We start from the raw sequence: 230,686 nt of genomic DNA, 5'->3' as shown, positions 1-230,686 counted from the left end.
GTTCACTGCCGACGAGGCCACGTTCAGCCGGCGCGCGGCTTCGCGGATCGAATGGCAGCGGCGGACCATATCGAAGTAGCAAATGGCCGCAGAGTGGATACGCAGCGTGCGGTTGAGCATTTTTTTCAGGTCCTTGTGGGCACGGCTTGAGGCCTTTGGGCAGGGCGGCTGAATGGATTTTTGTAACGTCGATAGCAGGTATCTTGTGGAAATGATTGTATACAACTCTATGGACATCCAATCTTTCTATTGCATACAGTGAGCGCACAACAAAAACAGAGATCCCCTCACCATGACTATCCCGAAGGCGTCACCGCAACGGCCAGAAGATGAGAATCTTGGCGTCGCTGCCAACATGGCTTACGGCCTGCAGCATGTACTGACCATGTATGGCGGCATCGTGGCCGTGCCGTTGATCGTCGGCCAGGCAGCCGGGTTATCCCCCGCCGACATTGGCCTGTTGATCGCCGCGTCGCTGTTTGCCGGTGGCCTGGCTACGCTGTTGCAAACCCTGGGCCTGCCGTTTTTTGGCTGTCAGTTGCCCTTGGTGCAAGGGGTGTCGTTTGCCGGTGTGGCGATCATGGTGGCGATTGTCGGCAGCGACGGCGCGGGCGGTGTGCCGGCGATCCTGGGCGCGGTGATGGCCGCGTCGCTGATCGGGTTGCTGATCACCCCTATATTCTCGCGAATTACCAAGTTCTTCCCGCCGTTGGTGACCGGAATCGTGATTACCACCATCGGCCTGACGCTGATGCCGGTCGCCGCGCGTTGGGCCATGGGCGGTAACAGCCGCGCCGCTGACTTTGGCAGCATGCCGAACATCGGCCTGGCGGCCATCACCCTGGTGCTGGTGCTGGTGTTGAGCAAGGTGGGCAGCGCCACCATCTCGCGCCTGTCGATCCTGCTGGCGATGGTGTTTGGCACATTGATCGCGGTGTTCCTCGGCATGGCGGACTTCTCCACCGTGACCCAGGGCCCGATGATCGGCTTCCCCACGCCGTTCCACTTCGGCATGCCGACCTTCCATGTAGCCGCGATCCTGTCCATGTGCATCGTGGTCATGGTGACCCTGGTGGAAACCTCGGCGGATATTCTGGCGGTGGGCGAGATCATCGACACCAAGGTTGACTCCAAACGCCTGGGCAACGGCCTGCGTGCCGACATGCTGTCGAGCATGTTTGCGCCGATCTTCGGTTCGTTCACCCAAAGCGCCTTCGCGCAGAACGTCGGCCTGGTGGCGGTGACCGGGGTCAAGAGCCGCTATGTGGTGGCCACGGGTGGTCTGTTCCTGGTGATCCTTGGCCTGCTGCCCTTTATGGGCCGAGTGATTGCGGCAGTGCCCACTTCGGTGCTGGGCGGCGCCGGGATCGTATTGTTCGGCACCGTGGCGGCCAGTGGGATCCGCACGCTGTCCAAGGTCGATTACCGTAACAACATGAACCTGATCATTGTTGCTACCTCCATCGGTTTCGGCATGATCCCCATCGCTGCGCCGAGCTTCTACGATCAGTTCCCCAGTTGGTTCGCGACCATCTTCCACTCGGGGATCAGCTCCTCGGCGATCATGGCGATCCTGTTGAACCTGGCGTTCAACCACTTCACAGCCGGCAACTCGGACCAGCAATCGGTGTTCGTCGCCGGCACCGAGCGCAGCCTGTGCTTCCAGGATGTGGCGGCACTGCGGGACGGGGATTATTTCAGCAAGGGCAAATTGTTTGATGCCGAGGGCAAGGAGATCCCGGTGGTGGATGCATCACCGCAGAAAGCGACGGTGGCGGGGCGGGCTGAAACCAGCGAGGTGTAACGCCACAAAAAGCTGAATGTGGCGAGCTTGTGTGGGAGCGGGCTTGCCCGCGATAGCGGTGGGTCAGTTGATCACTATTTGACTGACACTCCGCCATCGCGGGCAAGCCCGCTCCCACATTGGATTTGTGGTGTTTAGAAGACCGTTGGCGAGCACACCTCATCCAAAAACTTCACCACTGTGCCCATGCACGGCTGACGCTCCTCCACATGGGGCATATGGCTGGAGTCTTCAAACAGCGCTCCGCGCACATCGCCGATTTCATCGAGGAACGCTTTGAATTCCAGGGAAGCGGCCTGGTCGTGGCGCCCGGAAATCACCAGGGTCGGCACCTTGATCTGCGACAACCGGCCAATGTCGAGGGGGCCATGCAAGGCGTTGTACACCGTAGGGTCGGCCGCCATCTGCGCGAAGGTGCGTGCCACTTCTTCGGGCCACGGGTTGATCCGGCACAGGGGCTGGTCATCGAAGCCGGCCGCCAGGTTGGCAGCGATAAAGGCGCACAGGCCCCGGGGTTGGCGAATCGCGTGTTCACTGCCGAGTCTGCCGCCCCAGGCGTGCCCGAGAATCGCGTAATGGTTGTGGATGTGCAGATGGTCGAGCAGGTTGTCCAGCTCTTCGAGAAACAGCTCAAGCGTCCAGAAATCTGCAGGCTGGTGGGGCAGGTGGGTGGAGTGGCCATTGCCCAGTTGGTCATAGTGAATCACCGCATGCCCACTGGCTGCCACGTCCTTGAAGGCGTCCAGATAGTCATGGGTACCGCCGGGGCCGCCGTGGAGGATGATCAGTGGGGCCTTGCCGCTGTCGAGGTTGCCGGTCACGCGATACCACGTCTGGTAACCGCGAAAGGCTGCATAGCCTTGGCGGGTCTGTTCGATGAATTCCATTTCCGGCCCTGCCATCAAAAATTGGTCGGGTACACGATAGTTTGAACAAAACGTTTAAGTAACTGGCAAAACGGCTAGGTTTTCGTGGCGAGTCGGCAAGGCCCTGGCGGGTGTTCATCGACAGGCCCGCTAACAGTGCTGTCAGTCGGACAGCAGTTTGCTCAGGGCGCCTATATCCATCGCTTCATTGATCGTCACACGGGCCGAAAAGGTAAAGCGCTCCTTGTAGAGCGATTCATATTCCATATCGGCAAACACCTCATTCTCTTGCAGGAAAAGACTGAGTTGAAACAGGCAATAGCCCCCAAATTGTGTGCTCTTGGTCGGCGATAGGATGGCTATCTCATTGCCGGGCCTGACAGCCGCACCCTCGGTGGGCCAGCCTTTGGAGAAGCACTCGGGTTTTAGCCGGGCTTTTTTCAACACGGCTGGCCAACGACTGTCACCCAGACCGTCGAATTGTTCGCCACCCACCCGGATTTTGAATGAGGTGATGATGCCTGGCCCGATACCTTCGTTGGAAAGATACAGGCCTGCTTTTTCTGCGGTCAGGTGGGGGGTGACCATCAGATACGGCCTGACAGACAGCCGGTTGTGCTCACGCATCAGGTCCAACTGCCAGAAGGAAATCGACGCGGCGGCAATGGAAATCACCACGGCCGCCAGCGAGAGGACTGTGCCGGAGGAGAACCGGGGCTTTTTCGGTGTCAGGGTAGCGGTGGGGCGACGGGGTTTGAAAAGGGGATGGTCATGCTTCTTTTTCACGGGGCGACGTCCTGTCGGGAGGGTTGCAAGATAAATCTCGGGCAAGAAAACCTGCATGTCTGCAGGCTGCTGCTGGCGTGGGGCTCACGACCTGAACTCGAATATACAGACAGGGCATTGATGCCCCACCGGAGGATGAGGTCACAAGCGTTTTTATACCGGCCGGGCCACGGCCGGATCCTTCCCTGGATCTGGCGACAAACGGCTGTTTAGAAGCTGTAGCGGGCGGTCAGTTTCACATTACGGGGGTCGCCGTAGATGTCGTACGGGGTATAGCCGCCATTGGCTACGCTGCTGTAGTAGGTGCGGTCAAACAGGTTGTTGAGGTTGAGTTGCAGGTCCAGTTGCTCACTGGCCTTGTACCCTGCCACCAGGCCGACCACCGTGTACGAGCCCTGCTGGTTTTTCCAGGCAGTGGCGCCGGTGCCGCCCGAGGTGCGGATGCGGCTCTGCTGGTAGACATCACCGCCAACGCGCCAGCGCTGCAGCTCACCGGGCAGGCTGTAGATTGTCGACAGCTTGAACAGTTGGCGCGGTTTAGCGCGGTCGAAGTCCTCGCCCTCGCGGGCGGCGTTGGCGTCGTTGACGTATTTCGTCTGGGTGTAGGTGTAACCGGCGGACAATTGCAAGTCGTCGGTCAGGGCGCCCTGGATTTCCAGGTCAATGCCCTTGCTGCGCACCAGGCCGGCAGCCTCAGAGCATTCACTGGCGGGGCCCGAACCGCAGCCTTTGAAATCGGGCAGGTCCTGGGCGCGATTCTTCTGATCGACCTGGAAAACCGCCATGCTGGCGTTCAGCGCGCCATCAAAATATTCGCCCTTGATGCCCACTTCGTAGTTCTCGCCCACTATCGGTGCGATCACTTTTCGGTCGAGGCCTTTGTTGCTCTGGGGCTTGAAGATATCGGTGTAGCTGACATAGACCGAGTGATTGGCGTCCAGATCGTAGACCAGGCCGGCGTAGCGGGTCAGATTACGCGTAACCTTGTAATTGCCTTCACTGTTGGCGCTGTCTTCGAACGCGTACCAGTCCAGGCGGCTGCCGAGAATCAGCGACAGTGGCTCGGTCAAACGCAGGCGGGTGCTGGCATAGAAACTGTCTTGAGTGGTGGTCTCTGGCAGGCCGTTGTCGCCCCTGACGTAATCGGGTTTGGCGTGACCCCGAGGGTCCCACTCGAAGGGATTGCTGCCCGTGTCGATGAACGCGCTCCAGGCCTTACCGGAACGATAATCCAGCTCGCGCCGACTGAGGCCGACCGTCAGGTCATGCTCTTGCCCGAGCACCTGGAAGGGGCCGCTGAGTGCCAGGTCGTAGCCGGTCTCCTTCTGCTCCATGGCTTCTGTCCATAGATAGTGGCGATCGTAATCCCACACCGAAGAGGCCAGCACGTCGGTGTCGGTCTTGGACTGCATGGCTGCCAGGCGCAGCTTCCAGTCGTTGGCCAAGCCTTGCTCCAGGGTCGCGAAATAGCCAGTGGTGCGATTGTCCGAGTATTCCCAGTCATGCCCCAGGAAGGTGTCGCGTGGCAGCCCCAGATGACCGCCGCCACGTGCCATGGGCAATCCGCCCCAAATGTAGTTGGTGTGGTTCTTCTGCCGGTAAGCCCCGAGTGTCAGGGTGGAGTCATCGCTCAGGTCGGCGTCGACCACGCCGTAGAACAGATCGGCATCACTCTCCACCGAGTCTCGGAAGCTTTTGGCGTCTTGCCGCGAGACCACAGTGCGGGCGCGCAGTGTGCCGTTTTCATTGAGTGGGCCGCCGACATCCAGGGTGCCGGAGTAATCATCCCAACTGCCGGCACTGCCGGTGAGCGTGGCCTGGAATTTATGGGTCGGGCGCTTGCGCACCAGGTTGATGGCGCCAGCAGGGTTGCCCGCGCCCTGGGCCAGTCCGCTGGCGCCACGAACGATCTCGACCCGGTCATACATGGCCAGGTTGGCTTCTCCGCTGGGCAGGTAGGTCAGGAAGCTGGTGGGAAAACCGTCGTACATGATGTTGTCGATGTCGAAGCCGCGCGCACTGAACGTCGGCCGGCCAGCCCCGCCGGAGTTATTGAGAAAAATCCCCGGCGCACTTTTGGCGACATCGCTGATGCTGGTCATGGCCTTGTCGTCCATGCGCTTGCGCGTGACCACGCTGACCGACTGCGGTGTTTCGCGCAAGGTCAAGGGCAGCTTGGTGGCAGTCTGCATGGCCCCGGTGGTGTAGGAACCGGTGTTCTCGGTCATTTCGCCCAGTTCCTGACCGACGATTGCCGTTGCCCCCAATTGCAGGGGGCCGCTCGATTCAGGGGCTTTCTCCAGCATCACGCTATTCCCACCGGTAGCCCGCCAGGTCAAGCCGCTGCCTTGCAGCAGTTCAGCCAATGCGGCCTCCGGTTCTTTGGAACCGACGACCCCAGGGCTGTGCTTGCCCAATACCAACGTGCCATCGAATATCACCTGTAAACCGCTTTGAGCGGCCAGGCGGTTCAGTGCGCCTGCCAGGGGTTGCGGTGCGATATCGAATGAGTGGGGGTCGGCAACCGCCAGGCCGGATATCAGCATGCACAGCATTGTCAGTGGGGTTACGGACAAAGATTTGACTCGCAAACCTTTAGGTAACGGATGGTGCATCGGAGCTCTCCCTAATACGAATCATTATCGCTATAGGGAGGGAAGACGGGTGACACGCCCATAACCGTAAAAATAGTTAAGTTTTGGGTGAAACCACCAGCAGGTAGTTCGTGTAGCGCTCGATTCTGAGTGGGAAGACCTTCTCCAACGTGGCCAAGCCCTCGTCCAAATGATCGAGTTGAAAGGTGCCGCTGACCTTGAGCGCGCCCAGGCGCGGGTCTCGTATTATGAAAATCCCCGGCCGATAGCGTTCGACCTGCTCCAACACCTGCGCCAGTGGTGTCAACTCAAATACCAAGCGACCCTGCTCCCACGCCAGACTCTTGTCGACATCCACGCGCTGCTTGGCGCCCAGGCCGTCGGCACGTCCGGCAACGGTCTCGCCAACGCCCAGCGTCACCGTGTCAGGTCCGTCGGTGACGGCCACACGGCCGCGGCGCACCGTGACATCAACGTGTTCGCCCTCACGGCGCACTGCGTAGATCGTACCCAGGGCCGTTGCGTTGAAGGCACCAGCCTGCACACTGAAGGGGCGCTGCGGGTCCGGCGTTACATTGAACAGGGCCTCGCCCTTGCGCAGGGTAATGCGCCGCCCATTGCCCGTGAGATTCACATCGACAGCGCTGTTGGCATTCAGGGTGATGTGCGAGCCATCAGCAAGGACGACCTGTCGACGCTCACCGGTGCCAGTGTAATAGTCCGCATCCAATGCCATGCGTTGCATCCACGCCACACCAAGACCGAGCACCAACGACGCCGCGATGCCCATCGCCCACATTCGCCGCAAAGATGGTCGTACTGCAGCAGGAGGCTCGGCCAGATACGCACTTAAACACCACACCCGCCGCGCCTCGACAAAAGCCCGCTGATGCTCCGGTGCCTGCTCGCACCACGCCCGTGCCTCTGCCCGATCAGAGGGCAGCGCCGAACCCGAGGTGAGGCGAATCACCCATGCATGGGCAGTGCGCTGAACCTCGGTAACGGACGGGGTGGTGTCGGGTTGATCGTGCATACCGGCTATCGTTGTAGGCATTGGCTGAGAAAGCCGAGCGCAATGGCTAATTGTTTTTCAACCGTACTGGTCGAGACTTGCAGTTGCAAAGCCACTTCTTTGTGGGGCAGGTTTTGCAGCCGACACAACGTAAATATTTGCTGGCACTGGGCAGGTAAACGGTGCAGGGCGTGGGCCATTGCCGCGAGATCTTGTTGTGCAACCACGACATCGAACAGCGCCGGGCTTTCACCTGTCACTTCGTAAAGATAGCCCATGCCTTCGTCGAGGTGCTCTCGGGTTTGCCTGCTGCGTGCATGATCAATGGCCAAGTTTCGAGCAATTTTAAAGATAAAACCGCGAAGATTGAGCACCGGCTTGCGCGGCGGCTGACGGAGCAGGCGGAGGTAGGTTTCCTGAGTCAGATCGGCCGCAGCCTCAGGATTTCGCAACTGGCGATGAAGAAACGAACGCAACTCGCTGGCATGGGCCCGGAAGGCCAGCTCAAGCTCGTCGGTGGTCATGCTCGACATTGGCAGGGGTCACGCAGCGGAAAGTCATGCACTTTAATGATAATGTTTCGTATTAACAATGTTTTTTTGGGGCTGCCATTTGAGTGGCCGGCTACTGAGAGTGGTGGCTTGGGAATGCAGGTGAGGCAGATGATCGGGCTGCGTTGGCGATCAGTTCGTAAGCGCCGCCAGATACCTCATGCGTTAAGGTATAAAACGACGACTGAATCGTGCGGCTCTTAATTTTAGTCCCACTCCTATTTGTTTCTTTTTTTACCCTGATAAGATTTTTCCTGAGATGGCCTTCGCAAGTTTTCAGCATGATCATGAATGCCGCCGCGTTCAACGAGCTCAGTGCGTTACGTTTAATTACGTTGGCGTCCGATGCTGCGTGCGCACATCGGCTTGCTTCTAGGGGGGCAGTGCTTTGGAGTCCCGTACCTGGCTGGCATGGACGGCAGGAGGGTGGCCAGTCATTCGTGATTGAATGCGCGGTGCCAGGACAGTAGTGTAAATACTTTATTGTGGGGGGCGTCGGCTGGGAAAGTCTCTGTATGTTTTCGATGGTTTAGCGGCGGCTTGATCATGTTAAAGATTTTTGTGAGCATTTTAATTAGAGGCCATCACGGCTCTCGTGTTTTGTTTGGTGTCTTTGTCAAAGAGGAAATATCTTCAGAGTTACGACCACTATCGGTACCACGCATCCAATCAGGTACTGCTTTCTTGAGTTGGATTGGATTCTTTAACTACGAATTAAAGCTTTAGGTCACCACCTTCTTGTGGTGGGTCTTTGGAGATTGGATTTTGTTGGTTTGGAAAGCCAGTGGAGGGGTTAGAGATTGCGCGCTCCTTCCACGTTATTGGCCAAGCTTGAAACATGAATGATAGTAGAATCGACGAGGGTGTCCTGGCGCAGCGACAGGTCTTTTCTTGCAAGTAGCCGGTGATGGCTACAAGGGTTGCAGGGGCGAGCCTATACTTCTTCAGTAAGCGCTGAACGCTTATGATCGTCGGTTTCGTAAAGAGCTTCTTCCATGGCTGGATCACTCAGGAATAACCAGTTCTGTGACGGATGAATAAATGCATGGTCTCAATTTTATGCCGCCGCCGGCCTTGGGCTAGAAAGTCTCGATCAGCCCCAATAGGTCTGCCTAGGGCGTAACTATATCCATCTCGGCGAGGAAACATTTGCGCCGTGTTTACTTGAGTTTATCGGCGTACTCACAATCAGAAAAGCTTATCTGGTTCATGGCTGACTCGGATCAGTTAGTTGTGCGTATTTCGGCATGTCCTCGAACTTGATCGGGGATTTTACAGGGGGGGTGTCACACTATTAGTTGAGGGAGGAAGGGGTGGGTGAGTGTTTGCACTAGAATGAAATTTCGCTGTAAAAAAGGTGAATTTTCTACATTTCTTTTTCTTAGTTGTTAGGTAATATTTTTGAACTTGCTCGGTTTATCTCGCAAGTGCAGATTCATTTTGATTTTCCAAGTGTTTAAGCACTAATAACTATCCAGGAGCTAAAAAGCATGCGTATTAATTCTTCTGTACAGACTCTTGTGGCGGCGTCTTTGCTGATGTCCAGCATTGGTGTTATGGCCGCCCCGGTTCTGTCGAACGGTGGGACCGTACATTTTAAAGGTGAAATTGTTAATGCTGCCTGCTCGGTCAGTGCCGACTCAGCGGACCAGACAGTAACATTGGGGCAGTACCGATCTGCGAAGTTCAAAGCGGTAGGCGACAAAACTGGATTGGTTCCTTTCACTATCAAGTTGCAGGATTGTGACAGTACAGTTTCTTCCAAGGCTTCTGTGGCCTTCACTGGTACCGTTGATGCTGCTGACCCTAGCGTGCTTGCTGTCAGCAATATCGGTGGCGGTTCGTCCGGTGCAGCCGGCGGTGTGGGTATTGAAATATCCGATAGTCAGGGGGCAGTGTTAGTGCCCAATAGCGGGATGTTCTCTGCGTCTCACCAGCTGAAAGATGGCGACAACGTGTTGGCACTCAATGCGCGTTATAAGTCAACGCTTGCGGCAGTGACGCCGGGTGCGGCAGACGCAGACGCAACCTTTACCATGCAATACGAGTAATGCTTCTGTAGCACACGGATACTAAGGACGACAGTGCTGCCAGGGAAGGTGGCAGGGCTAATCGCATCTGGGGGTTGTTTTTGAGTGCTAAACACCGCTATGCGCGGCTCTGTTCTGTCGTTCTTTGACTGCTGTTGCTAGCAACAAATACAACGTACTGATCAATGGTGGGGTTGTTCATATCTGTGGTGCAATTACGGCGCAAGCCTGCGGTGTTTCGGCTGAGCGCGTTGTGCAAATTTCAGTATAGAGAGTGGTAAAAACTCTGCTGCCAGCGTCGGGCTGGCTAATTTTTGTAATGCCGGAAACGGCGTTGTGCCTAACGCTGCATCCGAGTCACTGGTTCTTCTGCGTGAGGGTGCGATGTTGTTTCGTTTTTCTGCTCGTGAGATGAACGGCGGTAACGCGAATACCTGTACCTGGTTTGCTGTTTCGTACCAATGATCGCTACCGGGCAGGCGTTGTACTTGTTAATTTAAAGGGGTTTTTGTGTTGATAAAGTACGCTTTACGCTTTCGCAATGTAACAGCTGGCTTAATTGTTATATTCAGCTCCTTTTACACCTTAACGGCACAGGCTGGTGGTGTTGCGCTGGGCGCAACGCGAGTTGTTTATCCGGCCGGCGCCAAACAAGTATCGCTGGCGGTGAACAACAGCGACAAAAAAAATCGTTTCCTGATTCAATCGTGGGTTGATGACGTTGCTGAGAAGAAGTCATCTGACTTTGTGGTGACGCCACCATTGTTTGTCAGTAAACCCAAAAGTGAGAATACCTTGCGCATCATGTATGTCGGCGCTGATTTGCCGAAAGACCGCGAAAGTGTATTTTGGCTAAACAGCAAGGCCATTCCTGCTGTTGAGCGTGACGATTTACAGGATAAGAACGTACTGCAGATTGCTATCTTGTCGCGGGTCAAGTTGTTTGTGCGGCCTGCCAATTTGCCTTCAACTGCTGCTGACGCACCTGGGCAATTGAAGTTCTCGCGTCAGGGCGAAGTGCTGAAAATTGAGAACCCATCGCCCTATTATGTTTCGCTCGTCAGTCTGGCGATCGGTACGCGTAACTTGCCAAATACTATGGTTCCGCCGATGAGCAACAGTAGTGTGTCGATTCCAGACAGTGCTTCAGGAGCTGTCAGTTACCAAACAGTAAATGATTACGGCGCCATCACGCCTGTCACAACGGTGCCATTGAAGTAATAAGTTTGAATTACATTGCCGCTCAATATTCTCACATGCTCAAGTAAATGATTTTCCATCGCTGCATGGAAACGTTTGAAAAGCGTCATGTTGCGCCGTGCTTTCAGGTGCTGGTAGGGGCTTATGCTAACGATTAATCTTAATAAATCTAAGTCTGCTGGCAGTGTTTTTTTTACGGTCAGCTTTTGCATGGCTTGCATTGTCAGTACCGCCACGAAGGCAGAGGAGTTCTTTAACCCGGCCTTTCTGTCTGGTGACCCAAATGCGGTCGCCGACCTTTCGCGTTTCGAAAAAGGTGAAGGGCAGGCTCCGGGCAACTACCGCGTTGAAATCTATTTGAATGATGAATATATGTCCACCCAGAACCTTTCGTTTGGAGCGCGCCATCGTGCATCAGAAGGCGAAGCGCAGTTGGATGACTCCGGGTTGAGTGCCTGCATTACCCGTGAGCATTTGGAGCGTGTGGGTGTGAAAGTTGAATCATTGACCTTGCTGCAAGGCGCTCTGCCGGATAAGTGCATCGATCTGGCGGCAGCCATACCCCAGGCTGGGGCGCGGTTCGACTTTGAAGGTCAGCGTCTGTACATCAGCATCCCACAGGCTGCTCTGAAAAGTAATGCACGGGGCTACGTTTCACCCGATGAGTGGGATCATGGCATTAACGCATTGTTGCTGAACTACAACTTTACCGGCAGCAACACCCGTAACAGTATGGGTGGGGGCAGCGCCAACTACGGTTTTCTGGGGCTGGATAGCGGTGTTAACTTGGGTGCCTGGCGTTTCCGTAACACGTCCAGCTTGATCTACAGCAACGGCTATGGACGCGGCACTAACGAATGGCAGAGCATCAGTACCTATGCGCAACGCACGATTGCACCCCTGAAGTCAGAACTGACGTTAGGTGATAGCTCTACCCCGAGTGATGTTTTCAACAGCTTGGGGTTTCGCGGCGCGCAATTGGCTTCAGATGACAACATGCTGGCGGACAGTTTGCGCGGGTTTGCACCTACCGTGAGAGGGATTGCCAACAGTAATGCCAAAATCACCATCAAACAAAATGGCTATGTCATTTATCAAACCTACGTCGCGCCAGGACCTTTTGAAATTAGTGATCTTTACCCTACCTCCAGCAGCGGGGACTTGAAAGTTACGGTGACCGAAGCTGATAGCTCGGAAAATACTTTCACTGTGGCCTACTCGGGAGTGCCAGTGCTGCAACGTGAAGGGCGGGTAAAGTATGCGCTGACGGTGGGGCAGTATCGCAGTAACACGATAGAACAGGGTAAACCAGGTTTTGGCCAAGGTACTGTTATCTGGGGCGGCCCGCATGGCATCACGCTTTATGGTGGCTCGCAACTCGCCAACAATTACACTGCCTTCGCCGTTGGGTCGGGGGTTAACCTGGGGACATGGGGTGCAGTGTCGGCAGATTTGACCCAGGCGAATAGCGTGCTCGCCGATGACAGCCGGCATCAGGGGCAATCGTTGCGCTTCTTGTATGCCAAGTCGTTAAACCAGTTGGGCACAAACTTTCAATTGCTGGGCTATCGCTTTTCAACCCAAGGTTTTTATACGCTGGATGATACCAGTTACCGCCAAATGAGCGGGTACAAGGTGAATGCTCAAGATGGGCCGGTGGAGATAAAACCGACCTACCAGGATTACTTCAACCTCAATTACACCCGCAAAGGCCATACGCAAGTGAGCGTCACCCAGCAATTGGGGAATAAAGGCTCGGTATTCCTGAGCGGCAGCCGTCAGTCCTACTGGAACAGCGACAAAACCGATGATCTATGGCAGTTGGGATATAGCGGCTTTTGGCGCGATATCAATTACAACGTGACGTATAGCTACAATAAAAGCGCGAGCATGGGCGGTTCGGATAACCAGTTATCGTTGAACTTGTCTTTTCCGTTGGGTGACTGGCTGTCCAAGGGCGGCAAGAGCACCGACATTACCAGCTCCCGAAACACGATGTACGGCACTTATTCGGCTAATACCGATACACACGGTCAGATGACCCAGCGTGCAGGTGTAAGTGGTACTGCAACGGCGGATAACAACCTGAATTACAGCGTACAACAAGGTTACGGTGACCAGGGGGGCGCAAGCGGAAGTGCGAATCTGCGCTATCAGGGCGGCTATGGCAACGGCTCTGCCGGTTACAGCTACAACCGAAACTACCAGCAAGTCACCGTTGGGCTGAGCGGCGGTTTAGTGGGCCACGCCAACGGCGTGACCTTCAGCCAGCCATTGGGGGATACCAACGTGTTGATCAAGGCGCCAGGCGCCACTGGAGTCAAGATTGAAAACGCGACCGGCGTCAGGACCGACTGGCGCGGCTACGCGGTGATGCCTTATGCAACCACCTATCACACCAATCGAATCGCACTGGACACCACCTCGCTCAAAGACAATGCCGATCTGGACGAACCCGTCATGAACGTAGTGCCTACCCGCGGTGCACTGGTAAGGGCCGAGTTCATCACGCGCGTCGGTGTAAGAGCACTGGTGACTCTGGTGCAAACCAACGGCCAACCTGTGCCGTTCGGTTCTACCGTTGAACGGCAGGACGGCAAAGGCGGCAGCATCGTCGGTGAAAACGGTCAGGTTTATCTGGCGGGCTTGCCGCTCACGGGAGACTTGTCTGTGAGCTGGGGGCCGGGAACACGTCAGGCGTGTCACGCCCGCTATCAGTTACCCAAAAGCAGCGAAGGCAACGTCGTCAGTTACGCCAAAGTAGAGTGCCAGTGATGGTGGGGAGTAGGGTGGTAATCATGTTAAGCAGAGCGATTGGACTGTTGCTAATACTCAGTAGCGTCCCGGCAATGGCCGATTGTACTGGCTGCAATCAAGCAATCAATTTGACGCTGACTGAAACATTGGACAGCCATGCCAATGAGCCAGGGCAAACGAAGATCTCGTCAAACTTTACTGTGAACTCTTTTCAAATGGGCATGGGGGAGGGGCTAAAGAGCATCTCTTTCACAAGATTTAATAATTCTATGCCGCCTTACAACACCGCCCCTGATAACTGGGTTTATCAGCCGGTGGATGATTATCTTGCCGTTGCTGTTCGATTTCGCGGGGTTTGCGGATATTCTTACGCTCCCTTCAATCGGCCAGTTCTTGACACGAGTACCTGTCGGCCTGGTAAGACAGGCGATAAATTCGTAGATACGACTTGGGAAAGCTCAATAAAAATTACGCAAAAGATGGTAGGAGGGGTTTACCGGAAGAATTTGTTATTAGGTACTTGGGGAGCATGTGAGGGGGTATGCAGTGTTCAAAATGTTATTTTTGCAAAAGTGTATTTGAACTATAGCATTACCGTCCCTGAAAATTGCGTGCTCGATACGAATGACCTCGTGACGGTGGATTTTCCCAACAGCATCTCCACTGGAGCGTTCAAAACGGCCGGTGCCAAGGCAGAGGGGGTTAGTCCCGAGGTTCGATCCATTGCCCTGCAGTGCAGCAATATCAAGCAGCAGGCCAGCCTGACGATGCGTGTTCAAGCTGATGACGTCAGTGGCGATGCCATTGTCTCGACTAATCCGGACGTCGGCTTCGTGGTCACCGACAAGAGCGAAAAGCACCTGAGACCGAACTCGTTCAACAGCTTGATTCCATTTAAGCTGGACAACAACGGTAGCGCTAACGTCACCATCAAAGTCTTTCCGGTCAGTGTTACCGGGAAACCACCTGCGGAGGGGCCTGTTACCTCGCGGGCGTATCTTCGGGTTGACTATCAATAACAGGAGGCTGCTATGCGAACATTAAATCGGCAGCTGGGCTTGGGGCTTCTATTGTTGTCCGGCTTTTCGAGCGTGACACAAGCAGAGTTGGCCAGGATTAACTTACTTATAACCGCAAAGTTAGTGGCCGCGAGCTGTGAGGTGAGTGTCGGTTCAGACAATCAGTATGTGTATATGGGCACTTGGGCTGTGCGGCAATCCACCAGTACATTGCCAACAATGCCTGCGGCACGCTTTGTGATTAACCTGGAAAATTGCAACGGTCTGAAGAAGGGCATCTCAGTCACCTTTAGTGGCGCCGCAAACCCGACTGACCCGAGGCTGCTGGCTCTCAGCGGGAACGGCTCGGCGAAAAATGTCGCGATTGCCCTTTTGGATCAGAACCGCACCCTCCTGCCACTCGGGCAAACCATCTTAGCGGCGGCTGCGCCTGTAAACGGGAGCCGCACTGCCGCGCTGGTATTCTTCAGTCAGTATCGCGCAACCGGCGCGGTGACGCCGGGGAAGGGAGATGCCGACGCAACCTTTAAGTTGACTTATGAGTAGTCGCGGGCGCGTACTGGGGGTGTTGCCTGCGTCGCACTTCTTTTCACGTTTGACGGAGTATGGAGTGCTGGAAGACCTGCTGTTTCAGCCGTTTCATGAACGTGCGGCTCCTGTAGGATCAGGGGTATTGCTTCAATCTTTCACTCAACATTCTTCCCGAGCAACTAGGCCACGAACAGCATAGTAGGGCCATTACTGTCTACACCCTGGCTATATGACGTGCGCGCCAGATAGGTCGACACGGTCGTTGCGCATCCTGATCGTCGACAACTACGCCACGCACAAATATCCATAAGTGAAGGCCAGGCTTGAGAAGCAGAAACGCTTTCACACGGATCTCCAGTTCGTGGATGAGCATGGTTGAACGCTTCTTTCGCTCGCTATGTCTGGATTTCCAAAGAGGAAGATGTTTTGTGCGAGATGCTGCGGGTTCGTGAGGCAATAGTGTTCCAAACATAAAAAATGTTGTTTTTGAGTTCATTTAATTACTGCAGGTGGGCGTAATTGTGCGCTTTTGCTTTAAGTAAGTTGTAAGTTCTTTGTATGGCTTTATAATTCATATGCATTTAATTTGTGGTGCTAGACATTAAAGACGTGTGAGTTTTACTTTTGCATTTGCTATGGCGCAAACAGCTGAGGCATCTCGGGTGATCACGGTGCTGGAGCAAATCAACGAAAAGATAGGGCCGTGGCACGCTGTATTCAGTCGGTGGGTCGGTGGAAGCTAAGCAGGGTATGCGCCGTGAGAGAATGAGTCGGAGCATCGCAGTGCGATTCATTTTTTCAGAGTGTTCCTATATGAAAATCGCGGCAACGACCAGATAATTATTGCTGAAAAAGACAGGAGCCCTCTTATTCGGAGTATTAAAAACTTCACAATTGCAACTGTTCGATGCCACCAATGACAACGTCATCTCGTTGCAGATTACCAACATGACCATGGGCCGGCTTAGCCTGAGCGTTCTTGAACTGGTCAAGATTAGTGATATTGTTGGCAGCGATGTGACTTCGGATAATTCTTTCCCGGCCTACGAGTAATTTGTTGTTCAGGCTGGAGCCCGCTATCCCTATCTTCGATCAACTTTTAGCGGCAGCATCCGTGTGGTATCGCGCACCTGCCAAACTCCGAATGTCGAGTCGGTACGGATGAGCCACGCCAATGGTATATCCACGAATGATGGGTTCTTATCCGTTTAAATCTTTCATACCTATATCGAATAAAATGTCTTAGGAGTACGGATGTATACAGCCTTGGTGGTAGATGATCACCCGTTTATACGCACGGCCGTGGTGATGCTGTTGTCGCAAGAACGGTTTGAGACGGTAGCCGAAACGAATAATGGTGCAGATGCCGTGCAACTGGCTCGCCAGCATCAACCGGATTTAATCGTGCTGGACATTGGCCTTCCAAAACTCGACGGCCTGGAAGTTATCCGCCGCATCAAAGCGTTGAAATTGCCCAGCAAAATCCTGGTACTCACTTCCCAACTGCCGACGTTTTATGCGTCGCGCTGCCGAAGCATGGGGGCCGACGGTTACATCTGTAAAGTGGATGAGCCGCAAAAGTTCCGTGAAGCACTGACGACCGTCATGTCCGGCTATACGGTATTCCCCAGTCTGGAAACGGATTCGGTTCGTCGCGGTGACCAGGACGCCTCCGACCAGCACCTGATCAGTGCATTGTCAAACCGTGAGTTGGTGGTCCTGCAGCAACTGGCCAGAGGCATGAGCAATCTGCAAATCGGCGAGCTCATGCTGTTGAGCAACAAGAATATCAGCGCCTACAAAAAACGTTTGTTAAGCAAGCTCAAACTAACCTCGCAAGTAGGCTTGGCTGACTTCGCCAAACGAAATGCCCTTATCTGAATGAACGCATCTGTTCGTATGGGCATCCGTTCGGCTGTTTACTGATGGCCTGCCTTTGCTGGAGAACCCAGACCGGCAATAGCCCCCGGCTGCTTTCCTGCAGGGCCGTTCCGAGTTGCGAGGCTACCCAGTGAGTTTGTCTGGCAAAGACGGGCAGTGGCTCAGGGAAAACCCTCAACAGGTGTTAGGGGGGGCCGTCCAGTGCAAGTTGGCTACTGTAGTCTGAGTGGTTGTGTCACCGCCCCCAGAGCGGCTAGAGGTTGAAGGTCGCGGTAAAGCTGAAGCATGCCGCGATGAAACTCTCTAGCGGTCAGCATATCTGGAGTGATGGGGGAGATCGCCATGTCGGCACCTAAAAGGGCCATTTCCAGGATGATGGATCGTGCGCCTTGTGTGTCGACCAGTACGAGGTCGAAATCTGGTTCAAACGTCGAGATGAGGTTTTTGAGTCGAAGGCGTCCGTCGGCGGCGTGGAGTAACAGAGTGCCTAGCTGGTTGAAGGGATCATTTGAATGAATCAGGGAAAGGTTGGGTATGCAGGTTTGGGAGATGATCTGATCGCGTCGGGTCTCATTGTTGGCAATCAGCTCGTAGGCGCCGCCAGGTGCTTCATGCGTTAATGCATAAAACGACGATAGCGAGGGCTGATTATCTAGATCAATGAGCAGGGTGCGAAGACCGGAGTCGGCGCAGAACGCGCCTAGACTGGCTGTGACCGTGCTTTTCCCCGGTCCGCCTTTTGTTGAGAGTACTGCAGCGATTTTCATGGCAATGGTCTCTAAAGTGAAGAATCAGAGACGACGCGTAGATCTTGCTATGCCTGGATCACCAGCTTGGGTGATCCGATTGAGATATGGCTCCACGACCTGGACTCGAACCAGGGACCCAATGATTAACAGTCATTTGCTCTACCAACTGAGCTATCGCGGAATGCGGCGTATCTTACTGATTGAAAAGGATAAGTCAATCATTTTGTATGATTTTTCAACCTGTGCGTGGCAGGGTGTGGAAACGTTTTACTCTTCGCCGAAATGCTATGGATATTGGGCGTTTAAGGAAAAACCATGAATATCAGCTGGTTGGATTTAGCCTTCGGCGCGGTGGTGGTTATCGGCCAGGGGCTGTCGTTTTGGTTCATGTACTGGCTGTTCAAGAAGCTGCGCAAACCCAAGTCGGTAGCTCCTGCCTATGCCCCCGGTACTGGCATTGATGGCAAGGCGATTCCGGTATTGGCCAGTTTTGTCGGGTTGCGCAGGGTGCCTTGGGTGGCGTTGGCCACCAACAGCCTCAACCCGGTATTTCGTCTTGATGGCCAGCAGATGATTTACCGGGTTTTACGTCAGAAGCAACGGCCGTTGTGCGATGTGTCGCGGGTGGATGTGCGCAGTGCTTATGGCACTTTTAATCTGGTGTTTGAGTTCAGCGACTCGCCGTTCACATTGATCGTGAACCTGGGGAGTGCGTCGCGCATGGCTTATGTGCTGTCGTTGCTGCCACCCAGCATGCCGCTATCTGAACGGGCGCAAGCAGCGCGGCTTCCAGGGAATGCTGCCAAATAGAGCTGCCCATACGCCTGCACCAATTGCTCCAACGTAAATGCCAGATTCCGCCCGCTGGGATTGGGCAGTACCCACACGGCAGCATCCCCCAGTGTCTGCGGTTGCAGCCCCCACGCCACCTCGCGCAGCCCCGACAGCGCGCAATAACCCGCCTTGCCCAGGAACGCCACATGGCGCGGTGCATAACGGCGGATCTTGTGTTCAAACCCGTTGGCCGCCGCCTTGAATTCATCCCGCGACAATTGATCGGCCCGCGCCGTTGGCCGTTCCACGACGGTCGTCAGCCCGCAGTGGTACTGCAGCAGCGTCCGGTCATCCTCAGGTAGCACTTGATGCGCAGTGAACCCGGCCAGGTGCAAGGTGCGCCAGAAGCGGTTGCCACGCCCGGCAAAGTGATGGCCCTGCGCGGCCGCCAGCAGGCCCGGATTGATCCCGCAAAAAATCACCGCCAGGCGCTCGGCCAGGATGTCCTCCAGTCCTTCACTCATGTGCGGCACCCTGTGCCAGGTTGTCCAGTAACCACTGGCTGAAGCTGCGCGCCAGTGGGTCGCTTTCGCTGTCGCGGTGGGTCAGCAAGGCCCAGTTGGGGCCGCGAATGGTGGCGTCGACCAAGGGGTGCAGCAGGCCATTTTCGCGTGCGTGCTGGCTCAGTAACTGGCTGACCAGTGCGATCCCCAGGCCACCGCAGGCCGCGTCCAGCAGCAGGCCGGGGTCGGAAAAATTCAGCCCCTGGTCCTGCTGGCCGACATCAATCCCGGCTTCCACCGCCCAATGGCTCCAATCCATTTCCCGCTCGCCATGCAGGGTGGTGCGTTGCTCGCGGGGCAGGGCCAGTACGCTGGGGTGGGCGGCGGGATACAGGCGGTCGGTATGCAGCACTTTGAAGCTGCACTCGGCCTGGGCGCTGATGTCATCGCGCACGGCGAGGTCGATGGTCTGGGTGGCCATGTCGGGTACTTCGTCGGTGCTGAACAGCCACAAATCCACGTCCGGGTGGTGCCGGCGGAAGTCGGCCAGACGCGGCAGCAGCCAGTGGCGAGCAAAGGCTGGGGTGGTGTTGAGCACCAGTTGATTGGCCTTGCGGTACTGCCCCAGCCGGCGCACACCCACGGACAACTGCTGTAACAGGGCCTGGGTGGTGCTGAGGAAATCATGGCCGGCATCGGTCAGGGCGACGCTGCGCCCGTTGCGAAAGAACAGCGGCTGTTCCAGGTACGCTTCCAGGCTACGGATCTGCTGGCTGATGGCCGATTGGGTCAGGTGCAGTTCGTTGGCAGCCTTGTGAAAACTGCCCAGCCGCGCCGCCGCTTCAAAGCCGCGCAGTGCCCCAAGGGGCGGCCAGTGTTTAAGCATGCTGATAAGTTTTTCTAATCATTTATCTGCAAAATCCATCGTTTGTTTGGCGGTTTGGCCAAACGTAGCATGGATCCCCATAGCGTGTACGCCGTTTTTGGTGAACACAAAGGCTTAACTCAGAAGGGGGTTGTCATGCTGCAGAACGAGATGCCACACAGCGGCTGGAGGATGCCGGCGGAATGGGCCAGGCATGCTGCGACCTGGATGGTCTGGCCCCATAACCAGGCGCTCTGGGAGTCGGGATGGCGCGTAACGCTGGCCCAGGTGCAGGCGGATTTTGCCCGGGTCGCCAATGCCATCGCGCGGTTCGAGCCGGTGAAGCTGGTGGTTGACCCTTCTGCACTCGACACGGCCAAAGCCCTGTGCGGCCCCAACATTGAACTGATCACGCTGGCGGTCAACGACAGTTGGTGCCGCGACTCCGGCCCCAGCTTTATTGGCCACCCGCAATTGGGCCTGGCCGGTGTGAGCTGGCGTTTTAACGCGTGGGGCGGCAAGTCAGCCTATGACCTGGATGAAAGCCTCGCTCGGCGCACCCTCAACCACTTGGGCCTGCCGTGCTTTGGCACGCCGTTGAGCAATGAAGGCGGGGCGATTCATGTGGACGGTGAGGGCACGTTGATCACCACCGAGTCGGTGTTGCTCAACCCCAATCGCAACCCGGGCATGAGCAAGGCCGAAATGGAGGCGATCTTTGCGCGCTGGCTTGGGGTGACAAAAACCATCTGGTTGCCAGGCGACCCGCAGCATGTCACCGGGGATGTGACCGATGGCCATGTCGATGGCGTGTGCGCCTTTGCCCGCCCCGGCGTGCTGCTGGTAGATGCCACGCACGACCAGGGTTCGGTGTACGCCGAGGTCGCACGGGAAAACCGCCGCGCCCTGGAATTGGCCACCGATGCCAAGGGCCGCCGGTTCGAGTTGATCGAACTCTTTGAGGCCAGCGAGGCGGTGGATACCGACGCCGAGGTGTTTTGCGCCTCCTACACCAACTTCTATATTGCCAACGGCGCGATCATCATGCCCGCCTATGGCATCGCGGCGGACCAGGTGGCTGCCGATGTGCTGGCCCAGGTATTCCCGGATCGTGTGGTGGTGCCGGTGCGCATCAACCACCTGGCCCATGGCGGCGGCGGTGTGCATTGCATCACCCAGCAGCAGCCAGCCTGGCCGGTAAAGGAGTGATGCCATGCGCCAGCTGACCATTGCCACCACCCAGATGCCCTGCACCTGGAACCTGCAACACAACCTTGATCAGGCCGAACAACGGGTGCGTGAAGCGGCGGCCCAGGGCGCGCAGGTCATCCTGCTGCAAGAGCTGTTCGCCACGCCGTATTTTTGCATCGAACAACAACACAAGCACCTGGCCTTGGCTGAAGAGTACCGCCACAGCGCGGTGCTCAAGCGCTTCGCCGCGCTGGCCAGGGAGTTGGGGGTAGTGCTGCCGCTGAGCTGGTTCGAAAAGGCCGGCAACGCCTACTTCAATTCACTGAGTGTGGCCGATGCCGACGGGCAACTGCTGGGGGTATATCGCAAGACCCATATCCCCAACGCTATTGGCTATCAAGAGAAGGAATACTTCAGCCCCGGCGACACCGGCTTCAAGGTCTGGGACACCGCGTTCGGCCGCCTCGGCGTGGGCATCTGCTGGGACCAGTGGTTCCCCGAGACCGCGCGTTGCCTGGCGTTGCTGGGCGCCGAGGTGTTGCTGTTTCCCACTGCCATCGGCTCCGAACCGGGTTGTGCCAGCCTGGACTCCCGTGATCACTGGCAGATGACCATGCGCGGGCATGCCGCCGCCAATCTGCTGCCGGTGGTGGCGGCCAATCGTGTCGGTCGGGAAGTGGCGAGCAGCGACTCAACCTTGCAGATGGAGTTCTACGGCTCGTCATTTATCTGCAACCACAAAGGCGCGCTGCTGGCCGAGGCCGACCGCGCCGGCAGCGGTGTGCTGCTCCAGTGCCTGGACCTGGCGGCCATGGCCGAAGAACGCCTGACCTGGGGCATCTACCGCGACCGCCGCCCTGACATGTATGGCGGTTTACTGACCCAGGACGGTCGCCACCTGCATCCACGCTGGCAGACCCAAGGGGTATGACATGAAGCTGATCCACTGCACCCTGGCCCTGAGCATCGTCATCCCGACGGTACAGGCCGATGAAAAGATCCTGCGCCTGTACAACTGGGCCGACTATTTTGCCGAGGACACCCTGGCGCGCTTTACTGCCGAAACCGGGATCCAGGTGATCTATGACGTGATGGATGGCAGCGAAACGCTGGAGGCCAAGCTGATGGCCGGTGGCAGTGGTTATGACCTGATCTTCCCGGGCGATACGGTGGGCGAGCGCTTGATGCGCGCCGGCAGCCTGCAGCCACTGGATCCGGCAAAACTTGAGGCGCTGGAGGATATCGAGCCGGGCCTGCAACAACTGCGCAGCCATTACCGCACGTCCAATCAGGCCACAGTGCCCTATACCTGGGGCACGATTGGCCTGACCTATAACACCGAGCAAATCCTACAGCGCTTGCCGAATGCGCCGGTCAATAGCCTGGACCTGTTATTCAAGCCGGAACTGGCTCGCCAATTTGCCGATTGCGGCATCTCGCTGATCGACTCGCCCGACGAAGTACTGGCCGTGGCGCTGATCTACCTGGGGCGCGAACCGCGCAGTGCCAAGCCTGAGGACCTGGCTGCGGCCAGCGCCCTGTTGCTCAAACTGCGGCCGTATATCCGCAAGTTTCAGTCGCAACCGGTGACTGACCTGGTCAATGGCAACCTGTGCCTGTCCCTGGGCTACAGCGGCGACATGACCCAGGCGCAGCGGGCGGCGGATGCGGCGGGTAAAAAGGCGCGCTTCCAATACCACATCCCCCGCGAGGGCACGACGGTGTGGATGGACACCATGGCCATCCCCGTGGATGCTCGGCATCCGGAATACGCCTACGCGTTTATCAACTTTGTCATGCGCCCAGAGAACATGGCGGCCATCAGCAATTTCACCGGCTACCCCACGGCCAATGCCAAGGCCCGCGCCAGCGTCGATCTCGCCATGGGCAACAACCCGGACATTTACCCGGACGACGCCACCTTCAAACGACTGGTGGCCGGGCAGGATATTCCCCAGGCCGATATGCGCGCACGCATGCGGGTTTGGACTAAGTTCAAGACGGCTATCGGTCAATGACGGTCAACCCAGAGGTACACATGAGCACACGTCGCCAATTCATCCAACAGGCCGCGGTGGTGGCCGGCCTGGGCGCCGCCGCGTCCATGGGGCTGCCCGTCTACGCGGCGGTCCAAGGCCGCTGGTTCATGCCCGATGAGGGCGAGAAACACCAGCGCGCCTTTATCGCCTTTGGCGCCCAGGAGGCGATTCACCAGGACTTCACCCCCGCTGTGCAGGACGCCCTGGGCCGTATCGCTCGTACGATTGCCGAGTACGAACCGGTCACGGTGTTCTGCCGCGAAGATGAGCGTGAGCTGGCCGAAGAAAAATGCGGCACCCATAACATCACCTTCGTACACGCCGAGCTGGATGACATCTGGATGCGTGACACCAGCGCCAACTTTGTCGTGGATGACAATGGCCAGTTGGGCGCAGTGGACTTCAACTTCAACGGCTGGGGTAACAAGCAGCAGCACGCCGACGATGCCGAACTGGCGGCTCACGTTGCCGAGCTGGCAGGCGCAACTTACATCCGCAGCGAACTGGTGGGCGAGGGCGGTGCCATCGAAGTGGATGGCCATGGCACCGGAATCATGACCGAAAGCAGCTGGATCAATGCCAACCGCAACCCCGGCTGGAGCAAGGCCGACGTCGAGGCTGAGCTGAAGAGCCGACTGGGCTTGCGCAAGATCATCTGGTTGCCGGGTATCAAGGGCAAGGACATTACCGACGCCCATGTCGACTTTTACGCACGCTTTGTCTCGCCGGGCGTGGTCATCGCCAACCTGGACACCGACCCTGAATCCTACGACCACCAGGTGACCTTGGCCCACTTGGACATGCTCAAGCAGGCTAGCGATGCCGATGGCCGGCCGCTGCAAATACACACCGTGTCGCCACCGCTGAACCCGCGTCGCAACCGGTTCAGTCGGGATAACCCGGACTATGCCGCCGGCTACATCAACTACTTCGTGATCAACGGCGCGGTGATTGCGCCGCAGTTTGGCGACAAAGTCGCCGACCGCAAGGCCTTTGACTTGCTGTCCAGGCTCTATCCGGGGCGCAAGGTGGTGCAACTGGATATCGACGCGATTGCAGCCGGCGGTGGTGGTATTCACTGCGTGACCAGTCACCAGCCGGCATGACCTTGGGAGTTACAGCGTCTGCACGATGATCTGGCTCTTCAGGTCGTTGACCATGCTTTCGATCACCGGCTTCATCGCCTTGAAGTCCTCGGGGCTGCACACGGTATTGGCATGGGCGAACTTGAAGTGGCGGGTGATCAGCACCGTGTTGCCTTCCTTGGCGTAGGTGGCCTGGTAGTCAAAGCCGGCCTGTTGCAGGGACTGTGGCTTGGGCACGGCGAGGACGATGACTTCCTTGGGGAACTCGAAACGGGCCTGCTCCTGGGTTTCTCCCGAGAGGCAACCGAACTCTTGGGTGCGGTCTTTTTCCGAGGCGAAGGCAAACACGTTCTGCGCAATGCCGCCGACCAGGCTGCTGAGCGCCGGCACGCCGGTCGGGCCTGGCAGGTTGACCAGGTTGTCGGTGCGCCCTTCAAGGGTGTTCTTGAACGGGTTGACTTCATCCTGCAAGGAGTCGCTTTTGAACGTGCCCTGGCCCGTTTGCCCGTACCAGCCGAGGACGTTGCGGATCATCGAGTCGCGGTCAGCCGGTTTCATTGCATTGAGCAGGTAGCGATTGAACTCTGAGCCCCAGCCTTCCACGGTGGTGGCATGCACAAAGTCCGCCGCGCCGTTGCTGTCGACCTTGAACAGCAGGTCGTTGGTGACCTTGCCGGTTTGCGCGGCCGGGGTCTTGGCCATTTCGCCGGACTGCGTCAACAGTACTGGCTTGCCCAGCACCGGGATCGGCAGGTAGCCCGCGGCGATGGCTGTGGCGGTGGAGTCCAGATACAGATCCAGGGCCGGCACATAAGTGATCGCATGGTTGAGCACACCCAGGGTGGGCACTTTGGCCAGGGTGTAGCTGTTACCCAGGTTGACCAGCACCGGCGAGCTCTCGATCGCTACCGCGCGCAGCATGGCTTCCAGCAGGGCCACATGGTCCTTGCAGTCGCCATAGCGGTTGTCCAGCACGGCCTGGGCCGGGTGCGGTACTACGCCGCCTGCGCCGACATACACCGCTACATAACGAATGTTCTTACGAACCCAGTCGCTCAGGGCCAGGGCTTTGCTGCGCGGGGTGCTCAGGTTGGCCGTAAGTTGCTTGGCCAAGGCGGCAATGGCCGGCGTCACTTCGACCTGGGCCCTGGCCTCATAGGCCTGGGCAAAGTCCTTGTAGCTGGCGAACGTCGAGACCGCGAGGAATTGGCCGTAATCGACGTAGGACACGGCGCCGGTTTCCATGCGCGCCTTTTCCTGTGGTACGTAGTCCCAACGGTACACCTTGCGCCCGGCAGCTGCGGCCGGGGTGCTGGCCTTGAAGCCCCGGGCATCGACGAACAGCGGCTTGTCGGCTGGCAAGTCGTAGCTCAGGCTCAACTGCTCGGCATCGTAGAAGTCCGGCACGTAGAAGTCTTCGAACTGCTGCGGGAACAGGGCAGTGGTGCGCTGGCGCTGGTAGCGCAGGACCAGCCGGTCACCGACCGCTACCTCTGGAAATATCACCACTTTGACCCGCGAGTCCTGGAACATCGGCGCCTCGGACGAGGCGGTCTCCTGTTGTTCCTTGATCTGCTCGGCGCCCACCTTCACCTTGCGGCCGTCGGGCTTTTGGGTGAAGGCTTCAAGCACCTCGAGGTTTTCCAGGGAGCGGTTGTAGCTCAGCGAACGCTGTGCGTTGTCTTTGATCGCTCGCTCTTCATTGATCCGTGTGACCATCAACCATCTGGACAAAACTGCCATCGGCATTGATCACGTACGACTGGTGGTTTTTTTCGAAGGTGGCCGAATGGTCGGTTTCATCGGTGGCGGCTTGGACACTTAGCGTACAGGCAAGCAAAAAAAGTGCGCCCAGCAGGCGCATCGAGTGCAGGTAAAAGCTTTGCATAGAGATCCTTCTGATTAATGCGACGCTCACTCTGCGGGGAAGAGCGCACTGTGATAAACGAAATGTTTAATGCGACTCATTATTATCTGTATGCTCGAAACATGCAGGCTTTTTAATGGCCCCTGCGAACATCCCCCAACGAATCCCGCTGCATCGACTGCAGGTTTTTCTCGATGGTTTCGCAGATGGCCTCTGTCTGGATCTGGTGCTCGCTGGAGCGAAACGGGCTTTGCAGGTCGGTGCCGATGCGTTCGATGGCCAGCAGCATAAAACCCACCACCGTGGATGCCAGTGGGGTGAACCAGCCCAGGGACTCCACCAGCCCCACTGGTACGATCAGGCAGAACAGCGAAATAAACAGCCGGGGGAAATACACATAGGGGTAGGGCAGTGGTGTGTTGGCGATGCGCTCCATGCCGCCCTGGCTGTTGGACAGATCGACCATGGTTGATTCCAGCCGCGCCAGGCGAATGCTGTCCAGGCGCCCGGCCTTGTATTCGTGGGCCAGCAGGGCCGCGGAGCCGGTGAGGATATCGTTGGCAAAGTTGTTGGTAGCGCCGTTGCGCGCGAACTCATCCCCAGGAATAAATGCTCGCACTTCCTCCGGGCACGGCTCGCCTCGCAGGTGCGACGCCAGGCAATTCACATAGGCCACGTGGCGGCGCAGCAAGGTCGACTTGATCGGATTGACCTCGTTGTCGGGGTCATCCAGCAGCGTCAGCACCTGCCGCGCAAAGCTGCGTGAGTTATTGACCATCGCGCCCCACAGCGTGCGCGCCTCCCACCAGCGGTTATAGGCGCTGGTGTTACGAAAGCTGATCAGCACCACCAGCGCCGAGCCGAGCAGCGTCAGGGGCATCAGCGGCAGGTTGATCTTGGCGTTGAGGAACAGCATGAAGTCCACGGTGACCGCAATATCCCACAGCAGCAGCCAGAACAGTGCCCAGCCGACATAGCCCATGGTCTTGATAATCAGGCGGTACTTTTTGACGATGGCAGCTTTCAAACACAAACCTCCGAGCGGGCGAAAAGCATCGATGCCCTAGCTCGGACGGTGTTTGCGCGAGAAAGGTTCGCGCCTTATGCGTCATGCAGGGAAATGCGCGAGGTCTCCGGCAAGGCCAGGCCGCCGGCCAGCGCGAGCAAGGCCACGGCAATCAGGTAAAACGCCGGTGACAGGTTGCTACCGGTGGTGCTGATCAACCAGGTCGCCACCAGCGGCGCGGTGCCGCCGAAGATCGTGTAGGCCATGTTGTAGGTGATCGCCGAGGCGGTGTAGCGCGTGCGGGTCGGGAAGGTCTCCGAGAGCAGGGCGGCCGTGACCACGCCGCACAATACCGCGCCCACCGCCAGCAGCATCACGCCGATGATGGACGCGGCGAACGAGCCGGAACTGGCCATCAGGAACGAGGGGTATACCACCCCCATCAACAGCCCGCAGGCGGTCATTACTGTGACGCGCCGCCCGACCCGGTCGGAATACCAGCCGGCCAGCGGGCATATCGCCGCAGCGAAGATCAGCGCAATCAGCGACACCAGCAACGCCGTCGCCCGGCTCAAACCACCGGCCACCTGCAAGTACGTGGCAAAGTAGGTGGTGAACATATAAAACGACAGCGCCGTCAGCGACACAAAAGCGCCCAGGCAGCAGATTGCCGCGCCATGGTTGCGCAGGGTTTCCTTGAGCGGCGAGTGGGCCACCGCGTGCTCCTGCTCGACCGCCTGGAACGCCGGGGTTTCATCCAGCCGCCAGCGCAGGTACAGGCCCACCAGGCCCAGCGGTGCAGCGATCAGGAATGGCAGGCGCCAGCCCCAGCTGCCCATGGCTTCGGCCGACAGCGAAGCCTCCAGCGCATAGGCCACCACCGCCGCCGAGGCAAAGGCGGCAAAGGTCGATACCGGGATAAAGCTGCCATACCACGCCCGTTTATCGCTGGGCGCGTGCTCCATCAGGTAGGCGCAGGCGCCGGCGTATTCACCGCCGGCGGAGAAGCCCTGGGCGCAACGGATCAGCGACAACAGGATCGGCGCCGTGACGCCAATCGCGGCATACGTGGGCAGCAGGCCGATCAGGGTCGTGGCCCCGGCCATCAGCAAAATCGTCATCGCCAGGGTGCGCTTGCGGCCGATGCGATCGCCCAGCATGCCAAAGAAAATTCCGCCCAGAGGCCGAAAGGCAAAGGCCACGGCAAACACCGCGAAGGTCTTGAGCAACGCCGCACTGGCATCGCCACTGGGGAAAAACTGCTGGGCGATGGTGGTGGCGAGAAAGCCATACACGGCGAAGTCGAACCACTCGACAAAGTTGCCGATACCGGCGGCGACGATGACTTTTCTCAGGGTTTGCGGCGGGACCTGTTCGGTGGATGCACGCGTCATGGCGGGGCCTCGGCATTTCGTCAGTAATCGTTCGATTATCAGGAAAGTGCCCGGGGCGGCTTACTTCAAAAGTGTCATCGGCGTAGTCAGCACCGACCTGCCAAGGCAATGAAGATCCAATGTGGGGGGCTTGCCAGCGATAGCGGCGGGTCAGCCGACATCAATCCCAGCAATGCCGCCGCCATCGCAGCCTCGCTGGGGCTCGACAGCTCCCACCTCGATCTTCAGGGGGTGGAGGATTGCATTTCACTACCACCGCAGGATGCATCCGGTACTCAATGTACTGAGGAACCAAGGTGGGAGCTGGCTTGCCTGCGATAGCGGTGGGTCAGCCAACATCAACCCCAGCAATGCCGCCGCCATCGCAGCCTCGCCGGGGCTCGACAGCTCCCACCTCGATCTTCAGGGTTTGGAAGATTGCATTTCAGCTGCCACCGCAGGATGCATACGGTACTCAATGTACTGAAGATCCAAGGTGGGAGCTGGCTTGCCTGCGATAGCGGTGGGTCAGCCAATATCAATCCCAGCAATGCCGCCGCCATCGCAGCCTCGCCGGGGCTCGACAGCTCCCACCTCGATCTTCAGGGGTTGGAAGATTGCATTTCACTACCACCGCAGGATGCATACGGTACTCAATGTACTGAGGATCCAATGTGGGAGCTGGCTTGCCTGCGATAGCGGTGGGTCAGCCAACATCAACCCCAGCAATGCCGCCGCCATCGCAGCCTCGCCGGGGCTCGACAGCTCCCACCTCGATCTTCAGGGGGGGAGGATTTCATTTCACTGCTACCGCAGGATGCATACGGTGCTCAATGTACTGAGGATCCAATGTGGGAGCTGGCTTGCCTGCGATAGCGGTGGGTCAGCCAATATCAATCCCAGCAATGCCGCCGCCATCGCAGCCTCGCCGGGGCTCGACAGCTCCCACCTCGATCTTCAGGGGTTGGAAGATTGCATTTCAGCTGCCACCGCAGGATGCATACGGTACTCAATGTACTGAAGATCCAAGGTGGGAGCTGGCTTGCCTGCGATAGCGGTGGGTCAGCCAATATCAATCCCAGCAATGCCGCCGCCATCGCAGCCTCGCCGGGGCTCGACAGCTCCCACCTCGATCTTCAAGGGGTGGAGGATTGCATTTCAGCTGCCACCGCAGGATGCATACGATGCTCAATGTGCTGAAGATCCAAGGTGGGAGCTGGCTTGCCTGCGATAGCGGTGGGTCAGCCAACATCAATCCCAGCAATACCGTCGCCATCGCAGCCTCGCTGGGGCTCGACAGCTCCCACCTCGATCTTCAGGGTTTGGAAGATTGCATTTCAGCTGCCACCGCAGGATGCATACGGTACTCAATGTACTGAAGATCCAAGGTGGGAGCTGGCTTGCCTGCGATAGCGGTGGGTCAGCCAATATCAATCCCAGCAATGCCGCCGCCATCGCAGCCTCGCCGGGGCTCGACAGCTCCCACCTCGATCTTCAGCGGGTGGAGGATTGCATTTCAGCTGTCACCGCAGGATGCATACGATGCTCAATGTGCTGAAGATCCAAGGTGGGAGCTGGCTTGCCTGCGATAGCGGTGGGTCAGCCAACATCAACCCCAGCAATACCGCCGCCATCGCAGCCTCGCCAAGGCTCGACAGTTTCCACCTTGATCTTCAGGGTTTGGAGGATTGCATTTCAGATGCGGCAGCGGCGCGTTCGAGGATTCTCGGCCCCGGTCCTTCCTGGCTCAAGGTATCGCCGGGGTTGCGCAACGGGCAGTCGTTGAGCGACAGGCAGCCGCAGCCAATGCAGTTGTCCAGGCTGTCGCGCAGGGCTTCCAGGGTTCGGATGCGTTCGTTGAGGTTGTCGCGCCAGGCCGAGGACATTTCTCCCCATTGCGCGGCCGTCAATTTGCTGTTCGGCGGATAGCGGCCCATGGCGCGTTTGATCTCTTCCAGCGGAATGCCGGTGCGTTGCGCCACTTTGATAATCGCAATGCTGCGCAGCACCAGCGACGGGAAGCGCCGCTGGTTGCCGGCGTTGCGGGTGCTGGCGATCAAGCCCTTGGACTCGTAGAAGTGCAGGGTGGAGATGGGTACGCCACTGCGCCTGGCCACCTCGCCGATGGTGAGGGAGCGCACACCGTCCGGGTTCTTTTCTGCTGCCATGGGTGTTTTCCTCAAGTTAAGTTGAGGTTTTATAGTCCTGTCCGATCTTTGCTGCAACCGCTTTCTGCGCGAGCTGCTCAGCCTGCGCCAGGCCATTGCCCAGGCGCAGGCCGTGTCCTATGGCAATGCCGTGGGCCTGTACAAGGCGCTCGCCTGGCGGGCGCCGACGGCGGTGCTTTACCCTGCGGCGCGCACCGCGCATCATGCGCGCCCGCACTGAGGGCAAAAGTGCCGCGAAAAGGAACAGCAGTTGAACCACAACACATTGTCCAAGCGCCTGGAGCGCGTGGCGGCCCAGGTACCGGCCGGCGCGCGCCTGGCTGATATCGGCTCGGATCACGCCTACCTGCCGGTGGCGTTGATGAACCGTGGCGCGATTGTCGCGGCAGTGGCCGGCGAGGTGGCGTTGACGCCGTTCCGCGCCGCCCAGCGCACGGTGTGCGACAACGGCCACGAACTGCACATCCACGTGCGCCTGGCCGATGGCCTGGCGGCTATCGAACCGGCCGACCTGCTCGACGCGGTCAGCATCTGCGGCATGGGCGGCGAGACCATCCGCGATATCCTCGAGCGCGGCAAGGCGCATCTGAGCGGCCGGGAACGCCTGATCCTGCAACCCAACGGCGGCGAACAACCGCTGCGCCTGTGGCTGATGGACAACGGCTATCGCATCCTCTGCGAGGAACTGCTACGGGAAAACCGCTTCGACTACGAAATCATCGTCGCCGAGCGCAGCGGGCCAGTGAGCTACAGCGCCGAGCAGCTGTACTTCGGGCCCCTGCAGATGCAGGCCCGCAGCCCGGCGTTCCTGGCCAAATGGCAACGCCTGCTGCGCTACAAGCAACGTACCCTGGATCAGTTGGCCCAGGCCCGACAAGCGTTGCCCGAACAGAAAGTGCAGGAACTGGCGCAAGAGGTGCGCTGGATCACGCAGTTGTTGGAGGCGACGAACCCGGTCTAGGGTCTCGCCTGCCGCAAATGTTTCAATGACTCATTTATCCAACCCAGGTGTTCCACCATGCCAGACGCTACCGACCAAGCCTTCTACGACCGCGCCGACGCGCATATCGAACTGTCGAACGAGCAATTGAAAACCCTCGAGAACCTGGGCCAGGTCAGTGCCTCGATGATGTTCGGCACCACCCGTTTCAACGCCTGGGCCAGTGCGCGCAACTTCAAGTCCGGCGCGGAAATGGCCGAGGCGCGGGAAGCGATGTTGAAGTACTTCTGTGAGCAGTACCGGATGATGCTGGAAGACAATCTGGATGATCACATCAACAACTTCAGCCAGTACATGACAGCCCCGAAGCCACAGTGATCCGGGTACTCGACAGCGCCCACCTTGATCTTCGTCGAAGCCCTGACTAGCGTTTGCTCAATGCCAGGCGGGCCGCGAACAGCACAAAAAGCAGGCCGGTGCTGCGGTCCATCCAGGTATCACCTTGCCCCGGCGCAGCACTGCGGCCAGTGGCTGGGTGGCGCCGATCAGGGTCAATGACCACGCCATGCCGAGCACCACATGGATGCTCACCAGGCCGAATGTCCAGGCGATCAACGAATGGCCCTGGGGAATGAACTGCGGCAGGAACGACACATAGAAAATCCCGATCTTGGGATTGAGCACATTGCCCAGCATGCCTTTCAAGAACCAGCGGGTGCCGGGTTGGGCATGAGCCTCACCGACTGTCAGGGAGGTGCGTGGGCGCAGCAGCATATTCAGGCCCAGCCAGGCCAGATAAGCGGCGCCGCAGTACTTCAAGAGGTTGAAGGCCGCCTCCGACACCGCGATCAACGCACCCAAACCAAAGGCCACCGCCGCGCCCCATAAGAAACAGCCCGCATTGATACCCAATGCCGCACGCAATGCCTGTTGCTTGCCTTCCACCGTCGCGGTACGCAACACCAGCGCGGTGTCGAGCCCGGGAGTGAGGGTCAGGAGGGTGGCGGCGAGGGTAAAGGCGAGCAGATTATCGGCGATGGACATGGGGCACGTGCCTGCACGGTGGGCCTGGGCGCACGTTATCACACGCCGATGGCAAGGCCGGGCAAGCGGTCGAGAAAATCTGCCACTTGCCGGTTACCGCGCAAATGCACTGTCGGAACATCCGGCCCCACTGCCAGGCGCATCGCCTCGATACCCGGCCGATAGCCGCGATCAAAATTCCATACAAAACTCAAAAAGGTCAGAAACTCCCGGTCGAGCTTGTCGGTACACCCCACGGGCCGATCCGCGCGAGGGCGTTTCATGGCGCTGCGTATCAGTACCCGGGTGAAACAGGTGAGTCGCGGTGTATCCAGCCAGATGATCAGGTCGGCACGGGGCAGGCGCAGGTCGAAGGTGCGTCGGGCGTAGTTGCCTTCACACACCCAGGTGTCCGACGCGACGGCTTCGCGTACTCGCGTGCGGAATTGTTCGGCGTCGGTCTCGACCCAGTTGGGTTCCCAGAACAGGGTGTCCAGGTGCACCACGGGCAGGCCGAGACGCTGGCCAAGGGCGCGGGCGAGGGTGGATTTGCCGCTGCCGGCGTTGCCCAGAATTACAATCCGTTGCATGGAGACGTCCCGAAAAAAGCCGGCAAGTATGCCGGCTTTGGAAGGGCAGTCAAATGCCCGGTGATTTACTGGGCAAACGCGTATTCCCCACCCTGTTCCAGCGCCTTGCGATAGGCCGGCCGGGCCTGGAACCGCTGGACCCACGCCGCGAGGTTCGGGTACGCCGGCAGCTTGCCCTGGGCCTTGGCGATTTCGCCAATGAAGCTCATCTGGATATCCGCACCGCTCAGTTCCTCACCCAGCAGGTACGGTGACTGCGCCAGGGCGTCGTTCAGGTAACCCAGGTAGTTGGCCAGTTCCGACTCGATCCGCGGATGCAACGGCGCACCGGCATCACCCAGGCGACTGACGTACAGGTTGAGCATCAGCGGCAGCATGGCCGAGCCTTCGGCAAAGTGCAGCCATTGCACGTAGGTGTCGTAGGCGGCCGTGGCCGGGTCGGGTTGCAGGCGACCCTGGCCATGGCGGCGGATCAGGTAGTCAACAATGGCGCCGGACTCGATCACCACGCGGCTGCCATCTTCAAGCACCGGCGATTTGCCCAGCGCGTTGATCGCCTTGAGCTCTGGTGGTGCGAGGTTGGTTTTTGGGTCGCGCTGGTAGCGCTTGAGCGCGTAGGGCAGGCCGAGTTCTTCGAGCAGCCAGAGAATGCGCTGCGAGCGTGAGTTGTTGAGGTGGTGAACAATCATCATGGGAAGCTCCGCCGGGCGAGTGTGGGTGTCTGATAGCAGACTGTTGCGCCGGCGTAGAGTGCCCTGAATCAGTTGGGCGTGTCAGGGGAAGTTGTCGGGTCCTGAGGCGGCTGCGCTTCCAGCTTCAAGCGGTCGGCCTTGCTGATGTACTTGTCTTTGCTTTTGGGGGCCAGTTTGGCACTGGCCTTTTTGGCGTTGGCTTTTAATAACTGATTGATCTTTTTACGACGGTTCATGCGGTTTACTCGGCGCGTTGATCTTTCGATGATATCAGCTCAGCAGTCGGGCGAGTGGGCTTGGCCAAATGCTTTTACGGGCATGCACCGACCTAAAGCCGGGCAAACTCAAAGGTTGCCCGTAAACCACCCGATGGCCGGTTTTCCAAGCGGACCTGTCCACCCAGGCGATTTGCGATGGATTGCACGATGGTCAGGCCCAGGCCTGCTCCGTGGTCATTGCCACGGCTGTAGAAGCGCTCAAACAGTCGATCACGTTCTGCTTCATCAATGCCCGGCCCCTGGTCTTCGACACTCAACTCGTAGTGATCGTGGTGTTTGGCCAGCCCGACGGTGATGAGCCCTCCAGGCGGGGAAAAGTTTGCCGCATTGCTCATCAAATTGTTCAAGGCAATCTGGATGATCCCGGTGTCGACTTTGACCAGGCCGACTTCGTCGACAGGGTCGAACACCAGCTCAAGTTCCTTGCTCAAGAGCCAGGGTGTCATCTGCACCAGACTGTCCCGGACTGTCGCCACCAGATCTGTTTTTGGCGCCTCAAGGGCGGAGGTGCGGGGTTCAATACGGGCCATCGTCAGTAGTTGATTGACCAGTCGGGTAGTACGGTCGACACCTGCCATGAGGTGCTCAAGGGACGCGCGTCGATCATCCTCGCTAGCGGCGTCCTTCAGGTTTTCTGCGTGAACTTTAAGCACCGCCAACGGTGTGCGCATCTCATGGGCGGCGTCGGCGATAAAACGCCGCTCGCGTCCCATGACCTCCTGGATTTGTGCGAGCACGCGGTTAAGGGCCGCCTGCATGGGCTCCAGTTCAGTGGGCAATGGATTCAAGTGCAAGGGTTCAAGCGAGCCTGGATGCCGCGCACGCAGGGTTTGCGCCATGTTGACCAGGGGTTTCAAGCCCCAGCCAATCGCCAGCCAGATCACTGCGGCAAGCAGCACGCAGCCAATCAGATTGGGCAACACCGTATGGCGGACAATCCGATTCACCAGATCGTCACGCACGTCGTCACGCTCGCCCACCCAAATCTTCAAATTATATTGCGCATCCTCCAAGACAAACGCGCGCCATGCTCGGTTGTTGACGTCCGTGATGGCGCTGAAACCGGCCTTGCTCGGTGGTGAGGTAAACGCGGGTGCGCTGGCGGTGTGAACCAGCAACGTGCCGTCCGAGTTCCAGACCTGGAACGCGATCTTGCTTTCATATGGATGGCCATCGACCTTAGGCACGGCAAGCCCCAGCGCTTGATTGAACGCCTGGTATAGCTCTGCTTGCTCCTTACTGGCCATTGGCATGCGCATCACGCCTTGCAACAGACGCGCGTTTTGCGCCAGTTGGGCGTCGTAGACCTCGTCAATTTCATGATTGCTGTCATGCAGGTTGACGGCGGTCATGATCAGTAGACCGAGGAACAGCAGGCCAAGAATCAAGGTGAGCGTGCGCTGGCGAATGGAGGTCATGGGCGTTCGTCCACCAGATAGCCGACACCACGGATCGTTCGGATCAACTGGCTGGAAAACTTCTTGCGCAGATGATGGATATGCACTTCCAGCGTGTTGCTTTCCGCCTCCTCGCTCCAGCCGTAGAGTATCTGCATCAGTTGATCGCGGGTCATGACCCGGCCAGGAGGGGAAAGCAATTCATGGAGTAACTGATACTCCTTGGGGGTCAAGGCCACGGGCTCGCCCAGATAGCTGACTTGCTGGGTACCGGGGTTCAGGCTGATGCCCGCGTGTTCAATCAGCATCTGGGCCCGGCCAGCGCTGCGTCGCAACAAGGCCCGTATCCGGGCTTTGAGTTCTGCGAGGGCGAACGGTTTTATCAGGTAGTCATCCGCTCCGGCATCCAGGCCGGCGATACGGTCCTCGGTGGCGTCCCGGGCCGTGAGGATCAGGACCGGCAGGTTGGAGCCACTGTCACGCAGGCGACGCAGGACGTCGAGCCCGTCCATTCGTGGCAGACCGAGGTCGAGCACGGCCAGATCAAACGTTTCGCTGAGCAGTGCGTGCAAGCCGCTGCTGCCGTCCTGCAACCAGTCGACGGTGTAGCCCTCGCGCGTGAGGGCCTGGTGAATACCTTCGCCCAGGCCCATGTCATCCTCGATCAGTAGTAAGCGCACACGGACTCCTGTCAGTCGAGTTTCTGGTTCACTTGCTGCAGTAACGCTTCGATTTCCGTGCGGCGCCCGGCGTCAGCGGTTTCACGGCCTGGCCTCGGGGCTGCCTGCAGGGCTTTTTGTAGCGCCTGTCTGGCTTGGGGGTAGCGTTTTTGACGGTAAAGGTGATCGCCCCAGAAGTACAGACTATCAATGCCGTCTGGGTTCAGTTGCAATGCTTGCTCGAGCAATTGTTGTGCTTTGTCCGAATCGCCGAAACCAATAGGCCAGCCCGGTACCCGATCATACAGCGCGGCGAGGCTGGTGTAGGCCGAGCCTTGCAAGGCTTTGGGGTCCAGGGAGAGGGCTTTTTCCAGGTCGATCTTCGCCTCCTTGACCTTGCTCAACGCGCCGAGCCCACCCTGGGCGCCAGCCCAACTGCTGGTGACGATACCGGACCAGATCCAGGCCTCGGCGACGGATTGGCGGTCCTGGGTAAAGGCGCTGGCTTGGGTGGCGAGTTGCTCGAACTTCGCCGCGCGCTGGTCGGCGGGTAATTCGTATTGAATATGCGCCCAGCGCTGCTGGATGTCGTTGAGGCGTTGCTGGTCAGCGGCGTCCAGGGCCCAGACGGCCGGGCTCAACGCGCCGAGTAATAGCAAGCAGAGGGTGTTTTTCATGGATTGAGGTCCTCGTTGTCAGTCTTTTGGCTCAGGCGACGGATCAGGGGTAGGTGCTTGCGCAAGCTTCGGTCAATCAGGTTGGGCAGCAGGCTGTTGAGGCGTACAAAAAACCGTTCCGGCCAGCCCAGGTACAACTCGCGATGGTCACCGGCAATGGCGCGGATCACGGCCGAGGCCACGGTTTGAGGGTCGTCGACATTCGCGTTGAGGGCGTCGTTGAGCGCCTGCGCGGCCGGACTGTTCATGGGGGTGCTGGTGGCGCGTGGCGCGACATACAACACACCCACGCGGGTGTCTGACAGCTCACGGCGCAAGGCTTCGGAAAATCCACGCAAGGCAAATTTGCTTGCGCAGTAGCTGGCGTAGCCGGGGTAGCCAATCGAGCCATAGGTGGAGCCAACGTTGACGACCATCGCGCTGCTGGCCTGCTTGAGCAGTGGCAGGAGGATTTTCGTCAGGCAGATAGGCGCGCTGATGTTGACTGCCAGCATGGCGTTGATATCGCTGTCCTCGAGCTGCTCCAGCATGGCGAAGTGATTGACCCCGGCGGCGTTGATCAGCAGGTTGATACCGCCCATTGCCTGCGCAGCGGTCAGCACCTTGCGACGGTCTGCCAGGAACGTCAGGTCGGCGCCAATCCAGAACACCTGCTGTGGATAGCGCTCGAGCACCGGCGCCAACGACTCGCGGTGGCGGGCGACGGCCAGCACCTGGGCGCCGTTGGCGCACAGTGCGTCAGCAATCGCCGCGCCAATGCCGCCGCTGGCGCCGGTCAAGACCACGCGAGCCTCAGACAGGCGCATGCAGGCTCTCCCCGTCACGCGGCAAGCCACGGAACATGTCGGTGTAGAGTTTGTAGACCACTTTGGAAGCATGAATGACCGCCGCCTGATCACTCGGGTCCTGCAGTTTGTCCATCAGTCGGCGGTAAGTCTGCATGTGCCCGATATCCAGGGAGCCGTGGGAGCTGAGGTAGCTGAAGGCGGTTTCCGGCAGCTCAAGGCGATCGCGAATGGCCCCGGCGGTGTGGGTGGCAAGGGCGATGCTGGTGCCTTCGAGGACGTTGACCATGCCAAACAGACCTACCGGGTTATCCCGGGCGATCAGGTCGTAGAGGAAACTGGTCATCAACTCGATGGGCAGGGACGGATGACCGTCGCGTACCGCCTCTTTGTCGCCGCCACAGGCCTGGATGTCGTTGAGCACCCATTTTTCATGGCCGTATTCTTCTTCGATGTACTCACAGACTGCTTCACGCAGCCATTCCAGGCGCGTCGGCAGGCGCGCGCCACAGGCCATCATCAACGGCACAGTGTGGCGTACGTGGTAGTACGCCTGGGTCAGAAACGCCCGATAGCTCTCCAGGCTGACCTTGCCCTCAAGGGCATCGCGGATGACCGGTAGGGTGAACAGCTCGTTGCGTTCTGCTTGAGTGGCGATTTGCAGAGTGTCGAAAAAACTCATGATGCGGATACCTCGGAAGGGGTCGATATAGTCAATTGCGCCTGGTAACGCTCAACAATGGCGTCGCGGCGCGGCCTGCCATTGGCGGTCAGCAGACCATTAGCGGGCGTGAACGGTTGAGGCAGCCGGGTCCAGTGATGGACCTGGGCGTATTGGGGCAGGGCCTCGTTGGCCTGGGCCACCGCGGCCGCCAGTTCGTCATCGGTGCAATCGGGGCGATGGGGCCACAGCAGCGCATGGTTGCTTGGCATGGCTTCGCCGTAGACGAAGGCCTGGGCGATATGCCGGCGTTGGGTCAGTTCGGCCTCGACCCATTCCGGATTCACGTTGCGCCCGAAGCTGGTGACAAATTGATGTTTTTTGCGCCCCTTGAGATAGAGAAAACCGTCGGCGTCAAATTCGCCCAGATCGCCGCTGGACCACCATTGATCGACGCCAGCGGGCTCGCCCAAATAACCGAGCAAGGTAGAACCCTTGATCAGCACTTCGCCATCTTCAGCCAGACGTACCTCTACGTGAGGCAGGGGTTTGCCGACACTGCCGGGACGATGGGCCTCGGGGTGGTTGAGGCACACCACCGACGCACACTCCGACAGGCCGTAGCCTTCGTAGACACGCATGCCGAGGGTGTGCGCACGGTGCAGCAGTTCTTCTGACACCCGCGCACCGCCCACGGCGGCAAAACGCAGGGTTTGAGGATTGAAGGCTTTTTGTTCGCCAGCGTTGACCAGCAGCAGGAGAAGCTGCGGCACCAGAATCAGGCTTTCGGGGGCGCGGGCGGCCAGGCAGCCGAGCAATTGCGGGACGTCGACGCCGCTGGCCCCTTGAATCCCCAACACGCTCTGGCTTGGCAGGCTCAGGGTGACGCCGGCATAAAGGGCGGCATAACAACCGATATTTTCCAACAGGATTGCCAGGGGCAGCACCGCGAGGTGGTGCCGTGGATCGTTGGGTTGGCTGGCCTGATACAGCTCGCGGGCAACCCTCAAAATACTCTCGGCGCTCAGGCACACGCCTTTGGGGGTACCGGTGGTTCCCGAGGTAAACGTCAGTTTGGCGGTGTGTTCGGGTAAGCCGGACGCACCGTTGAGGTTTTTGCGCCAGAACTCGCCGGTTTTCTCGAAACCGGCGGTTTGCAGTTCTGCCTCCAGTTGCGGTTCGGCAATCACCAGCTCTGCCTGGCTTTGTTCCAGGCAATGCTTGCGTTGAGCCGGGGTGAAAAACGGCGGCAGCGTCAGGCACGTCAACCCTTCGAACAGCGTGGCCAGATCCCAGAGCATCGCTTCGACGCCATTGTCCAGCGCCAGCGCGACCACCTTGATGCCCTCATCGCGCAGTCGCTGTTGGCGATAGTTAAGCTCGGCGTACAGGGTGGCATAGTCCAGCTTCAACTGATCGCCCCACAGGGCGGTGGTGTGTGGCGTGCATTCAGCGTGGCTGCGCAGGATCTCCTTGAAGCGTTCCATTTCAGGCGACATAAGTGGCCTCCTCAAGCGATGTGGGCAACCCCAGGCGGTTGAACACGCCGATATTGCGTAGGTGGACAAAGCCTGCGCGGATGTTGCCTACATGCACCCAGGGCTTGCTGTCGTAATAGCTGCCCCAACTGTGGCGGTCAGCGCCTAGCCGCTCGGGGTCGGCGGCGCAGAGCGTCAGCGGTTTTAATCCCAGGCGATGGAAGCTGTTGACCAGCCCGATATTGCCGGTAAAGGCCACCCATTCCAGGCCGCCCATGGCCAGCAGATAAGTGAGGGTAATGATGCTCAGACGTGCGCTGCCGTTGTCACTGGCCGCCAGATTGCCCACCTCGACGATGCCGGTGCGCTCGACGGGGCACTCGGCTGCCGTGCCGATCAGCGCTTCAATCGACGCGTCCAGATACCGCTCCAGAAACAAGGGTTCAGTCTTGGCCAGACGCACACCGGCGACGGCGCAAAGTTCGCCAGACGCGCTACTTACGCCAAACAGTTCCGGCATGAAATGACGAATGTCAGCACCATGTGCCTGGCGAAAACGTTGCTGGACAAAGGTTTCGAACACCGCGCGCAGCGTGTCGCCGGGCAAGGCCCTGAGCAGATTCATCTGCGAGGACTCGGCTTGGCCGAAGTGAAGCGGTAAAGAGAGGTGCCAGTCGAAATGGGCCATTGGATAACGTCTCCCCAGTAGGTTTGGGCAGAGTATCGAGGGCATTTCTTAACGGAGTCTGAAGGTCGCAACAGACGGGCTGGCGCTTCTTCAGATTGTATTAAGGCTGGGCGGGCAGGGTGGCGTGGTTCGATCAGGCGTTAAACCGGATCGAGGTCGGGCGAATGACTCGCTCGCCAGAATGACTGCAGAGGCCCAGCATGACCCGAGACTCATCCACCCAACGTTATGGAAAACTGTCGATTGCATTGCACTGGCTGATGCTGGGGCTGTTTGTCGGTGTCTATGCCAGCATCGAAATCAAAGGCCTGCTACCCCGTGGGGGCACCATGAGAAGCCTATTCCTGGGACTGCACGGGCTTTTGGGGGCAAGCATTTTTCTTCTGGTCTGGGTGCGTCTGCTTGGGCGCCTGCCCCCCCGGCCACCCATAACGCCTGCCTTGCCTGCGTGGCAGACCGGCGCTTCGCACCTGATGCATCTGGCATTGTATGGGCTGATGATTGCGACCCCGCTGCTGGCCTGGCTGATGTTGTCGGCGGCAGGCAAACCGATGCCTTACTTCGGGTTTTTTCTGCCGTCACTTGTGTCGGTCGATCCGGACCTGGCAAAGCAGTTCAAGCATTGGCACGAGTTGCTTGGCAGCAGCGGTTACTGGCTGATCGGTTTGCATGCGGCGGCAGGTTTGTTCCATCACTACTGGGTTCGGGACAACACCCTGGCGCGGATCCTGCCTAAACGCTTCTGAATGGAGTTTGAGAGTCGAACGAGCCGTCGAGCCCGGGTTCGGCGGCGCTCCCTCTTGTTCTCAGAGGTTGGGATGGCAAGTGCTGCAACGATGTGGTCGCGAAATCAGCCCTTTTTTGCCCATCCCGGTCTACCATGCCCCTCCGGCAGTGGTTCCTCGCGCTATCGGCCCCCAGCCATCAAGGTATCGCACATGACCTCGTTCACCCGCAACACACCGTCCCCAGCCTCATTCGAGGTGCCGCAATGAGCATTGACCAGATCAGCCTGCCCAAGGGCGTAGGCCCACATGCCGTCAAGTTGCTGGAGGCGATCACCGGCGCCAGCACGCCTGAAGACCTGAATCGCGCAGGCGGCAAAGCCGAAGGTTTTGTCCTGGGCCTGGAGTCCACCAAAGCCATCAAAAGCCAAATCGCCGAGTCGTTGTATGTGGCTTACGACGACGCTGCCAGCCATCGTGCGGCTGAGTTGAAGGGCTAGTAGCTGCACGCCCCGGCTGTCGAGCAGGGCGTGGTGGCGGGGTTGTCTACACGATCAGACTCAATAACCAGCCCGCTGCGCCGCTGCCTGCAACCACGAGCCATGGCGGCAGTTTGCAGAACATCAGCGCCACCAGGGCGATCAGTGCCAGGCCGAAGTCTTGTGCGGTGAATATCGCGTTGGTCCACACCGGTTGGTACAGCGCCGCCAGTAATAAACCCACCACCGCGGCATTCACGCCGGCCAGTGCGGCCTGTGCGCGTGTGTTTTGGCGCAGGCTTTGCCAAAAGGGCAGGGCGGCGAAGATCAAGAGAAACGACGGCGCGAAGATAGCCAGCAGGCAGATCACGCCGCCGAGCCAGCCGGTGGGGGCCGGGTTCATCGCGGCGCCGAGGAACGCGGCGAAGGTGAACAAGGGCCCGGGCACGGCTTGGGCCGCGCCGTAGCCGGCGAGGAACACGTCGTTGCTCACCCATTGCGGCGGCACTACTTCGGCTTGCAGCAGGGGCAGTACCACGTGGCCGCCGCCGAACACCAGCGAGCCGCTGCGGTAGAACGCGTCTAGCAGCGCCAGGCTCTGGTGGGGCAGCGTCTGGGCGAGGAGCGGCAGGCCCACCAGCAGGATCAAGAACAGCGCCAACCACATCACTCCCGCGCGGCGGCGGATGGGGATGGCGAGTGCGTCGTGGGTGGCGTTGGGGACGGGGTTGAACAGCAGCAGGCCGACGACGCCTGCGCCGGCAATCACCGCGACCTGGCCCCAGGCCGACGGTATCGACAGGGTAATGACGGCGGCCATCAGCATCAGGAGCATGCGCCCCCCGCTATGGCACAGGTTGCGCGCCATGCCCCACACGGCTTGGGCGACGACCGCCACGGCGACGACTTTGAGGCCATGCAGCGCGCCGTTCGGTATGGCCGAGCTATGCTGGGTCAGGCCCAGGGCGAACAGGATCAAGAGCACGGCGGACGGCAAGGTAAACCCGGCCCAGGCCGCCAGTGCACCGCTGTAGCCTGCCCGTGACAAACCCAGGGCGATGCCCACCTGGCTGCTGGCCGGGCCGGGGAGAAATTGGCAGAGTGCGACCAGGTCTGCATAGCTGCGCTCGCTCAACCAGCGCCGCCGCGTGACGAATTCATCGCGAAAGTAGCCGAGGTGGGCGACAGGTCCGCCGAAGGAGGTCAGACCCAGGCGCAGGAAAATCAGGAAAACCGACCAGGGACTGCTGCGGTGATCAGCGGGGACGTTGGCCAAGCGCTCGATTCTCTAATGAATGGGAAGAATCAACGCACCCTAAACCTTTTATATGACGTGAAAAAGGTGCGGGCTACGCGAAAACCGGTCAATCAAGTGGATTCGTTTCGGGGCCGATTGAATTTATGGCCGCAAGGTTGGGTCATTTGAGACGTTACGGTGCCAACTGCGTGCGCCATCCATATAGGGACCGACCATGACGTTCTTCATCTTCCTGCTCGCCTGCGCTACCGCTGCCAGCACCGGCATCATGTTCAAGCCCGGCGCCTGGTATCAATCCCTGGTCAAACCGCGCTTCACCCCACCCAATTGGTTGTTTCCGGTGGCCTGGACGATCATCTATTTGCTACTCGCCTGGGCCGGTTACCGCCTGAGCCTGATCCCCGGCAGTCAGACAGTGCTGGCCCTGTGGGCGGCGCAGATTGCCTTGAATACGCTGTGGACCCCGGTGTTCTTCGGCGCGCATCGGATTCTTGCGGGGATGCTGATTATCACGCTGCTCTGGCTCACCGTGGCGGCGATGGTGGTGCTGGCGGTGCGCCTGGACCTGATCACCGGGTTAATCCTGTTCCCGTACCTGGCGTGGCTGAGTGTCGCGGCGGCGTTGAATTTCTCGATCCTGCGCAATAACCGTTGATGGCCTACACGCGTTGGCCTGCCAGTGAGCCCGAACCGGCACAACTGCGCCGCTTCAACAAATAGCTCGCTTGGCGGCCGCGCGGTGGATTTTCTTCAGCCGGTACATATCACCATCGGCATGGCTGAGCAGCGTATCGGCATTGTCCCCGTCAGCCGGATAACGGGCTACGCCGATGCTGCACGATGGCATTGTCACCGGGCCAAACTCAGGGCCCAGCGGTTCGGCCATGATGGCAAGGATCTGCTGTACCTTCTCGGCCACCGCCTCTTCTGAATGAAGATCGGTCAACAGCACGGTGAATTCATCCCCACCCATCCGCGCTACTGTGTCGGTGTCCCGCACACAGCCTTCCAGGCGTCGTGCAATGGCACATAGCACGCGGTCGCCGGCGGCATGTCCATGCACATCATTGATGCCCTTGAAATCATTGATATCCAGGAACAGCAGCGCCAGTGTGCTGTTCTGGCGGCGCGCGTTGCGCAACGCGGAGTCCAGCCGATCATTGAACAGCGAGCGATTGGTCAGGGCGGTCAGCGGGTCGTGGTGGGCGAGAAAGCGCAGTTCCTCCTCGGCCTGGGTGAGGGCGGTGATGTCCCGCGCCACGCCGATCCGGGCGCCCACATCCTCGGACCAGAATGCCGCCCACAGGATATGCACGACACTGCCATCCTTGCGCAGATAGCGGTTGCGGAAATCGACGTGGGGCTGGCCGTTCATCACCCGGATGATCGAGGCTCGGGTGGCCGCCAGGTCTTCAGGGTGCATATAGTCGGTGATCAAGTTGCCGGTCAACTCGTCGGCACGGTAGCCGAGCAGCGTCTCGCAGGCATCGCTGACAAATGCGATCTGATTGTCCCTGTCGACCACGAAAACCGTATCCAGCATCAGATGGATCAGTTTGGGGTAGAGCGCTTGCAGGTCAACGGGCATAGGTCAGTGCAGTCCGGTTCAAATATCGGCCTGATCATATCCCGAACCTGCAGGCTGGCAATGAGCAATCTTGACTATCGGCCTACCGCCGATCTATCCATACCGTCTGCGCATTGCAGAATTCCCGCACGCCGAAATGTGACAGTTCGCGGCCAAACCCACTCTTTTTCACCCCGCCAAACGCCACCCGAGGATCGGACACGCTGTAGGCGTTGATAAAGACCCCGCCGGTTTCCAGCTGGTTGGCGATCTGGCGTGCCTTGGCTGGGTCGCGGGTGAAGAGGCTGGCAGTGAGGCCGAACTCGCTGTCGTTGGCCAGGGCCACGGCATGCTCGGCGTCGCGGGCGCTGATGATCGAGGCGACGGGGCCGAACAGTTCCTGTCTGAACGAGGTCATCTGGTCGGTGACGTTGGCCAGGACGGTGGGGGCGTAATAGTTGCCCGCGCCTTCAATAGGATGGCCGCCCAGCAGCAGGGTGGCGCCTTCGGCCAGGGTCGCCTGGACTTGTGCGTGCAGCTCGTCACGCAGGTCGAAGCGGGCCATGGGGCCAATGTAGGTGTCGCTCGACGTCGGGTCGCCCATCACCAGTTGGCGGCTGGCTTCAAGGAATCTGGCGGTGAACGCCTCGACCACGCCTTGCTCGATGATCAGGCGCTTGGCGGCGGCGCAGACCTGGCCGGAGTTCTGGAAGCGGCCGATCACCGCCGCTTGCACGGCGGCGTCGAGGTCGGCGTCGTTGAGCACGATAAAGGGGTCGGAGCCGCCCAGTTCCAGTACGCACTTTTTCAGCGCGGCGCCGGCTTGCGAGCCGATGGCGATGCCGGCGCGCACGCTGCCGGTCAGGGTCACGGCGGCGATGCGTGGGTCGGCGATGGCCTTGGACACGCCGTCGGGGGTGACGTTGATCACTTCGAACAGGCCATCGGCGAAGCCGGCTTTGTGGAAGGCCTGCTGCATCAGGTAGGCGCTGCCCATCACGTTGGGCGCGTGCTTGAGCACGTAGGTATTGCCGCTGAGCATGGTCGGCACGGCGCCGCGCAGCACTTGCCACACCGGGAAATTCCACGGCATTACCGCGAGGATCGGGCCCAAGGGGCGATATTCGATCTGGGCGCTGCCGTTGTCCACCAGGGTCGGTTCCGGGGCGAGCATGGCCGGGCCGTGGGCGGCGTACCACTCGGCCAGCAAGGCGCATTTCTCGATTTCGCCACGGGCCTGGGCGATGGGCTTGCCCATTTCCAGGGTGATCATTTGCGCCATTTCTTCGGCTTGTTCGCGCAGGGCGCCGGCCAGGGCCAGGAGCAATTCGGCGCGCTGTGCCACTGGCGTATGGCGACCCTTGTGAAAGGCGGTGCTGGCGCGAGTGAGGGCGGCATCCAGTTGCGCGGCGGATTCGTACGGGTAGCTGCCGACGGTTTCGCCATTGGCGGGGTTGATCGACAAGGCATGGGTCTGGTGAGTGATAGCGTTCATGGCACCGTCCTGCGCAGTGTTGGAGAAGGTGCCCAGCGTACGGGGCTGTATCTTTTCCGGGAACTGAATAATATTAAGCAATACGTTCACGATTGGAGAATGACTTGGATCTGGTGCAGTTGGAGATTTTCAAGGCCGTGGCCGAGCAAGGCAGCATCAGCGCCGCCGCACAGCTGATTCATCGGGTGCCATCGAACCTGACCACCCGTATCAAGCAATTGGAGCAGGACCTGGGTGTCGAGCTGTTTATCCGTGAGAAAAGTCGACTGCGCCTGTCGCCTGCCGGCTGGAATTTCCTCGGTTATGCACGGCGCATCCTTGACCTGGTGCAAGAGGCCCGCGCCACCGTGGCGGGTGAGGAGCCCCAGGGCCCCTTCGCCCTGGGCTCGCTGGAAAGCACCGCCGCCGTGCGAATCCCGGCATTGCTTGCGGCCTACAACCAGAAACACGCCAAGGTCGAACTGGACCTGACCACCGGGCCCTCGGGCACGATGATCGAAGGCGTGTTATCGGGGCGACTGGCGGCAGCGTTTGTCGATGGACCGGTGTTGCACCCGACCCTGGAGGGAGTGGCGGTGTTTGAGGAGGAGATGGTGGTGATTGCGCCCTTGCATCACGCGCCGATCAGCTGTGGGCAGGATGTGAACGGTGAGAACATCTATACCTTTCGCTCCAACTGCTCATACCGGCACCACTTTGAGCGCTGGTTTTCCCAGGACGGCGCGATGCCGGGGAAGATTTTCGAGATGGAGTCGTACCACGGCATGCTCGCCTGTGTCAGCGCCGGCGCCGGGCTGGCGCTGATGCCGCGCAGCATGTTGGAGAGCATGCCGGGGTTTACCACGGTCAGCGTATGGCCGTTGGCCGATGAGTTCCGCCTGCTCAACACCTGGCTGATCTGGCGTCGGGGCACGGTGTCGCAGAGTTTGGACAGTTTTGTGCAACTGCTACAGGAACGCATTCCCCTGTAGGCGTCGGCAAGCTAGCCACCAAACTGCAGGGTGCCCATCGCCAGTTTCGTCATCAGCGCCGTGGCCCCCAGTTGCACCAGCCACAAGGCCAGGCCGCCGAGGAAGACGCCCAGGGCGACTTGCAGCACCAGGCTTTTTTGCCGCTTGGCTGGGGGCGTGCGGGGGGTGAAGTGATCCAGTTCGTCGCGGTCGGCACGCAGGTCCAGGTCGTCGTTTCTCATAAGGCTCTCGCAGCAAAGGGGCAGTCGGTGTTCAGTCTAGGGGTTGGGCGCCGCAAGTGGTGAACTTGTTGTGGCGAGCGAGCTTGCTCGCGTTGGGGCGCATAGCGGCCCCTTGTTCAGGCACCGTGGTGGTCCAGTAAGTTCAGGGTGGCAGGTATTGGGGCTGCTGCGCAGCCCAACGCGAGCAAGCTCGCTCGCCACGGGGGGCACAAATGGAAAGGGGAAGCCACTGGCTTCCCCTTCGTACCCCGCGATCAGGCTTACAGCACCTGCACAATCGCCTTGGTCACGGCAGCGATATTCGCCTGGTTCAACGCCGCCACGCAGATGCGACCGGTGTCGAGGGCGTAGATACCGAACTCGCTGCGCAGGCGGGTGACTTGCTCTACGGTCAGGCCGGAGTAGGAGAACATCCCGCGCTGGCGACCGACGAAGCTGAAGTCGTGGCCCGGAGCAGCCTTGGCCAGGTCGCTGACCATCTGCTCGCGCATGCCGCGGATGCGCAAACGCATTTCGGCCAGTTCTGCTTCCCACTGGGCGCGCAGCTCTGGGTTGTTGAGCACTGCCGCCACAATCGCCGCGCCGTGGGTCGGCGGGTTGGAGTAGTTGGTGCGGATCACGCGCTTGACTTGGGACAGGATGCGCACGCTTTCTTCTTTCGATTCGCTGACGATGGACAGTGCGCCCACGCGCTCGCCGTACAGCGAGAACGATTTGGAGAACGAGCTGGACACAAAGAAGGTCAGGCCCGACTCGGCGAACAGGCGCACGGCGGCGGCATCTTCGTCGATACCGTCGCCAAAGCCCTGGTAGGCCATGTCGAGGAACGGCACCAGGTTTTTGGCCTTGACCACTTCCAGCACGTCTTTCCAGTCGGCCGGGCTCAGGTCGACGCCGGTCGGGTTGTGGCAGCAGGCGTGCAGCACGACGATGGACTGGGCGGGCAGGGCGTTGAGGTCTTCCAGCAGGCCGGCGCGGTTCACATCGTGGGTGGCCGCGTCGTAATAACGATAGGTCTGTACCGGGAAGCCGGCTTTTTCGAACAGCGCCTGGTGGTTTTCCCAGCTTGGGTCGCTGATGGCAACTACGGCATTGGGCAGCAGTTGCTTGAGGAAGTCAGCGCCGATTTTCAGTGCGCCGGTGCCGCCAACGGCCTGGGCAGTGATCACCCGACCAGCGCTCAACAGCGGCGACTCAGTGCCGAACAGCAGCTTTTGCACGGCCAGGTCGTAGGCGGCAATGCCATCAATCGGCAAGTAGCCACGGGCGGCGTGTTGCGCCACGCGAATGGCTTCCGCTTCGGCAACGGCACGCAGGAGTGGAATCTTCCCCTCCTCGTTGCAGTAAACGCCCACGCCAAGGTTGACCTTGTCAGTACGGGTATCGGCGTTGAATGCTTCGTTGAGGCCCAGGATAGGATCGCGTGGTGCCATTTCGACAGCGGAGAACAGGCTCATTTTTGCGGCAGCTCTATGGGGGAATGGAGGGACGTGTCGCGCTCCAGCCGAATGCACTAGAGCGGTGCACAAACGGGGAGCTAGTATAGAGGCCAACACCGCTCGCGGCGACAGCCGAAATGGCTTTTCGGCCAAGTTTTTCGGTTTATTTATTGCAACATTGATGGCCGCAGGCATGCAGGACGATTGCCTTGAAACCCGTCACATTCGCCTCCACTTCTACAGCTATCATGGTTTTTTCCTACGGCTCGCTCTGATATTTAGCAGGCTGTGGTCTTTTTCGTCCCCGACGGGTTTACAGTCTGGGGTGACTTCAAGAGGTACGTTATGTCGGATTTCCAACTAGTCACCCGCTTTGAACCTGCTGGCGACCAGCCCGAGGCCATCCGCCTGATGGTCGAAGGCATCGAGGCTGGCCTGTCCCACCAGACCTTGCTTGGGGTGACCGGCTCCGGCAAGACCTTCAGCATTGCCAACGTGATCGCGCAGATCAACCGCCCGACCCTGGTGCTGGCACCGAACAAGACCCTCGCCGCGCAGTTGTACGGTGAATTCAAGGCGTTCTTCCCGAACAACGCGGTGGAGTACTTCGTCTCCTACTACGACTACTACCAGCCCGAAGCCTATGTGCCGTCCTCCGATACCTTTATCGAGAAGGATGCGTCGATCAACGACCATATCGAGCAGATGCGGCTGTCGGCGACCAAGGCGCTGCTGGAACGCAAGGACGCGATCATCGTCACCACCGTTTCTTGCATCTACGGCCTGGGCAGCCCGGAAACCTATTTGAAGATGGTGCTGCACGTCGATCGCGGCGACAAACTCGACCAGCGCGCCTTGCTGCGGCGCCTGGCGGATTTGCAATACACCCGCAACGATATGGACTTTGCCCGCGCGACCTTCCGCGTGCGTGGCGACGTGATCGACATCTACCCGGCAGAGTCGGACCTGGAAGCGATCCGGATCGAGCTGTTCGACGATGAAGTCGAGAGTTTGTCGGCCTTCGATCCATTGACTGGCGAAGTGATCCGCAAACTGCCGCGTTTCACGTTCTATCCAAAAAGCCACTATGTGACACCCCGTGAAACCCTTTTGGATGCCATGGAGGGGATCAAGGCCGAGCTGGCCGAGCGCCTCGAATACCTGCGCGCCAACAATAAGCTGGTGGAAGCCCAGCGCCTGGAGCAGCGCACGCGTTTTGACCTGGAGATGATCCTCGAGCTGGGCTACTGCAACGGCATCGAAAACTACTCGCGCTACCTGTCGGGGCGCGAATCCGGCGCGCCACCACCGACCCTCTACGACTACCTGCCGGCAGACGCCTTGCTGGTGATCGACGAATCCCACGTCAGCGTGCCGCAAGTCGGCGCCATGTATAAAGGCGACCGTTCGCGCAAGGAAACCCTGGTGGAGTACGGCTTCCGCCTGCCTTCGGCGCTGGATAACCGGCCGATGCGTTTTGACGAGTGGGAAAGCATCAGCCCGCAGACCATCTTTGTGTCCGCCACGCCGGGCAACTACGAGGCCGAGCATGCTGGCCGGGTGATCGAGCAACTGGTGCGTCCCACCGGCCTAGTCGACCCGCAAATCGAGATCCGCCCGGCCCTGACCCAGGTCGATGATTTGCTGTCGGAGATCACCAAGCGCGTGGCCCTGGAAGAGCGGGTGCTGGTTACCACGCTGACCAAGCGCATGTCCGAAGACCTTACCGATTACCTCGCCGACCACGGCGTGCGCGTGCGTTACCTGCACTCGGACATCGACACGGTGGAGCGCGTGGAGATCATCCGCGACCTGCGCCTGGGCACGTTCGATGTGCTGGTGGGCATCAACCTGCTGCGTGAAGGCCTGGACATGCCCGAGGTGTCGCTGGTGGCGATCCTGGACGCGGACAAGGAGGGTTTCCTGCGCTCCGAGCGCTCGCTGATCCAGACCATTGGCCGTGCGGCGCGTAACCTCAATGGCCGGGCGATTTTGTATGCCGACCGTATCACCGGCTCCATGGAGCGGGCCATCGGCGAAACCGAGCGCCGCCGCGACAAGCAGATTGCGTTCAACCTGGCCAATGGCATCACCCCCAAGGGCGTGTTCAAGGACGTGGCCGACATTATGGAAGGCGCCACCGTACCGGGCTCGCGCAGCAAGAAGCGCAAAGGCATGGCCAAGGCTGCCGAGGAAAACGCCAAGTACGAAAACGAACTGCGCTCGCCGAGCGAAATCACCAAGCGTATCCGCCAACTGGAAGAGAAGATGTACCAGCTGGCGCGGGACCTGGAGTTTGAAGCGGCGGCGCAGATGCGCGATGAGATTGGCAAGTTGCGCGAGCGGTTGCTGACGGTCTGAAGTTGCGTTGATGGGGCGGGCCTCATCGCAGGCAAGCCAGCTCCCACATGTGCAATGCATTTCAACATGTGGGTGGCTTGCCTGCGATGGCGGCGCAGTGTCGGTTACGAAAGGCAATGGAATATAGCCAGCTAACGATCTGCCAAATAGCTATCTCGCGGTTGCAGCCCCAACCTTGGTTTATATGCCCTTTGTTGATCGGCCCACGCTGGAGCCGGGGGGCTTGGGGCTGTTACCATTCGCCCCTTGTTTTATTTTCAGCTTTATTGCCCATTCGAGACCCGCCATGACCACCGTCCGCACGCGCATCGCGCCATCGCCTACTGGGGATCCCCACGTCGGTACTGCCTACATCGCCTTGTTCAACTACTGCTTTGCCAAGCAGCACGGCGGTGAATTCATCTTGCGGATCGAAGACACGGACCAAGTGCGTTCGACCCGTGAGTCGGAACAGCAGATTTTCGATGCCCTGCGCTGGTTGGGCATTACCTGGGCTGAAGGCCCGGATGTCGGCGGTCCACATGGCCCGTATCGCCAGAGCGAGCGCAGCGACATCTATAAAAAGTACACCCAGCAACTGGTCGACATGGGCCATGCCTTCCCGTGCTTCTGCACCGCCGAAGAACTGGACCAGATGCGCGCCGAGCAACAGGCCCGTGGCGAAACCCCGCGCTACGATGGCCGCGCACTGCTGCTGTCGAAAGAAGAAGTGGCCCAGCGCCTGGCTGCCGGTGAACCTCACGTCATTCGTATGAAAGTGCCGAGCGAAGGCGTGTGCGTGGTGCCAGACATGTTGCGCGGCGATGTGGAGATCCCGTGGGACCGCATGGACATGCAAGTGCTGATGAAGACCGACGGCCTGCCGACGTACTTCCTGGCCAACGTGGTCGATGACCACCTGATGGGCATCACCCACGTACTGCGTGGCGAAGAGTGGCTGCCATCGGCGCCCAAGTTGATCCTGCTTTACGAATACTTCGGCTGGGAACAGCCGCAGCTGTGCTACATGCCGCTGCTGCGTAACCCGGACAAGAGCAAGCTGTCCAAGCGCAAGAACCCGACCTCGGTGACCTTCTACGAGCGCATGGGCTTCATGCCTGAAGCGATGCTCAACTATCTGGGCCGCATGGGCTGGTCGATGCCGGACGAGCGCGAGAAGTTCTCGCTGCAGGAAATGGTCGATAACTTCGACCTGTCCCGCGTCTCCCTGGGCGGGCCGATCTTCGATATCGAGAAGCTGTCGTGGCTCAACGGCCAATGGCTGCGTGACCTGCCGGTGGAAGAGTTCGCCAGCCGTGTGCAGCAGTGGGCGTTGAACCCCGAGTACATGATGAAGATCGCCCCGCTGGTGCAGGGCAGGGTGGAGACGTTCAGCCAGGTCGCCCCACTGGCCAGTTTCTTCTTTGCCGGGGGCGTGAACCCGGATGCCAAGCTGTTCGAGTCGAAGAAGCTCTCGGCCGACCAGGTTCGCCAGTTGATGCAGTTGATCCTGTGGAAACTTGAAAGCCTGCGCCAGTGGGAGAAGGACGCCATCACCGCAACCATCCAGGCGGTGGTCGAGTCCCTGGAGTTGAAACTGCGCGATGCCATGCCGCTGATGTTTGCCGCGATTACCGGGCAGGCCAGTTCGGTGTCGGTACTTGATGCGATGGAAATCCTCGGTCCTGACCTGACCCGCTTCCGTCTGCGCCAAGCCCTTGATTTGCTGGGCGGTGTGTCGAAGAAAGAAAACAAGGAATGGGAAAAGCTGCTGGGTGCTATCGCCTAGTTAAGCGCTGGTAAGGTCAAAACCCCGGCTTTCCGGGGTTTTGACGGTAAGTGATTGTTATCCCGGCAAAAAACTTTGAAAATTGTTGAAAATAAATTTGACAGCCTTTCAAAGCGCCATTAAGATTCGCCCCGTCCTCACCGATGAGGGGCTATAGCTCAGCTGGGAGAGCGCTTGCATGGCATGCAAGAGGTCAACGGTTCGATCCCGTTTAGCTCCACCAATTTACAGGTTCAAGGTCTGGCCACACCGTCCTTGAATTGATCAGGCCCAGCTTGATCAGGTTGTACAGAAGGTTTTGTCCCCTTCGTCTAGTGGCCTAGGACACCGCCCTTTCACGGCGGTAACAGGGGTTCGAGTCCCCTAGGGGACGCCAGTTTCAACAAGCAGCTCGCAAGGTCTGCTGCGCCGCGAGGCGAAAAATCCGGGGCTATAGCTCAGCTGGGAGAGCGCTTGCATGGCATGCAAGAGGTCAACGGTTCGATCCCGTTTAGCTCCACCAATTTACAGGTTCAAGGTCTGGCCACACCGTCCTTGAACTGATCAGTCTCAGCCTGATCATGTTGTATAGAAGGTTTGTGTCCCCTTCGTCTAGTGGCCTAGGACACCGCCCTTTCACGGCGGTAACAGGGGTTCGAGTCCCCTAGGGGACGCCACGATTACCCGCTCTGCGGGATTTATAAGGGTCATTCGATTATTGAATGGCCCTTTTGTTTGTCTGGCGTTTGGGTTTTCTCCCTCCCTCTACAAAAAATATCTTCTGACCAGCGGTCGAATTCAGCGCTTGCTAAAAAGTATTATGAAGATAATATTTTAACCGTAATATTCGGAGGCCGTCATGAGCGATAAAAAAGCGCAAACCCGTGAACGTATTCTGCAAGCCGCCAGCTCCGCGCTGATTCAGCGTGGCCCGGCCGAACCGAGTGTGGGTGAGGTCATGGGGGCCGCGGGCCTGACCGTTGGCGGCTTCTACGCCCACTTTGAAAGCAAGGACGCCTTGATGCTGGAGGCGTTCGAGCAACTGCTGGCGCGGCGCCGGGCGTCTATCGAAGATATGGACCCCAGCCTGACAGGCGAAGAGCGCCGCGCCCTGGTGGCGGCGTTCTACCTGTCGCGCAAGCACCGTGATTCTACCGCCCAGGCCTGCCCGATCCCGGCCACGGTGGGCGAGATGAGCCGCTTGCCGGATGAGTTTCGCGATGTGCTGAGCCAGCACGTCGAGCTGATGGCTGCGCAACTGGCTGCCAGCCCGGAAGACACCGACAAAGCCCTGGCCGACATGGCCTTGATGATTGGCGGCCTGGCATTGGCCCGGGCCCTGGGGCCGGGCGAATTGTCGGATCGTGTATTGCGCGCCTCCAAGTCGGCAGTGCGCTGAACAAGGCTTGTGAGCCTGGGGAGTGAAGGGATGAGCACCTTGAACTGGATTCGCCGTGTCAACGGCACCGTGGGCAGGCTGGCGCCGCAAACCATCGCCAACCAGATGCGTCGCGCCTTCATGACGCCTCGGGATCTGCCGCCCCGTGCGTGGGAATTGCCGCTGCTGGCGCAGGCCGAGCGCATCACCTTGCGTTTTGGCCTGTCGGCGCTGCGTTGGGGTCAGGGCCCGGCGGTGCTGATGATGCACGGCTGGGAAGGGCGCCCAACCCAGTTCGCCAGCTTGATCGACGCATTGGTGGGCGCCGGTTATTCGGTGATTGCCCTCGACGGCCCGGCCCATGGTCGCTCGCCAGGCCGTGAGGCCCACGTGGTGCTGTTTGCCCGGGCGATGCTGGAAGCGGCCGCTGAGTTACCGCCGCTGCACGCGGTGGTCGGTCACTCCATGGGTGGCGCCAGTGCGATGCTGGCCATCCAATTGGGCCTGCGCACCAATGCGTTGGTGAGCATTGCGGCCCCTTCCCGTTTGCTCGATGTATTGCGCGGCTTTGCCTCGGTGGTCGGCATGCCGGAGCGGGCGCGTGCAGCGTTTATCCAGGAGGTCGAGTACGCCCTGGGCATCCCGCTCAAACACCTGGATGTGGCCCACTATCAAATGAATATCCCAGGGCTGATCGTGCATGCCGAAGACGACACCTTCGTCCCGGTCAAGGCCTCACAGATGATCCACGAGGCCTGGTTCGACAGCCGCCTGTTGCGCCTGGAGCAAGGCGGGCATCAGAAGGTCCTGGCCGACCCGCGAGTGGTCGAAGGCGTGCTGGCGCTGCTGGCCGGCTGCCGTGAACCGGCGCGGCAAACCGCTTGAGCCAAGCGATGGGTTACACTGCTGCCCGCCGACATTAATCGACCGGGAGCTGGGCATGGGCTGGGACTTGGCAAAGCCGTTTATCATTGATCTGCAGGTGGCCGCTGAGGACATCGACGGCCTGGGGCATGCCAATAATGCCGTTTACGTCTCCTGGTTGGAGCGTTGCGCCTGGCGCCACTCCCAGCGTCTGGGCCTGGATCTTGCCGAGTACCGGCGCCTGGATCGGGCCATGGCGGTGGTGCGCCATGAAATCGACTATCTGGCAGCCGGCTACGAAGGCGATGAGTTGCAACTGGCGACCTGGATCGTCGATTGGGACCAGCGCCTGAAGATGACCCGGCGCTTCCAACTGATGCGCCCCAGTGATGGCGCCACCTTGTTGCGTGCGCAAACCACCTTTGTCTGTATCGAACTCTCCAGCGGCAAGCCCAAGCGCATGCCGGCGGAGTTTATCGAAGGCTATGGCGTGGCGATCCACATCTGACAAGGGGGTTAACGGTTGCTGTGGGAAACCCAGTAAACTGCGCCACGTTTTTCGTTGAGTGTTTTCCATGCAAATTGCCTTGGCGCCCATGGAGGGGTTGGTCGACAACATCCTGCGGGACGTGCTGACCCAGGTGGGCGGTATTGATTGGTGCGTGACCGAATTTATCCGGGTCAACGACCGCCTGCTGACCCCAGCCTATTTCCACAAGCTTGCTCCTGAACTGCTGCACGGTGCCAAAACCGCTGCGGGCGTGCCTTTGCGTGTGCAGTTGCTGGGCTCTGATCCCGTGTGCCTGGCGGAAAACGCCGCGCTGGCCTGTGAGTTGGGGTCTGAGGTGATCGACCTGAACTTTGGCTGCCCGGCCAAGACGGTCAACAAGTCCCGCGGCGGCGCGGTGCTGCTCAAGGAACCGGAACTGCTCAACCAGATCGTCGAGCACGTACGTCGTGCGGTGCCGGCGCATATCCCGGTGACCGCCAAGATGCGCCTGGGCTTCGACAGTCCGGACGGTGCGCTGGTGTGTGCCACTGCTCTGGCGGAAGGTGGTGCGGCACATATCGTGGTGCATGCGCGGACCAAGGCCGATGGCTACAAGCCGCCAGCCCATTGGGAGTGGATCCCGCGTGTGCAGGACGTGGTCAAGGTGCCGGTGTTCGCCAACGGTGATATCTGGAGTGTCGAAGACTGGCGACGCTGCCGCGAGATCAGCGGTGTCGAGGACATCATGCTCGGTCGCGGCCTGGTGGCGCGTCCCGACCTGGCCCGGCAAATCGCCGCCGCACGTGCCGGTGAAGACGTGGTGGAGATGAGTTGGGAGGAGATGCAGCCCATGCTTCGGGAGTTCTGGACGCAGTCTGTAGCGCAACTGACTGAGCGCCAGGCACCAGGTCGTCTGAAGCAGTGGCTGGCGATGCTGACGCGCAACTACCCGCAAGCTGTAGAGCTGTTTACCGCGCTGCGCCGGGAAACCGACCTTCAGCAGGTCAGCCGTTTGCTCGGAATGCCTCACCCCCAAGGGGTCTGAAAATTTTCTTACGGCCTCTCTTGAAATGTACTTGGCGGTCCTTATCTAGGGATTACACGATGCCGAATTCGGGTCGTGGAGATAAAGAACCTTGCTGATTATTTCAGGAGATTTGACCATGAGTACCGCATTTTCCCTGGCACCGCTGTTCCGCTCTTCCGTGGGTTTCGACCGTTTCAACGACCTGTTCGAAACCGCGCTGCGCAACGAGCCGGGCAGCAGCTACCCACCCTATAACGTCGAGAAACACGCTGAAGACCAATACCGCATCGTGATCGCGGCGGCCGGTTTCCAGGAAGACGATTTGGAGTTGCAGGTAGAGAAAGGCGTCTTGACCGTCAGTGGTGGCAAGCGTGACACCAAGGCCGAGAACGTCACCTATCTACATCAAGGCATTGCCCAGCGCGCCTTCAAGTTGTCGTTCCGCTTGGCGGACCATATTGAGATCAAGGCCGCAGACCTGAGCAATGGATTGTTGAGCATTGACCTGCTGCGAGTAGTGCCGGAAGAGGCAAAGGCCAAGCGCATCCCGATCAATGGGGGGCAGAAGCCGGCCCTGCAACACTGAGTCTATATTTTTAAGTTTTTCATCTCTTCAAGAAAGGGCGCCTCTGGCGCCCTTTTTTTGTTTAAGGCGCTAAGGGCGGGAGTAAGTGATTTAACCAGTAGCGCTACGGTTGTTGTTTAGTTGAAAAGTGCCGATTGGTTTTTTGTACTAGTGAGTGTGTGTAACTTGTTTTTAGTTTTGCCCAAGTTTGGAAGGTGTAAAGCGGATTGTGTTTTTTGGTTTTACTGTGCGTGACCACTGTATTTTTCGCGCGGGAAATATCACGGGCCGTCCTGTGAAAGATTGAGGAATCATGACGTTTTTTTTCATCGAGGCAGTTTATTAACGGGTATGACGTTGTTTTCCCCAGGAAAAGCGCTGGGAAGCTGATTTTCTGCAGAAGTCCATAGGTAAAAGTCTGAAGTTCTCTATTAGTGTCCTTATGTTTTCAGGGATTTCTGGAACCCGAACGCTTTTTGCTCCACGAAATCATGGACTTTGATTCGGTTGCTACCGTTTCAAGTCATCAGTAAATCGTGTTCGTTATGGGTATTTGAATGCCCTGGTGCTTTTCTGAAAAGAGGGATGACTAATGTCTTATCTATCTGTTAATAATCCTCCGAGCGTTAATGTCGGTAATCATCAGCTTGATCGGGCCGCGCCGGTAGCTGCTCAGGTTGGAAGTGTTGACGCAAGTAAGCCGCTGGGGGCTAAGCCGAGTGTTTTGCCAGATTATAACCGTACCGTTGCGAATGGGCGGGAAAGTACAGTCGTCAGTACCGACGCACTTTCAAAACTGCTTGATATGTTTGAACTTCTCTTTAAGGCGATGCGAGATGTGCTGTCTGGCAAAAAACACTCTCCTGACGTTTTGCCGACAATGGACAAGCCGACTGAAGTGAAATCCCAGCATGGGGATAACCCGGCCCTCCCAGGCAAGGAATTGAAAGCACCGATTGACGCGGGTAAGCCGGTAATTTCAGGCAAAGACTTAAAAAACCAGCTCGATAGGGACAAACCGGCCGAGAAGAAGCCGCAAGCCGAGAGCCAGCCGGCGGTTCCGGGCAAGGACACCAAAGTGCCGCTCGAGACGGACAAACCGGTCGAGAAGAAGCCGCAAGCCGAGAGCCAGCCGGCGGTTCCGGGCAAGGACACCAAAGTGCCGCTCGAGACGGACAAACCGGCCGAGAAGAAGCCGCAAGCCGAAAGCCAGCCGGCTGTTCCGGGCAAGGACGCCAAAGTGCTGGTCGAGGCGGACAAGCAGGCCGAGAGCAAGCCCTTAATCCCGGGCAAGCAACCCGCAGTGTCGCCGGATATCAAGGTCTTGCCCCGGGTTCCAGATACAGACTCCAAAGTGTCCTCCGACTCAGTGGTGCGGGTGAACGTCAATATCAACAACTGCCATTGCCCGGCGGACGCTCATTCGGCGATTGACGTTCGTACGAAGCCTGGTTCGGTACCTGCGTCGCTGGTACCCGTGATCACGACGAATGTGACACCCGAGTTGGAGCCCCAGCGGCCCGTGCCCATGATCAGCAGTCGCGTGAAACCCGGCGTGGTCCCCCAACCGGCGCCGCCAGTGGTCGATAGTCGCGTGAAGTCTGGCCCGGAACCCAGAGTGGTAGTACCCCAGACCGACGCCCGTGTAGAACCTGATGCCTTGCCACTGCCAACCCCAGCAGTACAGCCGGACAAGCCGCTGCCAGGGACTGACCTGACCTCCCCGGGCCCAGACTGCGGTCCAGATGAAATGGGTTGGGCTACGGCCTTCTCTCGTCGGCCCTAGTACCTCTTCAGAGCCTGTAAACCTTTAAATTCAACCAGTTGCTTCTCCGGTCAGTGACCGGCCGGAGGGGCACTTAGTGGGGGTCAGAATCATGTCCGTGTTAAACGTTAACAGCGCTGTACACCTCATGTGTGATTGTTCGGGACGGCAGGGGGAGGCGTTTCATGGCGCCACCCAGAGGCCCTCGATACAGCGTTTGGGGGGCAGCACGGCTTCCCGTCAGCACTCGGTAAAAAACTGCTTCAAGCGGGCGACGGGTGAGTTGAAGAAGCCTGCGGTGGACTTGCAGGCCATTATTTCGATGTTCAGCGCTTTCTTGAGCCAGCTTTCAGCATTGCTGTCAGGCCGTAACGAACAAGACACCGTCAAGGTTGTTCCCGAGCCGGTCAGACCGGAGGTTAAGCCAACACCGGTAGTGCCAGAACCGGAGACGGCACCTACACCTCTTCCTGACCTATCGAGTAAGCGCAATGGGGCCAAGTGTGACGATATCTGGGGCGGTTTCCGCCAAGGGCCCGATGGCAATTGCGTGACTGTTTCGGCGATCAAGGCAGCCATGCATAAGTTTGGGCAAAGCCCTACCGATGTTTATAAACGCGTTCGTAAAACCGCCCAGGGCTATGAGGTCACGATGCGCGATGGCTATTACTTGACCGTGAGCCACCAGGAGTTGAAGCAGGCGGCTGCAGGGGCACGGTTTTTTGGACGAGACAAAGGCGCACTCAAGGATGCTGAGTTCATGTTTGCTTGCAGTGTCAAGCGTGCGCATTTGGATAATAACGATGGCAGGGCTGCGAGAAGTTTTAGCGCGGCGATACGCAGTCTCAATAATGGCGAAGATGAAAATGGTCCCGGTGAAGGTTTTCAGCGGCTGGGCTTAATACATTATATGAAACGTGTCCCTGTAAGCACCCTGGCCCGGGGGCAGGTAGGGATGGTCAATCGGGCCATGCATTCGGTTGCAGTGATTGATGGTCGGGAGGAGTTGTGGGGCCGAAAAGGCAGGGCGCCAACGTACGGGGATGCAGTGGCGCTGATCGGTTGAGTGAAGTTGTAGAGGGGGCTGTCGAGTAAGCTTTAAAAATAAGAGTCGTTGTAGTTATCCTGCGCAGGTTTTTGTTATTCATTTTTCTGGCTTTTCAATATCTGGCATTTGTTGTTTTTTAACAATGCGTTTTTGTCGTGTCTTTAATATTGTTGTGGGTAGGGGGTGTCATGAATGTAAGTATGTTTAATCCGTTATTTACTGATGGTTATAGGGCAGCTCTTGAGCCGGCCAATAGTTTTTCCTCAGGTGAGTTGTCGATAAAACGTGGCAAGAAACCCGATGATATCTTGAATGCTTTTACCGCCACCCCGCGTGGTTTTGGTGAGTGCTTTGATAGCAGCACCCATGCGGCGGTTATTAAAATGATGATGATGACATTTGGTCAAAACCCACGGGATATGTTTGAGGAAGTGAAAGTCGCGGGGGATGGTTATGACATCACGATGAAAGATGAGTTTAAGGTGCATATTTCCAAAGAGGAACTAAAACTGACGGCGAAGGCATCGCGATTTGCTGGCAATGACAGTTCGGCCATTGCCGATGCCAATGTTGTGCTGGCGGCGTTTGCCAAGCGTAAACAACAAACCGGGGAATATGGCAGTTTCGAGCAGACCTTACGCAAGAGCCTTGAAGGCGAAACCACGCAGAACTGCCTGCGGGGCATGGGAATGATTGGTTTTGCCCAGTTTGTGCCCACTACTGATATGGCCGCCAGCGGCGCGTTGGGTGTGGTGGAGACACATAATTTTGGCTCGGCCTTTGTCATGGATAACACCCAGCATAACTACGGACACAAGCAAAGAGTTGATCGAAGTTACGGGTATATGTTGTTCAATGACACGCAGGCGCCGGAGGCATCGCCCGCAAGTCTCGAGACAGGTGCGCTGAAGTTATCCCGTGCGCCCGTGGGTGTCCCCCCCGCTGATATCTGGAGTGGCTTTTATCAAGGGGTAGAAGGCAACTGTGTCACCGTATCAGCGATCAAGGCGGCGATGATGAGGTTTGGGCAACGCCCGCAAGACATCTTTAAAAAGGTCACGGTCACCGCTGAAGGCTATGAAGTGGTCATGAGAGATTCTTATAAGTTGACCCTGACCCATGATGAGCTGAGAAAGGCCCAGGCAGCCTCCAACTTGAAGGGCACCAATCCGTCATTGCTGGCCGATGCCAATTTCTTGTACGCCGCGAGTGCAAAGCGCGCGCAGTGGGAGAACAACGACGGCCGTGCTCGTCAGAGTTTTGAGATGGCCATGGAAACCCTGAACGACGGTGAGTATCCGGGAGCGGCGCTGCGCAGGCTTGGGCTGTCGGCCTATGTCCGTGAAAGCACGGTAAAAGAACTGATAAATGGGGCGATTGGTACCCTGGCCAACTCCCACCACTCGGTGGTGGTCATTGGCGGGATGCTGGATATGTATGGGCAAAAGTGCAATTTGGTCCAATCGCAATGGCAGGACTACTTCCTGCGTGCGTTGAAGTTGGTGTAAGGCAGGTGCAGGGCTGAGGGTATTTGGCGCTCTCCCTGCGCTTACCTCAATAGCAGCGTAAATGCCTCCAGGGGCAATGGCCGGCTGTGCAAATAGCCTTGATACAAATGGCAGCCCAGGCCTTGCAGGAACGCCAGTTGCTCAGGGGTTTCCACACCTTCGGCAATCACCTCCAGGTTCAGGCTGCGCGCCATGGCCACGATCGCGCGGATGATCTCGGCGTCGTTGGGGTCGTGGGTGGCGTCGCGCACAAATGACTGATCGATTTTCAACGCATCGACCGGCAGGCGCTTGAGGTAGGTCAAGGATGAATAACCGGTGCCGAAATCGTCCATGGCAAAGCTGACCCCGAGCTTTTTCAGGCGGCGCATTTTGCTGATGGTGTCGTCCAGATTCTGAATCACAATGCCTTCGGTGATTTCCAGTTTCAGCAAGCTGAACGGCAAGTGATGCTGCGTCAGGCTGCGCTCCACCCGTTCGACAAAGTCGTTCTGGCGAAACTGCCGGGGGCTGATATTCACGCACAGGCTGAAGCCTTCCGGCTCCACCAGGCCTTCGGCGATCAGGCGGGCAAACGCGGCGCAGGCTTCGTCGAGGATCCAGGTGCCGACCTCAAGGATCAGTCCGCTGTCCTCCAGAACCTTGATGAACTCTGTGGGTGACTGTGCGCCCAGTTGCGGATGCTGCCAGCGCACCAGGGCCTCGGCGCCGACAATGCGATTGTCCCGGGCATCCACCTGGGGCTGGTAATGCACGCTGAACTCGCCCCGTGATAACGCCAGGCGCAGATCCGTCTCCATGCGCAGGCGCTCGCTGGCAGTGCGTTGCATGCTGTTATGGAACATCTGCGTGGTGTTGCGCCCCGAGTCCTTGGCCCGATACAGGGCGATATCCGCGCGCTTGAGCAGGTCTGCCGGCGTCGAGCCGTGATCGGGGATCAGCGCCACGCCGATACTGGGGGTGACCTGCAAGCGCTGGCCATCGAGAAACATCGGCTCAGACAGCAACTCGCGCAGGGTGTTGGACAGCAATTGCACCTGTTTACTGACCTCAGTTCGCGAACCCTCCAGGCCGCTGAGCAGCACCACGAACTCATCGCCGCCCAGGCGCGCCACCGTGTCCTCCATGCGCACGCTGGCTTCCAGGCGTGCGGTGACGATTTTCAGCACGGTGTCGCCCACCGGGTGGCCGAGGGAATCGTTGATGTGCTTGAAGTGATCCAGGTCCAGAAACAGCAGCGCGCCCCGCAGGTTGTGGCGTTTGAGCAAGGCGATCTGCTGGCTCAGGCGGTCCATCAGCAGGGCGCGGTTGGGCAGGTTGGTCAGGGGGTCGTGATAAGCCAGGTGACGGATCTGCGCCTGCGCACTTTTCAGCAGGCTCACATCCCGTGCGGTCAGCAGCAGGCACGGCGTTTCATTGAGGGTAATCGGCTCGACCGACACCTCCACCGCCAGCAACTCGCCGCGTTTGTTGTGCCAGAGCATGTCCATGTGATGGATGCGGCCTTTGACCTGTAATTCGGCCAACAACGTGGTGCGCTGGTTTTCGTCGGCCCAGATACCGATCTGGTAGAGGGTTAGGCCGATCGCTTCCTCGGCGCGGTAGCCGGTCAGGCGGCAGAAACCGTCATTGACCTCCACGTAGCGCCCGGTGTCGCGCTCGGTAATGGACACGGCGTCGGGGCTGGAATGGAAGGCCTTGGCGAACTTTTCTTCGCTGGCCTTGAGCGCCGCCTCCGAGCGCTGTTGCTGGGTGATATCGCGCAGGGTGGTGACCACGCAGCGCTGGTGGCCGACCTTGATCAACCGGCTGGAAATCATGCAGGTCAGGCGCTGGCCATTTTTGTGATGGACGATGATGGCCACATTGTTCAGCGCCTGTTCGCGAATCACTTGCTCGATGCGCTGCAGGCGTTGGGTCGGCTCATCCCACAAGCCGATCTGCTCGGCGGTGTGGTTGATGACTTCGGCGGCGCTCCAGCCAAAGGTCTGGGTAAAGCTGGGGTTGATTTCAACGAATTCGCCGCTGGCCAGAGTGGTTACGCAAATCGGGTCGGGGCTGGCGAGGAACAGGCTGGCGAACTTTTCTTCGGAGGCGCTCAGGCGCTGTTCACGTTCGACCTGGTCGGTGATATCCAGCAAGGTGCCCGCCATGCGCAGCGGCGCGCCCTGGGCGTCGCGATACAGGCGGGCGCGGCTTTCCAGGTAGCGCGAGCTGCCGTCTCCCAGTTGCACGCGGTAGGTCAGCTGGTAGTTGCCGGCTGGCCCTTCACGCAGGGTGCGATAGGCATCGCGCATGCTGGCGCGCTCTTCATCGGGCATGCCTTCAAAAAAAGCATCGAAGGACTCATGGAACGGGTGCGGATCCAGGCCGTGCAACTGTGCGGCCCGCGCCGAGCCATAAAGCATGCCGCTGGGGATATGCCAGTCCCAGGTGCCCAGTTGGGCCGAGTCCAGGGCCAGGTCCAGGCGCTCCTGACTGTCCTTGAGAGCCTGCTCGGCGTTCTTGCGCTCGGTGGTGTCGAGGAAGGTGCTGATGAGGTAGGCCTGGCCGTCGAGTTCGACCTTTTGCGCACTGAGGGTGCCGTCATGGATTTGCCCATTGCTGGCGCGAAATTGCACCTCCATGGTGATCGGTTCGCCTTTGCGCTGGGTCGCCCTGACCAACAGGGCCCGTTGCTCGGGGTGGACCCACAGCCCCAGGTCGAGGGTGGTGCGACCAATGGCATCGTTGACCGGCCAGCCGAACAGGCTTTCGAAATACTGGTTGGCCTCGCTGATCAGGCCGTCTTCCTGGCGGGTCAGCAGGACCATGTTCGGGCACAGGTGGAACAGCGTGGCGAAGCGTTTTTCCGAGTGGCCCAGGGCATGTTCGCGCTCGCGCTGCTGGGTGGTTTCACGGATCACCCCGATCATCCGGCGGCGCCCCGAGGCATCCGGCTGCAGGCTGCCGTTGATTTCCAGCCAGTGCAGGCTGCCGTCCGGCCACTGGATGCGGTGATGCATGGCTTGCTCGAAGGGCGCGCCGGCCAGGACCGCGTGAAACGCGCGGATCACGCGGCCGCGGTCTTCGGCGGCCAGCAAGTCGAGGTAGTCCAGGTCCTTGGGCAATGGCTGCCGGGGGTCGAAACCGAACAGCGCCTGGGTGCCGCGCGACCAACTGATCCGCCCGCAGTCGATATCCCAGCTCCAGGCACCGAGCCGTGCGGCATTGAGCGCCGCCAACAGCTGCGGGGCATTTTCCCAGCTTTGTTCCGCCTGCTGGGGGTCCAGGGCGTGGATGCGGGGCAGCGGCGGCACGGGATCGACGGGGTTGGGCATTATCAAGGGGCCTTGGCTCGATGGGCATTCGGCGCGGGAACAGGGTCTACAGGCCGCACGGCCTCATGCCGGCGTCGCGGCCGGATCAACCTGTGCATCCAATAGGCTCATGAAAGCCCGCGCAGCGTTCGACAGCGTCCTTTCGGTGTGCACGATATAGCCTAGCTGGCGACTGAGCTGTATGCCCGGTAAAGCGATACTGGCCACTTGATCATCAAGCATGGTGCGTGGCAAGACACTCCAGGCCAGGCCGATGGAGACCATCATCTTGATGGTTTCCAGGTAGTTAGTGCTCATGGCGATGTTCGGCGTCAGGCCCTGGGCCTCGAACAGGCGGTGCACGATATGGTGGGTAAAGGTGTTGCCGCCGGGGAATACCGCCGGGTGCCGGGCAATGTCGGTCAGGCTGATGGTGCCGTTACTGGCCAGGCTGTGTTCGGGCGCCACCACGAAATCCAGGGGGTCGTCCCACACCGGGGTGGCCCGCACCAGGCTGTGGGGCTCCGGGGCCAGGGTAATGACCGCCACTTCGGCGCGGCCGTGGAGGATTTCCTCGTAGGCCACTTCCGAGTCCAGGAACTGAATATCCAGGGCCACATTCGGGTATTCCCGGGTAAAAGTGCGCAATACCGGGGGCAGGCGGTGCAGGCCGATGTGATGGCTGGTCGCCAGAGTCAGGCGCCCGCTGACTTCGCCGGTCAGGTTGGTCAGGGCGCGGCGAGTGTCGTCCAGCACATTGAGGATCTGATAGGCACGGGGCAGCAGGGCGCGTCCGGCCTCTGTCAGGCCGACCTCACGGCCCAGCCGATCGAACAAGCGCACCTTCAATTGCTGCTCAAGGCCGGCAATGCGCTTGCTGATCGCTGGTTGCGTCAGGTGCAGGCGCTCTCCGGCCCCGGAGAAGCTGCCGGTTTCGGCGATGGCAATAAAGGCATTGAGGTTGGCCAGGTCCATAGTGGTATTCCAGTTGGTTATCCAAAGCATAAAAAATATGAATTTGAGTTATTTAATGTAACGCCATAGCATCAGCCTCACAAGCCAAAGGGTTATTGAATCGTTCAACGCCCAGGGCATAGAAAGACGCTGATGAGGACCGACTGATGGCCGGCAAAACGCTTTACGACAAACTCTGGGATTCCCATGAAGTGAAACGGCGCGATGATGGGTCGTCGCTGATCTACATCGACCGTCACATCATCCACGAAGTGACCTCGCCCCAAGCGTTCGAAGGCCTGCGACTGGCCGGGCGCAAGCCTTGGCGCGTCGACTCGATCATCGCCACCCCGGACCACAACGTGCCAACCACCCCGGAGCGCAAGGGCGGCATCGAAGCCATTGCCGACCAGGTCTCGCGCTTGCAGGTCCAGACTCTCGACGACTATTGCGACGAGTACGGCATCACCGAATTCAAGATGAACGACGTGCGCCAGGGCATCGTCCACGTGATCGGCCCGGAGCAGGGCGCGACCTTGCCGGGCATGACCGTGGTCTGCGGCGACTCCCACACCTCGACCCACGGTGCATTCGGCGCCCTGGCCCACGGCATTGGCACCTCCGAGGTGGAACATGTGTTCGCGACCCAGTGCCTGGTCGCCAAAAAAATGAAGAACATGCTGGTGCGCGTCGAAGGCAAGTTGCCGTTCGGTGTGACCGCCAAGGACATCGTGCTGGCCGTGATCGGCAAGATCGGTACCGCTGGCGGTAATGGGCATGCCATCGAGTTTGCCGGCAGCGCGATTCGCGACCTGTCCATCGAAGGCCGCATGACCATCTGCAACATGTCCATCGAAGCCGGTGCCCGGGTGGGCATGGTCGCGGCGGATGAAAAAACCGTGGAATACGTCAAAGGCCGACCTTTCGCACCGGCTGGCGCCGAGTGGGAGGCTGCCGTCGAGGCCTGGAAAGACCTGGTGTCCGACGCCGACGCGGTGTTCGATACCGTGGTCGAGCTCGACGCGGCCCAGATCAAGCCACAGGTCAGCTGGGGCACCTCGCCGGAAATGGTCCTGGCCGTTGATCAGAACGTGCCGGACCCGGCCCAGGAAGCCGATCTGGTCAAGCGCGGCTCCATCGAGCGCGCCTTGAAGTACATGGGCTTGAAAGCCAACCAGGCGATCACCGACATCCAGTTGGACCGCGTGTTTATCGGTTCCTGCACCAACTCGCGGATCGAAGACTTGCGCGCCGCGGCGGTGATCGCCAAGGGCCGCAAAGTGGCCTCGACCATCAAGCAAGCCATTGTGGTGCCAGGTTCGGGCCTGGTGAAGGCCCAGGCTGAGGCCGAAGGGCTGGACAAGATCTTCCTCGAAGCCGGTTTTGAATGGCGTGAGCCGGGCTGCTCGATGTGCCTGGCGATGAACCCGGACCGTTTGGAGTCGGGGGAGCATTGCGCGTCCACCTCCAACCGTAACTTCGAAGGGCGTCAGGGCGCCGGTGGCCGTACCCACCTGGTCAGCCCGGCCATGGCCGCCGCCGCTGCCGTCAACGGTCGTTTCATCGACGTTCGCGAATTGATCTGAGGAATACCCGATGAGAGCTTTTACCCAACACACCGGTCTTGTCGCGCCGTTGGACCGTGCCAACGTGGACACCGACCAGATCATCCCCAAGCAGTTCTTGAAGTCGATCAAGCGCACCGGTTTCGGCCCGAACCTGTTCGATGAGTGGCGCTACCTGGACGTGGGCTACGCCTACCAGGACAACTCCAAGCGCCCGTTGAACAAGGATTTTGTGCTCAACGCCGAGCGCTATCAGGGCGCCAGCGTGTTGTTGGCCCGGGAAAACTTCGGTTGCGGCTCCAGCCGTGAACACGCGCCGTGGGCCCTGGAAGAATATGGCTTTCGCAGCATTATTGCGCCGAGCTACGCCGACATCTTCTTCAACAACAGCTTCAAGAACGGCTTGCTGCCGATCATCTTGAGCGATGCCGAAGTGGACGAGTTGTTCCAGCAAGTGGAAGCCAATGTCGGCTACCAGTTGACCGTCGACCTCGCCGCGCAGACCGTGACCCGTCCGGATGGCAAGGTGTACCACTTTGAAGTGGATGCCTTCCGCAAACACTGCCTGATCAATGGCCTGGACGATATCGGCCTGACCTTGCAGGACGGCGAGGCGATTGCCGCGTTTGAAGCCAAGCACCGGGCCAGCCAGCCTTGGTTGTTTCGTGATGCCTGATTCTATGTAGGTTGGACTGGCCCCTTCGCGAGCAAGCCCGCTCTCGCATTCGACCGAGTTCCTTCAGTTGAAATGCGCTCAAATGTGGGAGCGGGCTTGCTCGCGAAAGGGCCTGTATGAACACCACAAAAGCCAGGAACATCACCATGACCAGCACCGCCCACACCCAAGTCGTGCAAAAACAATTCGGCGAACAGGCCTCGGCCTACCTGAGCAGTGCCGTGCACGCCCAGGGCACCGAGTTCGCACTGCTGCAGGCCGAACTGGCCGGGCAGGGCGCGGCACGCCTGCTGGACCTGGGCTGTGGCGCCGGTCACGTGAGTTTCCATGTAGCACCGCTGGTCAAGGAAGTGGTGGCCTACGACCTGTCCCAGCAGATGCTCGACGTGGTCGCGGCGGCGGCCGTGGAGCGCGGTCTGGACAACATCCGCACCCTGCACGGCGCCGCCGAGCGCCTGCCATTCGCCGATGGCGAGTTCGACTTCGTGTTCAGCCGCTACTCGGCCCATCACTGGAGCGACCTCGGCCTGGCCCTGCGCGAAGTGCGCCGGGTGCTCAAGCCGGGCGGCGTGGCGGCGTTTGTCGATGTCTTGTCACCGGGCAGCCCGCTGTTGGACACTTACCTGCAAACCGTCGAAGTGCTGCGCGACACCAGCCATGTGCGCGATTATTGCGCCGGCGAGTGGATGCGCCAGCTCAACGAAGCCGGCCTGCATGTGCGCAACAGCAGTCGACAGCGCCTGCGCCTGGAATACACCTCGTGGGTCGAGCGCATGCGCACCCCGCCCGTATTGCGCGCAGCAATCCTGGCGTTGCAGCAGGCGATGGGCCAGGAAGTGCGCGATTACTATGAAATTCAAGCCGACGGCACCTTCAGCACCGACGTGCTGGTGGTGTTCGCTGAGCGCTGATTAATTTTTCCCGACCTGCCCACGGGCGGGTCGCTTGATGAAATGAGGAACTCATGAGCAAGCAGATTCTGATTCTCCCTGGCGACGGTATTGGCCCGGAAATCATGGCCGAAGCGGTCAAGGTCCTGGAATTGGCCAACAGCAAGTACAGCCTGGGCTTTGAATTGAGCCACGACGTGATCGGCGGCGCCGCCATCGACAAGCACGGCGTGCCCCTGGCCGATGAAACCCTCGACCGCGCCCGAGCTGCCGACGCCGTGCTGCTCGGCGCCGTGGGCGGGCCGAAATGGGACAAGATCGAACGCGACATCCGCCCAGAACGCGGCCTGCTGAAGATCCGTGCGCAACTGGGCCTGTTCGGTAACCTGCGCCCGGCGATCCTCTATCCGCAACTGGCCGACGCGTCGAGCCTCAAGCCGGAAGTGGTGGCGGGCCTGGATATCCTGATCGTGCGTGAGCTGACCGGTGGCATCTACTTTGGCTCGCCACGGGGCGTGCGTGAGCTGGAGAATGGCGAGCGCCAGGCCTACGACACCCTGCCGTACAGCGAGAGCGAAATCCGCCGCATCGCCCGTGTCGGTTTCGACATGGCCCGTGTGCGTGGCAAGAAGGTCTGCTCGGTGGACAAGGCCAACGTCCTGGCGTCCAGCCAACTGTGGCGCGAAATCGTCGAAGAAGTGGCCAAGGATTACCCGGACGTCGAGCTGAGCCACATGTATGTGGATAACGCCGCCATGCAACTGGTGCGTGCGCCCAAGCAGTTCGACGTGATCGTCACCGACAACCTGTTTGGCGACATCCTGTCCGACCAGGCTTCGATGCTCACCGGTTCCATCGGCATGCTGCCGTCGGCGTCCCTGGACACCAACAACAAGGGCATGTACGAGCCGTGCCACGGTTCGGCGCCGGACATCGCGGGCCAGGGCATTGCCAACCCGTTGGCGACCATTTTGTCGGTGTCGATGATGTTGCGCTACAGCTTCAACCTGAGCGCAGCGGCGGATGCCATCGAGCAGGCGGTGAGCCTGGTGCTGGACCAGGGCCTGCGTACCGGCGACATCTGGTCACAGGGTTGCACCAAGGTCGGGACGCAGGAAATGGGCGACGCAGTAGTCGCCGCGCTGCGGAATCTGTAATCTCTCTGGCCCGCTTGCAGTTGTTGCTGCAAGGCGGCCCACTTTTTAACAAGGTGTAGTTGCGATGAAACGTGTAGGTCTGATCGGTTGGCGCGGTATGGTCGGTTCCGTGCTCATGCAGCGGATGCTGGAAGAGCAGGATTTCGATCTTATTGAGCCGGTGTTTTTCACCACTTCGAATGTCGGTGGCCAAGGGCCGTCCGTGGGCAAGGATATCGCCCCGCTCAAGGACGCCTACAACATTGAAGAGCTGAAGACCCTCGACGTCATTCTGACCTGCCAGGGTGGCGACTACACCAGTGAAGTCTTCCCCAAGCTGCGCGAAGCCGGCTGGCAGGGCTACTGGATCGACGCCGCGTCCAGCCTGCGTATGCAGGACGACGCGGTGATCATCCTCGACCCGGTCAACCGCAAGGTCATCGACCAGCAGCTTGACGCCGGCACCAAGAACTATGTCGGCGGCAACTGCACCGTCAGCCTGATGCTGATGGGCCTGGGTGGCCTGTTCGAAGCCGGGCTGGTGGAGTGGATGAGCGCCATGACCTATCAGGCGGCCTCCGGTGCCGGCGCGCAGAACATGCGTGAGCTGATCAAGCAGATGGGCGCGACCCACGCGGCCGTCGCCGATCAACTGGCTGACCCGGCCAGCGCGATCCTCGATATCGACCGCCGTGTGGCCGAGGCCATGCGCAGCGACGCCTACCCGACCGAGAACTTCGGCGTGCCCTTGGCCGGCAGCCTGATCCCGTGGATCGACAAGGAACTGCCGAACGGCCAGAGCCGCGAAGAGTGGAAGGCCCAGGCCGAGACCAACAAGATCCTCGGGCGCTTCAAGAACCCGATCCCGGTGGACGGTATCTGTGTGCGGATCGGCGCCATGCGCTGCCACAGCCAGGCGCTGACCATCAAGCTCAACAAAGACGTGCCGATCGCCGACATCGAAGGGCTGATCAGCCAGCACAACCCATGGGTCAAGCTGGTGCCGAACAGCCGCGAAATCAGCATGCAGGAGCTGAGCCCGACCAAGGTCACCGGCACCCTGAATGTACCGGTGGGCCGTCTGCGCAAGCTGAACATGGGCACCCAGTACCTGGGCGCCTTCACTGTAGGTGACCAGCTGCTGTGGGGCGCGGCCGAGCCGCTGCGCCGGATGTTGCGGATCCTGCTGGAGCGTTGATCGCTTTGTGGTGTTGAAGAAACCCGCGTTCTGGTGACAGGCGCGGGTTTTTTATGCCTGATCGTTCCCACGCTCCGCGTGGGAATGCCTCCCCTGACGCTCCGCGTCACAGCCTCAGGAATGGACGCGGAGCGTCCACGGCAGCGTTCCCACGCAGAGCATGGGAACGATCATTGCCTCACTCCCCACCACCCGGTAAAGTGCCGCTCCCCCCGCAATGCCCGAGGCAGCCTCCATGACCCAGACCTTTGATATCGCCGTGATCGGCGCCACCGGTACGGTTGGCGAAACCCTGGTGCAGATCCTCGAAGAACTGGATTTTCCGGTAGGCACCTTGCACCTGCTGGCCAGTAGCGAGTCGGCCGGCGCGTCGGTGCCGTTTCGCGGCAAAAATGTGCGGGTGCGGGAAGTCGATGAATTTGATTTCAGCAAGGTGCAACTGGCTTTCTTCGCCGCCGGCCCGGCGGTCACCTTGAGTTTCGCCCCCCGCGCCACTGCGGCGGGTTGCTCGTTGATCGACCTGTCCGGCGCCTTGCCGGCCGAACAGGCGCCCCAGGTGGTGCCGGAAGCCAATGCCCAGATGCTGGACGGTTTGAAAAAGCCATTCCAGCTCGGTAGCCCAAGCCCTTGCGCCACCCATCTGGCAGTGGTCCTCGCGCCGCTGCGGGGGCTGTTGGATATCCAGCGCGTCAGCGTCACCGCTAACCTGGCGGTGTCCGCCCAGGGCCGTGAAGCCGTCAGCGAACTGGCCCGGCAAACCGCCGAGCTGCTGAATGTACGGCCCCTGGAACCCAAATTCTTTGACCGGCAGATGGCTTTCAACCTGTTGGCCCAGGTCGGCACGCCGGATGCGCAGGGCCACACTGCCCTGGAAAAGCGCCTGGTCCACGAACTGCGCGCCCTGCTTGAACTACCGTTACTGAAAATTTCCGCGACCTGCGTTCAAGCTCCGGTGTTTTTTGGCGATAGCCTGAGCGTGTCCCTGCAACTGGCGGGCGCTGTGGACCTGGGCGCAGTGAATCGCGCGTTGGAAGCGGCGCCGGGCATCGAACTGGTGGAAGAGGGCGATTACCCTACAGCCGTTGGGGATGCGGTCGGTCAGGACGTGGTCTACGTGGGGCGGGTGCGTGCCGGCATCGACGACCCGGCGGAACTAAACTTGTGGCTGACGTCAGATAACGTACGCAAAGGCGCGGCGCTTAACGCCGTGCAACTGGCACAGTTGTTGATAAAACACCTTGTGTAAAAGATACTTGGCGGCAATTTGTAGATTGATTCTAGCCAAGCGCTATGCTTGGCCCCATGCAGGAAAAGTTGCGCGTCGGTGAACTATCGGCTCGCCATGCCGAATGGCAGCGGTACCCAACCTTCTCGCCGGCCGAGGAGTGTTCAAACAAAGGATGAGGCTATGGTTCAAGTTCGCAAACTGGTGTTAGCAATAGCGGCCGCCTCGGCGCTGTCCTCCGGTATGGCGCAAGCGCTGCAACTTGGGGAGATGACCCTCAAGTCGAAGTTGAACCAGCCTCTGTCGGTGGAGATCGAGCTGCTCGACGTGGGCGGGCTGACAGCCTCCGATATCGTGCCCAGCCTCGCGTCTTCCCAGGCCTTTGTGGATGCGGGGGTCGATCGCCAGGCGTTCCTCGATGAGCTGACCTTTACCCCGGTGCTCAACCCCAGCGGTCGCAGCGTGGTTCGTGTCACCTCGAGCAAGCCATTGCCCGATTCCTATGTACGCTTCCTGTTGCAGGTGCAATGGCCGAATGGTCGGTTGATGCGTGACTACAGCGTCTTGCTGGACCCGGCCAAGTTCGAGCAAAAAGCCCCTGGGGCCAGCGCCCCGGCACCCCGTCTTGCGCCGCCTGCTGCTGCCAGTGTGACCAAGGCGGCGGAATACACCACGACTTCTCGCGACACACTGTGGGAAATCGCCGCAAAAAATCGCAATGGCGGCTCGATCCAGCAGACCATGCTGGCGATCCAGGCGTTGAACCCGGGAGCCTTTGTCGACGGCAACATCAACCGCATGAAGACCGGCCAGGTATTGCGCATGCCGGACCCGGTACAAAGCACCAGTCTGCCGCAGCCCGAGGCGATCGCCGAAGTGACCGCGCAGAATGCGGCCTGGCGCCAGGGGCGCCGTGGCGCTAACAATCAGGCAGCGGGGCGCCAGCAACTGGATGCGACCAAACGCACCCAGGCCGGCGCAGCGCCGTCGCAGACGGCAGCGAAGGACAACCTGAGCCTGGTCTCGGCCGAAGCCGCCAAGGCGGGCGTCAAGGGCGCGGCGGGTGATAGCAAGGCTTTGAACAACAAGCTGGCGGTGACCCAGGAAAGCCTGGATTCGACCCGCCGCGAAAATGAAGAACTGAAAAGCCGCATGACTGACCTGCAAAGTCAGTTGGACAAACTGCAGCGGCTGATTGAGTTGAAAAACAACCAACTGGCCAAGTTGCAGGCTGAAGGCGGCGCCCCGGCGCAGCCGGCTGTAATCCCTGCCGAACTGGCTGCGGCGCCGACCGCGCCTGCTGCCCCTGCTCCGGCTGCCGAAGCGCCGGTGGTCGCGCCAGTGGAAACCCCGGCTGAGCCTGCGCCAGTGGCCAGCACCGAAGGCAAGTTCAATGACCTGCTGACGAACCCTATCGTCCTCGGGGTGATCGGTGGTGCCGCCGGCCTCCTGGTGTTGTTGCTCCTGCTGCTATGGGCGCGCCATCGCAATGCGCGCCTGGAAGAGGAAAAACACCTGCGCATGGCGCGGGCGCTGGCCGAAGAGCCGGAATTTTCCTCGAATATTGAGCAGGACCTGTCTCTGGACAGTTTCGAGGGCCTTGAAGTCCCGGCGGCAAGCGTCAAGCTGGCTCCAGCTCCAGCTCCAGCTCCAGCTCCAGCTCCGGTTGCCGTGGCGCCGGTGCCAGTGCCTGCCCCGGCGACCAGCATGGCGCCGCCAAGCAAACTGATCATCGAACCCGGTTCCTCCGATGCCCTGGCCCAGGCCCAGTCCCATCTGGACCGTGGTCACTTGAACCAGGCAGCCGCCGTGCTGGAAGAGGCGATCAAGCTGGAGCCCGCGCGCAGTGACCTGCGCCTCAAGCTCCTGGAAGTCTACGGCCAGCAGGGCGACAAGGACGGTTTCGTGACCCAGGAGCGCCAGTTGGTCGCCAATGGCGAGAACCACGCCCAGGTCGAGCTGTTGAAAAATCGCTACCCGGCCATGGCCGTGCTCGCGGCGGGCGTCAGTGCTGCGGTCGCCGCCGCCGCGCTTGATGCGCAGTACGTCAAGGATCTGCTCCAGGAAGAGCCGGCGCCTGCTCCCGCGCCTGAAACCGATGCTTTCGACAATGATTTCGACCTGAGCCTGGATGACCTGGAAGCCGCGTCGCCGGCAGTGGTCGCGCCGGAGCCCGAGGTCGATGACCTGAGCTTTGAGTCGGTGCTGCAGCAGCAAACCGAGGCCAAGGCCAGCCCGGACGATCTGTCCGACTTTGACCTCGACTTGCAGCTGGATGCGCCAGCCTCCCAGTCCGACGATGACTTCCTCTCGGGCCTGGAAGAAGAGATGAAGGACCTGCCGCCGGTCGAGCCGCCCACCCTGACGCCAGCTGCGCTGGATGACTTTGACCTGCCGGAAGACTTCGACCTGTCCCTGGCCGACGAGCCTGCATCATCGAGCAAGCCGGACGCATTCGCCTCGGAGCTTGACGACGTCAACGCCGAGCTGGAACGTCTGTCGCAGAGCCTGGAAAGCCCGTCGATCGAACCGAGCTTCACCGCTGAAGATGCGGCAAAGGGCGACGATGAGCCGGAATTCGATTTCCTGTCGGGTACCGACGAAGTTGCCACCAAACTCGACCTGGCCCAGGCTTACATCGACATGGGCGATGAGGGCGGTGCGCGTGACATCCTGGCCGAAGTCCTCACTGAGGGTGACGACGGCCAGCGTAGCGAAGCCAAGGAAATGCTCAGCCGCCTGGTGTGATTACCGGCAATTAACGCAGCGGCGGCCTTCGGGTCGCCGTTTTGCATTTAAATGGGGGAGTCGGGCTTGCCCGCGATAGAGGCGACTCGGTCCCTCAGTAAAAACGAGGCGCGGCTATCGCAGGCAAGCCAGCGCCCACAAAATGCCCCAGGCCCAGGCCTGGCACTTTATAATGGCCGCCTTTGCGCAACTATCAGGCTCTCAGCTCTTGGCAAATATAGATAACGCGGCCGCCGAAATGGCGGCCGCCGGCTTTTTCAGAATCGCCCTGGGCGTGGAATACAAAGGCTCGCGCTATCGCGGCTGGCAGCGCCAGGCCTCTGGCGTGCCGACCGTGCAGGAAACCCTGGAGAAGGCCCTGTCGAAGGTCGCCGACTCGCCGGTTTCATTGATGTGCGCCGGGCGCACCGACGCGGGCGTACATGCCTGCGGGCAAGTGGTGCATTTTGACACCCAGGCCGAGCGTTCGATGAAGGCGTGGGTCATGGGCGCCAATATCAATCTGCCCCACGATGTCAGTGTCAGCTGGGCCAAGGTTATGCCGGCGCACTTCCATGCGCGGTTCAAGGCGATTGCCCGGCGTTACCGCTATGTGATCTACAACGATCAGATCCGTCCGGCGCACTTGAACGAAGAAATCACCTGGAACCACCGTCCGCTGGACGCCGAGCGCATGGCTGAAGCGGCCCAGCATCTGGTGGGGATCCACGATTTCAGCGCCTTTCGCGCCGGCCAGTGCCAGGCCAAGTCGCCGATCAAGGAAGTCCACCACCTGCGGGTGACCCGTCACGGCAAGATGATTGTCCTGGATATCCGCGCCGGGGCGTTCCTGCACCATATGGTGCGCAATATCGCCGGGGTGCTGATGACCATCGGCACCGGCGAGCGCCCGGTGGAGTGGGCCAGGGAGGTGCTGGAGAGCCGGGTGCGGCGTACCGGCGGGGTTACGGCGCACCCGTTCGGCCTGTACCTGGTGGAGGTGGAGTACCGCGACGAGTTCGAGTTGCCGCAGCGTTTCATCGGGCCACACTTCCTCACTGGTTTCACTGAACTTGGCGGCTGACGCCCGGAAAAGCATTTGTTACCATCCGGGACTTTCCTGGACAGCCCCCTGAGGTTCCGACGATATGTCAGGCGTTCGCAGCAAGATTTGCGGGATTACCCGCATGGAAGACGCGCTGGCGGCAGTCGAGGCGGGGGCTGACGCCATTGGCTTTGTGTTTTATGCCAAGAGCCCGCGGGCGGTAACGGTGCAACAGGCCCGGGCGATCATTGCCGGCTTGCCGCCGTTCGTGACCACTGTGGGGCTGTTCGTCAACGCCAGCGCCTGCGAGCTCAATGAAACCCTGGATGCGGTGCCCCTGGACCTGTTGCAGTTCCATGGCGACGAAACCCCGGAGGAGTGCGCCGGCTACCATCGCCCGTATATCAAGGCGCTGCGGGTCAAGGCCGGGGACGATATCGCCGCCAGTTGTGCCGCCTACGCCGGGGCCAGCGGGATTTTGCTCGATGCCTATGTCGAGGGCATTCCTGGCGGTACCGGCGAGGCCTTCGATTGGTCGCTGATCCCCCAGGGCTTGAGCAAGCCGATCATCCTGGCGGGTGGCTTGTGCGCTGACAATGTGGCGCAGGCCATTGCCCAGGTTCGCCCGTATGCCGTCGACGTCAGTGGCGGGGTGGAGCAGGCCAAGGGCATCAAGGACTCTGGCAAGATTCACGCATTCATGCAGGCAGTGCGCAGCAGCAGTGGCGCGATGTGACGGCTGGCAGTCTGCCGCCGTCAGTAACTACCACTGTGTAAAACAGGCCGGCGTTGCCCTCGGGCGGCGCCAATGAAGTGGCAACCACGCACTGGCGGGTTGTCTGGAAGGCTGAGGGCAGGTGCAGGAAATGGCTGGTCGAACGTCTGACCCCGTCCTGCAGTTGTTATCGCCACATCAATGAATTTAGCTCAAGGGCATACGCGGGGCTGTGTTCAAGCCACCGGTACTGGAGAAAGAAAGCATGAGCAACTGGTTAGTAGACAAACTGATCCCCTCGATCATGCGTTCCGAGGTGAAGAAAAGCTCGGTCCCTGAAGGTCTGTGGCACAAGTGCCCCTCCTGCGACGCGGTGTTGTACCGCCCGGAGCTGGAAAAGACCCTGGACGTTTGCCCCAAGTGCAATCACCACATGCGTATCGGCGCCCGCGCCCGTATCGACATTTTCCTCGACGCCGATGGCCGTGCCGAGCTGGGCGCTGACCTGGAACCGGTGGACCGCCTCAAGTTCCGCGACGGCAAGAAGTACAAGGACCGCCTGACCGCTGCGCAAAAGCAGACGGGCGAGAAAGACGCGCTGATCTCCGTCAGCGGCAAGCTGCTGGGCATGCCAGTGGTGGTGTCGGCGTTTGAGTTCTCCTTCATGGGTGGCTCGATGGGCGCCATTGTCGGTGAGCGTTTTGTGCGCGCCGCCAACTACGCCCTGGAAAACCGTTGCCCGATGATCTGCTTCGCCGCCTCCGGTGGTGCGCGGATGCAGGAAGCGCTGATTTCGCTGATGCAAATGGCCAAGACCTCTGCGGTACTGGCGCGTCTGCGTGAAGAAGGTATCCCGTTCATCTCGGTCCTGACCGACCCGGTCTACGGCGGCGTTTCCGCCAGCCTGGCGATGCTGGGCGACGTGATTGTCGGCGAGCCCAAGGCGCTGATCGGCTTTGCCGGCCCTCGCGTGATCGAGCAGACCGTACGTGAAAAACTGCCGGAAGGCTTCCAGCGCAGCGAGTTCCTGCTGGAGCACGGCGCCATCGACATGATCATTGCCCGTTCCGAGCTGCGTCCACGCCTGGGCAACCTGCTGGCACAGATGATGGGTTTGCCGACCCCGGTGTACGTCGCGCCTAAGGTCGAGCCCATCGTTGTGCCGCCGGTGCCTGCAAACCTATGACCCAACGAACCCTGGGCGAATGGCTCGCCTACCTCGAGCAGTTGCATCCGTCAGTCATCGACATGGGGCTGGAGCGCTCGCAACAGGTAGCGGCCCGCCTCGGGTTGGGTCGGCCGGCGCCACGGGTGATCACGGTCACTGGCACCAACGGCAAGGGGTCTACCTGCGCTTTCGTCGCCGCGTTGCTGCAGGCCCAGGGCCTGAAGGTGGGCGTCTACAGCTCGCCGCACTTGCTGCGTTACAACGAGCGTGTGCAGCTCAATGGCGTCGAAGCCACTGACGAGCAGTTATGTGAAGCCTTTGCGGCGCTGGATGCCGGACGTGGCGAAACCTCCCTGACCTATTTCGAGATGGGCACCCTGGCCGCGTTCTGGCTGTTCGAGCGTGAGCAACTGGATGCGGTGGTGCTGGAAGTCGGCCTGGGCGGTCGTCTGGATACCGTCAATGTGGTGGATGCCGACCTCGCGTTGGTGACCAGCATTGGCGTGGATCATGCTGACTACCTGGGCGATACCCGCGAATCCGTGGCCTATGAAAAGGCCGGGATCTTCCGCCAGGGCAAGCCGGCGCTGTGCGGTGATGTGGACCCGCCCCATACCTTGCTGGATAAGGTGCGCGAGCTGGATTGCCCGTTTTTCCTGCGGGGCCGGGACTTCGGCCTGGAAGTGGCAGGCGATCGCTGGTCGTGGCACGGTGTCGATGCGCGGGGCCAGGGTGTCGAGCTGCACGACCTGCCGCTGCTGAACCTGCCCATGGAAAACGCCGCGCTCGCCCTGCAGGCCTACCTGTTGCTGGATCTGCCGTGGAATGCCGGGCAGATTGCCGATACCTTGCAGCGTACGCAGGTGGTCGGGCGCCTGGATCGTCGCTCGTTCGAGTGGCAAGGCAAGCGCTTGAACCTGTTGCTGGATGTCGGGCATAACCCCCATGCTGCGCAGTACCTGGCGCGTCGTTTGTCGCTCCAGGCGCCGGCGGGTCGGCGTCTGGCGGTGTTCGGCCTGCTGGCGGACAAGGATCTGGACGGTGTGGTCGCGCCTTTGCTGGGCAGTGTGCAGTCCTGGGCCGTCGCCCCGCTGGATACGCCGCGCACCCGTACGGCGGATGATGTGCAGGCGGTGTTGCAGAACCTTGGCGCGACGGTGACGTCCCATGCAAGCGTAACCGCTGCATTGGAGGCTCAATGCGCGGTGGCAACGGCCGAGGACGAGATTCTGTTGTTCGGATCATTTTATTGTGTTGCCGAGGCGCTTGAGTGGTTGGCCCGGCGCTCCACGGAGGAAGCTGCACATGGCATTACTGGATAGCGCATACAAGCAGCGAATGGTCGGAGCCCTGGTTCTGGTGGCATTGGCGGTGATTTTCCTGCCGATGCTGTTTTCTCGCCAGGACGAGCAGCGCCAGGTTACGGTCGAAGCACCGGCGGCGCCCCAGGCGCCGGTGATGCCGCAGGTCCAGGTCGAGCCGGTAGTGGTGCCTGAGCCGCAGGCGTTGCCCGAGGAAGAACCGGTGCCGACCGATGCGGAAATTGCCGAACAGCAAGCACCTTCGGCGCCGATCCAGCCGAGTGTGCCGGTGGTAAAACCTGCTCCTGCTCCTGCGCCTGTGGTTGCCGCCAAGCCGGCTGCACCTGCTCCTGCGCCGAAACCGGTCGCACCGCAGCCCGCAGCCCCGGGCAAGCCTGATGTGGGGCAAAGCCGTATTGATCCGAATGGCCTGCCGATCAGTTGGTCGGTGCAACTCGCCAGCCTGTCCAATCGCGAAAGCGCCGAAGCCTTGCAGAAAACCCTGCGCAGCCAGGGTTATAACGCGTATATCCGAACTGCCAATGGCAAGAATCGGGTATTTGTCGGTCCGCTGATCGAGCGTGCCGAGGCTGACCGCCTGCGGGACTTGCTGGGTCGCCAGCAGAACCTGAAGGGCTTTGTGGTGCGCTTCCAGCCAGAGCGCGGCTGAAACATCCAAATGTGTATGCAGGCTTGTGTGGGAGCGGGCTTGCCCGCGATGACGGTGGACCAGTCGATAGTTTAGTTGACTGGCACGCCGCTATCGCGGGCAAGCCCGCTCCCACATTGGTTTTTGCCTGACTTGAGGTGGCCATGGCTTGCCACAACCCATTGATTTGCAATGGACTGCCAAACACCGCTTACCGATAGCCCAGCGCTCTGCTAAAATGCGCCGCCTTATCCGTCTGTAGGCTGCACTGTGCCATTTACCTGGGTTGATTGGGCGATCGTAGCCATCATCGCCATCTCCGCATTGATCAGTCTAAGCCGCGGCTTCGTCAAAGAAGCATTGTCGCTGCTGACCTGGATCGTTGCAGGAGTCGTCGCCTGGATGTTCGGCGGATCCCTGGCCGTTTATCTGGCCGGTTATATCGAAACACCTTCGGCTCGCGTCATCGCGGGCTGCGCCATCATGTTCATCGCCACGCTGCTGGTGGGAGCAATGGTCAATTATCTTATCGGCGAATTGATACGTGTCACCGGCCTCTCCGGGACCGATCGATTTCTCGGCATGGCCTTCGGTGCCGCGCGTGGCGCGTTGCTGGTGGTCGTTGCGGTCGGGCTGTTGAGCCTGGGTCCGGTACAGCAGGATGCATGGTGGCAGGAGTCGAGTCTCGTGCCAAAATTTCTATTGGTTGCAGATTGGTCCAAGAACCTCATATTGGGGTGGAGCAGTCAGTGGCTGGCCAGCGGTATCAGCGTACCCGCTGATCTTCCGTTCAAGGAACATCTCTTGCCCGGCAACGCGCCGCAGTAAGTATTGTTCAGTCAAGATTCATTAAGTAGGGGTTGCGTCGCATGTGTGGCATCGTCGGTATCGTCGGTAAGTCGAACGTCAATCAGGCGCTGTATGACGCGCTAACCGTCCTCCAGCACCGCGGCCAGGACGCTGCCGGTATTGTGACCAGCCATGACGGCCGGTTATTCCTGCGCAAGGACAATGGCCTGGTACGTGATGTGTTCCATCAGCGTCACATGCAGCGCCTGGTCGGGCATATGGGCATTGGCCATGTGCGTTATCCGACTGCCGGTAGCTCGACTTCGGCCGAAGCTCAACCGTTTTACGTCAACTCGCCGTACGGCATTACCTTGGCGCACAACGGCAACCTGACCAACGTTGAGCAACTGGCCAAGGAGATTTACGAATCTGACCTGCGCCATGTCAACACCAACTCCGACTCGGAAGTGCTGCTCAACGTGTTCGCCCACGAACTGGCCCAGCGCGGCAAGTTGCAGCCGACCGAAGAAGATGTGTTCGCTGCCGTGACTGACGTGCATAACCGCTGCGTAGGCGGCTACGCGGTCGTGGCAATGATCACCGGCTACGGTATTGTCGGTTTCCGCGACCCGCACGGCATTCGTCCTATCGTGTTCGGCCAGCGTCACACCGACGAAGGCGTCGAGTACATGATCGCCTCCGAAAGCGTATCCCTGGATGTACTGGGCTTCACCCTGGTGCGCGACCTGGCGCCGGGCGAAGCGGTGTACATCACCGAAGACGGCAAGCTGCATACCCGTCAGTGCGCGATCAACCCGAAACTCACCCCATGCATCTTCGAACACGTCTACCTGGCGCGTCCGGATTCGATCATTGATGGTGTTTCGGTGTACAAGGCGCGTCTGCGCATGGGTGAGAAGCTCGCCGAGAAGATCCTGCGCGAACGCCCTGAGCATGACATCGACGTGGTGATCCCGATCCCGGACACCAGTCGCACCGCCGCGCTGGAGCTGGCTACCCGCCTGGGCGTCAAGTTCCGCGAAGGTTTCGTCAAGAACCGCTACATCGGCCGCACCTTCATCATGCCGGGCCAGGCGGCTCGCAAGAAGTCGGTACGCCAGAAGCTCAATGCCATCGAGCTGGAATTCCGCGGCAAGAACGTGATGCTGGTGGATGACTCCATTGTGCGTGGCACCACGTGCAAGCAGATCATCCAGATGGCTCGCGAAGCCGGGGCGAAGAACGTGTACTTCTGTTCTGCTGCGCCTGCCGTGCGGTACCCGAACGTGTACGGTATCGACATGCCGAGCGCCCACGAACTGATTGCGCACAATCGTTCGACCCAGGATGTAGCCGACCTGATCGGTGCCGATTGGCTGATTTACCAGGACCTTCCTGACCTGATCGAAGCGGTTGGCGGCGGCAAGATCAAGATCGAGCAGTTCGATTGCGCGGTCTTCGATGGCAAGTACGTGACAGGTGATGTCGACGAGGCGTACCTGAACAAGATTGAGCAGGCGCGTAACGACTCATCGAAGATCAAGACCCAGGCGGTCAGCGCGATCATCGATCTGTACAACAACTGAGTAACTACCGGCCCTGAGGGGCCGGTTTTGTATGTTAAATAAAGAATTTGAGTGAAGGAGTGGCAGCATGAGTCAGGAATGGGATGCCGGTCGGTTGGACAGCGACCTCGATGGTGTGGCTTTCGATACCCTGGCTGTGCGCGCCGGCCAGCACCGCACGCCGGAAGGTGAACACGGTGACCCGATGTTCTTCACCTCCAGCTACGTGTTCCGCACCGCGGCGGACGCGGCGGCGCGCTTTGCTGGCGAAGTGCCGGGTAACGTTTACTCCCGCTATACCAACCCGACGGTGCGCGCCTTCGAAGAGCGCATCGCGGCGCTGGAAGGGGCAGAGCAGGCGGTCGCCACAGCTACCGGCATGGCGGCGATCCTCGCCGTGGTGATGAGCCTGTGCAGCGCCGGTGATCACGTATTGGTGTCGCGCAGTGTGTTTGGTTCGACCATCAGCTTGTTCGAAAAGTACTTCAAGCGCTTTGGCATTGAAGTCGACTACGTGCCGCTGGCGGACCTTTCTGGCTGGAATGCGGCCATCAAGGCCAATACCAAATTGCTGTTTGTCGAGTCGCCGTCCAACCCGCTGGCAGAGCTGGTGGACATCGCCGCTCTCGCCGAAGTGGCCCACGCCAAGGGCGCGATGCTGGTAGTGGATAACTGCTTCTGCACGCCGGCCCTGCAGCAGCCACTGAAGCTCGGCGCAGATATCGTGGTGCATTCGGCCACCAAGTTCATCGACGGCCAGGGTCGTTGCATGGGCGGCGTGGTGGCCGGCCGCGGCGAGCAGATGAAGGAAGTGGTGGGCTTCTTGCGCACCGCTGGCCCGACCCTGAGCCCGTTCAATGCGTGGATTTTCCTCAAGGGCCTGGAAACCCTCAGCCTGCGGATGAAGGCCCATTGCGCCAATGCCCAGGCCCTGGCCGAGTGGCTGGAGCAGCAGGACGGCATCGAGAAAGTCCACTACGCCGGCTTGAAGAGCCACCCGCAACACGAGCTGGCTCAGCGTCAGCAGCGTGGCTTCGGGGCCGTGGTCAGTTTCGAGGTCAAGGGCGGCAAAGAGGGCGCGTGGCGCTTTATCGACGCGACACGCCTGATCTCCATCACCGCCAACCTGGGTGATAGCAAAACCACCATTACCCATCCAAGCACCACTTCCCATGGTCGCCTGGCACCGCAGGAGCTTGAAGCCGCGGGTATCCGCGACAGCCTGATCCGTGTTGCCGTTGGCCTGGAAGATGTGACTGACTTGCAGGCCGACCTGGCTCGCGGGCTGGCTGCCTTGTGATCGAGTGGTCCCTGGAGGCGGCTGGCGTCAGTAATGGCCGGGTCGCGTTGGTGACGGGTGCGGCACGCGGTATCGGCCTGGGGATCGCGGCCTGGCTGGTCAGCGAAGGCTGGCAGGTGGTGTTGGCTGACCTGGACCGCGAGCGGGGCGCCAAGGTGTCCAGGGTGCTGGGTGACAACGCCTGGTTTATCACCATGGACGTGGCCGATGAGCAGCAGGTGGCCCTTGGGGTGGCCGAAGTGCTGGGTCAGTTCGGGCGCCTGGATGCCCTGGTGTGTAATGCCGCTGTGGCCGATCCGCGCAATATCACATTGGATAGCCTGGACCTGGCTTACTGGAATCGGGTGCTGGCGGTGAACCTCAGTGGGCCGATGCTGCTGGCCAAGCACTGTGCGCCCTATCTGCGTGCCCATGGTGGTTCGATCGTAAACCTCGCCTCGACCCGGGCGCGGCAGTCGGAAGCGGATACCGAGGCTTACGCGGCGAGCAAGGGCGGCCTGTTGGCCCTGACTCACGCGCTGGCTATCAGCCTGGGGCCGGAGGTGCGGGTCAACGCTGTCAGCCCGGGCTGGATCGACGCCCGTGATCCCGCGGCGCGCCGTGCAGAGCCGTTGAGTGACGCCGATCATGCGCAGCATCCTGCGGGCCGGGTAGGCACGGTTGAGGACGTGGCAGCCATGGTGGCGTGGCTGCTGTCGCGCAGCGCCGGGTTCGTCACTGGGCAAGAGTTCGTGGTGGACGGTGGGATGAGCAAGAAGATGATTTACAGCGAGTAGGGCGGGTCCTGCGCTTGACGTTATTTTGTCTTTTTCAGAAAAACTTCAAGCAGGCTCTTGACTTAGGTCCGCCATCTGCGTAAATTTCGCGGCCTCAACGAAGCAAAGGGTGATTAGCTCAGCTGGGAGAGCATCTGCCTTACAAGCAGAGGGTCGGCGGTTCGATCCCGTCATCACCCACCACTTCTTGAGAGTTTTGCCTTCGGGCAAGACGCAACGTTAAAGGTTGCACCGACGCGCAGCGGTAGTTCAGTCGGTTAGAATACCGGCCTGTCACGCCGGGGGTCGCGGGTTCGAGTCCCGTCCGCTGCGCCATATTTTCCAGGTCCGATGTTTCGGATTTGAGATTGAACAGCCAAGGCTGCTCAGTCAGATGTTTGAAGGCGGTTGAAGGTGACACTTCAGCAGTCTGAGCGATACGCAGCGGTAGTTCAGTCGGTTAGAATACCGGCCTGTCACGCCGGGGGTCGCGGGTTCGAGTCCCGTCCGCTGCGCCATATCTGTTCCAGGGTCCACTGAACACCCTGAGAGCGCCAAGAAAAGCGTTATGCTTGATTGGATCGATAGCAAAGACCCTGGTCGAAAGACCGGGGTTTTTTGTGTCTGCGATTTGATGATTGGATCTGTAGGAGCCAGCAAGCCGGCTCCTACAGGCTGTTGATCAGAAACCCAGCTTGTCCCGCAGCCCGTAGTACCACGCGCCCAGTGCCGCAAATGGCGTGCGCAGCAGTTGGCCGCCCGGGAACGGGTAGTGCGGCAGGTCGGCAAACGCATCAAAACGCTCTGCCTGGCCTCTGAGGGCTTCAGCCAGTACCTTGCCTGCCAGGTGGGTGTACGTCACGCCATGGCCGCTACAGCCTTGGGAGTAGTAGATGTTGTCGCCGATGCGACCGACCTGGGGCAGGCGCGAAAGGGTCAGTAGGAAGTTGCCGGTCCAGGCGTAGTCGATTTTTACATCCTTCAATTGCGGAAAAGCCTTGAGCATCTTCGGCCGGATGATCGCTTCGATGTTCGCTGGATCCCGCGCGCCATACACCACGCCACCGCCGAAGATCAGGCGCTTGTCGCTGGTCAGTCGGTAGTAGTCGAGCAGGTAGTTGCAATCTTCGACGCAGAAATCCTGGGGGAGCAGGCTGTTGGCCAGTTCATCGCCCAGTGGCGCCGTGGTAATCACTTGGGTGCCGCAAGGCATCGACTTGGCCGCCAACTCGGGCACCAGGTTGCCCAGGTAGGCGTTGCCGGCGACGATGATGAATTTAGCCTTCACCTTGCCTTGCGCCGTGTGGACGACAGGGTTGGCGCCACGTTCGATACGCACGGCGGCGGACTGTTCGTAGATGGTGCCGCCCAGGGACTCCACGGCTGCCGCTTCACCCAATGCCAGGTTGAGCGGATGGATATGCCCGCCACTCATGTCCAGCAGGCCGCCCACGTAGTTCTCGCAGGCCACCACCTCGCGGATGCGCCGCTCGTCGAGCAGCTCCAGCTGGGTATGGCCATAGCGTTCCCACAAGCGCTTCTGCGACTCCAGATGGCCCATGTGCTTGCTATTGAGCGCGGCGAATACACCGCCGTCCTTCAAGTCGCACTGGATCTGGTACTTGGCAACCCGCTCACGGATGATCCTGCCGCCCTCGAACGCCATTTGCCCCAGCAGTTGCGCCTGCTGGGGGCCGACGCTGCGTTCGATCACGTCGATATCGCGGCTATAACTGTTGACGATCTGGCCACCATTGCGCCCGGACGCACCGAAACCCACTTTGGCGGCTTCCAGTACCGTTACGCGAAAGCCGTTCTCCAGCAGAAACAGCGCGCTCGACAACCCGGTATAGCCAGCACCGATCACGCACACATCGGTTTCAACCTCACCTTGCAGCACTGGCCGCGGAGGAGCCGCATTGGCGGACGCGGCGTAATACGACTGGGGATAGGGGGTGTTCGCCATACTGGAACCTCTGTTTTATATTTTTTACGAGTGCGCCGATCCTACCTGAGTTGAAAATGCCCTGCCAGCCACTCGAAAAAGCAGCGCTGCTGATAAAAAATAAAAAATTCGCATATTCATAGGCTTAGCTGCAAAAAAGGTGTTGACACCCCTCGGGAATTCCGTAGAATGCCGCCTCACAGCAGGCACGTAGCTCAGTTGGTTAGAGCACCACCTTGACATGGTGGGGGTCGTTGGTTCGAGTCCAATCGCGCCTACCAAACAAAATCCGCTCTGCTGGGCGGTCTAGAAGGGCTCACCGAAAGGTGGGCCCTTTTTTGTTGCGATTTGCAAAGGCCTCACTCAAAACGCCAGTTCCGTACCCGTCTCCAGGTACTCTGATTTTCTTTTCGTCGCGCCTTGAGTGTCTTCCTTCGGGAGCCTCTATTGCTCGTACTGTATTTTCGGCGACTTCGAGCCCCCGGCCACCCCTAAACACAGCGCCCAATTCAAGGCCGCAGCCAACTCCAAGGCTTGGCAGCCCTGATCTAGCAGGTTTACCCAAAAGGCCACGTCAGGATTTGAGCCCGCAAATCCTGACGTGACCCTGGTTGGCTTACATCCCCTCACAAACTTTATTGATTTGCAGCAACAATTTTTCTTGTTGGACACTCTCTGCCCCAAGCAGCAAAGATGCCCGCCAGTGACCCTCGACCTACTCGGTCAATAATAAAAATCCGCGTCGGGCTGCCCGTTATCGCTTATCAGCGATGCAGGCGTCGTAGCACGCAATCAAGGACTCAACGCCATGCAAACTGTTGTGAACCTTTGGCCGCTGATTGGCGTGCTCGTCATCGTGGTCGGCTTTGTGTTGCGCTTCAATCCATTACTGGTGGTGACGGCGGCGGCGATTGCCACCGGGTTTGCCGCGCATTTCCCCCTGGAAAAAATCCTCGCCACCATGGGCGATGGCTTCCTGCAGACTCGCGCCTTGCAATTGATCCTGCTGCTGCCCCTGGCCGTTATCGGCCTGCTGGAGCGCCATGGCTTGCGTCTGCACGCACAGAACTGGATTGCACGTTTCGAGCGGGCCACCGTCGGGCGTCTGTTGATCATTTATCTGTTTGTTCGCGAGTCCACGGCGGCGATGGGCCTGACCAGTCTTGGCGGGCACCCGCAAATGGTGCGCCCGTTGCTGGCGCCGATGGCGGAAGGGGCTGCCGAGAAGCGCTTCGGCAAGCTGCCGGACAAGGTGCGGCACAAGGTCCTGGCGATGTGTGCCGCCACGGACAACGTGGGGCTGTTTTTTGGTGAAGATATCTTCGTGGCCTTTGGTGCGATTGCCCTGATGCACACCTTCCTGCTGGGCTCTGGTATTGATGTCGAGCCGCTGCACATCGCGGTCTGGGGCATCCCCACGGCGATTTGTGCGTTCATTGTGCACGCCATCCGTTTACACCGGTTTGACCGAAGGCTGACGCGTGAGCTGACGGCCACTGCGCCCGTTAACGCTCAGGCGGAGGCCGCGCAATGATCATTTCCATTCAATACTTGTACTGGCTTGCCGGCGTTTTGTTGCTGATTACTGCAGGCATGATCCTGGCTGACCGCACCCACCCCAAGCGTTGGTCAACAGCGTTTTTCTGGTTACTGTTCGCCATTCCGTTCCTGGTGGGTGAGCACCTGCCGTCGGTGGTGGTGGGTGTTGGCGTGGTGCTGATGGCGCTGATCGCCGGGCTCGGCGGGGTAGGGCGTGGTACCCATGTCGAGTTGCATGACAAGGAGTCCCGCGCCAGTGCTGGTCGGCTGGGTCATAAACTGTTTATTCCGGCCCTGGCCATTCCGTTGACCACGGTGATCGGCTCGGTGCTGCTCAAGCACACCGAGATTGGCGGCGTGCCGCTGCTGGACCCGAAAAACACCACGTTCGTGTCCCTTGGTCTCGGCTGCCTGATTGCCCTGGGCTTGGCCTGCTGGCTGACTCGCGATACCCCGGTGCAGGCCCTGCGTGAATCGCGACGCCTGACCGAAGCCCTGGGCTGGGCCATGGTGCTGCCGCAGATGCTGGCAATGCTTGGTTTGTTGTTCAACGAAGCCGGCGTTGGCACGGCCGTGGCTCACGTCACCACCACCTACATCAACCTGGATTACAAGCTGGTCGCGGTGATGGTCTATGTGTTGGGCATGGCGCTGTTTACGGTGATCATGGGTAACGGTTTTGCCGCCTTCCCGGTGATGACCGGTGGTGTGGGCGTGCCGGTGTTGGTGGGGATCTATGGCGGCAACCCGGCGGTGATGGCGGCCATCGGCATGTTCTCCGGCTACTGCGGTACGCTGATGACCCCGATGGCGGCAAACTTCAATATTGTGCCTGCAGCGCTCCTGGAATTACCGGACAAAAACGCGGTGATCAAGGCGCAGATACCCACGGCATTGATGATGTTGCTGGTCAATATCGTCCTGCTTTATCTGTTGATGTGAGGTCGAGATGGAAACTGTGTTGCTGTTGGGGTTCGAGCCATTCGATCGAGACCTGATCAACCCGTCCTGGGAGGCGGTGCGCCTGCTGGATGGGGTGCAATTGCAAGAAGGCGTGACCATCGTCGCCCGTCAATTGCCCTGTGCCTTCGCCACTGCCGGCAGCTGTTTGAACCAGTTGCTGGCCGAGCATCAGCCACAACTGGTGATTGCCACGGGGCTGGGGCCTGGGCGCAGTGATATTTCCATCGAGCGGGTTGCGATCAATCTGATTGATGCACGGATCCCGGACAACCTCGGTGCCCAGCCCGTGGATACGACAGTGACCCCCGAGGGGCCTGCTGCCTACTTCAGCACCTTGCCGGTCAAGGCCATGGTCAGGGCGGTGCGCGAGGCCGGAATCGCAGCCTCGGTTTCGCAAACGGCGGGCACCTTTGTATGTAATCAGGTGTTCTACCGCTTGCAGCATGCCTTGGTTGGATCGGGTGTGCGCAGTGGGTTTATCCATGTTCCGTATCTGCCAGGGCAGGCGGCTGAGCCTCAGCCTTCGATGGCGTTGGCGACAACGGTTGAAGGGCTGAGGATTGCGGTCCTGGCGGCTTGGAATACGCCGCGTGATATTGCCGAGAGCGGCGGCCAGGTGTGCTGATGCGCTGATGCGTCATCGTTCGTTTACAAGCTCGGGGCCGATCCGTAGATTGCATCAGGGCCCGACAACGGGCGACGAGTGCAAGAGGAAACCCTGCAGTGTCCGCCAAAGAATCGGCCGTATTTGATCGTCACTACCGTGCATTCCTGTTTGATATGGACGGCACTCTCCTTAACTCCATCGCCGCCGCAGAGCGGGTCTGGGCCGCCTGGGCGCAGCGCCATGGCCTGGACGTCGAGGCGTTCTTGACCACCATCCATGGCGTGCGCGCCATCGACACTATCACTCGTCAGGCTTTGCCAGGGGTAGATGCGCAGGCCGAGGCGCGGGGTATTACCGAGGCAGAAATCGAGGACGTGGCGGGCGTGGTGGCGATCCCTGGAGCCGTGACGTTTCTACAGAGCTTGCCCGCGCATTGCTGGGCGGTGGTCACGTCCGCGCCCAAGGCGCTGGCGCTGCGCCGTATGCAGGCGGCAGGGCTGGTGCCGCCGGCCGTCATGGTAACGGCTGAGGATGTAACCAATGGCAAGCCGGATCCGGCCGGTTACCTGCTGGGGGCCAAGCGTTTGGGGGTGCCAATAGGCGAGTGCCTGGTGTTTGAGGACGCGTCGGTGGGGATCCGTGCCGGGGAGGCGGCGGGCGCGGACGTCGTAGTGGTGACATCGACGCATTGGGAGCCGATGGCAACGGAACATCCGACGATTGCCAGTTATGACGGCGTGCGGGTGCAGTGTGATGCGGCCGGCCTGTTGCGTCTGCGGCCTTCTACACCGGCTTGAATGCCGCGCCGCGCCGGGTCAGCAGGATGTTCTCGGCGCCAATCCATTGGTAGCCCAGTGGATCCCTAATGTGTCCATGGATGACAGTACCCGTGATCAGTTTCAACAGGTAAAGCTCGCGCAGGCCGGCGAGGATTTCCTCGGGCTTGCCCAGCAGTTCGCTGGAAGATTTCGGCTTATCTATTGAAAGTTGTTCGATCAAGGACTGTAGGTTTTTAGCGTTATGTTCTATGTCCATATCGATAACGTTTTTTATGAAGTGTAAGGGTATGGGTGCTACCGGGGCGGATAGTTCCTCATATTTCAAGTAGAGGATCCAATCGGTGCGTCAGGAGGGGGATTTCTGACGAGCGTGACGAAACGCACGGCGGTTGAGTTTTCGCTGGATCGCAGACTGAATGGGCTTGAGGCAGAAGCAGAACAGATAACCACCGAGAAATAGCGCCAGGTCGGGCCATGTATCGGCATCCTGCGCGGTGGTGCTGCCTTCCATGTACAGCCTGAGGCCGTATCCGATTGTCACAAAACCCAGGGCAATCAGTAGGGCGATCATCCAGGATTTGCAGGTGTAGGGCTCTTTGCGGGATCGCCTCATCAACGCGCTCCGAAGGCACTGTAAGGTTTTGTTACGTTCCTGGAGGGGTTTGTCTGCGATACGGTCAGCAAGTTCCGTGGCTGAACCTGCATGCTGACAACCGGTGGCAGGGCCTGGCGCGAGCTGCGCTGATCACGGGATACCGTAGACAGGCCAAGGGGGCTTTCGCCAGCCGTTACAGGGGACGAGCGGGCTGGCTACTGGGGAGGCTTCAAGGTATTTCGCGTTTGTCCGGTGCAGTCAGGCCTGCCTGGATGCGCTGGTAAATCTCTTCGCGATGCACGGCAACATCCTTGGGAGCATTGATGCCGATTCTTACTTGCTGGCCGCTAACGCCCAGAATGGTGATCGTAATGTCATCACCGATATTTATGCTTTCACCGACTTTGCGGGTGAGTATCAGCATGGACTTCTCCTTGATTGCTTTGAAGGACGCATGTTTCTAACAGGGCGGATGTCGGTTATGTGTAGCTTACTGTGAAGCGCTTCCCTGTGGCTGCCTCTTTTAGGACGCATGGAGGCGGCATTAATTCCCATGGCGCCATCATACAGGTCTGGGAAACATCCTTCGCAATGTTTAAGCCAACGTTTATGACGGCCAGAATAGACAGTGAATGATAAAGTTGCCTCTTTGAACCTTAAAGGGGCAGGGCAGTGCGTAAAGTAGCGATGGCAATTGTGGTATTGGCGTTGGCCGGATGCGGTGAGGGGCCCAATCTCGACACCCCCCGAGACAAGGCTGAAGCCGCCAAGGCCCAGGCTCCTGCGGTTGCCGCTGTGCAGTGGGATATCCTGGTGCGCTCGCCCGACAATAAATTACAGGCGCTGACCGACCTGACCGCCTGGTTGCTGGAAAACGGCTTCACATTCTATCTGGCCAAGGAAGACGGCAAGGATCTGGTGCTGCTGGGGCCGTTCGCCAGCAAGGCCGAGGCTGAGGCCCGCCAGGTTCAGTTGCAGGAAAGACTGGTGAAAAAGAAGAAGACCGACGCCGAGTCGCTGGTGATCGAGCACAAGGCCCGCCCGTAATACGGTGGTTGGCGGGATCCGTGGATCCCGCTCATGTTTATCCGCAGGCTTTCAGGTTCACCGGGCCGACGAACTCATTACCACGCCCCATCACGCAGGCTACGGTTTGATTGCGCTGGCGCTCCCAGGGCTGCACGGGATAGGTACGGTTCCAGGCTTCATACAGTTGGCGGTCCTGTTTCGACAGGCGCAAGCCGTATTGTTTACTCATGTAGAAATAAGTACGGGCGATCATGCCGCGGATGGATGGCCTGGGCATGACTTTCTTGGCCTTGAAGTCCACCTGGGTCAGGCATGAACCATATTGCCCGCTCTGCACCGGCAACCAGCCAAAACTGAAGTTGTTGCGATCGCCATTGACCTCGCCGATGCTCGGTACCAGGTTGTGCAGGTCAGCTTCAGCGCGTTTGAAGACGGTGTCGGTGCGCGTGCAGTTCTTGCGTCCGCCGTCTTGCCAGCACTGGCGTTGATGGCCGATCTGCCAGGCCGGGACAATGTGCTCCCACTCGATGCGCGCCGCCCGGTTGGCGTTTTTACGCGGAACGTAGCCGCAGGCTTTCAGGTCGACCCGGTTACCCGTGTACTTGCAGCCGCAATAGAACTCAGTGGATTGCGGGGCGTAGAGTTTCCAGGCGATTTTCTTGGCTTCACTGAAGGTACGTGGGGCTTGGGCGTGGGCGGCAGTAGCAAAAAAAACACAGAACAGGGCGATAAAACGGACACTCATTGACTCAATCTTCCTTCGGTACGACCCAGAAAATCTGCACGCCGCCATCATCGCGATAAGCGAGGGTGACGTTGTCGTTTTCTGCGATTTCCTCCAGTAGTCGTGCCCACTCGTCCTCGGGTTCCTCCGGCAAACGGAAAATCAACGCGGCCTTGTTTTTTTGGGCGTTGGTGGAATTGATGATTTTTTGCACACGGATCGCCAGGCGTTGATAGGCGTCGGGCGGTGTCGGTGCTGCAGAGGAGGGCTTGGCCACGGAGGAGTCCTTAATTAGCTGTACGAACATACAGTATTTAACTGTGAGTAAATTCGCAACTGCTTAAAATTCAAGAAGTCCGTGTGACAACGGTTTACGCGGATTGGTGTACAGCGAGGATTTTTTGCAGGAGCCGACAACGACCTGTTGTCCCTGTCGGCGCCTACAAGGGTGTTAGCGGTGTGTCAGTAACTTAGTATTCCCAGAACATCCGCTGCAGTTCCTTGCTGTCCTGGGTCTTGGTCAGGGCGACCATGGCCAGGATGCGGGCTTTCTGCGGGTTCAGGTCATGGGCCACAACCCAGTCGTATTTGTCGTCAGGCTGCTCGGCATTGCGCAGAACGAAACCGCCGGCATTGACGTGGGAAGAACGAATGATTTGCACGCCTTCCTTACGCAGTTCCTGCAGGGCAGGTACTACCTTGGCCGGTACCGAGCCATTGCCGGTGCCGGCATGGATTATGGCTTTGGCGCCAGCCTGGGCCAGGGCTTTGTAGGCGGTGTCGCTGACGTTGCCATAACCGTAGGCAATTTCAACGTCGGGCAGGCTCTTGATGTTCTTGATATCGAACTCCGAGTTCATGGTGTGACGCTTGGCCGGCTGGCGGAACCAGTAGGATTTGCCCTCTACGACCATGCCCAGTGGGCCCCAGGCGCTTTTGAAGGCCTCGGTCTTGATGTTGATCATCTTGCTGACATCGCGACCCGACTGGATCTCGTCGTTCATGGTCACCAGGACGCCTTTGCCGCGTGCGTCTTTGCTACCGGCAACAGCCACAGCGTTGTACAGGTTGAGCATGCCGTCGGCCGACATGGCAGTGCCTGGACGCATGGAGCCCACGACCACGATTGGCTTGTCGGTTTTTTCCACCAGGTTGAGGAAGTAGGCGGTTTCTTCGAGGGTGTCGGTGCCGTGGGTGATCACGATGCCGTCCACGTCTTTGCTGTCGGCAAGTTCTGCGACACGACGACCCAGTTGCAGCAGGTTTTCGTTAGTGATGCTTTCGGAAGCAATTTGCATCACTTGCTCGCCGCGCACGTTGGCGATCTGGCTGAGCTCCGGAATGCCGGCGATCAGTTGTTCGATACCCACCTTGGCCGCCTGGTAGGTGGCGCTGTTGGCCGCGCTGGCGCCAGCGCCGGCAATGGTGCCGCCAGTGGCCAGCACGACTACGTTGGACAGTTTGGTCTTGGATTCAACTTCCTTGGCCTGGGCGGCCACGGGGAAGAGCAGCAGCAGGGCTAAAGCGCCCGGAACAAAGTTCTTGAGTGCAGATTTCATTATTTTTCTCTCTAGTTTTGATGAGTGCTTGTGCAGGTTCATCCAGAACACCCCGGGCTGCGCTGAGCGCCACAAGGTGCTGATTAAGAGCAGGATTTGTACCAGCGGGATTTTGTTTGGGGTTTGATTTTAACTTGTTGATTTAAATCATATTTTTTGATGCTGCGTGATCTCTTGGCTTCAGCTCGTGTCCGAATATCCGAACGCAGGAGGCTGTGGTGTTCGGTTGTCCGAAAATCACCCTGGGAAAATCAGCAGCATCCTTCTGAGGTGTGCCTGCCGATCTGTCGTTTTTAGAGAACGATCACCCAGCCCGGATGTTTAGCCAGGAGCTGGTCGAGCTGTAGGGCAGGAGGTAGAGCCAACGAAGAAAAAGCCCTTTTCTTTCGTTGACAAAATTCGGCAGCCTTCGCATAGTTTGTTTAGCGCAAACGTTTGCGAGGTGTTTCACGGCACTCGGTGAGTGAAGTGAATGTGCAGGCGTTGCTCACAATAATCATAAGATCGGAGTGAACCCATGAAGCTTCCATTCGCTGGACGTTTGCTTGCTGCCGCCGTGCTGGCTGCCGCATCCGCTGCCCTGCCTCTCTCCTCTGCATTCGCTGATGACACCGCCGCCAAACCCAAGGTCGGCCTGGTGATGAAATCCCTGGCCAATGAGTTTTTCGTCACCATGCAAGACGGTGCCAAGGACTATCAGAAAGCCCATGCCGCCGATTTCGACATGATCACCAACGGGATCAAGAACGAAACCGATACCTCGGCGCAGATTGATATCGTCAACCAGATGATCCTCGCCAAAGTCAACGCAATCGTCATCGCACCCGCCGACTCCAAGGCGTTGGTCAACGTGCTGAAGAAAGCCTCCGATGCCGGGATCAAGGTGGTCAACATTGATAACCGCCTGGACCCTGAAGTGTTGAAAAGCAAAAACCTCGAGGTTCCCTTTGTAGGCCCGGATAACCGCAAGGGTTCGCGTCTGGTCGGCGAGTACCTGGCCAAACAGCTGGCGAGTGGCGATAAAGTCGGCATTATCGAAGGCGTCCCGACCACCACCAATGCCCAGCAACGCACCGCCGGGTTCAAGGACGCCATGGGTGCGGCCGGTATGAAGATTGTGTCCGTGCAGTCCGGTAACTGGGAAATCGACCAGGGCAACAAGGTGGCGGCGGCCATGTTGAGCGAATACCCGGACCTCAAGGCGCTGCTGGCCGGTAACGACAACATGGCCCTGGGCGCCGTTTCAGCGGTGCGCGCAGCGGGCATGGCGGGCAAGGTCCAAGTGGTTGGCTACGACAACATCGCTGCGATCAAGCCGATGCTCAACGACGGTCGCGTCCTGGCCACCGCCGACCAGGCGGCTGCCCAGCAAGCCGTATTTGGTATCCAGAATGCGCTGAAGCTGGTCAAGGGCGAAAAAGTCGAGTCCGTGGACGGCGTGATCGAAACGCCGGTAGAGCTCGTCCTCAAGCAATAACCCCTGGCCGCGCACTACAGCGCCCGCTCACATGGAGCGGGCGCCTGGAGATTTTCTTATGTCATCTTCCGCACCGACCCCTGTCCTCTCGGTCAGTGGTATCGGTAAGACCTATGCCCAGCCCGTCCTGTCCGACATCACCCTGACGCTTAATCGCGGCGAGGTGCTGGCGTTGACCGGTGAGAATGGCGCGGGCAAAAGCACCTTGTCGAAGATCATCGGCGGTCTGGTCACGCCAACCACTGGCCAGATGCAGTTCAATGGTCAGGCATACACCCCCGCCAGCCGGACCCAGGCGGAAAAGCAGGGGATCCGTATGGTGATGCAGGAGCTCAACCTGCTGCCGACCCTGACCGTGGCCGAAAACCTGTTCCTCGATAACCTGCCCAACCGCGGTGGCTGGATCAGCCGCAAGCAGTTGCGCCAGGCCGCGATTGAGGCCATGGCACACGTGGGCCTGGATGCCATTGACCCGGACACCCTGGTCGGCAGCCTGGGCATTGGCCATCAGCAGATGGTCGAGATCGCCCGCAACCTGATCGGCGATTGCCATGTGCTGATCCTCGACGAACCGACGGCGATGCTCACCGCCCGTGAAGTCGAGATGCTGTTCCAGCAAATTACCCGCCTGCAGGCCCGGGGCGTGGCAATTATCTATATTTCCCATCGACTGGAAGAGCTGGCACGGGTAGCCCAACGCATTGCAGTGCTGCGTGACGGCCAGTTGGTGTGTGTCGAACCGATGGCCAATTACAACAGCGAACAACTGGTCACGTTGATGGTCGGTCGTGAGCTGGGTGAGCACATCGACCTAGGTCCGCGCACCATCGGCGCGCCGGCATTGACGGTCAAGGGCCTGACCCGAGCGGACAAGGTTCGCGACGTGTCCTTTGAAGTGCGAGCCGGTGAAATCTACGGCATCTCGGGTTTGATCGGCGCCGGCCGTACGGAGTTGCTGCGCCTGATCTTTGGTGCCGACCTGGCCGACAGTGGCACGGTAGCCCTCGGCTCGCCGGCCCGGGTGGTGAGCATTCGTTCGCCGGTGGATGCAGTAGGCCATGGCATTGCCTTGATTACCGAGGATCGCAAGGGCGAGGGCCTGTTGTTGAGCCAGTCCATCAGCGCCAACACGGCCCTGGGCAATATGGCCAAGGTGTCCAGCGCCGGCCTGGTCAATGGGCGCGACGAAACGGCCCTGGCCAAGCGGCAGATTGACGCCATGCGTATCCGCAGCTCCAGCCCGGCGCAATTGGTGTCTGAGTTGTCGGGCGGCAATCAGCAGAAAGTGGTGATCGGCCGCTGGCTGGAGCGTGATTGCGCAGTGATGCTGTTTGATGAACCCACCCGTGGCATCGACGTGGGTGCCAAGTTTGATATCTATGCGCTGCTGGGTGACTTGACTCGTCAGGGCAAGGCGCTGGTGGTGGTGTCCAGCGACCTGCGGGAGCTGATGCTGATCTGTGACCGCATCGGTGTGCTGTCTGCCGGGCGCTTGATCGAGACCTTCGAGCGTGCCAGCTGGACCCAGGATGAATTGCTTGCTGCCGCATTTGCCGGCTATCAGAAACGTGATGCGTTGCTCAACGAAGCCGCGCCCAGGACAAACCCATGAAAACAGCAACTCCAACCGCCAAAGCCGGCGGTAATTTCTACGGCCTGGGCACCTATCTGGGTCTGGCTGGTGCATTGCTGGCGATGATTGCGCTGTTCTCGGCGCTGAGCAGCCACTTTTGGTCCTATGGCACCTTCAGCACCATTGCCAACCAGATTCCCGACCTGATGGTATTGGCGGTGGGCATGACGTTCATCCTGATCATCGGCGGCATTGACCTGTCGGTGGGCTCGGTATTGGCCCTGGCCGCGTCTGCGGTCAGCGTGGCGATCCTCGGCTGGGGCTGGAGCGTGATACCCGCAGCCTTGCTCGGCATGGGCTGCGCGGCACTGGCCGGCACCATCACCGGCTCGATCACCGTGGCCTGGCGGATTCCGTCGTTCATTGTGTCCCTGGGGGTGCTGGAAATGGCCCGTGGTGCGGCCTACCAGATGACCGGGTCGCGCACTGCCTATATCGGTGACTCCTTTGCCTGGCTGTCCAACCCGGTGGCCTTTGGTATCTCGCCGTCGTTCATCATTGCGTTGCTGGTGATTATCGTGGCCCACGCGGTACTGACGCGTACCGTGTTTGGTCGCTACCTGATCGGCATCGGCACCAATGAAGAGGCGGTGCGCCTGGCGGGTATCAATCCAAAACCCTACAAAATCCTGGTGTTCAGCCTGATGGGGCTGCTGGCTGGGGTGGCGGCGCTGTTCCAGATTTCGCGCCTGGAAGCGGCCGACCCGAACGCTGGCTCAGGCCTGGAGCTGCAGGTGATTGCCGCAGTGGTGATCGGCGGCACCAGCCTGATGGGCGGGCGTGGCTCGGTGATCAGTACATTCTTTGGGGTGCTGATTATTTCTGTATTGGCGGCCGGTCTGGCGCAGATCGGTGCGACCGAGCCGACCAAACGCATCATTACCGGCGCCGTTATCGTGATTGCCGTGGTGCTCGACACCTACCGCAGTCAACGCGCCAGTCGGCGGGGCTAAGCCATGGCAACCATCAAGGATGTGGCGGCGCTTGCGGGGATTTCCTACACCACAGTGTCCCATGTGGTGAACAGGACACGCCCGGTCAGCGAGCCCGTGCGACTCAAGGTCGAAGCCGCGATCAAGCAGTTGGACTATGTGCCCAGCGCGGTCGCCCGTTCGCTGAAGGCCAAGACCACGGCGACCATCGGCCTGCTGGTGCCCAACAGCCTCAACCCGTATTTCGCGGAGCTGGCCAGGGGCATCGAGGATTACTGCGAGCGCAATGGCTACTGCGTGATCCTGTGCAATTCCGACGATAACGCCGAGAAACAGCGCAACTATTTGCGGGTGTTGCTGGAGAAGCGTGTCGACGGCTTGATCGTCACCTCCGTCGGTGGTGATGACGATGGCCTGGCCGCTGGCTTGAAAGGCGTGCGCACGCCCATGGTCATTGTCGACCGGGGCCTGGAAGGCGTGGATGTGGACCTGGTGCGCATTGACCACGAGCAGGGCGCCTACCTGGCGACCCGGCATTTAGTGGCGCTGGGGCACCGGGATATCGCCTGTATTGGCGGGCCCGCCCATACCCGTGTGGCGCAGATGCGCCTGGCCGGCTACCAGCGTGCGTTGCAGGAGGCCGGGATCGCGGTGCCCGCCAGTCGCGTGCTGGAAAGCGATTTCACCAGCACCGGTGGCTATGGGGCGGCGGTGCAGTTGCTGGCAGACAACCCGCCCAGCGCGATATTTGCCGGCAACGACATGATCGGTTTTGGCGTATTGCGGGCGGCCGCCGAGCGCAACCTGCGGGTACCCGCCGAGCTGTCGGTGATTGGTTTTGATGACATTCAAATGAGCCGCTATGTGTACCCCGCGTTGACCACTGTGGGTCAGTCGATCCTGCAATTGGGGGAAACGGCGGCGGAGTTGTTACTGCGACGGATTGCGACACCGCAATTGCCGGTTGACCAGCGCATTGTCACGCCGAGCATTGTCTTGCGTGAGTCAACGGCGCCGTTGGCTGCTGTGTTTGCCTCAAACCGCTGAACGAATTGATGAGTATTGACGTATGCCAGCAACAGTAGTGGTAGTAGGCAGTTTGAACATGGACCTGGTGACCCGGGCCAGCCGGCTGCCTCGCGGCGGTGAGACCCTGGTTGGCCAGTCGTTTGCCACCGTTCCGGGCGGCAAGGGCGCCAATCAGGCGGTCGCTGCGGCGCGCCTGGGGGCTGAGGTTGCGATGATCGGCTGCATAGGCAGCGATGCCTACGGCGCTCAATTGCGCGATGCATTGCTGGTGGAAGGGATCGACTGTCAGGCCGTCAGTGAGGTGCCGGGTTCCAGTGGTGTCGCGCTGATTGTGGTGGATGACAGCAGTCAGAATGCGATTGTGATTGTGGCCGGCAGCAACGGCCAACTGACCCCCGCGTCGCTGTTGGCGTTCGACGCCGTGCTGCAGGCGGCCGAGGTGATTGTCTGCCAGCTCGAAGTGCCCATGGACACCGTGGGGTATGCCCTCAAGCGTGGCCGTGAGTTGGGCAAGACGGTGATCCTCAACCCGGCGCCCGCCAGCGGCCCGCTGCCGGCAGACTGGTACGCCTGCATTGACTACCTGATCCCCAACGAAAGTGAAGCATCGGCCTTGAGCGGGGTGCCGGTCGATTCCCTGGACTCCGCCAAGGTTGCGGCGACCCATCTGCTCAAAGCCGGGGCGGGCAAGGTCATCGTGACCCTGGGTTCGCAGGGGGCGCTGTTCGCCGACGGCCAAGGGTTCGAGCACCTGTTGGCGCCCAAAGTGCAGGCCGTGGATACCACGGCGGCAGGCGACACCTTTGTCGGTGGCTTTGCGGCAGCGCTGGCCAGCGGCCAGAGCGAGGCCGAGGCCATCCGGTTTGGCCAGGTCGCGGCGGCCCTGTCGGTCACCCGCGCCGGAGCCCAACCCTCTATTCCTACGCTGCATGACGTCCAAGGCTTTGTTCGCCCATGAAAAAGACCCCATTGCTCAATATTGCCCTGTCGCGGCTGATCGCCTCCCTTGGTCATGGCGACATCCTGGTGATCGGCGATGCCGGCCTGCCAGTGCCGCCGGGTGTGGAGTTGATCGACCTGGCGCTGACCCAGGGTATTCCTGACTTCATCAGCACCTTGCGCGTGGTGCTCAGCGAGATGCAGGTGGAAAGCCACGTACTGGCCGAGGAACTCTTGCACAAGCAGCCACCGGCGCTGGCTGACCTCAATGCCCTGGACCAGGGCGAACTGGGCGAGCGTCGCTTGCTGAGTCATGACGCGTTCAAGCTGCTCAGCCACAAGGCGCGCGCGGTGGTGCGCACAGGCGAGTGCCAGCCCTACTGTAATATCGCGCTGGTGTCTGGCGTGACTTTCTAGCGTTTCCCACAATGACAAGGAGTGCGTCATGCAACGTAGAACCCCAACCCTGCGACACCTGTTTCGGAGTGTGCTGCTTTTGTCCGTGCTAACTGCTGCAAGCGCCCAGGCGGCGGAAAAAATCGACCTGATCATTGATACCGACCCGGGCGCTGACGATGTGGTCGCGCTGCTGTTTGCGATGGCGTCCCCGCAGGAGCTGAATATCCGGGCGTTGACCACCGTGGCCGGCAACGTGCGGCTGGACAAGACCTCGCGCAACGCACGGTTGGCCCGTGAGTGGGCAGGGCGTGAAGAGATTCCGGTGTATGCCGGCGCGCCACAGCCGCTGCTGCGCACGCCGATTTATGCCGAGAATATCCATGGCAAGGAAGGTATTTCCGGTGTCACCGTGCACGAGCCGAAAAAAGGCCTGGCCGAAGGCAATGCGGTCGACTACCTGATCAAGACCCTGAGCACCGCCAAGCCCCATAGCATCACCATTGCCATGCTAGGCCCACAAACCAACCTGGCCCTGGCGTTGACCCAGGCACCGGAAATCACCCAGGGCATCAAGGAAGTGGTGGTCATGGGCGGCGCGCACTTCAACGGCGGCAACATTACGCCGGTGGCCGAGTTCAACCTGTTTGCCGATCCGGTGGCTGCTGAAATCGTCCTCAAAAGTGGCGTCAAGCTGACTTACCTGCCGCTGGACGTGACCCACAAGATCCTCACCAGCGAAGCGCGCCTGAAGCAGATCGCCGACTTGAACAACAACGCCAGCAAGATAGTGGGCAGTATTCTCAACGAATACGTCAAAGGGGATATGGAGCACTACGGTATGACGGGTGGCCCGGTGCATGACGCCACCGTGATCGGCTATCTGCTCAAGCCCGAGCTGTTCACCGGACGCCAGGCCAACATGGTGGTCGATAGCCGCGAAGGCCCGACGTTCGGCCAGACCATCGTCGATTGGTACGATGGCCTCAAGCACGATAAAAACGTGTTTTGGGTGGAAAACGGCGACGCCCAGGGGTTTTTCGACTTGCTCACCGAGCGCCTTGCGCGCCTGAAGTAAGCTGCCTGCCGGTCGGCGCTCGTCGACCGGTAACTATTCGCGCAGAGGGTCTTCGACCCCCATATGGTCGGCCGGGTATTTCTCGAATATCTGGCCGATAAAGGCCTGCGCTGCCTGGGTGCCCAGCTCCTTGACCAGCAGGTCGATGCCGATGATCGCCAACTCTTCCGGGCTGCCCGGGCTGTAGGAGCTTTGCCCTTGGGGCCACTTGGCTTTGATGTCGGCATTGATGGTAACGATGGTCATCGGGTTCTCGCGGCTCGCAAAGGCTGGACAGGCCTGCAGAGTTAACCATTTTGCGCTGCGTTTGGCACTGCTACTTAGGCATGAGGGGGACGCTGTGCGACACTGGCCCCCTGTTTAATTACCAGGACACGCCACGTGCACATCGACTTGACCAACCCCAAGAGCCTCACATTGGAGGCTGTTCGCCAAATGATTGCCAGTGCCAGCGACGATCAGCACACCCAGCTACGGGTTACCAAGGCCGGTATCGCCTATATCTCTTCCTGTGTGGTGGGAGGGATGCAGATTGATGGGTTGTTGTTTCGCCTGGAGACCTGGGCAGCTGGGTCTGGCTATGTCGGCAAGGTGGCGGCCAGTGATGAGGTGTGGGTGATGCAGATTTTCAATGCGCTGAAGCAGAACTGGCCAAAGCCGCCGTTTGACTACATCGACATCTACTGAGATTTATTCATATCTGGTGACGATTGATTCATCAAGCCATGGCGTAGAGTCAGGCAGACTCGCCTACAGCCAATTGTGACAATTCTGAAACCAATTGGCCAAATCACGGTCGCACGATCTCTGTCCATTTTTCTCAAAGGAGGCTTCATGCCTTGGAAGCTCGCATCATTCGGTACCTTGTTGGCGGCAGCCGTCCTCGCGGGTTGCAGTACTTCGGGTACCTCCGAGCCGGCCAAAGACACGGCCGCGGCTGAGCCTGTTCACACGCGCTGTGAATCGCAGGCTGCGCAGTTCGCCATCGGCCAGAAGGCCTCGCCGCAATTGCTGGAGCAGGCCCGTACCCGTGCCGGTGCGCAGAATGCCCGTATTCTCAAGCCCAACGACATGATCACCCTCGAATACCGTTCCGATCGCCTGAACCTCAACACCGATGACAATCTAGTGATCACCCGCGTCAACTGCGGCTGATAACACAACACTTTTGTGTCACCCATAAAAAACCCCGTCACATGGACGGGGTTTTTTAGATCGGCGTAGAGATTACTCTGCGCGAACCTGTGCAGCTTGCATACCCTTTTGGCCTTTCTCAGCCACGAAGGAAACGGTTTGGCCTTCTTTCAGGCTTTTGAAACCGTCGCTTTCGATAGCTTTGAAGTGTACGAACAGGTCGTCACCGCCACCTTGAGGAGTGATGAAGCCGAAGCCTTTTTCATCGTTGAACCATTTAACGGTGCCGGTTTGGCGATTAGACATGGTGTATCTCCAAGAAACATATATTTTCAGTAGTACTGTGCTGCTCAGGCCAACTGGGCACACTGGGCTATCATAGTCGAAATGTCCGGCTTGGGAGCCCCCCCAAGGCACTGTTTGCCAATCAAACGCGTTTTCTTCAGTGCCCTGGATGGCTGTAAGCCCCGGTTTACGGGGCTTTAGCGAGAAATATCAGCTAGTAAAAAAAGCCGTAAAAGCAATGTAAATTGTGAGAAATAGCAGTTTTCAGTGGGTTTTCAGGCCGTTTTTTCGGTCTGATTTCTCGCCACGCTTACTTTTTCTTCACGACCTTGCAGGACGAAATAGCTGCGACGGCTTTGTTTTTCAGCTCCGCGCTGGCGTTCTGGTTGGTCATCAGTTCCTTGATTTCCGCAGTGCTCAATTCAGCGTTGATTTTATCCGCGCCACATTCGCAATGGGCTTTGGCGGTTTTGGCATCAACGTTCTGGCTGGCGGCGGCGCTGCAGTCCTGGACAAAGCTATCCCGGGCGCCTGCAGGCCAGTTGGACGGGGCGGCGGCTTGAGCGCCAATGGAGAACAGGGCCAGGGAAGCGGCAAGGGCGAAGATCGAGGTGCTGCGCATGGTTAGATGCTCCTTGAGTCGAGATGACGGACGGCGATTTTCAGTGTGTTTGAGGCCTGACGTACAGCCCAAGTTCACTTTTGCCTGTAAAAGCCTGGAGTTTGCCTTTGCGCGGCGGTGGGGCGGCGCTATGACCGTTCATCTGTGCTAGCATCAGCGACCTGGCTTTTTTCGTGCCGGGTTTTTTTGTTTAACTCCAGTCACTCTGGTTCGATTATCGGTTGGCCGAAAGGCTCCTGCCGCTGTAAGGCAGGCGTTCAGCAATGAACGGCCTGGTGTTGGATCTTGTACTGGCTCATCCCAACCCACGTGACCTTTGGTAGGGGTCACCACTAGGAGAGGAGGCGCCATGCCAACTATTACTCTTCCCGACGGCAGTCAACGTTCATTCGATCATCCGGTTTCCGTAGCCGAGGTCGCCGCATCCATTGGTGCAGGCCTGGCCAAGGCCACCGTGGCCGGCAAGGTCGACGGCAAGCTGGTTGACGCCAGCGACCTGATCACCAGCGACGTCAGCCTGCAAATCATCACGCCCAAGGATCAAGAGGGGCTGGAGATCATTCGCCACTCTTGCGCGCACCTGATTGGCCATGCGGTCAAACAGCTGTACCCCACCGCGAAGATGGTGATCGGCCCGGTCATCGACGAAGGCTTCTATTACGATATCGCCTACGAGCGTCCTTTTACGCCGGACGATATGGCCGCCATCGAAGCGCGCATGCACGCGCTGATCGAGAAAGATTACGACGTCATCAAGAAAGTCACGCCACGCGCCGAAGTGATCGACGTGTTCACTGCCCGTGGTGAGGACTACAAGCTACGTCTGGTGGAAGACATGCCGGACGAACAGGCCATGGGCCTGTATTACCACGAAGAATATGTCGACATGTGCCGTGGCCCGCACGTGCCGAATACGCGCTTCCTCAAATCGTTCAAGCTGACCAAGCTGTCCGGTGCCTACTGGCGCGGCGATGCGAAAAACGAGCAACTGCAGCGGGTCTATGGCACCGCCTGGGCTGACAAGAAGCAGCTGGCGGCCTACATCCAGCGCATCGAAGAAGCCGAGAAGCGCGATCACCGTAAAATCGGTAAGCGCCTGAACCTGTTCCACCTCCAGGAAGAAGCGCCGGGCATGGTGTTCTGGCACCCGAACGGCTGGACCCTGTACCAGGTGCTTGAGCAGTACATGCGCAAGGTGCAGCGTGAAAACGGCTATCTGGAGATCAAGACGCCGCAAGTGGTTGACCGTAGCCTGTGGGAGAAATCCGGGCACTGGGCCAACTACGCCGACAATATGTTCACCACCGAGTCGGAAAGCCGCGACTACGCCATCAAGCCGATGAACTGCCCTTGCCACGTGCAAGTGTTCAATCAGGGCTTGAAGAGCTACCGCGAGCTGCCGATGCGCCTGGCCGAGTTCGGTGCGTGCCACCGTAACGAGCCATCGGGTGCACTGCACGGCATCATGCGTGTGCGCGGTTTCACTCAGGACGACGCCCACATCTTCTGCACCGAAGAGCAGATGCAGGCCGAATCCGCCGCGTTCATCAAGCTGACCATGGACGTTTATCGCGATTTCGGCTTTACCGACGTCGAAATGAAGCTGTCCACTCGTCCGGAAAAACGCGTCGGTTCCGACGAGTTGTGGGATCGCGCCGAAGCTGCACTGGCCGCTGCGCTAGATAGTGCGGGCCTTGCGTACGATCTGCAGCCGGGTGAGGGCGCCTTCTACGGTCCTAAAATCGAGTTCTCGCTGAAAGATTGCCTTGGCCGTGTCTGGCAATGTGGTACCTTGCAGCTCGATTTTAACCTGCCGATCCGTCTGGGAGCCGAATACGTCTCCGAAGACAACAGCCGTAAACACCCGGTTATGCTGCACCGGGCGATCCTCGGCTCATTCGAACGGTTCGTCGGGATCCTGATCGAGCACTACGAGGGCGCGTTCCCTGCGTGGCTGGCTCCGACTCAGGCAGTGATCATGAATATCACTGATAAACAGGCCGATTTTGCTGCTGAAGTTGAAAAAACACTCAACGAAAGCGGATTTCGTGCCAAGTCCGACTTGAGAAATGAAAAGATCGGCTTTAAAATCCGCGAGCATACTTTGCTCAAGGTTCCCTATCTTTTGGTTATCGGAGATCGGGAAGTCGAGATGCAGACTGTCGCTGTGCGTACTCGTGAAGGTGCTGACCTGGGCTCGATGCCCGTCGCCCAGTTCGCTGAGTTCCTCGCGCAAGCGGTTTCCCGGCGTGGTCGCCCAGATTCGGAGTAATTACTATTAAGCGTGAAATGAGACAAGATAAACGAGCTGCACCGAAAGCCCCGATCAACGAGAATATCTCGGCACGCGAGGTTCGGTTAATTGGGGCTGAGGGTGAGCAGCTTGGGATTGTGTCAATTGAAGACGCGCTTCTTAAGGCTGAAGAAGCCAAGCTCGATTTGGTGGAAATTTCCGCCGATGCTGTACCTCCTGTCTGCAAGCTGATGGATTACGGCAAGTCGATCTTCGAAAAGAAGAAGCAGATTGCCGCAGCCAAGAAAAACCAGAAGCAGATCCAGGTTAAAGAAATCAAGTTTCGTCCAGGGACGGAGGAAGGGGATTATCAGGTAAAACTGCGCAACCTGGTACGTTTCCTGAGTGATGGGGACAGGGCCAAGGTATCCTTGCGATTCCGCGGCCGTGAGATGGCCCACCAGGAGCTGGGTATGGAACTCCTCAAGCGGGTTGAAGCTGACCTGCTGGAGTACGGTTCCGTCGAACAGCATCCTAAGATGGAAGGACGCCAGCTGATCATGGTCATCGCCCCGAAAAAGAAGAAGTAATCAATAGGGCACGGCAGGCCTTCTGATTATGTTTATCAACTGAATGCGGAGTATCCGAACATGCCAAAGATGAAGACTAAAAGTGGTGCTGCTAAGCGGTTTCTGAAAACTGCTAACGGTATCAAGCACAAGCACGCTTTCAAGAGCCACATCCTGACCAAAATGTCGACCAAGCGTAAGCGTCAACTGCGCGGTAGCAGCTTGCTGCATCCGTCTGACGTGGCAAAAGTCGAGCGCATGCTGCGCCTTCGTTAATTTTGGATCAAGAATAGAGGAAGTAACTCATGGCTCGTGTAAAGCGTGGCGTCATTGCCCGTAAGCGTCACAAAAAAATTCTGAAACTCGCTAAAGGCTACTACGGCGCGCGTTCACGCGTATTCCGTGTTGCCAAGCAAGCGGTAATCAAGGCAGGCCAATACGCCTACCGTGACCGTCGTCAGAAAAAACGTCAGTTCCGCGCTCTGTGGATCGCTCGTATCAATGCTGGTGCTCGTGTTAACGGTCTGTCCTACAGCCGTTTCATCGCTGGCCTGAAAAAAGCGTCCATCGAAATCGACCGTAAGGTTCTGGCTGAACTGGCCGTGAACGAAAAAGCGGTGTTTGCTGCGATTGTCGAGAAAGCTAAAGCCACCTTGGCTTAAGTACCCCCGACAGTCACCCTGGGCTACTCCGTAGTCCAAGGTGGTAAACGTCATAAATAGGGGAAGAGCCTTCAAGCTCTTCCCCTATTTTGTATCTGGAGTCTGTACATGGAAAACCTGGACGCGCTGGTCGCTCAAGCTCTTGAGGCTGTGCAAAGCGCTGAAGATATCAATGCCCTGGAGCAAATCCGGGTTCAATACCTTGGCAAGAAAGGTGAGTTGACTCAGGTGATGAAGACCCTGGGCAATCTGCCGGCCGAAGAGCGCCCGCAAGTCGGTGCGCTGATCAACGTTGCCAAGGAGCGTGTCACAGAGGTTCTCAATGCGCGCAAGGCGTTGTTCGAGGAGGCCGATCTTGCGGCCAAGCTCGCCGCCGAGTCCATTGACGTGACCCTGCCTGGCCGCGGCCAGACCTCTGGCGGTCTGCATCCGGTGACCCGGACTCTGGAACGTATCGAGCAGTTCTTTACCCACATCGGCTACGGCATTGCCGAAGGCCCTGAGGTCGAAGACGACTATCACAACTTCGAGGCGCTCAACATCCCAGGCCATCACCCGGCCCGGTCGATGCACGACACCTTCTATTTCAATGCGAACATGCTGTTGCGCACCCATACCTCGCCGGTACAGGTCCGCACCATGGAATCGCAGCAGCCGCCGATCCGCATCGTCTGCCCAGGCCGTGTGTACCGTAGCGACTCCGATATCACCCACTCGCCGATGTTCCACCAGGTCGAAGGCCTGCTGGTTGATCGCGACATCAATTTCGCCGACCTCAAAGGCACCATCGAAGAATTCCTGCGGGTGTTCTTCGAAAAAGAGCTGGCGGTACGTTTCCGTCCGTCCTACTTCCCGTTCACCGAGCCATCCGCCGAAGTCGATATGGAGTGCGTGATGTGCAGCGGTAAAGGCTGCCGTGTCTGCAAACAGACCGGCTGGCTGGAAGTCATGGGGTGCGGGATGGTTCACCCCAACGTGCTGCGCATGTCCGGGATCGACCCGGAAGAGTTCTCGGGCTTTGCCTTCGGCATGGGCGTCGAGCGTCTGGCCATGCTGCGTTACGGCGTGAACGACTTGCGCCTGTTCTTCGACAACGACTTGCGGTTCCTCGCGCAATTTCGCTAGTCGTAACGAACCTTTAGGAGAGCAGGATGAAATTCAGTGAACAATGGCTGCGTGGCTGGGTAAGCCCGCAGGTAAATCGCGATGAGCTGGTTGCTCGTCTGTCGATGGCCGGTCTTGAGGTCGATAGCGTTACGCCGGCCGCCGGTGTTTTCAGCGGTGTAGTGGTGGGCGAGGTGCTCAGCACCGAGCAGCACCCGGACGCCGACAAGTTGCGTGTGTGCCAGGTCAGCAACGGCGCGGAAACCTTCCAGGTTGTGTGCGGTGCGCCAAATGTGCGCCCGGGCCTGAAAATCCCGTTCGCGATGATCGGTGCCGAACTGCCCGGTGACTTCAAGATCAAGAAAGCCAAGCTGCGTGGCGTCGAGTCCAACGGCATGCTGTGCTCTCAGGCGGAGTTGCAGGTGGGCGAAGGCAATGATGGCTTGATGGAGCTGCCGGCTGATGCGCCCGTGGGCCAGGACATCCGTGCCTACCTCGACCTGGAAGACGCCAGCATCGAAGTCGACCTGACTCCGAACCGTGGCGACTGCCTGTCCCTGGCCGGTCTGGCCCGTGAAGTCGGTGCGCTGTACGGCGTGCCTGTCACACGTCCAGTAGTGACCGCGGTCCCGGCAGTCCACGACGAAGTGCGTTCCATCGAAGTGCTGGCGCCAAGCGCGTGCCCGCGCTACCTGGGCCGTGTCATTCGCAATGTCGACCTGTCCCGGCCGACCCCGCTGTGGATGGTTGAGCGCCTGCGTCGCGCCGACGTGCGCAGCATCGATGCCGCCGTCGACATCACCAACTACGTGATGCTGGAGCTGGGTCAACCGCTGCACGCCTTCGATCTGGCCGAGATCAACGGCGGGATTCGCGTGCGCATGGCCGAGGAAGGCGAAAAGCTGGTCTTGCTCGATGGCCAGGAAGTCACCCTGCGTAGCGATACCTTGGTGATTGCTGACCACTCCCGCGCCCTGGCCATTGCCGGTGTGATGGGGGGTGAGCACAGTGGCGTGTCGGCGACGACCCGTGACGTGTTCCTTGAAAGCGCGTTCTTCGACCAGATCGCTGTGGCAGGCAAGGCCCGTTCCTACGGCCTGCACACCGATGCCTCGCACCGCTACGAGCGTGGCGTGGACTGGCAACTGGCCCGTGAAGCCATGGAGCGTGCCACCGGCCTGCTACTGGAAATCACCGGCGGTGAAGCTGGCCCGATTACCGAGACTGTCAACGAGCAGTACTTGCCGTCGATTGCACCGGTAACGCTGCGCGCCCAGCGCGTCGAGCAGATGCTCGGCCTGGTGATCGAAGAAGCGCAAATCGTCAGTCTGCTGACCGGCCTCGGCCTGGACATTAGCGCTGATGGGGCAGGGCAGTGGCGCGTAGAAGTGCCGAGCCATCGCTTCGATATCAGCCTTGAAGTCGACCTGATCGAAGAACTGGCCCGCCTGTACGGCTACAACCGCCTGCCGGTTCGTTACCCGCAAGCGCGCCTGGCCCCGCAGCCCAAGACCGAAGCCCGTGCGCACCTGCCGGAGCTGCGTCGTCTGCTGGTCGCTCGCGGCTATCAGGAAGCGGTGACCTACAGCTTCATTGATCCCAAGCAGTTCGAACTGTTCAGCCCGGGTGTCGAGCCGCTGTTGCTGGCCAATCCGATCTCCAACGACATGGCGGCTATGCGCTCGTCCCTGTGGCCAGGCCTGGTGAAAGCACTTTCCCATAACCTGAACCGTCAGCAGGATCGCGTGCGCATGTTCGAAAGCGGCCTGCGCTTTGTCGGCCAATTGGACGGCCTGAAGCAGGAGCCGATGCTGGCCGGTGTGGTCTGCGGCAGCCGTCTGCCTGAGGGTTGGGCCCAGGGTCGCGATCCGGTGGACTTCTTCGACGTCAAGGCTGACGTGGAAGCGGTGCTGGGCTTTGTCGGCGCGCTGGATGCCTTCGCATTTGTTCCGGGCAGCCACCCGGCATTGCATCCAGGCCAGACTGCGCGCATCGAGCGTGAAGGCCGCCTGGTCGGTTTCGTTGGCGCTATCCACCCTGAACTGTCGAAAACCCTCGGTCTTGACCGTCCGGTGTTCGTCTTCGAGTTGGTGTTGGCTGAAGTCGCTGCGGGCAAGATGCCTAAATTCAGCGAACTGTCGCGTTTCCCGGAAGTGCGTCGTGACCTCGCCCTGGTGGCGGATCGTGATGTGGCGGCCAGTGCCGTGCTGGAAGTAATCCGAGAAAATGCAGGCGAATGGCTGACGGACCTCAGGCTATTTGACGTCTATCAGGGTAAAGGCATTGATCCGCATAGAAAAAGCCTTGCAGTTGGCTTGACCTGGCAGCATCCATCGCGCACTCTTAATGACGATGAGGTGAATACCACGACGCAAAATATCCTCACCTCGCTCGAACAAAGGTTGAACGCCACGTTAAGGAAGTGACGTATGGGGGCTTTGACGAAAGCTGAGATGGCGGAACGTCTGTACGAAGAGTTGGGTCTGAACAAGCGCGAGGCCAAGGAATTGGTCGAGCTGTTTTTTGAAGAAATCAGGCACGCTCTGGAAGACAACGAACAGGTCAAATTGTCCGGTTTCGGCAATTTTGACCTGCGGGACAAACGCCAGCGGCCTGGCCGCAATCCAAAAACGGGAGAAGAAATCCCGATCACGGCTCGCCGTGTGGTCACCTTTCGTCCAGGGCAGAAGTTGAAGGCCCGAGTTGAGGCTTATGCTGGAACCAAGTCATAACGACGAGCTACCCGTCATCCCAGGCAAACGCTACTTCACCATTGGTGAAGTCAGCGAGCTATGTGCGGTAAAACCGCACGTGCTGCGCTATTGGGAGCAGGAGTTTCCTCAACTCAACCCCGTCAAACGCACCGGGAACCGTCGGTATTATCAGCGCCAGGATGTGCTGATGATCCGACAGATCCGCGCGTTACTGTACGACCAGGGGTTCACCATCAGCGGCGCACGCCAGCGTATGTCCGGTGATGAAGCCAAAGAAGACACCACCCAATACAAGCAATTGATCCGCCAGATGATCTCCGAACTGGAAGATGTACTGGTGGTTTTGAAAAAGTGAAACAAGCCTTTAAAATACTTCCACATTTCAAATGCTTGCGGTATATTCCTGATCGCTTCTTTACGAAGCGAACCCAGTTTCACGCCTAGTCGGGGCGTAGCGCAGTCCGGTAGCGCACTAGCATGGGGTGCTAGGGGTCGAGTGTTCGAATCACTCCGTCCCGACCATATTTTTCAATGACTTAGCCCGGTTCGGAAACGACCGGGCTTTGTTGTTTCTGGGCTTTGATCATTTTGGTCACCGTTGGGTCACCGTTAGCAAAAAGCTCGTAAAGTGCCATTCGGGGCTTCGTCGCGTTGAAACCTGTCAAGGCTGATCAGTTCTGACTGTATTGGCTGCGATCTTTTCCTTTTCGCGAACTTTCTCTCGGCGAGCACTGGCTGACATCGACACGGCGAGCTGTCTTCAGATTTTTTCTGATCACCACCAGAAGGATATGGCAAATCCGGGTGAGTTCGATCACCAACTGCTTACGGTGGGTGTTTTCGTCCTGCAGCTGGCAGAGTTCCCGTACCTGTCGGAACAGTGAAGGTGGGTGGCGCCAGCCAGATGGTCTCAGGAGGCGGCGCAAGCGCGAACCCATCACGTTTGAATTGCTTGGGCGGAGGTCGTCGCGTGATGAGCATTGTGGGAGGTCGATTTTTCTGGTGTTCGGAGGCAGGCCCGAACTGGGTAGTCAGGCGAAGCTCGAAGCGAATGGCAAAGTAAGGTTTTCTCGAAGCTCGTCACATTGAGTAGATTTGATGTGGCTGCGCCCATCCATCGTGAGTGCATGCTTGCTCGTAGACGCTACTATGACCAAGGACGCCCGTTCCTGAAGCGACACTGCCTTATCCCGATCTGAACGAGCCAAGTCGAGTTGTGTGTTAAGCAAGCATCTATGGACGCCCGGATAGCCTCTGTATATGGTTCAATCAATCTTGTGATCGCGGTGTAATTCGCAATGGAGCTTACCCAGGAGGGGGGCCGTGTCTTCGAGTAGTGCTTATCATCCAGGTCCGGTAGAACCAACTCCACAGCAGCGCTTGCTACTGATGGATGACGTGCAGTGGGAGTCGTTTATAGAGCGCTGCGCACGCCAGCTCGAGAAGGAGGGCCAATACGCGCAGGTTCTGAAGCTAGGAGGCGCAAATGACAAGGGGCGAGATATATGCGGGTACACGGTACATCCACCTGCTTCGGATACTTGGGACCTATACCAAGCTAAGTATTACAGCAGCACTCTCTCCCCGAGCCAAATCGTAGGTGAGTTGGCCAAGTTTCTTTCCTGCGTGCAGGACGGAAGCTATACCTGTCCAAGGCGCTATTATCTTTGTGCGCTACGAATTGGGGCGACTTTGCTCGATTACCTCCTGAATCCAGAAAGCATGCGCACCTGGATACTGGCGCAATGGGAGGAAAAAAAAGGCGAATTCGGTACGTTCAAGCGGAGTCTAGATCCGGCGCTAAAGTTATTTGTGCAGACATTTCCCTTCGAAATTATTGGCCGCCGTACTCCCGAAGAACTGCTGGAGATTCATTCGAGAAATCAGACGCAGCACTGGGAGCACTTCGGCGTGCTTGACGTGCGTGGAGCGAACCCGCAAATTCCCGAGGAACCAGACCCCATTGAACAGCGGTATGTTGATGCGCTACTGCTGGTGTATGAGGAGCAGTGTGGAAACTGCGTTGCTGGGGTGCCCGAGATCCCTCGGAATTTGAAGAGACATTTCGTGGCACAACGTCGGCTGTTCTACAGCGCTGAGGGGTTGAACCGTTTCAGTAGAGATAAGCTATCCGGTGCCTTTGATGGGCTCCTCACTGAAGTCGAGATTGGTATTGGCGGTATAGTGGCAACGCCTCACGATAGCGGCATGATTAGGTTAACGGAGACATTGGCCATCGCCAATGCACTTCAAGTTGTTAACAACCCCTTGCATGCTCGGTTGCAGGCCGGTGACCTCCAAGGTGCCTGTCATCATCTTGCCAACCAAGATCGCCTGAGCTGGACAGACACCGATGAGTAGCTCAGAAGTCTTCAATACCCCGTTCGAGCTAGGACTGCGAATGGTCTTTCTGCTGAACGCGCTGCATCCACGGAAGGCTGATTTACAGACCCTGATGTATCTGGATTATGCAGTCATCTACACCGGCGACTTGAATGGACCGCCAAGTCTGCACACACCGGTTCCGCTGCGTGGTGCCGAATACATTAGTCGGCGAGAAATAATTGAGCAGGGTCTGTATCTCATGGCATTCAGAGCATTTGTCGACGCTATGGCTACACAAGAGGGGATCAAGTATGGCATTGGTGAGAGTGGACCGGCCCTCGTTGACCTCCTAGGAGGTCAGTACAACAAGGATTTACGTGATCGATGTAACTGGGTTTCGGAACACTTTGGGGGGTACACCGATTTTCAGCTAGAAGAAATTTTTGGAGCTAAGGGAAGACTTTGGCGAACACATTTCATTGGGAAGGAAGGCTTGCCGAGGGCAGTATGAGAATCGCAATCCATGGACTGGTGCTCACCGGCCCCGATAAACCCAATGCCGAACTGAAACCCGGCGGGGAGTCGCACCTTGTATTTGGTCCGACTGATACGGGCAAGTCTTATATTGAGGAATGCATAGCCTACTGCTTAGGTAGCGACGAACATCCGCGAAATGTTGGCTTTTCAGAGGGCTATACTCGCGCTGCTCTACAAGTCCTCGGACCGGATGGATCTGAGTACACTTTCTTTCGGGATCTCTTGGAGGAGCGTCAAGTCGTTTACTCGGGCTTCCATTCTTTGCCACCGCTATCGTCTCAATCCCCTGTCGCAGAAGAAATCGGCCCATATCTAATTGAATGGGGTAAGGCGTCAGGGAACAGGATTCTCGTTAAAGCCGGAACTCTCGGTAACGTGACTGCAAACGACCTGCGCTTTTTGAGTCTTTTTGACGAAATTCGTACCTTAGATAAGGTCCCGTTGAAAGGGAAAGACAAGCTTCTCAAGATGCGCTTTCAGTCAGTGATTATGCTGGCTTTGATTGGAGTGGATGATTCGGGAGCGACTCTCACAGTTAAAACTGATCAACGTAATATCGCTAAAGGTCATGTGCAGGCGATCGAAGACGAGTTGAAAGCGCTACATGCCGATATTCCGAGCACATGGTCCAAAGAGGACTGCGCAGAAGGACTTACAAAGATCGAGCATGAGCTTCGAGAAGTCGGGACATTCCTTAGGACTAACGCTCAGGAGTTAACGGAGCTAAAGACAGCGCACGAAAGTCTCGAAGACGGCCTTAGGGATGTGCAGGCAGAGCTTGCCGAGGTATTAGAAGCGAAAGACCGGTTTGTGCTTCTGGACGAGAAATATCAAAACGACGTACATCGACTCAGTTCGTTGATCACGGCCTCGGAGATTGTCGAAACGTTCGAATCCCAGCCCTGCCCACTGTGTCGGACGGATCTGAATCATAAGCGTAACTATGCCCAACTAGAACAGGGCGACATGCTACGGGAGGCGGCTCGGGCTGAGGTATCAAAGATCAATGCTCTGAGGCAGGGGCTTGCGATCGCACTATCAGATATCGATGAAGACATCGTGAGTTCACGCTGTCGGGAAACGAGCTTTCAGCGTGAAACGGCTGCCAACCTGAGCGAGCAAGCTAGGCTTCTTCGCCCGGCTTCGCCAAATATAGAAGCTGACTATTTAGGTACGCTTACCGCACGACGAACTGAGATGGCCATGGCAGCCAGGAACTTCGAGAGGATTGATACGCTCAATGCGCGTCTTGTTGGTATGAAGGCAAAGACGAAGCGACAAAAACAATCGATCTCACGCGACTTCTCTACTAGCGCCACTGAGCTCTGTCGCCGAATCTCGGAGCTGCTGACGGCATGGGGTGTACCAATGGTGGAGTCGGTCCATTTTGACGAAGACGACGCTGATATCCACATCAACAACCGACAGCGCGTGTCGTTCGGAAAGGGTAAGCGCGGGATCTTCCTGACCGCGTTGGCTGTTGCATTAATGGAACGTGCACTTCACCAGGGAAATCCTCACCTTGGATTGATCGTCATCGACTCCCCAGTGGTTACTTACAAAGATCCAAAGCACGGCAGCAACAATCCGGAAGAGGCTCTTGATCCGACCGTTAAGGACAAATTCTATACTTGGCTCGCGGATCGCCAGGAGTCTGGTCAGATCATTGTGCTAGAAAATGAGGAGCCAGACGGTCAGTTGCAGATGCGTCTCGCCCATACAGAGTTTGTTGGCGTAGGTGAAGCAGAGGGTCGTCGTGGCTTTTTCCCGATTTAGCATCGTGCCAATCCCTATAACGGTACTTTGCTAAGGGTAGTACGTAACTTGGACTGATCATTCCGTCTGCAGTGTTACCTCTTAGCGCAATATAATGCTCAAGTCGTGTGACCCGGCGATCAGCCGGGTTAAAGTCGAAAACATCATCGATTTTGTCTACGACGAGTACATGTTTCGGCCACGCTGCTAAATAGGTAAAGCAAATTAACGGTGTGTAGAAGCTAGGGATTGGACGACCACGTCGACACCACCCGACTCAGTGAGTTTGGTTGCGTCGACGTGGTGGAGCATCTTTCTGTGCAGCACCAGCAAGTCACGGCGGAACCAGCATCGATTCTGATTCCGCATTGCAGATGGCCTTCGAGTAATGCACAAGCAGCCCACCTCAAAATTGTAAGCGGGCTAATAGATGGCCTTGTTTCAATCAACCCCCATCGCCTTAAATACAGCCTCTACTGGTTCGCCATAAAAGCTGGTCTGAAACTTGGTAAACAGTTCGGCTGGGATGCTGGGGATGTCCTTGGCACTGCTCATAGGAAGCGCAACGCGCTTTCCTCCCGCGTCGAAAGCCACTTGCAGGCACTCGGCGATACTTTCAACTGGCGTGATGCTGCCGCCCAAGCTCATATCACCGAGCACGACCATTTGACCTTGCGCAGGCCTGCCCATTAGGCCTGAAGCAAAAGCTACTAAGCTGGGTAGGGCCATATGAGTAAGAGGGCCGGTGTTTTGCAGTTCAACGACATGTAAATGGAAGTCGTGCTCCAGCACCTTAGCCGAAGCGCTGATGCGCGAGGCGTTGGCCTTGAAGTAGTCAAAGGCAATTTTCACCTGTTCTTTGGCAGAGCTGGAATTCCATAGACCTGAGGTAGCCAGCTTGCCAGTACCCTTGGTCACCTGCAGTTCAATCCTATATAGCCCAGGCATGCCTTTGCCGCTCAAGCCTATAGTGTGGATAAAACCGGGCTTTCCTGGCCCTTCAGGGATCAGACCACCACCGCCTTGCTCTTTCACGGTGACGAAGTGCTCTTCGAGGGTTTCGTTGTCGATGTAGCTAAAGTGAACATCGTAGAACTCCATTCCACCGATCTTCTTTAGTTGTTCTTTCACGCGGCGGCGGACCTGAAGTGCGTATTCGAGGCACTGGCGCACGTCTTCTTTGGTGAACACATCGTGCGGGTAGAGCAGCTTGAGCAGACCGGATACAGTTTTGCGTACTGCGATCACATCACGTTGATTAAGGTTGTTACCCAATTTGAAGTGTTTGTCTATGGCGTCCGCAAAGCTGCGCTTGCGCATTTCGCGGAAAAACTCAGCCAGGTAATCGACGATCAGTCCGTATCTATTGGTGAAAAATTCCGGGCGCATTTTTGGGATTTCCCAGCCAGGAATGTAAGCGTGAAATCGGTCGAAAAAGGCGGCGTCGATCATCTGCTCAGGGAAGGGGGCCAACAGGTGACTAGTTTTCACCAGCGACTCGACGCTCTGATTGATGTTTCCGACGAAGACCATGGAAGCGGAGGCTTCCATCTGCTCACGGCCACGACCGAAGGAGCCGGAGGCCATGAAGTCCTTCATGATTTGCACGCCGTCCCTGTCCTTGAAGTTGATGCCTGCCACCTCATCGAATGCCACTACATCCCAAAGACCGACCAGACCGATACGGCGACTGCTCATGTTGTAGAACAGGTTAGCGACGGTGGTTTGGCCGCCAGAAACAAGCATGCTATTCGGTGAGCATTCCTTGTAGATGTGGCTCTTGCCGGTACCGCGGGGGCCGAGCTCGCAAACGTTGTAGTTGTTCTCCACGAAGGGAACCATGCGGGCCAGCAAATGCCACTGTACTGACTCATCCAGGGTCGAGGGCTCCATGCCGATGGAGCGGATCAAGGCCTCGCGCCATTGCGATGTGTTCAGGGCGGCGCGCCCGGTGAACAACTCCTGCATGTTCATATTCGGCATCTGGATCGGCTTGAGCAGCGTGACGCCAAACGGTGATCCAGATTGGCCTTCCTCGTGGTAATAGCTCAGCGTTGCGATCACCCAGATACCGCCAACAAGGAGCTTCTCGTATTCCTTGACGATGCCGGCAGAGATCTCCGCGTCCTTGATGCCGAGGTTGCTGAACGAGGCTTCGTAGCGATCTTTTTTCTCATTCAGACGCACGGTGACTCGGTCGATCACCTTGTACGTACCGCGCTCGCGAACTAGAGACTTGACCTTCTCAGCCTCATCCGGGCGAACGTAGTTTTCGGCTAAAATTGTCTTCACATTCTTCAGTCCGTGCTCGATCACCTCTGAGTCATCGGACGCGCAGTACATACCCAGCAAGTACTCAAGCACATAAACCGGTACGTTAGCGCCTTCCTTGATCAGCTTGGTCAGGTCCTTGCGCACCACGCGACCGGTGAAGTGCTCGTTGAGCAATTGATCGAGATCTTTATCCACTTGGGTTTCCATCTAGTCTCGTACTCTCAAAAAAAGTCGTCAGTGAAGGCCAGGTCAATCGTCACACGGTAGCGCTCAAGCTCGATGTTCAGATCTTTATCGCGGATCACCAGGAAGTAATCTTTCTGCCGGTCGAAGTCACTGCCTGATAGTGACAGGCGTACCTGCTTAAGGCGCTCGGTCATGGAGTCCGTCGCGCAATCAAACGTTACAACCTCCTCGCTGGAGACTGACTGCTCCCCTTCGTAGATCGCAACAGCAACCGTTACTGGAAGCACCTGTTCGTTGACTGACTCGGTCTGAATCAGGTCAAAGCGCTGGATATTGGTGACCATCTTCAGGGCTGATTTCGGTGAGATCACGCCGACTTTACGTTTGGTGCGTTTCTCCGCTTTCTCACCGCGCAACTGGTTGACCATCAGCACAGGCACAACGATTTCCTGAGGCATGGCCCCGCCATGGACGAAGCGTGCACCTCCGACAAAGTGGAAACGATTCGCGCCTTTGGGTATCCAAAACTGAGTGTCTGATGTTGTGCCCGCGGTCTGCTTGGTCGATCCCTGCCAGACATCCTTGGCAGCAGGCAGAGTATGGCCAATGACATAGCGCTTCTTACTCTTGATCGCACTATCCGGCATCTCTGCGAGTGAGGTGCGATCCGCCGCCTCAAGCTTGCTCTGCTGGAAGAGGAACCCATGATCGGCCGTGATCAACACCGTGCTGGTGTTAAAGTGCATGAGGATCTTGCGGGTCAGCTCAGTCAGCTCCTCAATGGCGAACTCGACGTGATGGAAGGTATCCACCTCGGAGCCACCGCCCTTGTCACTGCGGTCATCGATCACATTGTGATAGACGTATACCAGTTGCTGATCCTTCAGCGCTTCACGCCCAGCGTCACGGGACCACTCTTTGACTTGAAGTGCGGTCACGGCCATGCCGCCATGCTGGGCAAGAACCTTGTCGCGAGCGATGGTGTTGCCCGTATTGAGTCCGTCTACAAAAACACCATCACTGCCCTCGCGATATTCCAGCGTCTGATGTGGCAGCAGGGACGCCATGCCCAACGTGGTGTAACTCGGCAATACGCCCAATTGGCTATTCAGGCTGGCTTTGCTGTAACGCTTTTCATTGATGCGCTGGCACAGCTCGACGGCGGCTTCATAGCGGAAGGCATCGCTGATGATTACTACAACACGCTTGCTACGATGCCCCTCCAACATGGGCGCTACCCAACGCTCATAGAAATTATGCTGGTTAGGAATGCCAGGTATTTTCCAGTGCTCCAAGCGCTGTTCGGCCTCAACGCGGTCGCCCCAGGAGCGTCCGAGCTGATCGAGATACCAATACGCATAGCACTGCTCGACGGCCTCATCGAGCTTCTTCAGCAGCTCGACGTGGGCGCGTTGAGAGGCGGCGAAATAATGGCGATAAGCCGTGTCAAAGCGATACAGCTCGCTCTCATAGGCTTTGTATAGTGCCTCTGAACTGGTGAAGTGGAAGCCTGCAGCGTGCTGGTGGCGCAGCGTAAACAGGTCGATTGCAGCCGACAGCGCCGTGTATAGCAGCCGGTACTTGCGGCGTGTCTCATCGTCCTTATGGCGAGTCGCCCAATAGTTATCCAGTCGCTCGGAAATGATCTTCGCAAACAGACCGAGGTCGCGCGGATCTGCCTCCGGAATAGCCTTGGTCAGATCGACAATGATCTGCCGCTCGACGGCTTCGAAGGTTGCAACATTGGCCAAGCTCTCCAACGAGATTTCACCAATCTTCTGGGTGATATGCAGGGCCTCACCGACCCAGCCGGAAATCTCATCGTAGGCTTGGTAAAACCGTGAGCTGTCACGCCAGCGGGAAAGCAGTGCACGTGAAGTAGCGCGTGCGCTGGCTGAGGGAATAGCAATCGCGGATGCCCAGCTGGGTATATCGCCGATGCTTTCGCAGAACCCGGTTGCTAGCAGTCGAATTAGGAAATTCCCAAAGCTGAAGGGTTTATCGCCACTGATTTCTTCGATGGAGGCTGGATAGCCTACCTCGTCACGCAGGGCCTGCAGCAACGCAGGCATCAGGTCGAGCTTGTACAGTTCATCGATGACCGCTGGATTCTGCTCAAGACCCAGATCGTCACGTACGGCACCATCGGCCAAAGTGCAAAGCAGCGTCATGACGTCACTGCCACTTGCACCCAGCACAACGGCAATCATCGCCAGATCCAGCTCATGCTCAGTGTCAGTTGGTTGGATCAAACGCTTCACGCTAGCTAGACGAACCTTGCTGCCAAGGAAGCGCTCACGTTTGGTTAGATGTTCACGAAGCACCTGCTGGTGTAAGCCCAGGTCATTGAATATCAGTGACACTTTGTCAGCGTAGAAACTGCGCGAGTACAGCTTGATGTCCAGCAGCCAGTCATCATTCGCGTCTGGTTCGGCGCAAGGGAAATAGAGTAGGTACTTACTTTCAGTGTCCTCAAGCTCCAGCTTGAGCTTGGTACCGAAGGTGGAATGCCCGTGCATGTTCAGCACCTGAACGCCGGGCAGATCGAGCTGGCCGAGTTCATCCGTGAAGCCCTGCTCAGGGTCGTACCAGAAAACGATGCGGTGATTTTCTTTGAAGAATGCCTGATTCAGGCCTTGGGTCAGTTGTTGGGTGTTCATGCACTTATTCGCCTAAGCCTGAAACAGGAAACGAGAGGTCAGCGAGGGACATGTCATCGTAAGACAACAATGCATCCCTGACGGCCCGAAACTCATCAATATGTACGTTTTTTCGGCGTAGATGTCGTCCTTGAAAACATCCGGAGATTTATTTCTCGAAAAGCCAGGGTTGTCACCATAGTTGTAATTCATGGCTGGCCTTGCAATGGTCCGAGTTCACCTGAGTTTGGTGAGCCAACTTCTTTAAACAGGGTAATAGCTTTCCACCCGTATTTGCTCTTGGTTTTGTCAAAAGACATAACGGCTGCGCCGGCAACCTCGGCGTCCCGCTGTACGCCTTCAACAAGACCTGGCGGGACAAAAATGTCGCCATTTACAAACCCAAATCCTTTTTCGCTTACTTTCAAGCTTCCTTTGAATAAACGGATATCCTGAGTTTCAATCACCTGTATATTCTCAACCGAAACGACATCATGACTCTCAGAGCCCATGTCGCAAAAGATCTTCACAAGAGTTCCAGGCTTAGGGATTTTTCGATTTTCAAATACAGCCTTTCGCGCAGAAAATTTAAGATCTCTGTGGATATAAATCGTGGCGCCTTTACCTGACTCGTGTACTGAAAAAAGTACACCTGACAAGTAGGTTGGTTTGGCCATGGCGTACTGATTGGCACCTATTGCGAGCTCCTCTACATGAGCATCAAGATCACTGGTATCCAGCGATGCGTCAAACCATGCAGATGACGTAAGCTCAACGATGCTGCCTTTAAGCGCCCAGCCATTATTGCTGTAGATTTTTGTCAGTTTTACCAGTGCCTTTGAGGCGTAATCATGCACGCCTGTCTGGGCAAGTAACTCCGCCAGTCGCACCAGTCCGGGGATGCTGAACTTGGGGTCGTGAGCGCAGGTTAAGCCGAAAGAGACTAGGCAAATAGCTTTTTCCGGTTCGTTTTCATAGGTCTTGGCCAAGCCAAACCATGCCCAGGATTCGCCGCGCTTGTTTCTGAGCACAGACAGATAGGCGTCTCGTGCCCTCACGATGTCGCCGGCAGTTACAAAAATCCTGGCTTTATCGTATTCAAGCCAAATCTTGCTTTTCGATGAGTCCTGAGTCTTATCCAGTGCGTAGTTTATAAGTGCGACGACTCGACCTGCCGGAAGGGGACTCTCTAAGCCTTTGTGCAGGTAATTGACGGCCACCATGCGTGCCAGTCGCAGTACAACGCTGGGTGACTCTCCTTTTTCTGTGCTGAATGGTTTGTGATCGTCTGGACTAAACAGTGCACGGCCGCGTTGCAAAATGAAGAGACAGATCGGATCGCAAAACTTTCCGATTTCACGGAAAAGATTCCACAGGCGGAAATCAATATTTTCACTTGGGAGCTCTAGCTGAAGGAGTTGAATGCGAGATGCCCAAAGATCAATCATCCGCTGCTCATTGGGATACGGCGTTTTGTTATCGCGTGTTTTGATAGGCTCCAGCAGCTTTTTCAGCTCTGAATAAATGACCCAAAACAGCGAAGTCTTTAGGAACGTGTTAGCAGAGTCTTTCTCCAATGCCTTGGAGCCTACCTGCCAGGCGCCTTCCAGATCCTCACGCGATTTGTGATCCCGAATATCATCAAAAATGCTCATGACTGCACCGCCAGAGCTTTCTCCAGTTGTTGTACGATACCTTCTGTGGACGCTTTCAAGACCCGTATGGAGCTGACCATTCCTTCCTTGTTAGCATCAACCTGGATTTCAATTCCTTCGTTATCAACTGCAAGCGTCAACTGCACCCGGTAACTGGCCTCCGTCCCCTCGATTATCACGAAGTTATACGCAGCCAATAGCTCCTGAAGTGTCTCGACAGCTTCAGCCAAGGTTTCGCTCTGTGGCTTGAAAGGCTTCATCAGCAGCTTTCTAATGGTTTTCTGTTCAATATCATTGCCGTCGATAAAAACCACGTTGGTGACGGCAAAGTTTTTGTCGTAATGCAGTCTGACTCGAATGTTTGTAGCGGCTGTTTGGTAAGAGAACGTGATGACCACCTGATAGCTATGCTCACGCCAGTCGCTAAGGCTCCAGTCTGAATCGGCAAGCCGTTCGCTTAGCTCAAGAAAAAGCGGGCGCAATGCCATGTCGCTGAAACCCGACGGCATAGCCATCGAGGCTTCCTGTTCTGTGGGGTGACGAAATGCGTCATAAAACAGACTGTGCTTGAGCGGGAAAGTACCAATTCTGATGTTATGGGCGCGGCTCACAGCTGCATTGCTCAGGGGACTGAGCAAGGGCATCTGTCGGACAGTGAAGGTCTCGTCAGCACCGACGGAGGCGGTATACAGCCATCGGAAATAGTCGGCGTTGTTGGGTTTTTCACTCGAAGCGCTGCGTGATGCATTTACCCAGACACTAGGCCAGCGACGCCCCTGAGCACGATGTAGAGTCAATGCATGAGCTGGACGGATAAGCGCTGCAGACAGATACCCATGCGCCTGAAGAACCTGGTATTCAAGCCTGTCATATTCGGCCCTTGCCTGCTTATAGCGGGGATCAGTCTTGTCCGGTAGTCGCTGCTTGTGCACTTCAAGCTCTGGCTTGGCAAGCTGTCCAGCGAGCACTTGGAGCGCCAGGTACTGGTCTCCGGTGATGTCAGGCCGATCAGCTTCAAAGTAATCTACCAAGTAGCGGAACTCCACTTCTCCCAAGCCTGGCAGCCGGCAACTGGCTCGCTGGAAGTGAAGGCGTATTGGCTCTTTGCGCCCACGAAGTTCAACAAAATGAGTTTCAAGACGCTCCTCAACAAGGCCGACAAGACCAATATCGCCGGAGTTGACCCAGCGAATCGTACTTTGATTGATTGCATCTGGCTCGGACGCGAGGATCGGTGTGCGGTTGTGAAAGTCAATCCGGTCACCCGCCGCTAATTTGGTCGGACTGAGATGCCCCAGAATCTTTGTTTTCACCGCGCCATTGACCTTGGCGGCTTGTTCATGAGTGCCACAAACCAGGATGGATTCAGCGCGGACATTGGATATGTCCGGCACCCAGCCCCTTGAATTGACGTTTTCAAGAATATCAAGACGCTTGCCTGACAGGCGTGGCAGCTTATTGAAGCGGCCTTTGTCTAAGCTATTCACGAGATGCGCCTGCAGTTTGCTTAGCGCGTCATCTCCGACATCTAGAATCTGTTCGGTCAACAGGTAGCTGACAACGCTGAGCCCTAACTGTTCCAGCATGTTGCCGCTGATCAGGGAACGCTGCAGTGATCCTCTAGGCATCTGATAGGGATCGCCGATAACCACAAAAGGTGTTTTATGCTTTGCAATAACCGAGAGAAAGTCATGAATCAGTCGACCGGAACCATAACGCCGGTCCCCCACATCAAACTCTTCGTCACTCAGCAGATGGGCATCCACCAATACAGGGATTTTGCCCTGTAAAAGGTGATCCTCTCTTATCTCGTGAATCCCTACTTTGCGACCGTCTTTAGTCTCAAAACGATTGGGCTGCTGGCTGTACAGCCAAGTATAGATAGAAACGGGCTGAGCTAAAGGGTGTTGATAGGTCGAGGAAATCCGTGCACTTGGGGTCAATAGGAGCAATTCGACACCGGCCTCTTCCAATGCATCCACAAGGTGGGGGAACAAGAAGCGCTTGCCGGTTGATGCCATGCCGGCGAGTCGAAATACGCCGCTGCCAGATTTCAGCCAGGTCGAGAACTCGCCCAATGCCTGACTCTGCTGCTGAGTCAATCTGTGTCCATCGCGCGCTGAGGTCTCCCGGCCGCTCAATCGATTGAGTTTGGGAGCGCCTGCCGGAACAAAAGGATCAATCCCCAGTTGAGCCGTGAGGCGCTCCATGTTTTCGCGCGAGAGAAAGATCTCCCGGCTGACAATGGCGTCCAGATCGCGAACGATCCGTCCCATATCGCTGATATGGAACCATGGCTTTATCAAGCCGGGTAACTGGCGGTGATCGAATTCAATCGGCCCCTGAAAGGCTACCAGAGCAGCGGCATGCCGCCAGTTGCAGGTCGCGTTAAGGTCGGTAAAGTTCCGGCTCAAAAAATCAAGCATGGCCCCTTTATTGATACGCAACTGGCGCAGCGGATTGACGCTGGCGCCGCCCTTTACTTGGACGTTGCTGCCCGCTTCCTCGTCTTCAATCAGCCAAGGGCCGTCTTCAGAAAACTCTAATTTTCCGCGAAACTCCTTAAAGTCGAGGATGATCACCGCGTTCGGCTTGATCACCATGGCATCCAGTTCACGGCTGCCCACATAAAAATTTCCCAGCAGGTACCAGTCCTGTCCAGAGTCTGAACAGTGTACGTCGAGCAAATCAAACAGCTCATTGAACGCTCGATTCTCGTGCGTATGCTCAAAGGGTCTGCCGCGGAATGCTTTCAGTGTCATCGGTAATGCTCCATGCGGGTGGTCAGTCGCCCTTGGCGCCTGTTACAGCCTTAACCTCAGCCAACAAGTCCCCAAGCTTGCCGTAGTTCACCTTCACGCCCTCATCCAGATCCAGGCTAATTCGCTGGTCTGCGTGGTGGCGAAGTTTTTCGTCGAAGGTGGCGAGTTCGGCTTGCTGGTTATGGAGAGTGGCAAGTTCCTTTTCAAGGCGCTTTTTCTCGGACGTGACTGTTTCGTTTTCGATGTCCGTGGCTAGCTTGTTAGCGTAGGTGTTGAGCTTGGCGGTGAGGGGGATGACGTACTCTGTACGCATGCGCGCCAGGGTGCCTTCGTTATAGCGGTGAAGGTAAACCAGGCACTCGAAGGCCTTGTGCTTGCCGGAGCTAAACAGCCAGTAGATGGGGCGCTTTTTGTAGGTCTTGAGGTGGTCTTTGTAGAACTGGGTGCTCAGGTAACGGCGTATGGTGTCTAGCGTCGATTCGCCACGCTTGGGCTTGATTGCATAGAGGCACAGACTCTCGGCAATAAAGTCGAGGTTTTCCTGCAGATGCTCCTCGCCCCAGACAGTGCGAACAAACTCGCGGAAGCGGTTGGTTGCGTCGTCGACGAACCATTCCTGATCGGTCAGCGGCAAGATGCCATCGATATCGGCGGGGAAAGTTTTATAGGCACCTTCGGCGACGAGTTCGGAAAAGCCTTGGTTGCCAGCATGTGCATAGACTAGGCCTTCACGGTCTAGGGAGTAGCGACCCATTACGCAGCCAAGTGCATAGCTAAGAATTTGAATGAGATTATCGCCGGATTGATCAGCGGCATCAAGAGCGTTATTTTTTAACTCAACCGAAATATCCTCCTCCAAATACAGCTCCGAAATAAGCTCTTGGTTAATTGTTTTTTCTATTGATGTAAGATCATTATCAGCCTGCTCGCGTTTGATTCGTACGCATTCAATCCCTTCTCGAATTAAATTCCCGGAAAAAACCGTTGTGTTTCCGAAGTCAAAAGATATTTCGTTGCGATCCCACTCTTCATTAGAGATTACATAGGCTCTCTTGGCTAAATTTGAAATCCCTCCCTTAAGCGATTCACTTACTTTCGGAATTGGCATGGAGCTAACCACGCCGTTACTGTAATGAATGCCTTGCAGTGAGATCTCGAGGAAGGTTTGGAAAACAGAACTATTGATATATCCCAAGAGCCAAAACATGTCATCTTCATTTGTAGGGAACATAGTTGGCCCAGATACATCGAAGACAAATCCTGAAGGTACATATCTTGCGCCAAATAGATTTGTTGTGAGATCGGACCAGCTAATGCCGCTGCGAAAGTAGAATGGCATATTTTTAGGCTTTGAATTGCTAGGAAGACAAAGCCCTTGCTCTAGCTTAGTCAGCTTGTCTTGCTTGATATCTGCACCATCGTTTTCCCAATTGACAACCCAGTCAAGATTTCCATACCATCGCCTAAAGGTCCCGCCCTTGTTGTGGGGAAACCATTTAAACCCACTATTAGAAGCAGCCTCTCTCGATGGAAGGTTAAATCCTATTTTTGTGTGCGACACCTCCCACCAGCATCTTAAAAATTCGTCATTATTTGCAGTTGCAAGCCCTTGACGAGGTTTTGCTATATCTGCGATAGATGGGCTTTTGGCAAATAGCTCACGAAATGATGCGCTGGCCCAATATGCCAGCGGGCTACCTGGTAAAACATTAAATTCATATTGAGCAGTATGATTAAAGACATCTTTTTTGGCATGAAATGCATCTATTTTTTCGCCCTCCACCCCGTCCACTAATCGCTGAAATGTAGGTTTCCATCCTTTTATCGAGCAGCCTTGAATACAGAATGCTGCGACTTGGACTACCTCTCCGGATATCTGAGAAAATGCTCGAGGGCCAAGATGCAATAACGATACTATTGAGTTCGCGTCTATTATTTTTTTTCGCATCTTCTCGTGTGAAGATAGAAACATCCAGCTTTGCATTGCAACCATCGCTAAATGGCTGCTAGCGTTTAACTGGCGCAATCCGCGCTCCATAAACATTGAATAGATGTCTGTTTTGCTACTCTCATAATATTTTGCAGCAAACCCCTTGAGCTCGGAATTCATCATTCGAGTGCCCATATATGGAGGGTTAGCTATGACTGCATCGTACTTCTGCGCCAGTATCCACGCCTGTTGCAGAAAGGGAATAAGTTGCTCCGCTGCTGGTTTCTGCATCACGTCGCCGTCACGCACCAGTTGTCGCATCTGTTCAAGCAGCTCTCCCAGCGGCTCGGCATCCTCGGCCGGCACCTCGATCAGCGAACCGAAGGTCTTAGCCTGGCTGAAGCGGGCCAGAGTGTTTTTCAGCAGGCTGAATCGGTTGTCGGTCGGTGCGGAGCTAAGGTCGCACTGATCCTGATCGAATAAGTTCTGCGACTGGCCAAGCTGCCAGTCGCTACTCAGATTGAGGGCGCTCCACAGCGCGGACACGTCAAAGTTGCGGCTTTCCTGCAGAGACAGCACATTTAGTTTGAAGCCATTATCAGCCACGCGGCTGAAGATACGCCGGTCGTCCTCACGGGCCAGCATCATCAGAGCGAAGCCGGCGAGCTGCCCGGCGCGGTCGTCGATATCCAGGCCGAACAGGTTATTCCCCAAGATCAGCTGTGGAATATCGCGGGAGCGGAAGCCGCGCTCGGAGTAGATATCCTTGAGCACCTTATAAGCCTCGACCAGGATATGGCCAGAACCGCAGGCTGGGTCGAGTACCTTAATGGTTAGCGGATCGATGCTGTCCGGGGTGATGGCCGCCAGCTGTCCCTGCACATCCGGGCCTTGCTCCGTTGGCTCGATGTAGTAACTCCACTTGGCTTTGAGCGGCGAGTCTGGATAGGTCTGCAGCCACTGGCGGCCCACAGAGTTCTGCACCAGGTACTGGACGATCCAGTTGGGGGTGAACAGTTGGGTGGCGGCGGGAATATCCTCGCTTTTCACCACCTTGCCGATGACCTGATCTTTCCTCTCGGAGATGTAGAACTGGTAAAGCCAGCCGATGATCTCTACGTCCTGCCAGTCCTCTTTGGGAATGGCGCTGACGAGCTCGCGGATCAGCGAGTCGGTCTTGGTCAGGTTGTCCGGCAGCAGCAGCTCAGTGGCGTCGTCGACCGCCTCAAAGAGAAAGGGCATGGCCTTGTGCAGGGCATGGCACTGGGCAAGCAGTAGCTCGCGGTACAGTTCTTCATCCTTGGTGCCGTCGAGTTTCAGTTCGGCAATGCGCGGCCGGTCTAGGCCTTCCAGCTCGATATCTAGGCAGTCGTCAAGGATCTGGAAGCTGCCCGTCTGAGTTGGATGGCTGAGCACACAGCGGCCGTGTTCGAGATACCCCTTTAGCTCCATATAACGGATAGCGCATAGACGGTTGAACCAGCTGTAAGCCGACTGCTCCATGGTCTGAGCAAAGCCCATTTGCTCGACCTTTTTCACCAACGCGGCGCGAGGCCGGATGATGCTGGCCGGGAAAGGCCGATCTTCGATCAGGGCCAGATCGCCTTTCTGCTCCAGCGGCTCGATGCCCATGCTGGGGATGCTGGACTCTCTGATGCCAAACAGCGCCGCGCGCTTGGTCATTGCGGCAATGAAGGCGGTGCGTGCCTTGGGGGCGTAGCGTTTAATGTTGTTGGTGTTCATATGGGCTTTCCCTAATTCTACTTGAGCTGGTATTGCTGCGTTGCTGCGGCCTGGAGCTGGTCTCTCCCTCCTACCGGTCGCGCTGTGTCAGCGAATACGAACGCGTTTGTCTTGCTTAATGGCACTTTCCAGCTCGGCCTTGAGGGCCTCAATAAAGCGGTCAATATCGCTCTGGCTTTCTAGATACAATCCGTTCCCTAGTTTGTTAAACACGCTGGTCGCTGCCACCTCGAATACGGGTTTGGGCTGCGCTACAGGTTTTGAGGTTGGCACGAGGGCAGGCGCTCGGTCTTTTTTGACGCCGCTTGCCGAATTGTCCTGCTCCTGCTGAAGCTTCTGCTGGCGCTCGGCCTCGGCCTGGATGGCACGTTCCAGATCGAATACACCGTCATGCAGGCGCTCGTCGGCGGTCTGGGTTTGCAGCATGTAGATATTGGCGATGCTGGTTTCGGTCTCAAGATCCGCCTTGACCAGCTGTAGCGGGCGCAGCAGCCGGTTACTCAGCTCGGCGGTTTCGATGCCGCTCTTAGTAATCTCGGCCTGCAGTTGGGCGATCTTCTCGTCAACACGCGCCAGGGCATGTTGACGCTTTTCACCTAGGATGCCTGCGTTAATGGCTTCAACCGCTTCAACCAAGGTAGCGACTTGGTGTAATTGGCCGTAGGGCGCGGCGTTCTGTTCGATGGCCTTCAGCTCAGTTAACGCTTTGCGGGCTTTCTCATCTTTATCCAGCGCGGTTTTATTTTTGTCGAAACGACGCAATGCCTGCTGCAGTTGCTGCCAGGTATGCAGCTGGTTGGTGAAGAACTCATGTAAGTCACGGTAGTCCTCTTCCAGATCTAGGAAGTCATCCTTGTTGTCGACCACAACCTTAAAAAAGTCGACGCTGTCAGTGTTGCTGAGCAGGCGCTGCAGGATGAGCAGGGCCTTTTCGACGGCTTCTTTGCCAGGAAAACGCCCGGCGCTAACCGTTGCTTTGTATTTTTCCAGGTTGGTGCGCCAGCTGCCGAAGTGTCCGGAGTAATACTCGAATAATTCCTTCTCGCCTGCGGGGCCAAGGGCGTTGAACAGCTCTTGGGTCAGATTACGTGCTTGCTTGAGTAGTCCTTCGTCGGTCTGGCGCTTCTTCTGCACCGAGATTTCACGACGCTTACGGCTGTTGGTAAGGTACTCGAAGGCGTCCGGCAGCGGCATGCTGGGGCCTGCGGCGTGGAACGAGATATGGCTGGAAGCAGCCAGGCGACCGAGGACCAGCAGGATCTCTCCGTCCGGCCAGCCGTAGGGGCGCTTACTGAAGCGTTCGATGATGTCGGCGACCAGTAAGCGTTCGTTACCGGAGGCGCGCAGTGAGATGAACTGCTCAACTTCCTTGATGGCCTGCGGGTTGCCTTCGTCACCATCGAGGGTCAAGCCGAGTTGGCCGATGTCATTGGTGTGCAGAATGGCGTGGAGTTCACGCTCGGGCTCCTGCTGTAGTACTCGCAGGTAGCCCAGTTTGGTGAAGGTGTTTTCGAGGAGGTACTGGCACGCTTCGTCGAACTTGCTGACGATACTGTTGCTGTTGAGTTTCAAGTGCTGGCCCTGCGCATAGACCTCCGCGCGCTCGGTCAGCTCTTCCAGCAGCAAGCGCAGGCGCTTTTTACGCTCCTGGTTCTCTCGGCCGCGTTCGGCGAGGATCTTGCTCAGCTCAGGTTGGCTGCCGTCGTCGTTGAGGCGGATGAACTTGTTGGTCTTCAGCCAGGTGCGCAGTTCGGTGAAGAAATCCTTGCTATCGGGTAATTTGAACAGTGCCATGCCGGCAGGAGCTTCGTTGCTTTTATTGATGCAGCCGGCTTCGCCATAGAGGGTGTAGTCGAGATCCAGTGGCGAGATCACTTCGGTACGGAGGTCGTGCTCGTAACGGCCTTCCAGGCTGTGGCCGTCGAGGTAGCGACCGATACTGTAGTCGGTCTTGTTGACGCTGTAGCGGAACTTGTTCTTGTCCTTGAGCAGGTCTTTGTAGATCAGGTCCGACAGTGCCTTGTTCTCTTCTGAACCGGCGATCTCTGTGGCCTTGATCTTGCGGGTGATGTCGCGTTCCTCGTTTGTGAGGAAGACAAATTCGTCACCGTTGCGGGTGATCAGGCTTTCCTTTTCGAGGCGCTGGAGGGTTTCTTCGATGCTTCGACGTAGAGCCAGTTTGTCTTCGTCGACCTGTTCAATGGATAGGGTGACGAGGTTGTCGAGGGTGCCCTTGATCAGGTCGACATAGCGGATCATGAACAGAGTGCGCAAGATCTGTACGTCGAAGGCGTCGAGGACGCTGCTTTCGCCCGCCTGGTCGATGGTGCGCTTGACTGCTGTATCGAGGAAGCCTTCGACAGCGCGGTAGAAGCTGTACATGGGAATCAGCGCGCCGAGCGGTTTCTCCGCAATGGCCATGGCTGCCATCTGGAAGGCATCGAGCATGGAACGCTCGCCGTAGGCCAGGTGCGCTCCGGTGGCACCGACCTTGCGGATTTCCTCGAAGACCTTTTGCACCAGCTGGAAGTGGTACGGCGCAAAGGGGTAGTTGCTGATGAAGCTTTCCGGACCATCGAAGTTCTTCAGGGTCGGGCCGGAGCGGTCGAAGGTGATCTGGTTGCGCAGGATGTCGCCTTTAAGTTCCCAGAGGGCGCGCAGCTCGGCTTCAGCTTCCGGTGTTTTACGCAGTAGACGCTTCTGGATGACTTCGTCAGTGTTGGAGCTGGACAGTGAAAGTCGGGTTTTGAAGCGCCCGGCAATTTTCGAGAAATCGTTGGCCTTGGAGGCGGATAGCTCACCCAATACGGCATCCATATCGGCCTGAGAGGTGACGATGATCCAAGCGCGGCCTTTGCAGATGGTGCCGAGGTTTTCGGTGATGGTCTGCAGGGTCAGCATCAGTTTGGTGTCGCTGCCGATGAACTGGCCGACTTCGTCCACCAGGAACAGCACGCGGTGTTTGGCTGGCTGGGTGTCGAGGTATTCCCGCACCCAGTTGCAGAAGTTTTCGACCGAGACGCTGAAGGTTTGTTCGGAGTCTTCGAACCATTTGTGCGCGGCTTCAGCAGACAGATCGAGGGCTGCGGCTACCGCTTGCTCAATGTCATCCTGATAGAACTGATAGCCATCACGCTCCTCATTCCAGTCCATCCCGGTGGAATTATTAAAGGCTTGTTTGAATCGCTCATAGACGCCGCGCTGGGCCAGATGACGCTCCATGTGGGCGATGTGGGGATGGTCGCCACTGAAACCTTGATGCTCGTTGAACACCCGTAGGAAGACATTGAGGATCGGGTTGCCAGCATCGTTGGAGCTGGCTTTGCTGTCGATGTTGAACAAGATGACATCGGCACTGTTGGCAACGGCCTTGTCGATGTCGGCACGGATGGTGGCATCACGCAGTTTGCTCGCATCAAAGAAGGAAACAGCCTTGCGAGCGTTGCCCTGCTCATCGCGCGCTTCGATGTTGGCCAGCAGGTATGACAAGGTCTTGAGGAAGTGCGACTTACCCGAGCCAAAGAAACCGCTGATCCATACGCCCACGCGGTTGGCAATGGAGGGATCGTTCAAGTCAGTACTGTAGGACTCGAAGAAGCTGCGGAAGTGTTTTTCCAGCTCGTTGGTGACAACGTATTCATCCAGCTCTTGGTGCACGGTTGCGTCGTCTGACTGATCCGCCTTAACCACGCCGTTGATCGGGCGATCGAGTTCCTTGAAGAAAATATCTTTAATGCTCACGGCAATCGTCCTTATTGATCAGGGAACCAGCTTGAAGGCGCGGTAGTAGTTGTTGCTGGGAATGCGGTCGAACAAGGCGAGTGACTGCCCTGAGTAATGACCGGGGTAAAAAAGAACCAGAGGCTTGTGGCCAAGCAGCGCGTGTAGCTTGTTGAGAAGGTTGTGGGCGCGAAGAACCGGCCAAACTGAGCCGACACCACTGATTAGCACCACGTCGTGTTGATCGGCGTCGCTATGCTCCATCAGGAAGGGCGCGAATTTGTCCATATGCAGCGGTCCGGACAGAGCCTTGAGCAGCGCGAGGTCACCTTTGGTTTGCTGCATCTTAATGGCTTTTTCAGTGAAGCTGCGTTGATCCAGATATTCGCGCATAGCCTGCAGCAGATTGATATGAGCCACTTTGAGCTGGCTGTGCTTCTTGGCGAGGAACCCCTGCAGAAAATTGAGGTATTCGCGCACCTGCAGCTCATCCTCGGGGGCGTAGTCGAAGATCCAGAAACCGAGCTCATTGCCCAATCCTTGGCTCTTCAAGAACTCTTCGGTGAGGATCTTGTCTGGGATCTGGTTTAGCCGATCCTGCAGTTGCTGATTCATGCGAACACTCCTTATTCCACGCCTACTGTCCGGTGGCATTGGATACTTCCAAACAGGCTTTTATGCGATAGCGGTAGCTGTCATCCAGCAAAACGCGGACCTCTGACCGAATCATCAGTTTTTGTAGTTTCATGTTGCGGGTGCTTTTCAACAGGCCGACCTCGGCCAGCATGCGATAGACGACCTGCGCCATCTTCTTACGGCTGGACTCCGTCCAGGTGGTGATGGTCGAATCTCGATGGCTGCGTTCATCCAGAAACTCATTCCAGTGGTAGGGTTCGAGCACGCCGGCGCGGGTGACGAAAGCGTCTTTGAGGACGGTCTCGATGAATTCGACGAGCAGCAGGTTGCGTTCCAAGGCCGAGCAGAAAACCACTTGGGTGGCGAGTTCATCATCTCCATCTCGAATTGCCCTCCAGAAAGGGGCATCCAGTCGCTCCAGTCGCTTGCGGATGGCGTGAGCCACACGCTTGGCCGAGGCTAGTGCGCGTTTCTGCAGCCGGTTCTGTTGCTGTATGGCCTCATGCCATTGCTCAGGGCTGGCGTCCTGCAACAGCAGGTCTGCAACGATGCGTGATTCACGCACCTGCAACGAGCCGCCGATTAAGTCAGAGCCGTAATGGAAGCTATGCATGCCTATTCCCCATCACTGCTAAAAAGGAAGGGAGTTAGCTTGGCGCGATCAGCTGGAAGCAATTGCAATGGATGCTCGCGTACTCGCTCGGCTTCCTCTGCGGTGATGGCCGCCTGATAGCGTTGAAGGGTGTAGTGGGCAAGTGCTGTGCTAACAGTCAGCTGTAGGCGTCCTTCTGGCATGCCGAAATCGCGTTCTACTAAAGACTTTTGGGCATCACTGAGTAGCTCATTAGGGATCAGTGTCAGGTTGACTTGGTCGTGCCAGCTACTGTCTGTACTTGATAATGGGGCGTGAGCGTCGCACGATTTTGGCGTGCGACAGATACGTGAGAGCAAAAAGTCGCGGAAGGCTTGGCGCTTATGGCACCAAGCGCGAACGTGCCAGCGAAAACCGGTATAAACGAGCGTGTGAGGTGAAATCACGCGTTCATGAATTTGCGGGTTGGACATGGAGGCGTAGAGTATTTTCAGGCTGCCGGCATTGCGGCAGGCTCTGATTAACTCGCGAACCACTTCAGGGCGGGCTGCACGGTCTGGAAGTTGGACAGTAGTGACGCTGGGGTGGGCTTCCAAAATTTCAGACACGGGCTGATCAGATTGATCGCCGATGAGTGCCATGTACTCATTGATGTGCCCAGCGCTCAGTACGGGCTGAAAGCCAGCCGTCGGGACATAGCCTTTAACTGCAGGGCTGTGAATTAGCGAGCCTGGATTGAATTCGCTGTTATAGCGATTGATGTCGGAAGAAGCTTGCTGGCGGCTGATGCCAAACCATGTCATCAACTGAGTGGTGACCAGGCGACCCTCCCAATAGCTGATTAGCTCTATCGCGCGTAGCCTGAGGAGGGCTTCGTGTTTGGGGAGCGGCATTGGCATTCCTGAATGTGAGCTGGTCCAGATGATGCCTGATACGAGGCAGCAGTGTAAATTTATTTACTGTAAAGTTTTTTGCGTTTTGATTGATATCGAGTGGATTGCTGATAGCGTCGGTGCCGGGTGCGTGAAAATTAACGCCGATCGATTATTAACGAGCGCAATTCGTAAGCCCTATTTACAAGTTCACTTGGCCGGGCCGCATTGTCAGTAGCTAGCTTGAACAGAGAAAAATAAAGAGCCCAATACTCTTGGATGCGGATGCGGATGCGGATGCGGATGCGGATGCGGATGCTGAAGCCTGTAGTGCGGAAGACGGAGCTGCCGAGCGGGTCATCGTCGCCGAGCACCACATTCAGTCCCCACTAGGGCCTGCAGGCATTGTCTTTGGCCAGCGAAGGGCAACCGTCAACAAAACGCACACAACAATGGATCTCCGCCCGCCATATGCTGCTTTTTTTCCTGTCTGCACGAGGAACCTGCTGCAAAACTTGACCTGTATATCCGCCCAATATTCCCCTGTAGTGTTTAACGACATATCGTCTGCGTGTACGAAATTTTGGCCCCGATCGCTGGAGCCTAAATCAAGGAGGATTTGATGTTTTCTATGTCATGCAGATCATCGCCAGGCGGGCGAAAGGGGGTATGGAGTTGAGTGATCATGCCGTTCAGCGCTGTACCCAGCGGGGAATTCGTGCGCTTCAGGATGAGTGGTTGCGCAAATTTGGTGTGCGAATCTGGAAGTACGGCGCCGAGATTTAACTGTTTGATCATGATGTGTTCGATGGCCTGCTACAAAGCGTGTGCAGCCAGGATCGACAACTCGCCAAAAAATCCCGCAACAGTTATGCGGTGATGAGTGCCGATCGTGTCATTACGGTCGGTCATCGAAACACCTCTTTTTGGCTCGAAAAACCGGTCTGCGCTCAGCAGCTGCGCTTGGCCTGGTTCCGATTTTGAAGGCGTTCAGGGCGAATCTGGCCCTAGTGTACTAACAGCTTTTCCGATGCCGGCACCCAGGTGTTGGCGACAGTCTAAGAATGTGGGAGTGGTTTATGCAGGACGCTGACGAGTTGAAGCCTGGCTTCATGATTATCCACAGCAATCGTCTCGATGATTTGCGAGCCTTGGCTGTGAATTGGATGCAGCGTTATCCGCTGGCACCACTGGAAAACGAAGTTGTGCTGGTCCATAGCAATGGTATTTCTCAGTGGCTCAAGCTGGCCCTGGCAGATGACCCTCAAGTAGGCGGTTGCGGCATTGCAGCTGCGCTGGATGTGCAGTTGCCGGCACGTTTTCTGTGGCAAGCCTATCGATCAGTGCTGGGTAAGGACTCAACACCTGAAACCTCGCCACTGGACAAGACTCCCCTGAGCTGGCGGCTGATGCGCTTGCTGCCGCAGCTGATGAGCAAGCCTAATTTCCAGAGCCTGCAGCGGTTTCTGGAGCAGGACGACGATCTGCGCAAGCGTCATCAGTTAGCCGAGCGTCTGGCCGATTTGTTCGATCAGTACCAGGTGTACCGTGCGGACTGGCTGGAAGACTGGGCTGAAGTCCGCGACCAGCTCAAGCAGATCAATGGCATACCCAACCCGCTGGATGCCGATAATCTCTGGCAGGCTGACCTGTGGCGCGAGCTGTTGCTGGATGTCGGCGAAGGCGCGCTTGAGCGCAGCCGAGCAGGTGTCCATAAGCGCTTTGTTGCCCGCTTGCAGTCGGTGGAGCAGGCTCCGCAGGGCCTGCCGCGGCGGATCGTGGTGTTTGGTATTTCGTCGATGCCGGCTCAGGTGCTCGAAGCCCTGGCGATGCTCTCGCGTTTCAGTCAGGTGCTGCTCTGCGTGCATAACCCCTGTCGTCACCACTGGATCGATATCGTCGCCGACAAGGATCTGCTGCTGCACAGCTACAAACGTCAGCAGCATAAGGTCGTCAGCCTGGCACTGGGCGCGGATTCGCTGCATCAAAATGGTCAGCCGTTGCTGGCCGCCTGGGGCAAGCAGGGTCGCGACTATATCAATCTTCTCGACAGCTACGATGACCCCTCCAGCTACCGGCATCTGTTTGACGACGTGAACGGCGGACGAATCGACCTGTTCAGCGAAGAGGAGGCACCGACGCTGCTATCGCAGTTGCAGGACGACATTCTGGAACTGCGCCCACTGGCTGAAACTCGCGAACACTGGGCGCCGGTACTGTCGGACAAGGATCGCTCGGTACGTTTCCATGTGGCGCACAGCCCCCAGCGAGAAGTGGAAATCCTCCATGACCAGCTGCTGGCCCGTTTCAGTGCAGACTCGGGGCTCAGCCCGCGTGATGTGATTGTCATGGTCCCGGACATCAATGCGTATGCGCCGCACATCGAGGCAGTCTTCGGGCGAGTGCCTTACCACGACCCGCGTTACATCCCGTTTACTCTCGCCGACCAAGGGCAGCGTGGTCGCGAGCCGCTGTTAATCGCGCTGGAACACTTGCTCAAGCTGCCGCAGAGCCGTTTTGCGGTCAGCGATATTCTTGACCTGCTTGATGTACCCGCGCTTCGTGCCCGCTTTGGCGTCACCGAGGCCGATCTGCCTACGCTGCATCGCTGGATTGAAGGATCCGGTATCCGCTGGGGACTCGATGGAGCGCAGCGTGAAAGCCTGGACATGCCAGCCGGGCTTGAACAAAACACCTGGCGCTTCGGCTTGCGCCGCATGCTGCTGGGATATGCCGCGGGCAAAGGCCCGGCGCTGGACGGCATCGAGCCTTACGACGAAGTCTCCGGCCTCGAAGCCGCGCTGGCAGGCCCGTTGCTTACCCTGCTCGATCACATGGAAATCGCCCGTCTGGACTTGCAGCAACCCACAGTGCCGAAGGTTTGGGTTGAGCGTTTCCAGTCGCTGCTCAAGGTGTTTTTCCGGCCCGTTGGCGAGGCCGATGAATTGCTCGTCAACCAACTGCTGAAGATTCTCGATGACTGGCTGAAAACCTGCAACCAGGCTGAGTTTGATGAGGCGGTGCCGCTGAGCGTTGTCCACGAAACTTGGCTTGGCGGCATGGATCAGGGCGGCCTGTCCCAACGCTTCCTGGCGGGCGCGGTGAATTTTTGTACCTTGATGCCGATGCGTGCGATCCCCTTCAAGGTGGTGTGCTTGCTTGGCATGAATGATGGCGACTACCCTCGCCAGCAGTCCCATGTCGACTTCGACCTGATGCGTCATGACTACCGTCCCGGTGACCGTTCCCGCCGTGAGGATGACCGCTACCTGCTGCTTGAGGCGCTACTGTCGGCCAGGGATCAGCTGTATGTCAGTTGGGTGGGGCGCAATATCCGCGACAACAGTGAGCGGGTGCCATCGGTTTTGATCGGGCAACTGCGCGATCACCTGTCGACCGGTTGGCGACTGAGCGGTAGCGAGGAGAATCCGAAGGCGCTGATTGACGCTCTGACCCTGGAACACCCGCTGCAGCCCTTTAGCCCTTCGTACTTTGCGAATCTGTCGGGACCGGATGGTCTGTTCACCTATTCCCATGAGTGGCGCAACGTCCATACGGTTGCCGAGGCAGTGCAGGCGCCGATCGAGCTGACACCGCTCCAGCAAGACACGCCTTTGAACCTGCGCCAACTGGCGGGTTTTCTGCGCGATCCAGTGGCTGCGTTCTTTCAACAGCGCCTCAAGGTACATTTCGACAGTGATGAAATGGTCAGCCGCGATGAGGAGCCTTTTGAGCTGGACGCGCTGGAGAATTGGCAGCATCAGGAAACCTTGAGCCAATCACTCAAACGCTGGGTCGAGGAGTCCTATCAGCCCGAGCATATGGACGCCCAGCTGGAACAGCATGTGCAGCGTTTGCAACGGGAGGGCAAATTGCCCTTGGCGGCATTCGGCTCACTGAGTGCGGCCAAGCTTGCTGGACCGCTTCCTGATCTGATGGCGCGTTACCACGCGGCCATTCAGGAATGGAGCGAGGTAGAGCCAGGCCAGATCGAGCTCAGGTGCGAGCCGACGGATTCGACGCCAGGCTTCGTCGACTGGCTGGGCGGGCTACGCCGTAACGCCGGGAAGGACTTGGCCTACGTGCAACTGGTGAGCAACAAACTGCTCACCGACGACGGTTTTCGTTGGCATAACCTAGTCCGTCTCTGGGTACGGCACCTTGCTTTGCAGCTGGGTACCGAGCCGTGCACGACGATTTTGGTTTGTCTCAACGGCAATGTGCTGTTCCCGCCATTGAGCAAGGCTACTGCGCAAGACCATCTGCAGCACTTGTTGCAATACTGGGTCGAGGGCATGTGCGAACCGCTGCCGGTTGGCTGCAAGACTGCTTTCGCCTGGTTGTCGGGCAGTGGGGGCGCGGCTCTGGACCAGGCCAGGGAAACATTCGAGGGCGGCTATATGGTGACCGGGGAGGTCGCCAGTTCGGCCGCCTTGCGCCGCGCTTATCCCGACTTCGATGCATTGTCTGGTGATGGACGATTTACGTTGTTGGCCGAACACCTGTATGGCCCTCTGTTTAACCATCTTTCATCTGCTGGCGCAGGGAGCGACCTATGAATCCCGTGAATCTGGAGTCTCTGAATTTTCCGTTACACGGCAGCCGTCTGATCGAGGCTAGCGCCGGGACCGGCAAGACATTCACTATTGCGTTGCTGTATGTGCGGCTGGTGCTTGGGCACGGCGGCGCGAATGCATTCAAAGAGCCGCTCAATCCTCCGCAGATTCTGGTCGTGACTTTTACCGACGCCGCCACTCAGGAATTGCGGGATCGTATCCGCCTGCGTTTGAGTGAAGCCGCGCATTGTTTCGCCGAGCCCCTCGGTAGTCACGATTCGTTATTGGAGCAACTACGCGCTGATTATCCGGCTGAGCAGTGGCCCAATTGCGCCCGTCGCCTACAACTGGCCGGCGAGTGGATGGATGAGGCGGCGGTCTCGACCATCCATGGCTGGTGTTATCGGATGTTGCGTGAGCATGCCTTCGACAGCGGCAGCCTGTTCACCCAGACGCTGGAAACCGATCAGAGCGAATTGCTGGCCGAGGTGGTGAGGGATTACTGGCGGCGGCATTTTTATGGGCTATCGCTGGATCAGGCTGAGGTGATCGCCGACTATTTCAGCGGGCCTCAAGAGTTGGGTCAGCTGCTCTCGTCCTTGCTGGCGCGACGTACTGCGAGCTTCATGCATGGCGGCGCAGTATTGCCTGCCCCCGGAACCCTGGCGGCCTTGCTCAAGGCGCCTGCTGACTGGAAGGTCAGCCTCTCTGCATTGGAGCAGCTCGCACGAACGACATGGCGCGATGACCGGCAGCAGATTGAACAATTGCTGCACGGCATGCGCAGCAAGCTGCATGGCAATACCTATCGGGGCGTCAAGGATGATCAGGTATTTGCCGGGTGGCTTGAGGCCTTGGCGAACTGGAGCCAGGGCCAGACCGCACCTGGCAATCTGAGCAAGTTTGGTCAGGAGCGTTTCAAGCTCACCGGTGGCGCACAGGCCCCATCGCATCCAGCGTTCGCAGCCATCGACGCCTTGGCGGACCATCAAGCAAGCAAGCAGGACATTCGGGCCCAGTTGCTACTTCATGCGCTGGCTGAAATCAGCGAGCGTTTCGATACCGAAAAACTGCGCCGCGCCGAAATCGGCTTCGATGATCTGCTCAATCGGCTCGATGCGGCGCTGCAGAGGCAGTCGGGTGAGCGACTGGCAAAAACTGTTCGTGAGCAGTATCCGGTTGCCTTGATCGATGAATTTCAAGACACCGACCCTGTGCAGTACCGGATTTTCGAGAGCATCTACCGCATCGCCGACAACTCGCCGGACAGCGGCCTGTTCATGATCGGTGACCCCAAGCAGGCGATCTATGCCTTCCGTGGCGCGGATATCTACACCTACCTGAGCGCCCGTGAAGCCACCAGTGGACGACATTACACCCTGGGTAAAAACTTCCGCTCTACCGAGGCCATGGTGACGGCCGCCAACCGCTGTTTCGAGTTTGCCGAAGGACATCCGCGAGCGGCCTTTCGGTTTGCCCGGGAAGGCTTTGCCAATCCAGTGCCGTTTTCCGCCGTGCTTGCCAAGGGGCGCGAGGCGCGTCTGGAAATAGGCGGTGAGGCCGCTGCCGCGATGACGTTGTGGAGCCTACCCGGCACTGACGGCATGATCAGCACCGGGGCGTACCGGCGAGGCATGGCAGAAGCAGCGGCTTCGGCTATTCAATCCTGGTTGGTGCCGGATGGTGCCCAGCAAGCAGGTCTGCGTCAGCCCAATGGCAGCTTCGTTGCCCTGAGACCGGCCGACATCGCGATTCTGGTGCGCAATCGAACCGAAGCCGAGGCCATCCGCAAGTCGCTGTCCCAGCGCAAACTGGCCAGCGTATATCTGTCTGATCGCGACTCGGTGTTTGACAGTCCAGAAGCCCAGGACCTGCTTTATCTGCTGCGTGCCTGCGCTGAGCCTTCAGTGGATCGCCTGCTCAGGGCGGCGCTGGCGACGCGCAGCATTGGCTTAAGCTGGCTGACGCTGGAGCAGCTCAACCATGACGAACTTTACTGGGAGCAACAGGTTTTACGCTTCCGGGATTATCGTCATCTCTGGCAGCAGCAAGGTGTGCTGCCGATGCTGCGCAAACTGATGGCAGACTTTCAGATACCCGCGCGTTTGTTGCTGCAGACCGACGGCGAACGCAGCCTGACCAACTTGCTGCATCTGGCCGAATGGCTGCAGCGTAGCGCCACTGAGCTGGACGGCGAAAATGCATTGATTCGTCACTTGGCCGAGCAGCTGCAAGCTGCCAGTGAAGAAGAAATACTGCGTCTGGAAAGCGATGCTGATCTGATTAAAGTCATCACCGTCCACAAATCCAAGGGGCTGGAGTATCCACTGGTTCTGCTGCCATTCATTTGCAACGCGACTGAACTCAATGGTCGTAGCAAGTCGCCGCCGATGTTCCATGGCGACGATGACGGCGAGTTGTGCATCGAATTGGGCAAGTCCGAGGCAGCCAGGGTGGCGTATGAAAAAGCCAACGACGAGCGTCTGGGCGAGGAAATGCGTCTGCTCTATGTGGCATTGACCCGTGCCCGTTACGCCACCTGGCTGGGTATCGCAGCAGTGGGTCGCTCCAATGGCAAGGCGACCGATCTGGATAAAGGCGGCCTGGGTTATCTGCTGGCTGGCGGTGACAAGATTGTTGCCGGGCAACTTGAATCGCTTTTGTCCGACCTGCGCGGGGACTGCGAACACATCGTCTGTGAACCAGCACCCGAGGCCACGGATGATTGTTATACACCACCACTAAAAGCCGAGCTCAGCCAGGCATTGATCCCATTGCATAAGCCCGCCTCAAACTGGTGGATCGCCAGCTACTCGGCACTGTCCATCGCCGACGGCAACCAATTGATGGGCTCCGAAGCTGGTCAGCGGCTTGAGCCTGCCACGGCCCTGGAGGCGAACCTCACCGAGGAGGGCCTTGCTGTGGATGAAATAGTCGCGACGCTTCCTGCGGGTCCGGGCATTCACGGTTTTCCCCGTGGCGCAGGCCCCGGTACTTTCCTGCATGGGTTGTTCGAGTGGGCGGGTAACGAAGGCTTCGCGAAAGCTCAGGCCATGCCCGAGTCGATCGACAGCACAGTTGGCCGCCGTTGCAACCTGCGAAGCTGGGAAACCTGGATCGAACCACTGGCAGCTTGGCTCAAATCCTATCTGAGTACACCGCTGCGTTTTGACGGCAGCTCGGTCAGCCTGAGTGGCTTGAGCACCTATCAGGTGGAGATGGAGTTCTGGTTTTCCAGTCAGTCGGTAAATGTCCAGCAGCTCGACAAATTGGTGCGCCAATATACCTTGAATGGCGAACCGCGACCGGTACTCAATCCCGGCCAGCTGAACGGTATGTTCAAAGGCTTTATCGACCTGACGTTCGAACATCAGGGGCGCTACTACGTGGCCGACTACAAGTCCAACTGGCTGGGCCGCAATGACGACAGTTATGACGCTGCATCGATGGCCGAAACCATGCTCAGCAAGCGCTACGACCTGCAGTTCTGCCTCTATCTGCTGGCCCTGCATCGGCAATTGAAGTTGCGCCTACGTGACTATGACTACGACCGGCACATGGGCGGTGCTGTGTATCTATTCGTGCGCGGGCACCATTCTGCCAGCCAGGGTGTGCATTTCGAAAGACCGCCTCGCCAACTCATCGAACAAATGGACAGACTTTTCATGGGCCAGCACACGGAGGTGGCAGTATGATCCTGACACTCAAACAACTCAGTGACAGCCAGCGCAGCAGCGACGCACCTGCGATTGCCCTGTCTCAGGCTTCTAGCCAGGATTTGCTGCAGCAGTTGGAGCTTTGGGTGACCCGCGGTTGGCTGCGCGCCCTGGATCGTTCAATGGCCGCGTTCGTCCTGGAGCAGGACCCCCAAGCGCCGCCAAGTGTCCTGTTGGCGATTGCGATGACCAGCCATCAATTGGGCCGAGGGCATTCCTGTCTCGATCTGACGGCAACCCTCAGCGCGCCGGACTTCGTCCTTTCGCTGCCGCCTGAAGGCGATGAAGGTGGACAGCTACCATCGCAGTGGTTGCACGGTTTGGATGCGGTCACCTGGCGCCAGGCGCTGGCTGCCAGTGATCTGGTCGAAGACCGCGACACCCCAATACGTTACTCGGAGCGCCCCTTGGTGCTCGCCGGGCAACGCTTGTACCTGCGACGCTTTTGGAACTACGAGCAGAAAATTGCCAAAGCGCTCAGCGCTCGACTGACTCAGCCGCCGATCACCCCCGATCATTTGTCCAAACGGCTCGATGAATTGTTTCCAGAATCGGCCAAGGACGGTGGTCAGCGGATCACCGATTGGCAAAAGCTGGCCTGTGCGTTGGCTGCTCGTGGGCATTTCAGCGTGATCACCGGCGGGCCTGGCACCGGCAAGACCACGTCGGTGGTGCGCCTGCTGGGGCTGCTGCAGACCCCGGCCGTCGAGGCTGGCAAACCCTTGCGCATTCGCTTGGCCGCGCCGACTGGCAAAGCGGCTGCACGCTTGTCGGAGTCCATCGGCAAGGCGGTCAGCGAACTGCAAGTGACGGACGACGTTCGCCGGGCCATCCCCACCGATGTTTCGACGCTGCATCGCTTGCTGGGCAGTCGTCCCGACTCGCGCAACTTTATTCACCATCAGGACAATCTTCTCGCGCTGGATGTGTTGGTGGTCGATGAAGCATCGATGATTGATCTGGAAATGATGGCCTGCCTGCTCGATGCCTTGCCGCTGCAGGCACGCTTGATCATGCTCGGCGACAAGGACCAGTTGGCCTCTGTCGATGCTGGCGCCGTGCTGGGTGACCTGTGTCGCGACGCCGAGGCTGGGCGTTACTCTGCGGCGACCAGCGCCTGGCTCACTGAACACACCCACGAAGCAGTTGAGGCGACGGGCCTGCAACTTGGCGAGGGCCTAGGCGACCCTTTGGCGCAGCAGACAGTGATGCTGCGTTACTCGCGACGTTTCGATGCCAACAGAGGCATAGGACGCCTGGCAAAGCTGGTCAACGAAAAGAATGCTGGCGAGGCTCGTCAACTGCTCGAACATCCGCCGGAACAACTGTTCAGCTTGAAACTGCGAGGCGAACAAGACAGCAAACTTACCCGTCTAATTATCGATGGTCATCCCGAGGCTGACGGCAAGCCCCCGGGCTATCGCTATTACCTGGAGCAATTGCAACAGCTGCGGCCGGCAACTGGCACTGTCTGGAACAGCGATGGCTGGGTGCAATGGGCGAGCAATGTTCTCAAAGCCTTCGATGAGTTCCGGCTGCTTTGCGCCTTGCGCCGTGGCCCTTGGGGCGTAGAAGGATTGAATCTGCGCGTGGCCGGCGAGCTGAAACATCGCAAACTGATCGACACCGACCATGGCTGGTACGAAGGCCGACCAGTGCTGGTCACCCGTAATGACTACAGCCTGGGATTGATGAATGGCGACATCGGCATAGCGCTCTACCTTCCTGTGCCCGATGACAGTCAACCCGGACGCATGATCCTGCGGGTGGCGTTCCCCCGCAATGACGGCACTGGCGATGTACGCTTTGTCTTGCCCAGCCGGCTGGTTGAAGTCGAAACGGTCTACGCCATGACCGTGCATAAATCCCAGGGCTCGGAATTCAACCACACCGCGTTGCTGCTCCCGGATGCGCTAAACCCGGTGCTGACCAAGGAGCTGCTCTACACCGGCATTACCCGCGCGAAAAACTGGTTTAGCCTGATTGAGACCGGCCCAGGGGTGTTTGAGGGCGCGGTGAGCCGCAATGTACAGCGTTTGAGTGGGCTGGCATTGCAGTTAAAGGCTGAGTTGTCCAAAGAGGCTCAACGATGATCGGTATCAAGGGATTACCCCGCAACCTTGCACAGGTGCGGGCCCTGTTGCACGCGCATCTCGAAGAACATCGGCACCTGCCGGAAAGTACTCGGCTGCGGGACCTGGGCTCGGAAAAAGCGGTGGTGCAGGATTATTCGGGACGGGTTGTCTTCGAGCTGCTGCAAAACGCCCTTGATCGCGCTACTGGCCATATTTTGCTTCGCTGGGATCGACAACGACAGATTTTCGAAGTCGCCAACGATGGACGCGCGATCACGACCCAGAGCGTGGACGGGCGTCGCTCCGATATTCAGGCGTTGCTGAGTATGCATTCGAGCAGCAAATCAGCTGGCGAAAGCATTGGCAATAAAGGTGTCGGCTTTCGTTCGGTATTTGGTGCCGGCAGTCAGGTCGAGGTCTGGAGTCGTGCTGAAGATGGCCATTGTTGGGGCATGCATCTGCAACATCCGGCGCGCTTCGCGGTGGCCGTTGACGGTTGGATCAGCCAGGACGCGGCCAGCTTTTACGCGCCGCTGATGCTCTCGGCCCAGCCAGAACTCGATTCAGAGCATGTCACACTGATTCGCTTGCAGGACATCAGAAAACCTGAGGTCGTTGCCAGCATTGAGGCATCCATGGCGGAGTTGAGCCGTGGACCGCTGGCCTTCCTGCAGGAGCGCTCCGCACTTGGCTTGCGCATTACCTTGAGTGTCGCAGGGGAGCAGGACGTCACCCATGTTATCGACGCCAAGAATTACCTGGCGATGGCGCAGCGGCACATGGCATTCCCGGTCGAAGTGCGTGCCAGTACCGGGTTGGATCTGGACGTCGCTGATGTGCGGGTGATTGCGTCCAATGACCCGAGCAACTCGCGCTACTGGTCCTATTTGCCCACCGAACAGCCTGCCGGGTTTGGCGTTCAGATTCACGGCGACTTCTACTTGAGCAATTCGCGCCGTCACCTGACGCTGCGAAAACTGGAAGGCACCGGGCAAGCGACTGACCCGGCTGGGTGGAATGCGACTTTGGTGCATCTGGCCGCTGAGTGCATTGTTGAGCTCTGGCAAACGCCGGAAGTTTGCCTGGCTGAAACATTCTGGGAATACGCCACGCCGCGTGCCTGTACTTGCCCGCACCTGAAACGCGAAGTCGCCACGCTGTTCTGGCAGGCGCGCGGAGCGGTATTTGAAAGCATGGTGAAGAAGAGTTTTTCGACTGGCCGGACATGGCCTCTGGTGCGCTACCGACAGCTGTTCGAGGCGCTTGAAGCCTGGGCGGATTACGCTTATCGCAACCTGAAGCTCGGTTATCTTTCATCGCACCGTGAATATCTGCTAGCGCGGATTCAGGCCAGTGGCGCCAAGGTCCTGCCGATTGTCAGCGAGGGGTTGGAGGAGAATGCGCCTGTCCTGCGCGCGCAGCCGCTGGTTCAAATTGCCAGGGGGCAGCATCGTGGTGCCGAAGTCGACCGCATCTACTACCGCCGCTCAGGGCTTGAAAATCAAACCGAGCTGGCTCAAGTGATCATGCGTCAGAAGTCCTTTATTACGACCTTCACGCCTGCATTGGATATGTCACTCGCGCAGCAAGGACTGATCAACTTTGATCGACCAGAAATACTCGCGCAACTGCGTCCAGGGGACAACGAAGACGATCATGTCGAGCTGGTCTGCGCCGCGCTGGCCTTGGCCGGTCATGAGGGCACTGGCGGCGTTGGCTCGTTTTTGCGTCGGGCGAAGGAGCATGGTGTCGGCGCGGCCTGGCGTTTTGTTAGCAAGGAAACTGCCGCCAGTGCTGGTGTAAGCCTGGCCAGCCTGATGGTGAAAGGGATGGATGGCCATTGGCATGCCGCACAGGCGTGTGCACGAGTCAAAGGACCGTGGCCGCAACTGGATGAGCTCTGGCTGGCTGAAGTTGTGGACGGTATTGTGCCGTCGCCCACCATCGATGATCTGTGTCTGCTATTGGGGATTGGCCCTATTCCATTGTCCGCCCCTGAAACGATCGCATTGCCCGATGAGTTGCCGGTCGAAACGATGACCGAGCTTGTTGCGCGCTGGCCATTGCTTTCCGGCTTTCTCGCCCGAGAGGAAGGCCGGTATCTGTTGGCTGCCCTGGAGCGGTGCCGCTGGTTGCACAGCGGCGGTCCGGTGATTATCCGTGACGGGCTGCAGGGCCAGGGTCCCTATGCGCCATTGGATATCTGGCGCCAGCGGAGCAGTGGGGGGTTCAGAACCTTGTTGTTGCCGCGTTTGGAAGTAGAACGAGGCAATGACGCGACCTGGTACGCCCAGCTTGGGATTGCCAATGCACTGGAGACCAATGGCGCCGAGCGGGTGCGCCGCGCTTTTGAGCGCCTGCGGCACATTGATCCGCGCACATTGGACTCGGCGGCGCTGCGTGATTTGCGCGAGCTGTATCGCAGTCTGATGGATTTGACCCTCAAGCACGAAAGCCTGACACCGCCCTTGCTCTATCGAGTCGTCGGCGAAGCGGGGCGCCAACAAGGACTGGCGTGGGGCAGCGCAGGGGACCGCATCTGGCACGATAGCGGGGAAAATCCCACCGCATTGCTCTCGTTCAACGACATCAAATTGTGGGTGGTCAGAAAACTGAGCAAAGAGAACGCCTGCCGCTACGGTTTGGAGCATTTCGAACCGAAAACCGCAAAAATCAGCTGCCACGGTGACAGTAATGATCCGCTGGCGGTGAAGCTGCGTAGCCAGTTGCATTTGGCTATGCCGGATCTGATGGCCGCTGCCAGCGCGGCGCACAACGATTTCAAAGCCAGCAAGGCGTTGGAGATTTTCGCCAGATTGATCATCCGCCACTATGACGATGTCTGGATCGAATGGTCGTTTGACGGCAAGCTCGGCTGCCTGGGCAAAGACTCGGTAGGTGATGTCTTTGAACACGTCACGCAACAGGGGGCGCATCAGCTCTGGTTCGATGGGCCGGATGTGCCCTTGGTCGAATGCGCGCATCCCCTGAGCCAACTGCTGACAGAAAAGCGGGCATTCGGTGCGTTGTTCAAGGATGGGCTGCATGCGTGGAGCAATGCTGCGGATTCTGTCGGTGAAGACGGGCGAGTGTCGGGATCCGTTCAGCGCTTTCGTCGTGAGTATGGAATTTCCGATCAGGAGGTAGCGGAGTTCCGGTTGCGTATTGACGCCCTTGTGTTGACTGCCGAAGAGCGGTTGCTGTGGGTGGCGTCGGTTCGTGAAGTACTGCAAAGCTTCGCGTCGGGCCTGAGCTGCGAGCCATTTCCAGGTATGGTGATCAGACCGGAGATTTTTTTGAATGCCCGGAATGTCGCAGAAGATGAGGTGACAGAGGCATTGGCCGGGATCAGCAAGCTTCGTCCGCTTGTCGACTTCGCAGGCACGCATGCATCGGCGTTGGCTCTGGCCGACACCTTGCCTGCTCTGGCAGCTGCGATTGAAGCGACTCCTCGTGAACGCTGGACTGAAGCGTTGCTGGAACGGTTGCAGAAGGAAGTCAGGGTTGAGCATGCCGACGAGAGCGCACAGCTGAAAATGATGGATTTCGATCCCCAGGTAATCTTGCATCGTCGGTTGGATATTGAGCCGCAAGACCAGGCGCCCTCAACGGATGCTCTGGCATTTGCGAGCGGGAAGTTGGTCCTGAGTGCGCTGCCCGAAGCTCTTGATAAGTTGGGTTTGAAATCGTTCAGTGCAACGCGCGTCAGTATGATTGCCCGCGATGCTCCTCAGGATGAGGATTATTTCATTCGTGATGCCCGGCGCAAGGCGACAGGTGGGTTACGGGCCGAGGAGGCCGTTCTGGACCATTGCGTACCTGAAGCCATGCGCTGGCTCAAAGAGGACCCGGAAGGCTTTCATCAGGGATTGGCCGCGTCTCTGGCGTTTCTTGGGGATGAAGGTCAGCGGCGCTCGACACTGATAACCCGCGAAGAGCAAATGCGCAGCTTGCTTCACGTCGCCGAATACGTCGGTAACGCCGGATTCGATGTGTTGGTTCCCCATGACAGACGCTTTCTGCAGGTCGAGGTCAAACGAGTCGCTCAATTGAAGAGCGGTAGATTCTTCGTGTCTGACAACGAAAGACGGCGCGCGCTGAAATATCGCCAGCAAGAGGTTGATTGGCGACTGTGGCTGGTCTCAAGTGATGGCAAATCACGAGATGTCACCGAGGTGATGAATACCTTTGACAAACACAACGACGCATTACAAACACTCGCGAACGATGGATTACGTCCAGGTGAATGGATGTTTGTGCTCAAGGAATGACATTGAGCCAGCCCACGACCCCCGTGTGTTGGTTTTCTCAACACCCCTGGGTCGGTGCGTTGGGACATTTGTAGCCAGGGTACTGTGCTTCGGCCGTAATGTTGGCCAAGCTGAAAGTGACCGCTTGCACTGTGATATTGAAATTGGTCTGTGGGCCAGCAGTGGCGACAACGCGCTGCATGAAGGCTGAGTACGTTTTCATGAGTGACGTTTCTCGAAGATGGAGGGGGTAGCGCGTCTTTATCGCGCGACCCAAGGCAAAAAGCACCATGTCGATATTCATCACATACTTTGGGCTTTCGGTTTGCTGCTTGCGGAAGTGCGTCATTAGCCAGTCTTTGTAACTTTCTATCCAGCTGACATCTCGATCCTACAAGTTTTTCCTGCGAATACGATTTACCTCTGCATCCTCAAGTGTCAGGTTCTCCTTCGCTTCGTCGAGAATCAGGGGTCGGTACAGTTCGTATGAACGAAGCACGTGTTGATCAACGATGGGCTCTGCCCGTTTGGCGAGGTGCTTGCCGAATTGCTTGAACACCTAGCCTGGGCCATTGACCAACACTACTGGTGGCTTGTCGGTAGAACGTACTCCGTCGACGACATGCCCCACCTTCCGCAGGTCACCGTTTTTCCAGGCGAGAGCATACAGAAGTTTTTCCAAGGGGGGCTGAGATTACCGCTTAGACACAGGTCAAGCCGCCCGTCTTCGGTCAGGATTTTACTGGTCACGAGTTCGGCAATTTCATCGGGGCCAAGTATCGACTCGAGTTCGGGGCAGACGGATCGGTCCCTCCCCATGGCACTCAAGTGCTCGCAAGTGGCGACGATGTCTTTAAGGCAGTACGAGGGGGGAGTAGCGATTGTCACTGAGTTCGCACTCGGCCATTCAGGGCTGAACCATAGCAACGAAAGACCAAAGTTCTGTCGAGTGCCTGTAGGCCACACCGTAAGGAGTGTTTTGCGCTCCATGGGTAAACCCTCAGTCACAGCGTCGTCCACTTTGACTAAGTCCCCCATCGTGAATGACTGTGGTGCGGCGATGATCAGTACCGGTTGACCTGTTTTTTGGTGCGCCAGGCCCTGCACTAGTGACCGAGTAGCCACAATGGGGTCGGTGCCGTGGACCACCTTTCCCCGCCAAATACCGTACCCCGATGCCAACCGCACATACGCCTCCCAGCTGAGACTTAAGGCGCCGCGACTGCCGATTGCGGAATACAGAGAACCCCAGAAAGCACTGGCGTCGTCTTCCGCGCTCCAGAGGAAATTTCTAAAATGCGGATAGAACACTGGCCGTAAGGATTGCCGATGATGGAGATTGACGACGCATCTCGTCTGGTCGGAAAAAGACAGCCAGTGCTGGGTAGAGAGTTCGCTGCAATCAAGCACATGAATTTCATTAAGGTCTGAGGCTGTGATTGCTTCGTCTGCCGTAAGGCTATGAAAGTTGAGGTTGCCGGCATAGGTTTCGCCGCGGGGCATGTCGGGGTTACAGAAAGTCAGCATTCGACGAGTCCATTCGCTTGCAACATTCTCGTTATTGGCGACAACTGCGATGTTGAACGTCTCAAGCTTTTGGCAATGAAAGCCAGGGTTTTGATCTTCGACGGCCTGTCTCGCACACTCATGGTCTTCGCCACAGCAGTGAACATCGTGCAAAAAATCCTTGGGCGTCAATCCAAACGGGCGACGTAAGGTCGCATTGAAATATTTCATGCTTCAGCGCACCTGTATCGGACTGTTAGGACATTTATAGCCGGGGTATTGGGCTTCAGCCGTCACCTTGGCCATGGCCGAGGTGACGGCTTGCACAGTGATGGTGAAGTTGGCCGCTGGACCTGCGTTAGGCGTGACACGTTGCATGAATGCTTTGTAGGTTTTCATCGTCAAGACTCCTTGGATTTGGTAGGAGAAGAGTCTTTACGCAACGTGCGACACGCTATGTCGTATTCTAATTATTTCAAATAAAGCGCCGCCATTTTTTGTGCGGTGGCTGCCATTTTCTCGCGCAGGGTGAACGGTTCGACTACTTCAAGATTGTCACCTTGGCTGAGAAGCCAAAGCTCTAGGCCTTGGCTTAGGTGGGTGCTGCCCACCATCGTACGGCAGCCATTTTCATCGAGTAGTTGTTGATCTTCTGTGAGTGGGTTTTCCGCTAGTCGCTCGTACATCTCTTGGCTTAAAAGCAGACGTAGCGGTACCGGCGTATCTGACGCAAGGCTGATCAGGCTGCGCTGCGCGCTAACCGAGTTGATATCGTAATCTTCAGGGGGTGCTATTTTTTCTGGAATTGTTTTAACTGAAATGAACCGATGTAGTGGCAAGGCCACCGGCCGGGTGTCTGGTTGATTCGCAAATACGCAGGAGAGGTAAATGTTGGAATCTTGATAGGACAATCCAAGCGGTAGAAGACGATAGGACTTAGCTTCGCGTGCGCCGCGTTTGAGGTATTGAGCTTCGACAGCGTAGTCATCAAGTAGCGCCTTCTGAAGGGATTCGAGTACCTGAGGGTCTACCTTGCCCGGTTTTAAAGTGATGAAGCGGGTATTGCTGATGACTTTTTTAGACCAGTCCTCAGACGGCCGGGCCTCACGCATCAAAGACCGGGCATATTCATGCAGTGCCGAAAGATTGGTGACTTGGGCCGCCATACCAAACCGACTGGCGTGGTTCATGATCATCACTAGGCTCATCGCATCGGTCGGCAACAGGCTTAAGCGAGAAAGTGATCTGTCTGCCCACCAGATCCTGGCTTTGGCTGTAAGTGATTTAGGTTTACTTTTTACATGAGGGAAGCGTTTTTCCAACTCGCGTAGATGGCGTTGTAGGGTGCGTAGATCGACAAATATTCCTTGGTTTTCGAGGCGTTCATGGATGGTTTTTGTGTCAATGGCGCTTTCCATGCGGGGTAGCAAACCTAGCAGCACTTCCTGACGAAAGAGTTGTTCCACGGAGATATCCCTGCCTTTCAATTATCTGGGTTGCTATGCGACACAGGTTGTCGCCCATGTCTGGAGAATAGGCGGACCCGATAAGTTCGCCGATCAGGACATGAGCATGACTAAAGACGCCCAGGTGTTCAATCTATTGGAGGGCATATTGCCCATGGTCAATGGCATCCGGTTTTTCGAGCCGGACGACGTGCTGGCCCTTTATGCCGGCATCGGCATTCCTTCACTACGAATTTTGGAGATCGGCCAAACCAACGATTTTTGCCTGGCGACTTACTATCAAATCAAGGCCGCCAATCCGCTTCGCGGTATGGTCGAACCTGGCAGGTTACGAGTCCACTATGAATCTCTGCGTGATGATGCGATGGCTTCAGACCCTGATGCTCTTAATGACCTGGGCTGGCTATGGCTCAATGGCAGTCGAGTACTGTTCGAGCCTGCTCTGGCCCGACGGCTTTTCAAGTTAGCCTTCGTTCTTGGTTCCGCAGAGGCGGCTTTCAATCTCGGCGAGCAAGCCTTCTATGGCAAGGGTGTACCGGTTGATCGGGATCTGGCTATCAGCTACTACGAGCAGGCGTACGAGGGCGGTGTTCTTTGCGCCGCGCGCGTGCTGGGTAGTCTGTATTGCGAAAGTGCCGACGACTGGACGGCTGATCATCACAAAGCTGTGCAGTGGTACATGCGGGCAGCTGAAGACGATGATCTTGATGCCTGCTTCCTCTTGGGTTGCTTGGTGCTGGATAACCACTCACCCACTCATGAACGGGCACTCGGAATCTACTGGCTGCAATGGGCGGCAATGAAGGGACACATGATGGCGGCCGAGTATTTGGCCTATCTCTATAACTCGACCCTGCTGGCACCGCCAGACCCGGATGGACTCATGTATGACTTCTGGCGTGATCATGCTATTCGGCTTGGCAGCCAGTGGGTACTGGAAGTGGGCGTCGATGACCGTCGACCTCATTTTTTTGCTGTCTCGAAGACACTTTGAAGATAGATGAACATAAGGAGCAACGCATGAGCGCAAACCTTTTCCGGGCGATACCTGAAAGCAAATTGGCGGCATCAGCAGAGGGAATCAAACGCCAGATGTCAGCTAGGATTCCCAGTAATGTCCCGTATGTAGTCGATAACCTGTGGGAATGGTTACGGCCCGAACATTACCCATCCCGACGCCATTCAACATATGCCAGTCCCACACCGGAATTGGCTTTGCTGAATGCCAGCGCCGCCTTAGTAGGGGGTGATCGATACGTTGCGTGTCGGTTAATAGTGGCACCTTCAGCGATAAAGCTGGCACAGCTTGAAGTGGTCGATGCCAGGCACCACGCCGATATTCGTCTGATTACCCAGTGGCTCAGCCGTCACAGCAAGGAGTTAACCGAGATTTCCGTTAACCAAAAACGTGATATCGCCTTATTGTTCCTCCCGGGTCTGAAGCGCGATGAGTTGGAAAACCTACGTCTTGAGAGCGGTGTAGTACATGAACTCTGCGAGCTGGCGCGGACCCATGCAACGTTCTGGGCGGCAGCATCTTCTGTGCCCAGAAAAGGTGAGGGCGAGTTATTTTTTGAGTTAATCGACAAATCTGCTAGCTACCGCCTAGAGCCGATATAGTGAATATTGCTGCTCACCAAGACCAATCATTGAACGATTTGGAGGGTCGCTTAACATGCTGACAGTCAGCCTAACTACTAATCAGCAAGATTTTGCCGACTATCTGGAAGACCTCTGGTCACCTCGAGAATTCCCTCTTTCTCAATCATCCGGGGAGGCCGGGTCGCCCTTCGCGTTATTGGGCATTTCGGGCATTTCGGGCATTTTTCATTGTTATGAGATTACGAACCACAGAGCTTGGGCGAAATGGAGAGCCAAACTCGGCCATCCTACGAGCCAGTGGTGGTGCTCTACGCTGAAGGAGGCTTATCTAAATTATTCGTGGCCTGAGAAATCATTACCCAATTCTTTCCAGTGCATCGTTCAGCGATTGCAGTCAGGGTTGATTTGCAGCGATAACAAGAACGTCAGGGATGCCTGTTTAGATATTTTTGAATGGGGGGGAGTGGCGAGAAAACCAAACGATAGCTCGCGTTTGTGGGTGAATAGCCAGGCCGATATGGGGCGCTTATGCGATTCAATCAGAATGGCGGTCGAGTTTCTTCAGCCAGGATGCGCAAGCTCCCTGGCCATATTTGATGGACAAGAATTGTTAATGAACTCGGCTATGACCAAGGTCTATGCCGCTGCTGATCCGTTAAATATCATCATGTACGACGGGCGAGTAGGAGCAGCATTGGGTTTGCTGACTCGGTACTGGCTACAAAATCTTGGTTCCCTGAGTGTTCCGGCCGATCTGTCGTTTCGCTGGGGGCCGAAACGAGGGGAACAGCCTGATGCACGTGATCCTTCGCTGGGGGTGTACAAATTCAAATCGCTGTATCAGCCAGCCCAACAAATGGCTCAGCAAAATCAGTCGTGGGCCGAACTGGTGCGCAGTAGTGGCGGCATACTAGGAAATATGGCTTCTTCGTTGAACAATCGAGGCGTCAGCGTGACAGTTGACGACATCCAGAGGGCGTTATTCATGATCGGCTACAACGTCAAATACTCAGGTGTCTGGACCGGTATTTCTGTTCCACCCCCTAACGCCCCAACTGACGCCGCATATGCAGTTATCTGATCAACAACTGAAGACGCTTCGTTCTGCGTCTTACATCGTAATTTTCAGCGGTGCGGGAGTATCTGCGGAAAGTGGTATTGCCACCTTTCGCGATTCTCTCAGTGGTCTTTGGGAGCGTTTTGATCCCGCAGACCTTGCCACTCCCGAAGCTTTTCTGCGTGATCCAGAACTTGTCTGGGGTTGGTACGAATGGCGTCGCGGGCAAGGGCTTGAGGCGCAGCCTAATAGCGCGCATAAGGCTATCGCTGCGTTAGCTGCTCGGGTGGCAAAGCTCACGGTCATTACCCAAAATGTCGATGACTTGCATGAGCGAGCTGGAAGCTCCGGCGTAGTGCACTTGCATGGGAGCCTAAACGAGCCTCGCTGTTTTGCTTGCAATAAACCCTACCGCGAAACCGTAATACTGCCCGCTTTGCTCACGAGTGGCGAAAGGATCGAGCCTCCTCGCTGTTTACAGTGCAACGGAAAGGTTCGACCTGGGGTTGTCTGGTTCGGCGAATCTCTGCCGGACGTTGCATTGTTGGCCGCCTACGATGCAGCCCGTCATTGCGACTTACTGCTTTCCATCGGAACCTCCGGGTTGGTTCAGCCTGCGGCGCGGATTCCCCAGGTAGCGCTCGACAATGGAGCGACGGTCGTACACATCAATACTCAGCCCGTAACCAAGCTGCATGATCGGGAGTTTAGCTTGGTCGGCCTGGCTGGCGAGGTCTTGCCAGAATTGCTTGAACAGGCATTCAAAACTTGAGCTAAGTGCATTGTTCTTAAAAATCAGCCCGGATGATCATCGGCCTTACGCCCACCCAGTAGCGTTTTAATCACCGCCACCAGAATCAGCGATAAAGCCACCATGCTGATGACGTACCAAACTCCGCTAATGAAAGAGTCCCAGTAGCTAGGGTGCCTGTCACCAGACTCGATGGGACCAATCAGTTGCCCACCTAATTCCCAATAGCTCAGAGCCGGTTTCCATGATTTTTCCGAAAGGCTCCGGTTCTGCCAAGCGGCATCACTGTTGCAAGCCAGTCGATTTATGATGATGGCGTACTCCTTCGCGCCGGGCGTTTCGGTGACCTTACAGACCTGTCCAGTAAAGCTGTCCAGAATGACACAGTTGAGTTTGTCGCTCGACAGCAAGACGCAATCCATGCAGAACGTCTTAAGATAGTCTCGTACTACTCTATCGGTGGCAGGCTCCTCATCGTCGAAGTAATGATCGTAGAAAATTTGCCCGTAGACGACTTGTCGTGTGTCGGTATCTTTTACCAATAAAATCTTCTGAATCTCTTCGGGTTTATTCATCTTAACCACCTACCGCCAGATATACGGTATTGAAAACGCCAGAGAGAATATGGCGCCAATTACAAACAGCGGCCAGATCTCTGTGCCATTCACCGCAAAATGTAAGCAACTGAATATCAGCCCCCAGAGCGCTGCACTCACCAGTACACCGACAAGTCGCCCGTGCCAGCGGGCTCCTTCGTGATCGATTTCAGGTACCGGCAAAGACATGGGGCGCGGTGGGGCTGGAGGGGGAAAGATATGATTAGTCATGATGTTGTATTTGCTAGGTCTAGAATTCACCGAAGCTTAGATGACCTGAGCGACACGCTGTGTCGTATAGATGCTTAACCCGGCGCTGCCGGAATGTGCCAGTTCCTCGCAAGATGAGGGTCAGTTGGAGTAAGTGTATTTACGCAGAGGTTATCGGGATCGGGGTAGTCGCGATTAATCGCAGTTGCTGGAATGAGGCCAAGGGATGGCTCTGGCTGATTCCGGCCATTTACGACCAGCAGCAATCGACCTAGGCTGTGTGAAAACCCCTGCGAAGGTCGACTCACTCAAAAATCGACCTCCTGTAATCGGGCATACGCGATGATCGACTAGTTGGAAGGGGGGGCCTAAAACAACCAAACTTTGAGTTTTCCACGCAGCCTGGACCCAACGGACGGTCAAAAAGCGAGGCCGATCTCCCTTTAGACTGTCGACTCAGATGTCCGCTCGACTATCACCGAGAAGATGTTCGTTTGGCTCATGGACTAATATCAGCTAATGGTATCTTCATCCATCGTACGCAGAATGACGGGCGCGATGTCGGGCTGCCCGTCGACGTTCGTAGCTAACAGGTCAGCGTTCAGCGCCCATAGTTTGGTGCTGTGATTTACAGTGAACACCCCAAGATCTTCGAGAATCGCCGCCAGCTTGCTGGTGTCGGGGATGTTGCCACGTCCATTTGTAGCGTGGTGGTATGCAGTTCCGATCCCTTCGGCGCTATCCCCGTTGCGTACGTCATCGGCCTTGTTGGCTAACGGGAAAGGCTGGATGCCGAACGTTCTCTGGAGGTTGCCCAAGGTTTTGTTTACGACCCCGACAGGGAAGTATGGACCTCCTTCAACGCTGAAACCTTCATCGGTGAGCTTGTAACGGAAGGGCTTGCGGCGAGTGGGTGTGCAGCAATCGATCCATGAGAGATCCGGCTCGAACTGTTGAGTTGATCCTTGGCCCTCCTCTGGGTGATTCCAAAGATCATACCCGATCATAAATAAAGCGGCCTCCAGGCGGCGGAGTGGATCAACGTTGGTTCCGTCGTTGGCTAGGAATGCGCTCGCAGCAGCGTTTGGATGGGCAACTACACTGCTGAGAATCCAGCTTGCTTTCATGTTCCATTCCGCATGGTGGGAACCAGCTTTCAGGCGGGGGAAACGAAGCTTTCCTTCGGATGGGTTTCGGGACTTCACGAAATGCTTACCGGTTTCCTTCGCTGGTGCCCATGGGAAAGCCAAGGTCTCCGGCACAGTCTTCAGTTGTCGAACTTTGCAGTACATCACTACGCCCCAGCCAAGCGCTGCTGCGACACGGCTGTCATAAATGACAAAGTCCTTGCAGACCAGCGAGTAGACCTTGGTCATGCCTGCGTTGAATCGGAGGTCTTTGGCCTGAAGGATGGGGACGTCGGTTACGCCAGCGTCGATGGCGTCACGGGTGGCTGATAGGGTAGCTGCCAGGCCGCGCAAGTTCATATTGAGCCAGGCAACGTTATTGCTCTGTACACCGCCCCATATCATCACGTCGATAGCAGCTTGGCAGCACGCTCCATCGTTGACCGCTGGGGCGAGTGCCAACGCCTTCTGTAGGTCGGCCTTTAGGGCGCTGAGAGCTACATCGTTGCTCACTGCGGTTTTACCTGCCGGAACCTGCAGGCGCTCGATTGCAGGATGTTGCCATTGGTATACCGAGTAAGCGTCGGCAAGGCTGTCGCAATACCACAAGGTTTTACTCTGTCGATTCAGGTACTGATGACGAATCGTGGTGTTGTCCAGGTTACCGCTGAGCCACTCGATGAAATCTTTTACGGTCGGATTAGTAAGGTAGTCATTGCGCGTCATGAGAGGCCCCTGTGATCGGTTTTTTGCGGTGAGGTTCCATTATCGCTAAGCTTGCGACAATTCCTGTCGTGACATTTTTCCTATGAGTGAAAAGGCGCTGACCTTGCGATTGCTCCGGTTATTCGCTTCGGTGTCGATCCCAGTTACGCGCCGTTCGAGTCGAAGGCTCCCGACGGTAATCTAGTGGGGCTCGACATCGATATCGGCAGCGCCATCTGTGCCCAGCTCAAGGTCAAATGCGTATGGATGGAAAGTCCCAGGGGCAGCGTCATCCCGGGGCTGAAAGCGAGGAAGTTCGACGGCATTCTTTCGTAGATGAGTGTGACGGAAAGGCTTGGTGTGATTCCCGAGCGTGGACCGGCTGCGACATCCGGAACCTAAAGCGAGTTCAAGCAAGCATCCTCATTCATCCAATGCAGCAAACTCAAGAAGCATGACTTCGTGTCGATACGTCTCTCATCGGTAACGCCGTTGGCGCAACTGGCGCTGCCCTCTGTTGACCCTTAAAGGAACAACCTATGCCGTTAAATCGGACCCAGATAGAGGCCCTGCAGCACTCCATCCATACCTATAGCTTCCCTTTGGACTACTACGATCACGCATTGCCGAAACAGCAGAACCCTCAGGTAGCGAGCAGTATTCAGCAACTGGAGTCGATCATTCAGACCCAACTGCGGTCGACGGTGCCTACCGATATCGAGCAAGGCCTGGGCAACATCATTTATTGGGGAAACGCGACGGCCGGCTACAGAGATAGCCGATTCGAAAAATTTAACTCACTGATTGGCTCGTTTGCTCCTTACGCCTCGTTCAGTGGCCTGGTTAGCACAGGTCACCCCTCGTTGGCTGCGCTCAAGCGACTCGGGTTTCCCAGCTACTCAAATATCTCTTTCGTGTCCAAGATTCTGATGTTCCTGAACCCCCAGGAGTATTGCGTGCTGGATTTGCAGATCTGTAAGTTGAAGAAACAAGCCCGGCCAATCAGCAGGGCTTTAGATCGACTGACCCTATATCCGACAAGCATTCCAATTACCCAAGCCAACGAGCAGGTGTACGATCTTTGGCGCTCTGAGTGTCGTTGCATCAGTTCGACTTACTACGGTGGGAGATACCGGGTGGCGGATGTGGAGCGTGGGTTTTTCCAGCTAATCAAGAACGACCTCGCCCAGGCCCACTCGATTTACGACGACTTCTGACGCGCTCGGCCCCTGAGTATTACGCTGCAATGCGTAAGTTCAGGGAACGCGCTGCCTGGAATGAAGATGTGTGCCTGACTCCCTCAGTCATACAACCAGTGTTTCAACTCCTTCAGGTTCCCCGCCACTATCTGTTGTGCCTCCGGCTTTGGGTCTAGATTCTTGGGATCGATCTGATACCGCTGCAACACATACTTGACTAACGCTTGGCGACTGGGAATCTCTAGCTGCCCATCCACCATACCGAAATCAGTCTGGATGATCGCCTTCTGCGCCAGCGTCAGGCGCTCGTCGGGCTTTATGATCACCGCCACCTCGGTGTTCCAGACATCATCTCCATCGATGCCATTTTCGGTTTCATCATCCCGCACGTCGGGCACACCGCGTAGTCGACTCAGAACAAAATCGCGGTATTCACGGTTTTTCTCACAGTAGGCGCGAACGTGCCAGCGCATGCCGGTGTACACCAGGGTGTGTGGCGCGATCGTGCGGCCCTCGGGGTCTGGGCTATTCAGCGAAACGTAGTCAATGTCCAGGCGCAGGTGGTCGCGGCAAGCCTTGAGCAACGGCCGAAGGATTTCTGCCTTGATCGAGCGATCCGGCACTTCCAGCACCTTGGTGTGGGCATAAGCGAGGGCCAGGCCCTCAATGTGCGGCGCGCGCGCATTGTTTTGATACAGCAGGTGCAAATAGGCGCTGGCACTGTCGTCAATGAACAGCGGCTTGAACGCCGTGCTGGGCACATAGCCCTTTATTTTTTTGTCATATGTAAGGTTTTTAGACGCATGCTCGTTGATGTAGGTGTTGATGTCTTTGGATGCCTGCTGTCGGCTGATGCCGAAGCTCTGCATCAAGTGCCCCGTGGTCAACCGGCCCTCCCACCAGGCAACGGTCTCAATCAAACGATAGCGAAGTGCCAAATCCCAGCGGACTTGTTCGATGGACTGCTTGCGTTTCATAACCTCTCCATGTGCGCGAATACTTTACCTGTATAAGTCTACATTCTAGACCTGTCACTAATCACTACATATCGTGTGTTTGTCTTCGAGATGAATCGAACTCACGGAAGGAAGTGGTCATGAGTATGTCGGAAGCAGTTTCGACGGGTGCATTGGTGATGATGGGGGCAATCCTGCTGGTGCTTCTGCTGCAGTGCCTGAGGTTGCGTGAACTCTGGCAAATGGCTCTTGGCTTCCAAAAGGACGTGCGCTGGGCGCGGATTTGGGAAATGGAAAATCGGGAACTGCGTTCGGCGCTGCGAGCTGAGAAAGAGCACATAGAGCAGTTGCAAAGAAAGCTGGTGATTTTGCAGGAATTGATCCCGGCAGAGGGATAAGGGAAAGGACATGAACAGACTTGAACGGATCAAAGGCTGTCTGTTGGGCGGTGCCGTCGGCGATGCGTTGGGCGCCCCGGTGGAGTTCCTCGAATGGCCTGCAATCGAAGCTAAATTCGGTCCACAAGGTATCGTTGATTTTGCCCCTGCTTTCGGTATCACCGGCGCCATCACCGACGACACGCAGATGATGCTTTTCACCGCAGAAGGCTTGCTGCGGGCTTATGTTCGCGGCAGTTCGCGGGGGATTTGCCACGTTCCGAGCATTATCCATCATGCGTTGCTGCGCTGGCTGATGACCCAGGATTACCCTACGGCGATGCCTATCAGCCGGGATGGGTGGTTGGTCGAGCAACTGGCGCTCTGGTCTCGTCGCGCTCCTGGCACTACCTGCATCAGTGCACTCAAGGCCAGTCTACGGCTAGGTGCTGTTGCCGAGAACAACAGTAAAGACTGTGGCGCCGTGATGCGTGTCGCGCCCTGTGCGTTCTTTGCCAACGCCTTTGACTACGCTGCTCAGTCAGGACGCCTGACCCACGGGCACCCCACGGGCTACCTGGCGGCCGGACTGTTCGCCGATATTCTCCAGCGCATTGTCGATCGGCAAGACAGTCTGGAGCACGCAGTTACTCAAAGCTTGGCCAATTACGGACAAATGCCCGGTATGGAAGAAACACGTAGTCTAATCGAGCGCGTGCTGTTCTTCTTTTACGAGGGCTACCAACCCACCCCGCAACGCATAGGCGAATTCGGCGGCGGTTGGGTCGCCGAAGAGGCGTTGGCTATTGGGTTGTGGTGCGCCCTGGCCGCGCGCTCGTTCGAGGAGGGCGTGATCACTGCGGTGAATCACGGTGGCGACAGTGACAGCACCGGGTTGATCGCCGGGCACCTGTTGGGAGTTCAGTATGGTGCTGCGGCGATTCCTGCTCGATGGTACGGGCAATTGGAGCTGCGCGAAGTGATCGAGCAGATTGCCGAGGATATTGAACGTGTACCTAGTGATTATTGTGGACATGGCGGGGAGCTCGATGAACAGATCGAGCGGGCCTATCCCGGGGACTGAGTGAGTTAAGTCATTGAGTGCGTATCAGCATTTGGAGAACTACCATGCCCATGAGGCCTAGACTTCTTACCTATGTCTGCATTAATTGCGGGTGGAGGAAAACAGTGGCACCGCAAAGTGACGTGCTGCGGCCAGGATATCGGTTTGATCGATGTCCCCAGTGCCAGAGCACCTCGCTGACTACCCGACCTCCAGGGTTGTTGGAGAGAACACTGGTCGAATTTTTGTCGAGCCGGTAAAGGCATTACAAGCGCTGGGCATGTAGACATCATGTCTACATGCCATTGGGCTGGGCTGTTTATTGCCCAGACTTGTCTGTCGCTGGACGCGTCTGTCGCCTTCTGCCGGGAACGGGTAAATGTAACGAGCTTTGGGAGGGGCCATTGTTCAAGTTGGCGTAGGGTTCTTGGAAGCTGTGTGCGTTGATATTGGTGGCATACGCGGATATAGAGACGGTCCGTATGTAATTGAAGATATCGGCGTTCTATTCCGGATCCCGGATGAAGGTGAAACAATTACGGTTTTTCTGGATGTTGATTGCCCGGCGGTTGCAGGAGCTGAGTGCAGTAGCGACTGCACTCAGTTAGTTCTTCAAACGAAGCTGACAGCCTCCGCGGTAGGTTTTTCCTGTTCGCCTAGGTAGTGCGGTCTTGAGTATCACTTGAACACCAATACCGCACACGTTGCTATTCAGCAAAGATATGACTGATCAAAAATTGATCAAGGTCAACGTCCAATACCCGGATCACACCGCCATTGGGAGTAGACCATAGCAGAACCTTTTGGGCCTTGTTGTCGTATAGATAGTACTGGCCGTCCCCGATTTCGATCAGCGGTACAGCATTTTTCGGGTAGCTTGGATCGCGCGAAAGATCTGTAAAACTGTTCAGGACATGCAGGTAATAGTCATTCGGAACACCAAGACCATAGGTTTCATAGGCCTCAAAGACAATCACCCCGAATGTTGACAGGAACGACGTGTACTCGGCAGAAAGAGCAAAACCAAGCTGTTCCTGGAGCGCAGTGATGCTGGCCGAGTCCGCAGGGCGGGTATTAGCCTGATAACGGTCAACCAAATCTTTTAGTTTTTTCATAAGAGGGGCTCGTACTCACTGCTGGTTTTCGATCTGTTCAGCTCGCGCCTTCCAGTAGTCTTTTCGTTCTTTGTCGAAATCTTCTCGATTGATTTCCGACTCTTTCTGCTTGTTGTGCAGCACATTGTCATTGCCATTGCCACGATGTTCGCTGCTGGTCAGTTCGGCGAGCGGAGAATCCTGCTTCTGACCAATATGGTGGAGTTCGATCGGTTTGCCGTTCGCATCCAGCGGCGCCTTGCCCATCTGCATCCGTTCCAGGTTGGTGTTGCCGAACAGGTCTTTCTGGTCGTAATCGATATCCGTGCGAATCAGCGCATCCTTGCCATTGACCTGCGCCGGTTCCAGGTTGGCATCCTCGTAGATACGAGCTTCGGCCTCACTGCCGATTACATCGAGCACCTCTTCTGGAAAACCCAGGTGCTCTAGGCGTTCGCGTGTTTCGGGAGAGACCTCGGGCAACTCCAGGCGATTTTCCTGGGTGAGCGCCATTGGCTTGTCGAGTTCAGCGACGTTCAGACATTTGTCGGGCATTTCCCGGGCAATCAACGCCAGCTTCGATGGAACCTCGATTTTTTCGGCGGAGAAGTTTTCAAATTTCACAGGACACTCTCTGTTTTACGGCGGGTGCGCCACATGGAATAGATCTCGAGGTGGCTGTCATGCTGCAAACTGAAGTCTTTCATCAGGCATTGTTGGGCGGCTAGGGCCAATTCCTGACCAAGGCCGGCAACACAACCCTTCAGCAATTGGTCAAGCAGATCACTCAGGTGGCCATAATCGGTCGCCGACTGAATCGCCTGCTGCACCAGCTTGCGGCAGCCGAGAAAGTCGACCACCAATTGCGAGGTGTAAGCGAAGGCTTCCGGTTTCCACAGTGTCAGCTGTTGATCTTCCTTGTACTCGTCGAGCGCTTGGAGCAAGGCAATTTTGCACCGGGCAAGCAACGGCAGGTTGCACAAGCCGTTTTCCAGCAGTGCCACCTCTACTTCAACCGGCGTGTTAATACGCTGTGCCAGCAGTAAGCTGAGCAACTGTTGATTGAAGTGGCTACTGTTGATATTGGCATTTGCTGCGGGGCGGTAGATGTAGGTTGTTTCTCGACCGGCGAACTTCCTGACCTGGCACAGCACCGGCTCCAGCCAGTCGTTCTGGTAGACGATGGCAACGCCCTTGGGCAGCTTCGCGATCTCTTCGAGCTGATCATCACGCAGGGCCACGGATTTGCCGATCAGGCGTCGGTCCATCTCATCGGGCAGGCGCATGATGATTTTGGTGTTGGTATTGCGGATCGCTGCGATATCGACCGCATGCGGCGACTGGTCAGCGATGATGAAACCTTCACCATAGGTGCGCATTTCGGCAATCGCATTGGTCAGCATTTCAACCGACTTGCCGACCATGCTCGAGCCTTCGCCCCCCCCTTCGGAAGGGCTGCGTTTGAGAATGTTGTGTGCTTCTTCAAGTACGGTGACGTGACGCAGCGGTTGATTCATTCCGCCAAACGCCATGCGGTGTTCACTCAGGCGCATGATCAGGATGCCCATGATCAGGGCTTTGGTTTCGGACGAGCCTATGCGGCTAAGATCGATGATCACATTGCTGTCGAACAGAACGCTGCTGTCGATTTCATTCGCAGCGAAGATCTGGCCATTCAAGCCGTTGGTGAGGGATTTGATCCGCGTAGACAGCGAACCTATGTAGTTGCCCTTGAGTTCCTGGGAGTAGGCCGATGCTTCGATGACTGTTTCCAGTGTGCTGAGCAGATCGGTGAAGGTCGGGAACAAGCTATCGCTGTAGCGGTTGCTGGACAGCTCCAGGTCCCAGCCACAGGCTTGGTACGCCTGCAGGATCGCTTCTTTGAGCACCGCAGGCATGGCCGCATACATCGGCCAGCACACGTTGAATATCTCCACCAGCCGATCCACATGCTCCAGCACATGGATTGCACTCGGGAAGCGGAAGGGGTTGATCCTGAGCAGGTCGCTGTGGGCCGGGTGGGTGCCGAACACACTGACATCCGAGCGCTGTCCGAAGACGTGCTTGTACTCGCCCTTGGCCGGTTCGATGACCAGGAACGGTACGCCCGCGGCACTGACCTGGTTGAGCATTTCGTATAGCGTGTTGCTTTTGCCGGCACCGGTCGAACCGCTGACGAAGACGTGGCTGGACAGCTGATCCAGGCTCAGTTCAATCGTCTGTGGCAGGTTTTCCCAGAGGTGACGGATGTTGCCCAGGGTCAGCGTCCTGTCCTTGCAAGACAGTGTGGCGTTGCCATCCAGGCGCTGCACCTTGCGCCCGAAAGCCTGGGTCTCGACCACTGACACCGTCGAGGTTGAGCGCCGTGGCAGGCTCATTTGAATGGCCATTTCTTTGCTGGAGATCAGCGTGGCAGGGGTAACATAGCTGATCGGCACCCGCGTCGAGAAGCCAGGCTTGAGCTGCGGATGGCTGAAGGTTGAGAGCCAGCTCAGCACCGCTGACTTGTGGTTTGAGGTCCAGGTGGTCAGGGCGAAGTCTTCGTGGCTGGACTTGCTGCCGCGAACGAGGCCGAGAAAGATGCTTGCCAGTGACTCGGACGATGCCTTGCTGTCGCCGATGAAGTAAGCGGCCGAGTTCCAGCCGCCGTAGGTCTTGGCTTCGTCGATGCGTAGCAGGTGGTGATCGATTTTGCTCAACAGTTGCTCGATGGTCTTGTCGGTCATCTCGATCGAGATCTGGCGGTTGGCGCCGGTGGTCTTGTTGAGCGAGCGGCTGTCGGTTGTGCTGTTGGTCTGGGTTGTCGAGGTGGTCCTGGATGCAGACTCGCTCCAGGACGTGCCGTGGGTTTCGCTGCGGCCTTGGGCGGTGGATTGTGTGGTGCCTGTGGTCCGTTGCTCATTGAACAATGAACCGACCATCTTGCCGCCAAAGGATGCCAATTTGCCGAGCGTGGTCTGCGCACTGAACGACTCGCTGGTTCCAGTCGTTTCAGTGGTCGAGGTACCAATAGTTTCCGACGTACCCCTGGTTTCCGTCAGGCCTAGGCTGTGCCCCAGTGAATCGCTCAGGCCTTGGCTGATGCTGAGCCCGACACTGTCACTTTCCTGCTCACCGAACGACAGTTGCTGCTTGAGCAGTGGCGAGAGCTGAGTTGCGACCTGCTCGTAACCGGCACGGATCAGGTCTAGGTTCTGCGAAGACACCGGCTCGGCCAGAATCACCGCTTGATAGACGCGCTGCTCAGCCGCATCGATAAAGCGCTCAAGCCCCTGCATGAAATGCTCGCGGTTTTCGGTGGACAGCGCCGGCACGCCCGTCACTGCGGTGATACTGGCAGCGGGGTTGTCCTTTTCCGCCTGCAGTGTATCAAGTAGCGAATTGGCGTCCTGGACATTTAGGGCGTGCAAGGCACTGCCCGAGAAGTGCCCCTTGAAGGTCTCGCGTAGCAGTTCGCCGGAGTTTTGCCCGAGCATTTTTCCAGATTCGCCACGGGTACCGATATACAGGTCCGTTTCGCGGCCATCGGAGCGCAGGAAGAGGAATACCGAATACCCGGCGGCCCCCAGTGCGGTGTAGGCCGCGGTCGTGCTTTCGAGCACCGACTGCTTGTTGTCCTGGACGATACGTTCGACACGGAAGATCCGCATGTCGCTCGCCCGGTTGAATAGTACGCCCGCCTCGGTGGAGGAGTGAACCGGGTATCGATCCAGTTCCGACAGGTAGCTGCGATTGATCAGTGCCCGTCCGGCCTCCAGTGTCAAGGCAGCGCTTTGCTGGATTTCTCGGATGGCCAGTGGACTGAGGGTAGTCGTATTCATGGGGTCACTTCACCAGCGCAATCAGAAAGACCACCAGTGCGGCGATGGTGCCACCGATCATCAACGCTGTTTTGAACACAGGGTTGAGCTCCGAGCTGGAAGAGGAGAGGGGGGAGCGTTGCGACTGCGAGGAATGATGCTGTTGTTGTAATGTTGCTGGCGAGGCTTGGCTTGAGGCGGTCTTCGGTTTTGGCGCAATCGCAACGAAGCCTTCTACGCCCCGTTCACGCAGTAACGAGCGTACGTCGATCTGATGCAAGTAGCGTTCTTCGGCGAAGTTGGCCTTCAGGTAGACAACCTGACCGTCGTAGTACTCCGAAGTCCAATGGTTGCGATCCGGGTCCATTGCACGGGCGAAGGCTTTCTCAGAGTAGCTTTCGCAAAGGCCGGGTACTTTGGTTTTGACCCATGACAGCGCTGCACGGAGCTCTTCGCTTGAAAGACGATTGTCGTTCAACTCCATCCGCAGTGCGGTGCGGATCGTTAGCAAGTCACCTTCGTCGACGAACTTCTTGAGGTTTGCAGAGGGTGTGTAATGCATCGACGCAGTCCGGGAATTTTCAACTGTGGCACTCGTCCGCTCGGAAGACGGAACGAAGCCTTTGATGCTCTGTTTGCGGAAGTGATCGCGAACACGGATCAAGTGTTCCAGGCGCTCGCGGGAAAAGTTGTGCTCAGCAAGAATTTTGTGACGGCTGTAGTAAGAGCTGGTCCAACTGACTGGATCGTTGTCTATGGGGCTCTTTGCTTCACCTGCCTCGTAGCTGACAACCAGTTCAGGGGTCTGAGCTTGTGCCTGTGTAAGCACATCCAGCAAAAGTTCAGTGCTGAGTTGGGTGTCATCGAGTGACGCTAGAAAGCCTTTTCGGGCTTTGGAGAGCGTTGCGGTTGAGGTTGTCATATGAGCTCCAGGTTAAACGGCCAAAGTATTGTCGAGTTTGGACTTGAAGGCTTCGATCCAGCTATGCAGTTCCTTTGCCTCTGCAATTGCCCGTTCACGGGCGTTGCGGTCGCTCGTCTTTTCACTCAGTGAAATCAACAGCTCACTGAATTTTGTATCGAACTCCCTGTTCATGAATGCCAGGAATTGGTCGATCAGGCGATTTTTACCGACCTCAATTTCATTTCGGGCGCTGTCCACTAAGCGTTCAAACTCTGCTTCAACGCGGGTGACTCGCTCTTTCCACAAGGCCTCGAGATCTACGAAGGTTTCAGTCCCATACTCATGGACGGTCTTGGTCGAGCCCCAGGAGAAGGGTTTGTACCACTTGCTGGCACTGACCTCGCGGGAGCTGATGACGATCTCTCGCTCCTGGATTTCGTTGTTTTTCACGTTGAGGTTGAACGAAATATCCCCGACCGTTTTTTTGATGCCTTCCAGGATAGGCAACTGCAGGTGTTGGGTATCATTAAACAGGTCGGCGATGTAGCGCTGGTACTCCTGGTGCAGGTCCTGGCGAATGATTTCCTGGCTGGAGCTGAAAACATCCTCATAAGCGTTGATCAGTTTCCTGTGTTGGAACTGAAGCTGCTCTTCGGCCTCTTGGATGCGTGTTTCGGCAATACTTACCGTCACGCTACTGCTAGTGAAGCGCTCCGCTAGCTTTCTCAAAACGGGTTGGATCACGCCTTCGAGTTCAGACAGCTCACGCTCAGTGGCCGCGGGCAGATCTTTACCTTCCCGCGCGATTTTATCCTTGTAAGCTGCCGTGTCGAAACCTTGCTCCTGCCGTTGCTGAAGTGCCTGAATCTCTTCATTGATATGACGGAGAAAGCGCTCATCCTGATCCAACTGCTCGATCAACTCGGCCTCGTTGAGCCCCACCTCGATTGCCTTGGTCATGGCGTCATAAGCGCGCTTCAAACGATGCGGGAAGTTGTACTTGTCGATGTACTCATCGATCATCGCCTCAACTGCCGGGAGGCCGCTACTCAGCAGCAACTCTGAGTGTTTTCTCTCTCGAAGGTTACGTTTGACCCTCGAGCTAATCGGCATGTACTGGAGCAGGTTCATGCTCGGCTCTTCGCTGAACATGTCGGCCATCGCTTTGTATTCACCACGCTCCTTGCGGGTGTGCTCGTCGCTTGGTTTGCGAATCAAGCGCGTGAGGTTAGCGGATACCGGATAGATCTGTGGGTTATGGATATCATTGCTGGTGAGGTACTGGTTGACGCGGGCCAAAACCGAGGGCAGGTCTTCGCCGTTCTCAGGATCGAACACATCCATCTTGTTGATCACGAAGATGAAGCGGTCCTTGCTCTGTTTGCCCCCCTTGCGCATGGTATCGGCGACCAGGCTCAAAAGGTTACGGTCGTCATTTGTGCCTAGTTGGCTGGCGTTGAGCACATAGAGGATCAGCGGGTTGCGCTTGGAGTCCGAGATGAAGCCCATGGTGGTACGCTGGTGTTCTTCATCCTGGCTGTTGTTGGGGCCGGGGGTATCGGTCAATACCAGGCGCACGCTTTCACGTTCCTGAATCGCTTCAATATTGCCTTCGATATCAATTACCTGAGTATCAGTCAGTAGGTTCCATTCCTTGAGCGTTTCCAGGGTGACATTATCATCCTGGCCTACCTTGTCACCGCTACGGTTGAATCGCTTAGCTGTAAAACGCCCCGTCATCGAATCGTTGTCAGTAATCCGGGCAATGGTCGCCGTCGTGGCCTCGTTCGCCGCTGGCAAGAGGTCGCGGCCGAGCATGGCGTTGATCAGCGTCGATTTTCCTGAAGACATCGTGGCCACGACATAGACGTCAAAATCGCGGTTGAACGCTTCGTTGAAGGACTTGCGCACCTCTTCGTTTTCGTTAATGAAGTGCTCAAATTTCGGATGTTCCTGAGCCTCTTGCATCAGCTCGCGAATCTGTTTCAGGCGAGTTTCAGTAGGTACCGTTTCAATCCAGGTCAGCTCGACCTGCATGCCTTTAGCGATGGCCACCTCCGCAGCCTCGACGATATCCAGATAGTCCGACTCTACGCCCTTGAAGGTGATGTGGTAGTTGTTGTCACCATTGAACAGGTTGTTCAACTCGTCGAACAGCTTCTCGACCCAGACCTGCAGTCGCGATTCCTTGTAGCTCGAAAGCTTGCAACCATCTGCGGGGGCTTGCCCGTTGATCAGAAAAGCAGTGTCGACGGTGAATGGGTTGTGCTTGATTTCGATAGCGTTCATGGGTTTTCAACCGATTGCCGTTGATGTTTTATAAGGATTTCAACTGTTTTAAGGCCGCTGATGGCAACCAGTTGTTGTAATTCATTTTTCTCGCAGGCCTGCTCGTCAGATGGCTTGGCCTGATGCTGCCGTTCGAGGCTGGCCAGCGTTTTGAAGACCCGCTTCTTGATAAAGTCGGGTACTACAGTGGCGTGAAGCAGGGCGCGTTTGTTATCGCCGAGATCATCTAGGGCTTGCCGAAGTTTCGAGCGCTGCGTGCGGGTCAATGTCTCTGCCTTCAATGCCTTGCGGGCATAGAGGGCGGTACTGGCCATGGTCGGTATGATCATCGGATGCTCGAAACCTATGGCCGTCAGATAGCTGTACACGCTGCTGACATAGGTGGTGATGTCTTCGCCCCTTTCTGGGTCGAGCAAATCGACTTTATTGAGAATGAAGTAAATCGGGTGGCCAGGCTTGCTGGCTAGTTCATCGCGAAGTTGCTCCAGGAAGGCCCTGTCATCCTGCGTTCCCAGCTGGCTGGCATTGAGCACATAGCACAATGCTTTGAAGGAGACCGTACGTACCGCCTCAAGCATCAATTGAGCATGCCCGTCGTCCTGACTGTTATTCGGTCCGGGCGTGTCATGCAGCACCAGCCCAGGTGCCGGACGTGGCACGATTTTAAAGCTGCCAGCCAGCGTGATGCGCTTAACCTCGGCATTGGCATTCCAGTTACGAACAAGCTCCGCCGAAGTTTTTGGCTGACGTGCTAACTCAATATCGGAGTACGAATAACATGCGCCGCTAAAATACTTCGTACCCTGACGATGTTCGACGCTGGTCATGCAGGCAGTGGTGGCTTCATTGGCCGTGTGTAGAAGCTCTTGCCCGATCAAGGCGTTGATGAAGGACGTTTTGCCGGCGCTCATAGTCGCCAGCACCAATACGTCGAAGGTGTCCGTGGTCAAAGGCCTTCGTGGCCTAGCTGTGGTTGCCTGCGCTTTTTTGGGCGCTGTTTGCTTCATAAACTTATTATCCCTATCGCCCGTCGCGTCGGAACGCGTCTGGCTAGTCGTAATCCATGAGTGCTATAGGGGCGGCGGCAGCGCTATCGCCCCTGGTTAAAATGTCACGCGTTGTTTGCTTGGATGGTGACGTTCTCACAGGTGCGCGACAGAACAGGTCGCAGGGGCAACTTCTGTAGAGCCCGCGCATTCTCTCCAGCTTCTTGTTGATCACATCGATCCACGCCTGAGATCCATGTCACATATGAATGGCGTTATGGGTCTTGGCTGAGGTCAAGCGAGTCATCCTTGTACAAATGCTTGGCTGTCTTGGGAGAGCGCCGGTTAAGCCATCTATCGGCCTGAATCCAATAATCTTTAACGCAATCAATGAATGGCCCCGATGGGGCGTTGCCGACCCGCGGATTTAAGCCAGCACTCCGCTAAAGGTGTTCTGGACCAAGTCCCGGTAACGGTAGAGACCTGTGTCCAGATCGGCATTGCCCTTGATCGAGTTGCGCTTTCTCAGGATCACCGAACGAGTGCTCGAGGTCAGTTGAGGCAAAGTGAGCGGCAAGGGTGTCGCTCACTGTTTACGTTAGGTATTGGCCGCGCTTTCCACCGGAAGTATTGCCAAGTCGCTTTCCATCTCTTCATCGTTTCCCACAGCTGATGCTGGTAGACGCTTGGAGACCGTGACGCCCAAAGCGACGAACTTGTCCACGGTCTTGGCCAGGCTTCCGTGATCCCCTTTCAGAGTATTGACGCTTTCGGAGTAGCTTTTCTGCACCGTAGCGATCTGATTACCGAGCTTGTCCATTTTATCCACGAAGATGCGCAACTTGTCGTAAACCTTGCTTGCCATCGTTGCGAGTTGCAGCGTGCTGCTGTTTTGACGCTGGATGCTCCACAGATTCGATACGACCCTCAGAACCGGCAGCAGTGTGGTGGCGGTGATTATCGCAATACGTTTTTCATATGCAGCCTGGAATACCCCCGGACTGTGCTCGGCCGCGACCAAATATGCGGGCTCAACCGGCATGAATAAAAACACAAAGTCAGGAGAGTTGATGCCGTTAAGGTCTGTATATTTCTTATCGGACAATCCGTTGATGTGGTTCTTCAAAGCCAGAACGTGTGCGGACAGGGCTTTGGTGCGATCTTCGTCGGTTTCGGCGGAAACGTACTCCGTGTAGGCCACTAGCGACATCTTGCTATCGATGATGATGTGTTTGCCTTCGGGCAAATTGACCACGAAGTCTGGTCGATTGTTTCCTGCATCGTCGTCCTTGAAGTTCGCCTCGCGGTGGTACTCGAACCCTTTGCGCAGCCCTGCCTGCTCAAGCAGCATCTCTACCTTTTGCTCGCCCCAGGTGCCTTGAAGTTTTTTGTCACCCTTGAGCGCTTTGGTAAGGTTTGACGCTTCGGTTGTGATCTGGACGTTTAATTCCATCAGCTTGACCAGCTCGCTTTTCATCGAGCTTTGGCCCTGCACGGTATCGGAGTGAACCTGATCCACCCGCTGACGGAATGACTCGAGCTGGTCCTTGAACGGTTTTAGTAGAGTGTCCAGCCCTTGGCGGCTTTGCTCAGAGAAGCTCTGCTGTTTACTGTCGAAAATATGATTGGCAAGGTTCTGAAACTCCTGCTTGAGTTGAACCTTGTTATCTTCCAATAACTGCAGTTTCTCTGCAGCTGAGTGCTGGTCGCGCTGGTGGCGCATATTTATTTCGGCAAGACTCTGCTTCGCAAGGCTGAGCTCCTCTCGCGTAGTGCCTAGTTCTTTGTCTCGTTGGGCCAATGTGTTGCGTAGCGTGTCCAGTTGGTCCTTTTGTTCTGCTGCCTGTCCCAACTGTTCGCGCTGCTTTTTAAATTCTTCCTGGGTATTGTCGAGGCGACTTTGGAGGTCCTTGTTGGCGGTTTTTACCTCCAGGAGCTGATGCGCTTGTTCCGCGCTTTGCCCTAGATGCTCACCTTGTTTTTGCAGTTGTAGTTGAGCTGCTTCAAAACGCGCTTGCAGCTGCGTCAGCGCCTGTTTCAGCTCATCCAACTGCCGTGTCTGCTCCTGGCCTTGCCCAAGCTCCTGTTTTAATTCGCCGAGCTGCAACCGGAGTTGGTTCGTTTCCGTACTGTGTTTTTCAGTGAGGGTGGCGGCCTCTGCGAGTTGCTGCACCTTATCGAGCGTACGTTGCTTCTCAGCTTCCAGCGAAGTCTTGAACTCGCTGAGCTGAATGCTGAGCTGCTTTTCGATTTCTCGATGGTTAGCCAATGCCTCAACGGCCAATTTCAGCTCATGTTGATGTTCCGATTGCTCATGGAGCATTTGCTGCTCGCGTTGCCGCGCAAGCGCGACATCGTTCAGCAATTGCTGGTGTTCAGCCTGATGACTGGCTTGCAGCTCGGAAAACTGTTGGGCCAGCTTGCCTGCTGCGATACGGCTATTGATCCAGAAGCCGATGCCCAGAAACAGTAAGCTGAGGAGCCCGATCAGGGCAGGGTTGAGGTACTGCTGTGCCATCGGTACATCCTTTTATCGCTGGATTGGATTGCAAAATGATGGCACGTTGCGCGTCTGCTGAGAACTGTCAACAAATCGAGCTTGATCTAATGCGAAACGCTACTGAAATTCCCCACGGGACTTCAGTTAGCCTAATGATCCGGGCGGTTTCTTTACCTGTTTAGGAATACAGTGTTTCTGCACCGGACATGCAGCCTGTAACTTAAGCTGGATGTCTTGGTGGAGCATCGCTCCTGTTTATCCCAGCTGCAGCCCATACAAGCAACATCACCCGCCTCTACCAACTCTACCGGGACAACTGCCATGCCTCCCTGGGGCGAGCATGAAGCTCACGAAAGGACGGCAACAACGCTATGGGTATCTGTAGAGGCCGTCAGCGGTTTGGTCGAGATCCCCATCAACCTGTTCTATCACCTGCGTCGTGACGACCTGGCTGGACAGGCAGTCCTCTTCCACCGAACAAGTTATCTCTGCAAGTCGGCTACTAAGGTCTTTGTGGATGGCAGCCATGGCTTTGGCTGCAGCCGAAGTCAAACGCTGAATTACGACAAAAAATAAGTGATTGGGTACCGTGCCGATGACCGCCCTGGCATCAGCCAAGAGCAGTCTATCGGACGGTGTGACCATAAGGGCTACAGGTAACCTCGTTCAGCCAACGACACGCAGCCTTCATGGCCCACCACGACATGATCCAATATCCGGATACCGACCATGTTCAAAGCGTTCTTGAGGGTGGCGGTGAGCGTGCGATCAGCTTGACTTGGCTCCGGATCGCCGGAGGGATGATTGTGAACCATAATTACGGCCGCGGCGTTGTGCTCTAGAGCGATCTTGACCACTTCCCGTGGGTACACGCACGCCCCATCCAACGTGCCTCGGAATAGCTCCCTGAAGCCTATTACCCGGTGCTTGGTGTCGAGCAGTAGCAAAGCAAAGACTTCGTACTCGTGGTACTGCAGCAGTGTTTGCAGGTGGCTGAAGACCTGCTTGGGCTCAGTCAGTGCCCGGCCTTTAGACAGACGACTCATTGCCAGTTGTTGAGCCATCTGTAGGATGTCGGCCTCGGTGACCGGTGATTCCATGACATAGGTGCCGGTCGTCTCACCTGCTTTGAGCTTGTGATATTTCATGGGGGTTCTCTTGAATTGGAAGACATTGGGTCAGGTTGGAAGTGTGATCAGTGGGCGCGAGCAGAGTGGTCACTGCCGCTTTGGAGGGATTTGGATTCCAGCTTTTGTACCAGTGAGGTTTTGGCAGGGGGCGCTGGTTTGGGAGCGGCTTCTGCCTTGCTGGTCTGATCTTCTGCTGTGGGGAAGAACTCCTCGACGATGGCCCCGGTGTCCTCATCGCTGTCTTCAAAGGCTCCGTTGCTAAAGCCCTGTCGTGCCGCGTGATCCAAGGCGGTCTGATCAAAGCCTGCGGCTTGCCGGGTTTCCTCCAGTTGCTTGGCTTCCAGCAAGGCGTCTTCTAGGCTCAGCCCACTGCGCACCGTGATGTCCACGTAGAAAATCGGCGTGCCGTGGCTTTGGCGGGTGGACTTGCCGCGAAGACGCAACTCCAGCGGCAGACAGGAGAGACGGTCTCCGGAAATGGCTTGTAGGTAATGTAGGCGTGCCGCCAGGGTACGGATGCTGTTGTAGCCCGTGGTACGGAAAACAAAGCTGCCCAGCGGATCGTCATCGCCAATCACCACGTTCAGCCGGCCGTAAGGCTTGCAGGCATTGCCTTGAGCCAGTGAACAGCTATCCGGTGAAGGGCAGGGCAACGACTGGATGCCGTCCTTGGTCAAGCGCTTGCAGGTCTCGCCATTACCGACGCACAGTAGTCGTCCTGTAGTGCGGTCGAACAGGCTGTAGTCAGCCCGAAAGTTGAGGTCGGGCTCGTTGAACAGCAGCCGGATCGGAATGCTGCGCAGCTTGCCGTCCTGGCCATTGCGCAGCTCCTCGTTGAGTGGATGCAGTAACCAGCCCTCGCGGCTCTGTACTTGGGAGGTGAGGGTGAATTGATCGTCCTTTTCCGGCAGACGCTTGCCGTTCTTTTCGACGACCTTGCCGATGGAAATGCGGCCCAAAATCGGGGGCGTGATGGCTAAACCTTTGAGCATGAGAGTTCTCCTGTATCTGAAATAAAAACGCCACCGAGACCGCGCAAACGGCCAGGGGGGCGTTGGAGAGAAAGGGCATGGGAATAAGGGAGGAGCGAACAAACGTTCAGGCCAGCAGAAAACGTCGACTGCCGGTTTTGGTGGTCGAGTAGCGCACTTGCAGATGGGGCTTTTCTTTCAGCAGACGGGGGATATCCAGGGCCACGCTGTCTTTGGCTTTCTTCCAAGTGATGTAGCCAGTTGCGAAGATCGCCCGACTGGCATCGCCCATGGCCTGTTGCAACGTTTGCTTGAGCTGAGCTTCCTGCTTCTCCTGCAGAGCAATCGATTTTCGCACGCGCTGTAGTTCGGTAAAGGTCGTACAGAGCCGCGTGTCATGGCTGAAGTCCAGGCTTTGCCCACTGTCCTGCGGATAAAGGCAGCGCAACGCCTGCTCCGCCGAGGCAGATCCGTCTGCCGGCGGCGGGGTATCACTGACGACGTAATCCCAGAACAACCGCTCCAGGTCGATCAGCCGAGCAATCAGTGGTTCATCGCGTTCAATGCGATGGATTTCCAGGTGCTGACCACCGAGCAGTACCGCCACATCAGCGGCCTGCTTGCCGGTGACGGCGAGCTGGTGCATGACTTGCAACTGCACATACTCGGGCACACCCTCCTTCCAGAGGCGTGCGCCGTTTATGCCGGCGGTTTTGCATTCGAGAATCTGCACTTCTGATGCGCCGATCACCTCACGGTCGATATTGGCCAGCATCCAGTTCAACTGCGGAGCCGGGTGTTGCAGCACGGCATTGATCCGTCGCACCCGGTGACCGCTACGCTTGGTGTAATGCGCAGCCACGATAGGCTCCAAAATGTTGCCCCAGTAAGCCGGGCTTTCCTCGTCTTGCGGATCGAGCTTGGGCAGTGATTCATCACGCCCGGTTTTCTCCATCCACAGCTCCAGCTGGGACTTGTACGGGTTAAGCCCGACGGCAGCGGCCGCATCCGAGCTGCCGATACCTAGCTTGCGCACGGCCAGCCAGTCCTCACGCGGCAGTTGTTGGGTACCCACCAGGCGCAACGCCGGACGGGGTTTAGTACTGAATTTTTGCAGCGATTGAGTGCTCATGATCATTTCCTGAGGCATAACGCCCGACCAGCACGAGGCTTACCAGGCGTTTTAAGGAGTGAGAAGAATGAGAAGGGGGTGAGGTTGATGAAGACAGCGAAAACAGGGGCTAAGCTGCAAGTTGTAGCGCAGCCTCCAGCGCCCGTTGCTTGATCTGTGCACCTTGACCGAACCAGGCAGAGTCCATGCGGTATTCGTTACTACGAGCCCTGCGTTCGTGATCGACATACTCGGTCACAGCATTGAGCAAGCCCCACGCAGTTCCTTGGGCCGATTCCAGCGTGGCGCCGCGACCGCCGCCTTCGTACAGGCTTTGAACCTTGCGCAGCGCGCGCTCGTTCGGCAGGACTTCGGGCAGTTTGCTATGGGGGGTTACGTCACACAGCACGTTCATGAAAAAGCCCATCGCTTCATGCCACTGCACCTTGCGTTCAGCCAGATTTTTCATTCGGTACATGAACTCGTCCCACTGTGAGACGGCGATACCCAGCTGCTTTTTCACTGCATTGGGATCAAAGCGGGTGTTGTGCGGCACCTTGATCGCCTTTGTCGTACCGTCCAGGGCAATGGTCAACGTGTTGTTGCAGACTACCCGCACGGTGGTCGGAGTGGCGGTGGTGGCCAAGGTGCCGTCACAGGAGGTGGCAAGCAGCAGGTAGCCATTCACCTCGTCGTTGCCCTTCAGCGCCGTGCCTTGCCCAGTACGGGCCAGAGCCCAGAACTTGCGACCGCCTTTGAGCACTCCAGCGGTTTCCAGCTCGTAGCCGGAAACTTCAGTGAGATCCCTGTAGAACTCCAGTACTTCACGGGGTTGCACAACCTGGTAGCGGTTGGAGACCACCGACAACGGGGCCTTGGTGTCGGAGCGGTACAGCACCTTCTGTTCTGGGAAGGTGTGAATTGAACCCAGTGCACCGATGCTCTCGGATTTGAAATGAACGGGGCTGTCTTGGATCTTCCAGTCCATACCCGCTTCACGCTGCCAGACTTCGAGCGGTTGTTTCGGGGAAAGGCGACTGCCCAGACCATGCCAAGGAGTGGCGCCAACGTAAGCCATTTGTTCAACGAGATGAGCCATGGGAATGATTCCTTGCGAATGAATGCAGAAGAGCGTCGTTGTCAGTGACAAGCGACGCCTGTTCACAACGACTTAACGGTTGACGCTGAAGCTGTAACCGCACGCCAGGCATTGATAGTTGTGAAGGACTTTCTCATCGATCTGCTCGCCCAGCGTGGCCCCCGCGATCCCGCCAGCCACTCCGCCAAACAGACCGCCCAGCAGCGCCCCGGCAATGCTGCCAATGGCGATCCCGACCGGCCCACCGACCACGCCCAGTACGGCACCGGCCTCCGCTCCCGTTAGTGCTCCAGCGGCCCCACTGGCCGCACCTCCTGCTGCACCAATCAAACCACCCGCTTGTTTACCCACATTTTTAGTAATCACACGACCAGAGTTGCAGCTTGGGCAAGGCGTATACATAAAAATTCCTCTCTTATTACTGAGTCCACGTATCACGCAGAAATGCTGAATGACGCGCTCATCGTTGAGCGTTCATCTGGGTGATATAGGTCTGAGATTTTTTTGAATGAGGCTTGCCGAAACAACGTCTCCGCGAGGGACGTAGTGGGCGGTATCTGAATGTGAGGTTTGGCGTTATGGGCTGCTATTTTAGCTATTAATAGCTGGAATAGTGCTGGCTAAGGGGGAGAGGCATTCTGTTTTGAAGGAGTGCAGAGTTGCTGTCTGTCAAAGTGGTGAGCTCCAAAAGCGTAACGTTAGCAAGCGTTACGCTCACGTTCTTTGAGATTTGAGTTGCTGCTTATAGGATTGCCTCGTCCAGTCCTAAAGGGTGCAATGATGTTTAATGAAAAATCAGAAACATTGGTTATGCTTCGCTTGAAAGATGTTTTAAAACGAACAGGTTTTTCTAGGTCAACTATTTATAACAAGCTTAAGGTGGGCTCTAAACATTATGATGCGAAATTCCCAAGGCAGATACGTGTTGGGAAAACATCTGTGCGATGGATTGAAAGCGAAATAAATTCGTGGATGGAAGAATATGTGAGGCTGTCTAGGCAGAGTCAAGGCTCAATGGCGGAAATTATATCTGCAATGGTTGTTTGATATTAGTTGCTTGTATTTGTGGTGATTTATGTATTTTAATTTTTTTAGGCAACAAAATGAAAAAAAATCTTATTTCGGAGATGATTCATATCCGAGTTTGTCGCAGTTTCCCTTGTTGGATGCTGCAATAAATGAGGCTCAAGCAAATATTCAGGCCCCACGGGGATTGATTCAAAATGCGGCCCTAACCGCGATTTCTGCTGTCTTGCAGGGCGATGTAGATGTTCGTAAACCTAATGGTCAGGTCGGTCCGACCTCTCTGATGCTTCTTGCTATTGCTGACTCGGGTGAAAGGAAGTCAACGGTTGAGAATGTTTTCTTGAAGCCGATTAGAGCCTTTCAGGCTAAGCAGTGCGAGGAGGTGAGGGAGAGTCAGTCAGTGTGGAAGATTAAGTACGATACTTGGACGGTTCGACGTAATGGAATATTAAAAGCGATTATGAAAAAAGCATCAAAAGGTCTTCCTGCTGACGAAGAGGAGAAGGTCCTATTGGCTTTACAGAAAGAAGCTCCAGTTAAACCAAAAGAATTTAAGATTTTGTATGAAGACTCAACCTCTGAGGCTTTGTTTCATGGGATGTACGAAAATTTACCTACGGCTGGTTTGATTTCAAGTGAAGGTGGCGGTGTTTTAGAAGGGCGCGCCTTCAATGACCTATCAAAGCAAAATGCCATTTGGAGTGGTGACTCAATCACAATTGATCGTAAGACGGCGGAAAGCTTTGAACTTGTTGACGCGCGGCTGACAGTCTCTCTTATGGTTCAGGAAAGCGTATTTTCGAAGTACATGGCTCATAAAGGCGGGGTGTCTAGGGGGTCTGGTTTGTGGGCGCGTTTTCTAATCTGTCACCCAGCTTCAACACAGGGGACTAGGTATGTAAGCACTCAGGCACCGTCCTGGTATCATCAAACACAATTTGCCTCGCGGTTGGAGCACTTTCTTGAGGCGGGACTTATTTGTTTCAGAGGAAATAAAAAAGAAAAAGAAGTGATCGGATTCGACTCCGAAGCGGCTCGGCTTTGGGTGGAGATTGCGAACGATATTGAGTCAAGGATGTGTGCGGGTGGAATACTTTATGGACTAGGTGATCATGGCTCAAAGTTAATGGAGGTGATTTCTAGGTTGGCTGCATTGCTTCATTGTTTTGAAGGGTTTGAGGGTGATATTTCGACGTCAACCTTGCAGGTGGCAACGGATCTTGCTAAATGGTACTCCAATGAGTTTATAAAGTTGTTTGGGCAGAACTCTAAAGAGAATGATGAAGAGCAGGAATTAAATTGCTGGCTAGATAATTTTCGTAAGGTGGGTAAACGGTTTGTTAAGAAAAATTATATTTTGCAATGCGGGCCTGGGAAGTTTAGAAAGAAATCTGCTCTTGAGTATGTTCTTTTGCGACTAGTAAATAACGGTGCTATCCGGATTTCGAATTATCCTGGTGATAAAACTGTTTATGTCGATCTCTGTCCTTGGCAGGGTGGTGTGTAGATGATGCCAGGCTCTTCTTGGGGTACTAACTTTTTTGGTTGTTTTTGATGTTTGGTGTTAGGTGTTTACGAGTTGCGTGAGTTTGTTTCTCTCGTTTTTATAAGGTGCATGTTCAAGGTGTCTATTGTTTGATTATGTATTACTATTTAATTAAGTTGTTAGGTTTGTAGTTTGATTGTTGGTTTAATTAAAATAATTATCTAATAGTTAGTTAGTTAGTTAGTTAGTTTGTTAGTTAGTTAGCTGGTTAGTTGGTTAATTAAATTAATCATGCAATAGTTGGCGGTTGTGATGTCAACTGATCATTTGTCAGCAACATGGCTCCCCAAAGCCATGCTGCTGGCTTCTTGAGGAATCAGTGAGTGATAGATGAAGTTGATTGGATCGATAATGGAGGCGCGTTAGATCTTATGGTTGAGGAAGTCGGAGGGCTTCCTGTTTTAAGGGTAGAGGAAAGCTTGGTGTTGGAGTTGCGATCTATTGAGAAGTTAATGTGTGAGCTTGCTGGTAGCAAGGGGTATTTATTCTCTTCATTTACTTGTAAGCGCGACGGGGTAAAGGTTAAGCCTGAGAGGCTTGGTCGCTATTTTGTTGACAAGCTAAGGAGGGGGAAAGGAATGCTTGAACAGTACTTCCCCTCTCATGAAGTTAATCCTTATGTGGAGGTTTTTTTCAGATGTGTTGATCGAGTTGATGATCTTCATTCGCTCAGAGTCTGGCGGATTTTACGCAGTGGAGCTGCTGAGGCTTTTTTAGGTCTAATGAATGATCTCGTAGAGTTTGCACGGTTGGAGCTGTCCAGTGATGCTTTTAAAGCCGTTTTGAAACGATTCCGTAAAGCGTCCTTTAAGCGAGTGAACAGCTTGGAAGGTTATATAGACGCTCTTTTTGCCCAGCGCTCTAGGATGCTTGTTGTGCGTGTTGATTTGTCTTATCAGTCAGGCTTTGTAAGTGGTCGTGAGGATTTTTATGGCGATGTTAAAAAGGTAAAGGTACATTGGGCAAAAATGCAGAAAGATCTACACAAGGGGATTCCAGTTGATGGGTTGTTAGGGTTTGCTTGTAAGCTGGAGTATGGTCAGCTAAAGGGGTTTCACTTTCATTTGTTACTTTTTTATAATGGATCAAATCATCGCCAGGATGGGGTTCTGGCTAGAATTGTTGGTGAGTATTGGCGAGACTCAATTACGGCGGGAGCAGGACGCTATTTCAATTGTAATGCAGTCAAGGATAAATATAGATATCTTGGAATAGGTATGATCAGTTTTAATCAGTTGGACAGGGTAAGCGCTTTGAAGAATAGGGTGGCGTCCTACCTGACCAAGGTGGATTATTGGATACGCCTATCCCCTGAAAGCGGTAGAACATTTTTCAGAGGAAATATGCCTAAGCTGAAGTCTGTGAAGAGAGGGCGTCCCAGAGCCCCTGGGCCTGATCAGGCGGCTCCTCACGTGGCCATCTAGGCATGTCTCATGGCCTATTAGTTTCTGGACTTTAGGCTGATGATGGTAGCTGCTGCGGCAGCCAGCTTTGCCGTGAACCCCCAGTCTGAGCTTTTTAGAGCTTCTATCATGACTGTTCTTTTAGTTGGAGCTTTTTGAATTGTTATTTGACTCTCTTGCCAGAAGTGTTTTGCCGCTTCATTGATAAGAATTAGTGCGGTGGATGCATGTTCTGGGTATTTAGTTAAGGCTTCGCCAATTGGCATCTTTGTTGACTTTATTTTATGGTAGTGCTTGTCGGGTAATATTGCGAAGGCGGATTGTTCGAATACGTCTTTTCCAGCTGAGTTGTATTTTTTCTCTAGGTGTTTTTTTATTTTATCGATAAGTTCTTTTCGCTCTTCCTGTGAGGCGATATTTGCTTCGGGGATGAATTCATCTGAGGCTTTGTTTAACTCGAAAAGGTTGTCTGATTCCCATTCTTGGCGCTCGATATTTTTCTGTACTTTGTCGGTGTCTGCTATTGTTTCAAGGATTCTATTTGAGTTCTCTTTTCTTATGAATATGTCAGTCTTTCTAATTATTATTTCTTCCAGCTTGTCGGGTGAATTTCTTGAGGTGATAAAGAAAGCTGAGTCTATTATCAGGGCTGGAAGTGGTTTTAAGCTTGTCTTTAACAACTCATGTGCCGATGCTTGCGCGAGGCCTTTTCCGCGTTCATGAAAAGCGGAGAGGTTGAAGTTGTATTTTGAAAGCTCGCCATAGTTTGCTATTTCCTCCCAGTCGGTGACGCTTATGGAAAGAAACTTTATGTCTAAATCTACTTTTGAGTGATAATCGTGATCTGCGCAAAAAAGCGTAACTTTATGCTGCTTTGATAGGCTTTGTGCTGTTTTTGGCTCATTGTCATTTAGAATGATAACCGAGCCGGATACATGAACTGCAACCGTTCTTGGGCAGCGGCATAGAAGGGGGATCTGCAGCTTTTCAATTCTGTCTTTGAATTCACTTTCGGAGATGCTGTGCTCCTCAAGAAATTCAGTTACTGATATAATAAGCCCTTTGTTTTTCATTTGTAATCGTGTCCTTGTGTAGCGGTGCTAGTGTTTTCTCAGGGCGGTTGGAGTGGCTGTCTATATCAGGCTGGATAAATGCTTGCCGAGAACTTCCCAAGCCTCCGCCATTTCTTTAGCATAGCTATGACGCTGATAAGTGCGTTTTACCTTGTTTTCCTCTGTGTGGTTGAGGCACCGTTCAGCCACTTCAGGAAGCACACCAATAGCAGTCATAATCGTCGCGCCTGTACGCCGCAGGTCATGAGGCGTCCACTTTCCGCCTGGTAGCAACAGTGCTTGGGCTTTGGCGCTACGTCGGCTCATGGAGCCTTGCTCCGGAAGGCGCTGGCGATCTCCCAACTGCTTGGTTACCGTTTTAGGGCATACATGGTCAGTTATGTAGGTGTTCGGGTAGCACCAAGGTGACAGGCTATTAATCTGCTTTACGCGCTTGAAGTGGCTAATGGCAAAGTCTGAAAGGATGATGCTGTGCGGTTTACCGTTTTTACTATGTTCGGACGGAATCAGCCAAGTGCTTTGCTCTAGATCGATATGCTCCCATCGGGCGCTCAGGAGCTCACCAATTCGACAGCAGGTCGATAGGGCAATCCAGATTGCAGCTTCGGTGGTGACCTGCAGCCCCGCATCAGGGGCTTTCTTAGCAAGCAGCTTGATTTCATCATCACTCAGCACTCGATCGCGCTCGGTGTCTTTGCCACCTATCTTAGCTTTTCGAATACTGGCGCTGGGATCGTGCTCGATCAGGTCGCGGTCTACGGCAAAGCGGAACATTTGGCGCATAAGCGAAAAAACCATCTTAGCCATACGGTTTACACCGCGAGCGAGGAGGGCATCTGTAACCTCGGTGATATGACCCTTTTTCACATCAGCGACAGCCAAGTCGCCCAAGAAGGGCAGAACGTCCTTTTCAAACATCCGACGAGCCTCTGCACCCTTGTCCTTGCGGTTGATGAGATCAACCCTAGCCCAGTGCTCGAATAGGTCGGTAACAGTCTTGCGTGCCGCCTGGCGAGCTTGCTCGGCTTCGGCTTCTGCTTTCTCGGCGGTGAGTCGTGCCAATTCACCATCTCGGGCTGCGATACGGGCAGCTTCCTCGGCATCCAGATGTTCACGTAAGTTGCGAGTTCCACTTTGGTAGAGGCGTGACCACTCTCCAGCTTTAGTTCTTGCTTCCTTAAGGGTAAGCCCATCAGTACCAGTGGCGTCATATGCACCTATGGGCAGAAACACCCTTCCACCGCTGGTGTCGGTATACCTGAAGTAAAACAGGCGCTCGCCATCTGGGCGAAGACGTGCCATGAATCGGCCGCAGCCGCGAGGGGCATCCTCGATCAGCCAGGTAGGTTTGGCTGGTTTTGCGTTCATCTGTTTGTCGGTGATCGTCGCCACTTTCGCTTCCCCAGAAAGGCCAGGCTCTAGATGGTCACCGTTGGGTCACCGTTTCTCGCTGGCTTTGGTAGAATGCTATCGGAAGCGGTTGGACTGTGTAAACTGTAATGATCCAATGAATACAGTGCTTTAGGTGATTTTGTTGGATTTATTAAGACTGGTTTGGAATACGGTTCACCTTTATGGGGTGCTAGGGGTCGAGTGTTCGAATCACTCCGTCCCGACCATATAATTCAATGACTTAGCCCAATCTGAAAAGATTGGGCTTTTTCATGCGTAGGGACTTTTGCGGGGGCTCATCCCGTTTTTCTCCTCAAGATTGTCAGCGTCGGCCCGCGAGAGTCAGTATGCAGATACTTTGTTCTCAGCTTCAATCAGATGTTGCACCTCCGGGGTAGAATAGTGGCTCGTAATGCTGCCGTTCTTATGCCCCAACAACGCTTTACGATCTTCCTCTGTCACGCTTACTGCACGTAGCCTTCTGCCAAAGGTGTGTTTGGTCGTGAATCTTGATTGATCTGAACCCAGGGTGTGCCGGCGCCTGGTGGGTCTTCTCCCACTTGTCCGCTGCGCGCACCCCGGCTTTCTCACACTTCGCCCGCCGAACCCGGCAGGCATCAGAAACACGCTGGTGTTCAACGCCGGCACTCGTGTTTCCCAATCCCATCGCAATTTGCAGACTTCCTGTTCCCGGCAGCCGGTGTTCACTTTAGAGAGGGCCATCCTCAACAGGTGGTCCGGCAGCTCGGCCAAAAGCATTGACTGCTCATCCCATGACAGGGGGTAAGGCTTCCTGCTGGATTTCTTTTCCCCCATCATTGAAATCATCGGCACGCTTTCCAGCCGATGGATCAAGTACTGCTCGGCTTCTTCCCTCTCGCTTGCTCCAGTGCGTTCTTGAAGTCGGCAACCTCTGACGACTTTGTCGATGTGCCCAATCCTGCTCCTCTCGTAGAGGCCCGACATTGTTTTTCGCGCCATTGTTTTGCTCCTTGGCGCCCACTGCGGGGCGGATTGTTGTCCTGATTGGTCTGCTTTTCAATCGCCTTGGCTTCGATGTAGGCGTCTGCCCACTGGTCCAGTTCATGACGGTCGAAGGCAACGCCCTGTTTCCCAATGGGGAATTCGCGGACGTGGGGGCGCACGGTGTTCTTGAGTTCTTCCCGGCACATGCCGAGATAAGCAGGTGCGTGCATCGCCCGAATGAAACGCGGCGCGGTCTCTAGGGCTGGCGCCAGCTTTGTGTTGGCCATAGGAATGCCTCGCCACGCCGTTGCCGGGTGGATTGATTGAAGGGGGGAGGGGTTACTTGGTTTTGAGTTCGGCGCTCCGCGAATCTTGGTGGCGCGGCGTAGGACGGTTAACCGCCTCTGTCGACGTCAGCTAGCGGGCCACAAAGGTGGTGCCGGTGGACCTGTGAGCGGATTGAATGGAGTGCTCGCCCCCAGTGAGCGCTGATGGACAAGTTCGCGACGCTATTACACCGGTCATTCACCGAGCCCCGCCATCACGTTGGCTCGATCCAACGCGGCCTTCAAAAAGTCACGTCTTCGGGGCCGATGTTGAGGCTCACGCCCGGCGAATCACGATTGTCATTCAGGAAGCCACTAACGATCAGGCGCATCTACTCGCTGTGGTTACATGGACTTCTCGAAACGCCTGTTCTTCACCGCTGCAGTCCGCCAGAAATAGCGCAAAAATGGTGGTGGCCATGGTTTTTAGCCGTCACCATACGTGGCAATCTCGATATTTAGCGGGCGGCTACTTGGGCTGTCAGAGTGTGATGATAAACGCCGCCACCGCCATAATCGCCAAGCAGCCAAGAATCTCGCCCGTAACGGGCATCAATAAGGTCAGGGACGCCACCGCCAGCAGGGCGGCTACGAGCATCCATCCTACGCGCCGCGAGCCCATCATGTGCAACGCTGCGTGAACAGGTAACCGTGGCCGCGCACGGTGTCGATCGGCTTAAAGCCGGTCCGGCCTTCGATTTTGCGCCGCAGTCGGTACACCAACACCTCGATGACATTCGGATCGCGCTCACCGTCTTGCGGATAGAGTCCCATCAAGTGTTCCTTGGCCACTACCTGCTGATGATGGCGCATCAGGTACTCGAGGATGCGGTACTCGTAGGCGCTTAGGGCCAATGGCTGCTCATCGAGAACCGCCTGCTTGCGATTAAGGTCGAGCGACAGCGGTCCGGCGACGAGAGTCGACTGGGTAAACCCGCCGGTGCGGCGCAGCAAGGCAGCCAGCCGTATGTCCAACTCTTCAAACCGAAAGGGTTTGACCAGGTAATCATCGGCCCCGGCGGCCAGACCTTCGACCTTGTTCTGCCAATTGCAGCGCGCGGTGAGGATTAGAACTGGAAAACGCTGGCCCCGGGTGCGCAGCTGGCGGATCAGTTCCTGCCCACTCATATCCGGCAGGCTAAGGTCGATCAGCGCCAGGTCATGGTTGAATTGCTCAGCCCGGTACAACGCCTCTTCGGCGTTGCTCACGGCTTCAACCAGGTAACCGCTCTCGGTCAGGCGCGTGTGCAGGTGATGACGCAACAACGCGTCATCTTCAACGACCAGCAATTTCATGACGCTCTCCTTGGAAACCTACTGACGAGGCACACCGATGTACCTCGTCAGCTTGACGTCGGACGCTGGTTAAAACGCGTAGTTGGCCGCCAGGTAGGTCTGAGCGCTGCTGTTGAGTTTCATCGAACCCTGTTTGCTGCCGCCGTGCTCGTTCAGTTCGGTACTGGCGTTGGTGCGCAGGTAGCGGTAACCCAGTTCCACCGAGGTGTTTTGCGATACCTGCTGCAGTACACCTACCTGAGCGCCGATGGTGTAACCGATATTGGTGTCGCGGCTGAAGCCGGACGATTCCTGGCTGACTTTGGTCAGGCCGGCCGAGGCACCGCCGAACAGTTTGGTATCTTTGCCCACCGGCAAGAACAGGTCGTAGCTGCCGAGCAGGTTTTCCTGACGCTGCTTATACGCATGGTGCGAACCCGACACGTTGTCATAGGTGGCGTAGTAACGGCTGTCGTCGCTTTGACGGCCGACGCGAAGACCAAAGGTGTGGTCCTTGTGGATTATGCCGTCGGCGCTTGGGTGGTTGAGGTTATCGTTTAGTGACTTGGATTTACTGACCTGGTTGCTGGTCTGGCCATAGGTCAGGCCAGCGAAGTTAGTGGTCTCCGCCTGGGCCGTGGCACTGGCGCCCAGTACGGTGAAGGTCAGCAGCAATTTTTTTAAGGAGGTCATGAGGAAATTCCTAATGCGCTGAGTGCGCTGTGGGGGATGAAGCAAGGTTATGTCCCCCGTCCTGAATACCCGCTGAACCCCTGCTGTACCTTAACTGAACCAGATCAAACGATTGTTTGAAGAGCCAAGTTTATTCTTTGGAATGCGCTGCTGGAATCCGGAACCACCAGAACGGAGCGGGCCTGTCGTCTGGCGTGCCACGGGGCCACGTCTATTGCCTCATCAGCAAACGCAAGATTGAAGACGGCAAGGCGCAACTGTGTGTCAAGGTTGAGAACCCCTTTCCGGTGATCAAGGTGCGCTTCAACCAACGCAAGGTTCGTTACCGTGGGCTGAAAAGAATACAGCGCAAAGTTGTTCAGTCTATTTGGGTTGGCCAATTTGCTGCTGGCCAAACGGTTTTTGCAACGGGCGACGGGATAAAACCGCCTGAAAGCGAGATGAGCCCGCGAATCAGCAAAATGAGGGCAGAAATCGCCCTCAGAAACCCAGAGTAAGACCGATGGGTTGAAAAAGGACGGCCTGGAAATGGAGGGCGGCGTGAACGGATTAATTACTCGGCGCCTCCTTAATGGTTTTTGTCGTCGAATACTATCTTCCATAGTGGTACTGCAGTAGCAAATGTACCACGGTGAGTGGTTAGCCCTGTCGAAATTGCCTCTACCTGTGGGTTGCCATTTCCTATGGCTTGTTGATAGACCATCGGTAATCTGCCCAGGCCGATAGTAATCGCCTCATCAGCTTCGCCATAATAATTTTTCACTAGGCTTTTAATCACCCATCGGTAGGCTTGTGTGTCAGCAATTAATCGGCCATAAGCCGATGCTGCAAAAAACTGAGAGTTAAAATATTCTTTCTTAATTAGCTTCCGTAAGTCCGTGGGTATGTCGGCTGGGTCGTACTGCTGCCTCTCATACGCTTTGCGAGAAACTTCAAAATAGTCTTCATTTATTATTGATCTAGCCAAGCCAGGGATTCCATAATAGTGTTCAAATGAAAAGCTCGAGAGAATAAATAACGTAGGTACCCAGTCGGCATCGTTGGCTCTCGGGAAGTTTAGAAAACCACTCAGCGTTATGAAAATATCAGTTGGTGCACTGGCAGTCACTGCTGCCTGCACGGGGATGTTTGCCTTTTCTAACTTTTCAAGAAAGGCCATCGTGACGAAGCCGCCTTGTGACCAGCCAGCTAAAAATAAATTACGTGTATTGATTTGCATATGGCTAAGGACTGCTTTACTGGCGACCAACATATCGTAACTGGATTGCTGATGGCTAGCCTTCACCATATAACCTTCTGGCTCAGTGGATTTTCCCAAACCAAAGTAATCTGCACCTATGACGATATAACCCTGCCCGGCAAACTGAGCAATCATTAGCGCCGTTTCAGTCGATTGCTCGGGAAAAGAAGGGACTTGTTGCTTGCCATAGACTGTGCCGTGTTGATAAGAAACAATTGAAAGGTTAGAAGAATCTATATCTGGTATTGCAAGTAGTCCTGTGGCTATAGTGGGTTGATTGCCACGCTCTGGTATAACTGAAGGGTAGGTTATTCTATACAAGCTTACGCCGTTTGTTGCAGGTGAGTATTTCACAGTGACACCGAAAAATTCAGGCGCAAGCTGCTGGAGAATATTATTAAGCTTGTTCGGGGACCAATACCCAATCAATTCAAGTTTTACTTCGGATGAAACCACTGTTAATGTCTGTGTGCTTTTTGCCTGAGCAGTTGTTGCCAATGGCAGTAGAAAAAAAATAAGTGTCACTGCATGCACTAGTTTGTATAGGTGGTTCATGGGGTTTCCTTGTGTTGGTGTTCAAGATTTTTGATATTGGAAATAAATATTATCTTTTGATGTCTCTCGATTTTTATGGACGCTCCGATCAACTTGCCGAAAAGTGGCGGCAAGTTGGTCGTAGCATCCCTAAGCGACGGTTTCTTTTTTAACCGCCCCCCCCCGATTTCTATCGCGGCCACTCCAGTAACCGAAAATTGACCCGCTCGCTCGAAATGCTGCCTCTTAAAGAGCAGAGCTCTCAGCAGGGAGTGTCCGTTCTTCCTGTCGACGGTCAGTGGTAATCAGGAATCATTGTCCTACAATACTTTCGGGGAAAGTAATGTTTCCGAGCCGGTTTGTGCACGAGCCTGTGAGAAGTGGTGAATTCACATTAATTGAGCTTCTGTCTTGCACTGTGTTTGCCGAAACTAGTCCATTATTGGTGTCAAAGTTTGAAAGGTGATGAAATTGAAAATTTACTTTCGGGTGATTATAGCAATTACAGCTGCATATGCCTCGCTTACATGGGCTGCCCCTGAGTTGCAGGTGAAGTTTCACATGGGCATTGGCAACGGTAAGACCCAGGAGGTCGGCGGCACCCTTGTTAATGTAGGGGATGCGCCTATTACTCAAGGGTATCTGGTGATTACGCCTATAGCGACCCAATGTCACCCCAAGGCAAGCATTCTCTATACGTTTGGATTGTTAGCTCCCGGTGAGGAGCAGCCGTTTCGCGTTCCGGTTATCGAACGTTTTTCCAGCTATCGACTGCAGATGGGCGCTTTTGATGAACAAGGGTTTGCTGTTACGGCCAAGGATGCCAATCAGGCCATCCTGGATGGACGCATTGGCGAAGAGCGCGAGAAGTGTAACGCCGCTCGAGAGAATTAAAATCATAAAATGTTAAATGAGTGTTTTTGGTTCTTGCGCCATTTCATTGTTGGCGCATAACTGCGCTTCACTGTGCAGCCACTGAAAGTAAGCAATGAAGTCCAAGTGTTGGACTATTAAGGAGGCCTGCACCTTTGGGTGCTCGCTTGATAGATTTTTCTTGGGTAGAGTTTAATGATTTTCTTTCAAAATAAAAAAGCGTTCACCTATTTGACCCTGCTGTTCTTTACAGGTCATATCGCCTCGTCGGTGGCTGCGCCTTATCAGAAAACTGTCGCGGCAGAGCAAGTTCTGCAATACATTATCTACCCACCGGTTCAAGGTGAGACATTACAAGCTATTGCCGAACGCTTTTCTCTGCCGGTCAGTGCATTGACATCATTGCGCGAACAATTTAAAGCCTACGGCTGGTCATCCAGCTCGGTACTAGTACCTTATAGTCCGCAGGGTGAGGCACGGCTGTATAGCAATTACCTCGTCTATCAACTCAAGCCCGGTGAAACCCTGGCCGCAGTTGCCGGAAAATTTAACCGTTCCACTCGTGAACTTTCAGCCTTAAACGGGCAGGTTATGCTGGCCAGCAAACTGGCCACGCTCCAGGCAGGCGACTTCATTTTGGTGCCCGGTCCGGTGGGCTTTGCAGGCAATGGCAAGCTGAGTGCGGCACAGCTCAAAGAACAGGATCAACTGACCAGTGCCTTAGCGCAGGAGGTGGTGGGTGCTGCCCAACTGTTGGGGGCCAACCAGAAAAAAGGCGCAGACCCAACCGGGATGCTGACTCAGCGTGCCATGGGCGGGGTGACCGGCGGTGCGTCTCGCGAGATCGAGAAGTTCCTCGGCGCCAATGGCACCGCTAAGGTCGGAATCCAGGCCAACGTCAACAGCGGCCAGGTCGGCTACTCGCTGGATTACCTCCAGCCGTTGTACGAGCGTGACATCGACATTGTCTTCGCTCAAATAGGCGCACGCACCTTTGGCGAACGCAATCTGGCCAACGTCGGACTGGGGTATCGCAAGCAAGTGGACCCGCATTGGGTATTGGGGGTAAACGGCTTTCTCGATCAGGACATGTCTCGCAACCACACCCGTGGCGGCATCGGAGGCGAAGCCTGGACCGATCAGGCGCGCTTCTCGGCTAACTACTACGCCCCACTCAGCGGCTGGAAACACTCCAACGATCATCGGCTGAACAGTAATCCAGACACCCGCTTCCTTCAGGAACGTGCCGCTAAGGGCTGGGACGCTAATGTGGAAACCGCGATGCCCGGCATTCAACAGCTGTCGCTCTCTGGTAAATACTTCCAGTGGCAGGGCGACCGCGTCGACGTCTCAGGTAGCCGTAGTCAGACGGAAAAAAATCCTAAAGGCTATACCTTGGGTGCCAAGTATCAACCGATCCCTTTGCTTAACTTGAACGCTCAACATACCAAAGTTACCGGTGGCCTTGGGGGCTGGGAGCTGGGCATGGGGCTGACTTGGGACTTCGATAAATCACTCAATGAATTGCTTGATCCGGAAAAAGCTATTGCCCTACGCCCACTGGCACAAGCCAAGACCGATATCGTCAATCGCAACTACAACATCGTTCTTGAGTATCAGGAAAAAGACAAGTATGCGCCGCTGACCTTTGCGCTGAGTAACATGAGCATGATGGTGGGAACCAGTGATCCTGGTATGCGTGTTCAAGGCGGGCGCCAAGGTTTGGTGACCTACTCATCCTCTGACCCACTGGCACTGAGCGTCGACTCCGTGACCGGTGTGTTGAGTGCTCTGGTGCTTGGTACGGTGACCATTACTGCCGTTGAACACGATGGAGCCGGTAAAGTTTTCGGTTCAGCCAGTTATACCGTCACCGTAACTCCCAATACCTTGGTGCCGGCAGTTAATGTAACGGCCATCAATGGCAGCCTCAGCGTGGGTTCGACGTTAACGGGGGTCTATACCTTTACATCTAACGGCGGTGAGCCCACCGACAAATCAACAATGGTTTGGCTTAACGGCGGCCATACCGAGACTGATAACACCTATTTGCTCGACGGTGCCGACGTTGGCAGCGTGTTGACGTTTCAGGTTACCGCGCAAAACGGTGCTGGAATTATCGGTAATACCTCCAGCATGAACACGGCCAGCTCAATTGATACACAGATCCCGGTAGTGATCATTCAGGACCACGCCGGCAACACGTTGAATGGTGTTCCTTTGGTGGGTGACGTACTCACTGCGATGGTGGTGTGTGCCACTAGTTGTAGTGCCAGTAGCTTCCTCTACCAATGGGAAGAAGAAACCACCCCAGGCAGCGGCGTGTATGTCGATGTGGCAGGGGCGACGGGACAAACCTTCACAATCCAACCGGGGTATCAACTCAAGCGGGTTCGGGTGACGGTTGAATCCCAAAAAGTCACGCCCTAGATGACGCATTCACTGCGGTCACGGGTTCACTGGACGCGCTGAAGGGTACAGATGAAGGGTTATGAGGCTTTGTCCCAGGGACATCTGTGCCGTGGCAGTGGCCCTGCAACTGCTGTGGTGGGTGGGCAAATGGCGGGATGTCACCGGATGCCCGGCTTGTTACGGATCTTGTTTTTAACCTAGGTGTGGTGGCCAGGCGCGTAAGCCGCGGATGCGTAGGCAGAGCAGTGGACGTTCGATAGCAGTCTTCTGCCGCGCAGAGCGTCTTCTCGGTGCTTGGTCTTTTGAATATTCGAATTCTCTTTTTCAGGTTTAGATAGCGCTCATGAAGTTATTCAGAAACAAGATCACCGCTGGAATATTGATTGCATCGCAATTTATGTACGGTGTGCCGGTGTATGCGGAAAAATACACTTCCGAGCCCACTTCTCGGATTAACGGGCGAGCCCCGGTCGCCAGTAACCTTGCGTTTGACAAGCTGATACCGGCATTTGGCGACACCGTTACGCTGACCTATGATTTTAGCGACCTGGATGGGGACTTGGAGCAAGGGACCACAGTGCAATGGCTGCGCGATGGTCAACCTATTCAAGGCGCAACTGCGTTCAGTTACACCGTGGCTGAGAGCAACGGTGATCGTCCAGGCGAACGGCTGAGCGTAGAGGTCACGCCTAGGACCGACCCTGCGCGCTCCGAGCCGTCCGTGGGCCAAGTCGCAAGCCTGGAGACAACTGTGTACGGTGATCCAGCGGCGAAGCCGGTGGTCTCTGATTTGAACATCGTGGGTAAGCTGAGCATCGGTGAAGCCCTGACCGGCGTGTACAGCTATGACGACAACGGCAGTGGCTCGGCTGATGCGTCGACCTATAAGTGGGGTGTGAAAGACTCGACGGCCAATGGTGTTGCGAGCGGCGATAAGGTCATCAACAGCGGTGTGGTGCCAGGTTATACCCTACGTGATACCGATGCCGGTCAGGTGCTGGAAGTGTCGGTGCAGGCGAAGAACCAGGCCGGCACCGTGGGCAACACGGACACCAAGACGACGGCGAACTCGACCGGTACCACCGGCGGTGACGGTGCAGGGGGTGTGATTAACCTGAACGTCGCCCCGGTCATCGCTGACCTTACGATCAACGGCAAGCTGAATGTGGGTGAAAACCTGACGGGTCAGTACACATACGATGCCAACGGCAGTGGCTCGGCTGATGCGTCGACCTATAAGTGGGGTGTGAAAGACTCGACGGCCAATGGTGTTGCGAGCGGCGATCAGGTCACCAACAGCGGTGTGGTGCCAGGTTATACCCTACGTGATACCGATGCCGGTCAGGTGCTGGAAGTGTCGGTGCAGGCGAAGAATCAGGCCGGCACCGTGGGCAACACGGACACCAAGACGACGGCGAACTCGACCGGTACCACCGGCGGTGACGGTGCAGGGGGTGTGATTAACCTGAACGTCGCCCCGGTCATCGCTGACCTTACGATCAACGGCAAGCTGAATGTGGGTGAAAACCTGACGGGTCAGTACACATACGATGCCAACGGCAGTGGCTCGGCTGATGCGTCGACCTATAAGTGGGGTGTGAAAGACTCGACGGCCAATGGTGTTGCGAGCGGCGATAAGGTCATCAACAGCGGTGTGGTGCCAGGTTATACCCTACGTGATACCGATGCCGGTCAGGTGCTGGAAGTGTCGGTGCAGGCGAAGAACCAGGCCGGCACCGTGGGCAACACGGACACCAAGACGACGGCGAACTCGACCGGTACCACCGGCGGTGACGGTGCAGGGGGTGTGATTAACCTGAACGTCGCCCCGGTCATCGCTGACCTTACGATCAACGGCAAGCTGAATGTGGGTGAAAACCTGACGGGTCAGTACACATACGATGCCAACGGCAGTGGCTCGGCTGATGCGTCGACCTATAAGTGGGGTGTGAAAGACTCGACGGCCAATGGTGTTGCGAGCGGCGATCAGGTCACCAACAGCGGTGTGGTGCCAGGTTATACCCTACGTGATACCGATGCCGGTCAGGTGCTGGAAGTGTCGGTGCAGGCGAAGAATCAGGCCGGCACCGTGGGCAACACGGACACCAAGACGACGGCGAACTCGACCGGTACCACCGGCGGTGACGGTGCAGGGGGTGTGATTAACCTGAACGTCGCCCCGGTCATCGCTGACCTTACGATCAACGGCAAGCTGAATGTGGGTGAAAACCTGACGGGTCAGTACACATACGATGCCAACGGCAGTGGCTCGGCTGATGCGTCGACCTATAAGTGGGGTGTGAAAGACTCGACGGCCAATGGTGTTGCGAGCGGCGATAAGGTCATCAACAGCGGTGTGGTGCCAGGTTATACCCTACGTGATACCGATGCCGGTCAGGTGCTGGAAGTGTCGGTGCAGGCGAAGAACCAGGCCGGCACCGTGGGCAACACGGACACCAAGACGACGGCGAACTCGACCGGTACCACCGGCGGTGACGGTGCAGGGGGTGTGATTAACCTGAACGTCGCCCCGGTCATCGCTGACCTTACGATCAACGGCAAGCTGAATGTGGGTGAAAACCTGACGGGTCAGTACACATACGATGCCAACGGCAGTGGCTCGGCTGATGCGTCGACCTATAAGTGGGGTGTGAAAGACTCGACGGCCAATGGTGTTGCGAGCGGCGATCAGGTCACCAACAGCGGTGTGGTGCCAGGTTATACCCTACGTGATACCGATGCCGGTCAGGTGCTGGAAGTGTCGGTGCAGGCGAAGAATCAGGCCGGCACCGTGGGCAACACGGACACCAAGACGACGGCGAACTCGACCGGTACCACCGGCGGTGACGGTGCAGGGGGTGTGATTAACCTGAACGTCGCCCCGGTCATCGCTGACCTTACGATCAACGGCAAGCTGAATGTGGGTGAAAACCTGACGGGTCAGTACACATACGATGCCAACGGCAGTGGCTCGGCTGATGCGTCGACCTATAAGTGGGGTGTGAAAGACTCGACGGCCAATGGTGTTGCGAGCGGCGATCAGGTCACCAACAGCGGTGTGGTGCCAGGTTATACCCTACGTGATACCGATGCCGGTCAGGTGCTGGAAGTGTCGGTGCAGGCGAAGAATCAGGCCGGCACCGTGGGCAACACGGACACCAAGACGACGGCGAACTCGACCGGTACCACCGGCGGTGACGGTGCAGGGGGTGTGATTAACCTGAACGTCGCCCCGGTCATCGCTGACCTTACGATCAACGGCAAGCTGAATGTGGGTGAAAACCTGACGGGTCAGTACACATACGATGCCAACGGCAGTGGCTCGGCTGATGCGTCGACCTATAAGTGGGGTGTGAAAGACTCGACGGCCAATGGTGTTGCGAGCGGCGATAAGGTCATCAACAGCGGTGTGGTGCCAGGTTATACCCTACGTGATACCGATGCCGGTCAGGTGCTGGAAGTGTCGGTGCAGGCGAAGAATCAGGCCGGCACCGTGGGCAACACGGACACCAAGACGACGGCGAACTCGACCGGTACCACCGGCGGTGACGGTGCAGGGGGTGTGATTAACCTGAACGTCGCCCCGGTCATCGCTGACCTTACGATCAACGGCAAGCTGAATGTGGGTGAAAACCTGACGGGTCAGTACACATACGATGCCAACGGCAGTGGCTCGGCTGATGCGTCGACCTATAAGTGGGGTGTGAAAGACTCGACGGCCAATGGTGTTGCGAGCGGCGATAAGGTCATCAACAGCGGTGTGGTGCCAGGTTATACCCTACGTGATACCGATGCCGGTCAGGTGCTGGAAGTGTCGGTGCAGGCGAAGAACCTTGCTGGTGTAGCCGGCAATGTGGAGACCAAGACGACGGCGAACTCGACGGGTGGCACAGGCGGCACAGTGATCGACTCCTCCAAGAAGCCGCAGATCGATAAGCTGAGCATCAGCGGTATTCTGGATCAGAATCAGGTACTGACAGCAACCTATACCTACAATGATCCGAACGGCGGGTCGGATAGTTCGACCTATGCATGGGGCCTGGTAGGCACAACAGAAGGGGCTGTCGACAATTCGACGGACGTGGTAACTGGTAACGGCACCGTGCAGTCGCCGCCCTTGGATCTGGCGACATATTCTGGTCGCGTGGTGGAATTGACAATGTTGCCTAAAAATAATCTGGAAGTACCGTTGATTGGCAACAAGGTAATGGCTACTACAGAGCTCCCCCCTAGTGTCACTGATCTGAAAATTAAGCGACCTACTTCCGAAGGATATACCGTCATGGTCGGTCAGACCCTAGAGGCAGAATTTAAACCCGTTGGCAACAATATCGGAGTGACGAATAAGATCCAATGGTACCGGGCTGCGAATGCCATTCCTACGGCTACCAACAAAACCTACCAGCTAGTCTTCGCCGATCAAAATGAGACTATTACCTTTAAAGTGACACCGGTTTCAACGACAAACTTGAATGGCGTAGAAAAAATTTCTGCCTCGCTAGGGCCTGTCGCAAGTGCGATAAGACCGTTCATTCAACCAAAAGCGAAGCGGATGTCATGGAACGCAGCAAGAAACTTTTGCGCATCCCGAGGAGGAAAATTGGCAGAATCAAGCGATTTACAACAGATATTTACCCGTTTAACAGGTGCTGCGCCGGCTGGTTCGGAAAACGCGCAGGGTAATAAAATCATGAACACTATCTACGGATGGCCGTTCACAGAGGACGCTCCGGCGTACTATTATTGGGCCAATGATCAACCCTCTAGTGAAGAAGGTTATGCTGTCGACATGAATAATGGCTATAGAAGCAAAAACTATACAGAGACTAACATGCAGGTGGCCTGCATTGCTGGTTCGAGATAAGTGAAGTTCAAGCGAGATAACCGGGTTTGCTAACGATCTATTGAAGTGCTTGGTGGTGTGCGAGCAAAGTCGCAACTATGGTTTTAGGGAGGGACTGCCGGCAACGGCATGTCCTTTCTGGCTTCACCGGTTTCAGAATGGTGGTAAGTTTTGGTGGCGCGTGCCCTGCGCAAAAAAAACGGCATTTGTTTTCAATAGGGAAACTCCGAACAAGCCCCCAAGTATGCTGAAATACAGCCTCACACCTGCCCAGAGTGCTTCATGAGCCAGCTGAGCTTTTCCGATTTCGAATACGCAAGCAAACACGCCGCGATGGATCAGGTCGTGCCCTGGAGCGGTTTACGGGCGTTGATACGAGCCTTATTATCCGAAGGCTGGCGGTGGCCGCAAACCGTATCCGCTGGATACCATGCTGCGCATTCACTTGCGGCAAAACTGGTTCTTGATCCTGCCATGGAAGAGGCGCTGTATAATCACGCCCATCCGCCAGTTTGCGCACTTGACCCTGAGCGCGCCGATTCCTGAGGATATGGTAGTTGTGAGGTAAATGGTCACCGTAATAAGAGACCACATCCCCAACGACCATAAACGGTGTAAATCCTTCATAGCCACCTTCTGCGCCTTTATAATTCACATAACCACAGACTCCTTCATAGCTTTTACCACTAGCGAAACGCCCCTTGAATTTATAAATAGTTTCAAATTTCGCGGAGTCGGGGTCTGAAATATGTCTGAGCAGCTTCCTTTTTGCATCGACGATTTCGGTCTTGCTTGCAATAGAGTGCTCGACTGTAGGGGGAGCAGGTGGCGCTGGGGGAGGGAGAAGTCCGCAACCTGTAAGTGCAAGAGTGACACCAGCTATGGTTATTTTCTTTAACCTTTTCCAAAATCCTTTTTCTAGTGCTTTAGCGCCGAATCAGCATCGTAATGTGCTAATTCGATGTGTCGATAGAGATGCACAGCACCGCCTTATCGAATCCTGCTTGGGAATCCATACTGCGACAAGAGTTGTGATTTTTTTGTTCCTGCTTAGTCGCCGAAGCGCATGACCGACTGTATCGCGATGGTATTGGCGTAGAACTCTCTTATGAATAGTACGAATGTGCTAGATGGCCCTTTGCCTCATGTCCAGGGTGTGAAACTATTTTCTTCAAAAATAACGGCAAAGGGCCGCCCCTATGATCGCTTTTACAAGGCATCTCCTGCCTGCCTGCCGCATTACTGTGTAGTGCCCTCGCTGCCCAAGCGAGCGAAGTGCTGAAGGGCGACTTCTGGGTCGTTCACTACCAGGGTGCCTTGGGCAAGAATCAAGTGTTCATCGCAGACGGCGACCCCACTCACATCGTCAATCGTCCAGGTGGGGCGAAATCATTGGGTGTCTATCAACTTTACGAAGAGCCCGGAAAGCCCGACTTCACCTCTTACGATGTCGAAATCGATTGTGCGAAGAACCGCGTGCGAGTAATGGGTGCAGCGGATTTCCGCAGCGTGTTCAATGGGTTTCGCGATGCGAAGTATTCCAGACAATGGCAGAGCAAACCTGACGCCTGGCTGATGCAAAGCCGTGACTTTGTCTGTAAGCCGACTGAACGCCAGGCCAAGAAGATGGAGCACTTGGGTGTGATGTCCGCGTCGCAAATGAGCAAGGCAGGGCCGCACTTCTTCGAGATATTGAACCGCGAGGCCGCCAAGACGGCCATCCTGCAGAAGATAGATGACGGGTTCGCGCAGATGCCTGCCAAGTAACGCGACCTTCAGGGAGAAGACCTTATGAACCGATTGTTTATGTTGGCCTTGCTCGCCACCTTGCTCAGTGGCTGTGCATCATTGTCGGCCAGCAGTACCTGGAAAGATCGCCCGGTGGGCGAACTGATCGACTTCTTCGGTGTGCCAAGGCAGATCATGGTGGCGCCGGAGGAAGATATGGTAGTGCTTAGGTATGTACGTGACAGTAGCTATGTCTCACGTGAAGCAGCGGGTACTTACACGGGGCCGCAGAACGGGCAACTTGTGCACGCAGAATACTGGGAAGACGTACAACACTCAGGCAGTTGCGAGATCAATGTGTTCGTCAACAGAGCGCGACTGGTGCAGAAGGTGCGGACGAAAGGGCGTTGTGTAGCGGTCGAGATGGCACCAGTAAGGTAGCGCATGGGCCACTGGCAAGAAGAGGGGCGGGTCTAACTATACGGAGCGGCCTTGCGAGGTGCAGGATTTTAGCGAATGGCATGAATTCATGCGCGCCTGCGAAGACAAGGTGATGGTAAGCATCAATGATCATCCCGAAGTCCGACGGGTGTTTAAAGGGTTCCGCATGGAGGCGATGGATATCCGTTACAGCAGGGCCAACCCGAGGAAGGGTGTAGCAGAAAAAACAGGCGAGCTGGCTATTATGAACTGGTAATGGTCACTATCAGCGCATTGGTGCAATCAGCTCAGGCCCTTTGCTCCGTACGTTGCCCACGGCTTTCTCGACTTTGAACCATTCGAACACCTCCGATGATTTGCCCTGGTGCAATACCATCTGCTCGGCACGCTCCTTGGGCGTGCCCGGGTCCAGACATTCCCTGGCCAACTCCGGCGTGAGCACCACAGGCCGCCGGTCGTGAAGGTCTACCATGCCGCCGGCGCTGTCGGCGGTGATGATCACAAAGCCGTCATGCTCGCCTTGGCCTTCATCTGCGTCGGGTAGCTGGCCTACGGTCGCGCACAGCACCGGCGCGCCATCTCCATGGGGAATTCGCGGACGTGGGGGCGAACGGTGTTCTTGAAAACCGCTCGGCATATGCTGAGATATGCGGGGCTGCCGATGCCCTGATGAAACGCGGCGCGGTTTCTAGGACCGTCGCCAGCTTTGTGTTGGCCATAGGAATGCCTCGCCACTCACCATGGCCAAAGAGGGCGAGTCGTACGATTTGAAGGTCATGATCACGCTGCACATCCTGGTGCCGGATCTGCCCCCACAGGAAGAGCTGCCGCCACCTGCGCTTGATCCTGTGGTGGCTGCACAAACCCAGATCGCGCACTTGCGAGCCGAGGCGGATTACGCAATCAGGCACCTGCAGGATGCAGTCGATATCGACGACGCTACAGCGGCAGAGCTGACGCCCCTCAAGGCCTGTAAGAAGTACCGCGTGGTCCTGAGCCGCGTGCCTGAGCAGGAAGGGTACCCGCTCGCAATTGATTGGCCCGCCGCGTCCTAGTACCGCGCTGTTGATCTCGGAACTCAGGTGTGGCAACGGCGGTTTCAAAGTATTTCGTACAGGCCCTGGGCGATTATTAAACAGCGTTACTGGATCACGGAAAGCGCTTTTTTTACAAGTTGCGATCACACGCAACTCAAGGCGGTGAAACGGTAATCACCGTGAAACCGGTGAACTTGCCGGGTGTGACTGCTCCCGTGGGGGTACTCAGTGTCGAGGTAATGTCTAATTTGCTGGTTTGACCATCAGTAACATTCACATTGATGCCTCTAGTCGCGTCCTTGCCATTTACGGTGATCTTTGAGAATAGAGTCCAATAGTCGTCGAGTTGCACGCCTAAAGAGTTTGTCCTGGATGCTGAAACTGTAACGTTAGTTGAGCCTCGGCACTGCAAATCGAGCTGGGTTGAAGCCTTTGCTCCTGATAATTTATTGTCGGGAAGGCTTCCATGGTCAATAGTGGCATTCCCCGATATTTCGCATTGAACTGCTACAGGGCCAACTCTGGCGCATGGCCCGAAAGGATTATAGGCGCCGCCGACACTGGGGCCGACTCGGGAGTACGTAAATGTTATGCAGATATTATTATCGGCATATTGACGAGGAACTAGAATCGATCCACTTAGAGGGATTCTAAATCCTTTCATCTGTAGGTCTGAGAGTAATTGGCCCAAAGTAGACGCGCCATGGCGAACAGGTACCTCCCAAGAGTTGTACTCTCCTACATAGATAATCGAATATGGCTGCAGCGCAGCAATGCCAATTGTGCATAAAGTTAATTGTGGGTCGTCGGATGCGCAAGGGCTCGGGCTGGTGTCGCCAGTTGTCCACCCGCTTACTAGGAAATAATAGCGCACCCCGCCCGATTCTATACGACTGTCTGTTGTGGTGAGGGTGTAGTAGGCCTGTGCTTGTAACGCTGAGGCCCATAATAGTATCCCAGCGAAAACTTTTTGCAGCACCGTTACGGAAATTTTTTTCATGTTGATTACTCGTAACTTAGGGAAAAAGTAAGAGATGCTTCAAAATCACCAAGCCCTAGGGCGTGATTAGCAAGTGCCTTGGGCTCGCCTTGCAGGTAAGTATTGAAGCTGAGCAAATTGTCGCCGATAGTTAGCGGCCCCATGCGGTGAGTCTTGTTCAATGGCAGGGCAGTGCCACTTTTAGTTTCCAGCCCGACCAGCAGACCTTTTACTGTGGCGCTTTGAAGCACCAGCAGCCCGGGAGGCTCTTTGCTTTCATTGCCGCTGAAGGTGATGCTGACCATACGTTTGCCGACATCCGGGTCACAGTTGGTCAGGTGTAGTTCAATCGGGAGACCCTTAGTTCTGCCGTTGAGATAAAGATCCTTGTCGATTACGGTGCTGAAGTCCCGCAGAATCTCCCTGTCATTCTCCGCGAGCACACAAGGTTCATTAACCAACGTGCCAGAAAAGTACAGGTTGTCCGGTGTCGCCTGCGCTGCAGGCAACCATAGGCTTACAACTAACCAGGCACTTAAGGTGGTCGTGTACTTACCCATAGATACTCCTAGTATAGTTCGGCCATCAAAAGCGCTGAGGCGGTAAAGTCAGTGCTGGGCAACTGAGCAGCGGGGAGCTTTACCGGTACGGCTTCGAGCAGCGGTGGCGTCGATGCGCTGACATCGATCTCTCGAGATTCGTTCGGAATCAGCACCGTGCCACCGAGCAGTACTTTGATGCCTAGGTTGTCCACCGAGGTCTTCAGGGCAGTAGGCTCGAAGTCTGCGTACGCTCCTTTGAGAGTCAGGCGCATGTGCCAGGCGATACCAGTGCCAGCCGCACCCGGACATTCGATCTGATAGGCGATCGCCTGGCGATAAAGCTCACCATCAATGCGATTGACGGCGATATTGCGCTCGAAGTGCACATCTATACGGCCACCCTTATTGCTAATAATACAGACGGGGGGCGCCAGCAAATTTCCGGTGAACTGCAGATTGTCTTGGCCCAGACTCGGAAAGCTTAGGGCGGTGAACCATAGTGCCGGTAACATGTAACCTAGTGTCTTCATTGATAGTCGACCACAAGGGTTGCGCCAGCTCTAAACGGACCCGCCTTGATCTCGCTGTTCTGGCGTTTAACCAACACCGCTTGCAATAATGGCTGCCTGCGAGAGTCAAAGTTTGCCCAGGTGTTGATTGCCAGCGGTTCACCGTCTTTTGTTAACGCGATGCCGAGATTTTCATACCCTGGGACTCTCAGCAGCGTGGAGTTGAAACCCGCGTCGTTACCGCGGATCTGCAGGCGTAGATCATTTGTCAACGAGCGTGTGCAGTCGAGGGAGTAGCCCAGGGTAATAGTTTTGTAATGTCCATTGATGCCCGTGGTCTGCACATCGCCAAACGACTGAGTAATAGGTTCGTTTTTGTTAATAACACAAGGAATTGCGGCATATACAATACCTTGAATTCTTACTGCCCGCTCGTTAGCGGGAGAAGTAGATGCACAAGTAACTAGCACGGCGAGAAGTGCAGTTTTTCCGACTTTCATCGCGGGAAATTCAATCATACGTCAGGTACACATTTAGACTGGCGCGAAAGGCGCCGGGGCGCAAAGCGGCTGCGGTGCGTTCAGGACGGATGTAGTACGTCAACTGGCTCTCTCCAGGCGAGACGAACCAGGCCGGTGCAGTGCGGCCTAGGCGTACGTCGTTGCCTTGGACATCGAGTACACGCAGGCCGAAGCCCTCGGCGCCAACCACCTTGATCAGGTCGGGGGTATCGGCATCCGCGACCGCGTTGAAGGCCAGTGTAGCCACCGGTTCAATCGCGCTCCAAACCAGCGTGCCTTGCTGATCATCACGTCGACCACCATCGCTACGCACACAGCCTTGCAACTTCAGCTGCATGGCCACCGGAGCGCCCTGATCGCCAATGCGTGAAAGGCGCGCAGTGCTCAGGTCTCCCAGCGACAAGGTCTGATAGGCGGAGCTCGGATCTAGGTAACAGGCGCTCTCAAGCAAGTTCCCGGTGACTTGGAGTTCGGCCGTCTGTGCAGGAATGCCAGCGGCGTGAGACCAAGTCCAAACACTGGCGTTGCACAGCAAGGCTACCAGGCATCTACGTGTTGCGAGCATCGTGATTTGCCCTCACTTGAACAGGTCATGGCTCGGTGTCAGCGGTTGTTGGCAACGGCGCTGGCGGTGCAGGTACCTGCGGTGCAGCTGAACTGCAGCTGCGGGCGGCCACCGAAATCATTTACGTAGGTCAATACAGGTTTGTCGCCCAGTGACTTGCTGCTGACACCCAGATCCAACTGACCTCTGGGGGTGATCATCAAGGGCTTGAAGTCCGTTGCGCTGGCGGTTTTGAGGTCGGGCGTGGCATCGATCACGGTGATGTAATAAGGCGTCGGGTTGTTCACTAAATAGCGGTCGTTCTGGCGGGTAAGCGTCAGTTTTTCCTGCCAGGGGGCTTCATTGAGACCGGCTTTTGGAGCAATAGCCACGGGGCGATAGAAAAGCTTCACTCGCGTTTGCAGCGCGATCTGCAAAGTGTTTGGTTTATCGCTGCGCGGCGGCACTTCGCGAAGGTTGAAGTAGAACAGTGATTCGCGATCCTGGGGCAGTTGGCCCAGTTCAGGCAGACCTTGAATTTTCACCTGGCTGGTGGTGCCGGCTTCCAGGCGCTGGATTGGAGGCAGTACCACCAGGGGGCTGGTGATCTTCTCGGACTGTTCGTTTTCAATCCAGGCCTGGGCCAAATAGGGCAGTTGGGTATTCTGGTTGCTGACGCTGAGGCTGACCGATTTCTCGCTGCCGGTAAAAATCACCCGGGTACGATCAAGCGACACGGCGGCTTGGCAGGTCTGTGCGGTGCACGCGCCGATCAAAACGAGCAGGGGCAGAGTGTTGCGTTTGAAGCGAGCTTTCATAGAGGTACCTATTGCAATAAATTAAGCGCCAGCGTTATCCACGTCGCTGACTGGCCGGCACATCAGCTCCAGTTGTCGCTCAAGCGATGTAACCCGGTCGGGTAGGGTGAAGGTGCATCGTGCGCTGCCATCCCAATGCAGCGACATGGTTTCGCCTGGCTTTATGCCGCTTAGGTAAGTCGATCCTTCTTCACCGACAATGCCGGTTTCCTGGCCGCGGCTGTTCTGGGCGGTTGCGCCAAAGGGCGGAGCGCGGCGGTTTGCCATGCGAATGATGACCATGGACTTGTAGCCGGCAATAACGTCAAAGCGGCGATAGCCAATCGCGCCCTCGGTCAGGGTCGCCTGGGTGACTGATTGGGTGGCTTCGACGTCGTCGGCCAAGCTGTCCAGAACTATGTTGGCCTGATTCCGGTAGTAGCTGTTCACGTCGCTAATCACAGCCTTGCCGAAACGGTTGGTGCGGGTGACCCCGCCGCTGCCGCGCACCGGTACGCCGGCTACGCCCTGGGTATCAACCAGAAGCCGGGTGCCACCCATGAGGCTGCTACGGTGCAGGGCCGCGCCTTCACCGGTCAGGGTTGCTCCGCCTTGCAAAGACAGGCTCGCCGAGGTGTACTCGCCGGTCTGATAGCTGGCACTGGCCGTTACCTGAGCCTCATCACCATCATGAGAGAGGAAGCCGCTGGCCGTTTCACCGCTTGAGGCCTTGCCTGCGCTGAGCATGTAGTGGTTACGATCATCGATGCGGTCGTAGTAACTCAAGCTATGGCTGCTTTGCCCCTGGTTTACCGATGAGCTGTAGCTGAATGAGCCATTGCTGCCCCAGGGAATGCTGACCGACAGGTAAGCGCCGTCATCTGAGGTGCCGCTGGCCTTGTTCTGGTATGCGGTGAGCGACAGGCTGAGGTTCTTCAACCCTCCCACGTTGAAATAGCGTGACAACGACAGGCTATAGCGATCGCTCGCCTGGCTGTTCCAATAGGTCTGGTGGTTGTAGTTCAAGTACACGCTCAGCGCGGAATCGCGAAACTGTTTGCTTAATGTCGCGGTATACATTTCCTTGCTCTGGTTCAGTGGCTGGCCACCTCGCCGGGCTTCGATGAATTCGTTCATGCTCATGTAGCTCTCCTCGGAGAACCGGTAGCCGGCAAAGGTGACCTGGCTGTCGTACTCGTCGAAGCGTTTGGAGTAACTGGCGCGGTAGGATTTACCGCTCAATGTGCCGCGCTCCGGCAACGTCGCTCGCGACTGTGTAACGTCGACGGACAATGCACCGAACGCCATGAGGTCACGGCCTACACCCACAGCCAGCGAACCGTAGTCCTTGGCGCCGAGGCCACCGCCATACAGCGACCAACCGTTGCTCACCCCCCAGGAAAACTCACCGGTGGCGAATGCCGGGCCATCAAGCTGATGCTCCCAATCAGAGGGTTTGCCGGCAGCTAGCTTGTAGCGCACCGAACCCGGACGGGTCAGGTAGGGGATGCTGGCGGTGTCCATCTGGAATTCTTGGACGCTGCCATCCTGTTCTTCGACGCGCACGTCAAGTTGGCCAGAGACCGCATCGTTGAGGTCTTGGATGCGAAAAGCGCCTGGTGGTACCTGGGTGTCGTAAAGCACTCGGCCTTGCTGGCGAATTACCACGCGCGCGTTGGTGCGGGCTACACCGCTGATTTCTGGGGCATAACCTCTGAGGTTGGGGGGCAGCATGTTGTCGTTACTGCTCAGGTTGCCGCCGGTGTAGCGGAAACTGCCGAACAGGTTCGAGTCCAGGTAGTCCTCACCGAGGATCAGGTTCGAACGTAGCGACGGCACAGCGCGCAAAGCGTAAAAGCGACTCCAGGCAAATTGCTGCTGTGAAGGTTGGTCGGCGCTGCGTTGCATCTGGCTTTGCCAGTCGCCGCGCAAGCGCCAGGCACCCAGGTTGATACCGGCGGTACCATTGCCGCTGAGGTTATCGGTGCGTCCTTTACCTTGTTTGCGTTCGGTGGTCTGGGCGTTGAGGTTGTAATCGAACAGCACGCCGGCGATGCCGTCGTCCCAGCGTGAAGGCGGATCCCAATTTGCCGCCGTGTACTCCAGTTGGTCCTGGGGAATGCTCACGTACAGTGCCGAAGTACTCAGGCTGCCACGTGCCTGCATGCCAGGAACACTACTGAGGTTCAGACAGGCGCCGTCGTGCCACCAGGTCAGGGACTTTAGGACGTGTTCTTTCAGACCCAGTTCCTTGACCAAGGCTGGGGAAAGACAGGCGACGCTGCTTTTCGGATCGTCGTCGGCCGGGAGGTAATCGATCGGGAATTCCGTCAATGTATCGCGGTTCATGTGGACCATCAGGCTGTACTGGCCGGGCATAATGAAGTTGGCCGATGCAAACACTCCAAGATCAAGGTTCTCGCGATCTTTGAGGTCCAATACCTCGGTGTTGAATTGGAATTCTTCGGCTCCATTTACCCACGTCGCGACACAACACAACGCCGTAGCAGCCAATGCCTTACGGTGATCCACGTGACTAAATCCTTGAGCGAAACTGCGCACTGGGTAACTGCAGTTCAGAAGTGCTGAATACTCAGCTTAATCGTGGCGTGATAGTCGCCCGCTTCCAATGTATGTCCACTGCCGACGAGTGACAGCGAGTAGTTAAGAGTCAGCATGTCGGGAGACATACTGCTGTGTTGTAGTAACATGCCGGGTGAAACTAACTTTCCTTCCTGGTCTTTGATTTGTAAGGCAATGCCCTGTGCGACGCCTTGAACACTGAAGTATTTACCATTGGACTCACCTTCAAATGTTAATTGGAAACGCTGCGAAGGTTCAGTGTTGTCGTTCGTGCGGTAAGTAATGCAGTCATTTATAAAAATATTAAGGAGTTGTTTAGATGTAGTATCGCCATTGATTAAACCGTGAAGCGCTGTGGGCTTAAATGCAATCGTCTGGCTATCATTACCCATACGGATAGTGCAGGCGCTATCGACAATGCTTCCGGTCATCTGCACTCGCCCCTTGAGCCCAGTAGTCATCACCGGCTCGGCCAAACAGACAGACCCGCCCAAGGTGCAAAGGGCCAGGGTGACCAGCAATGCGGTTGAACGACTCATCTACGCCTCCGCAAAGTTCTCCGCAGCACGCAGCAAGTGCTGCGGAGTCCTCAGTGACAAAATCCGTTACTGATATGCGAGGGTGAAGTTGGCGAAAGTCTCGAAGTTACCCGGTACGATTTCGGCTGCGGCAAGCATGTCGCCCTGCAGATAAGCATTGAATTGCAGGTAGGTGTCGCCATTGGACAGCGACTGAGCAGGCGAAGCACTGCCCAGTTTGATGAGCGCGCCGGAGTGATCGGCAATGGCCAGGCTTGCACCTTGGGCAGTGCCTTTCAGCGACAGCAGGTCCGGGTTCGACGAGGGCGAACCGGTGAAAGTTGCCGTCGCAGACTTCAGAGCGCCCAGGTCACAGCCGCGCAATTCAATTTTGAAAGGAGTCGGGTTGGATTTGCCGCCGTTTTTCAGGGTTACGTTGGAGATTTGATCCATGTCGACAGTCTGGTACTGCGACTCTTGAGATATTGAACACGGCGAATCGATAATCGCGCCCTTGAAGGTAATCACACCGTGACCCTGATCTTTGGCAACACTGACAGCAGAAGTTGCAGCCAAGGTGATTGCCATTATCGCGCCAGCCAACGTACTAACTTTCATTTGAAACTCCTAAATTGATGTTGGTGTCCTTGAAGGGGACTCAATTGAACTCTCTTTGCGCCGGGGTATCGCCGTACCCTTGAGCTGGAGCCAGTTTAGGAGTGACAGGGGAAGAAATGAGTAGGACGTTGCCTATGCATGATAGGGAAATTTCCTACAAATTTGCTGGTTGGCAGTTAGGGAATCAATGCATTGCGCTTGGCGAACTCGGCCAGATCGACCAGCGAGGCGGCGCCTAGCTTTTGTAGCAATCGGGTTTTATAGGTGCTAACAGTTTTATTGCTGAGAAAGAGCATTTCACCAATCTGCTTATTGGTGTACCCCTGGGCCAGGTGTTGCAATACCGTCACTTCACGGTCTGTTAGGGACTGAATTTGTTCAAGCTCAGTAAGTTGTTCTGCTGAATTGACGCTGTCAAAGGACAGAGAGGGGAAGAAGCTATAGCCGGCGTCTACGGCTTTGATCGCGTTGATCAGGCTGCCCAAGTCTTCTTCTTTATTGACGAAGCCACGAGCGCCCAGCTGGATGCAGCGCCGGCACACTGAATCGGCGGGTTGAGAGGTCAATATTAGAATCTCGCTGCGTACATTCAAGGCTTTGATTCTAGAGATAACGGTATAGCCATCCAGCTTTGGAATGCCAATGTCGAGGACAACCACTTGTGGTGTCAGGTCGCGCACGAGTTGAACAGCGTCGATACCATTGTCTGCTTCGGCGACCACACGCATACCGTGCTTTTCCAGCAGGACCCGGACGGCAAGTCGAATGACCGGGTGATCGTCAACTATAAGAACGCTATGCATAATGTGAGTTCTACCTTGAAAAAACGTTTGTTACGAAGCGGTGTAGTCTCGGCGATATAAGGTTAACACCATTAGCTATTAGCGGCAGAGCTGTAAGTGCAGGATAGTGCTGCCTTAGGAAATTTCCCAGTGCGCATAGGAAAAGTCTCATGGAGATGTAGGAAGCGCTCCTTGCAGACTGTTCGTCCTTTAATTGCGTGCGTGTAGACCTGCAATGCAAGATTTGACTGTTTTGGTGCTGGAGGATGAGCCCTTTCAGCGCCTTGTCACCGTAACAGCGTTGGAAAAGGTGCTTCAGGGACCCATTCTGCAAGCTGCTGGTGGAGAAGAAGCGATTGCTGTCCTGGCCGCTTGTGACGCTGTGGACATCGTCCTCTGTGACCTGAAAATGGCGGGCATGGATGGCCTGGCGTTCTTGCGTCATGCCAGCAGCAGCGGCAAAGTCGGTGCTGTGGTGTTGTGCAGCGAGCTGGATCCGGTTCTACGTCAGGGCACAGTCGCGATGATTCACTGCCTAGGTCTTACTTTTCTGGGCGACCTGGGCAAGCCGTTCAATCTTGATGGGTTTAGCCTATTGGTTAAACGGTACCGGGAATACTGCAGCAGCATTCCCAGACTGTCGCCAGCAGAATTGCCGACCTTGGGCGACGTGCAACGCGGCCTGGATAACGGCGAATTTGAAGCCTACTACCAACCCAAAGTTACTCTCGAGGGCCAACTGCTGGTCGGAGCAGAAGTTTTGGCGCGTTGGACGCACCCGCAGTGGGGCGTTTTATTGCCGGCGCATTTTTTGCCCGTCATGGAAGAACACAATCTGGTCGATAGGATGTTCTGGCAGCTTTTTGACCAGGGCCTGGCCCTGCAGCAAAGACTGGCTGTACAAGGACGGGTGATTAACCTAGCGTTCAATCTGCATCCCGCACAACTGGCGTGCACCGGGCTGGCGGAGCGCATTGCCGTGTTGCTCAAGCAATCGCAGGTGCCAGCGGTCAGCGTGATGTTCGAAATCACTGAAGTCGGTGTCGTGAGTGCGCCGGCCAGTAGCCTGGAGAACTTGGTGCGGCTACGTATGCTTGGCTGTGGCGTAGCCATGGATGATTTTGGCGCTGGTTATTCTTCGCTGGACCGGCTCAGTGAGCTGCCGTTCAGCGAGATCAAGCTCGATCGGGCGTTTATACGCAAGATGCAAAGCCAGCCAAAAAGCGCCGCAATCATCAGTTGTTCTGTTGCGTTAGCCCGAGCGTTGGGGGTCTCGCTGGTTATCGAAGGTGTAGAGACCACCGAGCAACAGGTACGTCTCATTGAGTTGGGCGCCACCCTTGCCCAGGGCTTTCTTTTTGCACGCCCCATGCCGGAAGCTCATTTTATAGACTTCTGTACCGTTCAGGCGGGTTGGGACCGTTGAGGATTGAACGACAGAGGCGACTTTGAACTATTATTGCCTCATCCATGACGGCCCTCCAGTATCATGCCGGGCTCTTGAATGAACGGCCTTCAGCCAACGGATTCCCGTACTTCAGGCATTTTCGGTCTCCTATTTCATATGTATCTACGTCCATTCTGTCTGTCCATCGGGCTGTTTTTGGGGGGCGCCCCGGTGATGGCTACATCATTACCTCCAGCCCCGCAGGTACTGTCCAGCCAACTGCGTATCGATCGTCCCGATCTGGCTGTTTCTAGCGAAGATTGGCATTGGCTGCGGCACAAGGCCGAGCTCAAGGTCGGCGTATCGGCAGCCGCGTCCGCGCCGTTTTCGATCAATGCCCAAGACAACCTGTACGAGGGCATCAGCGCCGATGCAACTGCTCTGGTCGCGCAGCTATTGGGCTTGCAGGTGAAGGTCGTGGCCTTCGCCAATGAGCAGGATGCGCACAAGGCATTACAGGCCGGTAGCGTTGATGTGATCAGTATTCACGGCAGCACCAGGCCACGCCCGAACCTACTGCTGAGCATTCCCTATGCCGAGGATAGGCTGGCGGTTTTCAAACGCAGTACCGAACCTCGGCATTCACCCGTTGATCTTGCTGGCTTGCGCGTAGCGATCACCGAAGAACACAGCGACGAGCTCAAGCAGCGCTACCCGCAGGCCGATTTGCGGGTGTATGCCAAGCATGATGAGGCGATTGCCGCTGCAGCCTTTGGCCAAGCTGACGTTTATCTGGACGATCTGTACAGTGCCTACTACCGAATCAACCACTCCTACTATGGTTACTTGCGCTTTGAGCGTTTCAGCGACCTACCGGTAGGCGGTTATGGTTTTGCCTTGCGCACGGATAACTCACGCTTGCAGCGGCTCATCAATGTCGCCATCGAGGCTATCGGTGACGATACGTTGCGTAACCTGTCCAAGCGCTGGGTCGGCAACAGCTTTATTCCAAGTGAAGAACCCTTAGACCTCACCGTAGAGCAGTTACGCTGGATCCAGCGTAACCCAGTGGCGCGACTGGTAATCAATGATGACATGGCGCCGGGTGCCTACTTCGACTCGAACGGCGTATTTTCCGGTGGGTTCGCTGACTTGCTCGAAGTGATAACCCTAAATACGGGCCTGCATTTTGAGGTTGTTTTGCGCAGCGGCGGTTACCCGCAGATGATCGAAACGTTGAAAAATAACGAAGCTGATCTGGCCTTGATGACCGCCAGCCTTGAGCGTGAAGCGTTCCTGCGTTTTTCCAGGCCGCTGGATACCAGCCCCTTTGTGTTGCTTAGCAGCAAGGAACAGCAAGGCAAGCTGGAGAGCCTGGCCGACAAGCGTGTGGCGATTCCTACTGGGCACGTGGGCTCACAGCAACTGCGCAAGCGCTACCCCGAAGCAGTGATAATTGACGCTGGCACCACGCTGGATACGATGAACTTGCTCTATGAAGGCAAGGTCGATGCCGCCATTGTGGCGTTGCCTGCAGCACGTTATTACAAGGAGCGTTTGTTTCGCGATAAATTGGCGATCAACCAGGTGATTGATGTCGGGCCTGCCACGCTCAACTTTGCGATGCGACGAAGTGATGTCGAACTGCAATCCATTATCAACAAGGTCATGCAAAGCATCGCCCCGGATGAGATCAATGCGATTTCCAATCGCTGGCGTTCACCACCAGGCATGAGCGGCCAGACCTGGGTCGATTACCAAAGGGTTATCATCAACATCGTCGCGATTGCGGTGTTGTTGCTTTTGCTGTCGCTGGTCTGGGTGGTGTATCTGCGTCGCCAGATTAAAGTCCGGGCAAGGGCAGAGCGGTTGCTCAGCGATCAACTGCAGTTTGTCGAAACACTGACTGATTGCATGCCGCCGCCGCTGTATGTGCGTGATCTCAAGGGACGCATGCTCTCGTGCAACCGCAGCTACTTGAAAAGTGTCGGCCTGAGCGCCGAGCAGGTGCTGAACAAAACGGTGCGTCAGCTACCCAAGGAAAACTTCGAGAGCCTCCCGGATTTTCATCGCAACTACTTTAAGGCGATGCGCGACGGCCAGACGATCGAGTCGGTGCATGCCATTCAGCTCCAGGGTAGGGAGGCGTGGATCAACCACTGGGTGCAACCGTTCCAGGACCCCAAAGGTGAGATAAAGGGGGTTATTTGTGGCTGGTTAGACATCACTGAGCATCGTCAGTTGGTGGAGCAGTTACGAGAAGCAAAAGCCCTCGCGGATGATGCCAGCCGTGCCAAGACCAGCTTTCTGGCGACAATGAGCCACGAAATTCGCACGCCAATGAACGCCGTAATCGGCATCCTTGAGCTGGCACTTAAGCGCGCCGAAAGTAAGCCCATTGACCGCGCGAGCATTGAAATCGCCCATACTTCGGCAAAAAGCCTGTTGGAGTTGATCGGCGACATTCTCGACATCGCCCGCATCGAATCCGGACGTCTCAGTCTGTCGCCCAAGCGTGCCAACTTGCGTGAACTGATCGAGTCTGTGGCCAGGGTGTTCGAGGGGCTGGCTAGGCAAAAGCGCTTGACCCTCATCCTTGACATCGATTCGAGCATTAACTGCGATGTGCTAGTCGATGCCCTACGCTTCAAGCAAATCCTCTCCAATTTGATCAGCAATGCCATCAAGTTCACCGAAGAAGGCTCGATCACGATCAGTATTTCCGGGTTCTTGGTCGATGCCAGCCTGCTTAATGTTCACCTCAGTGTGGAAGACACCGGTGTAGGCATAAGTCCTAATGATCAGCAACGCTTGTTCAGACCTTTCGTTCAGGCGCAGCGCAATGTGCAACAGACCGAAGGGACGGGCCTGGGACTAGTGATCTGTCGTTCGCTGTGCGAAATGATGGGCGGCCATGTCACTATGAGCAGTGCTTTAGGCCGTGGAACGAAGATAGAAGTAGAGCTGCATTTACAGGTATTAGAGCGCATCAACATCACGCAGTTACCCGCGTTACCCTTGGCTCATCAACGTTACTGCTTGCAAGTTCTGGTGGTAGATGATCACCAAGTCAACCGCCAAGTATTACACCAACAACTGGAATTCTTGGGTCATGATGTCTATGAGGCAGAAGACGGGCAGCGTGCCTTCGACCGCTGGGGCGAGCACTCTTTCGATGTTGTTATTACCGATTGTCATATGCCGGTCATGAGTGGTTCGGACCTTGCACTAGCCATACGCAGAGTCGAACAGGAGCAAGGACTAGAGCCCACGATGATTATTGGCCTTACGGCCGATGCGCAGCCGGAAGAAATAGAACAGTGTATAAAAGCGGGCATGAATGATTGTCTCATCAAGCCTATCGGTCTTGATGAGTTGGACGCGAGATTGTTGGGGCTACAACAGAATCGGGATGCAGAGAACGAGTGTCCTGCGACGACATTGCCACTGATGGCATCCGATTCACTACAACTGGTAGATCTGGGGCCTCTGGAGTTGCTCCTCAATAATGACCCGGTAAAGTTTCGTGAAATACTGGATGAGCTAATCAATAATAATCGCAAAGATTGTCAGTTGCTGAGAGTCCTACTTCAGAATGGTGAGACGGATAAGTTAGGGGAGTTGGCTCACAGAATTAAAGGCGCTGCGCGTGTGGTTAAAGGAGAGCAACTGGTCGAGTCTTGCCGGCGTATGGAGTTGGTATGTGCTGATGCACAGGCTTCGTCTGAAGAGCTCAACCAGGCGTTGAGCGAGATGGAGTTTTCCATACTCCAATTGGAGCGGGTACTTGCAGCTCTTTGAACGGGAATTGTCTCTAGGACTGCTTATGTCGCGCTGAGCTTCTTGAATAAATCTGTAATCCACGTCGGTATCCATTCCGTTTTCAAGCTGCGGAACACTCGCTCCATCGGCGCATTGTCCCGGCAGTTTCCCCAGCGGCTCATGCTCTGGCGCATTCGATAACCCCACAGCCGCTGGCGAAATAAACGACTTGCATACTGGGGCAGCAGCTCCGATTGGCGCAGCTTTTTGAAGGCAACCAATTTGGTTGCCAGCATGAGTCGCCGAGGTAACTGTCATGAAAACGCCGTGGCCGAGAGCTTTTTCCGTAAGCGTTCGGCAATTACACCTTGCTCTTGGGTATTGGCATAGCGGCGATCAGGCTGCCCACCTTATCCTCCATCCGTTACCGCCCCAACACCAGATGACTACGCCTGAAGTCTTTTCGTGGAAGTCGATGGATTTCAGCGAGCGTTGGTTAACATAGAAAAACTCTAATTCACGCATACGGATTTTGGTGCTTACGCGATCTGTAGTGGAAGCAGGATAGCCTCCTGCTTCCACGAGTGGATTGCTAGTTAATGGGTTTGCTGATCGATCCCGGCCTGTAACGCCTGGCTATCACTGTGCCCGCCGACCCTCAGCGGTCCAAGGTTGAAGGCTTGATCCTTACGTATGGCGTCGTCCTGTTTCTGGGTCAATTCGTCCTTGGCGCCCAGCACCAGGTTGACCGGTGACTTCGACAGGTTCAGCCCGACATCCGCTCGGTAATCGCTGCCGGCCAACGTCGTTGCCGTGACCTTGGAACCACCCAGGTCGACCTTGCCCTGGTCCGCGCTGATCCGGGCGCCAGTCAGGTGGGTTTCGCCACTCACCTGCAGGTTGACGCCTTGCGTGCGGATGCCCGACGCTTGAGTGACGCTGTCTTTCACCACATGGCTGACGTCCAGGTTCAACGTCGGGGTGTAGGACGTGTTGCCGCTCTTGTCGCCGAACAGCACGTTTTCGGTGGTATTGGCCACCGAACTGCCGGTGGTGTTTTTGCCGTTGACGGCGTAGCTGTCAGTGGTTTTTGGCCAGGCCTTTTCCTTGAGGTCGGACAGGCGAGTGCCCACGGCATCCTTCTTGTCCGCCAGGTAAGCCTTGGCTTTGTCCACGCTCGTACCGAAGGCGCCGCGGGGCTCGGGGTTCACGTCGTAGCTACCGCTGCGGGTGAGTTTTTCGCCCAGGCGTTCCTTGGCGTTGCCAACGCTGTTGACCACGCTGTCCTTGGCCGAGGCCAGGTGCTCGGTGCCCTTGTCCACGGCGTTCTCGAGCTTTTCGCGGTGCTTGTCAAACGCGCCCTCGGCCTTGGCTTGCACCTTGTCCTTGAGCGGGCCGCTGGCCTTGGCCAGTTTGTTGACCACGCCGGGCTGGTTTTTCTCGACATCAAGCTTGGCGTCGACGTTGACTTGGGTGCTGCTGACTTGATCTTTGCGGCTCTCGACGACGAGGTCGCCGCCGACATTGCCACTGACCTGATCGGCTTCAATTCGCGCGCCGGCCAGATGGGTATCACCGGCACTGTTGATCACCACCTTATTCGCCTTGATCAGGCTGTCGTGCTGGGTGGTGCCTTGCAGGTGATCCACGTCGACCTTGGCCCGCGCATTGATGCCGTGCTGGGTCTTGGGGGTGTCATGTTCACCGGCGTCGGCCAGGGTGGTTTTGCCGCCGCTGCCGCCTGCGCCCAGGGTCACGCCCCAGCTGTTATGCGCCTGGGTCGATTGCGCCGACTCTTGCAGGATGCCGCCGTTTTGCGCATCCAGATTGACGCTGTCAGCCACCACCTGAGTGCCTTGCAGGTGGATCGCATCCGCCGCGTTGGCGCCGCTGGTGAGGCTCACTTTGCCGTTGCTGTGCAACTGCCCGACGCTAACGCCATGGTCGTTTTCGGCGACTTTGCCGATGTTGAAGTTGGCGCTCAGGCTGCCGGTGGTGCCGCTGCTTTCAGCGCTGCTGGTCTTGCTGGCCCCGACCGTCAGGCCGCCGCCCAGGTTGCTGCCGCTGCTCACGTGCGTAGCGGTGGCCGCTTGCAGATTCAGCTTGCCGCCAGCGTTGAGGCTGATGTCACCGGTCTTCGCGGTGCTGCTGCCGACCTGAGTACCCTGCAGGGTCATGTCGCCACCGCTGCTGAGCTGGATCGGGCCGTTGCCCTGCAGCGTCGCGACACGCGCCTGGCTGTCCTGGGTGTTCAGGCGCTTGTCGTCCAGTTGCACGCCGGCACCGAGGCTGGCGTTCGTACCGTTGCTGCCCGGGGCCGTGCCCACGGTCATAGAACCGCTGCCGCGCAGGCTGTTACTGGTGTTGCTCTGGGTATCGTTGGCCTGGTTCAGCGCCAATTCGCCACCGCCTTTGAGGTTGACGCCCGCCTGGCCGCCGTTGAATTGGGTGCCTTCATAACGCGCGTCGCCTTGGGTCTCGATGTTCACACCCTGGGCCCCGGCGTAGCTGCCGACCACCGCCGTGCTGCTGGATTCGCGCACATCGCTGCTGCCGCCTGCGCCATTGCCGCGCACGTTCAAGTCTTCACCGGTGGTGGTGTAGACGCGCACGCCCACTCTGGCGTCAACGCCTTGCTCGCTGCTGGTGTGGGTGTTGGCGGCCGCCGTGGCGAGGTGCTCGCCGGCATTGATCTTCAGCCCGCCCTCACTGGCGCGGTACTGGGTGCCTTCATCTTTCACGGTGTTGGCGACATTGACCTGCACCGTGCCACCGCTGAACTGGCTGACCACGGCGGTACTGTCCTGCTGTGTGCGGGTCTTGTTGGTATGGCCGACTTCCACATCGAGCCCGACATTCGGTTGCTCGAAGGCATCCAGCAGGCCGGGCTGATGGAATTTGGCCTGGGCCACGCCGTCGACGGCTTTTTCGATCGGCCGGGTGATGCCTTTGTATTCAACATTGGCGCCGACGTCGGCGGTCCAACCGTTCTCTTTGTGGGTGCCGGTCTCGGTGTTATGCGCCGCCTGGTTATCGACCTGCGCCGCGTTGACCTGCAACTCAGAACCGGCCTTCACCTGCGCGCCCTGGCTGGTCAGGGTATTGCCGGCGTTGATCGTCAGCGTGCCGGCCGACGCCACGCTGCTGGTTTGCGCGGTGGTTTTGTGGCTGGTGTCAGTGCTGGTCTGGTGGCTGAACTGCGCACCATTGCCGGCTCGGTCCAGGCCGCCGGTGTAATACACGCCGCCAGCGGTGGTGGTGGTGTCGGTTTGGCTACGGGTGCTGTGATCGGTCGCCAACAGCTCGACGTTTTTGCCGCTCACGGTCGCATCGCCCTGGGTCGCCTTCAGCTCGGAACCCTTGATGCTCACGTCGCCACCGGCCGTGACGGCCAGGCTTCCGCCGCTGAGGCTGGAAGCTTGCTGCTGGGTGGTGTCGGTCTTGCTGGCGTGCTGCTGGTCTGCATAGTTCACACCCGCGCGGTACTGATGCGTGCCGTCGGCGGTTTCCTTGGCGTAGCTATCGAAACCCCGCGTGTGAGTGCTGGTAGTGGTGTGAGAGGTGTTTTCAGCCGACGCGACTTTGATGTCACCCTTGGCATTCGCTTGCAGTTCGCCTGCCGCAGCGACCTTGGAGCCGCTGACGCTGATGTCCTTGGCGCTTTGCAGTTTGAGGTTGCTGTCCGAGCGCAGGTTGCTGGCGACGACGGTGCTGTCTTTGAGGTTCTTGCGGCTTTCATCCTTGGAGATACCAAAGAACTTGCTGTCGTTGCTGTAGCTATTGTCGTGGGAGGTGTCTTGCACGCCGTCGATCACCAGAGAGCCTTTGTCGCTGATGACGCTGGCCTGTTGGCCACCACGCGCCTGGCTGCCGCTGATGCGCACGTCGTCCGCCTTGACGATCAGCTTGCCATCGGCATTGACCTTGCTGCCGGTGTTCAGGGTCTTGCCCTTATCGCCATCGCCGTTCTTGCCGAAGAAACTGCCGCCAGTCAGGTCGCCGGAGTAAGCGTTGTCGCTGCTGCTCTGGATACGGCTGGCGCTGGTGATGTCGACTTGCCGAGCGGCCAATTGAATATCGCCCGCAGATTTCAGTTCGGCGCCTTGCAGTTGCAGTTTTTGCTGGCTGGTCAGCTCCAGGGCTTTGCCGGCCTTGAGACTGCTGGTGACGCTGCGCTGTTCGCTGCTGGACTTGTCCCAGTTGGCTTTCCACAGGTGCTTGCGGTGGTTGCCCTGGTCGCGGGTTTCGTGGGTCTCGGTGGCGGCGCTCAGTTGCAGGTCGGCGCCGCTGTTGACGCGCAATGCGTCGCCTGCTTCGACCTTGCTGGCCTTGATCTCGGTGTTGGCGCCGGACGACAGCGTGGCATTTTGTTGTGCGACGACGTTGTTGCCGTGCTGACGCGAGTCCTTGTCGGTGGTGGTGCGGTCATAGGTTTCGTAGGTGAACAGGAAGTTGCTGTTGTTCCACTGCTCACGTTTTTCCTGAAGTTTTTGGCTTTCCAGGCTGCTGAGGGTGAGGTTGCGGCCGGCGTCGAGCTTGACGTTGCGTCCGCCGACGTCGGTGGCGGCGAGGCTCAAGTCTTTGGCACTGTGCAAGTCGACATCGCCCTGGCGGCTCTGCACACCTGCGCGGGTGGCGTCGAGGCTGTTGGCGTGGACCTGGCCGCTGATATCGAGGTCGCCGGCCGAGCTGACCTTCACCCCATCACGGCCCTCGACTTGCACCGCGCCCACGCGCACCCCGGCACCTTCGGCGGTGCTGATGATATTGATACGGCCGGCCTGCATTGCCCCGAACAGGCGGGCGTCGATACGCTGGTCCTGGGTTTTGCTCGCCGGGTCGACCTGGCGCACCTGGCCGCTGGCGTAGTCGACTTGATTGCGGCCGACCGTGAGGTTCAATTGGTCACGCGCACTGAGGCGCCCATCGCTGTCGATACGCGGCGCGATCAGGTTGATCGACCCCGCGCCGTTTTGCAGGCCCTGGCCCTGCACCGTCAGGTGGCCGCTTGCATCGCGAGTGTTCAAGCCTTGCAGCTTGCCGTCGTTGAGCTCAGGGCGGCCCACTACCAGGTTGGCATTTGGGGTGTTGATGAAACTGCCGCCGTTGACGGAAATGCCATTGGGGTTGGCCAGCACATAATCGGCAGCCCGGCCAAAAATCTCCTGAGCGCCGTTGATGGCCGAGGCGTTGCGGCTCACCACTTCGTTGAGGATCACGCTCGCCGCCTGGCCCTGGAACTGCGGATTGGCCGCCAGTTGCCCGGCGAGTTGCGATTGACCAGCCTGCAAGGCGTTGTTCAACACCACGCCCTGGCGGTCGACGTTGTAGTCCAGAAACTGGTTATGGGACAGGCCGCCGGCATTCGGCGCGACGATGTTGACGATGGGCACGCCGCCCTGGTTTTGCAGCTGCGGCGTACCGCCAGGCCCTTCGACGACGGTTAAGCCACCGGCCAGGACCAGCTGCGGCAGCAGGAACAGGCTGGCGATGGCCCAGCGCAGTTTGCCCTGGGGTGAAAGGTGAAATGTATGGGTGTCAGTCGGCATAAATAAATTCGCTTTGTGTTGGCTGATCCGCGACGTGCGTTGTTCGTTGCAACGCTGCTGTGGTGGTCAGGTACGGCGGTTAACTCAGGCTAAACAGGTGTTGCTCAAATCTGTACGCTAAGGCGCGTCAGCCAGACCTCCGGCTCCTGGCCAAACCCTGCGGGCGTGTTGAGGTTGCGTTGGTAATCGAGGTCCAGTTGCACGTTTTTCCAGCTGAGGTTGAGCCCGGCACTGGCACCGCTCAGGCGCAGGCTTTGAGCGCCGTGTTCGCGCTTGATCCAGCCGTTGTCCAGGCCCAGGCGCGGGGTGATTTTTACCGGCAGGTCGCTGGTGAGCGGCAGGCGCAAGGTGTTGCGCCATACTGCGCCGATGGCCCCGGACGCGATGTTTTCGCGGTAGCCACGCACCGCCGAATCGTCGGTGCCCAGCAGTTGTTCGATGGCAGGCAACGCATCCGGGCTGTATTGCGCCGAGAGCTGGCTCTGCCACTGCCACGGTTGCCCCAGCCATTGGCCGTTGCGCCATTGGGTGAGGTTGGCGCGGTACTTATGGAATTGCGCCTGGGGCAGGTTTTTTTGCGTTTGGTCGGCATCACGGTCGGCGCCGAACCATGTCAGGCCTTGGGCGTAATTGACGTCGAGGTTCCACACTGCGCTGTTGAGCCAGAACAGATTCAGGCCAGCCTCGGCCACTGTCAGCGTCGGGCTCTGGATGCCTAAGCGAACCTTTTGCAGGTAGCTGTCGACGTCCTTGTAGGCCAGTTGCAGGTTGGCGCTGAGTTGATGGCCCTGGTCGCGCCACAGCACGCGGTCGGTGCGCAAACTGACCTGGTCGGTACGGCCGCTGTTGTAAAACGTGGCGCGGCTGAGCTTGAACGGCGAGCGGTATTCGGTGTGGCTGGCGAACAGGCTGTAGGTCCAGTACCCGTAAGGGATGGAATAGAACAGGCTGTTGCTGCGGCTGTAGCGCGGCCCGTGGTTGAGCGTGTCGCTGAAGCTCAGGTTGAGCGAATCGTTGAGCTTGAGCGGGCTGTCCAGGCTCAGGTTGATGGCATTGCGATCACGCCCCGTGCCGGCACTGCCGAGGTTATCCACTCCAAGCCCCAGCCCCCAGCGTGACGCCGTGCTGCGCGAGCGCAGGATGATGCGCGAGGCGCCAGCTTTATTGCCAGGGGCGATGTCGGCGGTGAGGTCCACCGAACGCAGGCGGTTGAGCTGGTCCAGGCCTTGTTCCAAATCGCGCAGGTTCAGCGGCTTGCCGAGCATCCCGGGGAACGCGCCGCCTAATGACACCGGCAGGCTCTGGTCGGCCAGTTCGATGGCTTCGAGGTAGCCCTCTTCGACGTGAATATCCAGCGACTGTCCGGCCGCCGGCGGGCTGATCAGGTACGGGCGGCTGGCGATATAGCCGGCTTGCACATACAGCTGGGTGATCTCGGCCAGCAGGCGGTTGATCTGGGTGACGCCCATGCACGGCGCCACGTAGGGTTCGATGCGTTTGTTCAGCTCAGCCTTGCTGAACAGCGTGACCCCTGCCAGGCGCGTGCCACTTAGCGGCCAGCAGCGGTCATCTTTGGCGATGTCTGTTGGCAAGGCCGGCGTGGCCGCTTGCGTACCGAAACTACCGCGTTGCAGTTGCCGTTGGCGCTGCTCCAGGTGTAATTGCTGCAAGTCGCGCTGCTGTTGCTGCTGCAAGCGCAGCGCTTCCTGGCCCGCTTGCGGCCCATCGGCGGCGGCGGCCGGCAGCGCGCGCAGGCAGAGCAGGGCGACGCCCAGGCTCTGGATACAATACTGGCGTTGGGTTGAGGGCTGATTTGGCACTCGACATCCTTAACCTAGAAGTACGCACAATCCATACCCATTAGCCAAACGGTGAACTCAGGGATTTTGCACAGTTGAGCCATCATTAAACTGTTTGTTACATCAGTGGCAGGACTTTTTACGTAAAACGTGGGGAATGCCGCGTTATTCACAAAATAAATGCATAGAGGTGGTGCGGGAGGGCCTGGCGACAACTCGTTTGGGCGTTTCATGAGGCGATTTCTGCTCTCATTCTGCTGACTCACCGATCAACCCTGCCTTTCAGACGTATTTACCCCTTTGCCTTTTACAAAAGCCGCTGGGCCTAGCGTCAGGTTGTTCAATACAAACAGCTGAACATTGGCATTCTGTTCTCTACTCTCCTCCAGGCACCGGTAGCGAATCTTGCGCTTGCCCCGTTACTGCACGCGGCCTTCGCCGTGATGCTTGTAACTGGTTGGCATCGGCCGTATTTATGGTGATCACGTATCCATTGCGGCGGGGCAACTGACCAATGATGTGGAAGATGCCCGAGCGGCCGTGATCGCCGCGCGCGAACGCCTGGACATTGGCGTCGGGACGCTGGTCAACCGTGAGCACGCCATGCTTTTCAGTGCCGGTGACTTGTTGATCGGCGGCGCGCTGGATGCCCAGGGCCAGGCCACCGGCCAGGCCGGGCTGGTGCATAACGCCAGCGCAAGTATCGAAGCACTCGGCGGGCTGAGCCTTAACAGTGCCGAGTTGCGCAATACCAACGAACACTTCAGCACCCAAGTGGTTGAGGTCAGCCGCGAAGGCGTCCAGGAGTTCCAGCACACCGGCTCTGCCAATCGCTATCGCCCGGATCAGATCTCACTCTACAACGACGAAGTCAGCCACTTGGTCAGCCCCGAGGGCGTGGCCGATAACTACAACCGCTACGACTACACTCGTACCACTACCCAGACCCAGATCCTCACCTCGGACCCGGGTGAAATCCTTTCCGGCGGCTCAATGCTGCTGACCGCCAATTCGGTGTTGAACGACAAGAGCCGGATCATCGCCGGCGGCACGTTGGTGGGCACTATCGGACAGCTCAACAACACCGAAGTCACCGGGCAGCAGACGGTGACGGACAGTGGCACGTTCAGCCATTTGTATCGCATCCATCGCAAGGGCCGTGACCGTCAGGGCCGTTCGACAGCCGCCTACAACCCGGCCGCCAGCGTCACGGATATTTTCCTGCGGCCAACCCAGTACCTGCAAAACACCGCCCATACCGGCAGTGGCCTGCAACTCGGCACTCGCCTGACCAGTAGCGTCGATCAGGCTGCCGGCGGTGCCAGTGCGGCCAAGGTCAATGTGGGCAATGGCCGAGCGCCTGGCCCGGTGCTGGAAGTGGCGGCGCTGCAAGCGACGGCGGCGGGAGGCGTAGGTGAGTCAATCCGTACCGGCGGGCTTAATGTGCAGGTGCCGGACAACAGCCTGTTCCACCTCAATCCCCAGGCCAACCCGAACTATCTGGTGGAGAGCGACCCGCGTTTCACCAGTTATCGTTCCTGGCTGTCTTCCAACTACATGCTGGATCGGCTGCAACTGGATCCGGGCCTGACCCTTACGCGGCTGGGCGATGGTTTCTATGAGCAAAAACTGATCCGCGAACAGATTGCCCAACTCACCGGCAGACGCTTCCTCGACGGCTACGCCAATGATGAGACCCAGTACCGCGCGTTGCTCGACAGTGCGCTGACCTACGCCGGCAAGTGGAAGCTGGTGCCGGGTGTGGCGCTCAGCCCTGAGCAAATGGCCCAGTTGACCAGCGACATCGTCTGGCTGGTGAAGAAGGACGTAACCCTTGCCGACGGCAGCGTGACGCAGGCGTTGGTGCCGCAGGTGTATGTGCGGGTGCGCGACGGCGACCTGGATGGCTCCGGTGCACTAATGGCGGGCAACGTGGTCGACCTCAAGCTACAAGGCGACCTGGTTAACCGCGGCACGATCGCCGGGCGCAGCGTGCTGGCGATTTCCGCCGACAACCTGCAGAACCTGGGCGGGCGCCTGACCGGTGGCGAGGTGGAGGTAAAAGCCCGCACCGACTTGAACAACCTCGGCGGGTTGATCGATGCCTCCACGCGCTTGAATACGGTTGCCGGTCGCGATATCAACATGGTGTCCACCACGCGCAACACCGAAAGTGCCCAGGGCACCGCCACGGGTATTTCGCGGGTTGCCGGGTTGTTTGTCTCCGATGCCAAGGGTGAACTGGTGGTGAACGCGGCGCGCGATATCAACCTGAGTGCGGCGCAGATCGTCAGTTCCGGCAAGGACGGCAAGACCACGGTGGTTGCTGGCCACGATATCAACCTGGGCACGGTGACCCAGAGCCGTGAACAAAGCGTGCAATGGAACGCCAGCAACTGGCGCAAGGACGCGAGCCGCACCGATGTCGGCAGTGTTATCCAGGGTGAGGGCGAGGTACGCCTGATCGCGGACAATGACCTCAATGCCCGAGGTGCCAAGGTCGTCAGCGAGCAGGGCGGGGTCACCGTTTCGACAGGCCGCGACGTCAATTTAAGCACCAGCCAGAGCTACAACTTTGTCGACGAGGCCCATAAGGTCACCGGCAGTAACAGCTTGTTCTCCAGCAAGACCACTTCAACCCGCGACACCGTGAGTGAAACCCGCGCCCAGGCCACCACCCTCAGTGGCGAGACCGCGTGGGTCAAGGCCGACAATGACTTGAATGTGCGCGGCAGTAACGTGGTCTCCACCAGTGGCACCACCCTGGTAGCCGGGCACGATGTGAATGTGGTGGCCGCCACCGACCAGCTCAGCGAACAGCACTTCAAGGAGGTCAAGCAAAGCGGGCTGTTCAGCGGTGGCGCCATCGCGGTGACCATCGGCAGCCAGCAGCGCAGCGACAAAAACCGTACCGCCAGTGAAACGGCGGCGGCCAGCACCATCGGCGCCACCGATGGCAACGTGAGTATCCTGGCCGGCAATGCCTACCGCCAGGTCGGCAGCCAAGTGACGGCGCCCAAGGGCGATGTGAACATTGCCGCGCGGTTGGTCGATATCCTTGAGGCCCGTGACCAGCAACACATCACCCAGGAGACCAAGTTCAAGCAAGGCGGCCTCACGATTACCGTAACCAACCCGGTGATCGAAGCCGTGCAGACCGCCCAGCGCATGAAAACCGCGTCCGACCGCACCGATGATGGCCGGCTCAAAACACTGGCGCTGGTCAACACCCTGATGGGGGCGGGCAACGGCTATATCCAGTATGACAAGGACCGGTCCATGGCCGGCGGCATTAATATCAGCATTTCGGCCGGCACCAGCAAGAAGGAAAGTAAAACCGAGCAGACCTCCAATTCGGCCGCCAGCTCGTCGGTGTTGGCCGGTGGTGATGTCAACATTACCGCGGCCGGCGCCGGCAAGAACAGTAACCTGACCGTACAAGGCAGCCAGATCACCGCCGGCCATGACGTTAACCTCAAGGCCGACGGCGCTATTGCCTTGCTGGCCGCGCAAAACACGGTGCAACAGCGCACGACCGAAAAGGGCAGCAACGCCAGCCTTGGGATTGGCATTGCCATCGGCGGCCAAACCACTGGCATCAGTTTTAACGCAGGGGCGTCCCAAAACCGCGGCAAGGCCGATGGCGATGATGTGGTCTGGAGCAATACCCATGTGGACGCCGGTAATAAGGTCTCGCTCGATTCCGGTGGCGATACCCGACTCAAGGGCGCAGTGGTGAGTGGCAAGCAAGTCACGGCCGATGTGGGCGGTGATTTCAGTGTCGAAAGCCTGCAGGACACCAGTACCTACAAGGCCAAACAGACTAGCCTGGGCGTGGGCGTGAGTATTTGCGTGCCGCCATTCTGCATCGGCTCATCGAGCTTCACGTTGAGTCAGAACAAAGGCATTCAGAAATCCAACTTTGAAAGTGTCACTGAGCAGAGCGGCATTCGGGCCGGGGACGGTGGTTTTGATATCCGGGTCAAGGGCAACACCCACTTGGTGGGCGGCGTGATCGCCAGCAACGACAAGGCGATTGCCGATGGCAAGAACAGCTTGAGTACCGGCTCATTGACCACCGCTGACCTGCACAACAGCGCCAAGGCCAGCGCCGACAGCAGTGGGCTCACCCTCAGCAGCGACTTTGTCGGCCAGGGCATGTACGGCGCCAGCAAGGCCTTGTTCAGCAACTACCTGGATGCAGGGAAGGCTTCGGACTCTTCCGAGGGCAACACGCTGAGCGCGGTGAGTGCCGGCAATATCCTCATTACCGATGCCTACCGCCAGCAGCAATTGACCGGCCGTGATGCCAGTCAAACCGTGGCCAGCCTTAACCGTGACACCGCCCACTCCCATGTTGGCGCCGAGCGTCAGGACCTGGACAAACTGCAGCGTACCGCCGAGGCGGAGCAGTCGATCAAGAATGAGGCCTATCGCCAAGGGGTGCAGTTTACCGATAAGGCGTATCGCACCATGTTCAAAACGCCGCCACAGATGTTGGCGCTGGAGCTGGATGAACAGGGCAATGTGAAGGAAGGCGCGGACCAAAAGCCGTTGTTCCGTGTAGTGGGTGATGCAGAAAGGCAACATCTGCAGGCGGATGAAAACAACGTAGTCAACGTAGCCCTCAATGGCATTTTCAACGACGACAAAGCCGCGGCTAAATACGCGGCTCAGCATCGCGACCCTGGCGCGACCGGGCCACAGTATTTCATGTGGTTTCCCAAGGCGGACAATACCCTGTCGGAGCTGTTGATTGCCGGGTATCAGAAGGCGATGGATAACGACTTTTTCGGCTTGACCAACTACACCGCGGCCTCGCGCCAGTTGCAGCTCGACTATGGCGCCACTGGCTTGCACCTGACTGAACACAGTCGCGGCACTATGACCGGTGGCAACTCCCGACAATCCATTTACAACATGCCTGATGCTGCCGGGTTACTCAGCAAGACTACGGTGTATAACTTCGGTGGCGCGTTCAATGTTTACACCGCCGATGAACAGTTGGCCTTTTTGCAAAACCGTTCGGCCGTCACCGACCCAGTCGAACAGGCGAAGATGGTTCTTAAATACGAAGTTCATAACAACGACCCGGTGGGCAGGTGGTTCTTCATGGGCAATAACCCGGGTACTGGCGGCGTAATACCTGAGGGCAGCAGCTTGCTCAAGGAGTTGGGCAATGTCTTCACCGGTGATACGACCATGCACAGCTGTTATGGCAGTGGTGCGCAAGCCTGCGCAAGATATTGGCCGCAAGGCAAGCCGGTGCTGGTGCCTGTCAGCCCGAGAAAATAAGGAGATTGATCATGTGGCTTAAACCTATGGCATTGGCGCTGCTGCTTGCTACCCTCGTCACCGCCTGTTTCAGCGAGCCCTTTCAGCCCCCGGCGGCTGATGCGGACTTATGGGAGAAACCCGGCGCGAGCAGCAAGGATGTCTTGACCTCCATGTTGGCTTGCGGTGAGAAGAATGGCTCCGGCATCGATCCCAATGCCAGCTTCCAGGAGCGGGCGCAGCGCTTTGTGTGTATGAAGCGCTCGGGCTACACCCGGCGTGATGGTTTTGACGTCTGTGCGTTGCGCACCCAAGAACCGTTGAAGGCCTGTGAGTCGGCGCAATGAAACCACAAAAAAACCGCCCTCTTTTTGAGGGTTCGTCACTCAACACGATAGGGACATCACCTGTGAAATATGCAATCTGCGCCACCTTGCTGCTGTTACTGAGCGGCTGTCTGACCATGTCGGGTGAGTACACCGTGACGGCTCAGGACGCCTCCGGCGCCCCGTTAACCAAGCTCGGCACGTTCACCGCCGAGGGCCATAACATTTACCCCATACGCAATGCGTTCTGCCTCAATGCGCCGGGGGCGACGGTCATCATTCGCGATGCCCGGACCGGCGAGGAACTGAGCAGCGAAAGCCCTTATCACTGCCGTTAAGCCTCAAAAAAGGACTTCCATGAGAGCGTTTCTGATAGCCGGCCTGGCCGTGGCCGTGAGTGGCTGCGGCAATATTTCCAATATCCGTGCTTACAACACGCCCTATGTTGAACCCACAGCAGGGGATACCGCACGCTTGCGCGTGATCACCAATGGCGTGGCGCGCGGTGTGCCGGGCCGTGACTGCATCGACTGGCGTGTGCCTGGCGCCGGGGTGATGACCGTGTCCGAATCCGGCTTTGCGGGTCAGAATAATGGCCGCAGCCTGGGCATGCCCGAGAGCAACCGCCGGGTGGAGGCGCAAGGCTCGGCGCGTAGCGAACTGAAGGTGCCGGCGAACAAGCCTTTTGCCATGAACTTCCAGAGTGAGGGCTATGTTTCTGGCGGCAATTCCTATAGCTGCAGGCAGAGCTTTCACTTCACCCCCAAGGCCGGGCAAGATTACGAACTGATCCTGCTGGACGGTGGCCAGTGCCTGGTCGCGTTGCAGCGCTTAAACCCAGCTGGAAAACCTGAAAACGAGCCTGTTGAGAAGGCAGGGCTGTGTAGAGCATTGGATGCCTTTTAGCTTAGCGTATTCAGAGTTCCAGCTATAGGTGGCTATCCGGACATTGCGGATAGTTCAAACCTAAACGTGAGCCGAATCAATGCGCATCGGGGCGTGGCCTTTAGCCGACTTGACATACCAGGCGTATCCAAGAGGCAGAGAAGTGAGCCAGCTTGCACTTGCGGAGGAGGCAAGCTGGGCGAAACCAGAACCGAGTTGGTCGTCCGCTTTTGAGGTAGACATCCAGACAAAGGCCAATCGTTTTCTGGCGCTGTCACGAGATGGAGATAGATGGCATCACCGACCACAATTTTTCTGACATGTCCGCTTATGGCCGAATTCAATCGGTCGTCACAGGCAGAAAACGGCCAAAAGTGGCCGCTCATTACGTAGGAAATTCGGGCGATTCAGCAGATGACGTGTTGAGCTAATCAAACGTTACGACAAAACAATGTAGTCATTGCGCTGAATGATGCCGTCGTGTGGTCCCTCAACCAAATGAACGTATCGTCCTTCTATCGCATCAATCGGCAAACAGTCGTCCACATCCAGCACACCATCAGTATGGGCCTGGACCCAGTGCTTTAAAATCTCGCGTTTACCGAGGCTCATCGCCTCCCGCTTATCTTTCGCAACTATCAGAGAATAGTGATGCGCTTCGCCAAAGGATTTAACTTCATATCCGCCTAAATTGATAAAATACAAACGCATTGATCCAGGGTGGGGAGCTAATTCACTTAGTTCTAATTTCCAGCCTGCAACTCCATCAACTGCCATCCACGCATCAATATGAAGGCCTACAGGAGATCCAAACCAACTCTGTCTAAGCTGAGGATATGCACCCTCTAAGCTATCAGCTAATACGAAGGCTATATCATGGACTTCAATTTTCGCTCTAGGATGTTTTCCGCCTAACATTACAATAAAAAGCATTATTCGCCCTGCTATAAATTAAAAATGGAACAGCTCAAATAATTGCGGGCCATATTATCATGTTTTAAACACCATTAACATCGCGCCGACAATTGCACGCAAGTCAAAAAATTAAAGCAATAACCTAATAAAATTCATATAAACACACCTCCTACAACGCCATGCGTAAATGGTGATGAAGGATCAAAGAATGTAATTATACAGGTGTCAGTCAGGCCTCTATAGGCATTGAGTAGGCGTTCGGGGGGAACATTTTCGGGGGCTTCACCGCCTCCCGAACGCGTGCGCAAAGACCTGTGGTCGATTCAGAAAGTAGTAAAGTCCGGAGACGAGGACTCACAGGACCAGCCCTCCTGGTAAATATTCACACCCTAACTGAAGGTGCTGCAGCCCTTCGTGAAGGGCAGGTTAGCGTCGTTTGCCGCCAGTCAGGCGTAAACTCAACAGCGTTATCGGTGATGGGTTGGAACATCTAAGCCCGTAGCCCCCAAAACACAGGCAGTACAGCACCACGATTCATCCGTGGACTCGCTCAATGATCCGCATCGATTCCATCTGGATCGCCACCGAGCCGATGGACATGCGTGCCGGTACCGAGACCGCGTTGGCTAGAGTTATCGCGGTGTTCGGTGCGACGATTGAACCAAGACAAGTTTCACTGGCCAGGTATCCGGCACGGATCGGACGTCGAACTCGACAAGGAACAACTTCAGGCCTTGATACTGGGCTTGCCTTGGCAGCGGATAGCCGCGGGCGGCTCGATCACAGTGCTTTAGCTGCCATTACCCAGAACGCTCAAGAATGACGAATAAGGATCTTAAACTTCAAAGAGCCGACGCACCTGCACGGAATCGGCGTTACCGCTTTGTTCAAGAGGAAGAAAGTAACGTAGTTGCCATTGCTGTGTCCTAACGGCCTCTTTGGCGACTGGTTTGACCCAAGGTGGATAAACGCGGATAGCGCGCTTACCACCTTTACCGTTAGTCGCCATGATGCCCTTTGATGCCAGTATTTTCTGGTCGAAAACAAACTGTCCGCGATGCGTTGCATCGAACACACTCACCACAACAAAGGCTACGCCATCATCGATATCGAGAGGTGCAATGATGCTGCCTGACGTCGGGCGCTTCCATATTGTGACGAACTGTCCAATCTTCGTCGGCGTTGTTTTAGCCACACGGAAGACAATGGTGTGTCCGTCGAGGCCAAAGCGGGAGGCACCATACTCGGCACTCTCAGCCTCGCGTATAGCCAGATCCGTCAATTGCATTCCCGCCGGCGTGTACACATCCTGGATAGCCGCTATCAGATCGTTTGGAATATAGCCGAGGCCAGGGTCTGCCGCGCACGCATATTTTGTGCCTTGTTCAGTTAAATCGAATTTCAAAGGGAACAACTCCTAAACCACTCATTGGCCATACGATCCAATCCAGAACATATGCTACGCCCTTCGACATACCCAGCGGACTGCGGGCGATTACATCGTGTGATTACGCAAGGTGGGATAGCCAGCCGCTTACGCTTTGGATAGGTCCTTCGTGACAGGAAGCTTCTGGCCGATTGCTGCCCGCTACGACAGGCAGAAGTTGGCCAGAAGCGGTCATCTAGGACCTACACAATCTCGCGGCGACTCACATAGCGCTGATCAACAACAACTGACCACAACCACACTAATAGCTTCGCTCATAGTAGAGACGTTTCGTTCGGAAAAGTGAGCAAAAACGCCGTGCCTAAATTGCTGCTGGTTACACCCACTTTTCCACTGTGGGCCTGCATAATCGATCGAACGATGGCCAATCCAAGCCCGCCCGAATCATCGGGCTGATTGCGAGAAGGATCACACCGGTAAAACCGCTCGAATAAATGCGGTAGGTGTTCGCCTGCAATCGCATCACCTTGGTTGTGTACGCTGATTTC

General features: G+C 57.1%; 187 protein-coding genes, 10 tRNA genes and 13 pseudogenes (2 of these 210 cut by a window edge). 111 read left to right on the top strand and 99 right to left on the bottom strand.

The window, feature by feature from the left end:
* A protein-coding gene (locus K1X80_RS19755) for a LysR family transcriptional regulator (RefSeq protein ID WP_057960270.1) crosses the window boundary here: on the bottom strand, window positions 1-120 show its beginning. Its footprint begins 831 nt before the window's first position; 120 of the gene's 951 nt are visible here — the first part of the coding sequence; its start codon is at window positions 118-120; its stop codon lies off the left edge, out of view.
* Between the two features lie 172 nt (window positions 121-292).
* Between K1X80_RS19755 and K1X80_RS19750 the strand changes: the two genes are divergently transcribed.
* Entirely contained in the window at window positions 293-1,804 is a 1,512-nt protein-coding gene (locus tag K1X80_RS19750; protein WP_220172432.1) for a nucleobase:cation symporter-2 family protein, read from the top strand.
* A gap of 134 nt (window positions 1,805-1,938) precedes the next feature.
* Here K1X80_RS19750 and K1X80_RS19745 read toward each other — a convergent pair whose 3' ends face one another.
* The 6 genes and pseudogenes from K1X80_RS19745 to K1X80_RS28280 all read right to left on the bottom strand — a co-directional run.
* The gene (locus K1X80_RS19745) at window positions 1,939-2,691 is read right to left on the bottom strand and encodes an alpha/beta fold hydrolase (protein ID WP_198817678.1); all 753 of its coding nucleotides are present in this window, start codon (window positions 2,689-2,691) and stop codon (window positions 1,939-1,941) included.
* A 141-nt stretch (window positions 2,692-2,832) separates the two neighbouring features.
* The gene (locus tag K1X80_RS19740) at window positions 2,833-3,456 is read right to left on the bottom strand and encodes a hypothetical protein (RefSeq protein ID WP_198817676.1); all 624 of its coding nucleotides are present in this window, start codon (window positions 3,454-3,456) and stop codon (window positions 2,833-2,835) included.
* A gap of 209 nt (window positions 3,457-3,665) precedes the next feature.
* Window positions 3,666-6,002, bottom strand: a complete 2,337-nt coding sequence (locus K1X80_RS19735; protein ID WP_233093273.1) for a TonB-dependent receptor — start codon at window positions 6,000-6,002, stop codon at window positions 3,666-3,668.
* Window positions 6,003-6,147: 145 nt separating this feature from the next.
* On the bottom strand, window positions 6,148-7,083 hold the full coding sequence (locus K1X80_RS19730) for a FecR family protein (RefSeq protein WP_081044291.1): 936 nt from the start codon (window positions 7,081-7,083) through the stop codon (window positions 6,148-6,150).
* Window positions 7,084-7,088: 5 nt separating this feature from the next.
* Entirely contained in the window at window positions 7,089-7,586 is a 498-nt protein-coding gene (locus tag K1X80_RS19725; protein ID WP_225923810.1) for an RNA polymerase sigma factor, read from the bottom strand.
* An 826-nt stretch (window positions 7,587-8,412) separates the two neighbouring features.
* Window positions 8,413-8,824: pseudogene (locus K1X80_RS28280) on the bottom strand (IS5/IS1182 family transposase); the annotation flags it as partial.
* A 279-nt stretch (window positions 8,825-9,103) separates the two neighbouring features.
* Between K1X80_RS28280 and fimA the strand changes: the two are divergent.
* The 7 genes from fimA (at window position 9,104) to K1X80_RS19690 (ending at window position 17,031) form a co-directional block, all read left to right on the top strand.
* Complete coding sequence (fimA, locus tag K1X80_RS19720) at window positions 9,104-9,664, top strand: type 1 fimbrial major subunit FimA (RefSeq protein ID WP_057960263.1); 561 nt, start codon at window positions 9,104-9,106, stop codon at window positions 9,662-9,664.
* 489 nt (window positions 9,665-10,153) lie between these two features.
* On the top strand, window positions 10,154-10,864 hold the full coding sequence (locus K1X80_RS19715; RefSeq protein ID WP_225923809.1) for a fimbria/pilus periplasmic chaperone: 711 nt from the start codon (window positions 10,154-10,156) through the stop codon (window positions 10,862-10,864).
* Window positions 10,865-10,987: 123 nt separating this feature from the next.
* On the top strand, window positions 10,988-13,618 hold the full coding sequence (locus K1X80_RS19710) for a fimbrial biogenesis usher protein (RefSeq protein ID WP_057960262.1): 2,631 nt from the start codon (window positions 10,988-10,990) through the stop codon (window positions 13,616-13,618).
* 110 nt (window positions 13,619-13,728) lie between these two features.
* Complete coding sequence (locus tag K1X80_RS19705; RefSeq protein ID WP_164844808.1) at window positions 13,729-14,619, top strand: fimbrial protein; 891 nt, start codon at window positions 13,729-13,731, stop codon at window positions 14,617-14,619.
* A gap of 12 nt (window positions 14,620-14,631) precedes the next feature.
* Window positions 14,632-15,165, top strand: coding sequence for a fimbrial protein (locus tag K1X80_RS19700; RefSeq protein WP_220172431.1), 534 nt, complete (start codon window positions 14,632-14,634; stop codon window positions 15,163-15,165).
* Between the two features lie 879 nt (window positions 15,166-16,044).
* Window positions 16,045-16,203, top strand: coding sequence for a hypothetical protein (locus K1X80_RS19695; RefSeq protein ID WP_162947751.1), 159 nt, complete (start codon window positions 16,045-16,047; stop codon window positions 16,201-16,203).
* 201 nt (window positions 16,204-16,404) lie between these two features.
* Window positions 16,405-17,031, top strand: a complete 627-nt coding sequence (locus K1X80_RS19690) for a response regulator transcription factor (protein WP_057960259.1) — start codon at window positions 16,405-16,407, stop codon at window positions 17,029-17,031.
* A gap of 212 nt (window positions 17,032-17,243) precedes the next feature.
* Here K1X80_RS19690 and K1X80_RS19685 read toward each other — a convergent pair whose 3' ends face one another.
* Together K1X80_RS19685 and K1X80_RS19680 are read right to left on the bottom strand one after the other, a co-directional pair.
* Complete coding sequence (locus K1X80_RS19685) at window positions 17,244-17,798, bottom strand: ParA family protein (protein WP_220172430.1); 555 nt, start codon at window positions 17,796-17,798, stop codon at window positions 17,244-17,246.
* Between the two features lie 87 nt (window positions 17,799-17,885).
* Window positions 17,886-17,961: transfer RNA gene (locus tag K1X80_RS19680), tRNA-Asn, on the bottom strand.
* Window positions 17,962-18,095: 134 nt separating this feature from the next.
* Between K1X80_RS19680 and K1X80_RS19675 the strand changes: the two genes are divergently transcribed.
* Window positions 18,096-18,590 carry a hypothetical protein gene (locus K1X80_RS19675; protein ID WP_169960227.1) on the top strand — a complete coding sequence of 165 codons (495 nt, stop codon included), beginning with the start codon at window positions 18,096-18,098 and terminating at the stop codon, window positions 18,588-18,590.
* Here K1X80_RS19675 and mug read toward each other — a convergent pair.
* Together mug and K1X80_RS19665 are read right to left on the bottom strand one after the other, a co-directional pair.
* Complete coding sequence (gene mug, locus K1X80_RS19670; RefSeq protein ID WP_169989660.1) at window positions 18,506-19,078, bottom strand: G/U mismatch-specific DNA glycosylase; 573 nt, start codon at window positions 19,076-19,078, stop codon at window positions 18,506-18,508. The two genes, K1X80_RS19675 and mug, sit on opposite strands and share 85 nt — an antisense overlap.
* The gene (locus K1X80_RS19665; RefSeq protein ID WP_057438570.1) at window positions 19,071-19,943 is read right to left on the bottom strand and encodes a LysR substrate-binding domain-containing protein; all 873 of its coding nucleotides are present in this window, start codon (window positions 19,941-19,943) and stop codon (window positions 19,071-19,073) included. Before K1X80_RS19665 ends, mug begins: the two co-directional genes overlap by 8 nt.
* A 135-nt stretch (window positions 19,944-20,078) precedes the next feature.
* Here K1X80_RS19665 and K1X80_RS19660 point away from each other — a divergent pair, with 135 nt between their 5' ends.
* Genes K1X80_RS19660 through K1X80_RS19645 form a run of 4 tightly spaced genes read left to right on the top strand, consistent with a single transcriptional unit; the run spans window position 20,079 to window position 24,258 of the window.
* Window positions 20,079-21,131, top strand: coding sequence for an agmatine/peptidylarginine deiminase (locus tag K1X80_RS19660; protein ID WP_057960257.1), 1,053 nt, complete (start codon window positions 20,079-20,081; stop codon window positions 21,129-21,131).
* A 4-nt stretch (window positions 21,132-21,135) separates the two neighbouring features.
* Window positions 21,136-22,044, top strand: coding sequence for an N-carbamoylputrescine amidase (gene aguB / locus K1X80_RS19655; protein WP_057960256.1), 909 nt, complete (start codon window positions 21,136-21,138; stop codon window positions 22,042-22,044).
* Window position 22,045: 1 nt separating this feature from the next.
* Window positions 22,046-23,131: an extracellular solute-binding protein gene (locus tag K1X80_RS19650; protein ID WP_057960255.1), complete on the top strand. Its 1,086-nt coding sequence runs from the start codon at window positions 22,046-22,048 to the stop codon at window positions 23,129-23,131.
* A 20-nt stretch (window positions 23,132-23,151) separates the two neighbouring features.
* Complete coding sequence (locus K1X80_RS19645; protein ID WP_169989663.1) at window positions 23,152-24,258, top strand: agmatine/peptidylarginine deiminase; 1,107 nt, start codon at window positions 23,152-23,154, stop codon at window positions 24,256-24,258.
* 9 nt (window positions 24,259-24,267) lie between these two features.
* Here K1X80_RS19645 and K1X80_RS19640 read toward each other — a convergent pair.
* The 5 genes and pseudogenes from K1X80_RS19640 to K1X80_RS19620 all read right to left on the bottom strand — a co-directional run bounded on the left by K1X80_RS19640 (window position 24,268) and on the right by K1X80_RS19620 (window position 30,910).
* Window positions 24,268-26,125 (bottom strand): annotated as a pseudogene (locus tag K1X80_RS19640) (DUF3857 domain-containing transglutaminase family protein).
* A gap of 112 nt (window positions 26,126-26,237) precedes the next feature.
* Window positions 26,238-27,131 carry a bestrophin family protein gene (locus K1X80_RS19635; protein WP_128592910.1) on the bottom strand — a complete coding sequence of 298 codons (894 nt, stop codon included), beginning with the start codon at window positions 27,129-27,131 and terminating at the stop codon, window positions 26,238-26,240.
* Window positions 27,132-27,205: 74 nt separating this feature from the next.
* On the bottom strand, window positions 27,206-28,504 hold the full coding sequence (locus K1X80_RS19630; RefSeq protein ID WP_057438575.1) for an MFS transporter: 1,299 nt from the start codon (window positions 28,502-28,504) through the stop codon (window positions 27,206-27,208).
* A 1,652-nt stretch (window positions 28,505-30,156) separates the two neighbouring features.
* Window positions 30,157-30,651 carry a redox-sensitive transcriptional activator SoxR gene (soxR, locus tag K1X80_RS19625; RefSeq protein WP_120733650.1) on the bottom strand — a complete coding sequence of 165 codons (495 nt, stop codon included), beginning with the start codon at window positions 30,649-30,651 and terminating at the stop codon, window positions 30,157-30,159.
* Between the two features lie 16 nt (window positions 30,652-30,667).
* Window positions 30,668-30,910 carry a hypothetical protein gene (locus K1X80_RS19620; protein ID WP_162947749.1) on the bottom strand — a complete coding sequence of 81 codons (243 nt, stop codon included), beginning with the start codon at window positions 30,908-30,910 and terminating at the stop codon, window positions 30,668-30,670.
* Between K1X80_RS19620 and K1X80_RS19615 the strand changes: the two genes are divergently transcribed.
* Both K1X80_RS19615 and K1X80_RS19610 read left to right on the top strand, forming a co-directional pair.
* Window positions 30,902-31,612 carry a tRNA (adenine(22)-N(1))-methyltransferase TrmK gene (locus K1X80_RS19615; RefSeq protein WP_128592911.1) on the top strand — a complete coding sequence of 237 codons (711 nt, stop codon included), beginning with the start codon at window positions 30,902-30,904 and terminating at the stop codon, window positions 31,610-31,612. The genes K1X80_RS19620 and K1X80_RS19615 overlap by 9 nt on opposite strands.
* A gap of 57 nt (window positions 31,613-31,669) precedes the next feature.
* Window positions 31,670-31,969, top strand: a complete 300-nt coding sequence (locus K1X80_RS19610; RefSeq protein ID WP_057438578.1) for a DUF3144 domain-containing protein — start codon at window positions 31,670-31,672, stop codon at window positions 31,967-31,969.
* Between the two features lie 46 nt (window positions 31,970-32,015).
* On the opposite strand, the pseudogene K1X80_RS19605 reads toward K1X80_RS19610, so the two are convergent.
* From K1X80_RS19605 to K1X80_RS19555, 11 genes and pseudogenes are all read right to left on the bottom strand, one after another.
* A pseudogene (locus K1X80_RS19605) lies at window positions 32,016-32,635 on the bottom strand (LysE family translocator).
* Window positions 32,636-32,673: 38 nt separating this feature from the next.
* Complete coding sequence (locus tag K1X80_RS19600) at window positions 32,674-33,204, bottom strand: AAA family ATPase (protein WP_057438580.1); 531 nt, start codon at window positions 33,202-33,204, stop codon at window positions 32,674-32,676.
* 65 nt (window positions 33,205-33,269) lie between these two features.
* The gene (locus K1X80_RS19595; RefSeq protein ID WP_220172429.1) at window positions 33,270-33,896 is read right to left on the bottom strand and encodes a glutathione S-transferase family protein; all 627 of its coding nucleotides are present in this window, start codon (window positions 33,894-33,896) and stop codon (window positions 33,270-33,272) included.
* A 68-nt stretch (window positions 33,897-33,964) separates the two neighbouring features.
* Window positions 33,965-34,132, bottom strand: coding sequence for a DUF2986 domain-containing protein (locus K1X80_RS19590; RefSeq protein WP_081044286.1), 168 nt, complete (start codon window positions 34,130-34,132; stop codon window positions 33,965-33,967).
* Window positions 34,133-34,224: 92 nt separating this feature from the next.
* Window positions 34,225-35,592 carry an ATP-binding protein gene (locus K1X80_RS19585; RefSeq protein WP_220172428.1) on the bottom strand — a complete coding sequence of 456 codons (1,368 nt, stop codon included), beginning with the start codon at window positions 35,590-35,592 and terminating at the stop codon, window positions 34,225-34,227.
* Entirely contained in the window at window positions 35,589-36,251 is a 663-nt protein-coding gene (locus tag K1X80_RS19580; protein WP_120733641.1) for a response regulator, read from the bottom strand. The genes K1X80_RS19585 and K1X80_RS19580 overlap by 4 nt, the downstream gene beginning before the upstream one ends.
* Window positions 36,252-36,262: 11 nt before the next feature.
* Window positions 36,263-36,907 (bottom strand): tetratricopeptide repeat protein, encoded by a 645-nt coding sequence (locus tag K1X80_RS19575; protein WP_057438584.1) that lies wholly within the window; start codon window positions 36,905-36,907, stop codon window positions 36,263-36,265.
* Window positions 36,904-37,713 (bottom strand): SDR family oxidoreductase, encoded by an 810-nt coding sequence (locus K1X80_RS19570; protein ID WP_120733639.1) that lies wholly within the window; start codon window positions 37,711-37,713, stop codon window positions 36,904-36,906. The genes K1X80_RS19575 and K1X80_RS19570 overlap by 4 nt, the downstream gene beginning before the upstream one ends.
* Window positions 37,700-38,374, bottom strand: coding sequence for a TenA family transcriptional regulator (locus K1X80_RS19565; RefSeq protein ID WP_120733637.1), 675 nt, complete (start codon window positions 38,372-38,374; stop codon window positions 37,700-37,702). The genes K1X80_RS19570 and K1X80_RS19565 overlap by 14 nt, the downstream gene beginning before the upstream one ends.
* Window positions 38,371-39,852, bottom strand: coding sequence for an AMP-binding protein (locus tag K1X80_RS19560; protein ID WP_220172427.1), 1,482 nt, complete (start codon window positions 39,850-39,852; stop codon window positions 38,371-38,373). Before K1X80_RS19560 ends, K1X80_RS19565 begins: the two co-directional genes overlap by 4 nt.
* Complete coding sequence (locus K1X80_RS19555; protein ID WP_186626296.1) at window positions 39,842-40,519, bottom strand: thermostable hemolysin; 678 nt, start codon at window positions 40,517-40,519, stop codon at window positions 39,842-39,844. The genes K1X80_RS19560 and K1X80_RS19555 overlap by 11 nt, the downstream gene beginning before the upstream one ends.
* A 200-nt stretch (window positions 40,520-40,719) precedes the next feature.
* Here K1X80_RS19555 and K1X80_RS19550 point away from each other — a divergent pair, with 200 nt between their 5' ends.
* Window positions 40,720-41,265 (top strand): cytochrome b, encoded by a 546-nt coding sequence (locus K1X80_RS19550; protein ID WP_220172426.1) that lies wholly within the window; start codon window positions 40,720-40,722, stop codon window positions 41,263-41,265.
* A 245-nt stretch (window positions 41,266-41,510) separates the two neighbouring features.
* Window positions 41,511-41,744 carry a hypothetical protein gene (locus K1X80_RS19545; RefSeq protein ID WP_120733633.1) on the top strand — a complete coding sequence of 78 codons (234 nt, stop codon included), beginning with the start codon at window positions 41,511-41,513 and terminating at the stop codon, window positions 41,742-41,744.
* A 46-nt stretch (window positions 41,745-41,790) separates the two neighbouring features.
* Here the strand turns inward: K1X80_RS19545 and chrA are convergent, their stop codons facing one another.
* A complete protein-coding gene (chrA, locus tag K1X80_RS19540; RefSeq protein ID WP_120733631.1) occupies window positions 41,791-42,999 on the bottom strand; it encodes a chromate efflux transporter in 1,209 nt (402 codons plus the stop codon).
* A 196-nt stretch (window positions 43,000-43,195) separates the two neighbouring features.
* Here chrA and tspO point away from each other — a divergent pair, with 196 nt between their 5' ends.
* Entirely contained in the window at window positions 43,196-43,636 is a 441-nt protein-coding gene (gene tspO / locus K1X80_RS19535) for a tryptophan-rich sensory protein TspO (protein WP_057438591.1), read from the top strand.
* A 54-nt stretch (window positions 43,637-43,690) separates the two neighbouring features.
* Here tspO and K1X80_RS28415 read toward each other — a convergent pair whose 3' ends face one another.
* Both K1X80_RS28415 and K1X80_RS19525 read right to left on the bottom strand, forming a co-directional pair.
* Entirely contained in the window at window positions 43,691-44,569 is an 879-nt protein-coding gene (locus K1X80_RS28415) for a sensor domain-containing diguanylate cyclase (protein ID WP_057960191.1), read from the bottom strand.
* 82 nt (window positions 44,570-44,651) lie between these two features.
* Window positions 44,652-46,043: an aldehyde dehydrogenase family protein gene (locus K1X80_RS19525; protein WP_057960190.1), complete on the bottom strand. Its 1,392-nt coding sequence runs from the start codon at window positions 46,041-46,043 to the stop codon at window positions 44,652-44,654.
* A 104-nt stretch (window positions 46,044-46,147) separates the two neighbouring features.
* Here K1X80_RS19525 and ptrR point away from each other — a divergent pair, with 104 nt between their 5' ends.
* On the top strand, window positions 46,148-47,014 hold the full coding sequence (gene ptrR, locus K1X80_RS19520) for a putrescine utilization regulator PtrR (protein ID WP_120733629.1): 867 nt from the start codon (window positions 46,148-46,150) through the stop codon (window positions 47,012-47,014).
* Between the two features lie 11 nt (window positions 47,015-47,025).
* On the opposite strand, the gene K1X80_RS19515 is transcribed toward ptrR, so the two are convergent.
* Together K1X80_RS19515 and K1X80_RS19510 are read right to left on the bottom strand one after the other, a co-directional pair.
* Complete coding sequence (locus K1X80_RS19515) at window positions 47,026-47,235, bottom strand: hypothetical protein (RefSeq protein WP_120733628.1); 210 nt, start codon at window positions 47,233-47,235, stop codon at window positions 47,026-47,028.
* Window positions 47,236-47,495: 260 nt separating this feature from the next.
* The gene (locus tag K1X80_RS19510) at window positions 47,496-48,692 is read right to left on the bottom strand and encodes an amino acid aminotransferase (protein WP_120733627.1); all 1,197 of its coding nucleotides are present in this window, start codon (window positions 48,690-48,692) and stop codon (window positions 47,496-47,498) included.
* A 327-nt stretch (window positions 48,693-49,019) separates the two neighbouring features.
* Here K1X80_RS19510 and uvrB point away from each other — a divergent pair, with 327 nt between their 5' ends.
* The 14 genes from uvrB to K1X80_RS19440 all read left to right on the top strand — a co-directional run bounded on the left by uvrB (window position 49,020) and on the right by K1X80_RS19440 (window position 61,427).
* The gene (gene uvrB, locus K1X80_RS19505) at window positions 49,020-51,035 is read left to right on the top strand and encodes an excinuclease ABC subunit UvrB (RefSeq protein ID WP_057960188.1); all 2,016 of its coding nucleotides are present in this window, start codon (window positions 49,020-49,022) and stop codon (window positions 51,033-51,035) included.
* A 286-nt stretch (window positions 51,036-51,321) separates the two neighbouring features.
* Complete coding sequence (gene gltX / locus K1X80_RS19500; protein ID WP_057960187.1) at window positions 51,322-52,803, top strand: glutamate--tRNA ligase; 1,482 nt, start codon at window positions 51,322-51,324, stop codon at window positions 52,801-52,803.
* A gap of 147 nt (window positions 52,804-52,950) precedes the next feature.
* Window positions 52,951-53,026, top strand: a tRNA-Ala gene (locus K1X80_RS19495).
* 77 nt (window positions 53,027-53,103) lie between these two features.
* Window positions 53,104-53,179, top strand: a tRNA-Glu gene (locus K1X80_RS19490).
* 50 nt (window positions 53,180-53,229) lie between these two features.
* Window positions 53,230-53,305: transfer RNA gene (locus K1X80_RS19485), tRNA-Ala, on the top strand.
* 78 nt (window positions 53,306-53,383) lie between these two features.
* Window positions 53,384-53,459, top strand: a tRNA-Glu gene (locus K1X80_RS19480).
* 182 nt (window positions 53,460-53,641) lie between these two features.
* Window positions 53,642-54,181 (top strand): TetR/AcrR family transcriptional regulator, encoded by a 540-nt coding sequence (locus K1X80_RS19475; RefSeq protein WP_057438596.1) that lies wholly within the window; start codon window positions 53,642-53,644, stop codon window positions 54,179-54,181.
* A 30-nt stretch (window positions 54,182-54,211) separates the two neighbouring features.
* Complete coding sequence (locus tag K1X80_RS19470) at window positions 54,212-55,045, top strand: alpha/beta hydrolase (RefSeq protein WP_115128640.1); 834 nt, start codon at window positions 54,212-54,214, stop codon at window positions 55,043-55,045.
* A gap of 55 nt (window positions 55,046-55,100) precedes the next feature.
* Window positions 55,101-55,532 carry a thioesterase family protein gene (locus K1X80_RS19465; protein ID WP_057438598.1) on the top strand — a complete coding sequence of 144 codons (432 nt, stop codon included), beginning with the start codon at window positions 55,101-55,103 and terminating at the stop codon, window positions 55,530-55,532.
* A gap of 67 nt (window positions 55,533-55,599) precedes the next feature.
* Window positions 55,600-56,559: a tRNA-dihydrouridine synthase gene (locus K1X80_RS19460; protein WP_057438599.1), complete on the top strand. Its 960-nt coding sequence runs from the start codon at window positions 55,600-55,602 to the stop codon at window positions 56,557-56,559.
* Window positions 56,560-56,677: 118 nt separating this feature from the next.
* Window positions 56,678-57,127 carry an Hsp20 family protein gene (locus K1X80_RS19455; RefSeq protein ID WP_057438600.1) on the top strand — a complete coding sequence of 150 codons (450 nt, stop codon included), beginning with the start codon at window positions 56,678-56,680 and terminating at the stop codon, window positions 57,125-57,127.
* Window positions 57,128-57,698: 571 nt separating this feature from the next.
* Entirely contained in the window at window positions 57,699-58,892 is a 1,194-nt protein-coding gene (locus K1X80_RS19450; RefSeq protein ID WP_198792587.1) for a hypothetical protein, read from the top strand.
* 262 nt (window positions 58,893-59,154) lie between these two features.
* Complete coding sequence (locus K1X80_RS19445) at window positions 59,155-59,937, top strand: hypothetical protein (RefSeq protein ID WP_239688437.1); 783 nt, start codon at window positions 59,155-59,157, stop codon at window positions 59,935-59,937.
* Window positions 59,938-60,107: 170 nt separating this feature from the next.
* Window positions 60,108-61,427 carry a hypothetical protein gene (locus K1X80_RS19440; protein ID WP_220172425.1) on the top strand — a complete coding sequence of 440 codons (1,320 nt, stop codon included), beginning with the start codon at window positions 60,108-60,110 and terminating at the stop codon, window positions 61,425-61,427.
* A gap of 41 nt (window positions 61,428-61,468) precedes the next feature.
* Here K1X80_RS19440 and K1X80_RS19435 read toward each other — a convergent pair whose 3' ends face one another.
* Window positions 61,469-64,747, bottom strand: coding sequence for an EAL domain-containing protein (locus K1X80_RS19435; protein ID WP_057960181.1), 3,279 nt, complete (start codon window positions 64,745-64,747; stop codon window positions 61,469-61,471).
* 63 nt (window positions 64,748-64,810) lie between these two features.
* A complete protein-coding gene (locus K1X80_RS19430; RefSeq protein ID WP_057438603.1) occupies window positions 64,811-65,701 on the bottom strand; it encodes a LysR family transcriptional regulator in 891 nt (296 codons plus the stop codon).
* Between the two features lie 146 nt (window positions 65,702-65,847).
* Here K1X80_RS19430 and leuC point away from each other — a divergent pair, with 146 nt between their 5' ends.
* The 19 genes from leuC (at window position 65,848) to K1X80_RS19335 (ending at window position 84,902) form a co-directional block, all read left to right on the top strand.
* Window positions 65,848-67,266, top strand: coding sequence for a 3-isopropylmalate dehydratase large subunit (gene leuC / locus K1X80_RS19425; RefSeq protein ID WP_057438604.1), 1,419 nt, complete (start codon window positions 65,848-65,850; stop codon window positions 67,264-67,266).
* Between the two features lie 10 nt (window positions 67,267-67,276).
* Window positions 67,277-67,921 (top strand): 3-isopropylmalate dehydratase small subunit, encoded by a 645-nt coding sequence (gene leuD / locus K1X80_RS19420; RefSeq protein WP_057438605.1) that lies wholly within the window; start codon window positions 67,277-67,279, stop codon window positions 67,919-67,921.
* 146 nt (window positions 67,922-68,067) lie between these two features.
* The gene (locus tag K1X80_RS19415) at window positions 68,068-68,832 is read left to right on the top strand and encodes a class I SAM-dependent methyltransferase (RefSeq protein ID WP_057960179.1); all 765 of its coding nucleotides are present in this window, start codon (window positions 68,068-68,070) and stop codon (window positions 68,830-68,832) included.
* A gap of 53 nt (window positions 68,833-68,885) precedes the next feature.
* Complete coding sequence (leuB, locus tag K1X80_RS19410; protein WP_057438607.1) at window positions 68,886-69,968, top strand: 3-isopropylmalate dehydrogenase; 1,083 nt, start codon at window positions 68,886-68,888, stop codon at window positions 69,966-69,968.
* Window positions 69,969-70,032: 64 nt separating this feature from the next.
* Window positions 70,033-71,145 carry an aspartate-semialdehyde dehydrogenase gene (gene asd, locus K1X80_RS19405; RefSeq protein ID WP_057444111.1) on the top strand — a complete coding sequence of 371 codons (1,113 nt, stop codon included), beginning with the start codon at window positions 70,033-70,035 and terminating at the stop codon, window positions 71,143-71,145.
* A gap of 235 nt (window positions 71,146-71,380) precedes the next feature.
* Window positions 71,381-72,391: an aspartate-semialdehyde dehydrogenase gene (locus K1X80_RS19400; RefSeq protein ID WP_057960178.1), complete on the top strand. Its 1,011-nt coding sequence runs from the start codon at window positions 71,381-71,383 to the stop codon at window positions 72,389-72,391.
* Window positions 72,392-72,553: 162 nt separating this feature from the next.
* Window positions 72,554-75,118, top strand: coding sequence for a FimV/HubP family polar landmark protein (locus K1X80_RS19395; RefSeq protein ID WP_220172424.1), 2,565 nt, complete (start codon window positions 72,554-72,556; stop codon window positions 75,116-75,118).
* 238 nt (window positions 75,119-75,356) lie between these two features.
* On the top strand, window positions 75,357-76,181 hold the full coding sequence (gene truA / locus K1X80_RS19390) for a tRNA pseudouridine(38-40) synthase TruA (protein ID WP_057438609.1): 825 nt from the start codon (window positions 75,357-75,359) through the stop codon (window positions 76,179-76,181).
* Window positions 76,182-76,245: 64 nt separating this feature from the next.
* Complete coding sequence (locus K1X80_RS19385) at window positions 76,246-76,878, top strand: phosphoribosylanthranilate isomerase (protein ID WP_057438610.1); 633 nt, start codon at window positions 76,246-76,248, stop codon at window positions 76,876-76,878.
* A 244-nt stretch (window positions 76,879-77,122) separates the two neighbouring features.
* Window positions 77,123-78,043, top strand: coding sequence for an acetyl-CoA carboxylase, carboxyltransferase subunit beta (gene accD, locus K1X80_RS19380; RefSeq protein ID WP_038442050.1), 921 nt, complete (start codon window positions 77,123-77,125; stop codon window positions 78,041-78,043).
* Window positions 78,040-79,347: a bifunctional tetrahydrofolate synthase/dihydrofolate synthase gene (gene folC / locus K1X80_RS19375; RefSeq protein ID WP_220172423.1), complete on the top strand. Its 1,308-nt coding sequence runs from the start codon at window positions 78,040-78,042 to the stop codon at window positions 79,345-79,347. The genes accD and folC overlap by 4 nt, the downstream gene beginning before the upstream one ends.
* Window positions 79,331-79,996, top strand: coding sequence for an SPOR domain-containing protein (locus K1X80_RS19370; protein WP_057438612.1), 666 nt, complete (start codon window positions 79,331-79,333; stop codon window positions 79,994-79,996). Before folC ends, K1X80_RS19370 begins: the two co-directional genes overlap by 17 nt.
* Window positions 79,997-80,245: 249 nt before the next feature.
* Window positions 80,246-80,803, top strand: coding sequence for a CvpA family protein (locus K1X80_RS19365; protein WP_057438613.1), 558 nt, complete (start codon window positions 80,246-80,248; stop codon window positions 80,801-80,803).
* Between the two features lie 41 nt (window positions 80,804-80,844).
* Window positions 80,845-82,350, top strand: coding sequence for an amidophosphoribosyltransferase (purF, locus tag K1X80_RS19360; protein WP_057438614.1), 1,506 nt, complete (start codon window positions 80,845-80,847; stop codon window positions 82,348-82,350).
* Between the two features lie 67 nt (window positions 82,351-82,417).
* Complete coding sequence (locus K1X80_RS19355) at window positions 82,418-83,629, top strand: O-succinylhomoserine sulfhydrylase (RefSeq protein ID WP_220172422.1); 1,212 nt, start codon at window positions 82,418-82,420, stop codon at window positions 83,627-83,629.
* An 11-nt stretch (window positions 83,630-83,640) separates the two neighbouring features.
* Window positions 83,641-84,405 (top strand): SDR family oxidoreductase, encoded by a 765-nt coding sequence (locus K1X80_RS19350; RefSeq protein WP_115129422.1) that lies wholly within the window; start codon window positions 83,641-83,643, stop codon window positions 84,403-84,405.
* Window positions 84,406-84,512: 107 nt separating this feature from the next.
* Window positions 84,513-84,588: transfer RNA gene (locus tag K1X80_RS19345), tRNA-Val, on the top strand.
* A gap of 55 nt (window positions 84,589-84,643) precedes the next feature.
* Window positions 84,644-84,720: transfer RNA gene (locus tag K1X80_RS19340), tRNA-Asp, on the top strand.
* 105 nt (window positions 84,721-84,825) lie between these two features.
* Window positions 84,826-84,902: transfer RNA gene (locus K1X80_RS19335), tRNA-Asp, on the top strand.
* 164 nt (window positions 84,903-85,066) lie between these two features.
* Here K1X80_RS19335 and K1X80_RS19330 read toward each other — a convergent pair.
* Complete coding sequence (locus tag K1X80_RS19330) at window positions 85,067-86,350, bottom strand: FAD-binding oxidoreductase (RefSeq protein WP_170044354.1); 1,284 nt, start codon at window positions 86,348-86,350, stop codon at window positions 85,067-85,069.
* A 183-nt stretch (window positions 86,351-86,533) separates the two neighbouring features.
* On the opposite strand from K1X80_RS19330, the gene K1X80_RS19325 reads away from it, so the two are divergent.
* The 5 genes from K1X80_RS19325 to K1X80_RS19305 all read left to right on the top strand — a co-directional run bounded on the left by K1X80_RS19325 (window position 86,534) and on the right by K1X80_RS19305 (window position 90,235).
* Window positions 86,534-86,610, top strand: a tRNA-Val gene (locus tag K1X80_RS19325).
* Window positions 86,611-87,137: 527 nt separating this feature from the next.
* Window positions 87,138-87,863 carry a DUF969 domain-containing protein gene (locus K1X80_RS19320; RefSeq protein WP_057960174.1) on the top strand — a complete coding sequence of 242 codons (726 nt, stop codon included), beginning with the start codon at window positions 87,138-87,140 and terminating at the stop codon, window positions 87,861-87,863.
* On the top strand, window positions 87,860-88,810 hold the full coding sequence (locus K1X80_RS19315; protein ID WP_057438618.1) for a DUF979 domain-containing protein: 951 nt from the start codon (window positions 87,860-87,862) through the stop codon (window positions 88,808-88,810). The genes K1X80_RS19320 and K1X80_RS19315 overlap by 4 nt, the downstream gene beginning before the upstream one ends.
* A gap of 7 nt (window positions 88,811-88,817) precedes the next feature.
* A complete protein-coding gene (pcp, locus tag K1X80_RS19310) occupies window positions 88,818-89,456 on the top strand; it encodes a pyroglutamyl-peptidase I (RefSeq protein ID WP_186625973.1) in 639 nt (212 codons plus the stop codon).
* Between the two features lie 98 nt (window positions 89,457-89,554).
* Window positions 89,555-90,235, top strand: coding sequence for an HAD family hydrolase (locus K1X80_RS19305; RefSeq protein ID WP_220172421.1), 681 nt, complete (start codon window positions 89,555-89,557; stop codon window positions 90,233-90,235).
* On the opposite strand, the gene K1X80_RS19300 is transcribed toward K1X80_RS19305, so the two are convergent.
* The 3 genes from K1X80_RS19300 to csrA all read right to left on the bottom strand — a co-directional run bounded on the left by K1X80_RS19300 (window position 90,222) and on the right by csrA (window position 91,236).
* On the bottom strand, window positions 90,222-90,437 hold the full coding sequence (locus K1X80_RS19300; protein ID WP_162947747.1) for a hypothetical protein: 216 nt from the start codon (window positions 90,435-90,437) through the stop codon (window positions 90,222-90,224). The genes K1X80_RS19305 and K1X80_RS19300 overlap by 14 nt on opposite strands.
* A gap of 126 nt (window positions 90,438-90,563) precedes the next feature.
* Window positions 90,564-90,830, bottom strand: a complete 267-nt coding sequence (locus K1X80_RS19295) for a hypothetical protein (RefSeq protein WP_057438621.1) — start codon at window positions 90,828-90,830, stop codon at window positions 90,564-90,566.
* A 211-nt stretch (window positions 90,831-91,041) separates the two neighbouring features.
* Entirely contained in the window at window positions 91,042-91,236 is a 195-nt protein-coding gene (gene csrA, locus K1X80_RS19290) for a carbon storage regulator CsrA (RefSeq protein ID WP_057960171.1), read from the bottom strand.
* A 248-nt stretch (window positions 91,237-91,484) separates the two neighbouring features.
* Here csrA and K1X80_RS19285 point away from each other — a divergent pair, with 248 nt between their 5' ends.
* On the top strand, window positions 91,485-91,859 hold the full coding sequence (locus K1X80_RS19285; protein WP_081044283.1) for a penicillin-binding protein activator LpoB: 375 nt from the start codon (window positions 91,485-91,487) through the stop codon (window positions 91,857-91,859).
* A gap of 37 nt (window positions 91,860-91,896) precedes the next feature.
* Here the strand turns inward: K1X80_RS19285 and K1X80_RS19280 are convergent, their stop codons facing one another.
* The 3 genes from K1X80_RS19280 to K1X80_RS19270 all read right to left on the bottom strand — a co-directional run bounded on the left by K1X80_RS19280 (window position 91,897) and on the right by K1X80_RS19270 (window position 94,124).
* The gene (locus K1X80_RS19280; RefSeq protein ID WP_057438623.1) at window positions 91,897-92,586 is read right to left on the bottom strand and encodes an endonuclease; all 690 of its coding nucleotides are present in this window, start codon (window positions 92,584-92,586) and stop codon (window positions 91,897-91,899) included.
* 4 nt (window positions 92,587-92,590) lie between these two features.
* Window positions 92,591-92,842 carry a DUF1654 domain-containing protein gene (locus K1X80_RS19275; protein WP_057438624.1) on the bottom strand — a complete coding sequence of 84 codons (252 nt, stop codon included), beginning with the start codon at window positions 92,840-92,842 and terminating at the stop codon, window positions 92,591-92,593.
* A gap of 193 nt (window positions 92,843-93,035) precedes the next feature.
* Window positions 93,036-94,124 (bottom strand): asparaginase, encoded by a 1,089-nt coding sequence (locus K1X80_RS19270; RefSeq protein ID WP_057438625.1) that lies wholly within the window; start codon window positions 94,122-94,124, stop codon window positions 93,036-93,038.
* A gap of 517 nt (window positions 94,125-94,641) precedes the next feature.
* Between K1X80_RS19270 and K1X80_RS19265 the strand changes: the two genes are divergently transcribed.
* From K1X80_RS19265 to K1X80_RS19235, 7 genes are read left to right on the top strand one after another with little or no spacing between them, the layout of a single operon-like run.
* On the top strand, window positions 94,642-95,601 hold the full coding sequence (locus K1X80_RS19265; protein ID WP_057438626.1) for a sugar ABC transporter substrate-binding protein: 960 nt from the start codon (window positions 94,642-94,644) through the stop codon (window positions 95,599-95,601).
* Window positions 95,602-95,659: 58 nt separating this feature from the next.
* Window positions 95,660-97,213 (top strand): sugar ABC transporter ATP-binding protein, encoded by a 1,554-nt coding sequence (locus tag K1X80_RS19260; protein ID WP_128592921.1) that lies wholly within the window; start codon window positions 95,660-95,662, stop codon window positions 97,211-97,213.
* The gene (locus K1X80_RS19255) at window positions 97,210-98,187 is read left to right on the top strand and encodes an ABC transporter permease (RefSeq protein ID WP_057960168.1); all 978 of its coding nucleotides are present in this window, start codon (window positions 97,210-97,212) and stop codon (window positions 98,185-98,187) included. Before K1X80_RS19260 ends, K1X80_RS19255 begins: the two co-directional genes overlap by 4 nt.
* A gap of 3 nt (window positions 98,188-98,190) precedes the next feature.
* Complete coding sequence (locus K1X80_RS19250) at window positions 98,191-99,213, top strand: LacI family DNA-binding transcriptional regulator (protein ID WP_057960167.1); 1,023 nt, start codon at window positions 98,191-98,193, stop codon at window positions 99,211-99,213.
* 22 nt (window positions 99,214-99,235) lie between these two features.
* Entirely contained in the window at window positions 99,236-100,153 is a 918-nt protein-coding gene (gene rbsK / locus K1X80_RS19245; RefSeq protein ID WP_057960166.1) for a ribokinase, read from the top strand.
* On the top strand, window positions 100,150-100,551 hold the full coding sequence (gene rbsD / locus K1X80_RS19240; protein ID WP_057438630.1) for a D-ribose pyranase: 402 nt from the start codon (window positions 100,150-100,152) through the stop codon (window positions 100,549-100,551). Before rbsK ends, rbsD begins: the two co-directional genes overlap by 4 nt.
* A gap of 28 nt (window positions 100,552-100,579) precedes the next feature.
* On the top strand, window positions 100,580-101,608 hold the full coding sequence (locus K1X80_RS19235; protein ID WP_057438631.1) for a nucleoside hydrolase: 1,029 nt from the start codon (window positions 100,580-100,582) through the stop codon (window positions 101,606-101,608).
* A 33-nt stretch (window positions 101,609-101,641) separates the two neighbouring features.
* Here K1X80_RS19235 and K1X80_RS19230 read toward each other — a convergent pair whose 3' ends face one another.
* The gene (locus tag K1X80_RS19230) at window positions 101,642-101,854 is read right to left on the bottom strand and encodes a hypothetical protein (protein WP_029294233.1); all 213 of its coding nucleotides are present in this window, start codon (window positions 101,852-101,854) and stop codon (window positions 101,642-101,644) included.
* A 135-nt stretch (window positions 101,855-101,989) separates the two neighbouring features.
* Here K1X80_RS19230 and K1X80_RS19225 point away from each other — a divergent pair, with 135 nt between their 5' ends.
* The gene (locus tag K1X80_RS19225) at window positions 101,990-102,295 is read left to right on the top strand and encodes a hypothetical protein (RefSeq protein ID WP_057438632.1); all 306 of its coding nucleotides are present in this window, start codon (window positions 101,990-101,992) and stop codon (window positions 102,293-102,295) included.
* 147 nt (window positions 102,296-102,442) lie between these two features.
* Window positions 102,443-102,763, top strand: coding sequence for an I78 family peptidase inhibitor (locus tag K1X80_RS19220; protein ID WP_057438633.1), 321 nt, complete (start codon window positions 102,443-102,445; stop codon window positions 102,761-102,763).
* Between the two features lie 72 nt (window positions 102,764-102,835).
* Here the strand turns inward: K1X80_RS19220 and K1X80_RS19215 are convergent, their stop codons facing one another.
* Entirely contained in the window at window positions 102,836-103,048 is a 213-nt protein-coding gene (locus K1X80_RS19215; RefSeq protein WP_007905882.1) for a cold-shock protein, read from the bottom strand.
* 289 nt (window positions 103,049-103,337) lie between these two features.
* A complete protein-coding gene (locus K1X80_RS19210) occupies window positions 103,338-103,649 on the bottom strand; it encodes a hypothetical protein (protein ID WP_029294244.1) in 312 nt (103 codons plus the stop codon).
* 349 nt (window positions 103,650-103,998) lie between these two features.
* On the opposite strand from K1X80_RS19210, the gene thrS reads away from it, so the two are divergent.
* The 12 genes from thrS (at window position 103,999) to K1X80_RS19150 (ending at window position 115,569) form a co-directional block, all read left to right on the top strand.
* A complete protein-coding gene (gene thrS / locus K1X80_RS19205; RefSeq protein WP_057960165.1) occupies window positions 103,999-105,921 on the top strand; it encodes a threonine--tRNA ligase in 1,923 nt (640 codons plus the stop codon).
* Window positions 105,921-106,472, top strand: coding sequence for a translation initiation factor IF-3 (gene infC / locus K1X80_RS19200; protein WP_169960276.1), 552 nt, complete (start codon window positions 105,921-105,923; stop codon window positions 106,470-106,472). The genes thrS and infC overlap by 1 nt, the downstream gene beginning before the upstream one ends.
* A 60-nt stretch (window positions 106,473-106,532) precedes the next feature.
* On the top strand, window positions 106,533-106,727 hold the full coding sequence (gene rpmI / locus K1X80_RS19195) for a 50S ribosomal protein L35 (RefSeq protein WP_002553160.1): 195 nt from the start codon (window positions 106,533-106,535) through the stop codon (window positions 106,725-106,727).
* 29 nt (window positions 106,728-106,756) lie between these two features.
* A complete protein-coding gene (gene rplT / locus K1X80_RS19190; RefSeq protein ID WP_003174975.1) occupies window positions 106,757-107,113 on the top strand; it encodes a 50S ribosomal protein L20 in 357 nt (118 codons plus the stop codon).
* 108 nt (window positions 107,114-107,221) lie between these two features.
* Complete coding sequence (gene pheS, locus K1X80_RS19185) at window positions 107,222-108,238, top strand: phenylalanine--tRNA ligase subunit alpha (protein WP_057438636.1); 1,017 nt, start codon at window positions 107,222-107,224, stop codon at window positions 108,236-108,238.
* A 26-nt stretch (window positions 108,239-108,264) separates the two neighbouring features.
* Window positions 108,265-110,643: a phenylalanine--tRNA ligase subunit beta gene (gene pheT / locus K1X80_RS19180; RefSeq protein WP_220172420.1), complete on the top strand. Its 2,379-nt coding sequence runs from the start codon at window positions 108,265-108,267 to the stop codon at window positions 110,641-110,643.
* A gap of 3 nt (window positions 110,644-110,646) precedes the next feature.
* A complete protein-coding gene (ihfA, locus tag K1X80_RS19175) occupies window positions 110,647-110,949 on the top strand; it encodes an integration host factor subunit alpha (protein WP_002553164.1) in 303 nt (100 codons plus the stop codon).
* The gene (locus tag K1X80_RS19170; RefSeq protein WP_057960163.1) at window positions 110,930-111,286 is read left to right on the top strand and encodes a MerR family transcriptional regulator; all 357 of its coding nucleotides are present in this window, start codon (window positions 110,930-110,932) and stop codon (window positions 111,284-111,286) included. Before ihfA ends, K1X80_RS19170 begins: the two co-directional genes overlap by 20 nt.
* A gap of 90 nt (window positions 111,287-111,376) precedes the next feature.
* Window positions 111,377-111,453, top strand: a tRNA-Pro gene (locus K1X80_RS19165).
* Between the two features lie 801 nt (window positions 111,454-112,254).
* The gene (locus K1X80_RS19160) at window positions 112,255-113,292 is read left to right on the top strand and encodes an ABC-three component system protein (protein ID WP_126588211.1); all 1,038 of its coding nucleotides are present in this window, start codon (window positions 112,255-112,257) and stop codon (window positions 113,290-113,292) included.
* Entirely contained in the window at window positions 113,285-113,767 is a 483-nt protein-coding gene (locus tag K1X80_RS19155; protein ID WP_126588213.1) for an ABC-three component system middle component 2, read from the top strand. The genes K1X80_RS19160 and K1X80_RS19155 overlap by 8 nt, the downstream gene beginning before the upstream one ends.
* Window positions 113,764-115,569, top strand: a complete 1,806-nt coding sequence (locus tag K1X80_RS19150) for a hypothetical protein (protein ID WP_198712545.1) — start codon at window positions 113,764-113,766, stop codon at window positions 115,567-115,569. The genes K1X80_RS19155 and K1X80_RS19150 overlap by 4 nt, the downstream gene beginning before the upstream one ends.
* 420 nt (window positions 115,570-115,989) lie before the next feature.
* On the opposite strand, the gene brxL is transcribed toward K1X80_RS19150, so the two are convergent.
* The 11 genes and pseudogenes from brxL to K1X80_RS19095 all read right to left on the bottom strand — a co-directional run bounded on the left by brxL (window position 115,990) and on the right by K1X80_RS19095 (window position 135,355).
* The gene (gene brxL, locus K1X80_RS19145) at window positions 115,990-118,029 is read right to left on the bottom strand and encodes a protease Lon-related BREX system protein BrxL (RefSeq protein WP_126588216.1); all 2,040 of its coding nucleotides are present in this window, start codon (window positions 118,027-118,029) and stop codon (window positions 115,990-115,992) included.
* Window positions 118,030-118,043: 14 nt separating this feature from the next.
* Window positions 118,044-120,668, bottom strand: a complete 2,625-nt coding sequence (gene pglZ / locus K1X80_RS19140; RefSeq protein WP_198712544.1) for a BREX-1 system phosphatase PglZ type A — start codon at window positions 120,666-120,668, stop codon at window positions 118,044-118,046.
* Window positions 120,669-120,856: 188 nt separating this feature from the next.
* Window positions 120,857-122,302, bottom strand: a complete 1,446-nt coding sequence (locus tag K1X80_RS19135) for a M48 family metallopeptidase (RefSeq protein WP_198712543.1) — start codon at window positions 122,300-122,302, stop codon at window positions 120,857-120,859.
* Window positions 122,299-125,064 carry an NERD domain-containing protein gene (locus tag K1X80_RS19130; RefSeq protein WP_198712542.1) on the bottom strand — a complete coding sequence of 922 codons (2,766 nt, stop codon included), beginning with the start codon at window positions 125,062-125,064 and terminating at the stop codon, window positions 122,299-122,301. The genes K1X80_RS19135 and K1X80_RS19130 overlap by 4 nt, the downstream gene beginning before the upstream one ends.
* A 22-nt stretch (window positions 125,065-125,086) precedes the next feature.
* The gene (pglX, locus tag K1X80_RS19125; protein WP_073844622.1) at window positions 125,087-128,737 is read right to left on the bottom strand and encodes a BREX-1 system adenine-specific DNA-methyltransferase PglX; all 3,651 of its coding nucleotides are present in this window, start codon (window positions 128,735-128,737) and stop codon (window positions 125,087-125,089) included.
* A gap of 87 nt (window positions 128,738-128,824) precedes the next feature.
* Window positions 128,825-132,478 carry a BREX system P-loop protein BrxC gene (gene brxC, locus K1X80_RS19120; protein ID WP_198712541.1) on the bottom strand — a complete coding sequence of 1,218 codons (3,654 nt, stop codon included), beginning with the start codon at window positions 132,476-132,478 and terminating at the stop codon, window positions 128,825-128,827.
* A gap of 18 nt (window positions 132,479-132,496) precedes the next feature.
* The gene (locus K1X80_RS19115; RefSeq protein WP_198712540.1) at window positions 132,497-133,072 is read right to left on the bottom strand and encodes a DUF1788 domain-containing protein; all 576 of its coding nucleotides are present in this window, start codon (window positions 133,070-133,072) and stop codon (window positions 132,497-132,499) included.
* A gap of 22 nt (window positions 133,073-133,094) precedes the next feature.
* The gene (locus K1X80_RS19110; RefSeq protein WP_198712539.1) at window positions 133,095-133,706 is read right to left on the bottom strand and encodes a DUF1819 family protein; all 612 of its coding nucleotides are present in this window, start codon (window positions 133,704-133,706) and stop codon (window positions 133,095-133,097) included.
* A gap of 2 nt (window positions 133,707-133,708) precedes the next feature.
* Complete coding sequence (locus K1X80_RS19105; protein WP_153334712.1) at window positions 133,709-134,578, bottom strand: YafY family protein; 870 nt, start codon at window positions 134,576-134,578, stop codon at window positions 133,709-133,711.
* Between the two features lie 296 nt (window positions 134,579-134,874).
* A pseudogene (locus tag K1X80_RS19100) lies at window positions 134,875-134,991 on the bottom strand (hydrolase or metal-binding protein); the annotation flags it as partial.
* 169 nt (window positions 134,992-135,160) lie between these two features.
* Window positions 135,161-135,355, bottom strand: a complete 195-nt coding sequence (locus tag K1X80_RS19095; RefSeq protein WP_198712538.1) for a hypothetical protein — start codon at window positions 135,353-135,355, stop codon at window positions 135,161-135,163.
* A 281-nt stretch (window positions 135,356-135,636) separates the two neighbouring features.
* On the opposite strand from K1X80_RS19095, the gene recC reads away from it, so the two are divergent.
* From recC to K1X80_RS19075, 4 genes are read left to right on the top strand one after another with little or no spacing between them, the layout of a single operon-like run.
* On the top strand, window positions 135,637-139,116 hold the full coding sequence (recC, locus tag K1X80_RS19090; protein ID WP_220172419.1) for an exodeoxyribonuclease V subunit gamma: 3,480 nt from the start codon (window positions 135,637-135,639) through the stop codon (window positions 139,114-139,116).
* Window positions 139,113-142,808 carry an exodeoxyribonuclease V subunit beta gene (gene recB, locus K1X80_RS19085; RefSeq protein ID WP_198712536.1) on the top strand — a complete coding sequence of 1,232 codons (3,696 nt, stop codon included), beginning with the start codon at window positions 139,113-139,115 and terminating at the stop codon, window positions 142,806-142,808. Before recC ends, recB begins: the two co-directional genes overlap by 4 nt.
* Window positions 142,805-144,922, top strand: coding sequence for an exodeoxyribonuclease V subunit alpha (gene recD / locus K1X80_RS19080; RefSeq protein WP_126588242.1), 2,118 nt, complete (start codon window positions 142,805-142,807; stop codon window positions 144,920-144,922). The genes recB and recD overlap by 4 nt, the downstream gene beginning before the upstream one ends.
* Window positions 144,919-149,175: a sacsin N-terminal ATP-binding-like domain-containing protein gene (locus tag K1X80_RS19075; RefSeq protein ID WP_126588243.1), complete on the top strand. Its 4,257-nt coding sequence runs from the start codon at window positions 144,919-144,921 to the stop codon at window positions 149,173-149,175. The genes recD and K1X80_RS19075 overlap by 4 nt, the downstream gene beginning before the upstream one ends.
* A 37-nt stretch (window positions 149,176-149,212) precedes the next feature.
* Here the strand turns inward: K1X80_RS19075 and K1X80_RS19070 are convergent, their stop codons facing one another.
* The 4 genes from K1X80_RS19070 to K1X80_RS19055 all read right to left on the bottom strand — a co-directional run bounded on the left by K1X80_RS19070 (window position 149,213) and on the right by K1X80_RS19055 (window position 152,126).
* Window positions 149,213-149,503 carry a hypothetical protein gene (locus tag K1X80_RS19070; RefSeq protein WP_126588245.1) on the bottom strand — a complete coding sequence of 97 codons (291 nt, stop codon included), beginning with the start codon at window positions 149,501-149,503 and terminating at the stop codon, window positions 149,213-149,215.
* A 233-nt stretch (window positions 149,504-149,736) separates the two neighbouring features.
* Complete coding sequence (locus tag K1X80_RS19065; RefSeq protein ID WP_126588247.1) at window positions 149,737-150,891, bottom strand: hypothetical protein; 1,155 nt, start codon at window positions 150,889-150,891, stop codon at window positions 149,737-149,739.
* A 3-nt stretch (window positions 150,892-150,894) separates the two neighbouring features.
* Window positions 150,895-151,059 (bottom strand): hypothetical protein, encoded by a 165-nt coding sequence (locus K1X80_RS19060; protein ID WP_185833383.1) that lies wholly within the window; start codon window positions 151,057-151,059, stop codon window positions 150,895-150,897.
* A 71-nt stretch (window positions 151,060-151,130) separates the two neighbouring features.
* Entirely contained in the window at window positions 151,131-152,126 is a 996-nt protein-coding gene (locus K1X80_RS19055) for a YafY family protein (RefSeq protein WP_126588249.1), read from the bottom strand.
* A 106-nt stretch (window positions 152,127-152,232) separates the two neighbouring features.
* Here K1X80_RS19055 and K1X80_RS19050 point away from each other — a divergent pair, with 106 nt between their 5' ends.
* From K1X80_RS19050 to K1X80_RS19035, 4 genes are read left to right on the top strand one after another with little or no spacing between them, the layout of a single operon-like run.
* Window positions 152,233-153,120, top strand: a complete 888-nt coding sequence (locus K1X80_RS19050) for a tetratricopeptide repeat protein (RefSeq protein WP_126588251.1) — start codon at window positions 152,233-152,235, stop codon at window positions 153,118-153,120.
* A 26-nt stretch (window positions 153,121-153,146) separates the two neighbouring features.
* A complete protein-coding gene (locus K1X80_RS19045) occupies window positions 153,147-153,746 on the top strand; it encodes a hypothetical protein (protein WP_126588252.1) in 600 nt (199 codons plus the stop codon).
* 55 nt (window positions 153,747-153,801) lie between these two features.
* Window positions 153,802-154,809 (top strand): hypothetical protein, encoded by a 1,008-nt coding sequence (locus tag K1X80_RS19040; protein WP_126588253.1) that lies wholly within the window; start codon window positions 153,802-153,804, stop codon window positions 154,807-154,809.
* Entirely contained in the window at window positions 154,796-155,557 is a 762-nt protein-coding gene (locus tag K1X80_RS19035; RefSeq protein ID WP_126588254.1) for an NAD-dependent deacylase, read from the top strand. The genes K1X80_RS19040 and K1X80_RS19035 overlap by 14 nt, the downstream gene beginning before the upstream one ends.
* Before the next feature lie 23 nt (window positions 155,558-155,580).
* Here the strand turns inward: K1X80_RS19035 and K1X80_RS19030 are convergent, their stop codons facing one another.
* A complete protein-coding gene (locus K1X80_RS19030) occupies window positions 155,581-156,111 on the bottom strand; it encodes a hypothetical protein (protein WP_126588255.1) in 531 nt (176 codons plus the stop codon).
* Window positions 156,112-156,854: 743 nt separating this feature from the next.
* On the bottom strand, window positions 156,855-158,195 hold the full coding sequence (locus K1X80_RS19025) for a hypothetical protein (RefSeq protein ID WP_185833384.1): 1,341 nt from the start codon (window positions 158,193-158,195) through the stop codon (window positions 156,855-156,857).
* A 120-nt stretch (window positions 158,196-158,315) separates the two neighbouring features.
* Between K1X80_RS19025 and K1X80_RS19020 the strand changes: the two are divergent.
* Window positions 158,316-158,507 (top strand): annotated as a pseudogene (locus K1X80_RS19020) (transporter substrate-binding domain-containing protein); the annotation flags it as partial.
* 206 nt (window positions 158,508-158,713) lie between these two features.
* Complete coding sequence (locus K1X80_RS19015; RefSeq protein WP_126588256.1) at window positions 158,714-159,391, top strand: hypothetical protein; 678 nt, start codon at window positions 158,714-158,716, stop codon at window positions 159,389-159,391.
* Between the two features lie 83 nt (window positions 159,392-159,474).
* Here K1X80_RS19015 and K1X80_RS19010 read toward each other — a convergent pair whose 3' ends face one another.
* The gene (locus tag K1X80_RS19010) at window positions 159,475-160,350 is read right to left on the bottom strand and encodes a YafY family protein (protein WP_126588257.1); all 876 of its coding nucleotides are present in this window, start codon (window positions 160,348-160,350) and stop codon (window positions 159,475-159,477) included.
* Between the two features lie 119 nt (window positions 160,351-160,469).
* On the opposite strand from K1X80_RS19010, the gene K1X80_RS19005 reads away from it, so the two are divergent.
* Both K1X80_RS19005 and K1X80_RS19000 read left to right on the top strand, forming a co-directional pair.
* Window positions 160,470-160,727 (top strand): hypothetical protein, encoded by a 258-nt coding sequence (locus K1X80_RS19005; protein ID WP_126588258.1) that lies wholly within the window; start codon window positions 160,470-160,472, stop codon window positions 160,725-160,727.
* A gap of 10 nt (window positions 160,728-160,737) precedes the next feature.
* Window positions 160,738-161,790: an ADP-ribosylglycohydrolase family protein gene (locus K1X80_RS19000; RefSeq protein ID WP_126588259.1), complete on the top strand. Its 1,053-nt coding sequence runs from the start codon at window positions 160,738-160,740 to the stop codon at window positions 161,788-161,790.
* A gap of 686 nt (window positions 161,791-162,476) precedes the next feature.
* Here K1X80_RS19000 and K1X80_RS18995 read toward each other — a convergent pair.
* The 8 genes and pseudogenes from K1X80_RS18995 to rmuC form a co-directional block, all read right to left on the bottom strand.
* The gene (locus K1X80_RS18995; RefSeq protein ID WP_126588261.1) at window positions 162,477-162,884 is read right to left on the bottom strand and encodes an SMI1/KNR4 family protein; all 408 of its coding nucleotides are present in this window, start codon (window positions 162,882-162,884) and stop codon (window positions 162,477-162,479) included.
* 15 nt (window positions 162,885-162,899) lie between these two features.
* The gene (locus K1X80_RS18990; RefSeq protein ID WP_126588262.1) at window positions 162,900-163,487 is read right to left on the bottom strand and encodes an HNH/ENDO VII family nuclease; all 588 of its coding nucleotides are present in this window, start codon (window positions 163,485-163,487) and stop codon (window positions 162,900-162,902) included.
* Window positions 163,484-166,684 carry an ATP-binding protein gene (locus tag K1X80_RS18985; RefSeq protein ID WP_126588263.1) on the bottom strand — a complete coding sequence of 1,067 codons (3,201 nt, stop codon included), beginning with the start codon at window positions 166,682-166,684 and terminating at the stop codon, window positions 163,484-163,486. Before K1X80_RS18985 ends, K1X80_RS18990 begins: the two co-directional genes overlap by 4 nt.
* A gap of 4 nt (window positions 166,685-166,688) precedes the next feature.
* Window positions 166,689-167,585, bottom strand: coding sequence for a hypothetical protein (locus K1X80_RS18980; RefSeq protein WP_057711635.1), 897 nt, complete (start codon window positions 167,583-167,585; stop codon window positions 166,689-166,691).
* Between the two features lie 12 nt (window positions 167,586-167,597).
* Window positions 167,598-169,856: a dynamin family protein gene (locus K1X80_RS18975; RefSeq protein ID WP_198712535.1), complete on the bottom strand. Its 2,259-nt coding sequence runs from the start codon at window positions 169,854-169,856 to the stop codon at window positions 167,598-167,600.
* Window positions 169,853-170,806, bottom strand: a complete 954-nt coding sequence (locus K1X80_RS18970) for a dynamin family protein (protein ID WP_232925181.1) — start codon at window positions 170,804-170,806, stop codon at window positions 169,853-169,855. The genes K1X80_RS18975 and K1X80_RS18970 overlap by 4 nt, the downstream gene beginning before the upstream one ends.
* A gap of 478 nt (window positions 170,807-171,284) precedes the next feature.
* Window positions 171,285-171,383, bottom strand: a pseudogene (locus K1X80_RS18965) (IS5/IS1182 family transposase); the annotation flags it as partial.
* A gap of 57 nt (window positions 171,384-171,440) precedes the next feature.
* Window positions 171,441-173,360, bottom strand: a complete 1,920-nt coding sequence (rmuC, locus tag K1X80_RS18960) for a DNA recombination protein RmuC (protein WP_198712534.1) — start codon at window positions 173,358-173,360, stop codon at window positions 171,441-171,443.
* Between the two features lie 351 nt (window positions 173,361-173,711).
* Here rmuC and K1X80_RS18955 point away from each other — a divergent pair.
* A pseudogene (locus tag K1X80_RS18955) lies at window positions 173,712-173,918 on the top strand (inovirus-type Gp2 protein); the annotation flags it as partial.
* Between the two features lie 74 nt (window positions 173,919-173,992).
* Here the strand turns inward: K1X80_RS18955 and radC are convergent.
* The 5 genes from radC to K1X80_RS18930 all read right to left on the bottom strand — a co-directional run bounded on the left by radC (window position 173,993) and on the right by K1X80_RS18930 (window position 178,055).
* Window positions 173,993-174,490 (bottom strand): RadC family protein, encoded by a 498-nt coding sequence (gene radC / locus K1X80_RS18950; protein WP_126588265.1) that lies wholly within the window; start codon window positions 174,488-174,490, stop codon window positions 173,993-173,995.
* Window positions 174,491-174,537: 47 nt separating this feature from the next.
* The gene (locus K1X80_RS18945; RefSeq protein WP_126588266.1) at window positions 174,538-175,464 is read right to left on the bottom strand and encodes a hydrolase or metal-binding protein; all 927 of its coding nucleotides are present in this window, start codon (window positions 175,462-175,464) and stop codon (window positions 174,538-174,540) included.
* A gap of 106 nt (window positions 175,465-175,570) precedes the next feature.
* Window positions 175,571-176,575 carry a YqaJ viral recombinase family protein gene (locus K1X80_RS18940; protein WP_126588267.1) on the bottom strand — a complete coding sequence of 335 codons (1,005 nt, stop codon included), beginning with the start codon at window positions 176,573-176,575 and terminating at the stop codon, window positions 175,571-175,573.
* Window positions 176,576-176,684: 109 nt separating this feature from the next.
* Window positions 176,685-177,653 carry a DUF932 domain-containing protein gene (locus tag K1X80_RS18935; RefSeq protein WP_126588268.1) on the bottom strand — a complete coding sequence of 323 codons (969 nt, stop codon included), beginning with the start codon at window positions 177,651-177,653 and terminating at the stop codon, window positions 176,685-176,687.
* 72 nt (window positions 177,654-177,725) lie between these two features.
* Window positions 177,726-178,055 (bottom strand): hypothetical protein, encoded by a 330-nt coding sequence (locus K1X80_RS18930; RefSeq protein ID WP_126588269.1) that lies wholly within the window; start codon window positions 178,053-178,055, stop codon window positions 177,726-177,728.
* 378 nt (window positions 178,056-178,433) lie between these two features.
* On the opposite strand from K1X80_RS18930, the gene K1X80_RS18925 reads away from it, so the two are divergent.
* The 3 genes from K1X80_RS18925 (at window position 178,434) to K1X80_RS18915 (ending at window position 181,649) form a co-directional block, all read left to right on the top strand.
* On the top strand, window positions 178,434-178,700 hold the full coding sequence (locus tag K1X80_RS18925) for an AlpA family transcriptional regulator (protein WP_232925182.1): 267 nt from the start codon (window positions 178,434-178,436) through the stop codon (window positions 178,698-178,700).
* A gap of 28 nt (window positions 178,701-178,728) precedes the next feature.
* Window positions 178,729-180,186, top strand: a complete 1,458-nt coding sequence (locus K1X80_RS18920; protein ID WP_126588270.1) for a YfjI family protein — start codon at window positions 178,729-178,731, stop codon at window positions 180,184-180,186.
* Between the two features lie 362 nt (window positions 180,187-180,548).
* On the top strand, window positions 180,549-181,649 hold the full coding sequence (locus K1X80_RS18915) for an inovirus-type Gp2 protein (RefSeq protein WP_126588271.1): 1,101 nt from the start codon (window positions 180,549-180,551) through the stop codon (window positions 181,647-181,649).
* Between the two features lie 17 nt (window positions 181,650-181,666).
* Here the strand turns inward: K1X80_RS18915 and K1X80_RS18910 are convergent, their stop codons facing one another.
* From K1X80_RS18910 to K1X80_RS18890, 6 genes and pseudogenes are all read right to left on the bottom strand, one after another.
* Entirely contained in the window at window positions 181,667-182,701 is a 1,035-nt protein-coding gene (locus K1X80_RS18910) for a hypothetical protein (protein ID WP_220172418.1), read from the bottom strand.
* A 60-nt stretch (window positions 182,702-182,761) separates the two neighbouring features.
* Window positions 182,762-184,093, bottom strand: coding sequence for a site-specific integrase (locus tag K1X80_RS18905; protein WP_126588273.1), 1,332 nt, complete (start codon window positions 184,091-184,093; stop codon window positions 182,762-182,764).
* Window positions 184,094-184,389: 296 nt separating this feature from the next.
* Window positions 184,390-185,059, bottom strand: a pseudogene (locus K1X80_RS18900) (hypothetical protein).
* The gene (locus tag K1X80_RS28265) at window positions 184,945-185,346 is read right to left on the bottom strand and encodes a hypothetical protein (RefSeq protein ID WP_258571527.1); all 402 of its coding nucleotides are present in this window, start codon (window positions 185,344-185,346) and stop codon (window positions 184,945-184,947) included. The pseudogene K1X80_RS18900 and the gene K1X80_RS28265 overlap by 115 nt, the downstream one beginning before the upstream one ends.
* A 660-nt stretch (window positions 185,347-186,006) precedes the next feature.
* Complete coding sequence (locus K1X80_RS18895; RefSeq protein ID WP_220172417.1) at window positions 186,007-186,681, bottom strand: response regulator transcription factor; 675 nt, start codon at window positions 186,679-186,681, stop codon at window positions 186,007-186,009.
* 69 nt (window positions 186,682-186,750) lie between these two features.
* Complete coding sequence (locus K1X80_RS18890; RefSeq protein WP_128592925.1) at window positions 186,751-187,353, bottom strand: hypothetical protein; 603 nt, start codon at window positions 187,351-187,353, stop codon at window positions 186,751-186,753.
* Between the two features lie 227 nt (window positions 187,354-187,580).
* Here K1X80_RS18890 and K1X80_RS18885 point away from each other — a divergent pair.
* A pseudogene (locus K1X80_RS18885) lies at window positions 187,581-187,776 on the top strand (IS5/IS1182 family transposase); the annotation flags it as partial.
* A 145-nt stretch (window positions 187,777-187,921) separates the two neighbouring features.
* Here K1X80_RS18885 and K1X80_RS18880 read toward each other — a convergent pair.
* Window positions 187,922-189,148 carry a S9 family peptidase gene (locus K1X80_RS18880; protein WP_220172416.1) on the bottom strand — a complete coding sequence of 409 codons (1,227 nt, stop codon included), beginning with the start codon at window positions 189,146-189,148 and terminating at the stop codon, window positions 187,922-187,924.
* A gap of 444 nt (window positions 189,149-189,592) precedes the next feature.
* On the opposite strand from K1X80_RS18880, the gene K1X80_RS18875 reads away from it, so the two are divergent.
* The 7 genes and pseudogenes from K1X80_RS18875 to K1X80_RS18845 all read left to right on the top strand — a co-directional run.
* On the top strand, window positions 189,593-190,021 hold the full coding sequence (locus K1X80_RS18875; protein WP_220172415.1) for a hypothetical protein: 429 nt from the start codon (window positions 189,593-189,595) through the stop codon (window positions 190,019-190,021).
* A gap of 174 nt (window positions 190,022-190,195) precedes the next feature.
* Window positions 190,196-192,430 (top strand): ZirU family protein, encoded by a 2,235-nt coding sequence (locus tag K1X80_RS18870; RefSeq protein WP_220172414.1) that lies wholly within the window; start codon window positions 190,196-190,198, stop codon window positions 192,428-192,430.
* A 325-nt stretch (window positions 192,431-192,755) separates the two neighbouring features.
* The gene (locus K1X80_RS18865; protein WP_220172413.1) at window positions 192,756-197,276 is read left to right on the top strand and encodes a hypothetical protein; all 4,521 of its coding nucleotides are present in this window, start codon (window positions 192,756-192,758) and stop codon (window positions 197,274-197,276) included.
* Window positions 197,277-197,537: 261 nt separating this feature from the next.
* Window positions 197,538-197,817 (top strand): annotated as a pseudogene (locus K1X80_RS18860) (transposase); the annotation flags it as partial.
* 713 nt (window positions 197,818-198,530) lie between these two features.
* Window positions 198,531-199,022, top strand: a complete 492-nt coding sequence (locus tag K1X80_RS18855; protein ID WP_225923802.1) for a hypothetical protein — start codon at window positions 198,531-198,533, stop codon at window positions 199,020-199,022.
* A gap of 24 nt (window positions 199,023-199,046) precedes the next feature.
* A complete protein-coding gene (locus tag K1X80_RS18850; protein ID WP_057960160.1) occupies window positions 199,047-199,424 on the top strand; it encodes a hypothetical protein in 378 nt (125 codons plus the stop codon).
* A gap of 79 nt (window positions 199,425-199,503) precedes the next feature.
* Window positions 199,504-199,680, top strand: a pseudogene (locus K1X80_RS18845) (DNA adenine methylase); the annotation flags it as partial.
* 9 nt (window positions 199,681-199,689) lie between these two features.
* Here K1X80_RS18845 and K1X80_RS18840 read toward each other — a convergent pair.
* Window positions 199,690-200,004 (bottom strand): annotated as a pseudogene (locus K1X80_RS18840) (SOS response-associated peptidase family protein); the annotation flags it as partial.
* Window positions 200,005-200,164: 160 nt separating this feature from the next.
* Between K1X80_RS18840 and K1X80_RS18835 the strand changes: the two are divergent.
* Window positions 200,165-200,479 carry a tail fiber assembly protein gene (locus tag K1X80_RS18835; RefSeq protein WP_258571526.1) on the top strand — a complete coding sequence of 105 codons (315 nt, stop codon included), beginning with the start codon at window positions 200,165-200,167 and terminating at the stop codon, window positions 200,477-200,479.
* Between the two features lie 136 nt (window positions 200,480-200,615).
* Here K1X80_RS18835 and K1X80_RS18830 read toward each other — a convergent pair whose 3' ends face one another.
* The 10 genes from K1X80_RS18830 to K1X80_RS18785 form a co-directional block, all read right to left on the bottom strand.
* Entirely contained in the window at window positions 200,616-201,461 is an 846-nt protein-coding gene (locus K1X80_RS18830; RefSeq protein WP_128593367.1) for a hypothetical protein, read from the bottom strand.
* Window positions 201,462-201,466: 5 nt separating this feature from the next.
* Complete coding sequence (locus K1X80_RS18825; protein WP_057960158.1) at window positions 201,467-202,000, bottom strand: fimbrial protein; 534 nt, start codon at window positions 201,998-202,000, stop codon at window positions 201,467-201,469.
* A gap of 8 nt (window positions 202,001-202,008) precedes the next feature.
* Window positions 202,009-202,512 (bottom strand): pilus assembly protein, encoded by a 504-nt coding sequence (locus K1X80_RS18820; protein WP_220172412.1) that lies wholly within the window; start codon window positions 202,510-202,512, stop codon window positions 202,009-202,011.
* A complete protein-coding gene (locus K1X80_RS18815; RefSeq protein WP_169990221.1) occupies window positions 202,509-203,009 on the bottom strand; it encodes a fimbrial protein in 501 nt (166 codons plus the stop codon). Before K1X80_RS18815 ends, K1X80_RS18820 begins: the two co-directional genes overlap by 4 nt.
* Window positions 203,002-203,577: a fimbrial protein gene (locus tag K1X80_RS18810; RefSeq protein WP_081044279.1), complete on the bottom strand. Its 576-nt coding sequence runs from the start codon at window positions 203,575-203,577 to the stop codon at window positions 203,002-203,004. Before K1X80_RS18810 ends, K1X80_RS18815 begins: the two co-directional genes overlap by 8 nt.
* Window positions 203,578-203,615: 38 nt before the next feature.
* Window positions 203,616-204,374: a fimbria/pilus periplasmic chaperone gene (locus K1X80_RS18805; protein WP_169990223.1), complete on the bottom strand. Its 759-nt coding sequence runs from the start codon at window positions 204,372-204,374 to the stop codon at window positions 203,616-203,618.
* Between the two features lie 21 nt (window positions 204,375-204,395).
* The gene (locus K1X80_RS18800) at window positions 204,396-206,885 is read right to left on the bottom strand and encodes an outer membrane usher protein (protein ID WP_152987962.1); all 2,490 of its coding nucleotides are present in this window, start codon (window positions 206,883-206,885) and stop codon (window positions 204,396-204,398) included.
* A gap of 44 nt (window positions 206,886-206,929) precedes the next feature.
* Complete coding sequence (locus K1X80_RS18795; RefSeq protein WP_220172411.1) at window positions 206,930-207,475, bottom strand: fimbrial protein; 546 nt, start codon at window positions 207,473-207,475, stop codon at window positions 206,930-206,932.
* Window positions 207,476-207,541: 66 nt separating this feature from the next.
* Window positions 207,542-208,072, bottom strand: coding sequence for a fimbrial protein (locus K1X80_RS18790; RefSeq protein WP_220172410.1), 531 nt, complete (start codon window positions 208,070-208,072; stop codon window positions 207,542-207,544).
* A 176-nt stretch (window positions 208,073-208,248) separates the two neighbouring features.
* Window positions 208,249-208,875, bottom strand: coding sequence for a response regulator transcription factor (locus tag K1X80_RS18785; protein ID WP_057960151.1), 627 nt, complete (start codon window positions 208,873-208,875; stop codon window positions 208,249-208,251).
* Window positions 208,876-209,089: 214 nt separating this feature from the next.
* On the opposite strand from K1X80_RS18785, the gene K1X80_RS18780 reads away from it, so the two are divergent.
* Both K1X80_RS18780 and K1X80_RS18775 read left to right on the top strand, forming a co-directional pair.
* Window positions 209,090-210,280, top strand: a complete 1,191-nt coding sequence (locus K1X80_RS18780) for an EAL domain-containing protein (RefSeq protein WP_057960150.1) — start codon at window positions 209,090-209,092, stop codon at window positions 210,278-210,280.
* Between the two features lie 138 nt (window positions 210,281-210,418).
* Window positions 210,419-214,042, top strand: coding sequence for an ATP-binding protein (locus tag K1X80_RS18775; RefSeq protein WP_408980325.1), 3,624 nt, complete (start codon window positions 210,419-210,421; stop codon window positions 214,040-214,042).
* A gap of 21 nt (window positions 214,043-214,063) precedes the next feature.
* Here K1X80_RS18775 and K1X80_RS18770 read toward each other — a convergent pair.
* The 3 genes and pseudogenes from K1X80_RS18770 to K1X80_RS18760 all read right to left on the bottom strand — a co-directional run.
* Window positions 214,064-214,242, bottom strand: a pseudogene (locus K1X80_RS18770) (IS3 family transposase); the annotation flags it as partial.
* A gap of 357 nt (window positions 214,243-214,599) precedes the next feature.
* The gene (locus tag K1X80_RS18765) at window positions 214,600-219,552 is read right to left on the bottom strand and encodes a hemagglutinin repeat-containing protein (protein WP_220172409.1); all 4,953 of its coding nucleotides are present in this window, start codon (window positions 219,550-219,552) and stop codon (window positions 214,600-214,602) included.
* Window positions 219,553-219,656: 104 nt separating this feature from the next.
* Window positions 219,657-221,372, bottom strand: coding sequence for a ShlB/FhaC/HecB family hemolysin secretion/activation protein (locus tag K1X80_RS18760; RefSeq protein ID WP_220172408.1), 1,716 nt, complete (start codon window positions 221,370-221,372; stop codon window positions 219,657-219,659).
* Window positions 221,373-221,870: 498 nt separating this feature from the next.
* On the opposite strand from K1X80_RS18760, the gene K1X80_RS18755 reads away from it, so the two are divergent.
* The 4 genes from K1X80_RS18755 to K1X80_RS18740 all read left to right on the top strand — a co-directional run bounded on the left by K1X80_RS18755 (window position 221,871) and on the right by K1X80_RS18740 (window position 227,857).
* Complete coding sequence (locus K1X80_RS18755) at window positions 221,871-226,646, top strand: hemagglutinin repeat-containing protein (protein WP_258571525.1); 4,776 nt, start codon at window positions 221,871-221,873, stop codon at window positions 226,644-226,646.
* An 11-nt stretch (window positions 226,647-226,657) separates the two neighbouring features.
* Complete coding sequence (locus K1X80_RS18750) at window positions 226,658-226,972, top strand: hypothetical protein (RefSeq protein ID WP_046068324.1); 315 nt, start codon at window positions 226,658-226,660, stop codon at window positions 226,970-226,972.
* Window positions 226,973-227,034: 62 nt separating this feature from the next.
* Window positions 227,035-227,289, top strand: a complete 255-nt coding sequence (locus K1X80_RS18745) for a hypothetical protein (protein WP_015371087.1) — start codon at window positions 227,035-227,037, stop codon at window positions 227,287-227,289.
* A 19-nt stretch (window positions 227,290-227,308) separates the two neighbouring features.
* Window positions 227,309-227,857 (top strand): hypothetical protein, encoded by a 549-nt coding sequence (locus K1X80_RS18740; protein WP_128593356.1) that lies wholly within the window; start codon window positions 227,309-227,311, stop codon window positions 227,855-227,857.
* Window positions 227,858-228,274: 417 nt separating this feature from the next.
* Here the strand turns inward: K1X80_RS18740 and K1X80_RS18735 are convergent, their stop codons facing one another.
* The gene (locus K1X80_RS18735; RefSeq protein ID WP_169990227.1) at window positions 228,275-228,769 is read right to left on the bottom strand and encodes a DUF1543 domain-containing protein; all 495 of its coding nucleotides are present in this window, start codon (window positions 228,767-228,769) and stop codon (window positions 228,275-228,277) included.
* Between the two features lie 584 nt (window positions 228,770-229,353).
* Here K1X80_RS18735 and tnpB point away from each other — a divergent pair.
* Entirely contained in the window at window positions 229,354-229,545 is a 192-nt protein-coding gene (gene tnpB / locus K1X80_RS28260; RefSeq protein WP_367615869.1) for an IS66 family insertion sequence element accessory protein TnpB, read from the top strand.
* Window positions 229,546-229,586: 41 nt separating this feature from the next.
* Here tnpB and K1X80_RS18725 read toward each other — a convergent pair whose 3' ends face one another.
* Both K1X80_RS18725 and K1X80_RS18720 read right to left on the bottom strand, forming a co-directional pair.
* On the bottom strand, window positions 229,587-230,156 hold the full coding sequence (locus K1X80_RS18725; protein WP_220172407.1) for a MepB family protein: 570 nt from the start codon (window positions 230,154-230,156) through the stop codon (window positions 229,587-229,589).
* A gap of 296 nt (window positions 230,157-230,452) precedes the next feature.
* A protein-coding gene (locus K1X80_RS18720; RefSeq protein ID WP_120733597.1) for a heavy metal sensor histidine kinase crosses the window boundary here: on the bottom strand, window positions 230,453-230,686 show its end. Its footprint extends 1,143 nt past the window's final position; the window shows 234 of its 1,377 coding nt (coding positions 1,144-1,377); its start codon lies beyond the right edge, outside the window — the gene reads right to left on this strand; it ends in the stop codon at window positions 230,453-230,455.

It is taken from the genome of Pseudomonas sp. So3.2b, assembly GCF_019464415.1.
In the GTDB taxonomy this organism is placed as follows: Bacteria; Pseudomonadota; Gammaproteobacteria; order Pseudomonadales; family Pseudomonadaceae; genus Aquipseudomonas; species Aquipseudomonas shahriarae.
This window is presented reverse-complemented; position numbering and strand designations above follow the sequence as displayed.

What these genes read in the sequence shown, in the direction of transcription:
- K1X80_RS19750 (WP_220172432.1), top strand. Translation starts at nt 293, where the DNA reads ATGACTATCCCGAAGGCGTCACCGCAACGGCCAGAAGATGAGAATCTT.
- K1X80_RS19745 (WP_198817678.1), bottom strand. Translation starts at nt 2,691, where the DNA reads ATGGAATTCATCGAACAGACCCGCCAAGGCTATGCAGCCTTTCGCGGT.
- K1X80_RS19735 (WP_233093273.1), bottom strand. Translation starts at nt 6,002, where the DNA reads ATGCTGATATCCGGCCTGGCGGTTGCCGACCCCCACTCATTCGATATC.
- K1X80_RS19730 (WP_081044291.1), bottom strand. Translation starts at nt 7,083, where the DNA reads ATGCACGATCAACCCGACACCACCCCGTCCGTTACCGAGGTTCAGCGC.
- K1X80_RS19725 (WP_225923810.1), bottom strand. Translation starts at nt 7,586, where the DNA reads ATGACCACCGACGAGCTTGAGCTGGCCTTCCGGGCCCATGCCAGCGAG.
- fimA (WP_057960263.1), top strand. Translation starts at nt 9,104, where the DNA reads ATGCGTATTAATTCTTCTGTACAGACTCTTGTGGCGGCGTCTTTGCTG.
- K1X80_RS19710 (WP_057960262.1), top strand. Translation starts at nt 10,988, where the DNA reads ATGCTAACGATTAATCTTAATAAATCTAAGTCTGCTGGCAGTGTTTTT.
- K1X80_RS19700 (WP_220172431.1), top strand. Translation starts at nt 14,632, where the DNA reads ATGCGAACATTAAATCGGCAGCTGGGCTTGGGGCTTCTATTGTTGTCC.
- K1X80_RS19690 (WP_057960259.1), top strand. Translation starts at nt 16,405, where the DNA reads ATGTATACAGCCTTGGTGGTAGATGATCACCCGTTTATACGCACGGCC.
- K1X80_RS19685 (WP_220172430.1), bottom strand. Translation starts at nt 17,798, where the DNA reads ATGAAAATCGCTGCAGTACTCTCAACAAAAGGCGGACCGGGGAAAAGC.
- K1X80_RS19675 (WP_169960227.1), top strand. Translation starts at nt 18,096, where the DNA reads ATGAATATCAGCTGGTTGGATTTAGCCTTCGGCGCGGTGGTGGTTATC.
- mug (WP_169989660.1), bottom strand. Translation starts at nt 19,078, where the DNA reads ATGAGTGAAGGACTGGAGGACATCCTGGCCGAGCGCCTGGCGGTGATT.
- K1X80_RS19665 (WP_057438570.1), bottom strand. Translation starts at nt 19,943, where the DNA reads ATGCTTAAACACTGGCCGCCCCTTGGGGCACTGCGCGGCTTTGAAGCG.
- K1X80_RS19660 (WP_057960257.1), top strand. Translation starts at nt 20,079, where the DNA reads ATGCTGCAGAACGAGATGCCACACAGCGGCTGGAGGATGCCGGCGGAA.
- aguB (WP_057960256.1), top strand. Translation starts at nt 21,136, where the DNA reads ATGCGCCAGCTGACCATTGCCACCACCCAGATGCCCTGCACCTGGAAC.
- K1X80_RS19650 (WP_057960255.1), top strand. Translation starts at nt 22,046, where the DNA reads ATGAAGCTGATCCACTGCACCCTGGCCCTGAGCATCGTCATCCCGACG.
- K1X80_RS19645 (WP_169989663.1), top strand. Translation starts at nt 23,152, where the DNA reads ATGAGCACACGTCGCCAATTCATCCAACAGGCCGCGGTGGTGGCCGGC.
- K1X80_RS19630 (WP_057438575.1), bottom strand. Translation starts at nt 28,504, where the DNA reads ATGACGCGTGCATCCACCGAACAGGTCCCGCCGCAAACCCTGAGAAAA.
- soxR (WP_120733650.1), bottom strand. Translation starts at nt 30,651, where the DNA reads ATGGCAGCAGAAAAGAACCCGGACGGTGTGCGCTCCCTCACCATCGGC.
- K1X80_RS19610 (WP_057438578.1), top strand. Translation starts at nt 31,670, where the DNA reads ATGCCAGACGCTACCGACCAAGCCTTCTACGACCGCGCCGACGCGCAT.
- K1X80_RS19600 (WP_057438580.1), bottom strand. Translation starts at nt 33,204, where the DNA reads ATGCAACGGATTGTAATTCTGGGCAACGCCGGCAGCGGCAAATCCACC.
- K1X80_RS19595 (WP_220172429.1), bottom strand. Translation starts at nt 33,896, where the DNA reads ATGATGATTGTTCACCACCTCAACAACTCACGCTCGCAGCGCATTCTC.
- K1X80_RS19590 (WP_081044286.1), bottom strand. Translation starts at nt 34,132, where the DNA reads ATGAACCGTCGTAAAAAGATCAATCAGTTATTAAAAGCCAACGCCAAA.
- K1X80_RS19585 (WP_220172428.1), bottom strand. Translation starts at nt 35,592, where the DNA reads ATGACCTCCATTCGCCAGCGCACGCTCACCTTGATTCTTGGCCTGCTG.
- K1X80_RS19575 (WP_057438584.1), bottom strand. Translation starts at nt 36,907, where the DNA reads ATGAAAAACACCCTCTGCTTGCTATTACTCGGCGCGTTGAGCCCGGCC.
- K1X80_RS19570 (WP_120733639.1), bottom strand. Translation starts at nt 37,713, where the DNA reads ATGCGCCTGTCTGAGGCTCGCGTGGTCTTGACCGGCGCCAGCGGCGGC.
- K1X80_RS19565 (WP_120733637.1), bottom strand. Translation starts at nt 38,374, where the DNA reads ATGAGTTTTTTCGACACTCTGCAAATCGCCACTCAAGCAGAACGCAAC.
- K1X80_RS19560 (WP_220172427.1), bottom strand. Translation starts at nt 39,852, where the DNA reads ATGTCGCCTGAAATGGAACGCTTCAAGGAGATCCTGCGCAGCCACGCT.
- K1X80_RS19555 (WP_186626296.1), bottom strand. Translation starts at nt 40,519, where the DNA reads ATGGCCCATTTCGACTGGCACCTCTCTTTACCGCTTCACTTCGGCCAA.
- K1X80_RS19550 (WP_220172426.1), top strand. Translation starts at nt 40,720, where the DNA reads ATGACCCGAGACTCATCCACCCAACGTTATGGAAAACTGTCGATTGCA.
- K1X80_RS19545 (WP_120733633.1), top strand. Translation starts at nt 41,511, where the DNA reads ATGAGCATTGACCAGATCAGCCTGCCCAAGGGCGTAGGCCCACATGCC.
- tspO (WP_057438591.1), top strand. Translation starts at nt 43,196, where the DNA reads ATGACGTTCTTCATCTTCCTGCTCGCCTGCGCTACCGCTGCCAGCACC.
- K1X80_RS28415 (WP_057960191.1), bottom strand. Translation starts at nt 44,569, where the DNA reads ATGCCCGTTGACCTGCAAGCGCTCTACCCCAAACTGATCCATCTGATG.
- K1X80_RS19525 (WP_057960190.1), bottom strand. Translation starts at nt 46,043, where the DNA reads ATGAACGCTATCACTCACCAGACCCATGCCTTGTCGATCAACCCCGCC.
- K1X80_RS19515 (WP_120733628.1), bottom strand. Translation starts at nt 47,235, where the DNA reads ATGAGAAACGACGACCTGGACCTGCGTGCCGACCGCGACGAACTGGAT.
- K1X80_RS19510 (WP_120733627.1), bottom strand. Translation starts at nt 48,692, where the DNA reads ATGAGCCTGTTCTCCGCTGTCGAAATGGCACCACGCGATCCTATCCTG.
- uvrB (WP_057960188.1), top strand. Translation starts at nt 49,020, where the DNA reads ATGTCGGATTTCCAACTAGTCACCCGCTTTGAACCTGCTGGCGACCAG.
- gltX (WP_057960187.1), top strand. Translation starts at nt 51,322, where the DNA reads ATGACCACCGTCCGCACGCGCATCGCGCCATCGCCTACTGGGGATCCC.
- K1X80_RS19475 (WP_057438596.1), top strand. Translation starts at nt 53,642, where the DNA reads ATGAGCGATAAAAAAGCGCAAACCCGTGAACGTATTCTGCAAGCCGCC.
- K1X80_RS19470 (WP_115128640.1), top strand. Translation starts at nt 54,212, where the DNA reads ATGAGCACCTTGAACTGGATTCGCCGTGTCAACGGCACCGTGGGCAGG.
- K1X80_RS19465 (WP_057438598.1), top strand. Translation starts at nt 55,101, where the DNA reads ATGGGCTGGGACTTGGCAAAGCCGTTTATCATTGATCTGCAGGTGGCC.
- K1X80_RS19460 (WP_057438599.1), top strand. Translation starts at nt 55,600, where the DNA reads ATGCAAATTGCCTTGGCGCCCATGGAGGGGTTGGTCGACAACATCCTG.
- K1X80_RS19455 (WP_057438600.1), top strand. Translation starts at nt 56,678, where the DNA reads ATGAGTACCGCATTTTCCCTGGCACCGCTGTTCCGCTCTTCCGTGGGT.
- K1X80_RS19450 (WP_198792587.1), top strand. Translation starts at nt 57,699, where the DNA reads ATGTCTTATCTATCTGTTAATAATCCTCCGAGCGTTAATGTCGGTAAT.
- K1X80_RS19440 (WP_220172425.1), top strand. Translation starts at nt 60,108, where the DNA reads ATGAATGTAAGTATGTTTAATCCGTTATTTACTGATGGTTATAGGGCA.
- K1X80_RS19435 (WP_057960181.1), bottom strand. Translation starts at nt 64,747, where the DNA reads ATGCCCAACCCCGTCGATCCCGTGCCGCCGCTGCCCCGCATCCACGCC.
- K1X80_RS19430 (WP_057438603.1), bottom strand. Translation starts at nt 65,701, where the DNA reads ATGGACCTGGCCAACCTCAATGCCTTTATTGCCATCGCCGAAACCGGC.
- leuC (WP_057438604.1), top strand. Translation starts at nt 65,848, where the DNA reads ATGGCCGGCAAAACGCTTTACGACAAACTCTGGGATTCCCATGAAGTG.
- leuD (WP_057438605.1), top strand. Translation starts at nt 67,277, where the DNA reads ATGAGAGCTTTTACCCAACACACCGGTCTTGTCGCGCCGTTGGACCGT.
- K1X80_RS19415 (WP_057960179.1), top strand. Translation starts at nt 68,068, where the DNA reads ATGACCAGCACCGCCCACACCCAAGTCGTGCAAAAACAATTCGGCGAA.
- leuB (WP_057438607.1), top strand. Translation starts at nt 68,886, where the DNA reads ATGAGCAAGCAGATTCTGATTCTCCCTGGCGACGGTATTGGCCCGGAA.
- asd (WP_057444111.1), top strand. Translation starts at nt 70,033, where the DNA reads ATGAAACGTGTAGGTCTGATCGGTTGGCGCGGTATGGTCGGTTCCGTG.
- K1X80_RS19400 (WP_057960178.1), top strand. Translation starts at nt 71,381, where the DNA reads ATGACCCAGACCTTTGATATCGCCGTGATCGGCGCCACCGGTACGGTT.
- K1X80_RS19395 (WP_220172424.1), top strand. Translation starts at nt 72,554, where the DNA reads ATGGTTCAAGTTCGCAAACTGGTGTTAGCAATAGCGGCCGCCTCGGCG.
- truA (WP_057438609.1), top strand. Translation starts at nt 75,357, where the DNA reads ATGGCGGCCGCCGGCTTTTTCAGAATCGCCCTGGGCGTGGAATACAAA.
- K1X80_RS19385 (WP_057438610.1), top strand. Translation starts at nt 76,246, where the DNA reads ATGTCAGGCGTTCGCAGCAAGATTTGCGGGATTACCCGCATGGAAGAC.
- accD (WP_038442050.1), top strand. Translation starts at nt 77,123, where the DNA reads ATGAGCAACTGGTTAGTAGACAAACTGATCCCCTCGATCATGCGTTCC.
- folC (WP_220172423.1), top strand. Translation starts at nt 78,040, where the DNA reads ATGACCCAACGAACCCTGGGCGAATGGCTCGCCTACCTCGAGCAGTTG.
- K1X80_RS19370 (WP_057438612.1), top strand. Translation starts at nt 79,331, where the DNA reads ATGGCATTACTGGATAGCGCATACAAGCAGCGAATGGTCGGAGCCCTG.
- purF (WP_057438614.1), top strand. Translation starts at nt 80,845, where the DNA reads ATGTGTGGCATCGTCGGTATCGTCGGTAAGTCGAACGTCAATCAGGCG.
- K1X80_RS19355 (WP_220172422.1), top strand. Translation starts at nt 82,418, where the DNA reads ATGAGTCAGGAATGGGATGCCGGTCGGTTGGACAGCGACCTCGATGGT.
- K1X80_RS19330 (WP_170044354.1), bottom strand. Translation starts at nt 86,350, where the DNA reads ATGGCGAACACCCCCTATCCCCAGTCGTATTACGCCGCGTCCGCCAAT.
- K1X80_RS19320 (WP_057960174.1), top strand. Translation starts at nt 87,138, where the DNA reads ATGCAAACTGTTGTGAACCTTTGGCCGCTGATTGGCGTGCTCGTCATC.
- K1X80_RS19315 (WP_057438618.1), top strand. Translation starts at nt 87,860, where the DNA reads ATGATCATTTCCATTCAATACTTGTACTGGCTTGCCGGCGTTTTGTTG.
- pcp (WP_186625973.1), top strand. Translation starts at nt 88,818, where the DNA reads ATGGAAACTGTGTTGCTGTTGGGGTTCGAGCCATTCGATCGAGACCTG.
- K1X80_RS19295 (WP_057438621.1), bottom strand. Translation starts at nt 90,830, where the DNA reads ATGAGGCGATCCCGCAAAGAGCCCTACACCTGCAAATCCTGGATGATC.
- csrA (WP_057960171.1), bottom strand. Translation starts at nt 91,236, where the DNA reads ATGCTGATACTCACCCGCAAAGTCGGTGAAAGCATAAATATCGGTGAT.
- K1X80_RS19280 (WP_057438623.1), bottom strand. Translation starts at nt 92,586, where the DNA reads ATGAGTGTCCGTTTTATCGCCCTGTTCTGTGTTTTTTTTGCTACTGCC.
- K1X80_RS19270 (WP_057438625.1), bottom strand. Translation starts at nt 94,124, where the DNA reads ATGAAATCTGCACTCAAGAACTTTGTTCCGGGCGCTTTAGCCCTGCTG.
- K1X80_RS19265 (WP_057438626.1), top strand. Translation starts at nt 94,642, where the DNA reads ATGAAGCTTCCATTCGCTGGACGTTTGCTTGCTGCCGCCGTGCTGGCT.
- K1X80_RS19260 (WP_128592921.1), top strand. Translation starts at nt 95,660, where the DNA reads ATGTCATCTTCCGCACCGACCCCTGTCCTCTCGGTCAGTGGTATCGGT.
- K1X80_RS19255 (WP_057960168.1), top strand. Translation starts at nt 97,210, where the DNA reads ATGAAAACAGCAACTCCAACCGCCAAAGCCGGCGGTAATTTCTACGGC.
- K1X80_RS19250 (WP_057960167.1), top strand. Translation starts at nt 98,191, where the DNA reads ATGGCAACCATCAAGGATGTGGCGGCGCTTGCGGGGATTTCCTACACC.
- rbsK (WP_057960166.1), top strand. Translation starts at nt 99,236, where the DNA reads ATGCCAGCAACAGTAGTGGTAGTAGGCAGTTTGAACATGGACCTGGTG.
- rbsD (WP_057438630.1), top strand. Translation starts at nt 100,150, where the DNA reads ATGAAAAAGACCCCATTGCTCAATATTGCCCTGTCGCGGCTGATCGCC.
- K1X80_RS19235 (WP_057438631.1), top strand. Translation starts at nt 100,580, where the DNA reads ATGCAACGTAGAACCCCAACCCTGCGACACCTGTTTCGGAGTGTGCTG.
- K1X80_RS19230 (WP_029294233.1), bottom strand. Translation starts at nt 101,854, where the DNA reads ATGACCATCGTTACCATCAATGCCGACATCAAAGCCAAGTGGCCCCAA.
- K1X80_RS19220 (WP_057438633.1), top strand. Translation starts at nt 102,443, where the DNA reads ATGCCTTGGAAGCTCGCATCATTCGGTACCTTGTTGGCGGCAGCCGTC.
- K1X80_RS19215 (WP_007905882.1), bottom strand. Translation starts at nt 103,048, where the DNA reads ATGTCTAATCGCCAAACCGGCACCGTTAAATGGTTCAACGATGAAAAA.
- K1X80_RS19210 (WP_029294244.1), bottom strand. Translation starts at nt 103,649, where the DNA reads ATGCGCAGCACCTCGATCTTCGCCCTTGCCGCTTCCCTGGCCCTGTTC.
- thrS (WP_057960165.1), top strand. Translation starts at nt 103,999, where the DNA reads ATGCCAACTATTACTCTTCCCGACGGCAGTCAACGTTCATTCGATCAT.
- rpmI (WP_002553160.1), top strand. Translation starts at nt 106,533, where the DNA reads ATGCCAAAGATGAAGACTAAAAGTGGTGCTGCTAAGCGGTTTCTGAAA.
- rplT (WP_003174975.1), top strand. Translation starts at nt 106,757, where the DNA reads ATGGCTCGTGTAAAGCGTGGCGTCATTGCCCGTAAGCGTCACAAAAAA.
- pheS (WP_057438636.1), top strand. Translation starts at nt 107,222, where the DNA reads ATGGAAAACCTGGACGCGCTGGTCGCTCAAGCTCTTGAGGCTGTGCAA.
- pheT (WP_220172420.1), top strand. Translation starts at nt 108,265, where the DNA reads ATGAAATTCAGTGAACAATGGCTGCGTGGCTGGGTAAGCCCGCAGGTA.
- ihfA (WP_002553164.1), top strand. Translation starts at nt 110,647, where the DNA reads ATGGGGGCTTTGACGAAAGCTGAGATGGCGGAACGTCTGTACGAAGAG.
- K1X80_RS19170 (WP_057960163.1), top strand. Translation starts at nt 110,930, where the DNA reads ATGCTGGAACCAAGTCATAACGACGAGCTACCCGTCATCCCAGGCAAA.
- K1X80_RS19155 (WP_126588213.1), top strand. Translation starts at nt 113,285, where the DNA reads ATGAGTAGCTCAGAAGTCTTCAATACCCCGTTCGAGCTAGGACTGCGA.
- K1X80_RS19150 (WP_198712545.1), top strand. Translation starts at nt 113,764, where the DNA reads ATGAGAATCGCAATCCATGGACTGGTGCTCACCGGCCCCGATAAACCC.
- brxL (WP_126588216.1), bottom strand. Translation starts at nt 118,029, where the DNA reads ATGGAAACCCAAGTGGATAAAGATCTCGATCAATTGCTCAACGAGCAC.
- pglZ (WP_198712544.1), bottom strand. Translation starts at nt 120,668, where the DNA reads ATGAACACCCAACAACTGACCCAAGGCCTGAATCAGGCATTCTTCAAA.
- K1X80_RS19135 (WP_198712543.1), bottom strand. Translation starts at nt 122,302, where the DNA reads ATGAGCATTTTTGATGATATTCGGGATCACAAATCGCGTGAGGATCTG.
- K1X80_RS19130 (WP_198712542.1), bottom strand. Translation starts at nt 125,064, where the DNA reads ATGACACTGAAAGCATTCCGCGGCAGACCCTTTGAGCATACGCACGAG.
- pglX (WP_073844622.1), bottom strand. Translation starts at nt 128,737, where the DNA reads ATGAACACCAACAACATTAAACGCTACGCCCCCAAGGCACGCACCGCC.
- K1X80_RS19115 (WP_198712540.1), bottom strand. Translation starts at nt 133,072, where the DNA reads ATGAATCAGCAACTGCAGGATCGGCTAAACCAGATCCCAGACAAGATC.
- K1X80_RS19110 (WP_198712539.1), bottom strand. Translation starts at nt 133,706, where the DNA reads ATGCATAGCTTCCATTACGGCTCTGACTTAATCGGCGGCTCGTTGCAG.
- K1X80_RS19105 (WP_153334712.1), bottom strand. Translation starts at nt 134,578, where the DNA reads ATGCCGCTCCCCAAACACGAAGCCCTCCTCAGGCTACGCGCGATAGAG.
- K1X80_RS19095 (WP_198712538.1), bottom strand. Translation starts at nt 135,355, where the DNA reads ATGATCAAACAGTTAAATCTCGGCGCCGTACTTCCAGATTCGCACACC.
- recC (WP_220172419.1), top strand. Translation starts at nt 135,637, where the DNA reads ATGCAGGACGCTGACGAGTTGAAGCCTGGCTTCATGATTATCCACAGC.
- recB (WP_198712536.1), top strand. Translation starts at nt 139,113, where the DNA reads ATGAATCCCGTGAATCTGGAGTCTCTGAATTTTCCGTTACACGGCAGC.
- recD (WP_126588242.1), top strand. Translation starts at nt 142,805, where the DNA reads ATGATCCTGACACTCAAACAACTCAGTGACAGCCAGCGCAGCAGCGAC.
- K1X80_RS19075 (WP_126588243.1), top strand. Translation starts at nt 144,919, where the DNA reads ATGATCGGTATCAAGGGATTACCCCGCAACCTTGCACAGGTGCGGGCC.
- K1X80_RS19070 (WP_126588245.1), bottom strand. Translation starts at nt 149,503, where the DNA reads ATGACGCACTTCCGCAAGCAGCAAACCGAAAGCCCAAAGTATGTGATG.
- K1X80_RS19065 (WP_126588247.1), bottom strand. Translation starts at nt 150,891, where the DNA reads ATGAAATATTTCAATGCGACCTTACGTCGCCCGTTTGGATTGACGCCC.
- K1X80_RS19060 (WP_185833383.1), bottom strand. Translation starts at nt 151,059, where the DNA reads ATGAAAACCTACAAAGCATTCATGCAACGTGTCACGCCTAACGCAGGT.
- K1X80_RS19050 (WP_126588251.1), top strand. Translation starts at nt 152,233, where the DNA reads ATGACTAAAGACGCCCAGGTGTTCAATCTATTGGAGGGCATATTGCCC.
- K1X80_RS19045 (WP_126588252.1), top strand. Translation starts at nt 153,147, where the DNA reads ATGAGCGCAAACCTTTTCCGGGCGATACCTGAAAGCAAATTGGCGGCA.
- K1X80_RS19040 (WP_126588253.1), top strand. Translation starts at nt 153,802, where the DNA reads ATGCTGACAGTCAGCCTAACTACTAATCAGCAAGATTTTGCCGACTAT.
- K1X80_RS19035 (WP_126588254.1), top strand. Translation starts at nt 154,796, where the DNA reads ATGCAGTTATCTGATCAACAACTGAAGACGCTTCGTTCTGCGTCTTAC.
- K1X80_RS19030 (WP_126588255.1), bottom strand. Translation starts at nt 156,111, where the DNA reads ATGAATAAACCCGAAGAGATTCAGAAGATTTTATTGGTAAAAGATACC.
- K1X80_RS19025 (WP_185833384.1), bottom strand. Translation starts at nt 158,195, where the DNA reads ATGACGCGCAATGACTACCTTACTAATCCGACCGTAAAAGATTTCATC.
- K1X80_RS19015 (WP_126588256.1), top strand. Translation starts at nt 158,714, where the DNA reads ATGCCGTTAAATCGGACCCAGATAGAGGCCCTGCAGCACTCCATCCAT.
- K1X80_RS19010 (WP_126588257.1), bottom strand. Translation starts at nt 160,350, where the DNA reads ATGAAACGCAAGCAGTCCATCGAACAAGTCCGCTGGGATTTGGCACTT.
- K1X80_RS19005 (WP_126588258.1), top strand. Translation starts at nt 160,470, where the DNA reads ATGAGTATGTCGGAAGCAGTTTCGACGGGTGCATTGGTGATGATGGGG.
- K1X80_RS19000 (WP_126588259.1), top strand. Translation starts at nt 160,738, where the DNA reads ATGAACAGACTTGAACGGATCAAAGGCTGTCTGTTGGGCGGTGCCGTC.
- K1X80_RS18995 (WP_126588261.1), bottom strand. Translation starts at nt 162,884, where the DNA reads ATGAAAAAACTAAAAGATTTGGTTGACCGTTATCAGGCTAATACCCGC.
- K1X80_RS18985 (WP_126588263.1), bottom strand. Translation starts at nt 166,684, where the DNA reads ATGAATACGACTACCCTCAGTCCACTGGCCATCCGAGAAATCCAGCAA.
- K1X80_RS18980 (WP_057711635.1), bottom strand. Translation starts at nt 167,585, where the DNA reads ATGACAACCTCAACCGCAACGCTCTCCAAAGCCCGAAAAGGCTTTCTA.
- K1X80_RS18975 (WP_198712535.1), bottom strand. Translation starts at nt 169,856, where the DNA reads ATGAACGCTATCGAAATCAAGCACAACCCATTCACCGTCGACACTGCT.
- rmuC (WP_198712534.1), bottom strand. Translation starts at nt 173,360, where the DNA reads ATGGCACAGCAGTACCTCAACCCTGCCCTGATCGGGCTCCTCAGCTTA.
- radC (WP_126588265.1), bottom strand. Translation starts at nt 174,490, where the DNA reads ATGAAATATCACAAGCTCAAAGCAGGTGAGACGACCGGCACCTATGTC.
- K1X80_RS18945 (WP_126588266.1), bottom strand. Translation starts at nt 175,464, where the DNA reads ATGCTCAAAGGTTTAGCCATCACGCCCCCGATTTTGGGCCGCATTTCC.
- K1X80_RS18940 (WP_126588267.1), bottom strand. Translation starts at nt 176,575, where the DNA reads ATGAGCACTCAATCGCTGCAAAAATTCAGTACTAAACCCCGTCCGGCG.
- K1X80_RS18935 (WP_126588268.1), bottom strand. Translation starts at nt 177,653, where the DNA reads ATGGCTCATCTCGTTGAACAAATGGCTTACGTTGGCGCCACTCCTTGG.
- K1X80_RS18930 (WP_126588269.1), bottom strand. Translation starts at nt 178,055, where the DNA reads ATGTATACGCCTTGCCCAAGCTGCAACTCTGGTCGTGTGATTACTAAA.
- K1X80_RS18925 (WP_232925182.1), top strand. Translation starts at nt 178,434, where the DNA reads ATGTTTAATGAAAAATCAGAAACATTGGTTATGCTTCGCTTGAAAGAT.
- K1X80_RS18920 (WP_126588270.1), top strand. Translation starts at nt 178,729, where the DNA reads ATGTATTTTAATTTTTTTAGGCAACAAAATGAAAAAAAATCTTATTTC.
- K1X80_RS18910 (WP_220172418.1), bottom strand. Translation starts at nt 182,701, where the DNA reads ATGAAAAACAAAGGGCTTATTATATCAGTAACTGAATTTCTTGAGGAG.
- K1X80_RS28265 (WP_258571527.1), bottom strand. Translation starts at nt 185,346, where the DNA reads ATGGCCAACACAAAGCTGGCGCCAGCCCTAGAGACCGCGCCGCGTTTC.
- K1X80_RS18895 (WP_220172417.1), bottom strand. Translation starts at nt 186,681, where the DNA reads ATGAAATTGCTGGTCGTTGAAGATGACGCGTTGTTGCGTCATCACCTG.
- K1X80_RS18890 (WP_128592925.1), bottom strand. Translation starts at nt 187,353, where the DNA reads ATGACCTCCTTAAAAAAATTGCTGCTGACCTTCACCGTACTGGGCGCC.
- K1X80_RS18880 (WP_220172416.1), bottom strand. Translation starts at nt 189,148, where the DNA reads ATGAACCACCTATACAAACTAGTGCATGCAGTGACACTTATTTTTTTT.
- K1X80_RS18875 (WP_220172415.1), top strand. Translation starts at nt 189,593, where the DNA reads ATGAAATTGAAAATTTACTTTCGGGTGATTATAGCAATTACAGCTGCA.
- K1X80_RS18870 (WP_220172414.1), top strand. Translation starts at nt 190,196, where the DNA reads ATGATTTTCTTTCAAAATAAAAAAGCGTTCACCTATTTGACCCTGCTG.
- K1X80_RS18865 (WP_220172413.1), top strand. Translation starts at nt 192,756, where the DNA reads ATGAAGTTATTCAGAAACAAGATCACCGCTGGAATATTGATTGCATCG.
- K1X80_RS18850 (WP_057960160.1), top strand. Translation starts at nt 199,047, where the DNA reads ATGAACCGATTGTTTATGTTGGCCTTGCTCGCCACCTTGCTCAGTGGC.
- K1X80_RS18835 (WP_258571526.1), top strand. Translation starts at nt 200,165, where the DNA reads ATGGCCAAAGAGGGCGAGTCGTACGATTTGAAGGTCATGATCACGCTG.
- K1X80_RS18830 (WP_128593367.1), bottom strand. Translation starts at nt 201,461, where the DNA reads ATGAAAAAAATTTCCGTAACGGTGCTGCAAAAAGTTTTCGCTGGGATA.
- K1X80_RS18825 (WP_057960158.1), bottom strand. Translation starts at nt 202,000, where the DNA reads ATGGGTAAGTACACGACCACCTTAAGTGCCTGGTTAGTTGTAAGCCTA.
- K1X80_RS18820 (WP_220172412.1), bottom strand. Translation starts at nt 202,512, where the DNA reads ATGAAGACACTAGGTTACATGTTACCGGCACTATGGTTCACCGCCCTA.
- K1X80_RS18815 (WP_169990221.1), bottom strand. Translation starts at nt 203,009, where the DNA reads ATGATTGAATTTCCCGCGATGAAAGTCGGAAAAACTGCACTTCTCGCC.
- K1X80_RS18810 (WP_081044279.1), bottom strand. Translation starts at nt 203,577, where the DNA reads ATGCTCGCAACACGTAGATGCCTGGTAGCCTTGCTGTGCAACGCCAGT.
- K1X80_RS18805 (WP_169990223.1), bottom strand. Translation starts at nt 204,374, where the DNA reads ATGAAAGCTCGCTTCAAACGCAACACTCTGCCCCTGCTCGTTTTGATC.
- K1X80_RS18795 (WP_220172411.1), bottom strand. Translation starts at nt 207,475, where the DNA reads ATGAGTCGTTCAACCGCATTGCTGGTCACCCTGGCCCTTTGCACCTTG.
- K1X80_RS18790 (WP_220172410.1), bottom strand. Translation starts at nt 208,072, where the DNA reads ATGAAAGTTAGTACGTTGGCTGGCGCGATAATGGCAATCACCTTGGCT.
- K1X80_RS18785 (WP_057960151.1), bottom strand. Translation starts at nt 208,875, where the DNA reads ATGCATAGCGTTCTTATAGTTGACGATCACCCGGTCATTCGACTTGCC.
- K1X80_RS18780 (WP_057960150.1), top strand. Translation starts at nt 209,090, where the DNA reads ATGCAAGATTTGACTGTTTTGGTGCTGGAGGATGAGCCCTTTCAGCGC.
- K1X80_RS18775 (WP_408980325.1), top strand. Translation starts at nt 210,419, where the DNA reads ATGTATCTACGTCCATTCTGTCTGTCCATCGGGCTGTTTTTGGGGGGC.
- K1X80_RS18765 (WP_220172409.1), bottom strand. Translation starts at nt 219,552, where the DNA reads ATGCCGACTGACACCCATACATTTCACCTTTCACCCCAGGGCAAACTG.
- K1X80_RS18750 (WP_046068324.1), top strand. Translation starts at nt 226,658, where the DNA reads ATGTGGCTTAAACCTATGGCATTGGCGCTGCTGCTTGCTACCCTCGTC.
- K1X80_RS18740 (WP_128593356.1), top strand. Translation starts at nt 227,309, where the DNA reads ATGAGAGCGTTTCTGATAGCCGGCCTGGCCGTGGCCGTGAGTGGCTGC.
- K1X80_RS18735 (WP_169990227.1), bottom strand. Translation starts at nt 228,769, where the DNA reads ATGCTTTTTATTGTAATGTTAGGCGGAAAACATCCTAGAGCGAAAATT.